A 230686-nucleotide genomic window follows, 5' to 3' on the forward strand; every position below is an offset into this window, starting at 1 on the left:
GGGAGCGCTTGCTGGAATTCCTGGACAACGAAATCGTTGAGGAACTCATTCATCAAATGAGAAACCGGGATGTAACTTTCCGATTGGGAGAAACCGTGGAAAAATTGACCATAACTGAAGGCCTTCCCAAACAAGCTGTGATACAACTGGAGTCAGGGAAGCGCCTTGTGTCCGACATGGTCCTATATTCCGCTGGGAGAATCGGCGCAACCGATCGATTAAATCTGGCTGGTGCGGGCCTGACGGCGGATAATCGTGGGCGCATTGCGGTCGATCAAGCTTTTCGAACGCAGATCCCCCATATTTTCGCCGCCGGAGACGTCATTGGGTTCCCCAGTCTGGCCTCCACCTCCGCCGCGCAAGGTCGACGGGCTGCGTGCCATGCCTTCGGGGTCAGTGCCGGTCCCATGGATACACACTTTCCCTTCGGCATCTATGCCATTCCTGAGATTTCCATGATCGGCGCCCATGAACATGAGCTGACCGGAAAAAAAATTCCTTATGAAACCGGCGTTGCCCGCTATAAGGAAATCGCTCGCGGGCAAATTATGGGAGATGACAGTGGTTTGCTCAAAATGCTGTTTCATCGAGAGACCCGAAAGCTCCTCGGCGTCCATGTGATTGGCACTGGTGCCACGGAGCTCATCCATATCGGGCAAGCGGTGCTGGAATTAGGGGGAGGTCTGGACTATTTTCTTGACCGTATCTTCAATTATCCGACTCTTGCGGAATGTTACAAGGTGGCCGCCTTAAATGCCTTTAATAAAATTTCACAAATAGGATAACACCCCACGACGACGTTGATGGATCGTTGACGAATCCTAGTTTTTATATTGGAAGGTTGTCGTTTGAATCCTTTCCAACCATCAAACAAGTTTTCCACCCACCATGATGAACAGGTATCTTCACCCGTATAAGACAGAGAGGCATTTTTTGAAAGGCTCAATGTGAATTCATTGGAGTAAATTTTCCCGATAAGACGACGGTCAGGATCTTTGTCCGGAGATACTTCTCATTTCTTGGCAAACTGTTTGTGTATGGAGTGGACTGGGTCATCCCACTCTCACTCTACCTGTTGGATGTGTTACGCCGGTAACACGGTTAGGGGAAAGACTCCCTAGCTAGAAGAAGTTCTTTAGCCGGATGATTCTCGTTCAGGGGCGTCACTGTTCAGTTCGAAGGATTTCTATGGCCAGCGCGCTACTCTACGACCGCCTGCAATTTGCCTTCACCGTCACGTTTCATTATCTCTTTCCGCAATTGACGATAGGGCTGGCCTTACTGCTGCTTTACCTGCGAAGCCGTGCGCTCATTTCCGGCGACGACCACTACAATCAGGTTGCCCGATTCTGGACAAAGATCTTTGCCTTGAGTTTTGCCTTTGGTGTCGTGACCGGTATTCCCCTGGAATTTCAATTCGGCACCAATTGGGCGAAATTTTCGAACTACGCCGGCGGGGTGATTGGCCAAACACTGGCCATGGAAGGCCTGTTTGCGTTTTTTCTGGAATCCTCGTTTCTCGGCATCCTGCTGTTCGGCGAGGGGCGATTCAGCCAGCGGGTGCAATGGGCCGCATCGCTGATGCTGTTTCTCGGATCCTGGCTTTCCGGCTATTTCATTCTGGCAACGAATGCCTGGATGCAACATCCGGTTGCCTATACGGTGGCTCCGGACGGACGGTTGTTCGTCGACAGTCTTTCCGGTCTGCTCACGAATCCTTGGCTAGTCTGGCAATTCGCCCACAACATGACGGCCGCGGTCGTGACCGCCTCATTCGTGGTGGCCGCTGTCGGTTCGTTCTACCTCCTATCCGGCCTGCACGTAAAATATGCGAAGACGTTCCTCCGCACCGGGGTGGTGGCAGGCGCCATCGCCACGGCACTGATGATCTTCCCGACCGGCCACGAAAATGCCAGACAGGTTTTTGAACACCAACCGGTCAAAGGTGCCGCATTCGAAGGGCTCTTTAAAACCGAGCGTGGCGCGGGGATGGTGCTTATCGGCCAACCGAACCTCGAAACCCTGACGATCGACAATCCGCTCGTCGTGCCGGATGTCTTGAGTCTTCTGCTTTTTGACGAACTCTACGCCGAGGTTAAAGGGCTTGAGGCCTTTCCACGTGCAGAGTGGCCGGACAATGTCGCGCTGCTCTACTATGCCTATCATGTGATGGCAGGGCTCGGAACCCTACTTGTATCGATCATGGGTCTGTCGCTGCTCTGGCTATGGCAGGGGCGATTGTTTACGGCGAACTGGCTGCTCTGGATGCTCATGCTTGCCGCTCCGTTTCCCTATCTCGCCACCACGGCCGGCTGGATGACCGCCGAACTCGGCCGCCAACCCTGGCTGGTATATGGCCTGCTCCGCACGGCTGATGGTGCCTCACCGCTGGTCCATTCCGGAAACGCACTGTTTACGTTACTCGGGTATCTCGGCATCTATCTTGTGTTGGGACTGCTTTTCCTTTTCCTTATGGCTGAAATCATACGGCATGGCCCGGCGGGCTCATTCTCTGAGTCTGCAAACCCATAGGAACCGGTACGATGGAAACTTTCTGGTATGTTGCCGTCACGTTGATGCTGGCTGTCTTTGTTGTCCTTGACGGCTTCGACTTCGGCCTGGGCATCGTCTATGCCTTTGTCGCGAAAAATGAAACGGACCGGCGGTCGGCGTTGGCCGCCATCGGTCCCATCTGGAACGGCAACGAAGTGTGGCTGATCGCTGCCGGTGGTCTGTTATTCTTTGCCTTTCCCAAGGCCTATTCGGCAGGGTTCAGCGGTTTTTATCTGGCCTTACATCTAGTCTTGTGGCTGCTGATTGCCCGTGGACTCGCACTCGAACTTCGTTCGCATGTGGATCACGCACTGTGGCGCCAATTTTGGGACGTGGCGTTTGCCGGTGCGAGCCTCTTACTGGCTGTCGTGTTCGGCGTGGCATTGGGCAACCTCATTCGCGGCGTGCCCTTGAATTCCGAAGGCTATTTCTTCGTGGCTCTCTGGACAAATTTTATGACCGGACCGGAGCCGGGCATACTGGATTGGTTTACCGTCCTCTTCGGAGCCACAAGCGCAACGATCCTTGCCATGCACGGCGCCAATTTTCTGGCCATGAAAACGGAGGGCCAGTTGCGGAACCGGGCACGGCGTGCGGCTTGGCTGACCGGATCGGCGGTCGTTATTCTGGTCGGGCTGGCCCTGACCTCCGTTCCCTTTGTCCAACCCTTATTATTTCTCAATTATGCCGCCCATCCCATCGGATACATTTTCCCCGTTCTCAGTATAGCGACGCTGTTATCGGCTCTCGTGATACGAAGGCGCAATTGGGATACGGGAGCATTTTCCGCAACGAGTCTCTTGATTCTAACGATGCTTGCCAGCACTGCCTGGGGGTCATACCCGAACATCCTGATTGCGACAAAAAATCCGGCCAATAGCTTGACCGTAAACAACGCCACCGCCGGCGTCTATGGCCTGCAAACCGGCCTTTGGTGGTTTCTGGTCGGATTCATTCTGCTCATTGCCTATCAAGCTTGCGCCCACCAGGCGTTCCGGGGGAAGGTCAAACTCGGGGCACACTGAATCTGTCCATTCTGTAAGTTCGTCTCCACACCAGCTTCACGACCAGGATCTCTCGACGACAGAGCTTTGAGCGGAAACCCGCCATCTAAGCGCTTATGTGGAGTCACCAGAATCTACGGATGGAATGATTGGCCAAGCAACTGCCTATTATTGATCTGCGTCATCTCTGAACGTTGTGTCATCACTGCCCTGAGGGTTGGACAGACCGCGCAGGGAGATTGTACGATCTTGTTGACGAAGTAAGAAACTGTCAGAGGCAGATGCGCTCATCGAAATAGACGGAGATTGGCATATCCATGCCAGAGAGGGTAAGAACATGACCGTCCCGGAAGAGGTCGTCTTCCTATTGGATGTAGATAATACCCTATTGGATAACGACCACATCGGCGCAGACCTCAACCATCATCTTGCGCAAGAGTTTGGCGAGAATAACCGGAATCGATACTGGGACATTTTTGAGGCGTTGAGAAAGGATCTCGGTTATGCGGACTATCTGGGAGCTTTGCAACGCTACCGTGTCGAAACCATGAATGACCCGCGGTTGCTGATGATGTCCTCATTTCTGTTTGACTATCCGTTTGGAGAACGCCTCTATCCGGGCGCCCTCGACCTTCTCGCTCATCTTGATCATTGGGGCCGGACGGTCATCCTCTCGGATGGTGATGTGGTCTTTCAGCCCCGCAAGATCCAACGCTCGGGATTGTGGGACGCAGTCGAAGGGCGGGTGTTAATTTACGTGCACAAGGAACAGATGCTCGCGGATGTAGAGCGACGTTATCCAGCTCGACATTACATCATGATAGACGACAAGCTTCGCATTCTTGGAGCCATGAAACAGGTCTGGGGCGATCGTCTGACAACGATCTTCCCCCGCCAGGGCCATTACGCGCTGGATCAAAATAATCTCAAGGCCTACCCCCCGGCTGACCTTACGGTTGAGCGCATCGGCGACCTGGTCAAATATGATCTTCCCGCCTTGATGGGCATGGTCGATACCGGCCATACGGAACAGGAGACGCCTTGAAGGGGAAAATCACGTCAGGGCTATCGAAAGGAGATTAAGAACCTGTGAAATTTCGTCACATCCCAAATTGAAGCGTTGGTCTCAAATGTTGACAATCTGAGTTTCATCCATGGTAATCCATTCATCTACTCACCCTTCCGATAAGTCAGGATTCCCACGCAGGTAACATGGAAATGAACCCCGTTGCCTTTCCTGTTTTAAATCATGATCCCTCTGGGATGAACCGTCAGAGGCCTACACAATCTTTCTTGGCACACCCTATGCATCTCATAAGCCATATGCCCAAACTAAAAAAAATGGCAGGATCTACTCCTTATCTCGTGAACGATCCCTTTTCAGAGCCTTTGTTTCCTGGTACGCTCGACATCCATGACGTTAGGACCAATGAGTGAGCATGTCGGCAGATGGACACCTGCACGAAACTTCCAACGAAAAGGTACGGCTCCTTTGCCAAATCCTGGCATGATCTGATGACCAAGATTCCCGCAAAAATCACCACAATGATAAAGGTCGCATCAGCATGAGCCGCGTGAAACCGACCACTCGCAGGGCTCGCCCGGAGTTAACCAAGCGGCCCGCGTGGAAAGCGTTGGCCGCGCATTATAAGACGATCCACAGTCTGCATCTGCGCCAGCTCTTTGCCGACGATCCCGGTCGGGGCGAGCGCCTGACCGCTGAAGCCGCCGGCATTTACCTCGATTATTCGAAAAATCGCATCACCGACGAAACATTAGGCCTCCTCCTTCAGCTTGCCGAAGACTGCGGTCTGCGTGAGCGCATCGCTGCCATGTTCTGTGGTGAGGAGATCAACGTGACAGAAAGACGGGCCGTTCTGCACACTGCTCTGCGCGTGCCCGAGACCAAACGAATCCTCGTCAATGGTGTCAATATCGTCCCTGAGGTACATAGGGTTCTCGACCGCATGGCGGAATTTTCCCATCAGGTCCGCAACGGCCTATGGCGGGGACACACCGGCAAGCGGATACGCCACGTAGTCAATATCGGCATCGGCGGCTCTGACCTCGGTCCGGTGATGGCCTATGAAGCGCTGCGTCATTACAGCCAGCGCGACATGACATTCCACTTCGTCTCCAACGTAGACGGCACCGACTTTGCCGAAACCATCCGCAACCTCAACCCGGAAGAAACCCTCTTCATCATCTGTTCGAAAACCTTCACGACGCTGGAAACCTTGACGAACGCCCATACCGCGCGCGCGTGGACCGTGCGCCAGATCGGACACGAACAAGCAGTGCGCAAACACTTTGTGGCCGTATCGACCAATGCCGAAGAAGTGTCAAAGTTTGGGATCGACACGGAAAACATGTTCGAGTTCTGGGACTGGGTCGGCGGAAGGTATTCGATGGATTCCGCCATCGGCCTCTCGACCATGCTCGCCGTCGGCCCTGATCACTTTCGGGTGATGCTCGCCGGTTTTCACGCGATGGATGAACATTTCCGCACGGCTCCATTCGACCGCAATCTGCCCGTGCTCATGGGGCTCCTCACCATCTGGTATAACAATTTCTTCAAGGCAGAGACGGTCGCTGTCTTACCCTACGACCACTATCTCAAGCGCTTCCCGGCCTATCTGCAGCAGTTGACGATGGAAAGCAATGGCAAGCATGTCACGCTCGGAGGCGCAGGCGTCGGGTATCAGACAGCTCCGATTTATTGGGGCGAACCCGGCACCAACGGCCAACACTCCTTCTACCAGCTGATTCACCAGGGAACAAAGTTAATCCCCTGCGATTGTATCGGTTTTTCCCAAACCTTGAATCCGATCGGCCATCAGCATGACATGCTGATGGCGAATCTGTTTGCACAGACTGAGGCGTTGGCCTTCGGGAAGACCGCCGAGGAAGTCAAAGCCGACGGAATTCCAAGCTGGCTGGTGCCGCACCGCGTGTTTGACGGCAATCGCCCGACCAACACCATCCTTGCCGAGCGTCTGACGCCGGAAACGCTCGGGGCGTTAATCTCGCTCTACGAACACAGCGTCTTCACGCAAGGGACAATCTGGGATATCGATTCATTCGACCAATGGGGCGTTGAATTGGGCAAGGTGCTGGCAAAGCGGACGCTCGCAGAACTGGAAAGCCCGGGTGAGCCGCAGCTCAAGCATGACAGTTCGACCAACGCGCTCATCCGTCGGTACCGCCGCCTCAAGAAAAGTTCTCCCTGAATAGATCACATCCGGCAACTGGCCGGATCGGTCGGCGGGCATGTCTTCGGCGCGGCAGTGTCTGCGGCTCGCCCGGCAACGGACTTTACGGCGCGCGTAATTTCGCACTGCGACGGGGTCGCGATTATCCTGAGAAAAGCTCATATTCTCTGGCAGCGTTAATCAAATTTTTCAAGAATATTGAATCCGGAAGCACGCATGAAAGCCGCTACACTCATTGTACAATGCCTGGAGAACGAAGGCGTGAAATATATCTTCGGTGTGCCGGGCGAGGAGAATATGGATCTTCTCGATGCGATGATCGGTTCTTCTATCTGCTTTGTCATGACCCGCCATGAGCAGGGCGCGGCTTTCATGGCCGACGTGTACGGCCGATTGACCGGCAAAGCCGGCGTGTGTCTCTCCACGCTGGGACCAGGCGCAACGAATCTTATCAGTGGCGTGGCCGATGCCACCATGGATCGTGCGCCACTCGTCGCGCTGACGGGCCAAGCCGATCAGGACCGGCTGCATAAGGAATCCCACCAGCACCTTGACATCGTTTCCCTGTTTCGTCCCGTGACCAAGTGGAATGCCACCTTGCCCATTCCCGACATCATTCCTGAAGTCTTTCGGAAAGCCTTTAAGCTGGCGCTGGCCGAAAAACCCGGCGCCACACACATTGAAATTCCCGAAGACATCGCCTCTATGGAAACCGGCGGCCAACCCCTGCTCGTGCAATCGTTTCACCCCGGGGGGGCCGCACCCGAACAACTCGACAAGGCCCGACGTATCATTGCGGAGGCCAGGGCTCCGATCGTGCTTGCGGGCAATGGCGTCATTCGCGGACAGGCCTCCGAAGCGCTGGTGCGCTTTGCTGAAAAGCTGAACATTCCAGTTGCCACAACCTTTATGGCCAAAGGCACCATTCCCGATACCCACCCGCTCTCGCTCGGTGCCATTGGACTGGAGACCATGGACTATGTGAACTGCGAATTCCTGGACGCAGACGTTGTAATCGCGATTGGGTATGACATAGTGGAGTATGCGCCCCATGCCTGGAACCCCAACCGCGATAAGAAAATTGTGCACGTGGACATGTCGCCTGCCGAGGTTGACGCGTCGTACATCATCGAGGTCGGGGTCGTGGGTACGATCACTTCGTCACTTGAAGCGCTGACAGATCAGGGCCACGCGCCCGCTACTAAGCGTTCCTCACGATTTCGCCAAATGCTTCACGAGGAATTGGCACAAGGCGGTCAGGACACGTCATTTCCTCTTAAGCCGCAAAGAATCCTCGCGGATCTGCGTGCGGCGCTGGCCCACGATGATATCGTGATCTCGGATGTCGGCGCGCACAAAGTCTGGCTGGGGCGTCTCTTCCCATGCTTTCTTCCCAACACCTGCATCATCTCGAACGGGTTCGCCGCCATGGGCATTGCCCTGCCCGGCGCGGTGGCGGCCAAATTGGCACACCCGGACCGCCATGTCGTGGCGGTCACCGGTGACGGAGGGTTTCTGATGAATTCGCAGGAATTGGAGACCGCCGTACGCATGGCTACTCCCTTTGTGGTGCTTATTTTCAATGATGGCGGTCTCGGCCTGATTCGCTGGAAACAAAAGCAGCAATTCGGCAGATCGACATACGTAGAATTTCACAATATGGATATCGTGAAATACGCGGAAAGCTTTGGTGCGAAAGGGTATCGCATCGCATCAGCAAAGGAACTGGCACCCGTGCTGCGAAAGGCGTTGGATTCCAATACTCTTTCAATCATCGACTGCCCGGTCGATGCTTCTGAGAATTTACTCCTTACCCAAAGACTCGGCACTCTTCCTTGCGTCTGAGGGTCAACGATAAACACACCCGCGCATTCTCAGCAAGTCTTTTACCAACGCGATGCGCCTCACCCCGTACCTCTCTGCTTCATGTCCAATTGAATAACCCATCTTGGCTCATGATCTAACCAACTCCTGAAACAAAACGGGATACCACACCCCTCCTTTTTGGTTTCGGAAGTATGGTATCCCGTTACGACTTACCGTTTATACATTTGGTCCATTAAACTTTTACAGTCAGATACAAGGCTCCTTGACCCCTATGAATAAAAATTAAGGCGGAGGACTTGTCCGTCAAGCTGGATGTCACTTTTCTGAAATCCTCCTCCGACCGAACCGGATTACGATTGATTTCGCTGATCACATCGCCCTGAGCCAGCCCTGCCCGTGCGGCATAGCTTCCTGGCGCGACATCCATAACCACCACCCCGTTCACATTTTCTTCCACCCCTAATTGCTCGGCCATACCAGGGTTGAGATTCTGAACAGCCACCCCGGCAAGCGGTCCTTCCGTCATGCCCATTTGGCCTGCTCGTGCCACTTGGACAGGCTTATCTTGTTCACGAATCTCCGCATTCAGAGTATGCTTTTGACCATCCCGGATCACCACCATCTTCACTTCCGTTCCGATAGTGGTTCTGATGACGTGATGTTGAAGGCTACGGGGATCCAATACGGGTTTGCCCTGATATTCGACGATCACATCACCCCGCTTGAGGCCCGCCTTGTCCGCAGGACTTCCGGGAACAACATTGGTGACCAGCGCACCTTTGGATTGATCCAATTTAAAGGAATTTGCCAGATCCGTCGTGACGGCCTGTATACCGACGCCCAAAAATCCTCGCACAACTTTTCCGGTACTGACCAAACTGTCATAGACCGGTTTGGCAAGATTGGTGGGAACCGCAAATCCCACGCCTTGGTAGCCGCCGGATTGGGAAAAGATTGCGGTGTTAATTCCGACCAGTTGGCCTCGCGTATTCACCAACGCGCCACCGGAATTCCCCGGATTGATCGCCGCATCGGTCTGAATGAAATCTTCATACTGAGTAATGCCCATGCCTCCTCGACCTAATGCGCTCACAATCCCCAGCGTGACGGTGGAATTCAGTCCAAAAGGATTGCCGACCGCCAGGACATATTCTCCGACCCGAAGCTCACCGGAATTTCCCCATGGAACATACGGTAAATCCTTCCCGTCAATTTTAATGACGGCTAAATCAGTCTGAGGATCAAGGCCGATCACTTTTCCCGTGAATTCCCGATTATCCGGAAGGGTCACCATAATTTCATTGGCCCCATCGACTACATGATCATTGGTCAGCACATATCCATCACGAGAGATAATGACACCGGACCCGGCTCCCTGCCCTTCCGGAGCAGGAGGCCCGTTGGGCCTGTTGGGCATTCCTGGCATCTCCGGCATTCCTGGGATGCCGAAAAACTCTCTCATCGGATCAGACGGGATCCCAGACATGGGAACCGGCGCTTCTTTTCGAACCGTAATATTGACCACTGCAGGGGTCACCGCCTGGGCAATGTCAGCAAATCCTCCTTTATCCATATTGGGGGGGGATCCAATAGATGCAAAATCTGCCGGGTGGGAATTTGCTGCTTGCGAATGAAACGGCATATTCCATGACCCGAGCAGTAGAATTCCAGCCAGGAAGCCGATGCCGGCCAGTCCTGCCTTCCCAGTATTCATTCGGGTAAAGGACAACGGCCATTGAAACCGCCAACCACGAGAACCACGATTGTTTGTACCCATTGACACTCCTCCTTGATAGTAAGATTGCCGACCCTAAAATATTTCGTAGAGACATCCTATCTATTCAGTATAAGCTGAGGATTAATTGACTATTAATTTTGATTAATTTTCACACGATCCTTTGATAAGTCCGTCAATATGTTCGCAGCCTTAAGGAGTCCCCCCTTTAGATAAGGACAACTCGCACACCAACACCACAGATAATCCTGACGCATTTCTCCACTAAGAAATCAAGGGCCGGCAACAACCCAGTCACTAACCAGAAGAAAGGCGCCTGCGCCATATGTCATCCGAAGGCCGAGGGCAACCATTTTCCCCAATTGAGCAAACAGGGCATGCCTCCTGAATCGACCTTGGACACATCCATGAGAAGGATCAACATCGACTTTTTAAGGTGTCCGTGTACAGACAAAAACAGGTTCACGGTAGATTCCCAATGAATGTCGTGTCACAATAATGTATAGAGGACAGACAGACCGACATCCAGAAGAACAAAATGACGGTCTTTTCAGCATAGATGCCTCAATCTGCAACTGCACTTACATGGGGGTCAACGCTTTTCAGATTTTAAAAGGACGGCTTGACCGGAACAGGAGGACATCATGGAAATATTGACTCTCGTGATCGCTATCGTCGCCTTAGTGATTGCGATCATGGCCTTTCAACGAACCGGCGGGGGAATGCGCGATCTCCGTCGACAAATAGAAGACCTCACCGAAAAATCCGAACATGCGACCAAGGGGGCCCGCGACATGACCGCTGATGCCCTCAGCCGCCTGGAAACGTTTATTCGTGGACAACAGAAACCTGCGCCATCGCAGCAGGTACCCCTGGAAGACAAACTTCCGACCACACAGCCGACCTTTTCTTCAACAGAGCAGGAAAAACCAATAGACGAACCTCCAACCACACAGCCGACCTTTCCTTTAACAGAATCGGAAAAACCAATAGACGAACCTCCGACCACGGAACGGAAACCATGAGACCATGGGTCATACCGGCAGCGGTATTTTTTCTCGGATTAGGCCTTGGCTTAAGTGGCCCGATGTTAGCTTCACGGCATTTGAATTCCTATCTTCCCGCTTTTTTAAAAGACGCCATGCATCCACTTGAGGGATCGGTGACACACAAACAACGCCAGGAGGATCGTTTACTGGTCACCATTACGACTCAAGACGGAAGCATTTTAGCCACATTTCAACAACAGGTGGCTGAGATTGAGCTTCTTATTGAGGAACGAGATCTGGTGACATTAGACGTGCAAAAATACGAACCTTTTATTCACGACCCCACATTGCTTCGGGTCACAAAACACAAGGAGATGAACCCTGCCCTTGCGGCACCTCCGAATTCGTTCGTTCCATCTGCCCCGACAAAGGAACCGGCTCAATGATTGATTCCCCAGGATCTGCTCCCTAAACTAACGAGGCAGTATCGAACACATGTTTTCCTTGAAGGCGACTCACGAATTTCCCTTGTCTTATCAAAAAAAGAGGTGAAAGTGATTTGGTTAACCGAAGCACGTCAATTGAATAGGTCCATGCTATGGAACCTACAAGTTCTCCTGTTAGTGGGTATATTGACAGGCTGCGGTGCCATGAATGCCATACCCCTTCCCGAATCGCCAACTGCAGTCCAACAACTCCTCATGGCTCAAGCTGTTGAGCGAAGCTTGCATGGAAAAAACACCATGCCCATTCCCCTAACCACTGGAGATACAGTAAGTCTGGATATGGCTGGATTAAGCGTAGAACAAGGGTTGGCCGTTGCACAAAAATTTTTTAAGGGTGCGATTGGGGGTTGGCTGGGGGAAAATGGACTGAAAATCGTCATGGATCCAGCTCAAGCCAAGTACCGGATCCACATCCTTGTTCAGGGTTTAGGGGTCGAGCAACGGTCCTCTTTGTTCGGGTTACCACCAATACAGAGTGCGCTCCTCCCAATTGCCTTGCCCGAGATTGCGATATACGCTTCTCAAAAACTGTCAGGATATACCCGATTCCGCCTGGATATTTATGAGACGGCGACGGGACAGTTTGTTCGCTCCACTCCCTGGTTCCAGGGGTCAACCTACTTCAACGAATATACCATCTTGTTTTTCTTCGACTTCGAGTTTACCGATTTGATTGCTCCATTTTGATCTGGTGCTCTTATTGTCAACCAGGAGTCCTTCCATCATCCCCGGCCCATTGGGAATAACCTAAGAACCATTGGTCAAAAAGTTTAAATGCCGCAGACAACAGCTCCCTTGATAAATCCGTGAATCACCAGAAACCCTTCTCCTCCTGACTCCTTCAGGAAGATTTCACCACCACATACAAATGACGTGAGGAGCGGACAAGCACCACCAGTACCGCGTGTTCCTTCTTAAGCCGTTTAAACCAGGAGGAATACTCCCTGACGGATTCCACGGGATGCTTATTCAATTCAATAATGACGTCTCCTTCTATGACCCCCGCCAATTCAGCGGCACACCCTTCCTCAAGGAATGAGACCACCGCTCCCTTGGTGCCAGGATTCAACCCATATTCCTGAATGGCCGCCTCATCGACATCGGCCACTTCCACTCCGGCAAGAGGATGTTCCACGCGAGGCGTACGAGTACGCCCGGCCTGAGGAGTCGGTGGTTGCTCACGGATGACCGCTCTGACCTTACGTTCTTTTCCATTTTCGACCATACCCAGTTCAATCTGTTCTCCAATAGGGGCACGTGTCACTTGTTCCAGCAACATTTGCCCATCTTTCACATTTTTTCCTTGGTACTCAAAAATGACCTCTCCCCGGTGTATCCCGGCTTTGTCGGCAGGCCCACCAGGAACCACATCCGTCACTAGGGCGCCTTCCCCGCTTTTCAGTCCAAACCACGGAGCTAGCTCCGTCGTCATTTCCTGTACCCCCAGCCCTAAATACCCCCTGACAATTTTGCCATGTTTGATCAAATCCTCTAACACAGGCCTTGCTAACGAAGAAGGCACAGCGAACCCCACTCCTTGGTACCCTCCACTTTGAGAGGCTATTGCTGTATTGATGCCAACTAATTCTCCTCGGGTGTTCACTAACGCCCCACCTGAATTTCCTGGATTAATTGCCGCATCGGTCTGAATGAAATCTTCAAAGCGGGCTAACCCCATCCCGCCCCGATCAAGAGCGCTGACGATACCTAGCGTCACGGTCGAATTCAGACCAAACGGGTTGCCAATGGCCAATACATATTGGCCAACGGCCAATGAGGCGGAATTTCCCCAGGGAATCACAGGAAGTTTGTCTGCCTGAATTTTGATAACCGCCAGATCCGTCTCGGGATCCGCCCCAACAACCTTGGCTGGAAATTCACGTGCATCGGGAAGAGTGACAAGGAGATCACGGCTTTGGGCAATCACATGATTATTGGTCATAATATATCCGTCGGAAGACAGGATGACGCCTGATCCTGAACCCTTTTGACGTTTGGGTATACCCCGTGGCGGTTGGCCCTCACCAAAACCTCTAAACGGAAGTGGAACGCCTCCTCCACGGGATTCGACGATATCAACGGTTGCCGTGATATTCACAACTGCCGGGGTCACGCCTTGAGCCACGTCGGCAAATCCTGCTTGCTTAAATGTTTTTTCCTCCATTCTTTCCAGGGAGGACCCTGAGGACTCAGCTGCCCATCCGGCACCCCTGTCCATTCCAAGACTCAGCGCAACCACACCGCTACAACCGATCCACATGGCCAGGACGGAACTCAAGATCTGCATACGCCTGGGAAAGTGACGCGTCACCTGGCATTTCCTATTACCCATTTTATCCCCACAATTGGTTTCTGATGTAAGGTCTGCGATCTCGGAATAGATCATCCGATTGACTACAACACAAACTTCCCTAGAGGTCCTTCAGGCAAATTTTTCTCGGCTTACGCTCGCTGCCTCCGAAAGCTTCTTTCAATGACGGATCAAAAGTTTTATGGGAAAATGTGGAACCTTCCTCGAGAAACACGACCACGACAAAACCTGCGTGTGTTCCCGAGGAAGAGAGCCTGGTAGCCCGATGCTAGAAGGCGAGTGATAATCTTTCAGAAGACCAATCTTCAAACAACTCCAGAATAATAACGGATTATATCTGAAACGGAGACTACCCCAACGATCCTGCTACTTTCTGTGACCGCAAGGTGTCTGGTACCTTTTTCTTTCATCAGACGCACGGCTTCGACAATTGGATCACTGGTCTCAACCGTGACTAACGGTTCGCGCATGCAGGTCTTCACTGTGGTGGTAAGGGGGTCTGTTCCGGACGCGACGACCTCTCGAGTCAATTCGGTTTCGGTGATATACCCCAAGTACTCATCTCCGCTTTGAATTAACACCGACCCAATTTTCCATTTTTGAAGGCACTGTCCGACTTCCTGCAAGGTGGCATCCAGCGATACAGATCTCACAGTTTTTGCCATATAATCGGAGACGGTCGGCCCGGACGCTTTCCGTTTCTTGGATTCCTGCGAGAGGGAGGCTCGCCTGGCCTCAAGATCCGCAATAGCGCTTTCCAGCACTCGCTGCCGTTGCCGGACCGTTTCCCGCTGTGAGTGGTGGGTGGTGCCTTCCGGTGCCTCTTCAGAAAGATTCATCAGCCCCGCTGCCTCTCCTAGTTGGGCATATTCATAGGTATCTAAGAGCGGAGAGGAACTGCCTAACGCATCGGCGAGAATGTCTTCTGTCGCGGAATCAAATTCGTTTAATGTGACCGTGGAAGGCTCATCTATCAGGAATTTTTTCAGGATCTCTAACTGTTGACGTATCCGGGAAATATCCTGGTCCAATGTCCCCACCCGATCCGTTTTAGACATCTTCTGTGATCCCATAGAGCCTCCTTTCCTCAATGACATACGATAAAATTGAGAGCAAAAACGATACTACCCTACCCTCAATTAGTAGGCAATCAGAAATTTCCTTGGAAGGAAAATGGGTCCGCGAAAGGCATGGGAGCTTGGGGTTGCGGACATGAAGAGGATCCTGTCCACAAACCGATCAATAATCAGGGTTCCAATAAACTTGAAAGCAAGGTGGCTAGTCCCAAGAAACTGAAAAACCCGACTATATCGGTCACGGTGGTTAACACAATGGAGGAGGATTGTGCCGGATCCTGTTTGAGTGCTTTCAAGGCGATGGGAATGATCGCACCGGATAACCCTGCAATGACCATCGAAATAATCATAGACAAGCCGATGATAAAAACCAATCCCCACGACCGGCTCCACAATCCCACTGCGAGACAGGCTGTCGCAGAAACAGCCAGGCCATTTAAAAATGCGACATAGACTTCCTTCCCGCTGACCCTAAGCCATTGGGATGGTCGAATATCCCGCAGAGCCAACCCGCGAATGACCACAGCGAGGGACTGGGCCCCGGTATTGCCTGACTGCCCGGCGACAATGGGTAGTAAAACAGCCAGAGCGGTAAATTTGGCAATGGTCCCTTCAAACATTCCCACGACGAATGCGGCCAAGAACGCCGTTAACAAATTCAGTTGCAACCACGGCAATCGTTTTCGGACGGAAAACCACACGGGGGAAAGCGCACGCTCATCTTTATTGGCACCCACCATCGTCAGCAGGTCTGCACTCGCATCTTCCTGACTGGCCTTGATAATGGCTTCGTTCCGGACAACGCCTAAGAGCCGGTCGTCCAGATCCACAACCGGAATTGTAAAAAAATGCCGTTCACCAAAGAGTTCGACAATCTCTTCACGCGACTCCAAAGGATGAATGGTGGGAAGATCCTGAACCATAACCGACTGCAATTTTTCTTCCGGATCCACCAGCAACAAGTCACGGACGGAAATCCGGCCCACGAGCTTTTGGGTTCGATCAATGACATAGACATCATGGACATCTTTTTGCGCCCTGATCCGCACCTGGACCATGGCTTCTCGAACCGTGCTTTCTTCCTGCAACACAAAAAATTTGGGATCCATAATACGACCGACGGATTCCTCGGGGTAGGTCATATAGGACCGGATCTCCTGGGCATACCGTTCAGGAACTCTGAAAAGAATTGCCCGTTGCAGATCGTCGTCCAACCGTTGAAACAGGGATGCAGCTAATGACGGCGAGAGATGCGGCACAACCTGTTTCAGCAAATCGGTGGGCATGATCGCCAACGTATCCGCAGCCACGGGAGGAGTAATACAGGCTAGAAGATTCGCCGCATTTTTCGGACTGGTTCCTTGCAGGACTCGCAGAATATCCTCCACCGGATACCCTTCCAGAATTCGTGCGGCTTCCTCATGATGGTTCTGAAAAAATGCCTCGTTGAGGAGATGCCCACGTCCCCGAACCTTCGTACTCCTCTGCGTGGTCAGATCCCTCACCCTATTTTGTTCCGTTCTTGTAGCGTCTCCGCCACATCGGTCATTAAGCGAATGCCGGTTAACGAATAGACTTCCCAAAGTTGCATGAGCGAATCACTTACCGACCCCAACGGGGCCTTGCCTCCGACATCTTTCTCAATCCTGCGTAACATGCGATATCGCAGGGCTCCAAAAAATGTTCCCCATCGATCCACCACCGGCAAGGTATGAAACCGGCTCCACTCAGAATGTTTGAGAATTTCTTCCAGGTTGGCTTCTGCTGATAAGGTGGTGATTTGGGTTTCCATCAATGTTCCGACTAAATGATCAGACCGGTCAATCAGCAGTTGCCTCAATGTGATGACACCTTCCAATTTACTATCGCGATCGATGACGTAGACATAGTACATGGCTTTCTGGCCATAGGTACGAATACGGTCGATGGCCTCTTCGACGGCAATATCAGGTGGGAGGGTGAACACCTGAGGATCCGCTAAACTTCCGGCCGTGTTGGGCGAATACCGCAAAGCACGGCGAAGGGTAGCTCCCATGGGATCATCTAACCGGTCCAACACGTCCTGACGAACAGGTTCCTCAAATTGTCGAAGAACCCCGATTGCGGATGTGGCATTCATGGCGCCTAAGACATTTGCTCCAAGATCTTTCGAAAGCTCTTCGATAATTTTGGCTGTGGACACCGGCAAACAATGCTCTAAAACACCAGCGATTTCTTCCCCAGGTAAGGCCTCCAGGAGCGAAGCCGCTTCATGAGGATCCAGCGATTCCAAATGACGAGCCGCTTCCACGGGATGGGCCTGCAAATAGCCCAGCGTCAGCCGATGTTCGAGTTCCATATGCTAATGCTCGGGATGGGTAATGACGGCTGTTGATTCGGTCACCTGAGTCGCAGGAACGATGACCCGGCCTTCCCGGGTTTCTAACACGACCGAAATTGGTGTGACTGCAACCACGGTTCCTTGATTTTCTCCAATTTTTACGGTCATGCCTACTCGAACCATTGATCCTAAATAATGGGCGGCAATGAGATTGGCCACAGCCGTTCGTGACCCTAACCCAAACGACAATGCCGCACCCCCGATTAATCCTGCTAAGAGGATAACAATGGTATTGTTCAACAATTCCGTATTAATCCCGAGTGCGTCAATGGCCGTCACCACAATCAACAACACGACCGCCACATAGACGGCTTGGGCCACCATGGTCCCGTGGGTAATTCCTGCCGAACTACACGTCATAGTAATCAACTCACGAACAAAATTCGCGGCAATTAAACCCAGAACCAGCACCAACACCGCAATCCCGACTTTGGGAATATAATAGGCAATACTCGTCAAGGCATCCGAGACCATCGTCAAGCTGAGGGTGTCGGACGCTTGAATGAGAAAAACCAGGAAAATAATCCAAAAACCAATCATCCCCAAAATTTCAGAACTTTTCTGCTTGGTTCCTGATCGCTCCAATAAGGTTTGCACGGCAGTTCGACTCAGCAATCGGTCAAACCCCATCAATTGCAACAAGCGGGTCACCACGACAGAAACCAGCCTGGCTAGCACATAACCAAGGCCCAACAACATGCACGCCAAAATCAGGGTTGGCAAATAGGCAACAATTTGAGCCAGGCTCGCGGTAACCGCGTCAGTTAAGCCATCCACCCACCCGGCCATCGTCAACTTTTTCTCTTGCATATGAAGGATCGTCCTCTCTTCGGTATCGACCTAACTTAGACGAAACGCCTTGTTTTCCCCATCAGACCCGATGGGCATCGGACCACGCCAATCGTTGATCATAGTATCCTCCTACACATCACGCAACTGACATTCCGGCAGGGCACCGTATTTGACTCATGGGATACAATCTGCCTTTCCATCCTTCTACTAAGCGCTCAGGAAACCTATTCCCTGCCTATTTGGTGCCTACGTCCACCTTTCCGTCGTTCACGCTGCATCGCCTTAGTAAAGCTCAGGATGGACGGATCATTGAGCCAAGCAGTCAAGTCTCGCCCGATCCGCACACGCCAGGAAGGATAAACTGATTCCGGTGCTCCAGGTAGATTAGGCGTATCAAGCTCCGCCAACAAATCTTCAAGCTGGACGATGAGCAGGCGCGAGGGTGTCCTGGCTAAATACCGGTACATGGCTTGAAGCATATCGTCCGAAAGATTAGGGGGAATTGGCTCGCTAGAACAGAGGCCCTCCCGATGTAAGGCCTCCCACAATTGTTTCCGATCATTCGCTCGCTGCTGCCAGTCTTGCTGGCAATTTTTTTTTCTGAGATATATCCCCCCTGCTTGCTTAATCATGATATCTCGTCCAACCCAAAAACCTTTGAGCGTAGGTAGGTCATGTGTTGTTGCGGCCACAAGCGCCTGCTCAGGATAGGCATGTGGAAGGGTCATCTCCCCCCCATTTTCTCGTTCAAAAAATAGCAGGCGATAGGATAAAAGCCCGGCGGCATCTAGTTTTTCCCGAATGACAGGAGTGACCGCACCCAGGTCTTCCCCAACCACCATCACTTTTTGTCGCACACTTTCTAAAGCCAGGACCGCCAATATTTCATCCACATAGGTCTTGACATACACGCCATCCTTTCCTGTTCCGCCTTGGGGAACCCAGAACATTCGAAACAGCCCCAAGGCATGGTCAATTCTGAGGACACCTCCATGTCGCATATTTTGCCGTAAGGTTTCTCGAAGAAAGCGATAGCCATCTTCCCGCAATCGAACTGGATTGGGAACAACCAGTCCCCAACTTTGTCCATTGAGACTAAAGGAGTCCGGCGGGGCGCCAACGGTAATGTCTGAGGCAAGCTGACCTTGAAAGACCCAGGCATCGGCTCCCTCGGGATGAATACCAACCGGTAGATCGTGATACAGCCGGAACGACAACGAATGTTTCTTCGCAACACGATCGAGGTTCTGTAATTGCAACTCACATAACCATTGAACATATTGATGAAATTGGATCCGGGTAGCATGGGATCGTTGAAACGCTTCCACATCAGGTGACTGGGGATGCCGAAAGGAGTTCGGCCAGGTACGCCAAGCCCCCGTTCCCAGCCGCTCCATCAAAGCCTGAAATGTACAAAACATTGTCAGATGGGGATTGAACCCGGACACAAATCTGGTAAATGCCCTTCCACGTGCCGTGAGGTGCTTAGGCTGAAGATGGTGTCGTCGAAACACTCGGAAAAGTTCTTCGAGAATGGTCCATTTCAGTTTCCCTACGGCCTCATAATCGACCAGTGGACTCTCCCGAAACTGTTGGAGGAGACGCTGGAATTTGACACTCTTGGCCTTCTGACGAAGCCCCGCAGACGTCCGCCACTCCTCCACCCCTTCCAGGTTCAAGTACAGAGGGCTCCAGAAGAGACGGCTGGACGGGGAATAGGGGCTCGTTAATCCCACCGCCGGGATATGAAGAGGATTGACTCCAATGGTGGCCACTCCCCAACGAGTCCCCGCCACCTTCATGACCTCTTCTAAATCTCGAAAATCCCCAATTCCCCAGTTTCTGTGTGACCGTAACCCATAGAGTTGGAGCGAAATTCCCCAAGCCCGTTTGGGTGAAGGGGGGAGATAACATTTCTTGGGTGCCACTATGAGCAGAGCCTGTCCCTCCACTATTCGCTCTGCATGCAGCTTTACACGGACCAAAAGACGGAAATATCCGAGTGAAAAACTTTCCGAAAGAGGAAAATGAACCTGGACATATCTCACACCATGGATCGTCTTCTCGGATGTCACCTTGCCCCTGGATCCTGGCAGAGATAGGCGCCGGCTGCCCCCCTTCTCATCCGTCACCTGGATGACAAGGGAAACCTTCTTCAAACTGATGTCCCCAAGAGGAAGAGACAGAGCCAACATGAACGGAGCATCAGAAGGATACCGCACCACAACTGAATCAATGACCTGTGTCCAGGTTCGGGAATCCGCATGAGCAAGCGAGTCAAGAATGTCCTTCTTCGATGAGGCCTTCACTCCCATGCTTGTCAGGACTTGTTGAAGATGAGGCACGGTAACCTGCCGCTCTACACCTAAACCATCACAATAAACCGGTTCGATGCCATACAGCCGGCCTAATTGCCAAATCGGCTTCGTGGCAGGTTCATAGTTATTCATCGTTGTCATTCAACAAAGATACTCTTCGTGATGGCAGTTGTTGCAGAAACCGCTACTAACCATTCCTCTTTCTCAGCTTTGTTGCATCCGGGTCATGAGAGTGTCTTGCTTATGGACCATGCATCCACCATATTTGGTTCGGCACTTCAGATCCAAAGATTTTCTCAATCATCCACTCTGAGAAAGTCTCTCTCTCCCTTCCCAACGGTTTCTTCCCTCCCTTAACACTTTTTCGTTGTAATTGTACGGGAAGAGCCATCTTGTGTCTTCTATAAACCTCGTTGTTAACTTCTGAAAATACCGGTCCGCAAAACCCAAATTTGCCGCGTTCCATACACACCTGATTCTTTCCATGGGAACGGTTCCACCCACTCCCAGGAAAAACGCCTTTTCGTCCTTTCACAACACGGCGATAGCCTCGAAAAAAAGCAAAACCTCGCCCCACAGCTTGGACGAAGAGCCCAAATTCCGGTACAATCAAACAATAAATGAGTCGGAATGGAGTCCCTCAAAAGTCAGACAAGCAGAGGAGCTGAGAAAGGAAACATGCCTCCTAAAACACCAGATGAAAAACCGAAGAAAAAACCGTCCACCACAAAAAAAACGACACCTGTAGCCAAGACGGCAAAAAAACCCAGCAGCAAATCTGGGGGTTCACCTACGACTAAACGCCCGGGTTCTCAGGCCATTCACAAGGAGCCCGAAGTCTCCTATCCCGGTCCCTCAATGGCCCTTTCCGAAGAATTGCGAGAACGTATTGCCCAACGCGCTTATGAAATTCATCACGGTCGCGGAGGCCAGCATGGCAGTGATTGGGAAGATTGGCTTCAAGCCGAGCGTGAGATACTCTTGCAACAGCCTCCGCCACCATTGTAGACAAGTGGAATTTTGATTGCTGAACACTATTACTCACTGACTTCACACGAATGGAGGGCATCTCACATGGATAACGACACTCGATATGTTTTGCTCGCTGGAGTTTCCCTTATGGTCGGAGTGGTTCTCGGAACCGGACTTGGTCTGTTAATGGCTCCCCAGTCGGGATCCCGGACCCGTCGCCAGTTAAAAAATATGATGGAAGACGCCAGCGAACGGGCCGGAGAATTTGCAGAAGATGCCAAAGAAGCGGTCACCGGCATGGTTGAGCGCAGCAAGAAATTTGTCGTCTAGCGGACTGAGGCCAGATGTGCCGTGTTCTCCTCAAGGCCTATGTCGCATCGTGCCCTTGGCCAGTTGGTGATTCGTTACTGTGGACAACCGTTACATAGGGCCAAAGGTTAGGTAGCCATGACGTGATTCGTCACGATTTCGGGGTTCGGAACAAGGCCAGCCCTCGAGAAATTAAATGATAGGGTTGGCCTCCCTTCAATAATTTCGAATGCTTGGGATTCTTCTTGTCAACCGGTACAGCGGTGTCAAATTCCAACTCCCACCGCACCGACTTGGTATGAGCAGGAAGTATGAATTCCACATCCTCATGATGGGCGTTTATCAATACTAAAAACGTCTCATCCACAATCGGTCGCCCTTGACTATCTTTCTCTACGATGGCATCCCCGGCCAACCGTATTCCCAAGGTTCGATGCCCCATCTGCCAATCTTCATGGGACATTTCTTTTCCATGCGATCCGAACCAGGCCACATCCTTCACTTCCGAATCTTCTATCCGGCGCCCTTGAAAAAACCTTCGCCGTTGAAACACCGGATGGGTTTTTTTTATGTCAATGAGCATCTTCACGAAGTCCAGCAATCCGAGTTGGGATCGCGTCAGGTTCCAATTCACCCAACTCAACTCGTTATCCTGACAATAGGCGTTATTATTCCCTTGTTGCGTACGACCTAATTCATCCCCGCCACAGATCATCGGTACTCCCTGGGATAACAATAAGGTTGCGAAAAAATTCCGGACCTGGCGGTCACGCAACTCCTGAATCGCGGGATCCTCCGTCGGGCCTTCCACACCACAATTCCAACTATCATTATCATCGGTTCCATCCCGATTTCCTTCCTGATTGTCTTCATTATGCTTGTGGTCATACGACACCAAATCCTGGAGGGTAAATCCGTCATGAGCGGTCACAAAATTGATACTGGCATAGGGTTGTCGTCCACTCTCTCCGTAGAGATCGCTGCTCCCGGACCAACGATTGGCGATTTCCCCAAGCAACCCACCATCTCCCTTCCAATACCGGCGAATGGAATCGCGGTATTTCCCATTCCACTCGGCCCAGCCAGGAGGAAAATTTCCCACCTGATAGCCGCCTTCTCCCAGATCCCAGGGTTCGGCGATCAGCTTCACCTGTGACAACACCGGATCCTGGTGAATGATGTCAAAAAAGGCGCTGAGTCGATCCACATCATGTAATTCCCGTGCCAGCGCGGATGCCAGGTCAAACCGGAAACCATCCACATGCATATCATTTACCCAATACCGCAAACTGTCCATGATCAACTGCAAGGTCCGTGGATGTCGGACATTCAACGTATTTCCACAGCCGGTGTAATCCATGTAATAGCGTGGATTGTCCGGTGACACTCGATAATAGGAGGCGTTATCAATCCCCCGGAATGATAACGTCGGCCCGAAGTGGTTCCCTTCTCCGGTATGGTTATAGACCACATCAAGAATGACTTCGATGCCGGAACTATGAAGTTTTCTGACCATGGATTTGAACTCATCGACCTTTTCTCCTCCACCGGGGAAGGCCGAATACCGGATGTCAGGTGCAAAATATCCGATGGAGTTGTACCCCCAATAATTCGTGAGGCCCTTCTCTTTCAGATAGAGATCATTCACAAAATGGTGAACCGGCAACAATTCCACAGCGGTAATTCCCAGCGATTGCAAATACTCAAGAATCGCCGGAGACGCTAAGCCTGCATAGGTTCCCCTCAGGGCTTCAGGAACATCCGGATGCCGCATCGTCATTCCCTTGACGTGGGCTTCATAGATGACCGTCTGCTCCCAGGGAATATTCAGACGTTGGTCTCCTCCCCAGCTAAAAGCCTGGTCGACGACCACCCCTTTAGGAATGTTTGCCGCATTGTTCCGATCATCGAATGACAGGTCACCTGCCGGATCGCCAAGACGGTAACCAAACATGGAATCGGACCATCGCACAACACCCGTCAAGGATTTCGCATAGGGATCGATAAGAAGCTTGGCAGGATTAAACCGGTGCCCAGCCCCGGGATCATAGGGCCCATGCACCCGATATCCATAGAGTTGGCCGGGACGCACCTCAGGTAAATATACATGCCAGACTTGATCAGTTCGTTCCTCTATAGGAATCCGGTGGGTTTCCTGTTCCTGAATCTCATTATCAAACAGACAAAGATCCACACCCGTTGCATTTTCGGAAAACAGTGCAAAATTGACTCCCTGCCCGTCCCATGTGGCACCGAGCGGGTATGATCGACCTGGCCAAATTCTCATAAAATTCTGGTCTCCTGGATGTGGGGTTTCGAATATCGAGAATAGCGGGGGACGATAATACAGCATATCTCAAAATGGGGCAAACCTCATCAGACGCATCTGCCGTTCGATATACAGCTCGTCGGCTTTTTTGTTAAACTTTCATTCATATCCCATCCCTCATCAGCCAACAATCTAATCGGAAAATACCATCAGGGAGGCACCACGTTTGGAAAAATTAGAGGCAGTAGGATGGCAATTAGACCTGGGCGCCTCATATATCGACTCCTCATCCGTGGAGTTTCGGGTGTGGGCACCCAATGCCCAGTCGGTGGCCGTCAAAATCACAGGAAGTACCGGGGAAGCGACCCCCCTTAGCCAGGAATCCTTGGGATATTGGAAAGGCACCGTGCAAGACCTTTCTCCAGGCACCCGCTATCAATATGTATTAAATCACGCCATTGAACGCCCTGATCCGGCTTCCCGATCACAACCGGACGGCGTTCACGGTCCCTCGGAAATTATCAATCCTCTGGCATTTTCCTGGACGGATACAGCTTGGCGTGGCCTGCCCCTCGATCAATACATCATCTATGAGCTCCATACCGGCACCTTCACACAGGACGGAACCTTTGATGCCATCATCAGCCGTCTGCCATATTTGCGTGACCAGATTGGCATCACTGCCATTGAACTCTTGCCGGTGGCGCAATGTCCTGGGTCCAGAAACTGGGGATACGATGGAACCTTTCTCTTTGCTCCGCAACACAACTATGGTGGACCCGATGGCCTCAAGCGATTGGTCAATGCCTGTCATGCAGCCGGTCTCGCGGTGATTATGGACGTGGTCTACAACCACCTGGGTCCGGAAGGAAATTACCTTGGTGATTTTGGTCCATACTTTACCGACACCTATAAAACCCCATGGGGGAGCGCCCTCAACTACGATGGACCCGATAGTGATGCTGTCAGACATTTTATGATCAGCAATGCGGTCTATTGGATTCATGAATATCACATTGATGCGTTACGCCTAGATGCGATTCACGGCATTTTCGATTTCAGCGCCAAGCATCTTCTTCAGGACATCGGGGAAGCCGTTCATACGGAGGGAAAACGGCTCGGGCGCCAGGTTCAGGTCATTGCCGAAAGCGATCTAAATGATGTCCGCATCATTTCGCCTCCCTCACGAGGGGGATATGGGTTGGACGGGCAATGGAGCGATGACTTTCATCATGCCCTGCATGCGCTGCTCACAAATGAGCGTAAGGGCTACTACGAAGACTTTGGACAACTCAAAGACCTGGGTAAGGCCATACGGGAAGGCGTGGTCTATTCAGGACAATATTCTCCACATCGGCGACGGAAACATGGCAATTCCTTTAAATCCTGCTCACCAACACAACTTGTGGTATGCGCCCAAAATCATGATCAAATCGGCAATCGCGCACAGGGAGACCGACTCAGTAGCTTGGTGAGTTTTGAAGCCCTTAAAGTCGCCAATGCTACCGTGCTGCTCTCACCATATCTTCCTCTTTTATATATGGGAGAAGAATACGGCGAAACCGCTCCTTTTTTGTATTTCATCGACCATGGGGATCCTGCGTTAATTGAAGCCGTCCGACAGGGGAGGGCCAGGGAATTTGCCGCGTTTGGATGGACGGACATTCCTGATCCCTATGCTCAAGAAACCTTCGATCGTTCTACCATTCATCCGTGTCTTGAGACCAATCCCCAACAACACGCCCACGCGCAGTGGTGCCAGGCGTTGATTCACCTGCGCAAATCTATTCCCGCATTGGGCACCGGAGCGAAAGGCCACAGAATCCAGATTGGGTCACATGCGAAAAGTCAATTGCTGATCATTCATCGCCGTGCTAAACAGGGCCCCGAGGCACTGGTCCTCCTGGGGTATCACCACAAGGCCTCCTTAGCGTTAGTCAAGCTTCCAAAAGGGAATTGGGAATCCCGCCTGGATAGTGGAACCTTCGCCGCTGGCGATCGGGAAGAACTCCTGGCTCCCTCCAACCTATCCGTTCAGAATGTGGAGCAGGTTTCTCTCAAGCTTCCACCCTATCCGGCCTGGGTTTTTCTGAAATCTGACTAGGTTCAGGTGAAGATCATGAGGGCGAGCATACGGATAAGGATCGCTCCCTCTCTGTCCGGGATGATAAAATGTCGTTGTTGGCTCACCATCCCAACCTAATCGAAAAGGAAGAGGAAGAACAGCCATTTCACAGAGATCTTAAAAGCCTAAACAGGCTTAAAAAAGACTGCGGCTAAAGGCGGAAGGGTAATCACTACAGAAAACGGCTGGCCATGCCAAGGCATGTCTTCGGCCTGTACACCTCCAGCATTCCCCATATTACTTCCACCGTACGCCTCAGAGTCACTGTTCAAAAGCTCTCGATAATATCCGGCGGTGGGCACACCCATTCGATATGTTTCCCGAGGCACAGGGGTGAGGTTCAGGGCACAGACTACAATATCGGAAGGATCTTTTGCGCGCCTGAAATACGTGAGCGTCGAATGATCACTGTCATGAAGATCGATCCACTGAAACCCCGTCCAATCATAGTCAACCTGATGGAGCGCGGCTTGTGAAGCATATAATCGATTGAGATCAGCGACATAACGCTGGAGACCCTGATGCCGATCATACTCAAGTAGATGCCATTGAAGGCTATCATCATGGTTCCATTCCCACCATTGGCCGATCTCGCATCCCATAAAGAGCATTTTCTTTCCAGGATGCCCCCACATGTGTCCATACAAGGCCCGCAAATTGGCAAATCGCTGCCATTCGTCCCCGGGCATTTTATCCAGGAGCGATTTCTTGCCATGGACCACTTCATCATGAGAAAGCGGGAGGACAAAGTTTTCGGTAAAGGCATAGACTAATCCAAAGGTCACATTATGTTGATGAAACCTCCGATAAATAGGATCCAGACTAAAATAATCCAGGGTATCGTGCATCCACCCCATATTCCATTTAAACGTAAATCCCAACCCTCCGACATAAGTCGGCTTGGAGACCCCAGGCCATGCCGTGGATTCTTCGGCAATCATCACAATGCCGGGATGTTCCTGATGAGCCACGGTATTGAGCTCTTTCAAAAATTCCACTGCTTCAAGATTCTCTCTGCCTCCGAATTTATTGGGAATCCATTCGCCGGATTTTCGGGCATAATCGAGATAGAGCATCGATGCCACGGCATCTACCCGAAGGCCATCAATGTGGTACCGGTCAAACCAGCTGAGTGCGCTATTGATCAGAAAGTTTTTGACTTCGGTCCGACCGTAATTAAAAATTCGGCTATTCCATTCCGGATGAAATCCGAGCCGCGGGTCCGAATGGTCATACAAATTTGTCCCATCAAACCAGGCCAAGCCATGGGGGTCTTCCGGAAAGTGCGCAGGAGCCCAATCCATCAGGACCCCGATTCCGGCCTGATGACAGGCGTCCACAAAAGCCATAAACTCGGCAGGAGTGCCAAACCGGCTTGTGGGTGCAAAATACCCGGTGGCCTGATACCCCCAAGACCCGTCAAAGGGATGTTCCGTCACCGGCATCAGCTCAATGTGGGTAAACCCCATGTCCTTCACATAGGGAATGAGGGTTTCGGATAATTCTGAGTAGGTCAGCCATCGAGACCCTTCCTCTGGGACACGTCTCCAGGATCCCAAGTGCACCTCATAGATTGACCAAGGGTGAGCGAGGGGATCCCAATTGCGCCTGGATCCCATCCACTCATTGTCCCGCCATACATATCCCGAAAGATCACGAACAACAGAGGCCGTTTTGGGTCGTAATTCAGCAGAGGAAGCGTACGGGTCGGCTTTCAAAAACGGGGCATCCCCATTTTGCGGTAGAATTTCGAATTTATACACCGCACCATCATTCATATCAGGAATGAATAACTCCCAAATGCCACCACCTCCACGACTTCTCATCGGATGCCGACGCCCATCCCATTCATTGAAGTCTCCGACCACGCTGACTCGTTTGGCATTGGGTGCCCACACAGCAAAGTTGACCCCCGGAACATCCTGATGGGTGCAAACTTGCGCCCCAAGCTGTTCATAGCCTCTATATAGCTTGCCCTCACCGAACAAATGTAAATCAAAATCTGAAATACGCGGAAGAAACGCATAGGGGTCGTGACGTTGACTGGATTTTCCCTGCCGATCGACAATGCGAAATTGGTAATCCGTCCCCAAAGAATGCCCCTCCCATCGAGCTTCAAAAACTCCAGCAGGATGCACGAGCTTCATAGGAATAGGGGTGTTGCCATTTCGGCCGGGAAGCACCGCAACTTCGGCAGCGTCAGGCAGAAAAGCCCTGATGCAAACACCAGAAGAATCCGTCGATTCCCCGCGATGGGGACCCAACACGGAAAAAGGATCCCATTCAGTGGCAGAAACCAGACGTTGAAAACGATTTGAGAGCGTTGGCATTGCCAATGACTCCTTTCTGTGTTAATTAACACCATCCTAACATAACAAAAGGGACTATGTATTCTGCACTGTTAGCCTTGCTGCTTCTGTTGTTCTTTGCGGTTGCTTTTTCAATACAAAACTCCGAACCCATTATTCTGAACTTTTTCGCCTGGACCTTTCAAGGGTCCCGGGCCCTGATGTTGCTCTCAGCTTTGGCATTAGGTGTCGGCCTAACCGTACTAGCTGCATTGCCCATCTATATAAAAAAAATCCGCCTGATCGCCAAGCAACAAAAAACAATTACGACACTGGAACAATCCATCGCCCAGTTCACCAATCCTCCGTCCAACACCTAAATCGGTATGAAAAGCTCTTCCGGACCTCGCCGCAAAAAAATCATTGAACGGACGCCACAAAAAATCCTTGCCATGATCATGGCCGGTGGCAAAGGGGAACGGCTCATGCCGTTAACGGAACAACGAAGTAAGCCGTCTGTGCCGTTTGCCGGCACCTATCGTATTGTCGATTTTGTCCTCAGCAATTTTATTAATTCCGGCATTCAGTCCATGTACGTGTTGGTGCAATACCGTTCACAATCCCTGATTGAACACCTGCGAAGGGCCTGGCGCTTTGGTGGCACCAACCGACAAAACTTTATTACGGTCGTCCCTCCTCAGATGAAGGGACGCGGCAAATGGTATGAGGGGACAGCGGATGCCGTCTATCAAAATATTAATCTTATCCAGGATTTTGCGCCAGGATTGGTGGCCGTCTTCGGAGCCGATCATATTTACCGGATGGATGTGCGGCAGATGATCCAATTTCACCTTGACCAGGAAGCGGATGTGACCGTCGCGTCGCTTCCCGTTCCGATTCAGGCGGCAAAGGGGTTCGGAATTGTCGAAGTCAATGCCGACCATCAAATTATCGGATTTGAGGAAAAGCCGGCCTCTCCCAAATCCATGCCAGAAAATTCCGGGATGGCGTTTAGTTCGATGGGAAATTATATTTTTAACGCCGACATTCTTGTGAAAATCCTGGAACAAGATGCCAGTCAAGCTGGCACGCACGATTTTGGCAGGAACATTATTCCGTCGCTTATCAAATCTCACCGGGTCCTCGCTTATGACTTTATGGAAAATGTGGTTCCCGGCATCCATCCTTACGAAGAATGGGGATACTGGCGCGATGTGGGAACCCTGGAGGCCTATTGGCAAGCGAACATGGATATATTGGGAGAGTCGCCGATCCTTGACTTACGAAATGTCAAATGGCCTATTCTCACCGATGCGTCCGTTGAACCCGTTGCCAGTCTAGTCCGATCCCACATGGATGATGCCATGGTCGGCCAAGGCAGCCTCGTCGTAGACAGTACGGTGAGACGTTCCATTATTGGACGCAATGTCAGAATCGGAGAAGGCTGTACCATTGAAGAATCGATTATTCTTGATGGGACACTCATTGGCTCCAATTGCCATCTCCATCGTTGTATCATTGACCGATTTAACATCATCTCGTCCGGAACCACACTAGGCGACAAACAGGGACGAGACAGTCGACGATCCGCAGCCGGGAAGCTCGGCCTCACTCTCTTCCCTCGTGGACAATCATATGGCGGACGGGCCATCCATTCCTCACCCTCCTCTTTAACATAAAGGAGGGAGCATGACTCCTCTGCCTCTGCACATTCCGCTCTCGACCTATCGCCTTCAATTTAACGCGTCATTCACATTCCAGGATGCCTCTCGCATTCTCCCTTATTTGTCTCAACTCGGCATTACCGACTGCTACGCCTCTCCCTATCTGAAAGCCACTCCAGGGAGCACTCATGGATACGACGTGGTCGATCCCACGGAATTGAATCCGGAGATTGGAACGGAGGCCGACTATCAGGCATTTATCCAAGCACTCCACCAACATGGCATGGGTCAGATACTGGACGTCGTCCCGAATCATATGGGGATAGCCGCGTCGACAAATCTTTGGTGGCAGGATGTCTTGGAAAATGGTCCTTCTTCACATTACGCCACATTTTTCGATATTGACTGGACACCGGTGAAACCGGAATTAGAAAACAAGGTACTTCTTCCCATTCTTGGTGATCAATACGGCATTGTTCTTGAAAACCAGGAAATCATCCTCCACTATGACGACGGGCAATTTTTCCTCACTTACTATGAAAATCGTCTGCCCATTGATCCCTGCACTTGGAGTACCATTCTGACCTTCAGGCAAGACACTCTCAACCAGAGCCTGGAAAATCCTGATCCGCACTTGCATGAATACCAAAGCATTATCACCGCTCTTTCCCATTTGCCGGCCAGAACCGAGACGGAGGCCGAGCGGGTTGCCGAACGATACCGGGAGAAAGAGGTGATCCGCCGCCGCCTCTCCACGGTGATTGCCGACAATTCAACTATTCGCGATTTTCTGCTGGAGAACATTCGCTTACTGAATGGCATGAAGAACTCTCCCCGCACATTCGATGTCCTCGACCGCCTGGTGAGTCACCAAGCCTATCGCCTGGCCTATTGGCGGGTCGCTGCTGAAGAAATAAATTATCGCCGGTTTTTTGACATTAACCAATTGGCGGCCATTCGCATGGAGCAACCAGAAGTCTTCCAAGCGGCCCATCAAAAAATATTTGAATTATTAACATCCGGTGCCGTGAATGGACTGCGAATCGATCATGTCGACGGGCTGTATAATCCAAGAGCCTTTCTGGACCAATGGCAACAATGGGCGGCTGAGCACTTGGAGGTGCAGGCCGACACCCGAGGCCGCTCCCTCTATCTTCTCGTTGAAAAAATCCTGGGTACAGATGAACGTCTCACTTCCGATTGGCTGTGCCATGGCACAACTGGATACGACTACCTTGCCCTCGTCAATCAATTATTCATCCAGGAAACCCACCAACGACAGATCGAACAGATCTACAGCCGATTTACCAAACAGTCGCTCCACTATGACGATCTGATCTACGACTGCAAAAACCTCATCATGACCAGTTCCATGTCAGGAGAAATCAATGCCTTAGGGCATCAGCTGAATGTCCTCTCCGAGCGAAACCGGCGCTCACGGGACTTTACGCTCAATAGTCTGATCCATGCGATCCGCGAAATCATTGCCTGTTTCCCGGTATATCGAACCTATATTGGACCCGATCCTCTCGAAGGCGTCCTGGATCGTGATCGCGCGTATATTCGGCTGGCGGTGGCCCGGGCTAAACGGCGCAATCCTGCCATCAGTAACCTGGTCTTCGATTTTATCCGCGATCTTCTTTTGAGAATTCCCCAGAATTCACCGGATCTTGATTGGGAGGTGATTCGCCCGTTTGTCATGAAATTCCAGCAAACGACCAGCCCGGTCACCGCGAAAGGCGTTGAAGATACCGCCTTCTATTGTTACAACCGCCTCACATCTCTCAATGAAGTCGGTGGCGAGCCGCAACACTTTGGGGTCCCGCTTACAACATTTCATCAATACATGCAGGATCGGGCCATCCAATGGCCGGCAAGTCTCTCCTCCACATCCACCCATGACACGAAACGCAGCGAGGATGTCCGGGCCCGAATCAATGTATTGTCGGAAATTCCCAAAGAATGGCGGCAGCATCTTCGAACATGGAATCGGCTGAACAAAAAAGCCAAACAAAGACTCAATGATCAACTGGCCCCGAGCTTGAATGAAGAATATTTGATTTACCAGACACTGCTCGGCACCTGGCCATTGGGTGGTCTCTCTGAACCGGCTCAACCTCAATTCTTGGGGCGCATGCAGGGGTATATGGTTAAAGCCTTACGGGAAGCGAAAGTAAACACCAGCTGGTTAAACCCCGACGAAGCCTGGGAAACCGCCGTTGGGGAATTTCTTTCCCGCATTCTTTCTCTCAGGTCTTCAAATGTCTTTCTTCAAGATTTCATCCCCTTTCAACAACGGATTGCCAAATATGGCATCTATAATTCTCTAAGTCAGGTCCTTATTAAAATCCTTGCTCCCGGTGTCCCCGATTTTTATCAAGGCACGGAGCTTTGGGATTTCAGTCTGGTCGACCCAGACAACCGACAACCCGTGGATTACCTCTTCAGACAACAACGGCTGTCCCAATTACAACACTTGCAACAGACCACTGCTCCTCTCGACCTTGTCCATACGTTATTACAGGATGCGGAAAGCGGCCTGATCAAAATGTATTTGACCACTACCGCGCTTCATATCCGGAAGAGCCACCCCCAACTGTTTCTGGAAGGATCGTATCTGCCCCTGGAATTCAAGGGGGAACAGGCCCATCATGTGTGCGGATTCATGAGACAAAATCACTCACATACCTGTTTGGTCATCTTGCCACGACTGTTAACGACGCTTATCCCCGACCAGACCATCAGTCCGCTCGGCGAATCCATATGGGGACAAACTTCGATGCGGCTCCCTCCGGAATTCGCGACCCACACGTTTCGTAATCTCTTGACCCAAGAAATTGTCACTCCACAAAATGGCCCGAGCATGGTAGGATTACCCCTAGGAATGCTTTTTCAACATTTTCCTTTTGCCCTATTGGAGCCCGCCTCATGACTATGAGCAATTTGAACACGGCACACGCTGCGGACCAAGAATCATACTCTGATCAGTCCACACCGGAGGGAGGATTGGGCTGGGAGGGACATGTCCATTTTTCTGGAGACGTCCCACTATGGAAACGGGTTTTGGACACATGGCCTGAACTCCGAACGGGCTTATCCTACAGTCTTATCTTTGCCTCTGGAGTTCTCTTGGGAGGAGCCATCATGGCAATGGCCTCATCGAAGATTCATGAGGACCAGTCATAACAATCAAACAAAGCATTACGAGGGAGGAATTTCACGATGGATGAACATACGACGCAAGGCGACTCATGTTGGGTTAATACATTTGTCTTCATTGCAGGATTTCTATTGGGCGCCGGTAGCGCCATACTTCTGACCCCTGAGGCAGGGACTCACGTGCGTGACCGATTGGCACGAGGTGCGAAGACCGCACAGGACGAATTTTCAGATATGGCTTCTCAAACAAAAGAGGCCGTGCATGTCTGGTCTGAAGAGGCCAAAAAAACCATGAAACAGGCGGCTACTCGAGTCAACTCCGCTGTGGATGCCACCAAACAGGCCGTCAAAACCGACTCCTTCGACGTGTAAATATCGCACCCGCCGCCTAGAAGGGAGGGGGGACTTCCCCCTTCACCATTCTCAACCTCGCAAGTGCCGGGATCGCTCCATTCCGTTTGTGATAAGACGAAGGAAGCCTTGCCTCTTCCCATTGTCCAGAATTGAGATTCATGCGAGAGTAGATCCTATGACACCTTCAGAGTTGAACGCCTCCCCACTCACGTATCGTCTTAAGCTGGGCCTCGTCCTCAACGGCATTATCATTCTCGCTGAATTCATCGGCGGTTATGCGATCAATAGTCTTGGACTCATGGGCGATGCCGGGCACAATTTGATCGATCAAGGCTCTCTCTTATTAGCCTTGTATGCACATATTCTGGCCACCCAACCCGCCACGGAACATCGGACGTTTGGCTACCACCGCGCCGGAACCATTGCGGCGTTTCTCAATAGCCTTTTGTTAATTTTCACAGGGGGAATTATTGGAGTGTTGGCTCTCGACCGGATGTTTTCACCGGTTGACGTACCTGGCTTTTGGGTGATGGTGATCGCCGGTATCAGCTTGATCGCCAATCTGGCCGTCGCCCTGTTATTGCGTCGTGGAGCCGAAGATGACCTGAATATTCGCGGGGCTTTTCTTCATATGGTGATGGATGCCTGGATGTCTCTTGGCGTCATCATCGCCGGGTTGGGGATCGTCCTGACCGGTTTCACCATTTTAGATCCTCTAATCAGCCTGCTCATCGTCATCATTATTGTGAAAGGCAGTTGGCCACTCTTTCGTGAGTCGCTGGATATTTTATTGGAATCGACGCCCCCTCACCTCAAAACATCAGATATTGTGGCTACCATTGAAAACGTTCCTGGTGTCAGAAAAGTTCATGATCTCCATATCTGGTCGGTTGAACCACGCATTGTGATGTTGACGTGTCACGTGTTGGTCGACACCGAGGCGGTTCCCGATAAAGATCAACTACTCCAGCCCATTCAATCAACACTCTCTTCGAAATTTGGCATTCATCACTTAACCATTCAATTGGAAACCGAATGCCAGGAGCAAGAGGACCTGCATTGCAATCTCAGTTACCTGACGAACGGCTCAACTGGCGCAGAACCCATACCTCCTCATCTGCACCATCATTAACTCACAAGGGGTTTCCTTCGAAACACCCGCGTCTTGAGTAAAAATCCCACCCCACCTCCTAACAGCGCCCCAAGGCCAACCCCGACCAACACGTCTGTAACATAATGCGCACCCAGAAACACACGGGACAATCCAATCAGGCCAAGGAGTGGCCACAATACCCACCCTAACGCGGGATAGAGCATGACAAGAAAGCTAATAGCCGTGCTTGAATTCAACGCGTGATTGGACGGCATACTAAAAGCCCCCCCACACCCGACTAATTCATGAATGTGCTCGAGAACCTGGCAAGGCCGTGGACGACCAATCAAGACTTTCATCTGGCCACCCAGGAAATCACTCAAGCCGATAAGGAGCCCTAAACAGGGAATCGCGAGTCTGGCTTCGCCCCATTTCATCCACCCCCAATACCCCACGAGCAAGATGCCAGGAATCACCAGATTGCTTTCCTGCGACACTTGAAGCATGAACCAATCCAAACCAGCAAACTGACCGGCCCACCCATTAATCGACGCAAACCATAATTCATCAATACTCATCGTTGTCCCGTACCTATTCCGTACTTGTCCTCAGCGGACACAATATCCTGCAAGAAATTGGACGGATATGATAAGGTACAGTTTTTTAACAAGAAAGGCCTTTTTCATGCTGATCGATACTCATGTTCATTTGGACGATCCCCGTTATGACCCAGATCGAGACGCTATATTTCAACGTGCCCAGGAAGCCGGTGTTGAAAAGTTTGTCACTATTGGATGCGATCTTTCTACAAGTCATGCAGCCGTGCAATTAGCCACAAGCCGACCCAATGTGTATGCCACCATCGGGGTCCACCCCCATGAAGTAAAACGCATTGAGTCCAATTGGTATGCGGAATTCAGGCGACTGGCCCAGCAACCAAAGGTAGTCGCCTTCGGCGAAATCGGGCTTGATTATCATTACGATCACTCTCCTCGAGAAACACAACGCCAACGATTTCGTGAACAAATTGAATTGGCGCAATCACTCTCCCTTCCACTGGTAATTCACACACGTGAAGCCCAAGAGGATACGATATCAATCCTGCAAGATGCACATGCCGAAAAGGTGGGCGGCGTCTTTCATTGTTTTTCAGAGGATCTGGCATTTGCCAAACGTGCTTTGGACCTGGGCTTTCTTCTCTCATTTTCAGGAATTATCACCTTTCGCAATGCCTCTCAGTTACATGAAGTGATTCGCACGGTCCCCGATGACCGGTTGCTCATTGAAACCGATGCCCCATATCTGACCCCCGTGCCGTTTCGAGGAAAACGTAACGAATCGTCCTATGTCACCTATGTGGCAGAACAGATTGCGAAAATTAAATATGGTGACTCTGACACAGGATTGGCACGAGTAGCCGAACTGACCACCAATAATGCCTGTCAGCTATTTAAAATTTCTTCATGATCCGATTGCGTTGACGCAACTTCTTGGGAAGTTTTCGGGGATTGCCCTTCTTCTCCTTGGATCGGACCGGCTCCTCATCACTATCCTTTCGGGAGAGTCCCCCTCGGGATCGACTTACCGGTGATCCTTGAATACCGGAAGTAGCCAGGCGTGTAACAAATTCTTGAGACCTGATCGAAAACGCCCCAAAAGCTTTCGCAACCGCTATCACTTCAAGATCCGAAGAGACGACTGCGGCCCCTTTCCCATGGCTCCGGATAAAATCCTGAATCACCCCATCTGCCTTTTCACCCTGGCCTGTATAAATAACTGTCACACCATTTCGGTGGATGACCTGCCGACTGGCTCCCGATTGTTGCCAGGCATCAAAAACTAAGGTGATCAGATTGTTGAGTTTGTGCCCATACAAGCCTACCCGCACAATAAACTCCTCTCGGCGATGCTCCCCCTGTTCAACAACCCGATAGGGCGGGAGCCCCATTGCGCCCAACACATTATATCCGTCGATGATCAAATGTTTCGGTGCCACGGTGGTTCCTTCACGATGCGATGCATGATTTACCCATAATGATGGAGTCTACCCGCAATAGGACCTGCTTCGAAAGCGCTTCTTCCCTTGACAAGAAGGCGATCTTCTGCGAAAAAAGAGAGGAACGGTTTACTATCTATGCCTTCCATCCGAATGATATCCCTTTATTCCTGCATCGGCATAGTGTTCCTGTTGGGATCTCTTCCCCTGGCTGGGGGAGCAACAGAAACTCGACCATTCGCCGGCGATGAAGCCCAACCACTGATTCATCTTATTGCACAATCACCCCCGTCAACCTCCATTCGCAATATTCGAGCTCATCGCCATAAAAACTATACCCGTGTGGTATTAGACCTCACTCGTTCCGTCCATCCAGCGCCCCAAGAGCACCAAACGGCCACAACATTTGAATTGGAACTTCCCAACACCAAATTTGCGAATCCTGCCGTTACCAAATCAACAGCAGATTCCCTTCCTTTGCAATTGGGCCTTTCCACCACTTCTTCCGGATCCATTCTTCTCACCATACCCATTGACGGCTGGAAACGCTATAAATGGTATGTCCTCAAAAATCCTGCTCGAATCGTTCTTGACTTGTATCCCATAACTGAGGCGTCATCTCTCGCCCGTGCGCCGGAGAGGAGCACACCGGGTTCTCCAGTGGTTCCTCCGCCAACTCCACCACCGCCTGTCGTAAAAAAAGATCTGGTGATCGTGATTGATCCGGGACACGGAGGAAAAGACCCTGGGGCCTTGGGACGCAAAGGCACGAGAGAAAAGGATGTGGTTTTACATGTGGCGAATCATCTGCGAGATCTGCTCGCCAAGGAAGGTTCCACGAAAGTCTTCATGACTCGGGAAACGGATGTCTTCATCGAATTGGAAGATCGGGCAGCGTTCGCCAATACGCACAAGGCGGATCTTTTCGTTTCGATTCACATTAATTCCCATTCCCAGAGTTCCGTGAAAGGTTTGGAATTCTATCATTTTGGTGAAGCCAGTGACCCACGAGCACTTGCTGTTGCTGCACGGGAAAATGGCACTCCTCTTGAAAAAAATGCTGCACCCTGGCAATTTATCCTTGCCGATAAACTTAATGATAAAAAAATTGATGATTCCCGTGAGTTAGCATGGACAACCAAAAATTCCCTGGTGAAATTTTTGGATAACTTTTATAAAATCAAGGATCATGGAATTAAAACAGCTCCATTTTTTGTGCTACGGATGACTACCATGCCTGCCATCTTGGCGGAGATTGCCTTTATCTCCAATCCAACGGAAGAAAAGCTTTTACAAAGTTCTACCTATCAAAAGCGAGTGGCCGAGGGCATATTTAAGGGACTACAATCCTACATCACCCCTTTACAAACCGCTTCCCGATAGCCGGGACTGTCCCCGCCTTCTTCAATTGGCTTCCTCTGGCCTCACGCTCCCATAACGATCAGCACACTGTCATCTCATGATTTCCACGTCCATAGCTTTCATGACGCCGAAGCCCGTTTCGTCATCCTCATTCCCCTTCGAACCATGGCCACCATTAAACTAATAATCGAATATGACGGCACGGCTTACGTTGGATGGCAACGACAACCCAATCAGCCGACCATACAAGCCGCACTAGAAACTGCGCTCACACGCATCACCCAACAACACATTTCTGTCATCGCTGCTGGACGAACCGACGCTGGCGTTCATGCCCGTGGACAAGTCGTCAGCTTTCAATCTGACAGACCCATTCCAATTCATAAGTGGAGACTCGCAATTAATAGCGCCCTTCCGCACGACATTTCTGTCCTGTCGAGTGAAGAGGTTCCTGAATCGTTTCATGCTCGCTATAGTGCAAAAGAAAAATTGTACGAATATCGAATCTCCAGACATCCCGCCCGCCCGGCTATCGATCGGAATCGTGTCTGGCACCTACCCTATGACCTGGACATCCCGGCCATGAGGCAGGCCCTGTCTGGATTGATAGGTTGTCATGACTTCACCTCATTTCAAGGCCCCCATGCCAGTACTTCGGATCCCATGTGCGTCGTGTCCCAAGTTTCCCTCAGTTCGAATCTCATGTCCCTGATCATTCAGATTCAGGCTAATCGATTCCTGAAGCAAATGGTTCGGGCAATTATTGGCACGCTGACTGAAGTCGGACGACACAAAAGATCACCGGATTCCATTCAAGATATTCTTCAGGCTAAAGACCGACGGGCTGCAGGAGAAACCGCTCCTCCCCAAGGGCTTTATCTCCTTCAGGTGTTCTACTAAACCCTCACGAAGATATAAAAAACCCTGCCAGGAATCCTGCCGAATGGCCCATCTGGACCGTTTGGCATTCCCGCAATAGGCCACGGACCGCACAAGCCTTTTAGGATTTTTTTTTTAATTCCATAGGTAGCTGACTATTTATCCCTCAGAAGGCATAAACTTTTTCCAGGGAAAGAAACTACTTACGCTGAAATTCCTGATATACTTAAGAATCGGGACTTCAACTTTCCATCTCACCGGATAGCTCGTATGAACACTGACTTGGCTCCAGAATTTAACCATCCAACATTCCGCTTGGCTGTGGCCCAATTTGATCAGGCGGCCCATCATATGAATCTGGACTCAGGCCTACTCGATCGGCTCAAAGCCCCTCAACGGTCTCTCTGCGTCAGCATCCCTGTCCGGATGGATAACGGAAAGGTTCAAGTCTTCCGTGGTTATCGAGTGCATCATGATGTAGCCCGCGGCCCCACAAAAGGCGGCATTCGCTATCATCCCGATGTCAGCCTTGGAGAAGTCGCGGCCTTGGCAATGTGGATGACCTGGAAAACGGCGTTAGCGGGGTTGCCGTTTGGTGGAGCCAAAGGAGGAGTCGCCGTCAACCCCTCGCTTCTTTCACCAGCTGAGTTAGAAGGCATAACTCGACGCTACATCGCAGAAATTTTTCCCTTATTGGGACCGGACAAAGATATCCCTGCCCCGGATATTGGCACGAATCAGCAAGTCATGGGATGGGTAATGGATACCTTCAGTCAGCAGGTGGGGTTTACCGTCCGTGGTGTTGTTACGGGCAAACCCCTTTCAATTGGAGGCACCCTGGGCAGAGAAGAAGCGACGGGTCGTGGTGTGGTGGATGTCACATTGGAAGTTTTACGTCATTTTGGTCTGTCCACTTCAGACACGACCGTAGTTATCCAAGGGTTTGGGAATGTCGGATCCCATACTGCACGAATTCTTCATCAGGAAGGCGTAAAAATACTGGCCATCAGCGATCAGATGGGCGGGTTGTATAATCAAAAAGGTCTGGATATTCCAGGCATTCTCTCTCACTTGGCCACCGAGAAAGCGTCGATTCCTTCTCTCACGCAATTTGGTGAGCAGATTATGAACGACGATTTACTCCTGCTACCCTGCCATGTGCTCATTCCAGCTGCCGTATCTGAACAAATCACCGTCAATAACGCATCGCGCCTTCAATGCCAATACCTGATCGAGGCAGCTAACGGCCCAACAACTCTCGAAGCAGATGCCATTTTGCAGGAACGAGGAATTTTTGTTGTCCCGGATATTCTTGCCAATGCCGGCGGAGTCATCGTCTCATATTTTGAATGGGTACAGGACGCCCAACGATTTTCGTGGCAGGAATCGGATATCCACAGCCGACTCAGGAACATCATCACCGCGGCTTTTCACCGCATACTCTATCATGCGGAGGAGAAAAAACTGACAATGCGAACCGCCGCATTGATCGCAGGAATTGAGGAAGTGGCTCAAGCCCACCAATGCCGGGGGTTATATCCCTGATTCCACCGCCTTCCTGGACCTGTCTAGATGGTTGAGAGCTTTCTCACCCCGACTGCTGGAATTTTTATGAAAGTTCTCCGGCATAGATCTTCATAACGGTCGAGAGAAATTCAAGAGCCTGCGGTCTCGGCCGTTGAAAGGAATTTCTCCCAATAATGGATCCAAACCCTCCACCGTCCCGTATTCCTCTGGCTTCATCGAAAATTTTCTGATCTTCCCCCTTGGCCCCGCCGGAAAAGATGACAATGCGTCGCCCCTGAAAAGTACTTTGCACCACATGGCGGATACGTTCCGCTGGCGTGCTAATAGGAATCTTTTCGGCCTCGTACACTTTTTTTGCCGCCGCCTGCTCAATATGGTTGGAAGGTACCTTCACTTTGATAATGTGCGCTCCGAGTTGGGCCGCAATTTGTGCGGCGTAGGCGACGACATCGATTCCGGTTTCCCCTTCCTTGCTGAGTCCTGCTCCACGTGGATACGACCACACCACCACCGCCAATCCGTGAGACTTGGCCTCCTGGGCAATTTCCCGCAGATGATTATACATTTCTTGGCTATGGGCAGACCCTGGATAAATCGTATATCCCACTGCACAGCATCCTAAGCGAAGGGCATCGTGAACACTCCCGGTAATTGCGGAATTGGGATCCTTGCTTTCAAACAGTGAATCGTTATTGTTCAATTTCAGTATGAGTGGAATTTGACCGGCATATTCTGCCGCCCCCGCCTCTAGAAACCCAAGAGGAGCCGCGTAAGCATTACATCCGGCATCAATTCCCAGCTGAAAATGATAGTGCGGATCATACCCTTCAGAATTGAGGGCAAAACTTCTTGCAGGACCATGCTCAAAGCCCTGGTCCACCGGCAGAATCACCAGACGACCGCTCCCGGCCAACCGCCCCGTCATCAACAACCTGGCAATATTGGCAAGAACTCCAGGAACATTACCATCATAATTCCGTAATATTTCTTTGACTCGTGGTGTGATAACGTTGGATCCCTTCACAAAATATCCCTCCCTTTCAACAAATTATTTCCAGCGGTCAGACTTTTTGGGGTAGTTTAGAAGACCTCTCCCCCTAAAACAATATGGAGCATTTCCTCGTATCCGTTACAATTCCTTTTCAGATTGTTCCACCTGTTTTCGTAGGGCGATGAGTTCTTGTTCCATCGCATCAAACCGTTCAGCTATCGGATCTGTAATATTGGCATGATCCATAGTTGCTTCAGGCACCCGATCTCCAATGGTTTTAATAATCCTGCCGGGTATCCCAATGACCGTTGAATTCGAAGGCACTGACCGAAGAACCACCGAATTGGCTCCAATTTTGACAAAATCTCCGATCGTAATATTCCCCAGCACTTTTGCTCCGGCTCCAACAACCACATGGTTTCCCAATGTTGGATGGCGTTTACCACGTTCTTTGCCGGTTCCACCCAGCGTCACGCCTTGAAAGAGAGTGACAAAGTCGCCCAGAACAGCAGTTTCGCCAATCACGACCCCCATCCCATGGTCAATGAAAAACCCACGTCCAATCTGAGCGCCTGGATGAATTTCTATACCGGTTAGCCACCGAGCCAGTTGCGAAATTAACCGCGGAACAATCGGAATGTTTTTCCCCCATAACCAGTGAGCCACCCGATGAGCCAATAACGCATGAAAACCTGAGTAGGCCAGCAACACTTCCCATCGACTGGTTGCCGCCGGATCGCGCTCAAAAACTGCATGGAGATCTTCAGTAATTCGTTTAACCCATCGCATACGCCCACCATACGGATATACCCCAAGGAAAAGGAGCCGGCATCATTTCATAAGGGCGTGGTGGATTCAATGAGACAAACGGCCATCGTAGCAATGCCTTCCGTCCGCCCGATCATTCCAATTCCCTCACCACTTTTGACTTTGACATTTACCTGAGAAGGGGAAACCTGCAGCACTTGCGCAAGACTTTCTTGCATCGAGGCCGTATACGGGGCTAATTTCGGTGCCTGGGCTAAAATGACCGTATCCAGATTCACCAAGTAAAATCCTTTATCACGAAGGCTTTGAGTGACACTTCCTAGCATAACCAAACTCGAGAGATTTTTGTATTCTGGATTACTACTTGGGTACCGTGTTCCGAGATCTCCTTCTCCCATGGCTCCTAAAATGGCGTCGCAAACGGCATGGGTTAAGGCATCAGCATCGGAATGGCCATCCAACCCTTGAGAATGGGGGACGACCACGCCACCCAAAATCAGGGGACGGCCTTCACGGAAGGGATGGATGTCATACCCTTGACCAACTCTCATAGCACATCAAAGACGAGCGAAAAAAATCCATTTGAATGAAGGCTAGCCTGAAATTTCACCTTCGGCTTCCAATCGTTCCCAAAATCGCTTCCCCAAACATCAGATCATCCGGCTTGGTCACTTTTATATTAAAACAACTCCCCTCCACAACGGAAACAGGGTAACCCATCCGTTCGATGAGGGCCGCATCATCGGTGACGTCCCATTGGTGTTGTTGCGCCTGGTGATGTGCCTCAACCAGCCAATCATACCGGAACACCTGCGGCGTCTGAATCTGCCAGAGTTCCTCCCTCTTCAGCGTCTCTTGAATGATCCCAGATGCATCAACCCGCTTCACCGTATCATGGATCGGCATTGCCACCACCGCCGCCCCAGTTTTTCCGGCACAATCGATCACATTCCTGACCATGCGTTGGTCAATAAAGGGACGGACACCATCATGAACCAAAACCCCGTCAGGTCGGTCGGAAATGGCCGCAAGTCCGTTTCTGACAGAATCTTGTCGCCGCGCTCCTCCCGCCACAACTTTGGCGACTTTCTCCAGACCGAAAGGTTTCACAATTTCACGCCAACAATACTCCCGGTCCGATGCCGGAACGGAGAGAATGACTTCGGAAATCTCCTCGAGTTGTTGAAAAACCTGGAGTGAATGCACTAAAAGAGGCAGATTCCCAAGAGTAAGATATTGCTTGGGAGTATTTCCTCCCATGCGGGTACCAAGGCCCGCGGCAGGAACCACCGCCACAACAGAATTAAACACGCGAAAAGCTCAACTCCTCGTGTTCAGTTTCTTCTTTCAGGCGGGTAAAAATCATTCGGCCGGCACTCGTTTGCAGAACACTCGTCACAATCACATCCGCATTTTTGCCGATCCATCGCTTGGCATGGTCAACCACCACCATGGTGCCATCATCTAAATAGGCCACACCTTGCCCGGCCTCTTTCCCTTCTTTCAAAACAAAAACTCGGATCGTCTCACCGGGAAGAACCACCGGTTTCAACGCATTACACAAGTCATTGATGTTCAGCACTCTGACGCCTTGAATCCCGGCAACCTTATTGAGATTAAAATCATTAGTCAGCACCTTTGCATCCATTTGCTTCGCGAGTTCAATGAGCTTTGTATCCACCTCTTTCACGTGAGGAAAATCATCTTCTACCAGATCAACCTTAATATTGCTGACTTTTTGAAGGACATTCAAAATATCCAACCCTCGTCTCCCACGTGCCCGCTTTAATCCATCAGAGGAATCCGAAATATGCTGTAACTCCTGGAGAATAAAATGTGGAACGACAAGGGTTCCCTCAATAAAGCCCGTTTCGCACAAATCTGCAATCCGACCATCAATGATGACGCTGGTATCCAGCAGTTTTTTGATACGAACCGACTCCGTATCGCCTGTTGATTTGGCTGATGTGGCCCATCCTTCAGTGGCAAATCGTATTCCCATGATTAATCCCCAATAGGGAATTCCCAAAAAGATCGCCAAGCTGGCCAAAATGTTGAAGACGGTATTAGGAGAACGTGCGACTAATCCCGTCACCGAGGCAATTAATCCCGCCACAAGGAGACCAACAACTAATCCCCCCCCTCCACACACGACGAATGGCAAGGGCGCCGCCTTCAATCGGTGTTCCACAGCCAGAATAATTGCACCAACCCCTGCCCCGATTCCCCCGCCCATGAGCAGAACACCTATTTGGCCGTCGGTTGCTCCCCATGCCAAGGCCATACCTAAGACCACCCCAACGCCTAGAAATATCATTCGCAACACCATAGGAGATTCTCCTTCCCTAGATCAGTGACTCAGACCGCAGAAACGCTTCAGCTTTAGTCACATCATCCTGACTGCCAATATATAAAGGGACTCTCTGGTGAAGGGCTTTCGGTATTAGTTGATTGACGGGCTCAACACCCGTACTCCCCATACCACCGGCTTGTTCAACCAAAAATGATAAGGGTGCGGCTTCATACATGAGCCTCAATTTTCCCTCAGTGTTTTTCTGCTCTCCCGGATACATATAGAGACCACCCTTGCACAACACACGATGCACATCAGCCACAAAACACCCGGAATAACGACTGGTGTATGGTCTGCCTGTCTGAACATCGACTTCGTGAAGATAGTGAAGAAATTGCTGGGTGCCGGTAGACCATTTTTGGTAATTACCTTCATTCACACTATAAATTTTCCCCTGCTTGGGAATTTGAATATTCTTGGCTGAGAGGAAAAACTCCCCGGCCTCCTGATCCAACGTGAATTGGTGCACACCATGGCCGCAGGTATACACTAAAAGCACACTCGATCCATACAAAACATATCCGGCAGCCACCTGATCGCACCCTTTTTTTCGCAAGGCATCTTCAGAGGTGGGGAAACCCTCAACGGAAAGTCGGTGAATGGAAAAAATGGACCCTAAAGACGCGTTGACATCAATATTAGATGAGCCATCCAAAGGATCCAAAAAGACCGCATACCTTCCTTGACCATCGGCTTCCTTGATGAGGTAGGGCTTTTCCATTTCCTCTGAAACCAGCGTACTCACCAGTTCCATGTGCTCAAACACATCCAAAAATATCTGATTGGCTCGTTCGTCCAACTTTTGGACCTCTTCGCCTTGAACATTAATTAGCCCCGTAGAACCAAGGAATTGACTCAATCCGGCTTTTCGAAGATCCTGGGCAATGAGTTTCCCACCTAAAGCAATTTGCATGATAATGCGGGAAAATTCCCCGGAGGTTCCCGGAATAGGCGCTTGCTCACGAAAGGTATGTGTCGATAAGGAAAAACGCGGAGTCATCAATCATGATCCATAGACTATACTAGAGGATTTTCATTATATGCTTTTTCGCATAAAGGAGCAACGCACGTTCGAGAGAAATTCGCATTCGGTCGGGAAAGAATATTCTCACGGATGCATCCGGCTGGCATATTAAAAGCCGAGCCTTCATGCTGATGGATAGCACAGTGTTCCTGATCTGATCGAGGATGACTTCACCAGAAGTGGTTGAGAATGCCCACAGACACGATCTGAAATACAAAAGTGGATTAACCCGCCGAGAGGTTAGGGGGTGAGGTCTACGGTGGCTTCAGAAAGTTGTCCTTCCAAATAGGCCTGAATTTGAGTGAGATGAGTGTGGGAAGAGGCTTCAAAGCGAAGGACTAATGCTGGTTGAGTATTTGATGCCCGAATCAGACCCCACCCTTCGTCAAAACGGACACGAATGCCATCAATGGTGATAATGTCACGAATGGGCAAAACTGATGTCTTCGGATTTTGCGTGTCAGCCGCATGCTTCAAACGGTTTCTCACAATTTCGACTAATGAAAATTTTTGATCATCCGGACAATCTACTCGAATTTCAGGAGTTACCACGGTTTGAGGAATATCGGCCAACAGCGACGACAAGGGCTTTTTCCGTTTCACAAGAATTTCGATAAGCCGGCAGGAAGCATAAATGGCATCATCATATCCATAGTACCGATCCGCAAAAAACAGGTGTCCCGACATCTCCCCGGCAAGTAAAGCCTTTTCTTCTTTCATTTTGGCTTTGATAATGGAATGTCCTGTTTTCCACATAATACCCCGTCCACCCCGTTTTTGAATATCGTCATACAACCCCTGAGAGGCTTTCACTTCTGAAATAATGGAACATCCAGGATGATCATCCAGCACATCCCGGGCAAAAAGGAGCAGTAACCGGTCACCCCACATAATTTGGCCCTGTTCATCAATGACGCCAATCCGGTCAGCATCACCATCGTACCCGATTCCTACATCAGCTCCGGTTTCTTTGACCTTCTTAATCAGGTCCTTAAGATTATCCAGTACAGTGGGGTCGGGATGATGGTTCGGAAAATGACCATCTAGATCGCAATACAATCCGGTCACCTCGCATCCCAATTGCTCCAAAGCTTCTTTGGCAAACAGAGACGCCGCACCATTTCCACAATCAATCACAACCCGAAGTCCCTGGGCTCTCAGCGAAGAAAAACGTTCTTGTAAAAACTTGAGATATTCGGGAATGATGGTTTGCGTTGACACCGTGCCTGACCCGGATGCGAACTCGCCGCTCTCATAAATTACCTGTAATTCTTGAATATCAGCCCCGTACAGTGCTTCCCGCCCTATACACATCTTAAACCCATTATATTCCGAAGCATTGTGACTGCCGGTAATCATGATGCCCCCGTCAACATCACAGGAAAACAGAGAAAAATATAGTAAGGGGGACGCACACAGGCCGAGATCAAGTACATTGACCCCTGAACTGGTCAGGCCGGCAACGAGATGATTCCGAAGTGCTGATGAAGTTAAACGGCCATCCCGGCCCACGGCGATATTGTGGACACCACGTGCTCTAGCCAGGGTCGCATAGGCACGGCCGATTCGCTCAACCACATCAGGACCTAAATCATGGGCTACAATCCCGCGAATATCATATTCTCGAAAAATTCCCATCCGGCTTTCTTTCCTTCCGAATCTATCTAATAGGTCGCAATCGACCAAAATCGTCCTGAAGTCGAACGATATCATCTTCTCCAAGGTAGGGCCCATTTTGAATTTCAATAATCTCTAAAGGGATCTGCCCGGGATTTTCTAGACGATGCGGTGTTTCTTTGGCTATCCCTGTACTCATTCCCGCCTGCAAGTCGTAGACTTCTTCGCCACGAGTCACCCGGGCCGTCCCTGCAATGACCACCCAATGCTCACTGCGTTGATGATGTAGTTGAAGGGAAAGCCGTTTTCCAGGGGCGACTTCAATCCGTTTAACTTTATAACCTTTACCCTCTTCCATGACGGTATAGGAACCCCAAGGACGATGCACGGTTCGATGTTCTAAATGTTCAGGGGCGCCCTGTCGCTTCAACAGATTGACAATAGCTTTGACATCTTGCGCACGATCCTTCGGACAGACCAGGGTGGCATCGGGCGTATCCACCACCACCATCTTGTCAAGGCCAATCGTTGCTACGACCCTTCGATCCGCAAACAGCACCGAATCGCGGCTTCCCAGATCGATAATATTCCCATTCCGGACATTTCCATCTTTATCCAAAGGCACCACTTCTTCCAAGCTGCTCCAACTCCCCACATCCGACCATCCAAAGTCTATCGGTATCACCACACTTCTGGCAGAATGTTCCATCACCGCCTTGTCAATAGAAAGCGATTCGACTTTGGCATAGACCTTCCGAAGGTGGGAGGGGAAATCCTCACTTCCCATCTCGCCTTGTAAACCAGTCAACAATTTGGATAACGCCGGTTGGTGAAAGGCTAATTCTGATAAAATTTGGGAAGCTTTCCAGACAAAAATACCGCTATTCCAAAAATAATTTCCGGATCGATAATATCGTTTGGCAGTTGTGAGATTCGGCTTTTCAACAAACCGGGCCACAGAATACCCGATGAAGGGACCCTTGGCTCCGATCCTCTTTCGCTTCGAAGGCTGAATATAGCCATACCCTGTTTCAGGACGAGTCGGCTGAATCCCAAACGTCACCAGATGCCCACTCATCGCCAATTCACTGGCAAATTGTACGGCTCGCATAAATTTTTTGGATGCCTTCACGACATGATCTGCCGGCACCACCACCATCACGGCTTCAGGATCTTGATGTATCAATCGTAAGGCCGCGAGAGCGATCGCCGGTGCCGTATTTCTCCCTTCCGGCTCAAGAATGACATTTCCAGCAATGTCATCTTTCCACTGATTGAGTTGAAGTTTGATGGATTCCGCTTGAACGGCATTGGTGACAATTGCCATCCGATTCGCGGGGATATTCAGTAATAGACGCTCAAACGTCTGCTGCAGGAGGGTTCCTTCTCCCAAAATTCTTAACAATTGCTTAGGAAATCGTTCCCGGCTCAACGGCCAAAACCTGGTACCACTCCCCCCGGCTAAAATCACTCCATAGACATGAGGATTCATGTTCGGTTCTTCTCCTCCAATCGATTCAAATGCTTAAATGGACCCTATGCACCATACTCAACAAACAAAGGTTCAAAGCTCATAAGAAAGATTGTCGGAATGTGACACTAAAAAATCCACTAAATACTTGTAGGGCTACTGAGGGCCTTTTGCGGCCAAAATTCTATCGATTATTTCTCGAACAGCTCCCTCACCACCATTTTTCTTGCAGACATAATGCACGACCTGACGGACTTGCGCTACACAATCCGCGGGAGCCGCAGCGTATCCCACCGTTTTCAAGGCCTCCACGTCATTCACATCATCCCCAATGTAGGCCATTTGTGAAAAAGGAATCCCGTACTTTTCAGACAAATGGCGCAGAATTGCCACCTTATCCTTGGCACCTTGAAAGACTTCGGGAATGCCTAATTTTTTTCCACGGCGAGCGACAATTTTGGTGTTTTCCATGGTAATGATAGCCGTGATCACCCCTTGGGCCTGTAAGAGCTTAATCCCCATACCATCACGCGTGTGAAACTTTTTCAATTCTTCGCCCGATTCCCCATAGTACATGCCGGCATCGGTCAGAACCCCATCCACATCCGTTGCAAATAATCTCAGCTCTTTGAAAACTTCCTCTGTTCTAACTACCGCCCTTGGAGAATCCTTTTTTTTGAGAGGACGTACTGTTTTTTCCCCTTTGGATTTGGATAAAGAAGTGATTCCGTGGTTTTTTCTCACCTGTTCAATTCTACCTTTCTATTTCACCATTCTTAGGGCAATCCTCAATATACGCTTAAGTTTAAGGCAGGTCTTCCGTTAAGACCACAGGAGGGATAAAATTCGTAGGCAGCCAAATTTAACAATCCATTTTCCGTTTGTATTTTTGCAAAACCGGCTTAAACAAGGCTTACTTGTGAGTTCTTATTTTCGATTCCTCAATATTTTGGCTCTTTGTTCCAGTCTTCTTTCCTGTTCATCCCCCCAATCTCAGCAAAGACTGGACACGGCATTATGTTGGCTACGCCCCTCTTGCCTTCCCTCAGACCTTCCATCCCCCAGCGAAAACGTACCACAAGCCGATACAGCCTCAGAGCCAATTAACCCAGCCGTTTCCTCAGATGAGTCTCAACCCCTATCTCCGCAGGTTTCGTCTTTTGAAAGAAGAGATGTCTCGAACTGTCTCACATCTGCCCAAATCACCGTTACGCAATCAAACCCTGTTGTCAGCATTTCGTATATTGAACCCACAACAAAAGCCAACGGCCAGGCATTAACAAATCTTGCCAAGACTACCATTTACCAAGATATAGGAAAAGGATTACTCAAATATAAAGAGATCAGGGCGACCAATCCCGGAGGAGGGGGAACCATTCGAGAGAAAGTTTCGTTCAGCCTTAAACCGGAGGAAACCATTCAGGCCACAATTTGCATAACCGCAACGGATACAAATGGCCAGGAGAGTTAAGCGTGTATAGGCTGATTCCCCAATTTCTTGAGCCTCATTCAACGTGGAGAAGCCAGGAGAGTGGTGTGCAGATGGGTAATGGGAAGTCATTTCCTGAAAATGACTTCATAAAGCTTTCTCGTTCTATCACGGCTTGAGAGTAAACCCGTGTTGTTCCATACACTCACCTATTTCCAACCCCTGGGTAACCGAATCTCTCTTCCAATCACTCCCCTGTTCCGCAGAAACCAGCGCAACACAGGTTGAATGCGTTTCAATGGGATCCGCACCTTCTCCATCAGTGGAAACCCACTCCCCCTGTAGGCAGTCTCCATAGGGATGGCAAATACGATCCGCACGAGTGGAACCGTGGTTCGGATGATAATACGATTCCCATATACTACACCCCTCCAGAAAAAAGACACTGAGACACATAATGAGGGCTCCTCCCGCCCATCTTTGCCAATTCATTACTTTGCTAATCTCCCAAAAGTCCCAGCCATATTGTGAATCAAACAATAGACGACATCGCTTGTATCTCTATCGGATAGCCTGACCTAAGAAATTAGGCCATTCGTTATCCATAACCAGCGCAGGGACATTAACCCTCTCAATTGATTTTATTCCCCTTAAAAGGTCAAGATTCAGGGCCTCCCCCTGCTTGATTAAATCTGATCTTGAACCCAGGCCTCCAATAAACCCATATATTCATGATAGGCCAATTCGGCAAGACGCACTCCGGAGGAACTCGGGAAAAAGTTCACTAAAGACCAAAACTGCATAGGAGGAACCCATTGTCCTGTGGAGGCCGGAATTGGATATAGACCCTGTTTCTCAAATAATTTGACCGCACGTGGCATATGGAAAGCACTTGTCACCAAGATAAAAGGCTCATCATGGACGATATCCCGAACATACAGAGGATGATCCTTGGTATCACGGGATTCAACCTCCAGAACCATATCTGCCCGATTGACGCCTAATTCCTCGGCGACTCGACTCATGGTGGTCGCTTCAGGAGAACCCTCAAACCCCGTGCCCCCTGTCAGAATGATTTTACTTCCGGGCAGCATGCGATGAAGCCGGATACCCTCCATTAATCGAACACGGGAGTGATGAGACACTCGAAGCTGATAAGGCAACGTGGCATCTCCGGCAGTACCGCTGGCCAGGACTACAATCCATTTCAGGGATTCTTGGGTATTTGCGATATCCCCAGAAGTCAGAACCTGGGAAAGATTAATAGGAGGATATTGTGATTCCAACGTACGTATGATACGCCCTGAGATTCCTTCATAACCGCTGATGACAAGCAGAATGAATCCCAGGGAAACCAGGACTTTCCCAAGGTATTGCTTGCGGGAAAAATACAAAAAGACAAGCCCGCAAGCCATCATCTCTATGCACAGAGAGAGAGGAGAAAAAAATGAGGCCAAAATCTTCTTAAGACTGAGCACCAATGTTCCTTTCCTCCTATCGATGTTGATGATAGGGAAAGCTGCGCCTATCCATTTCGTGGCACAGATCGACGATTATACGAATTTTTCCATTTTTTTTCTTCTGATTGCCATAAGGTGTATTGGCCCCGAGCCAGTATCATTCACTTCGAGCATGAGGACCAAAACAACCTTAATCTCTTCACGGGATGGGTGCGGGAAGCGATGATTAAAGCGACCCACCGCGGGGAAGCACTAAAAAAAGCATTGGCCGCCCTTGGTTTCAATGGAGGAAAACTCTTGACAGCAGGATCGATGAACCGCCACCTTGAGAGGGCATACCTACCGCGCGGGATAAATTTGGAGGTATAAAAAAAGAATATCGGATTAAGGAGAAGACTCCGAGCAGGAAAGAACCAGCCCTTTTTGGTGTTTTTTGAAATCCTGGATAGAGACATCAAGGCTTCGTTGCGCAACAAGAATATCTCTCAATAGATTTCCTTGGGGGGATTGATGGGTCACACAATGAATCTTTCCCCCTTGAAATCCACGACGGCTCCGCCTGCATCCATCAAATTCCTTGGGAGCATGCCGGAGACTAAATTTAGCTTCTTGCAATTGGTCATGCTTCCGGACGACCTGTTCCTGGGCAGCCTTCAAAAGAGAAACAGCCTCGGTACAGGAAAACTCCCATACCTCCGAGAAAGCCGACGAGGGAAACAACAGGAAGAACCAGATTATTAAGGACCAAACCCGCATAGACATCCTCCTCATCTTGAGGAAAAGGGCAAAAATATTGTTGAGAGACTTGCAAATTTTCTCCCAAAATATCCCGCGGTTTTGACCCCATCAATAACCTAAAAGGAGGGACAGCCAGGATAACCCGATTCATATGATTTCTAAAGACGAACTCCTAAACACATATGTAGGTGGAAATTTTACAGTATTACTTCAACACAATGTGTGCCCGTCTATTCTTTTGAAAACATTCACGGGTGGGTTGAAGACAAAACGGTTCATTTTTTCCCAAGCTTAGGATTCGAATAGATGAAGCGCTCACCCCTAAATCCACCAGGTAATTCTTCACCGCCATCGCGCGACGCTCCCCCAAAATAAGATTATATTCTTCGGTTCCTCGCTCATCACAATGTCCTTCAATCAGGACAGTACGAGTAGCGTGCCGATTCAGGAGTACTTCAGCGTTCTGCATCAGGATAGGAACAGCCTCACTCCGAATATAATATTGGTCGTAATCAAAAAAAACATCTTCCAACGTCGAGGGAAGAGGGGGGTTGGCCGTTTGCGAATGGATGTCATTTATAGCCGGCGGTGTTGCTGATATTTGAGGCTGGGAAACGACTGGAAGAGAGGGTTCCGGTTCGGGCACAGAAACGGCAGGGGCACTCACCACCGAAGAAGGAGAAGAATCGGGAGACTCCTCACCTGGCTCGGCCCCATGGCTGAAGATGGACACATGATGCCAGGAACTGCACCCGCTCAGAATAGCAACCAACAGCCCAAGAATCGCATATTTCCCCTGAAACGACTTCCTCAATGGTGGCCGTTACTCCACTCTTCCAAGGCAGGGTAGAAGGTTCCTTACTGGCATAACTCATAAATCCCTATAAATACTAGCTATCATACAACTTTCATTAAAAGAGTCAATCTCACCCGGAGCTGCCATCATGGTTGAACTTGACGGATTTTTTTTCACATAGGTATGATCGGACTCCTGTCGAGCTATTTCATTTTAAAGTCACTTTTCTCGCCATTTCACGACACAATTTGCTGGGCATCCGTATGATTGACGTTCAACATGTGACCAAACGCTACGGGAACGCAACCGCGTTGGATGACGTCTCATTCTCCATCAACAAGGGGGAAATCGTGGCGTTTCTCGGGCCAAATGGCGCAGGAAAAACCACGACTATGCGTATTCTGACGGGGTTCATGCCCCCAACCCTGGGGACCGTCCGCATTGCAGGGTTTGATTGCCTGGAAGCACCCTGGGAGGTCAAAAAACATATCGGGTATCTCCCCGAAACTCCCCCTCTGTATCTGGAACTGACCGTCACTGAATATTTGACCTTTGTGGGGAGAATTAAACGACTTTCTGAGGACCAACTGGCCGAACGGATGGATACCATCATCACCCAAACGGGCCTGGCCGATGTTCGGGGCCGAGTCATCGGACATCTATCCCGTGGATATCGACAACGCGTTGGCTTGGCACAAGCCCTTTTGCACAATCCTCCCGTTTTGATTTTGGACGAACCAACGACAGGGCTAGACCCGAATCAAATTATTGAGATCCGGGAACTCATTAAAAGCCTGGCGGGCTCCCACACCATCATTCTCAGTACACATCTATTGGCCGAGGCAACCGCTATTTGCCAGCGGGTCATTATCATTCACCGCGGCCGAATTGTCGCGGTGGACACCCCGGAACAGTTAGGAGCCAAACTTCGTGAATCGGAAACGCTCAGTCTAACCGTGAAGCAATCCGACCCGGACCTGTTGGAGGCGCTGCACCATATTCCTGGAGTCATCCGAGTCTCTCAAGGAGCAACGGCTCACACCTATCTTCTGGACACGCAGATGGGGCGGGATATCCGGGAGGAATTGACCCAATTAGTCGTCTCCAGAAATGTGGGCCTTCTGGAATTAAAAACCCAACCTCTCACGCTTGAGGATGCGTTTAAGGTGCTCACACAAACCAACACTCCCGGCGGACCCAACATTAACACCCCTGGTGGGCCACACTAACCGCCTTTACCCGGATTACTCTCATTATGACCCCCGTTCACACAATTGTTGCCAAAGAATTACGAAGTGCGTTTGTGTCTCCCGTAGTCTATGTCATTGCGGCCATCTTTTTGGCTATCGTGGGGCTGTTGGCCTATTCCGCGGCGGCCAATGCGAGTAACCAGGCTATCCGCCTGATGCAAGTACAAAACACCTACGCACAACTCAATCTCAATGATATGCTGTTCAGACCCCTCTTTCGAAGCATTAACCTCATCCTCATGATTATTCTCCCATTACTCACCATGCGTCTCTTCGCCGAAGAACGCAAACTTCGAACCTTTGAACTTCTTCTCACGTCTCCCATTGGCGTCAATGAAATTGTGTCTGGAAAATTCATGAGCGTGATTATCGTTTATAGCGGCCTGTTATCACTGACAAGCCTCATCCCGATAACGCTTTCCGCCTATGCAACCTTTGATTGGCGACCGATTTATCTTGGGTATGTCGCTCTGTTTCTCCAAGGAGCTCTTCTAATCTCCATTGGCCTGTTTGCCTCGGCATTGACCGAAAACCAAATTATTGCGGCTTTTTTAAGCTTTGGCTGCATCTTAGGTCTCTGGATGCTCGGGGCGTTAGGGGGCATTGTTGGGGACACCACAATCGGGCACTTTCTGTCCTATCTTTCTTTTAGCGAACATTTTGAACGATTGATTCGTGGGCTTTTCAACCTCAAAGATATTCTTTATTACGTCTCCGGCATAGCGTTTATGTGGTTTGCCGCTCACCAAGCCGTCGACGCCTACCGATGGAAGTAACGCGTGTGTCTTCAATTCTCGGGATAGCGGGAACGATAATAGCCCTGGTAGGACTGGGGCTTCCCTTGGTCTATCCTGCTGCAGGGAGCCTCTCCTCAATCCTGCTGGGAGTGGGAACGCTCTGCCTCCTGGGGTATTTTGCCTTCCATTTTCGGAGCCTCACCGCGTTAGCTCGAACCCGGTCTACTCGACTTGGCGCTCACAGCCTGTTTTCGGTGTTGCTTGCCGGCGTCGTCGTGGTCTTACTCAATTTTCTCGCAGCCAAACATGCGCCGGAATGGGACTTCTCAGAGACGCAAAATTTCACCTTAAGCCGACAGACCTATCAAGTCCTTCGCACTCTTCCAAGAGAAGTGAAAATGACGGCTTTCACCCATGAAGGGAGCCCGGGTTATGGCGGCTATCAGGACCTATTGACGACTTATGCGAAGGAGAGTCCTCTCATCACACTGGCATTCATCGATCCCGAACGCCAGCCAGACAAGGCCAAAGAGTATCAAGTGACTCGAATCGATACCGTCGTCGTGGAAAGTGGTCCCCAAAAGGTCCATCTCCAACGATCTTCTGAAGCCGACATGACCAATGCGCTACTCCGCGTCACACAGGACGAGAAAAAGCGCATTGCCTTTGTCACAGGCCATGGCGAAAAAAGTCTCTCCGATACCGAATCGTCAGGATTATCTCGTGCCGGCGATGCCCTGGCCAAACAGGGCTATGAGGTCGGAACAGTGGATTGGCAAGACACGGCTACCCACGAAGCGGCAGTCCTCATCGTGGCCTCCTCCACAGAAGCCGTATCCTCTGATGACCAACAACGGATAAGTCAATTTCTGGAAAAAGGAGGACGGGTACTGGTGATGGATGATCCAGGCAGCGGCACGTCCCTAGATCCCCTCTTCACGCCGTGGGGCATTCAATTGGGAACTGGCATCCTGGCTGATGAACAAGACCGCTTAGGACGTGGCAGTCCCACCGCCTTGCTCGTTCGAACCTTTACCACACATGACATCACCGAAGACTTCACCACACCTATCCTGTTTCCCGTGTCTCGCTCGGTGACCTTCGACACGGCACAAGGAAAGACCTGGGAGTATGTCGCCTTAGCCCAAACATCTCCGGAAAGTTGGGAAGAAACGGACCTGAACAGTCCGCAACCGGAATTTACTGCGGGGGAAGATCCCAAAGGCCCCTTTACCATCGCGGGCCTCTTGATCCGCAAACCGGTCGACCAGTCCCCAACAGCACAATCTGCCGTCCTCATCGTGGGTAATGCCGCCTTTGCGACCAATGGGTATCTGACTTATCCGGGAAACACGGATTTTTTCTTGAAAGCCATTGCCTGGCTTGCGCAGGAGGACGCCTTAGTTTCTCTGACACCAAAAGATCCGGCCTTTCATCCATTCATACCGAATCCCTCACAGGAACAAGCGCTCGTATTTTTTCAGGTCCTGTTCATTCCACTCCTCACCTTGTTTATCGGTCTATCTGTTTGGAAAAGGCGGCGAAGTTTGTAATATGATAAATCCCGTTCGAGTAACGCTCATACTGGTTCTGGTCGTTCTAGGCTTGGGGGGCTACATCCTCCTCGTTGATATTCCACAATCCCGGCAACTGGAAAAACAGGAGACCCAGGAACGACAGATCCTGCCGTTTGATGACCGGGCTATCACGCAGATCACCTGGGCCACGCCCACGGAGACCATCCACCTCGAACGTGATGACCAATGGCGGTGGATGATAACCGAACCCATGCGATCCCCCGCGGATTCGCGTGAAATTCGTCGGATCCTGCGAGCCTTGACGATAGGAAAAATTAAACGACATATCGAGGATGGTCCAAGCAATTTGTCCGAATACGGATTAGAGCCCCCTTATCTGACCCTCACCCTGACCACTCCGACCGAGACGCAGGAAATGGCTCTAGGGGATGCCGGCCCCTTTGCTCCGTCCTTGTACGTCCAAACGAAACCTGACAATCAGGTCGTGCTGACAACTCTGGATGTGATGACTTTCGCCCAAAAGTCCCTCACGAACTTTCGGCTTAAAGACCTCTTGTTTTTCGAACGGGATCGAGTCCTGGAACTTCACATTCAGCTCGGACCAACTACCATGATCATGACACGAGTGGCAGGAGCCCATAGTTTGACGCCGAATTGGATGTTCCAAAGTCCGGTGAAGGGACCGGCAGACAAAACCGCCGTGGGCACACTCCTCATGGATTTAGGAGGCCTGGCCGCCACTGGATTCATTGACACCGAGGAAGAAAAGAAACGGATTCTGGGCCAACCGGCGCGCATTCAGGCTGAGATACAGATCGTAGAAGGCGCACGCACGCACCAGCTGGAACTCTATCAATTTGCTGATCCAGAAAAGGCCTATGCTATCACGTCCGCCTCCGGCCCTCTCTATGAGATCCCAGCGGGCATCTTAAAACCCATCACGCAAGGCATGTTTCATTTTCAGGACAAACGTCTCTTTGGTATGGAAATCGCCGATATCGCGATGCTGACAGTCCACACCCCCCAGGATCATTATGTTCTCATTAATCAACACGATGAGTGGATCTTGGAGGACAATCCCTCAGCAGAGGTAAATCAGGAAGTTGTGAAACTTTTTGTCAGCCGGATCGTGGACGTCCCAGCAGAAATATTCCACCCTGATTCCTCTTCCGCCTCAACAGACCATGGGATGGCCTCACCCAACGCCACAATTTCTGGCATGAACCGAAAGGGACAGGAAATCGGACAATTAATTTTGGGGAAGAGAGAGCGAGGCCTGGTCTTCGCAAAAGGATCAAGCCTGCCGGGGTTATACCAGGTGCGATCAACGATTCTTGATCAAATTCCCTCCAAAACACAACTGATACGGCAGGCGGGCTCAACCGAATAGACTTCCTGCTCACTCCTTCATCGCCGCTTCAGGCCTGAAATGGTTTACTTATTTATTTTGCGCAGGTTCAAGAGCAACAGATAGTCACAATCATTATGAACCCTATACCTCCCCGAGCTCTCTCTTAACGTGCGGGAGCTTGTTGGCCTTCTTCCTGGCCCATTTTTTTAAAGAACCGATCGGAATCCTGCTGAATGTCCTTTTTTGACGGGTCGGATTGAGATTCGGGTGCGGAAGAACACCCCACCATCATCGCTCCCACCAAGAAAACAGAACACATGATAACAGTCACCTGAGTTGTGGCATTACTCCAATTCATGATCGTTTGCCTCCAGCATCAATTGAACCCGTGATGGGTATGTTTAGAACAGTGAAGCCATCATACCCTACATCGGACACTGAACATCGATCAATACACAGCCTTGAACCGACTGAATGATAGGTGCCTGGTACGGTCCTGGCCTTCTTCAAATGTCATTACCACACCCTTGATGCCGTACCCATCGCGGTGGCGGATGAAGGCATACGGCTCACGAAAATGGGCACTGGCCAAATCCCTCATAGCGGAAAGCCTGATCAATTACCCGATTAGTGCTAGGGCCATCGTCGAGCAAGTTAAACAATTGGTTTAAGTATGCCAATCGATGCCTCCACCAGCAAACGTTGACTCAATTCCGCTCCTTGCCTGTCTTTCTGAGTCAACATCATCAATTCTCCACAGCCTCACCAATTCCAATATTTTAGTCTCTAGCCGGGATTGGGAGCCATAAACACCAGCACTCGAAGCCGGTTCTTCGAATGGTTCACCACCCCATGCTCCTCACCAGCGGGAGCCATCGTCCCCTGCCCTTCCCCCAGGACCCGGCTTTCACTTCCGACCCGAAACGTGCCCTCCCCTTCTAAGACCAAATAGACCTTGTCCTGGTCGGCATGCACATGGCCTTTTTGCTCCTGACCGGGCTCAAAACCATACACATCACAAAAAAATCTCGGTGATTGAAACACATTCTGCTTCTTCATCTTTTCCTTCGAAAACTGGCCATAGTCTTTGACATTCACCACATTCACTTTATTGCCCTCCTCAATTGAACAATGCCGATACCGCCTCCACCATTCTCTCCATAATCCAAAAAAAATTCTCCTACCCCGAATAATCCCTCACCATCCCGAATCTCCCCGAGGCGATTTCACTTTCTAGGAGTGTTGAATACTACTAAGTTCCAAAGGCATATTGACCCACAGGCACATTGCCTATCAGAGGTCTCTGGGCTGTTAAAAAAAATTTGTCCAGTCCTGCCCTGAGTCGTGTCGAAGGAAAGGTCGCGAAGTGCCTGCCGTCTCCCGAATGCCACAACTTTATGTTTTGCGCGCAGAGCGAACTTCCAGTACGTGAGCACGGAAAAATGGCAAGAACGCCGCTGGCGCCTTTTTTCAACAGCCCCTTTCCAGAAACCTTGAAGGACCCTAGGTTCAGTCTGATATGATGGCCTAACGTGGGCGTGTCTCCAAGAACGGAGCATGTTACCCTAACAGGCTCCAGGGATTCGAGAAAAAAGTCCAAAAATAGGATCGAAATCAAGAAAGGATCAAGCATGAAATCAGGACAGACGCAGGTTTCCCGCATTATTGGAGGAATACTCCTGATCAGCCTGCTCGGATGGGCCAATGTGGCCTTGAGCAAGATACAGGGCGAATACGAACTGATGGAGGGGGAGCCGTCCCAACATGAAGCCGGCAAGGTCATTCTGTTTGAATTCGCTGACTTTTACTGCTCACATTGCCACATGTTCGAACGGGTTGTCGGAACGAAACTGAAAAAGGAATTTGGCGACAAGTTGGAGATTAGAATGGTGGGGTTTCCCGTCATACCCGGCAAACTTCCGACTGCCTTTGAAATGTACAATCAGGCCGTCACCATGGGCAAAGGGCCGGAAATGAAACAACTCCTCTTTCAGGCCATTCACGAAAAAGATATTCAAGTCTTCGATAAGACCATGCGTTCCCTCCTTCTAAAAGAGATCGGGCTCGATCCGAAAGAATTTGAAACAGGACTCGCCAGTGGAAAGCCTTTCAAAACCCTAGCGAAAGGCCGGACGTGGGGGGAACGAATCAAGGTCACCCATACGCCAACCGTGCTCTTGGATGGAAACATTCGCGTGGCGAACTTAACCGCCGAAAACCTCAAAACAGTGATCGAAAGCATTCTCAACCAGGACAGTAAATCTTAATGTAAACGATAAATGTATCAATCCATTTCAAATCGACAGCAAAGGAATGACACCATGGGACGAAAAAAATCTGATGACGAACTTTTCCCTGAAATGGCCGCAATGCTCGAAGGGATGCAGGAACTGATGTGCGATGAAGATGGCAAACCGCTCTCTCCCGATCACCCTCAATATCAAAAGCTTACTGGGCTTATGGAAAACATTGCCACCCGAGCCCGGAAACGAAACCAGCAAGATCCTTCGACCTCAGGCCAACACGGAACCGCGTAATTCCGAATATTGGCTCATAGGCTCTACACCTTCGATTGATTCCTCGCAGGCCTTCCCGTCGAAGTGGGGAACATGAAAATTACCGGTGGACCAATTACAACTTCGCACGAGAAGGGAATGATATTATGGGGACCGATCCTGCCAGCCTACAAAGAATCAAAACGTTCATGGAGCTTGTCCGGCGAGCGAAGCAACACAAGGCTGAGCCTACCTTTGTCAGTACTCCAACCGAACATGGCGATAACATTAATGTGGCCGCTACGATCGAAGGGAAACAGGCAACTGCCGGGATATTATTTTGGGATGTCAGTTTATTACAAAATAACGGGTTGGCCGATACGTTGGACGAAGAAGATCTCGCTCTTGGATTAAACATCACGGATGGCCTGGTTGAAGATGCCGAAAAAATTCTGGCATTCGTGGATACCGAACTCGCGAAATTAGCTTCCACATAAAAGCCCCGTGTGTGAACCTAGTCAGCTCCACTCTCGCAAAAAACCATAAGCCTCTAAGCTTCACTACCTTCAGTTGCCGGAAAATAAAAAGGACAAGATACGCCGGTGAGATAGATGCTTTCGATTCAACTACGAAAAACCTGGTTGAGATTTCAAACCACCCAAATGCTGAACGATGGAGGTCACCGCCTGCGCTCGCGTGGCACTTTCCTCCATTTCGCATAGGTGTCCACCGTTCCTGCACTCGTCAACGTCGTCGTATAGGTGAGGTGATGCGGACTCATGCCACTTGGGCACCACCATCACCGCATCGGCCACGACGGTCCCTCTTAGTTGATTGGCCAAGATCACGCGATTGATTCTGGCCCGGCGTCATCACATAGGTCCCCAACACCTGCCATTGTCCGATGGTTGATGGGATGATAACCGCGACCCGACAGCCTATCTCTGCGACTCATTTCATCTTACAAAAAGCTTGTGGAAAATATATCCAAAAACAGTTTGGGCATGGTAGGATCACCATTCCGGCGGATAGGAATATGTATGTGAGGAAATCATTGGCACATTGTTTGGTGATTGGATTTTCCAACAAGCGGTTCAACCGCAATCCGGATGCAATCTGCTCTTGAAGTTACCCATGCTGTTACTCTATAAGTAGTCTCAATCAATTGACATACACTTGCGCGGAGAGGTGGCCGAGTGGCCGAAGGCAACGGTTTGCTAAACCGTCGTAGGTCAAAAGCCTACCGCGGGTTCAAATCCCGCCCTCTCCGCCATATTTTCCGTCAAATTTTCCGGATCTGCCTTCGTGCCTTAACTTTCACCCCTTCCTCTGGCCACTTCTACCCGGTATCGTTGGAACCGAATAATCCACCTGCCCCGCATTTCGCTTTGCTGAATATGACCCATGCGTGAACATCGTTGGGAAACCCAATCGACGCTCTCCTTCGAGGACATTTTATCGGTGGCGAGCAAATTGAGGCAGTTAGGCCTAACCTCCATCCATGAGGACAAGGAGATGATCGGCTATATCGAAGAATGGGAGGTGGACCATCCACAGCGCATCCAGGCCCTCGCCCCATGGCCCACCGAGGATGTTACGTTATTACATCTCCTCGACAACTGGCAGGGCGACTTTTTTTTATTGGCAGGCCACTACCACTCCATATTTCAAACGCATCAATCGGTAAACACGTACTGTTCGATCGCACATCCCTGGCGGATGACTCAGCCGCTGACAACCCTCCTGCCGGAGGCCTGGCTGTGGCTCGGATTCCGGCATACGCATGGATTCATTCGGGTCCGGGTTCATACCACCGAAGTCATGACACCAGGGGAAACCCTCGCCAAACCACGGGACCGGTTTTGGCTCACGGACCGGGAAAACGCCTTTCGGACCGCCATTCAGATCCTGGATCTTCCGATTGAGGTGACGCAAAAAGGCGCACGAGTGCTGCTGCAGACAGACCGAACGGATACTCCGCTCTTTTGCTCATGGCCGGATGCGTTTGGACCCTGCCAATTCGAACTCAACTCGCCGGATCCCTTTGAGTTTTTGGTGCCGGCCAGTCAATTGGCTGCGACCTACCAGGGAAAACCTGCGAATTTGCGTGTGTATCTTACAGGGTTTCCCGAACCCGCCCTCTTGGATTTTACTGGAATCACTCCCAACCCCCGGTTCATGTATCGCTGTTCTATTCACTGCACACTGTCCGATATGCCTGAGTTGCTTCAGCTCTTAGAGCCGCAAGGGCGGGTGTATGGGAGCCTGGCAGAATTCCAGACCGACTACCTCCTTCCTGAAGGGGAAGACGTCGCGGCCATCGTGGGATTGGTGGGAACAAATGGTGACTTTCGTCTGGAGATTCGCCTCAACCAACGACCTCTTCCTCATCAGGCCACGGAACAATGGCTGGAGGAACTGGTTGGTCATCCTCTCATCTATGCACCGCTACCCGCCTTCCCGTAAGAGAATGTTGAAAAAGGCTGCCAGCGGCGTTCTCGCCGCTTGGCCGTGCTCACGTACCCCTCCGTACACTCCGCTCGCCCAAGCAGCTGCGGCCTTGCCACGGGGACGGCGTGTCTCATGTCGGGGCTGGGCGGGCTACAAGAGGAGCCTTTTTGAACACTCCCTCATTGTCTTCAGGTTAGCCTCTGTCACTCATATACCGATGAAAAGGCAACATAATTGAATTCACCACCTCCCGTCACAAATGTATTGAGTTCCTGGGTGACCACGAACATTTACTCCAGGAACGGGCGCGCGGCCCGGCAGACTTCCTCGACTGATATTTGCCGCATACAACCTTCTTCTCCCCGGGAACACGCGTCATGAAAGCATTTTTCGCAGTCCAGGCCTTTATAAATCACAGAAACGTTTCCTCCCCTCGGACCCCACACATGAGGATCAGAGGGACCGAATAACCCCAGAACAGGACACCCGATTGCTGCGGCCATATGCATCGGGCCCCCATCGTTCCCGATAAATAAGGCGCTTCGCTTCATCACTGCCGCCAGTTGACGCAAACCGGTTTGCCCCATCACATTACGCGGTTTGGACCTGGTCAAATTGACAATCTGTTGTCCTATCAGCATCTCTGACTGGTGCCCGATCAAGGCCACGACCACTCCATGATCGGCCAGCCAATCGGCCAAGGCGGCAAATCGCTCAAGAGGCCAGGCTTTTTTGGCATATCGCGCTGGAGGATGAAGGAGCACCAATGGCGCCTGCCCGATCTGGAGCGAGGCCATCAGGTGATCGCCCTGCTCATGGTCCTCAGGTCGCAGATACCATTCCGGATTGCCCACGGGATCACTGATCCCTAAGGCGGGCAAGGCCTGGGCATGATAATCCACCATGTGCATGGAACCATAGGCTGATGGCAGCACATGCGTATACAGCTTTCCACGCCACCGATTCTCCCGATTAAACCCCAGCCTGACACCGGCACCGGTCCAATAGGTCAGAAATGCGGAGCGATCCCCATCCGTTAAATCCACGACCCCATCGAAACGAGCCTGACGCAGCGATTGGTAACACTCAAATTGTTGGCCCCATCCTTCACGAGGCAACACCATGATTGTCTCCAGATAGGGATTCCCGAACAACACACTCTCCGTTCCAGGATTCACCAGAAAGGTGAGTGACACACCGGGAAATCGCTTGTGCAGAATGGGGAGAAGAGGGGTGGATAACACGACATCCCCGATATACCGAAGTTTAATAAGTAAAAGACGTTTCACGTGAATCGAGACTTCGAGATTATCCTGAAAGGATAATTCTACAGGGGAACGGTTCGGGTTACACTTCGAGGGGCGTTCATTTCATGAATCCGTCTGATGGAACGGAAGGGTTGCTTGCCAGTAAGGCCATAAGACCGACACGGTATAGATTCCCAGTACATATTCTCCAAATTCTTCCAGCCCCATTAAGAATAGCTGTGCGTCTTCCAACCCAAGAATGGGAAGATAATAGCCATGCACTTTATCCACCACCACGCAGAAACTCAGCAGCAGGCCTCCCAGGGTCAATTGGCCAATCCAGGGAGCACGACTATTCCATGCTGCCGCCAGTCGTAACCAGATTCGAGAACAGAGGACTATTCCAATACCCATGACGGGAATAATCATACCCCCAATCACCAACAGCCGTTCCCAAAGCGGAAAGCTCGAGTTCCAATAATTCGCAAACTTATCAAAGTTCCATCCGGTCGCCCAGACATGCGCATCTAACTCCCGCAGCCCAAAGAGAAGGCAGAGAGCCGTGAGCCCCAACCACTCAATGCGATGGTGGGAATGACTGAGGCCCGCAATCAGGCACCACACCATGGCGACAAACCATACGCCCGCACTCATCATCTCAACCGGCCCGTTTTCTGAGGCAATGACGTCCCCCCACCCCGGCAGATTGGTAGACCATTTTGCCAGGAGCGTCATCGTCAAACAAAAAAAGAGCGCCTCCAAAAGGTTCCTCCAACACAGCCCGGCCTGCCCTTGACGTGTATCCCCGAGGAGTGAAGGCTTGTCCGAGGGCATTTGAAGGAATCCCGGTCTCATGTGACTCTGACTGACATCTCCAACAAAAACAGATAGAACCAGTGACAGCCGCCGGCAAGAATCAACGCCACGCCTCCAAAGAGTACCGCAGAGAGCCTCCTGCTCAGAAACCATCCGGCACTCACACATCCCATGACGACGAAATAGAGTCCAAGAATGAGAAATGCGAGCCCAATAAACCAAGCCACCAAAGCCATCCCCCCGAGGTCATAGATATACGGAAGTCCCTCCTGATAATACGGAACGCGAGGAAGCCCAACCGTGACACCTGCCGATAGCAATACCATCCAAGCCGGCCAGGACGTTATCCAAGCCATTGCCATTTTCATAAAGCACCTTTGGTTAGCCACGCACATCCCTATAGAGATTCAGCGTTTCCTGTGCCGCCCGCTCCCACGTAAATTGCTTGACCCGCTCGAACCCCTTGTTGCGTAATTGCGTTTGTAAGTCCCGATCACTCACCAGCCGTTCTATTTCCATCCCCAATTGTTCCGGATCCTGAGGGTGGACATAAAGAGCGGCATCCCCTGCGACTTCCGGCAAAGCACTTCCCGTCCCGGTAATGATCGGGGCACCACACGCCATGGCATCAAGAAGTGGAATGCCGAACCCCTCATAGAAGGACGGAAACACAAAGGCTTCCGCATGGGAATACAGTAGCCGTAATTCTTCGCTGGAAACATAACCAGGGCAACATACACAATCACTGATCCCCAAATCCCTGGCCGTCACCATCAGGCTGGCGCCCCGTGATTCTAACTCACCGATGGCCACAAGAGAGAACGATGAGGCAAGTCGTGGAGATCGGGCAAACGCCCTAAAAACTGCGGTATGGTTTTTCCGGGGTTCAGCTCCCCCCACAAACAGCACAAACGGACGGGCGGAAATGTGCAATCGAGTCCGGACCTCCTGAAACTTCTGGACATCCCGATCAGGTAACATGGCGGGAGACGGCCCGTGGTGGATCACCGTAATACGGTCGGACGGGAGATGAAACACCTCTTGAATTTCCCGAGAAGAAAATTCGGAGACTGCAACTACGCGAGAGACCTGCCTGGCACGCAAACCTAACTTCCAGGAGGAAAGCGCTTGGCCAAGGAGTTTCTTTGAATACTCTGGATGACGTGCCAACCAGACATCATGGATCGTGAGTATGGTGTGACGTTGGCCATAATCGGGAGCCTTGAAGTTGGTCCCATGAAAGATATCGAGCGGGGATTGATCTTTCTCCATTCGGCCAAACCCCCACGGGGACTTGGAGCATTTCACGGAGACATGCGACGGGAAATGAATCGGCAAGGGTTGGGAAGAACCACTCGATGAGGCAAAAGCCTCCCATTCAATATCCTGAGAAAAGGAAAACATGGCAGGGAAGAGACATCGGACATACTGTCCAATCCCGCTATAGGCGGAGCGCATGGGCCCGGCATCAAACCCGACGCGCATCAGGTGTCTGAACTGTTGTGAATCATCGGACAATGTCTTATCGCCAAGTTTTGTCATTCTGGCGGGAGGGTCGCCGCTCGCGAATTTATTACCTGAGAACATTCCTGTGCTTCGAGCTGTCTCATATGCCAGAGCTTGGCATATTTCACAAAGGTATACATACTGGATAGGGCGCTAACTAAAAACCCCGCCATGCCATCACGATAAGCCTTTCGGGCGAAATAGTATTTCGAAAACGTAAAGATCGGACGAAACAGGAGGTCTGTGCCACGCACATGGCGTTTGGTTCTGGCCCGGTCTTGAGCAGCCAACGTCGTAAAGTTCGGAAATTTTTCAAAATAATTGTGGAGCGTGGGCCTGGTGAGGTGCACCAATGGACACGAGAGATAAGCGGATTCTCCGGAAAAGATGAATTTATTGTGTGGCTCGGCGTCATCCAAATGGCCGATTCCCCGGCGGAACAGACGCAATTGATAATCGGGATAACACCCGGCGTTCAACACCAGAGAGCCAAAATAATAATTATGACGGGGGACATAGTAGGCCACAGGCCCATCCTTCGAACCGGCAGACAGCACGGCTTCTATCTCAGCCTGAAGTTCCGCAGGAATTCGCTCGTCGGAATCCAAAATAAACACCCAATCCGTGGTCGCTTGATCCATCGCATAATTTTTCTGATCCCCAAACCCTCGCCAGGGGCGTTGAAAAATCTTGTTCGTAAACGTTCTGGCAATATCCATGGTGCGATCCGTACTGAATGAATCCACCACGACGATTTCATCCATCCACCTTGCACTTTCCAAACACGGCTGGAGGTTTTTATCTTCGTTAAATGCCACCACGGCACAAGAGACCGTTTCCCGCTTGACCGAAGTGACACTCTTTTGGGCCGGACTATTCTGATTCTTCATAAGATGTATGATCCGTTATCACTTAATAAGAAAAGCCTATGGCCGCACAGAATCCTGGATTTTGCATTATCGTTTGTTGGTCCATCCCTGCGCATCAGGTATCCCACCCCACTTCTCTTCAACCGGCATGTTTCATATTCCAATCACATTTCCTTCACTGGACTTCAGATAGCCAAACCGTCCCATACGGCTGGATATATCGACACAGCTCCTCAAACACCACCATGCCATCGGCAACGTCCATGCACATCGGATGGGCAAGGACCGTCGCGGTTCCTCCTTGCTCGCATATACTCCGTATACTCGCCTTCACCCGATCGGCCCATTCCGTGATAGGCATTCGGTGGGTAAGACGCTCCGGCTTGGTTTTCCCATGTTGATATTTTCCATGTAACACATGTTCGTGATCCGGAAGAACATTCATCGGAACCGAACGATAGCCGGGACGCACCCATTCGGGGGAAATTTTCAAATCGGAGACCTCATCGGACACCACATGGATTCCACAGGATTCTAACAAGTGATCCGTATCAGCGGTTCGTATATAACTATGATTTCGCCAGGTCTGAATTCGTTGGCCCGTCACCTGTTGAATGCTGGCAATGGTCCTCTGAATATCACGAAGTTGGTGCGCAGTGGTTCCCCATGGCGTTCCATACACTTTTTTGAATATTCGAGACAACGGATCTCGAAAAGCCGCAAAGGTATGGCCACCAATTTCACAATGCCGCAGGCCCGATAGGATTTTCACCGTGTCCGGTTCTTCCTCACAGGCTTTTCCGGTAAAAAACAGCGTCACTTTCACTCCGTATTTCCCGGCAATATCACAATATTTCGCGGCCAATGCGACTTCTGTTTGAGAGGAAAATGGCGTATCGGTTCCCCGATACGAACGTTGGTGGACATCCCCTGTCAGACAAACCATGTTCGAGAATCCTTTGGGGCTCAACCCCGCTAAGTCGCTGGCATTTTCCACACCCGTTCAAGACCTCTTCACGACAACGGGGAAGTGTGATTGTATCAATTGCCGATATACCAACTCCGTTTGAGTCAGCATGTGATCCATGGAAAATCGTTCGTGAATAACCTGTCGCCCGATCTTTCCCATTCGGGTCGCGGCAATGGGATCAGATAGAAGACAGGCAATTTTCTCGGCTAAAATCTCGGGGTCTCCTGGAGGGACCAACAGTCCGCTCAGGCCATCCTGCACCACTTCGGGCACCCCTCCAACCGCAGAAGCGACCACAGGACGTTCCATGGCTAAGGCTTGAGTGAGAGATTGAGGAATACCCTCTTCAAAAGAAGGAATGACTACCACATCAAGTATCGCCAACAGAGCTGGCACATCCTGCCGAAACCCGATGAGATGCATACAGTGCTCCAAGCCAAGCTCTCGAATGCGACTCAACAGTGCCGGCTGTTCTCCGCCATCTCCGATGATGAGGCACTGGACGGTGGAAAAACGTTGCGTGAGCCACCGGACCGCCTCGATCAAGACCGCCATGCCCTTTTCCGGACGTAGAAAGGTGACAGCTCCAATCAGAGGGCCTTGGCTTCCAAGCCCCAAACTCATTCGTAAGGACGCATCCGGGGGTTGAGGATGGAACCGGTCCAAATCAACTCCCGTGGGAATCGAAATGACCCGGGAAGGGCTCAGCCGGTTTCCTGTCATCAATCCCTGTCTCACCGCCTCACCCGTGGTGGTGACGACATGCGGCAATTTTCCATAGAGGAGTTGGTGCCGCCACGTCCGTGAGACTGGCGTGCTTTTATGGCGGGTCCGGACAATGATGGGGCATCGGGACGAAATCCGTCCGGCAATCGACGCAGTCCAACTATCAAGAGACCCATGCGTATTGACCACATCAATCTCATAGTGTTTCAAGATTCGCAAATAGAAAGGGATTAACGTGATCCACCCTCGCTTGCCGGACGTGGTTGTTTTGACCTGGAGCCCTCGCTGTTTTGCCAGGGCGGCCAATTGACTCCCCTGAGGGGCAGCGACGACGACCGTATGGCCACGCTTGTCCATGCCTTGCGCTTCCTCCAACACGCGGTATTCCTGCCCTCCCATCCCTGAAGAAGATTCCGTGTGAAGAATGCGCATGGGTCTCTGATGGCGAGAAAGAGTCGGGTTTACCAGCGGCATCGACATTGGAGGATCAACGGGATCGCAGAGAAGGTCCATAGGATCAACTTTTTTGCATTTCCCACAACTTGGCGTATTTCACAAAGGTGTAATAGGCATACAAGATGGATAAAATCAGCCCCGGTTTTCGGTCCAACATCCCTCCCCGAAACACATACATTTTCAGAAAGGTAAATAAGGGACGAAGCACCAACTGATGGGGGCGGAATATCCGGCCTTCACGATGCATGTCCTCCGCCCGCAAGCTGGAATACCGATCCATTTTGCGAAAGTAGTGATCGATATCCCGAAAGGGAATCTGCTCCAGACTGGCATGAAGATACCCAAGTTTCCCCTTCAGCTCATAGCCCTCATGGACCAGCTCCTCTCGATAGCGCATATGTCCCTTATGAAAAAACTGTGGTTGCCGGTAATCAGGGTACCATCCACAATGCTTGATCCACCGCCCAAGGAAAAAATTTCTTCTGGGGATCTTATATGCCTGTGCCGAAGGCCCCTCCAGGAGCAACTGTTCGATTTCTTCCTGCACCGTTGGCGTCACCCGTTCATCCGTATCCAGGCTCAGTACCCAATCATGCGTGGCATGGGTCAGGGCGTGATTCCGAAGCACCCCAAACCCCTGGAAGGGATAGTGGAAAATCTTGGTGGTAAATTCACGGCAGATATCAGTGGTTCCATCCGTGCTATGAGAATCAATCACCACCAGTTCATCCACCCAATAAAGACTTTCTAAACATTTCCGCATGTTCGGTGCATCATTATAGGCAATCACCACAGCGGAAACTTTTTCTCTCGTGCGTTGTTCCGTCATGCGGTTTTTTCCTTCGACCTCCTCATAAATTTACGGTTTCGCCCAGAATTGGGTTGCCGGCATGCGATCGTCTTTTCGAGGAGAGAAGCCCCCGACGATGCCTTTGACCTCACGAAAGAGATTCTCGAGCGAAATCGATTCCATGCATTCCAGATAATTGGGATTTCTGCATGTTCGTGCTCCACAGGGACTGCAGGGCAATTCCCTGCGCACGATAACATGCTTTCCCAAGGGATAGGGACCTGTGGCTTTGGGATGCGTAGGGCCAAAGATCGCGACCACAGGAATGCCCACTCCCGCTGCAAGGTGAATGAGCGCCGAATCGTTTCCAATGAGCAGGTGCACTCTTCGCAAGAGTGAGGGTAATTGAGGAAGAGACAGTCGCCCGACCAGATTGATCAGACCCTGAGGCGCGAGACGGTCAAATTCCCCGGCAGCAGAGATGTCGGAAGCCCCACCCAAAAGTACAACACGAACATCGGGCCACTGCACCAGTTCGATGGCCAGATCCACAAACCGTTTAAACGGCCAGGACTTCATGGCAGCCCGTGTCCAAGGTGCCAAAGCAATCAAATGTTCATGGTCCAGGACGTGTGCATCCTGAAGCATCGTTTCGATTGTGAGACGATCGGTAGAGGATTGAGGCAGATGGAACACCGGAGTAGATGCGCGTGCGCCCAGAAATGTGGTGATCGCGACATTCCGGTCAACGGCATGGACCTCCAGCAAACGCCAGGGAGAAGGTTTCGTCTCGGGCAAAGGCACCTGATGTGTATAAAACCAGGTCGCCCCTTCCCTGGCTCGTGCAAAACCCACGCGGGTTCGAGCCCCAGTCATCACGCCAAAGATCCCTGAACGAAACAGCCCTTGAAAATCCACGACCAGATCGAACTGCCCTCTTCGGAGTGTACGAAATATATGCGGCCAATTCTGCCAAGACACATTCACAGACAAAATGTCATCGATATCGGGGTTCCCTTCCAGAATCGGCGCCCAGATCTCTTTAACCATCCAGGTCAGTCGGGCGTGCGGGAACCGCTGACGCAACGCAGCCACCGCTGGAAGAGCATGAACAATATCGCCCAGCGAACTTAATTTGATGACCAGGATGCGCTGAGGAGTGATGTCCATACGTACCCGCGAGAAACCTTTAGCCCATCGAGAACATACAATATTCCCATAACGCGCATGAATGGATTAGCGGCTTCATCGGTTTTGCCTGATTCGGCTGTCTCGGTTCATGATCTGCTGTTCTATCCAGTCCACGGCATGTACAAAGCTGTTCGCGACATAGGCAATGGGCACCTGTCCCGCGTCTCTCGCCCTCACCACGTCCGCACTATACGAACTCGTCATGACCAGGACACCGGGTACCGAGGCGGTGCGAGCCGCCTCTAAATCACTGCGTTTGTCCCCGACCAGATAACACTGCGATACATCGAGAGCAAATCGAGTGATCGCTTGCTGAATTAAACCCGCTTTGGGCTTTCGACATCCACATCCGTCTTGAGGATGATGAGGGCAAAAGAAAATACCATCAATCCTGGCTCCATAAGGACGAATCAACTCGGCCAGCCTCTCATGGATCGACTCCAACCCTTCGATGGTCATCATCCCCCGACCAATGGCCGATTGATTGGTGACCAGAAGCACCATAACCCCTAAGTGGTTTAATCGGGCGATAGCTTCAGGGACTCCGGAAAACAACACCAATTGTTGGGGAGAAGTGACATACCCCGTATCGTGGTTCAAGGTGCCATCCCGATCCAAGAACACGGCCGTACCCGGTGCGGCAGAATCATTTCTCATCCAACATGCCCTCTGATCCGACCCTCGTTCGAGTAGCCTGATGACATCCTGATTTGAGACAGCGCGACGTCCACAACCTGCTCAACGGACACTTGTGTCATGCAACGATGATCAATCGGGCAGGCGCGCAATAGACAGGGTGCACAACGGACCGATGCCGTCACCACGCCACTGAATTGTCCCTGAGGACTTGTCGTGGAGGGATTTGTTGAACCAAAAATCGCCGCGACCGGTACCCCAAGAGCCTGTGCGACATGCATGGGTCCCGTGTCGTTGGTAACCAAGACGGAGCAGCGTGTCAACACTCCCATTAATTCCTGTATGGTGGTTCTTCCTGACAGGACAATCGGCTCATACCGCATCCGTCTGGCGATGTTTTGCGCAAGCGCTTCTTCTCCTTTGCCTCCAATCAGGACACAGCGGACAAACGGAGCCCCCGGAAATTCTTTTCTCATTCGCTCGACCAGCCGATCACCCACCTCTGCGAAACGATCCGGGATCCATCGCTTGGCCGATCCATACACCGAACCGGGATTGATCCCAATGACCAGACCCTCTAATGGAAAAAATATCTCAGGAAACTGTCTTGCACATGCATGCTGCACCTCAGGAGAGAGAAAAAGTTGAGGGGTCCCGTCGTTTTTCCCGGGAGAGTGTGTGATGGACTTCACGAGTTCCTGATAATACGCCGTATGATGCAGGGTAGCCCGATCCGGCTTGGGCACAGGCTCGGACAGAAGCCAACGCCGTCCGTCCGTCGCATATCCGATGCGGGAGGGGATGCCGGCCACCCAGGCAATGAGGGCCGCTTCAAAGGCATTCTGGAATAACACCGCACGATCAAATTTCATTCTTTTCACAAGTTGAATGAGGTGCCAGATGCCGAAAAGGCCCTGATGTTCCCCTTGATGGACATACATCATGACCTCATCCACGCCCGGATGTCCTTCCAACAATTCTCCGATGATCGGCCTGGCCAACACCGTGATCTTGGCATGCGGATCATGATTCCGTAAATCCATGAGAGCCGGTAAGCACATCACGGCATCTCCGATCCAGTTGGGAACACGGACGAGAATGTTCATCAGAAAACGATATGCCCTCTCACATGAACCGGTCTGCTTGACCCTATCTGACCACCCATATCTGTGTCCTATGGACAGATGGTATGGAGCTGTCCACGTAACTGGTCTTCCCCTTGAGTTATCCGAACTTGCACATCCAGCGCCCATAGAGGGTCATCACATTTCAGGTGCTCTCTAATTTTCACAGCATCTTTTTCTGTTGTGATCGCGAGAGCAAGCCCTAACCGTCCCATCTTTAAACGAATAGCTTCAACATCTTTTTCTGAATAGGCAAAATGATCGGGGTATTGAATCTCTTCATCCACCGTCAACCCACAGGAGACCACACTCGATCGAAAGGAGGCGGGATTGCCTATCCCGCTAAAGAGCAAACAGGATGCCCCCTTAAAGGCCCCGGCCGGTTGAGGTTTCCCTGTCGCAATATGCGTGAACATTCCAGGTTCGGTTTCCAGACGCAAGGGGACAATGGACCTTCCCACGCTCTGTTCGATTCGATTCAGAAGTGATGATACCGATACAACTCGTTCCGTTCGACTGAAGACGATCGTCGTGGCCCACTTTGCTGCGGACAGCGGTTCACGCATTCGACCGGCGGGCACAACTCCCCTTAAGCCCTCAACATCGGTCGCATCAAATACGAGCACGTCCAGATCGCGATATAGAGAAAGATGCTGGAAGCCATCATCAAGAAGAAAGCAATCGCATGAGGCCTGCTCTAACACCCAGTGTCCCAGGCGATACCGATCGGTTCCCACAGCCACAATCGCCCATGGGCACTTGCGTGCCATCAGCATGGCCTCATCCCCTACCGATCGCCAATCTCCTTTCAGCGAGACGCCATCAGAGACCAACCTATTCACTACCGGACGTTGTCTTCCATACCCTCGGCTTAAAATTGCAACCCGCTTGCCCCGCTCATGAAGTCTGGCGGCCAACCACATCACCAATGGTGTCTTCCCGGTTCCCCCCACGGTCATATTGCCCACACTGATTACCGGTTTTGGCAATCGATGTTGAGAAAACCAGCCACGTTGATAGGCCGTCCTCCGTAAATGACCGACTGCACCATAGGGAACGGCACACCACCGGAGAATCCATGGGCAACGCCGGTCCAACCAACGCCAGAGCCGTTCCGGGTTCACACCAAGCGAAGGAGACGTCGTGTTCACGAAGGACACATGGCGGAGATCATATTCTCTCCTTATTCAAGGCTCTAACGGAAGCTTATCGGAGCACTTCTTGAGATGTTCGTGAAGACCCTTTCGCCGACAAAGAGAAAAAAGCCGAATTGTCTTTGTTCAACAATTGATCAATCCATTGAAGATTCCTCGTGACGACGCCCCGATGGGTGCGGACCATTTCCAACGCCCTTTGGCCCATCTCTTCGGCTGCCGAAGGATGTGCGATCAGACGAACCAATTGAGAGGCCAAATCCTCCTGATTCTGAATTTGTATGCCTCCCCCTGCTCCCAGAAGCCGTCCGGCAATGTCCCGGCAATGATCGACATGGGGACCAAATAGAACGGGGCGACCCCATTGTGCAGGCTCCAACAGATTATGTCCGCCAACCGGAACCAGTGTACCTCCCACAAAAGTAACCCAGGCCTCCCGGTAGACAAAGGGCAATTCCCCTCTGGTGTCCAACACGATGACGCGAGGGCCCTTCTGAACAGCCTGATCTCCGACATCCTGCGCCAAACGGCTGCGACGGACACAAGCGAAGCCATACTGTTGAATAACCTGTTCAAGCTTAGCCACACGCTCGATATGGCGTGGAGCCATCACCAATACCGCCTGAGGGTGTTGGGCAATCACCTGCCGGTAGGCATCCAACAAACACTCTTCTTCCTGAGGGTGCGTACTTCCAGCCACAACCAGCCGCTCAGCGGCTTGGCACCTAAAGAGTGCCCTGAACGAAACATGGCCATCGGCAGCCTGTGCTTGCTCAAACCCTTGATCAAACTTCATATTGCCGGTGACATGAATGGCATTTGGCTTGACGCCCAAGTGTCCGATGCGTTCAGCATCGTGTTCCGATTGCATTAAGGCCAGATCGAGACAGCTCAACACCTGCTTCATCATACCTCTAACCCAGCGATATCTGGCAAAGGATCGTGAAGAAACTCTCCCGTTGACAAGACAGATCGGCACCCGATGCCCTTCAAGATTTTTCAGCAGATTGGGCCAGAATTCTGATTCGACCAAAATAAAAAGCCGGGGCTGAAGTATCCGGATATACCGGTCAACTGCCCACCAAAAATCAACGGGAGCATAACAATGAACAGCCACACCCTCCAAACGCTTGATCACGACTTCCCGACCAGTCTCCGTGACCGTGGACACGACCAAGGGCCATTGAGGATACCGCTCCTTCATCGCGTGGAGCAGCGGAACGATCGTGGCCACCTCGCCTAAGGAGACGGCATGAATCCAGATGACCGGTTTTTGCAGATTCCGCAATTCGACAGGAACCGCCCCAAGCCGGCACCATAGGCCGCGTTGACTGCGTTTTTTTGTCAGCAGGAGTCCGATGATAACGGGAAAGGCCAGAACCAGCAGCACATTATACATTACATAATACATGAGTCGGTCACCGATCGAAGGTCTCATTCATATCGGTCAGATTCTAAGAAGACATTCGGCGGAGAAATGATTCAACCGGGTTGGAATCCTGAACAGCCAATTCCGCTTGAGCCGTAAGCCGGTTCAACGAACCTTCCAGCTCCAACCCGGGACCGGACAGCTGCTCGTTGGAAAGATCCCGGCTTACCCAGATGGGTGGGCCCCATACAAACAACCCTACCCCACCGGGATAGGGAATCTGGAAGTGATCCCAACTCGTAAAGACTTTTTTTTTGAGCAGGCAAAGGTTAAAGGGATTATGGGCAATCCCGTCATTTTTGCCAGATAAATCACTCCCGATTGTACCGTGCAGGCTGGTCCCTTCGGACCATCGGGCGTCACAACCAGATCTCCACCATTCCGCCCGGCCTTCAACAATTGCCTGGTCGCTCGAAGTCCCCCGCGTGTGCTCGACCCCCGAATGGACTGAAATCCAAAATATCCCATGATTCGCGCGATGATTTCTCCATCCCGATGTTGGCTAATCAAAATTGCGGCCTGTTGCCCACGGTAAGCCAACGGCATCATCAACTGACGGCCATGCCAAAAGGCAATAATGATCTGTCGCCCTTGACGGTACAACTCGTCCACGGTTTCCTCACCGACAGTGGATAGACGCATCGTATGCCCCAAAAGACGAATCATGTGAGCGGCCAATGGCGGAGCGACGGACAGTTTAATCCAATTCAACATAGGAACGGCGTTCTTCAATTTAGGAGGTCGTCGGTAACGGTTCGGGTTGAGTCAGTAAAAATTGCGTCTGATACAATCGAGTATAAAGACCTCCCTGTTGAAGCAAACTGGCATGAGTGCCGATCTCTTCAATTTTTCCGCGATTCATCACCACGATACGATCGGCATGTTGAACCGTGGACAATCGGTGGGCGATGATCAACGTCGTTCGGGCTTTTACCAGATTTGCCAGAGCTTTCTGCACCAACTTCTCAGATTCCGAATCCAGAGCGGACGTCGCCTCGTCCAGAATCAGAATCGGGGGATCCCGCAGAATTGCCCTGGCAATCGCGAGTCGTTGACGTTGTCCACCCGATAATCGTAGTCCATTTTCACCAACCAGCGTATCCAGTCCCTGAGGGAGTCGCTCAATAAATTCCCAGGCAAAGGCGGCGCGAGCCGCCTCAATGACAGCCTCTTCACTCGCATCCAGACGGCCATAGGCGATATTATTTCTGATCGTATCATCAAATAACACAGTTTCTTGAGATACGATGCCAATCTGCCGCCTCAGAGACGATCGATCAACCAGGCGAATATCCTCACCATCAATTTTCACGGCTCCTTCCGTCGGACGATAAAACCGTGGGACCAGGCTCACGAGAGTGGTTTTTCCACTACCACTGGCCCCGACGAAGGCCACCACTTCCCCGACGTTGATCGTGAAATTGATCTCGTGCAAGGCCGCCTCGTCAGAGCCTTCATATCTGAAGTTGACACCGGAAAATTCCAAATTTTTCGCCATGGGTGGAAGAATTTTTTTGCCTTCGTCTTTCGCTAATTCACTTTCCAGGTCGAGGACTTGAAACACTCGCTGAGCCCCCGCAAGCGCACGCTGAACAGACTCATTGGCTCCGGACATTTTCCGGAGAGGGGCATACGCCATGAACATGGCGGCCAAAAAGGAAAAGAACTCTCCCGGCTTCATCTCTCCGGCAATGACTAATCCTCCCCCATACCAGATAATAAAGGCCACACCACAGACTCCAATGACTTCCAGAAGTGGAGAGGCCATCGCTGAGGTTTGAGACGACTTCACTTTTGCTGTCCGAAAAGCTTGATTCGTCAGCGAGAATCGGTCAGCCTCCTTTTCTTCCTGACCGTAGGCCTTCACGATCTTGATACCGGAAAAGGCTTCTTTTAGGACGGAAGCCATTTTTCCAATGGATTCCTGGCCACGTTTTGAAAGTTTACGAATCCGCCGGCCGACCCGGACCAACACCAATGAGGAGAAGGGTAATACGACCAACACAATCGTCGCGAGTTTCCAATTTTGATAAAAGACCACGGACAGCATCGCCACAAACGTCAGCCCCTGTTGAAAGATATCTTTCAACACACTGGGAATGGCATTCGCCATTTCGTTGACATCGCTAATCACCCTGGCCATCAACCGTCCTGACGAATTCGCATCGTGAAAACGAATAGGCAGGCGCACGATATGAATAAACAGTTGTTGGCGAATATCGGACACCAGCCAGTGGCCCACATAACTCATGAGATAACCCTGTCCATAGGCAAAGGAGGCTTTCAAAATCGCGACACCCAGAACAGCCAACGGAAGGATAAGCAACATCTCTTGATTCCGCTCAATGAAAATTCCATCCAGAACCGGTTGGACCAGCCAGGCATAGACCGCTGATAATCCTGCCACCCCGGCAGAACAGACAAAGGCGCCAAGCAACCGCAGGCGATACTCCTTCAGATAAGACACGATTCGCCAAAAGGTCCTCATACGGTCGCCTCAGCAAGGATACATGCTGCAGCCCGTTTCGACGCTCCCGCCCCACCCAGAGCCCTCCGAATGGCGTGGAAAGCCTGGGTCATGTCGTGTTGGCGGCGAACGTCTTGCAAGATGCCTAAGGCTTCATGGGCAATATAATCCGGGGTCATACGATCCTGAATCAGCTCCGGAACAATTTCTTGACCGGCTAAAATATTCACGAGACTAATATAAGGAATTTTAACCAGACGTTTGGCAATATGATAGGTCAAGGGGGATGTTCGATAGACCACGACCATCGGTGTTCCAATCAGTGCCGCTTGCAACGTCGCCGTCCCGGAGGTCACCAGTAAAAGATTTGAAGCCGCCATCACCTCATTTGGCAGCCCTTTGACTACCTTGACCTGTTGGCTAAAAGCTCCAAGGAGCTCATTCACTATCGAATCGGACAGTGAATGCGCTTGGGCAAGAAGGACTTGAACTCGAGGGTATTGAATCCGAATCTGTTCAACCGAACGCAGGAAGGCCGGCAACACTTCCCGGACTTCCCGGACACGACTCCCAGGCAGCAGGCCAATCACCAGATCCTCTCTGTTCAATCCTAATTCCTGACGCTCATGGACCATATCATAGGCAGGCTTTAGCTCATCCAATAATGGATGACCAACATACGTGCAGGGAATGCCGGCTTTTTGGAAATAGTCCTCTTCGAATGGAAGAATTGCTAACACATGGCTGATCACCCTTCGAATGAGTGTTAAACGACGGCTTCCCCATGCCCACACCTGAGGAGCAATATAATAGATGATTTTGTGTGACCTCTTTGCAATGGCCTTGGCCAGGCGAAGATTCAATCCCGGACTGTCGATGAGGATAATGACATCAAACCGTTCGCGCTGGAGGTAACTGGTTAGCGTTCGTAGGGTCATCCACCCCTGTATGAGCTGCCGGATTCCCGGAACGCCCATGGCATCGACCCGTTTGACATGCGGAAGAAGCGAGACTCCGGCTGCCAACATCCGACTGCCACCCACACCGATTAATTCCACACCGGGATTCAGTTCCCGAAGTGCCAGGGCTAAGTGCGCTCCGTGAATATCCCCGGACGTTTCACCGGTCACTAAAAAGATTTTTGACATCGGGACTCTAACAGACCGCTCATAGCACATAGCCCGCCCTGACGCGGATTACCGTGGCGAGTGCCCGGCATGTTGTTGAATGAGCGAGACCACTTGGGTTGCGACTCGCAGAGCTTCAACCCCTTCTTCTCCTGAGACACCTCGGGCGGAAGGATTTCCCAGAATCGATTGAATGAAGCAACCCAATTCACGAGTCAGGGCATCGCCTTCATCACCCTTGATATGTTGCGTTTCAACTTCAAACGTTCCACCTTCCAAACTTTTCCTGGTGTTCATCACAGCCTCTTTTCCACCAAAATCAACCGAGAGATAGCGATCCCGTTGATATACTCTGATCTTTCGCAGTCGTCCAGTCGAGATGCGGCTGGCAGTCAAATTCGCCAGACACCCGCTTTCAAAGAGAATTCGCACATTGGCAATATCGGGCAGATCGGTAAACACCGGCATGCCTCTCGCCTCTACCTGCAGGATAGGGCCTAACCCCAAGGATAACAACAGATCCAAATCATGAATCATGAGATCCCGTACCACATCGACATCGGTCCCTCGAGGCTGAAACGGACTTAGACGGTGACATTCAATAAAGCCAGGCTGACTCACGAGAGGACGCATCACTTCTACGATCGGATTAAATCGTTCTATATGCCCAACTTGCAGTATGGACCCCCGGACTTTTGCCAGTTCGACTAACTGCTCACCTTCCCACACATGGCTGGCAATTGGCTTTTCGACCAGAACATGACACCCGCGTTGCAAACAGGTCGTGACCACCACACCATGCGCCGAGGTCGGGACCGCCACACTCACCGCATCGACCAATGCCAGCAACTCGTCCACATCCTGGAAATACGACACTCCACATTCATCCGCCACCAGACGCCCGCGTGAAGTATCGGTATCAGAGACCCCAACTAAGGTCACCGAAGGCAGGGTTCCATAAATGCGGGCATGATGTCGGCCCAAATGACCAACACCAATCACCCCAACTCGTAAGGATTGTGTCATGTAGAGATCGGTCGTCGCTGAATTGGAGAACAGAGACAGCGGTTCCAGTTACACCACACGAAACACCACGATGGGGAACCCGTCCCCTTACCGTGATGGAGCATTGGAAGACGCGGCATGCGGAAAAGGGCCTGTAGGGGCAACTCCCACGATCGCGATACCTGCTGATCTGGCGTTCGCACACATCTCTTCTCGATCAAGAACGACGGTGCGCCCGGCTTCAATCGCGAGAACTGAAGCCTTAACCGCGACCATGGACTGTATGGTTTGAGGACCAACAGCCGGCAAATCAAACCGAAGATCCTGGTGCGGTTTCGTGCGTTTGACCACCACGGTTCCCTTGCCACCAAGTGTCCCTCCACGAGTAATGGTCCCATCCGTTCCCTCAACGGCTTCAACGGCGACAATCACCCGATTTTTCACCAGGACACATTGCCCAATATCTAACTTTCCCAAGGTTGCCAGGGTATCCCAACCAAATTGAATATCGTCCCACTCTTTGCTCGTCGGTTTCCTGTGGGCGAGATTGCCCTCTCTCGCCAGAATGCCTTCCAGGCCAAACGTGGACTCCCGAATCTGAATCCCTTCCCGCTCTAATTCTCCAGCCACCGCCCTGAGGATCGCATCGTCCTTCCAATGTTTCAGACGGCTAAAAATGGCCAAGGCCCGGAGGTCCGGCCGAAGTGCCGTAAAAACATGCGTTTTGTGGATGCCACCCAACATGACGGCCTGGCGGATGCCATCACCCTTTAATGCCGCCAAGGCCTTACTAAACTGCCCGACCTTGAGCCAATGAATGCGATCAACATGGGATTCAAGTTCCGGAAGAGTCTCGCCCACATGCGCAATGGCGGAAACCGAAAACCCTAACCGCCGGACATTATCGGCAAAAATAATCGGAAAGCGCCCGTTGCCCGCAATCAGTCCAATCCGCTCATCTTGCTCGGGAGAAATCATACCCTTCGCACCAGGTCAACACCAGCCTTACTCTTCTTCATCATCCAATTCCCGTGAGGACACCTGGCAGATCCCGCGACTGGTACTTTCCAAAAAGGTAAGTAACGTCATGACGTCTGTGCTTTCCCCGTACTCGTTACGAGCAAGTTTAATGGCTTCTTGCAGGCGATGTCCCTGTCGGAATAAGAGTTCAAATGCGGCCTTTAAGGTATTCATGCGTGCTCCGGAAAACCCATGGCGTCGCAAGGCGATCGTATTCAGCCCAAACATTTGTGCACGATAACCTCCTGCCGCACGAACAAACGGCGGGACATCCCGTCCTAAGGCGGAACACCCTCCCACCATCGCATATTCCCCAATCCGTACATATTGGTGGACCCCGACTAAGCCTCCGATCACGACAGAATTTCCCACTGAGACATGGCCGGCCAAGTTTGCCGCATTGGCCATCACAATATAATTACCCAGCTCACAATCATGAGCCACATGGGTATAGGCCATGAAAAAATTATGGTGCCCGATTCTGGTCACTCCGCTTCCAAAAGCTGTCCCTCGATTAATCGTCACATTCTCACGAACAATATTATGATCCCCGATACAAACTCTGGTGGGCTCATCTTTATATTGCAAATGCTGCGGAGGGGTTCCAATCGACACAAATGGGAAAAACCGGCAACACCGGCCAACGTCCGTATGCCCCTCTATACACACATGAGCCACTAATTCGGTTTGATCTCCAATCGTGACATGTTCACCCACGACGCAATAGGGCCCGATTACGACATCTTCACCTATTGTAGCTTTGGGATGGACAATTGCTGTGGGATGAATATTCATCAAATTCTCACTTTATTGCGTTGAACATGAATTCAAAGCCAGACTTCGCGCAACAATCCTGTTGCCTGTAGCTAGGCCTCACTTTCTTCGACTTTGACCATGGCGGTCATTTCGGCTTCGCAGACTAAGGAGGACTCGACCAGGATTTTCCCGGCCATTTTCCAAAATGGATCCTTTCTCCGGATCACCTCGACCTCAACCCGCAATTGATCGCCGGGAACGACCGGTCGACGAAACTTGGCTTTTTCAATTCCGGTGAGAAAAACGGTGGGGCGCCCCGTCCCCATTGCCGTTTTTCTAGCCAATACTCCGCCAACTTGTGCCATCACTTCTAGAAGTAACACACCAGGCATAATGGGGTACCCGGGGAAATGCCCTTGAAAAAACTGTTCATTGGCCGTGACGTTTTTAATGCCCACAATCCGCGTCCCATCTTGGAATTCAAGGATCCGATCCACTAATAAGAAGGGATACCTGTGCGGAAGTAATGCCTGAATCTGGAGAATATCTAACTCGCTCTCAGCCATACTGACCCCTTTCTCTCAATGTAACTCTGACACCATTGGTTCTTATGACCATGAGCCACCATTTGTCTAGGGTATACGAATCTCTCCGCTCTCCCGATCCAGCGCCTGAATAACCTCAGTAGAAATATCCAGGCCGGGTTGATAAAACAACGTGCCGGAATTCACACCATATTCTAAGACCAAACCCAGGCCACGCTGACCGGCAACTTCCGTTACCACCTTTTGGACCTGGAGACGAAATTCGTTTTGCAATTCGCGTTGTTTTTCTTGGACTTCTCTGTTTAAATCGGCTACCTTTTGCTGATACCCGGCCATTTTTTCCCTGAACTGTTCTTCCTTCCGATCTCTGGCCTCCTGACTTAACACCGTACTTTGGGCCATCAATTCACTTTCCAACTTACGCAATTCCTTTTGCTCTAATTCCACAAGTGTCTGCCGATCCTTCATGAAGGCATTCAGCGCATCCGACAGCCGTTTTCCCTTGACCGTTTCAGCCAATATCCGCTGAGGATCAACGACGCCGACCGGGAGATCCGATGGATTGTTTGGCGCTATAGCCGTGCAACCCCAGACAAAACTCAGGACCAGACTTCCCAAAGTCATCCACCCTCCGATGCCCCCAACCCCTGTCTTCCTCATTATATGTTCTCTCCTCCCCCTCGCCATCCCACGTGGTCTTGGTGCAAACCTATCTAAAAGACCGATCCCACGGAAAACTCAAATACCCACTTTCTGTCATCCTTTGGGCCATCGATCGGTCGGCCATACGCCGCCCGAAGAGGACCAAATGGTGAAATCCACCTCACCTCCATACCTGCAGCCATTCGAAGATCAAAATCCAATTTATCTCCTTGTGAAAACCCTCTTCCATAATCGAAAAAAATGACTCCGTTCAACTTGGCATCTGGCAACACCGGAAAAATCAAATCATTATTAATAATGATTTGTTTATTGCCACCCTCAGGGTCGTTACTATCGGTCACCGGCCCGGCACGACCATATTTAAATCCCCGCACGGTATTGATGCCTCCCACGTAGAAAAACTCCGGAATGGGGAAATCCGAACCATTAAATCCGTCTCCGTATCCAATCCGTCCCCGAATGGAATGACGAAAATCCCAAAATGGCAAGGGGGTAAATTTCATGGCATCAAACGATGCACTATAAAAATTATTTGTCCCCCCAAGGGCATCCGTTCCAAAACTCGCGATGACACCGATTCGAGTGCCACGCCGGGGGTCTAAATAATAATCACGCGAATCCCTGAATAAAGAGGCACGGAACCCCGTCGTGGACTGCGTGCCTTCCTGGTCTTTAATGAGATCGTTGGCATCAGATTCCACATCATCAATCTTGATCTTCTCAGCCACAAGGGTAAAGGTACCCGTCAGGTATTCAGAAAAACCCCGACCAAACGTCAGATTGGCCCCTTGCTTTTTTTCAAGGTACGTCAGAAAATTGGTTCGCGAGCTGAACAAATCTGCCTGGCCGGAAGTTAAGGTATCAAAAATAGCCGGATTTCGAAAGGTAATAGTTCCCAGAGTACGCCGTCCTCCTACCTGCCCTCGAATCCTGGCTAGATACCCTCGCCCGAATAAATTTCCCTCGGTTATATCCGCAATCAATGTGAATTGATCCAATGTACTGAACCCCCCGCCAATGCTGAAGGAGCCGGTAGGTTTTTCCTTGACTTTAACCTCTAAATCGACCTCACCCGGAGCAATCTGTTTGGGAAGAATCTCCACAGTTTCAAAAAAATTCAAATTATTCAGACGTTCGAAACTTCGCTTTATTGCCGGGGAATCGATCATATCCCTTTCATCTACCCGCAATTCACGCCGGATCACATTGTCCCGCGTCTTATTATTCCCGGTAATGCGGATATCTTGAATCCTGACCATTTCCCCTTCCTCAATGGAAAAACCAATACGAGTGCTCCGAGTGGGCGGATCAGGCTCTACCGAAGGATTGGCCTCCGCAAACGCATAACCACGACTGCCATATAAATCCGTCAACCGGGTAATCTCATCACGGATTTTAGCTCGCTGAAACACTTCACCAGGTTCAATGATCAATCCTTCCCGCAATTCTGCATCAGAGAAGAGCGTATTTCCGGTATACTCGATTTGACTCACCACATAGGGCTCTCCTTCGACAATCGGGAATACCAGACTAAACCATTCTTTCTTCTCATCCAACTCCATTCGAGGCATCCCCACTTGGACATCTAAATAGCCTTTATTGAGATACACTTCTTTAATCCGTTCGACATCATTCGGCAGCTCATCACGATGAAGGATGCCGGCATCCGAAAAAATTGACCAGGGCCAGGAATATTCTCGATTGGCCATAAAGGACGTCAATTCCTTCTTCTGGATGACATTACGGCCTTCAAATACGATTGTACGAATATGGGCCTGACTCCCCTCTTCGATATAAAAGGTCAATCGTACTTGATTGTTCTCGATCATATCTGTGATAGGAATAATTTGAGCATGGTAAAAGCCCTTGTCGTGATACAACGATCGAAAATTTTCTACAGAAATCTTTACCTGTTCTTTATCCAAAAACACCTGATTTTTTACGGTATTTTTTTCGTTCAGTTTATCGTCTGACAACTCTTCATTCCCATCAAACACCACTTCGATCGTAAACGGCTTTTCCTTTACACGAAAGACCACCAGGACTCCATTGGCCCTGACCTCGGTTGAGACTTCGACTTCTTCAAAAAACCCCATCCCATATATAAGCTGAATTTGTTCCCGAATGGACTCTTGGGTAAATACATCACCTGGTTTGATGGATAATTTTCCTAAGATAGCCAGATCTTCAATATGCTGGTTTCCTTCAATTTCAATGACCTCGATATGGGACTGGGAAGATTGGGCCAACACCGGCCTCTCTAACGAAAGTGTTCCTAACACAAGAAGGCCAACAAGGAGGAAAAGGCTGACAGATGGAAGGAGAGAAATCCCGAAACGCCTCATCTTGTGCCCAAGACCCAGTGACCCAGGCAACACTAGATCCATGGGGCATCTCTAAAGCGATGGAAGAAACCAGAAGGGTGTATCACAAAAAATTTGTATGGTCAGCGGGACAGCAGAATTGCCCCTTCAATTTGGTCCCCAACGGTTAAACCTTAGAGATGCTGGTGATAATGGGGGGAAGCCAGAGAAATGAGGAGACAATCATCATGTTGGGATCAAGGTGCCAGATTATATTCTTGATAGGATTCCTTGTAAAGGCAACATCTTTAGGCATGCTCTATTCTCAGAAACATCCCAAGAGGGGAGCAAGCGTAAACCTTGACAACATTTTTCACCTTCTCCTAGTATCAAAATCAATTAAAATAATGTAGGTTTTCTAAAATAACGAGTAATGGAATTTCATTCAGAGACCCATTCCTAACCCCAGACAATCTTCGGCATTGTTGCCAGCCGGAACCATCGTAACGCTCACAATGGGTCGGAAGATATCCCTGCTCTGTCTGGTCAAGTCCCCTTTCCGATGAAGAGATTGAGAGACACACTGTTCACCATTTTGGCCAAATCTTTGATGAACCCATTCGTTCATCGTTAGAAATGAAACTGATGACTGAAGACTATCCGGAAATTCCCGCACCGTCTATTGAACAGATCCCAGAGGAATTACCCCTCCTGCCAGTACGGGACATTGTCGTCTTTCCCTATATGGTGCTCCCCCTCTTTGTTGGGCGCGATGTGTCCATTAAAGCCATTGAAGCCGCTCTCTCCTCCGATCGCTTAATCTTTTTAACCACCCAAAAAAATCAAGACGTGGAAGTGCCAGAGACCCAAGACCTTTATCAAATAGGCACGGTCGGCGTCATCATGCGCATGCTGAAACTCCCGGATGCCCGCATTAAAATACTCGTCCAAGGCCTCACAAAAGCCCGAGTTCAAGATTTTACCCAAACCAATCCATTCTTCTCCGCCCGCATCAAAACAATGCCGGAATCTCCCACAGCGCTTCCTTCCTTGGAGAAAGAGGCCACCGTTCGCTCCACCCGAGAGTCCTTGGAAAAAATTGTCGGATTAGGAAAAGTGTTGATGCCGGATGTGCTCACCGTCATTGAAAATCTTGACGATCCTGGCCGTCTGGCAGACATTATCTCCTCCAATCTTGGGCTCAACATTGAGACCACTCAGGGAGTCCTCGAAACTGACGATCCTCTTCTCCGCCTGAGGCGAGTGAATGAAATCCTGGGTAAAGAGCAGGACGTCTTGTCCATGCAACAGAAAATCCAAGCTGAAGCCAAGGGGGAAATGGATAAAACGCAACGAGAATACTTCCTTCGCGAACAACTCAAAGCGATCCAGAAAGAGTTGGGAGAACTCGATGACCGATCTGAAGAAGTGGCCGAATTTCGTCGAAAGATTCAAGAAGCCAGCATGCCGGACAAGGTTCTGAAAGAAGCGGAGAAACAACTGAAACGTCTGGAAAAGACACACCAGGATACGGCCGAGGCCGGGACGATCCGAACGTACTTGGAATGGATTGTTGAATTACCTTGGAACCGTCATTCTGAGGATAACCTCGACCTCCCCCAGGCAAACCAGGTGCTCCAGGAGGACCACTACGATCTGGAACGGGTCAAGGAACGAATTCTGGAATATCTCGCCGTGCGCAAACTCAAAGACAAAATGAAAGGACCCATCTTGTGTTTTGTGGGCCCTCCTGGAGTCGGCAAAACTTCTTTAGGTAAATCGATTGCTCGTGCCATGGGACGGGAATTCGTTCGCATGAGTCTAGGTGGAACACGAGACGAAGCCGAAATTCGAGGACATCGCCGAACCTATGTGGGGGCATTGCCAGGAAGGATTGTCCAAGGGATCAAACAGGCAGGGACCAATAACCCCGTGTTCATGCTAGATGAAGTCGATAAAATTGGAACCGATTTCCGCGGGGATCCCTCGGCTGCCTTACTGGAAGTGCTCGATCCGGAACAAAACCATGCGTTTGTCGATCACTATCTCGGAGTCCCCGTTGACCTAAGCAAAGTCATGTTCATTACGACCGCAAATTTGACGGATCCCATTCTCTCCGCACTACGGGACCGAATGGAGATCATTGAAATCCCAGGGTATTCGGAGGAAGAAAAGCTTGGCATTGCTCAACGCTACCTGATCCCGCGTCAGTTGGAGGAACACGGAATCACACAAGAGCACTTACTCCTCACCGATCCGTGCCTGGCGCGCATCATTTCTCAATATACCAAGGAGGCCGGGGTTCGCAATCTGGAGCGTGAACTGGCCAACGTCATGCGAAAAGTGGCGAAACGCATTGCCGAAGGAAAGATCAAACGCTATCAGGTCACTCCCCGAAACCTCCATCACTACCTCGGTGTTCCTAAATATGTGCCGGATCAGGAACAGGAAAAAGATGAAGTCGGTGTCTCAACTGGACTCGCATGGACAGAAACCGGTGGGGATGTCTTGTATATCGAGGCTTCGGCCATCAAGGGAAAAGGCCTCTTGACCTTAACAGGGCATCTTGGCGACGTCATGAAAGAATCTGCTCATGCCGCACTTACCTATATTCGCTCCCAGGCCAAGTCATTGGGAATCAATCCTGACATTTTCGCAAAGCAGGACATTCACGTTCACGTTCCGGCCGGGGCCATCCCCAAAGACGGACCGTCCGCAGGCATTACGATGGCGACGGCCCTTGCATCCTGTCTCAGCAATAAACCTGTCAAACGAGACTTGGCGATGACAGGGGAAGTCACGCTTCGCGGCAGAATACTGGCCATTGGCGGATTAAAAGAGAAAGTTCTAGCCGCTAAACGGGCCCATATCAAAACCATCGTTATGCCTAAAAGAAACCAGAAAGACCTCGATGACATTCCCAAACATCTACTACGAGGCCTTGAGTTTATTTATGTGGAGAATATGTCGGAAGTTCTCAAAGTCGCCCTTCGCACCAAAAACCGACACGATTTGAACTCGTCAACGACTCATGGACATAGTTCATCCGGCCGTCGAAAAAAAGTTGCGTCCCCGGTCACCCGTCGCCCTTTACGACAATCCATCACCAAGACACGCTGACTTTTTTATCATGTCCCCTTCCCGCCGCCAGGCGTCCGTGTCAACCATAGGGGAATTTCAACTTATCCGCGCCCTGACTCGAGGATTTTCCCCACCCGGTCCTCGTACCCTCATTGGCATGGGAGACGATGCAGCGGTTCTGGCCCACCCCTCATCAGCCCACCTCGTCATATCCACCGACCTCCTCGTTGAAAACATCCATTTCTCCAAAAATACCTCTTCGTTTTTTGACCTTGGCTACAAGGCAGCCGTAGCCAATCTCAGCGACATGGCCGCCATGGGGGCCATTCCCACATATATCCTGGTGGCCGTTGCCCTTCCCTCTCATGTGAAATATGGAGACTGGAAAGACCTGTATCGTGGACTTTCCGTTCCTTGCAAAGCCCATGGGGTTCAACTTGTGGGTGGTGATACTTCAGCATCACATTCCTCTTTGTTTCTGGCAATCACCATACTCGGACAGGTTAAACCCGGTCAGGCGTTAACGCGGGGTGGGGCTCAAGAAGGAGATATCATCTATGTCAGTGGATCGTTAGGGAACTCAGCTGCAGGATTGGACTATCTGACCCATCACCGTTCACGCGGAAAGATTTCAAAATTGCGACAACCCATGAAGTTTTTAGTTGGTCGCCATCTCCAGCCCACCCCTCGTATTGCATTAGGACGGATGCTGTCTTCACGCCGTTTGGCCTCGGCCGCCTTGGACCTTTCCGACGGCCTCTCAGGAGATATCAAACATTTGTGCCAACAAAGCCGTGTGGGTGCACTCATTCAGGAGGCCAGCCTTCCCATGTCACGTCATCTCATCGCATATGCGTTAAAGATGAGGATCGATCCTTTACCCTGGGCTCTCCATGGAGGAGAAGAATATGAATTACTGTTTACCGTGTCTCCCAAGAAACAACATCGCCTGGAATTGGCAGTCAAACAACTACGAATTCCTGCCACCGCCATTGGTGTCATTACCTCTCGTGGTTCGGGAGTTCAAATAGCGCATCAAGACGGCAGAACTCAAAAATTGGTATCTCAAAGTTATGTGCATTTTTCGAAGTAAGAGAATGCTAGGAACCTGTCCATGGTAACGCTTGAGTCTGTCCGCCAACAATTGACGCAGGTCTTACATCTTCGGGAAACTCCTCACCGAACAGCCTTGGCATTTGCTCTGGGTGTGTTTATCGCCTTCGCACCACATTATTTGTTCCACACCGCCAGCGTGGTATTCTGCGCCTGGGCCTTCCGGCTGAATTTTTTAGCGCTCTTTCTGGGATCATTGATCAACAATCCCTGGACACTTATTCCAATCCTAGCTGCCAGTCTCTATACCGGAATGCTGTTGATAGGCGCATCCTCCTCAGTCACGATAGAGTGGGATCAGATGAGGGTGGACAATATATTTGACATGCTTTCCCCCTACCTCATTCCTTTTCTCGTTGGAGCCTGCGCCCTGGCGATTGTCGGATCGTTGATCGCCTACCCGGTCATGCGATGGGTCATCACCCGATACCGGGGGCTCAAGAATTCCTAGAAAAAAAACAAACATGTCACCTCAACAAACCCTAACCGTGAATACGTTTTATGCCATGCATTTTCCGACTACCCGGCACACTCCAACAGGGGATAGCGTGAGTTCAGGAACAGACGCTTAGCCCATGCCCGTGTCCGAACCACTCTCATCCCCGTTTGATGGCGTCTCGCTTCTAGCCGACCCTATTCACGGCTATATTTCCATCACCGTTCCCTATCAAGAACCTCATCCTACAGAACAGACCGAAAAGGATTTGATTGATTCTCCCTGGGTTCAACGTCTTCGGTATATTCTTCAACTTCAGAGTGCGCATTGGGTCTATCCAGGCGCCGAGCACACCCGCTTCCAGCATTCCCTTGGGACCATGCATCTGGCAGGTCGATTTATGGCTCGCCTTTACCCGTCACTTTGCCAAACCGTCTCCGAGGTACCTTCGTGTCATTTTCTAGAAGAATTTATTCGTATAACGGCCCTGCTCCATGATATCGGACATGGGCCGTTCTGCCATTTTTTTGACCATCATTTTCTGCATCAATTTAACCTAACGCATGAAGTGGTCGGTCAACACATTATTCGTGACCATTTGGGGCCAATTATCAAAAAGATCTGTCGGAGTCCGTCCGGGCCATTTGCTCCAGGAGAGCAATTGGATCCCGAACATATCGCCTTCCTTATTCTTAAGGATCCTCATAAACCGACAAAGCATCTCCCACCATGGGTTGTCGCCTTACAACCCCTTCTTGGCGGAATTTATACCCCGGACAATTGCGACTACGTCCTCAGAGATTCCTACATGTGCGGAGTAGCCATTGGCCCTGTAGATATAGAACGACTCCTTCATTACACCTTCTTTTCCTCACAGGGACTCACGATCCACCAATCAGGACTACCGGCATTACAAATGTTTTTACACGCCAGGCTTTACCTCTACGCTAATGTCTACTACCATCGCACCACACGGGCGATCGACATACATCTACAGGAAATTTTTCAACCCACCATGGAGATCCTGTGCAAACAAAACCCTCTTCAATCCTTACCTCATTATCTACATTTAACCGATTGGCACGTCATCGAAACGGTGCGTTCATGGAAGCACGCTCGTTCCATACACAAACGACAACTGGGGATGGAGTGGAGTCAAATTATCGGAAGACACGTGAAGTGGAAAACGGCATTCAGCACTCTGCTCCCCATCATTCAGCCGGCATCATCATCTTTTCAACCTCAGGTCTTTCTGAGCCGGATGCGTCGATTGTTACCTACTCAATATCGTCAACAAGATATTCGGGTAGATTTTGCTCATAAGGACCCTCGCCCCATTAATTTGCTCAACATGGGAAACTTTCAAATATTTGTCTGGAACCCGGCCAAAGGCACGGTCGAAAAAGACAGCCTTCAAAAATACCTTCAGTATCTTCCAGCCCGAATGATCACTCTGCGAGTATTCAGCCAGGATCATTCCATCGATAAGATCCTAGCCAAAGCTGCCGAGGAAACCCTACGACGGCACTGGCCAACTTTAATTCAACCGGTTTAAGTGCCTATAACAGGGACAGTTCCCCCACATATACATCCATTGAGAGAAAATCGCGGGCCAGGTTAGTGAGAGCGACTGCCAAGATGGAGGGCGGAAATGTCTTTCACCAGGGTGAGTTGTAAGCGAAATGTTTTACCTGGATCGGGGAGAAGGGGGACAACCTGACCGGAATCCTGACACTTCAGGCAAGCCCCCAATAACTTTATTTGAAGATCTTGTAAGCTTTCAAGAAAAAAGGGATCCTCAGGCCAATGTTGAAACTGGATGTCACGAATTTTCCCTTCTTGCACATGAACGACACCCACTGCCGTCCGTTTATTACCTGGAAGATACCCTCGCATTGGCAGCCCTTCCGTTATCGCAGGAGCCCAATTGGATTTGATTAGAGTTTCTAACCCCTGAAGAAGAATGTTTTGGGTATCAACCAGTGGCGAAATCTGGGTGTTCTCTGCTTTGAACTCTCCGATGGGCTCCAGCACAACAAGAACGTGCTCGTCCGGCACGGGAACCACCACGCTATCAAATGTCACATGCTGCCTTTCCCGCTCAACCCAATTAACCGGGAATTTGACGAGCCCGGTGACAAACGGTTTCGGCCACATAGGTATGGATACTCCTTGAGTCCCTCGCATTGAATATTTGTGTTCGGTCCGCCACCCCCAATCGGAATAAATCGCCAGCACATCCTGTTTTTCATTAAGAGCACGGATAAATACGCGCCGGGGCTTTTGAAAATATTCCATAAATAATGACCGGGCTCCTGAACCCTCATCTAGCGTTGTTCTAAATCCATCAGAATCTACATTCCCCCCCGAATCGGTTCCTGACTTTTGCGCTTGGTCGAATATATTGGTAATCCGGTGTGGAGAAAAAAACAATGAAAGAGGAATAGCCATGACCGGCACAGACCTTGTGGGAGCAATCGAAAAGTGCCATACCTGATACAGGGGCTGCCCCAATTCAATAACATATCCCTCATCCCAAATCGTTTCTGCTAACCGATACGCTTCCCTGCGCTGATACGTGAGCTTTTCCAATGATAGAAATGCATCAATATGAGACATCATAGATGAAGAATTTGGTTCGGAGGAAATCACCTGCCCCCCTTTCGTGTCAACTCCAGAATCCCCCCTGAAGTGCGGCTTCGGGTCTTCCGAACTTTTATCAACCATTAATCCGTTAACGCCATCAAGAGAAGGGTCAAACACACCAATGAGGTGAGTCACAAGGTCTTGCTCCAAACCAGGAATATCCGACTCTACCCCCTGAGCGTTGATTGAGTCCACGACTACCCCTGTCTCTACGTCGACAATCTGCAGATCCACGGAGAGCGTGTTCTCCTGCAAGTAAATTCTCCCTTGAATGAGATACCGTACTCCTTTTAATCGTCCAAGACCGACAGGATTCTCACTTGAAGAAAATCCTCTTTGTTGAAGCCATTGCTCCCGTAAGACCGAACCCAGTGCATCTCGCGATACCACCTCAAGTTGGGGCCATCGTGCCAAATCACTGACAAGCATTTCCTGAAGTCCGCGGCCCAGCCAGTTTAGGTGGGAATATCGGCTCATATTTTCCAAAGGAAGGATTGCCACGCTATGCGGTCGATTGAGAACACGCGGGTGTACAGAGGGAATGGTGGACGAAGACGATGAAGTCGGAGAAACGGGAACCTCAAGTGGCCTCTGACATCCTGACATTAGCACGAGACAGGACACCAGACACCAGAAAATTACTGGAGCCCTAATCAAGGATGGAATCGACAGGTTGCTTGAGGCGAAGCCGTTGCATGGTGGCTTGAGACCGAAGTGTGTGTCGAATAATCGCTTCGCGATCATCAGAAGAAATTTTGGTGAACTCCACCGCGATCTCAAATCCTTGTTCCTTGCCTTTTGGTTTAGCATCTACCCTAACAATTTTCCCAACGGCCTGAATCGGGATAAATGGGCGCAAAATGAGGCGTAGAACGAGAAAAGAATCAAGGGGATATGAGTCCTCAGAATAAAATTTAATTCCGGAACCACATAGGCTCACTTTCGTTAATTCTGGAATTGCCCCCTTAAAATTTTTGTCTTTTCCCAATGTCCGGAGAATGGATGTCAACATCCAGTCAATACGCGTGACCATCTGTAAGAGTAAAGGATCACGGATGGTAAGGTCCTTCTCATCCACCATCGCTTTCACTAAATCCGGGGAGACCGCTAGCTCATCCCATTGCCACTGGCTGAATTCTGCCCCATCAAGATCAATCATTTCATAAGAAAAGGCTAGAGGAATCTCAACCCAAAGACACACAGGCACATCCACACGGCAATCTTGACGTCGATCCTCAGAAGCCACGATATCCATAAGCCACCTTTATAATCGCCCTGTCATCACACATAATCAATAGGAATAGCAACACTAAGAAGTCTTAAAACACAGCTTTCATATTAGGGATTCCCCGCGGCGTGAAGGCTGCGAATCTCCAAAAGAATATCCCTGGCTTGTTCGGCAGCGCCATGAATTTTTTCCAATTGTCGCTTCAGCTGTTCATCTTCGCACCGACGTAACGCTAACTGGGAAAACACCACAATAGGCAGTAATTTATTGGAGAGCGAATGTAATAATTTCCTGTTTTGTCCAGAATGGTCCGTCAATACTGACAAAGGGTTCGCAGATGATGCCGATTGTTGTGTCATTCTGTCGTCCCTTTAAATAGAGAGCTGAACAATCAGCCGTGGCATCCCCTAAAAATGGATATCTCATCCTTATGGGATGCAATCTCGCAATTGTCATACCTGGACAGCCTGTCTTTCTTTTCGGCCGTTTTTCCAGAAAAATGTAGGGCAGAAGAAAACATGGGGAAATTTTTCTTTATCGATTAGGAGTACCTTGACTCTCTTCGTCAAAATCGTGACGGGGAAATCCCGTCATCTCAGGAAAAAACTGGAAGTTTGATCTTGGGCGGGATTCCCATGGTGCAACGCATGAAAAATTTTTCAACATTCCCCTCCACAGTCAGATGGTCAGAAGATGTCGAGCCGGAATTGTGGGGTCTTCTCCCCACTGTCGTTTAAGAACCCCTAACTTCCGGCGTTGATCCTGAATATCATTCAGTTGTTGGTTGATTGCCCCTTGCACTTCTTTAATTCTGGCAATGAGCCATTGATCCGATTTCATGAGGGATTGGATGGTATCTAAAGAGAGGGATTGTTGTGGTCCTTGGGACAGGCGCTGATCATAGAGCACAATGACCTGATCCCATTGACCAATTCGAGCAGCCTCTAAGGCACTTTGAGTAAGCTGCTCTACCAGACTACTAACTTCAGACATAGTACCCCCGTGTTTATATCCCAACGGCCTTGGGCTTGGATCCTTGAACGGCCAAATCCACCCAGGCCTCTCGTAAAAGGGTTAGGCAACGGATAGGGCCTTCTAAGCGACGCGGTTCGTTTTTCAGGTTGGCTTGAGTCAATTCAAATTGAATGTATTCATACATACGGCGTAGATCTTTTGCGATCCCCCCGCCTTCTTCCATATTGAGGGAGGCCGACAATTCCCCGATCACTCGAAGGGCACGATCGAGAAATCTGGCCTTATCCTGATAATTCAAGGTGGACATTCCCTCTTGTGCGAGTTTCATAGAAGAAATGGCCCCATCATATAGCAACACAATCACTTGAACGTTAGACGCAGTTTGGATTTGCGTGTTTGCATAAGCCTGAGCACCAACCATCATACGATCATCCTCTCTTTAGCCATTAGTCGACGGGAATGCGTTCTGCAACTGTGTTAATTGACTTTGCAATGAGGCCAACAATCCATCTAAATTGGCAAACTTTAAACGTTGTTGTTCCTCAAAACGGGCCAAGGCTTCTTCCTTTAAAGAAATTTGATTCGTAAAATCATTCACTTGTTTGGTTAAGGCATTTTGGCGACGAGTGAGAGAGCCCGTTTCGATATCATCTAATCCATCAATGGCATTCACCGCCAAATCGGCAATTCCACTGGTACCGGTGGTGACATTTTTGACAAACAGATCACGCACGGCGGAAAAGTTTGTACTCAAGGCCGAATCTAATGTTGTTTCGTTCAGCTTAATCGTCCCATCGGCAGTTTGGGTCTCAAACCCAATTTGGGAAGCGCCTGAATATGTCGTCAACCCGTTGATTTGGGAAAAAACGGATTCCCTGACCCGATCAAGAACGGTTCGAGCTAAACTTTCTCCAACAAAGATCCCTCGCTCTTTGGTTTCGGTATTATAAAAGGTTCGCTCATTGACAAATGTTACGATCTCATTGTACCCACTCACGAAATCTGAGATCGCTTCTTTGACAGCTCCATTATCCTGACTCACCGAAATCGTGACAGGATTCGTGGCATCCACCGCTTGAAGATTGATGGTGAGGCCTGCGACGACATCGGTGAGTGTATTGGTCGAACGGTTGATCGTAATGGCCGTGGTCCCGGCTCCGGCATCCGTTACCCCCAAGACAACTTCGGAATCCTGAGCGGCTTGAAATGTATCCACTCCCGTCGTCGCCGTATCCAATGTTGTATCGTCGGCCACAATTGTGATGGCCTGGTCAAGCCCAGTCTCATTCGCTGACAACACAAGACGAAATTGGGGCGAAGCTTCACTCCCGGTATTCAAAATTGAAGCACTGACTCCGGCTCCCAGATCATTGATCGCGGCTCGTAAATCATCCAGAGTCCCCGTGGCATCTAAATTTACCGTTTGAATCGAGCCAGTACCCACTTTAAATTGAAATGTCCCGGATCCGCCACCGACAATATCCGCATCAGTTTGGGAAACTGCCGTGGAAGTTTTGGAAATTATTTGATGTGCGGAGGCCAACTGATTCACAGTTACCTGATAGGTGCCTGGGGCCGCAGATGAAGAAACAGTTGCCGATAAAGGGGTTTGGGCACTAGGTGAGGCCACATTAACTTGGTTTTTATTAAAACTGACTCGATTGCGCAGACTGCTCGCCAAACCTTGAAAGCTGAGTAATTTAGCCCCTAACAAACCCAATTCGGTTTGTTTTTTTTGGGCCTGAAGCTTTTTCTGGGTCAGGGCATCAATGGGAAGGCGTTCTGCTTGAACTAGCGCATCGACAACCGGTCCAAAATCAACGCCATTCCCAAGCCCACCAAAACTAATAGCCATCCGATATTCCTTTCGTCATTCTCTAAAACATGACGAAACGCTTAACGGTCTTCCATTGTTTCACGAGAACTCGTTCTCTCAGGGGCAGGGTCTCTGGGCTCACGAACTGCAAGTGAATTAAACGTAGACTAAATGTTCTCTTCTACAAACAGGCCTGACTGTCCGGAAAATAATCGCGCAAGATCTACCATCTGTTCTGAAGGTATTTGTCGGATAAGGTCACCTGATTCTTTATCCACGACTCGAAAAATCACCTGATTAATATCCTTTTCCAAAGAGATCTCAATCCGGGGATCAACCTGCCTCACCCTTTCTTGAAGGCGAGCCACCGTTGCTTGGACTTGCTCCGCCGTCAATGTTTCATTGGCCGTTGAATCCTTAGTAATTTCTGAGGCATAAACTGGCTGTTTTGTCTCTGATTTGCGATGAGTATCCCCCGTGATGGCCTTCTGTCCATCCCGTACGCGAATCTCATTTCCAATTGAGATATTTATGAAAAAGGTGCTGTCAGAAAGTGTTGAAATCATAATGGGTTAACCCCAACTTTCTTAAAGGAGAAACCGAGGCTAAGCCCCGGTTTCTCCTTATGACGGATTACTGCAGCAAGGCGAGGGCTTGCTGAGGCAACGTATTGGCTTGAGCCAATATTGAGGTTCCTGCCTGAACCAATATCTGGTTCCTGACGAACTTGGCCGACTCAAAGGCAATATCAGCATCACGAATCCGTGATTCAGCAGCGGTGATATTCTCACCGGCCACTTGCAGATTGCCGACAGCAGCATCAATCCTGTTTTGCAAGGACCCGATATTTGCACGAGCAGACGCCACGGCACTAATGGCGCTATCGATGTTGGACAATGCGTCTAATGCATTGCCGGAAGTCGACACATTGGTCGAGGCGAGGTTTAAGGTATTCGTGTTCAAATCATTGAGTGACAGAGAAAGCGTATCATTCGCTGAACTCCGGAAACCAATTTGGATACTCAAGGAGTCATTATCGGTTCCACTTAACAATTTCACTCCGTTAAACTCTGTCACAGATGAGATTCGATCGATTTCAGAGCGAAGGGCCACAAATTCCTGATCAAGGAAGGATCGTTCATTCGAACCAAGGATTCCACTGGCTGATTGCTCGGCTAGTTCCCGAAGGCGGCCTAACAGATTGCCGATGCCTTCCGCACCACCGTCAGCAATTTGCAGTAAACTTATACCGTCGTTGGAATTTCTGACCGCTTGATTAATACTACGAATCTGAGCACGCAAAGTTTCGGAAATTCCTAAACCTGCGGCATCATCTGCAGCTCGGGTAATTCGTAGACCCGAAGAAAGACGGGCGACGGACCCTTCCAATTGAGAACTGGACACGCCCAAATTCCGTTGAGCGTTGAGTGATGCGATGTTGTTGTTAACGACAAGTGCCATACTTTCCTCCTTGATGGCTGCACCTCAAAGGATCCGTCCCTTGAGGAAGACAATAAATGAGTTGAGCCGATTGGCCTCCTCGAAATGTGTGAAATGAACCAATTTCTACTTCCACCGGTATGTATCGACCATCAAGAGGAAAACTTGAGGGGATGCTAGCCAATCACTTGTCTTCTACCAGCACCCCATTGAGAATCCACGCAGTGACCTGACCGAGTAAACAGAGATAACTTCATTCCACATCCTCCAGTGGTAACTCCGTAGGAAGCTACAGGAAATGGAAGGAGAGAGAAAGCTTGCGTTACAGGAGAGGGGTAATATTTCGGGAAAGACGAGGAATCACTTCATACTCCAACATGTCTGCAATTCGAACCCCATCTTCGTTTTCTCGAGCATTCAGTAATTCCTTGATCCAGAACGTTAGGTCATGGGTGACCTCGGGCTTTTTTAGCCCCATAGATTCATGAACCTGTAGCCATTCAAGGTAATCGGCTATTTGGCCGAACCATTGGTCTAACTGGTGATATCTCCCATCCCCTTGTCGGAAAGCATCAACAAACTTCTGTCCTTGATCGCGTAGCTGTGCTCCGAATTTTTGGCCCGTTTTTTCAGAATATTGCACGATGGTTTCCACATGTTTGCTCACGGCTGCTATCGATCCAAACGAGCTTGCCACTTTGGCCAGGGTGGGGGGCACTAACTCCCGATCCGTCATCTTCCGATTACCGACTATTAATTCCGTCACCAAACATCCTTTGGCTTGAGCGCGGTCGCTCAAATTTGCCAGAACCTCCCCTAGTTGGACACGATCACCCACTTCCCAGATTTCTTCATCCAATTGTACGTGCATACAGAACCCCCCTTGGATCATGAGAAAACATTCCTTCCAACCGCCTATAATTTTCTTCCCCGCGAGTGCGAAATACATGATACGCTCGAGCATGTTCCTCGGCCATTCCGGTAAGGGTCAAGGACTCCAAGCTAAAGGTATCTCGAAAAAAGGCCATCGCCAAAGGGCCAAAGGCCAATGACGGTCTGGCGATCTGTTGCATCGTGAGTGTGTCAACTTTTAATTGGTACTGGCCCGCCTTTAATCTATTAACCGGGATAGGCCTTTGACGACACATATCCACTACGGTGTCGGCTTGAATACACAACTGATCGAGCTGGGGAGCCAGACGACGCCATACCTGCTCGCAGTCTGAAAAGTCCGGTGGAGACGTTGGGGAAAAAGGGACCAGGCTAGGGGTACCGGTAAAGGATTCATACCAGTATTGCCGCCAATACTCCGCATACCAGGAGACGCGTGGCTCTTCCGTTCCCGCTCTTATCATGAATGTCCCTAACTGGTCTTCATTAACTCCGCCTTCATATACTCGTATCTTGGACGAAAACGAGGGAAAGGGACGATTACCCAAGAGATGTAAGCAGAGCTCGGCCACCTCATGAGGAATGATCTGGTCTTTGCAGGCATGGTGGGGGCAGACCTTATCGAATCCGCATGGGCCGCAAATGATCTCGGGTTGAACCACCCAATGCCCTGGTCCAAACGGTCCGGTTTCCCAAAAATTCACATGCCCCACCGACACGTTCAGAACCGGCGTATTCACTCCTACGGCCATGTGCATGGGCCCCGTGTCGTTGGTCACCATCAAGACACAATGTTCAAGCAAGGCCACCAGTTGTGGCACAGTGGTTTGGCCAACGGCTTCACAGATGTTTCCCAATCCTCCCGCCTGCCGGTAATAACGAATGGCCTCCTGAACATCCGCTGCTTCTTTCTTCGTCCCAATTAACACAAATCCGACTGGCCGTTTTTGGCTGAGGTAAGCCATCATTTGTCCAAAGTATTCCGGTCGCCAGGCTTTCATCGGATCACTGGCGCCGACTTGAATACCAATCCACTCATCGGCCGTCCCTGCTTGTCTCACATAGGTCCGTGCCCATTCTTTCATGTGCTGGGGCACAGATAAGCGAAGAGGAGAAAACGAACCCGGCCCGCTCCCACCAAGCGAAAAAAGATCCACGATATTAAATCGATTCAATGGTCGATACACATGGAAATCCACGAAATATTTCATCCAAGGATTTTTCACCACGAAACTCCCATCCTGGGTCGTGGTCATTCCTCGCTCATCTGCACACCCGAAATATTTCACCAGAAACGCACTGCGCCGATTAAAGGTCAGGTTCACGACACGGTCGTATCCCACCTGAAGTAACGGTTGAACCCAACCGGCAAGTTCCCGGTAGAGGGTGACCACGTCTCGCGCTCGCACCCGGCTTTCATCCATCAGCAGCTGAAAGTCAAACATCAACACCTGTCGAATGCCAGGAATTAGGCTGGCGACATGGGCAAACTCTTTATCAACAATCAGATCAATGGCCACACCCGGCCATTCTTCTTCTAACCGTGAAAGAAGGGGAACCATCTGAATTAAATCACCCATCCGGGTAATATTAATAATGAGGACTTGTTTATTCATCAAAAATTGGTGGTAACGGAAAATTATTCCATCACAGGGTCAGAGAAAATCCCGTTTTTCCTGGCGGTATTCATCCATCATCAGAATCAGTAGTTCCTCCCGGTTCAACCGGGCTTCAGGCCCTTTATTCCGAATACTTTTCGCCACATCCACTAACTCCACACGATCGGTTGGAGAAAATTGCTTCAGCATTGGAATTAATTCCGGGGTCTTCCCACTTCGAGCCACTAAGGATTCCGGGTAGCGGTCTCCCTGAAGGATACCTCCTAACCGGTCAGGACTCGCCATACCCACGGCGCCTAGGAAGGTCTTCATCCGATGTCCGTACGTATGCGCTTCTAATACCCGCTTCCGGGACAATTCAGCCATGGCCACTCGCCTGGCTGGTTCGTGGAGATAGGTTTGGACGGTTGGGAGGAGCTGACCCGAATTATTGATTACCGCCATCATCGATTCATCAAAGAGGGCCGGAAGCAAGGTGCGAGTATCGACCACTTGAAACGCTCCGCAACTGGCTAATTCGAATGTCCTGGGATTCACCCCATCTCCCTCCGGATCGAATCCGTCTCCCGTATACGAATGCAAATTGATATTGACCGAGGTGGCATTAAAAATTTTCACACTGGTGGAGGTATCAATACGTGCGCCCCCTCTCTGAAGCACCGGCGCTAACACCCCCGGATTGTCCCATTCATTCCCCCACAATTTAAATGTCCATTCATGGCCGATCAGGGATGGGAGGATATGTCGCCGATTTCTATACCCTGCTCCTAAAAACGAGACGTCGGCACCAAACTCCCGTCGCTCTTCTTCGGTAACGGCCATCGGTTGATGAATGGCCGGATCAGCAGCTAAGGGAAGATACGAGACCTGTTTGGCGCCGGCTTTTCTGAAAGCGTCGAGGCATGCTGCTTGTTGCATCACAAACCAAAAGTCATACCCCGTCACCATCTGCTGCCAATAGGTTAAATGTCGAAAATTTTCTACAAACCACATGGCCGTTAACACCTTCTTTCGACGCATTTGCTCTAAAACAGCCATGGTCAATGGCGCCTGGGACAGGGCTAACACTAGATCAGGGGGATCTTCTGCGACATGAGCAAGGCTTATCACCGCCAGCGTTTCACTCATCCGTTGTTGGACGGTGAGCCGCAACCGGTGATCATGGATCGTTTCCAAATTCTGATATCCCGCATAATGAGGACTATGATCCACCCAACTCACACGATGTCCAAGGCCTTCCAAGGCGTTCACCACATATCGGGCGATCGGCAACGACCCGCCATAAATAGGTCCGACGACCATGATGTGAAGCGTCCCGCTTAATTGGTGAGCGAGATGCTCGCGAAGCTGCAGACGAAAGTGTTCATAAATCTCACGATGAACCGTGGCGGCAGGTTCGTAGCTCAGCACGCGCACCCGCTTGGCATTCTCTGTCACTTGGACAGCCATATCAGCCGTGGAACCCGTCAGCCACATCACCCCTTCACCCCACCCTTCCAGCGCCCGGACCGAGACACAATCCGCGAATTCAGAAAGATCGGGCACGACGACCATTATGCCCTGGTCACGGGGCAACATCTGACGTAAGGCTTGCACATGGTAGAGCAGTCCCACGCCAAGGAGGACAATAGTTTCCCCTGCTTGACAGTCTTTCACGCGTTCTTCAGCCCAGCGCTCCGCCTCGCGAACCGGATCATACGCACTATGGAGATATCGGGAGTTGACAAGCGCGGTGGGCATTCCAGATTTAGATGGTTGGATCGAAAGAGTTCCTCCTGGTACCTGGAGGATCTGAGCGGCAAGAATCGGATCCTGATCGCGAAGTATATCGATATTCTGTTTCAACACGTCCATTTATCTGTTCCTGGTTTATTGCCCTGGAAACACAGCCCCTGCCTTTAAGCTACCGGAGCATTTTCGACTACTTCGAGACTTCCATCCGAATATCTTGATTCGCCAGCTGAGACAGCGCCTCCCACGTATCTTTTCGCCGGAGAACAGCCTCGTCAGGAAGGCCATCCCTGGTATAAAACACCCCCCACGCATCTCTATTGCTGGTCCAGAGATCCCACTCATCCGTTGTTGTATTCACCGTGTCTTCCCGTATTAAATTAACGGTTTCCATCACAGGCCAATAGGCAGAGGATGATCCTACAGCGCTTGCGTCACGAACATCCTGACTTTCCCGAAGTCGCGCTCCCGCGCGTTGCCACACATAATGACCAACCCCATAGGGGCCCGTTTCATGGACTCTGGCCTGGGAGAAATACCAGCCGATCGCCCGAGCCCCACACATCGTTCCGAGATGCAATGGTCCCGTATCCGATCCGACCACCCACTGACACCGATTAAGAAGAGCCACAAGCTGGGGCAACGAAGTCCGACCACACCCATTCACCACCCGATTGAGATATTGGGCGGGAAGGCGATGCTCTAAGGCCAATGCCGCTTCCCGTTCTCCCGCACCCCCGACCAAAAGCAGATAGCACTGAGGAATGTGCTCAGCACATGCAACAATCAGGTCTTGCCACACCGAAAGGGGAACTCGCCGGTCGGCATCTCCCGCACCAAGAACAATTCCGATGAGAGTCAAAGGTTCACCATTCACCGGCAGTTCCAGCTCAAAGGGCCATGCCTCCTCAGGGGCCTTCAAATAAGGAACGTCCAATGGCGGAAAAACCTGACACATCCCGCAAAACGCATCCGCTAAATGCACCCGGTTGCTCCCTCGATCTTGCGCAATTCGACGTAAATATCCCGCCCATGCCGGAAGCGTCTGATTCAATGGTCCATGCTCGCCAGGACCGACGACCAGACCACTCAATACATGGGCAGCAAGTATCCCTCGGGGATGGTTATTCAAATTATAGGCCAATGCATACGGAGGAAAGGCACGGTCAGCCAAATAGCGTGTGGCTCGGGCAAGTTGTTGGTCACAATCCGTCATCTTGGTCGTGGCCAATTCATGCCATTGTTCCCCATTCCAAGGGAAAACCCTGTCCACGCAAGGAAAAAGTTCTCCAAGGCCCACCAGGGGCGAAGGGCAAAGGAGATCAAGAGGCCGTTCAGGATAGGCAGTTTGCAGAGCGGTCAGAACAGGAAGGGATTGGACCAGATCACCCAGCCGAGCTAATTGAATTAAGAGGGCTCGGGACATAGGTTAACTTGACTAGGCAAAAAGTTCTTCTATTTAAGTTGCAAGCGCATGACCGTCAAGAGGTGCCTTCTGCAGAAGAATCTCTAAATCGTGTAATCCCTCATAATCGGGCTTCAAGAGGCTTAACATCTCAAATTGTTGCTTGGCCACATCGAGTCGACTGGCACGAAATTCCACCCCGGCCAGAGCAAAACGCATATCGCAGTTTGCGGGATTTCGTTCGACATACCGTCCAAGCCGATCCCCCAAGCCTTTCCATCGTTCCAGAGATGTTCCGGCCTGAATTAACCCATTCATGGCTTCTACATCATCAGGATAATCCGCCACAATCTGCTCGAAAACCCTCCAGGCTTCTTCGACGTCTCCTATCCCCATACACGCCATTCCCAAACCGATACTGGTTTTTCGAGAATCTGCGCCACATTGAAGAGCTCGACGAAATGACAGGGCCGCCTCGGCACACTGTTGCGATTGCATCAACAGAATTCCCTGCAACCAGTGACCCGACCCATTGCTGGGATCAGATTGAAGGAGCGCCTGGATTTGATCAGTCGCCTCGGATAGATCCTTTACACTGAGCGCCAGCTTAGCGAGACGTTCCCGTGCCGCTCGATCTTCTCCCATACTCAGTATCCGTTTCAAAAATGCCCGTTCCCCGTCTGATAGCTGCAACGATTGGCAAAGCTTGGCCGCCCATCTAAGCACTTCACCATCATCCGGCCAATCTCGATACTCGGAAAGGAGAGCCTGTAATTCAGGGTCGTCCTGACAATCCAAACCCGCGCCTGCAACATGTCGCTGTCGTAATAGGACCTCCTGCACCCTTTGAACTCGTTTCCATTGCGTTATTTCCCTATTGCCCTGAAGTGCTTCGAGCGACGGCTGAAGCCTACCGTCACGCCAGGAATACCGGTTGGCATAGCCTGCCGGAACCATATGAAAATCCTCATCGACCACAATGGAGGAAGCCCACCGTTCCATGAGCACAATACCATTGTGCCGTTCGGCTTCCTGATCCTTCCTTCCGGGAGTTTGATGTTCCAAATGATAGAGCACACTTTCCGGTTGATAGATGACTTTCTTGCCCCGTTTGCCCACTTTGAGGCACAAGTCCACATCCTCGAACCCGTTCTGATAGATCTCGTCAAATTGCCCGACCGCATTGAATTCCTCACGGCGAATGAGCATACAAGCCGCAGTGACAACCTGAAACTCTTGACGAACATTGGCCGCGCGCAGGTCTCCTGGAGCACCACGAAATATATGGTAGGGCGTTAAACAATTTTTTGCGAAGACCACGCCGGCATGTTGAATGGTGTTATCCGGATAGAGCAGTTTGCTCCCGACAATGGCAACATCCTGATGGCTCTCCACTTCATTCAATAACGCCCGCAACCATCCTGGCTTCGGAATCGTATCGTTATTTAAAAAGACCAAAAAGCGCCCCTTGGCGGAAGCGGCCCCTTGGTTGCAGGCTTTGGCAAACCCATAATTGGCCGGATTCGTAATGACCTGAATATCCCCACTTAGAGAAGACAGGAATCCTGGAGTCTCATCGGTGGATGCATTATCGACGACAATGACTTCATACGAACAGCCATCCGTGACCTCCGCCAAATGAGTCAAGCACTGTCGGGTCAATTCCACTTTATTCCAAACAGGTATAATGATTGAACAATCAAAGGAATACTTGCCCTGGTTGCTCGGGAGATAAGAGGGCACTGGTGGACTCTGGTTTTTCGTCTGAGGCACCCCATGTGAGGATTTGACGTCACGGCCCAACCAGGCCTGTTCATACTGGGGAAGCAGATGGTCCATAAGACGATGGTTCAATACCCAGGCTCGGAGATGATCCCCTTCCCTTTCTAAGGCACCCAAATCATGAATGCGTTCGCGAATCGCCTTGATCCAGGCTTGTGGTTCATGAGGCAACCGTATGATGGGCGCATGTTGATGGGGAAAAATATCCGTGCCTATAACCGGATAGCCCAATATGCCATACTGTAAAATCCTGATGTCACTTTTGGCTTCATTGAAGGGGTTTGAGACCAATGGGGCCAATGCAAGATCAAGATTGAGACTCGCCAATTTTTTTGGATACTGAGCCACGTCTACCATGGAAAAATTTTCGCTAATCACACCTGGACTACTGGCCATGCGTGGTGCATCCCCCAGGAATACCCATTCAACCTCATCTCTCAATGCCTCAATAATCGTTTCCAAAATCGCCGTATCACATTTATGCACACTCGCTTGCCCTGCCCATCCAACTCGAGGACGAGACCCCGCTCGACGTTGAGGTTTGAAATTCTCCCATTCCTGCCGTATTAAGCAATTGAGAAGGACCGTCGATGCTATTCCGCGTTTGTTCAAATCATTCTGAATAGGTTCTGTGGAAACCGTCACACAATCCGCCATAGACATGACATTAAACATTCTTTGAAGTAATTCGGAAGTGAAGTATTCATGATTCGGATTATCAACCGGAATATCCCAGAGCAAATCATCACAATCGTAGATAATTCGTGTGCCATGGTGTTGGGCCTCTGCGAGCATTTGTTCTGGCAGCCTACAATTACGCTGAATGGCCCAAATCTGCCCGCCCCCCATAAGCGGGAGTGTGACGTCCCCCAAAAGAATATTGGCATCATTAACGATAGAGCCTTTTCCCCAAATCCTTTCACCGCTCAGGAGGGGTTGAAGGAGTCGGATACGACCGCAAATATAATCAGACGCGATCACAGAAACGGTTTGCCAACGCTCTGGAGAAGAATCTCGTGGGCTATCAAGCATCACTTTCCTTGGACTTTCTTCAATCTGAGTCCGTCGGCGAGTGGATACCTCAGATCCTTCGAGTTGCTCTCGAGCATGAAATTCCTTCACGAAGGGAGACAAACAATACAGTGGTTTCCCACCCGTTTGATAATCATCCCAATTTTTTTTCGCGATGTCCTGAACATTTTTTCGCCTCCATTCATCTTTGAATGCCCGGTACTCCGCATGGGTCTCTTCTTCAATTCCATCAGTGGCCTTAAACGTCTGTGCGTCGATGTGGGCTGCCCTTCCAGCAGGTAGATGCAATCCCACTTCTTCATCCTCCATATAGGCATTTTTCAAACCATGCAAATGGATTCTCAGCCCATAATCCGCATCTTCTTCCCCGTACAACCCATAGTCCTCACACCAAAACCCCAATGTTTGATGAGTTCTTTTGGGGATAAGAGTACAAGCCCCGTTTAAATTCCCAATTTTTGGACGGACAGAGAATCCCCGAATTTCGCGGACGGGATAGCTTTCCCGTTCAAAATTATAAGCAATAGCGCCCAATTCAGGGATACGGTCGATGACCTCAACCATCCTGGATAACCAGCCGGGCTTTTGGATAACAATGTCATTGTCCAGCTTGAGGTAGTATTCAGCTTCAGGCTCCTGACTCCAGGCCAAGTTCGAAGCCTTAGCAATGCCAACATTGGTTGGCAACAAAATCAGATTGGTAATAAATCCCTGCTTGAGAAGCGTTTGCAAATACTCTGGCGTGCCGTCGGTACTTCCATTATCCACAACCGTAATGACATGGGGGAAACAGGTATGCTGGAAAAGCGCAGCGATAGCCTGTTTCGTAAATTCCAGCCGATTAAATGTCACCATACCAATATTGACATATTTACCAGGAAAGACGGGTTTCTCGTATTGATGGATTGTCAGGGGTTTCTGAATAGCCACAGGAAAATACGGTCGATTCGCATGAATAATTGCTCGAAATTCTCTCTGGCTAATTTCCGGATTGGAATTTACAATCCCTTTTGGATTTTGCTGATACAAACCCAGAAACTCAGGAATATGGCGCATTGGATAATGTCGCGCAACACGGCAATGGAATTCATAATCACTGGCACAGAGAAATGATTCATTAAGTAATCCAACCTTTTCATGAACCGATTTTCTCCACATGACTAAGGGTCCCATGTGATAGCCTGTTAACATCATGTCAGGACTAAATTCGAAGCGAATGGAATAGCCCCCTCGAATAAAACGATGAAAAGTCTGGTTCTCAAACTGGGTCATAAACACATCGGCATACACCGTGCCCACATCAGGGTATTCTTCAAGCTCATGGGCCATCACTTCCAAGGCATCACAACGCAACCGGTCATCGGTGGGAGCTAGCATGATAAACTTCCCTCTGGCTATCCGCACACCCTGATTGGCGGCCGCCGGCGGGTTTATTCGTTGCGACATCCGCAGATACACAATATTAGGATAACGATCTTGAAAGTCCCGGATGATATCGATCTCGTGTGTTTCAGACCCTGTTTCTACAACGATAATTTCCATTCGGTGAGAAATGGTTTGATTAACCAAATCAGCAAGAACCCCCCGCATGAAACGTTCAGAATTATAGGCCGGGACAATGGCAGAAACGAGAATTCCTTCCCTATCTCTCGGGGAAACATCTGGGTTGGTTAACAAACAGATATGTCCATTCTCAGGCTGGCCGAGCTTAGAATCCCTTTGTTTTAGAGGCTGGGCCATAACTTCCTTTTGTGTCTTCTGATAGAAATCAGCCGGTCTCGAAACATTCACGGTTTCGTCTCCTCCTTGGAAGGACCAGGGAAAGGCTTTCTGGAGGGGAATCTGTTTTTGATACACGAGTACAAAACCGTTCCCCACCTTATCATCAGGATCTTGTTCGCCAACCAAAGTCATCCGTTTTCCAAAAATCCTTGTAATAAAATTTTTCATAGAGTCGGGAGAGAAAACATGGTAGTGGCAATACAGGAAGTTTTTCGCTTCTGGCTCCGAATCTTGATTAGCATGCATCATGTAATCGTGAACCACATGCATCCATTGGGTCAGCGGCTTTCCCCGATCTGAAGGCGCTGCGTCACGGTGAGGAACCACCATAAACAAATATCCCTCGTTTTTCACAATTCGATACCATTCCAGCAAGGTCTTAATAAGGTCAGGACAATGTTCTATCACATGGGAAGCGAGAATAAACTCTTCCGACTCACTGGGAAGCGGAATGGCACCAGCCTCAGCTAACACGTCAATCGATGCGACAGCTCCGGTCAAGGACAATTGTTCCTCCGTATACCCTTCTCCTCCTAGTCCAACATTTCGTGTATTCAATCCAAATGGATTGTGAGTAGACGGTCCAATTTCCAACCCCGAGAGTCCATCCAGCCAATGGTGGGCAAATTGACTTTCAGGAAACATTTGTTTCATCAGAAAAACCCTTAAAAAATTTTGCTATTAGGCAACCTGGCCAACTATTGACCCGGGTACCGGGGAATGTTTGGCTTCCACATAAGACTGTCGATACCATTCAAGCGTATGTTTTAATCCATCACTGAGATTTGTCATGGCTTTGAATTCTAAGACAGCTTGAGCCTTACTCACATCAACCAAGCGGATAGGAATCATGGAGGGCTTTGTGGGATTCACAACTACTTTGGCATTGTCAAATTTATCAATATCTAGAAGAGTCGTTAACACATCCCGAACTCGACACCCTTTACCATATCCAATATTCACTGGGTCGAACCGGTCTAACCGGTTCATCGCTAACATCACGGCGTCAATGAAGTCATCAACATAAATTAAGTCTCGGACATCTTCACCTGTTCCCCATACCTCTAGAGGATCGTGGCGCTCAATCACTTTGCGGATAAGTGCTGCGGTCACATGGGAACGTTCAGAATCAAATTTGTCATATGGCCCATAGACATTAGAGGGCCTCACGACCACCGTGCTCATCGGATCCTTAATTTTTTCAGAATAAATACGGCACAATACTTCCCCATACCGTTTCATCCATCCCACACTGAAATACGCCTCATACGGATCCCCCTCAAACATTTCCTCCTCGGAGATTGACCGATCCCCACTGGGTGGATAGGCGGCACTACTGCTAATAAAGAGAAACTTCTTTATCTTTGCCTGGTAGGAAGCTTCCAACATCTGGGCGTTCATCACCACATTCGGCGTCACGTGGGCTAATGGCTGGGTAGCCATGACCGCCGCGCCTGAGGTATTCGCTGCACACATGAAAACATAATCCATGCCCTCTACGACCCGTCGACACTCTTCCATGTTCGTCAAATCAGCTTTGACATATTCCAGTTTGTGGTGTTCGAATTGCGGGCCACGTGTATGCAATGTCCCACGTACGTGACTCCCCTCTTCCACTAAACGCTTAGCCATATTGGTTCCCAGAAATCCTCCCGCCCCTGTCACTAATACGTTGCTACCCTTAAACATGAGTCACTCCTTCATCCCGTTGGGAAACAATCGGCTGTTTGACCGGCCACCAGATTCCCAAAGTGGGGTCATTCCACGGTACGGTAAATTGCGCTTCCCGGTTGTAATTGGTCGTTTGCTTGTAGTGGAAGATCGCTTGATCTGACAGCACCAGATGGGCGTTTCCGAACTTGGGTGGAATCAAGACCTGTCGTCGATTGCGATCTGATAGCGTAAACGATTCCCACTGTTGATACTGTGGAGACGTGGGGTCCCAATTGACGACGACCAAATAAAACCTTCCCCATAAACATGACACCAGCTTCCAGGTTTCCTGGTCTCCATGAATACCTCGCAACACATGTCTGCCAGACACGGAGATGTCATCCTGCACGAATGGCATATCAATTCCCGCTTGCCGGTACAGGTCCTCGTTAAACGTTTCAACATAGGTTCCCCGAAAATCTTCAAATATTGTCGGTGGGATCACCAGTTTCACCCCTTCCAAACGGCAGGAGGAGACCTGTAACTTATGAGGCGGCGAAATAGTTTTGCCGTTTAAGATATTCATCATGATGCTCCAGGTACCAATCCCATGTGTGCTGTAAACCCTCTTGAAGACTCACTTGTGGGTCGTATCCGAGAAGTTTCCTGGCCAAAGAAATATCCATCACCCGCCGGGGAAATCCGGTGGGTTTGGCATGATCGAATTGAGCCCGGAAGGGAACAACTGCTTGCAGAACTTCTACTAATTCCTTGATGGTATAGCCGATACCACTGCCTAAATTGACGTACCGCCCACCCGTGCCATGGTACAAAGCAAGAATCACTCCATCAGCGACATCCCCACTATAGGCAAAATCACGAATGGCGGTGCCATTTCCCCAAATCACTACCGGATCCTCTTTAGAAAATATCCGTCGCATGAGGGTGGGAATTACCATGGCATTGGCAGGATCGAAATTATCTCCTGGTCCATACACATTGCAGGGACGCACCACGGCGTAGTGCGTCAGACTGTACTGTATTTGATAGGCACGAACTTGCAATTCAGCCATTCGTTTGGCCCAGCCAGGGAACATATCCATTGGTGGCCCTTCATCCTCCCCTTCCTGTTCCTTAAAAATTTCCGCACTCGGGTAGGCTCCAATAGATGAGGTATAGACCACCCGATGAACCTTATTCAGACGACAGGCCTCCAACATATTGGTATTCATCATCAACAACGGGACGAAAAAACTTGCCGGCTTGGATTTCGTGACCTCAATGGAACCTTTGATTCCCGCCACATGAAAAACACAATCCATATCTTTCACGATACGTTGGCAAAATTCAAAATCGCACAAATCGCCCTTCACATACTCCACCTTATTTTCAACCTGAATCTCATCAAGGGACACACTTCGAACGGAGGCCCCTGCCTCGATCAACCGACTCACAATTTTCCGTCCGATCAAGCCGCTTCCTCCGGTCACAAGAATGTTTTTACCTTTAAAAAACTTTAAAAGCTGTTCCGATACCATTTCGTGCCTTTCAAATCTACCCATTCATTTATGGTTCGTTCGTGACCTTTTGGTTCTCTAGGCACCCTGATCTTTCCCACCATGGGCATAGGACTCTTAAGCGTCCCGTCGAACGTCAAAAACTCCGACTTTCCCCCCCGTCAATTGCCACACAGGCCCCATTCATCAAGCTAGCTTTTATGGAACACATAAAGGTGACAACATTAGCGACCTCATCTGGGTACCCTGGTCTATTCATAGGGCATTTTCCTTGGATAACTTTTTGAAATCCTGCCGGATCTCTACTCTTGAATCGATCCCATTCATTGCCTTTCAGGAGAATAGTTCCTGGAGCAACACTGTTGAAGGTTAATCCGGATTGAACGAGTTTGGGGTCCAATGCGAGGGTTTTCATTAGGCTGATCTCCGCACTTTTAGCCATGTTATACCAGGGCCTTCCTCCCCCTTCCCGCCCTTGAACTGAAGCGACTGTAATTACCCTGCCCCATCGCTGCCGCTGCATAACGGGAATAACGGCTCTGGTAAATCGGATGGCAGCCCAGGTGTTCACAGAAAGGATGTGTTCCCAAACCTCGTCCTGAATCGTTTCGACAGATTGATTGGTTTGTTGTCCACCTCCTCCAACATTATTCACCAATATATGAATTGTTCCCCAAGCCTCCACCATGGCTTTCACGACACGATCGGGCATGTCTTGTTCCGTCACATCACCTTGAAAGCCCAGGCTCTGACACCCGCGCGCCCGTATTGCCTTCACCGTCTCTTCTAATGGCGCTTCTTGTCTCGCACAAATCGCTACGTCACAACCCTCATCGGCCAATCCCAAAGCTATGGAGCGCCCGATTCCATAGCTTCCCCCCGTCACAAATGCCTTTTTACCACGAAGGCCAAAGTCCATTTAGAGTGGCTTCCATATCACAACCGTGTAACCTTCATGGTACAAACTCCCAAACCCTAACCGTTTCACTTGAACAATTTGAATTCGTCGTTCAACCTCCAGTTGTCGCAGATACGGCAAGAACCCTCGGAGATATCTTCGGTCGGAATGATAGGTCATAGCTAAATAATCCAGAAGGTGGTGTTCATCATATAATTCGTAAATTGGTTCTATGTGCACACACAACTGCGGATGTTGGTTCAACACATATTGCACAAAAGGTTGAAATGCTTCCCCAACTTGTTCCAAGGCGCAAACAGTCAGCACCCCACTATTGGGGGCTAAATGCAGATGAGGGTCTGGATGAAAAAAATCAAACGGTCGACCGTGAATCTTCAGTCCTTTTACCTCTCCTATTTTATTAATTAACTCAACCGAGGATTTCGCCCAATCTAACCCATAGAGAGTTTTTTCTGGGTACAAGTCCGCCATTGCCCATAGATTGAAACCACTTCCGCACCCAAATTCATATAAGGTGTCAACCTGCTCAAGAAAGGTCTGATATAACCAATGACGCAGCACGGAAAAGAAATTGGCTTCAAAGGCAGCATCAATGGGTTGGATAAATTCTTGCTTGAGTCGTAATACAGGATGGGCGTCAAGAAAATCTGGAGTCAAAAATCGCGCAGAACAAGTATTATCCAAAAACTGGTGGGAAATTTTTTCCCATGTCGTATTCCACACTTCATATCGGGCAGGGCCAACAGGAGCGAACACCTTCGAATTCAAATTTTTTAGAATTTTTAAAATAACCGATTCCTTCTGAGCTTGATCCAAGGGAACATATCGAAAGTCATGGCTGCGCAGAAGGCCACAGACTTCAGATGGTATGTCGGTGTTCGATGCACCCAGTAACTGAGAAAATTCGGAAATGCCCAATCGCGTTTCGGCCTCCCGACATGAGCCGGACATCTGAAGTGGCCCCTCCTTCTCTACCATAAGATCCATCTTCCTCATCTAGTCGGATTTCCTTCCCCCTTGGGCTTACGCACAAGTTCCCATCACGTTAGACCCAACCCAATGAGGGCACCAATCCAGTCGTCGAATAGGTACGGAATGCTGAAAGAAGAATTCACCCACCGGTTTACTTTCCCCCTCCCATGGTGGCATCCAATATTCATCGAACAGGACAACGTCTCCAGGAACCATCAATGGCAACAAATATTGGGGCCCGGCCTGTGTTGGGGGATATAAATCCGCGTCAAAGGCTAATAACGGAATGCGACGCCATGGCTTCTCTCCGATGTATTCCAGAATGGTGGGTTTCATATCTCCATTTTTCAAAACAAATCGGAGTTTATAGGGAATAAATCGTTCTTGATCAAAAAAGATAGTGGGACCGGAAGCGCGACTGAAACAGGTTTCACCCAATGGCTGAATTGACCGTTTAATAAATTCACATACATGACCTTGCCTCCTCACCTTAGAACCACATCCCCATAATCACTAACTAGTCGATACCGATCGATGAACTGCCCTCTCAATACATTGGCATGCTTTGGCTTCGCATGGACCAAGTCGGCCAGAGTTTTGATTTCGGCCAAACTTTGTCCTTCGGGAATTTCGGCCAAATGATGGATAAGCTCATGAACTCGTTTACCTTCCTCATCCCTCGCCCAAGTTTTGAGGGCAATTTCCAGGGCGAAATCCAAATACCCCAACAACACGGCCGTCACAAACAGCACATAAACCTGTCGCAGTTCCTTCGGACACGTGGGCACAGCCAATGGCTTAGGTTCCTTGAAAAACACAGCATCCGCATAAAGGATTCGTTCCCTACCCCTTTCCGTGTATTTATTGAGTTGCTTACAGGATCGATAAAACATGTCAGTGAATCCATAAAAAGAAAACCCACAGTCCCGAAGGAAAAATTCCACGTCGGAGAACAACCGTTGTCCCTGATAGATTTGACAAAATTCAACTTCAGAAATAATGGCTGTTGTTCGTTCGGTGAGGGTGCGTTTGGCTCCAAGGAGAACCTCCATTTCGGTCCCCTGTGTGTCGAGCTTCAGGAACTCTCCCCAAAGGGACTCGGTCCTTCGACGGGAGAACAGCACATCATCCAGGGTGGTGGTTTGCACTTCAATACTGCCGACTTTTTCAAACTTAATCATGCCATACCGTTCAATTAGATCCTGGTTAGGAGGGCGCAGGGAGTGATTGGTTTCGGCCGAGAGTAAATGAAGCCGAGACATTCCTGGTTGGTCTGCCAAGGCCACGGGTTCAAATTCACATATCGCCCAGGGTGAGGCTGTAACCTGGACCTCCCGCAGACGTCCGCACTCATCCTTATCGGGTTCGAACCCTAAAACTCCGGTGACCTCCGCCAAAGGGTCCACAAGTGGATGAACTCCACCCCTGGCTCCGATATCCACAAACCCCAAAGGTTGCTCCATAAGTGCCCGATAGGGCGCGATACATTGAAAGAGAGGATTGTTCGTTAGCGTATCACGAAAATTTTGTTCCATAGGCTTACACCAACTCACTGCGGTGATAGAGCAATTTCTCGACGTTTGGCAGAAAAACCCGATCGGAAGGTTTCACCCTTTCGGATAAAGGTCAAAAGTAGCACGCGTCTAAATTGGTCTTTTGTCGAATTTGTATGTGAGGCGTGAATGATATGCCCATGAATCAACACCATGCTTCCTCTGGGAAGAGACAGATCGATGGAAGAATATTTCGTGGGCATACTCACCTGCCGACAATTGGCATTGGGATCCTGCCCAAAGGTTTCCACTTGAGGAACGGCCTCGGTCGGCAAAATGGGTTCCCGATGACTTCCTGGAAACACAATTAAACCACCGTTTTGCGGAGTTACATCATCCAAAGCCATCCACGCTGACCCAAACGCACCGGCTTTTGCTCGCACATAATGATTATCTTGATGTCGAGTAAACCCCCGTGTTCCCGGTCGACAGAAAAAAAATTGACTTTGCAGACCACTCACCTTTCCAGAAAGAACCACCTCCATCATCTCAATAATTTTTGAACATCGCATGGCTTGAAAAAACTGTTCATTAAGGTTATGAGGATTCATGACTGGGATGAGCGTGTCATCCTTAAACGAGGGAAATGATTGAGATGACGCAATCAATTCGTCACATTGAACCGGGGTGAACACATCGTCGACGATACAATATCCCTGTTCTTGGAAAAATTGGAGATTAAAAGCTTTCATTACTTTTATTTTTTGTGGCCGGATAGCTAAACTAGCAATCGCAACCCAGTAGTCCATTCGGCAAGACTTAAAAGGGTTAACGCGGACATTTGGTCAAATTTCCCTGCCAATACAATTTCTTTGAATTGGCCTGGAGATACCAAAACCACTTCTTCACTTTCTCTAAGTGAAACACAATTATCTAATTCGCAATCTTGCGCCAAAAAGAAATACCCCTTTGAACTAAACCGATTGACCATCATATGCCCGGTCCCCAACCCAACAAACCGAGGGGAACGATATCCGGTTTCTTCCAATAACTCCCGTACGGCCGCCATCTCTGGACTTTCTGAACCGTCAACCGTTCCGGCAGGGAATTCAAGAGTTGTACGCCTAATTGCATGGCGAAATTGACGCACCAGAATAATCTCTTCATTTTTGGTCAGGGCTAACACTAAGACACCATCTGAGCTTTCAATACGATAAAACGGTTGACGGTCTAAGTCAGAAAAGTCATCCCATGCTTCTTCATGTACCCGAAACCACGGACACCCGAATACCTCCTTGGTCATCCTCATTTGTGGCGAAACGGAAGTTCGTGACGGCATATGGTCCTGCCTCTCAGGATCGGTGCCCGACAAGAACTTTTTCCTTTGCCTTTTTAGGGGTCTTGAGAGAGGGAAGCCGTCTTCTTTCCATTTCCTTATTGACCCCTTCTCTCTCGGAAGGATATCCGCCGGATACCCTTCTATCAGGCCCATCGTAGTAAATTATGCTGCTTCCTGATTGTGAAAAAGAAAATGGCACACAAATATAGGGATGCATCGCTGAAAGAAAATGTGGCTGCTTGAAAATCGGAACATAAAACAACATAAACCCACTGCCTCCTGCCCCGGAAAGCTTTCCACCAATCGCCCCATTGCCCAGAGCATTTTTATAAATTTCATCAATGGTGGAATTGGAAATGTCGTGGGAAAGTGCCCGCTTAAGCATCCAGCTTTCATGAAGCAATTTCCCGAACTCCTCCAGCGAATTCGTTCCACTCAAAATACCCAACCCCCTGTCCACCATTCCACGCATGGTTTTCAGTTCGGCAGACCTGAGAGAAAAGTTCTTGGTGACACTTTTTGCAATGTCTGAACCTAAGCGACTGGTCCCGGTATACAGTAGAACGAGATTTTGCTCCAGTTCAGCCAGTCGCCCCAATGATAAGGTGAGCGGTTCGACTTGAATCTGGCCGTCTCGTAGAAAATGAATAACATTAAATCCGCCGAAGGCGGCTGCGACTTGATCCTGGGAGCCAACTGTTTCTTTTAAGATATCCTGCTCTAACGTGAATGCCTGGCGGGCCAGATCCATTTTCCCCAACATCTCTCCCTTCAACCCCGTGAGAGCTTTCACCAGACCAACCGAAAAAGAAGAGCTGGATCCAATGCCTGACCGGGCCGGCAGATCACCCTGATGCTGAATTTCCACTCCCTGAGAATCATCAAAACCTAAAAACCGCAGGCCTTCTCGAACGGCAGGATGGAGAATCTCTCCAATAGTCGATACTGTTTCAATATGCGACCAGACAATCCGGTGTTTAATATTGAAAAATGGAGGAAGGTATCGACAACTCACATAGCAATACTTGTCAATTGTGGTGGAAAGAACAGCGCCCTCTTCCCGAAGATACCATTGAGGATAGTCCGTGCCTCCTCCGAAAAACGACAACCGATAGGGGGTCCGAGAGATAATCACGCAGCTTTGCTCCTCTTGTGGTAACGCCTTCGATAAAATTCCAGAATACCTTTTAAGGTCTCTTCAAAGGGAATGCGTGGTTCCCACCCGGTCGCCGCTTTGAACTTTGACGTATCGGGAATCTGCAGGGTGACATCCGACGGTCGCAACAATGCGGGATCCACCACATGCTCGATGCGACAGGTGGCCATGCCTTTAAGAATCTCGAGCATGTCCCGCAGTGTCATCGTACGGTTACCTCCGATATTATAAACTTCCCCGGCTGGACACTTTTCCATCAGCACCCAGTAAGCCCTGACGGCATCGCGAACATCTGCAAATGTCCGAATACTGTCCAAATTTCCGACCCGGATCGGATTTTTTCGAAGCCCATACTCCACCTCGACGATTTGCTTGGCATAGGCACTTTCCGCAAAGACATCCCCTCGCCGTGGGCCGGTATGGGTAAACATTCTGGTACGGACGGTTCGAATGCCATAGGACAAAAAGTATTGAAAGGCAATCATGTCTTCCCCGACTTTTGACACCGCATACGGGCTGGCCGGACGAAAGGGATTGGCCTCTGTGATAGGCACTTCATGCGCCAACACCTGTCCGTACACTTCAGAGGAACTGCAGACATGCACCTTGGCATCTACTCCGGTAATACGGAGCGCATCAAGCAAATTGGTCGTCCCGAGCACATTGGTGGACAGCGTGTCGACCGGCGCGTCAAAACTTGTCGTGACAAAGGATTGTGCCGCCAAATGAAAGACCCAATCAGGTTGGATTTTTTTGATCACGACAATGAGCGAATTCAAGTCCCGAAGATCACCATAATGCAGGGCAATGCGATCTTTGATGGCCACAAGATAATCAAGAGGGGTTCGCCATCGAATTAATCCATGAAGGTCCACGTCCGGATGATCCGCAAGGATATACTCCGCTAAGTGACTGCCCACCATTCCTGAAATTCCCGTAATGAGCACTTTCATCTTCGCATTCCTTTGATGAGGTGGTCCGACAATCCTGCTTAAAATGGGCCTTTGAACCGTTTATACACATCTGCCATCGATTGGGTATCGGGCAAGGGCAACCCATGGCTCTCCTTCCCGGTGACGAGGACAGCCAACGCATTCACTAATTGGCGTAAATCGGGATAAAAGAGATCTTCCAAACACTTAGCCGTAGGACAGGGAGCGGGCTGCATACCCAAGGTCACCACCGGTGCCTTCAAACATCCGGGATTTCTTTCAGCGACCACACGGCACACCTCCGCGCATACGCCATATTCCCGCCAACTCGTATCCGCCACGACCAACCGTCCCGTTTTTTCAACACTGTGCATAACCAAATCCCAGTCAGGACTGGACACGCAGTGCAAATCAATCACCTCACATTGAATATCGGACACCAGGGCTAAGTGTTCTGCTGCTCTCATGGCTTCCAACACCATGATGGAGGTGGCCACAATGGTGACCTCCTCACCTGGTCGCACTAACCGGGACCCAAAGGGTTCGGTCTCCTGTCGCGTGGATGGCGGAGCCACATAAAATTGCAGATCGTACATCAACCGGTGCTCGAATGAGATGACGGGACCCCGGTAGCGATCAATCACCGCCGGATAAGTGTCCAGAATCGATTGCGAACTCGAGGGCATCACAATCTGCAACCCGGGGATATGCGCAAAAAGAGATTGGAGGCTTTGTGAATGTTGCGCACCTTGCCCCCAACTTCGCCCCACGATCATGCGAATCAACATGGGCACGTCAAACCGGCCACCAAACATATATTTATATTTGGCGGCTAAATTAATAATCTGATTCATGGCTAACAGGGAAAAGTCGGCACGAATATGGGTCTGAATCGGATACAGCCCATTTAACGCGGCCCCAATGGCTACCCCTGTCATGCCTTCTTCGGCAAGCGGCGTATCCATCACTCGATCCGGACCAAACTCTTGACTCAATCCTGAGGTGGAACCAAATATCCCTTTGTGGTCATCCACCCCCTGTCCCAGGATAAGAACGGAATCATGCCGCTGTAAGGCGTCATGCATGGTCCAATGCAGCGCGTCCCGATAGCTCATGATCTCCGTGCCGGCCGCGGTACGAAGACCCGACGCCGCTTGACCGTTCACACGGGATGTGACCGCCGCATTACACAACATCGCGAAGTAATTCCTCCACTGAGGGAAATGGACTGCTCATGGCAAAATGTACCGCTTCGTCAATTTCTTTCAGGATGGCTGGGCGAAACGTTTCGACTAGGTTTCCATACTGTTCGAGAGGATCCTGTCGTTTCCAAGCCATCCACTCATCAGGTTGGCGATAGCCACACATGAAGTCTTCGCCAGGCCCGACATGCTCCTTGTACCGATAGGTCCGGATCTCTACAAATACCGGTTCTCGGGTTAACCGAACACGTTGAATAATGTCTGACATTGTGTCCGCCACCTTCACAAAATCATATCCCTCCGCAATGTGGTACACCGGAAGGCCATATGAGCGCGCATGGTCAAGAATATGGTAGCCCTGTCTGGCTTTTTGTGATGAATGCACGGCCAAACCGTTATTCTCACACAGAAATATCACGGGTAAGCGATGAAGAACCGCGAAGTTCAATGATTCGTGATAGACCCCTTCTTCAGTGGCTCCGTCTCCAAACACACCAACCACCACCTGATCATGGCCCAACCGTTTCGCCGCCAAAGCCGCTCCCACCGCATGAGGGATGGTACTGGCCACCACAGCCGAGGCACCCATCAACCCTACCTCGGGTGCCGCTAAATGCATGGAACCGGCCTTTCCTCGCGCGCACCCGGTAACTTTTCCATACAGTTCGGCAAACATTTCCGCCAAACTTCCCCCTTTAGCCAGATAAAAAGCATGGCTACGGTAGGTACAGAAGACTAAATCTGTTTTTTTCAAATCCCGACATGCCCCTACCGCAACAGCCTCCTGTCCAATCGATAAATGCACCGGACTTTGAATACCATCACTAGGATATAATTCGATGATCCGCTCTTCCACCAGGCGTATACGAAGCGCCTGAAAGAACAATTCACAAAATTTCCGAGATTTTTCCATATTGTTTTTCGATTGTTTGTCGGCCCGGATCACCGGCTTCAAACCATGCATCACCGACCGTTGAAGAGCTACACGTCTTCTTTTTTCGATGTAAAGAAGTTCAAGTTCTATGCCATGCAGTTCACGTTACAACGGCCGGGATCCAGCTCCCAAGGCAGGCGAATTCCAGGTCATTCACAACATTTTCCCCTACTAGGAATACATTGCTGATAAACTCGGAAATTTTTGCCTACCAAGAGAAACGCTGATTGATCGCAGGACTGAAGAAACCGGTGGGACCACATTGACCCATGGCCATTATGGAACTACGGAATAAGGCCGAATACGGCCTACTTTTGCGACGATGATCCTCAATCCATTTCAATCAACGCCTATGGAATAGCAATCCCCGTACTGGGCTTCCGGTGAGCTAAAACGATCTCTGACACTGAGAGGGGGTTCCCCTCCTTAGGCGGCCCTACATGACGAAAAACACGAGCCTGATCTGGTTTATTCGGTAGGTTTAACCTGCGGCCTTTTCGGTCTGGGTAGGTGAGCCAAATCCTTCGGATCCGAGGATACGGCATTTAAATTTTCTTGACGGACGGCTTCATACAATTCTTCACGAAGTACCCGGACATGCGACGGGCATTCAATCCCGAGTCGCACTTGCCCTCCCTTTATTTGGACGAGGACAATGCGAATGTCATCCCCTAAACGAATGGCTTCATCAATTTTTCTGGTGAGTATGAGCATGGTGCCTTCCTTGGCTTTGAGGTAAAATTCACGTGTAGAAAAAATCCTGCCATTATAAACGCACGAAACCGGTTGGCCCTGTGCGCCGGTGGTGTGTGTGCATCCATTACACCGATGCGGCCTCTCTCGCCGCCCCGGAGTAAGATTGGCCCTGGATAGAATCTTGGAATAATGGATAGCGCAAGGGGATTGATTCATGGAGAATCAGTTGTTTCCCGTGTCGTGTTCGTTCATTCACGACAAGAGGGGCACGAAGATTCGCAGTAGCCTGATCGGGCTGATCAGAGGGAATCGTGACGACGGCCATGATTGAAATGGAATCGGTCGGAGTCATGCCGAGTTCCGCCAGCCCTTCTTCCGATAGATTGGTGCGAAAATCCGGCTGCAAAAGATGCACGTCCATAATCACAAAAGCTAAGCTTGGTTCATCCACGGACTGGAACCACCGATAATCGGCATCTTCTGGTGGGTCGAGCACCACATACCGTCGGAAAGCTGGGAACCCTACGAGCCCAAACGGGAAGGTTAAAAGCGTGTCATCGGACACATCCAGCATACCGAACCGACTAGTCTGAATTTTCATGATGGGATGGTCTCCACATAGGTCAATGTTTTTGTCTTCATGCTGAAGTGAGCCTGCCCTCGAGTTCCCTCTCAAAGAAATCTATGCTTAGCACGTCCTCCCCGTACCACAGGGTTCGACCCGATTGTCATCTTTCAGGACAACCTGACAGGCATGAGCCAATTCGTCGACATCATACGGTTTTTGAATAAACCCGATCACACCTTGATTGAATAAATCTTGTACAGCATGGTTCCGGTCATAACCCGTACAGAGAATGACCCTAAGATCTGGTCGAATCCTTCGCAATTCTTCAAAACATGCCGCCCCCGACATTACCGGCATCACCATATCCAACAGCACAACATCCACAGGAATCGTCAAGTCCTGACAAATGTCCACGGCCTCCTTCCCATTGACCACTACCGTCACCTGATAGCCGAGATATTCCAGTATGGCCTGAGCAGCTTCTCCCACCTCCTTCTCATCATCCACCACTAAAATATGTCCGGTCCCGTGGGAAGGTTCCGTCTTCCGAATCGATCTGGTCATGCGAGTCGCACACGGTGCATCCGGAAGGTAGATACGCATGGTCGTTCCACACCCAGGGGAACTCGTCACCCCAATATAGCCGTGATGATTTTTGACGATACCATACACCATCGCCAATCCCATTCCAGTTCCCTGCCCCTGCTTTTTCGTGGTAAAAAACGGCTCAAAAATATGTCGTTGAGTCTCTAATGACATTCCCGTCCCGGTATCCGTCACCCGAATCAATACATAATTCCCTGCGCACAGTCCCGGGACACGTGAGGCATATTCCGGTGTGACCGTTTCATTCGAAGTCTTCACAAGCAATTCCCCACGTTCACCCATTGCATCACAGGCATTGACACTTAAATTCATGAGAATCTGATAGAGTTGGTTAGGATCCCCTACCACATGAGACCTTGTTGCCGATAGATCCGCTCGAAATGTGATCATTTTATGGATCGTTCTTCCGAGCAGGTTCATCACTTCCTGAATCACTTCATGGGTATCCACCGTTACATGATGATGTTTACCCTGCCTGGCATACCCCAAGAGCTGGGAAGTCAATTCCTTTCCACGACGAACGGCTTTTTCAATGACATCACCCGCTGTCCACAAGGAGGTTCCCGCTTTATCCTGTATCTTCAACAAACTTGCATGGGCCATAATTGCCGTTAATGTATTATTCATATCGTGTGCAACCCCTGAGGCCAGTCGACCGATAGCTTCCATTTTTTGAACCTGCCGCAACTGATGTTCAAGGGCAAATTTCTCTTCCTCCATGTGCTTTCTTGCCGTCAAATCGCGGGCAATGAACAGAGTTTGACGTTGGCCTTGAAACTGAACCATTCGTTCCATCATCTCTACTGGAAGATTGCTGCCGCTTTTTTGACGAAGGAACGTTTCCTCCCATCTCCGAACCCCATGAGCAGGGTTTGGCACCGTGGGACTGGATTCCGCGTCTGCTGACTCAGGTTTAATTAATGAAAAAGCTTTCCCCATCAAGACCGGGGGGCGATATCCTAATTGTTGTGCTCCGAGGGAATTAACGTGGGTGATGATTCCTCGATGATCATAAATCACCAATATATCCGGAAGCGTTTCGAACAGCTCCCTAAATTGAGCTTCAGATTCGCGTAAATCATCAGTGCGGATATCCAGTAAATGTTCCACTCGGGAGAATGCGCGTTCCCAACGCCCTTTTTCACACAAAGAAATGATATTTAATGGATCGCAGGCTTTTGGTAGATACGCATCTACATGCATCGCCTCAGGAAGGGATCTTCCTGCCATAGATTCGTGTCCAAGGATAATACACATGGCCTGAGGAAATTGGCCTTTGCACCAAATCCCAAACTCATCGCTTGTCATATCCAAGAGAGGATCGTCAATGAGGATAATATCCGGGTCCACAAGATTCACCGCCACCTGAACCTGCTTGCCCGCTTCCCATTCGACCACGCGCCACCCCCGTTCAACGAAGAGGTGATGAATTCCTTGAATGGCCGAATTGTCAGCCGAAACCATCCAGATCTGTGGACGCAGGGGACTTGGAGGACTTTCCACCAGCTGGCGTACCTGCTGACGAAAGCGTTGCGGATCCGTCGGGAGGGCAAGAAATGCGGAAGCTCCGAGGTCCTTTAAAATGTCTTGAGCATCGATTCCGGTATACGTGGCGGAAACGGCAAGGACAGGCGGCACTGCCTGTGTCGACCCAAAGAACGAATGCAATAATTCACAAAAACGCCATCCGCTAATTCCCGGCATATGAAGATCAAGAACAATGACATCCGGCACATTACCTTCTTGGAGCCATCGCCAGGCCTCTTCAGAACAGACGAAACGACTGACCGCAAAGTAATCCTTCTCAAGCCAACTCGCAAGAAGATGGAGTTGGACCGGATCATCATTAATCACAAGAATGGAAGCCATAATCATTGCTTCAATGAAGTTGGGGAACTCGTGAGGCGCGAAAAAGTCTCATCCGCATGCCCATGAAATTGCGCAAACTCCACGCCATTTCGACCGCTATTTTTGACTAAATAGAGGACACCGTCTGCAGATTGTATTAAATGTTCAATGGGAATTGGACAGGGATCGGTCCACGTCGTGACCCCCTGACTGACCGTCACCGTTAGATCAGTATTGTGAACGCGAAAGGGTTTCTGGGAAATCGCCACTCGAATACGTTCAGCAAGCCGCACGGCCTGGGCCGCATCACTATTGGGCAACACCATGAGAAATTCCTCTCCGCCGTATCGGCCAATGGCATCATAGGAACGCAAACAAAAACGCATCCGTCTAGCGACCTCAACCAGCACCTGATCGCCCGCAACATGCCCATAGGAATCATTCACATTCTTAAATCCATCCAAATCAGCCAGAATGAGACTCAAGGGTTGCTGTTCCCGATGGGCCCGATCAATTTCCCGCAACAACGTATCCACAATGGCACCATGATTCAGGATTTGCGTTAGGGGATCTTGCATCGCCTGAATCCGAAGGGTTTCTCGAGCCGAAATCAATTCATTTTGCAAATCGACAATTCGCTTCCCTGCTCGTAACCGTGCATCCAATTCCCCTAAATGGAAAGGCTTTGTGAGATAATCATCCGCTCCCGCATCCAATCCGGCAATGAGATCCTCAGGATTATTCCGCCCCGTCAACATGACAATATATACATAGGGGCAATCGGTTCTCCCCCGGATCTTTTGACACAGTTCAGGGCCATTGAGCCCCGGCATGATCCAATCCACAATCGCCACATTCGGCACGGATCCTCGTGCTAACACCTTCCATGCAGAATCCCCGTCAGTGCAGGAAATGACATCATGGCCCCATTGCCGCAATCGATACACCACCATATGTAATGTGAGAGGATCATCATCAACCACAAGAATTCGCATAAAGATTTCGTACCTTTTCAATCACTGGGGTGACACTCTTTAGTCTAAAAAATAAGAAACCTTCACGGCCTACTTAATGAAATCTAATAAATTCGTCTGAAATTGCCGTGCAAGTGTGCTCATCGACGCTTCAAGCGTGTTTTGTAGCGTAGCCAAATCAGAAGCCACTTGGGCGATATCGGCATCCTCAAAATTGGACCGAAGAGTTTGCGTATTCACACTCAAGAGGTCTAAACCATCTTTGATGGTATCCAGTCGATTGACTCTGGCACCGATCGTAGCCCTGGCATCGTTTACCTGGGAGAGAGCCTCATCAAACTGACCGATGGCCGCTTGAATACCCGACCCATCATTGGTCACCAAGGCCTGATGAAAATCCTGAAGGTTTTGAAACAGATCCACCGTGGGGCCCGAAAAAATTTGGTCCCCAGGGACATTGCTTGCCACGGTCCGACCATCACCAACTTCCACCTCCACCCCCGCACCATCGCCTTGATAGGTATAGCCGACTCGTACAAAGAATTGGTCGCCAGCGGCAGGGGGACCCCCTCCATCCGTAATGGTGACATCCAACCCATCAAACAAGAATGCGGCCCCGGATGCATAAGTATTGCCTGAGGATACGGTCTGATTCGTTGTCAGATTCAGCACATCAAATTGGGTCGAGGAGGTAAATTGGATTTGATACGCATCCGGTTGTAATGCCGGCGCGGACGCCACAGATACGCCAACACTGGCACCTCCCCCATTACTGGTACTGGCTGATCCCGTGGCCGAGCCCGGGACAAACGGTTCGGTTTTTGTTTGACTGCCAGCAAACACAAATCGTCCATTAAGTTGGGTATTGGCAATGCCGGCCAAGCCTAGGATCAGTTGCTGAACTTCCTGTGCCGCATTCCGTCGCTCCACGGACGTATTCGTGTCGCTCGCCATATTCAACGCCAGTTCTTTCGCCCGCTGGACGGTATTCCCAGCCTGCTCCAGGACGCTATCGGATAAATTGAGCCGTCCCATTCCTTCATTAACCGTGTTCAAACGATGTTCAGTGGTCCGCAGAACATTCCGAAACTGATTAATCCGTTCGGATGCCGCAGGATCATCAGAAGGGCGATTCACCCGCTTTCCCGAAGAAATTTGCTCCTGGCGATCCCCGATATTTCGCTGAATACCTTGAATCGCCCTTAGCAGCGCATCAACCTGTTGACGATCAGTCACACGCATACGATTGTTCGTCCTTATCCGACAGATTTCGACCGGTCATCAATGAGACTTACCCTCAGGTGGTTGCCTCATCAAGAAGGTTAGCGGCCCATCGCCAGCATCGTCTGCATCAATTCATCCGCTACCGTAATCATCCGGGCTGAGGCTTCGAATGAGCGCTGAAAACTTAGGAGATTGGTCAATTCCTCATCCAATGAAACCCCTGAGACACTTTCTCGCAAGGCCGTCAACTGATCAATTTCAAGCTGTTTACTATGCAGCGCCTGCGTCGATTGCTGGGTGGCACTCCCGACATCTCCAATTGTAATCGTGTGGTAATCATTGAGTGTCACATTCCCAAGATCCACGTGCCGATTCGTATGAATCGCCACCAGATTTAATGCATTGATGTTATTACCGGGAATCCCTGCGACCGTAGAAGCAGCCGCGATCTTATCCGTATCCGAGAGGGCCAGACCAAGTTGCTGGGCCGCACCTTTTTGAGCATTGACATAAAACACATCCCCCGCAGCCGGCGTGCCGCTGATCACGACATCTAACCCATCAAAACTCAGGGGCGATCCGGAGGTATACGCACCAGACGTCACGGTCGCACCGGTCGCCGTATTGACCACAGAATAGGCAGAGGCTCCGGAAAACTGCACCTCATACTCCTGAAAGGTCGCCAGAGTGGGATCTGCAATCGTGACCGAACCGCCGGAGGCACTTCCCGTATTCCGGTCATAAGCCAGAGGCGCTTGAGGATTTAAGGCGGAGAAAAAATTATTATTCGTGGTGCCATCTAAGCCATATCCGGCCTGATGCTGTTGATTAAATTCATTAATCAAAACGGCGGCCAATCGATCCACTTGGTCTTGAAATTTCACCATATCCCCATCACGCTGGGCGAGTAATCCGCCGATTTGCCCTCCATGAATATTGTGGGTGATTGACAACTCACTCCCATCACTGCGCACAAATGTCACATCATGCATTGGAGGATTGTCCGGGTCGGCTTCGGTCGACAACGCATTGGTATGATTACCCGCTACCAAGAGTTGGCCTCCAACATTAATGCCGATGCCATCGTTCAGAGGCACCTGCTCAATATTGACCAAACCCGCCAAATCATTAATGAGAACCCTTCGTTGATCCAGTAAATCCAGCGCATCACGTCCACTGGATTCCGTTTTAAAAATGACATCATTCAGAGAGGCAATCTTTGTGGCCAACCCATTTATAGTATCGACATGCCTGGCAATCTCCCCATCGGCATCCAAGCGGATTTGATTTAATCCTTGAGCCGCCGTCACAAATTGGTCCGAGAGGGATTGCCCCTTAGCCAACAGGACCGTCCGCTGTATGGTACTTTCTGGATTCGTCGCCAAATCCCGAACCGCATTGAAAAACTCTGTCAGACTAAACGATAGTCCGGAGTTATCCGTTTCGGTAAAAATCCCATCCGCTTGAACCAAGTAATTATTCCTGGCGGTTATAGATCCAAGGTCCTCATGGACGGAGGTCAACTGGTTCTCCAGAAAATCATCGACGGACTGACGAATAGCGGCAACCCGGACTCCGCTCCCAATCGTCCCTTCAGCCGGCCGCGCAGTCTCAAGGACAACTTCCTGTCTGGAATAGCCTTTGGTATTAATATTAGCGATGTTATGGGATGTGGTCGCGAGCCCTTGTTGGTTGGCACGAATTCCGGAACGCGCGATATTAAAAATGTCACTGATGCCCGCCATAAGACCCCTATCCCTGGAGATGAACCGAGCTAGGAACTGAAGGAAAATGTAATATTCCAGATCCCTGATACACCGGACCGGTACCTAACCCTGTATACATAACTTGAACTGCCTCACGGACCCTATGATAAATTGGACGAATCAGGGCATCATTCCTTTTCCCTTGTTCCTGAATCAAATGCGCCAGACGAAGAAGGTCCGTCAACATTCCTTGCGCCAATTGTGCCCGTGGGTCCGGAACGGCTTTCAACCAATTCCAAATTGACTCATGTGCGGCAGACCCGGCCAACCGATGAAGCTCACGCTCTACCTGCTGTTCCAACTGACACATCGTCTCCAACGTTTGTTCCTTCTGACCGTTGACCTCGACCAACTTGGGCCGATCCATGATCCGAATGCTGTGCGCTTCTTGAAAAAGCAACACACCATACCGCTGAAACACCGATTGGGCTTCAGCCAACATTTCCAGCAACCGTTCCCACATTTCCGGTTGGGTATGAATCATCGGTCAGCCATTTCTCTCACAAACGTCAGGTGTTTATTTCGAGCCTAGCTCGTTAAGAATCGTCTCTCGGGTCAAGGCATCAGCCACCTGACTGGAGGTCGCCAATTGTGCCCCCGCCTCCAATACCTGCTTAATACGCCTGATTTTCTCCTCTCTCAGCTCAGGAACCTGCGCCACTCGAGTGGAATAGTCGCGTATTTCCTGGGCCAAAACGGAAAGATCAACCGGGTCAGCGGACGAAGGACGCTGGGTGGCGCTTGGTGGGCTGGACTCCTGCGTCTGAAGGTTTTTAGCTTGGACGTGAAAAAAAAGTTTCCCCAGCTCTCCACTGGGATCAAGGCCCCGTATGGTCATGGCTTCTTGCCTCCTTCTCTGTATGTATCGGAAGCAACGCCGTTAAACTTTACAGAACCTCTCAAGATTTCAAAAAAGGGGGATCTGAGGTGGGAGAACGTGTGAGATCTTCATTCCTGGCCACCGTGTCTAACATATACGCAGAAAGGCCAATCCCTCCCGCTTGAGCCGCACGTTTGCCAATTTCTTCATCATAAAAGGAATAGTACATTTCCCCCATGGGGTTGGCTGTGATCTCGCCTTTGGGGACCGTCTCTCGCATCACCTTCATCAGATAGGACAAAAAATAGGATTCGAATTCCTGACTCGCACGCAGTAATTCTCCCCGACGTACGGAATTTTCTACCCGATCTATCCTTCCAGTGGTGACGGAGTGTGCGAGACCCGTCATATCCATAGGGAACATGTCAGCATTCATAAACCACATCCTTTCCACCAGACGGTCATGAACAAGGTGCCCTCTTCAGATCCTGATCTAGATCAACTCCAAGTCGGCCTGAAGGGCACCTGCTGCCTTAGCCGCCGTTAATACGGCGACCAAATCGAGAGGTGTAACACCCAATGAATTCAACGCCTTTACCAAATCCCCAAGCGTCACGGAACTGTCTACTTGAATCACTCGACCATCCTCTTCTTGCACATCGGTTTGCACATCCGGAGTCACGACAGTTCTACCGGCACCCTGTGCTCCCCGCCCAATAAAGCCGGTCTCTGGTTGAGAGACATTAAACTGCGTTCCCACCTTGATCGTGAGATCGCCATGGGAAATGGCCATCCTCGCCAACCGGACATGTTCACCCATGACAATCGTTCCCGTTCGTTCGTTCACCACAACCTTGGCCAGGACGTCCACATTCACATCCAGCCCTTCAACCGCAGCAATCATTTGGACTATCTTGCCCTGGAACCGTTCGGGAATGCCCACGTGAATCTGTCCGGAATTGACAGCCGAGGCCACACCATCCCCGAGATGAGCATTAATGGCCTCAGACACCCGCAATGCCGTGATGAAATCAGCCTGATGCATGGTCAAAGAAAATTTCTCCCACGCTTGCATGTCCACATCCACCGCTCGTTCGACAATCGCTCCACCAGGAATAATCCCCCCGGATTGTTGATTTTTCTTCACTGTGGTCCCTCCCGCACCAGCTTCAAATCCGGATGTGGAGAGGGGTCCTTGGGCGACAGCATACACCTGTTGATTGGCTGCTTTCAGCGGGGTCAACAACAACGTTCCCCCTCGCAAACTTTTGGCATTGGCCATGGAGGAGACCTGCACATCCAATTTCATGCCGGGTCTGGCGAACGGAGGCAATTTGGCGGTCACCATCACTGACGCGGTATTTTTTGTTAACAATTGAATGGGATCTATATTGAGTTTGAGCCCCATGGTATTCAACATGGAAATAATGGCTTGCGCCGTAAATTGACCACCAACGACGGAATCACCGGTCCGATCCAGACCAACAATCAAGCCATACCCGACTAACTGGTTTTCACGCACGCCCTCAATGGAGGCGATATCTTTGATCCGGGCTGCCTGAATTTCTCCCGGTAAGATAACTGCACTGGCACTGACCATGAGCCATCCTCCGATCAAAACCAAAACTACACCCCATCCGGAAAACCATCCTCGTCCGGATTTCCTTGAAGGTTTTTTGCGATTTTTAACAAATGATGGACGAATCACCACATTCTCCAATTAGCTCAAAAAAAATGAACTCATCCCCAAATACCTTAAAACGGCGTCAACCAGTCAAAAATCCTGGTGGCCCACCCCGGTCTCTGAACATCGTCCACCACTCCTAATCCGGTATAGGAAATTTCTGCATCGGCAACTTTAGATGACAAGACCATGTTTTGCGTATCCAGATCGATCCGGCGGACAATGCCCTTAATGGTCATTGTTTGCTTTTCACTATTAACCGTGACCTCCCGTTTCCCCCGAATCCGGAGGTCACCGTTGGGAAAGACTTCAATGACATTGGCGGCAATGGTGCCCGTCAAGGTATCTTCCCGGCTCGTCGATCCGTCACCCTCAAATTCATGGGAAGTCCCAGCATCAATATTAAAATATTCTGCAAACTTCTGGCTGAGGGAGTTAATCCCGAACAATCCCCCGCTTACTCCAGCTGACAGGCTGGAATCCCGGTCTGCTGTCGTATTGGCTTTTTTGGAGCCCTTGTGTTGTTCGACAATTTGCACGACCACAATGTCCCCGATTCGACCCGCTCGCCTATCTTCAAACATGTACGCTCGGCCGTTCCCCGGGTCCCAGAGGGACCCCATGGAGGATGGCGGACTCTTTTCAAGAAGATTCGACTCAGCTTCGACCTGTCTAATCGTCTTTTCCTTGGCGCATCCGACCCCGCCAAATACGACTGCCAGCAACAGGACTCCCCACGCCCAAGACTTCGCCCTCAACACGTCATTGCTCAAAATCCAACCTCCACGAGTCCCGATGCCAAAACGGTACCCAACACCTCCCGGCCCGATGTCTGATTTTTGACAGGAATGGTTTCCCCTTTTTTACCAGCCGCTTTGGCTATTCCTACGGTTTGAACCAGCAACCCATCACCCCTGACTTCAATCATCACCCGATCGCCTTTATGAATCATCGGCGGATAGTCCAACATGATTTTTCGTATCGGTTGTCGTGGTGGTAATGGGCGTAAGACCTGTTTCCCTATCACTTCGTCAAGATCAAGAATAAAATCATGTGTCAGTGAAGGGGCATCCACCAGCATCACAGACAGGTCCTCGCCGGTCACAACCTCTTTGGGTTTCAACCAGCGTATTGGTGTCGCCACTTCGACTTGGGCCTTCACCTCCCCCACAACATTTACCGTTCGCAGAAATTGTTGATTCACAAAAATACCGACTCGAAAGGCACGTCGTCCTGTCCTCCCGCCCCCTGACCAATCTCCAATCTCAAGGTGGATTTTTCCATTGGGAACCTCAACCCCTTGCTTGGGAAACAATACCCGAAACGACACCTGGTGCTGCGAACGTCCATAGCGGCGCTTCAGTTCCGCCAGGATCACCCGTTCGAAATCTCTTCCATCCAACGACTGACTATCCGGACGAACAGGTGTTGGTGAGACCGGTCCTTCCGCCCAGGACATTCCTCCAAGTGTCCCCCACCCATTCCCGCACAGGAACAATCCCAGAAATATCATGATGATCTTCAAAGTCTTACCCTCTAACGTCTGAGTCCGTTAACAACCTGCATCATATCGTCCGATGCCTGAATGGCTTTCGCATTCAGTTCATAGGCCCGTTGGGCAATGATCATATTGACCATTTCATCGGCAATATTCACATTAGATATTTCAAGAAATCCTTGCTGGATATTTCCAAAGCCGGTTGAAAAGCCAGGTGTCCCCTGTTGTGCAGGACCTGAAGACGAACTCTCTGAAAATAAATTATTACCTTGTGCAATCAAACCAGACGGATTATCAAATCGGACCAATTGGATTTGCCCTACCTGGGTGGCTTGGGACACCCCGGGCAGCAAGGCGGACACCGTTCCATCCTGCCCAATATCCACTTGGAGTGCTCCGGACGGAATGGTAATGCTCGGGATGAGCTGATCGCCGTCACCCGAAACCACATTACCCGTACTGTCTTGTTTAAAGGATCCAGCCCGCGTATACATCGTGGTCCCATCCGGGCGTGTGACTTGAAAAAATCCCACCCCTTCTATCGCCAAATCCAACGGATTCGTCGTTTGCTTGAGACTTCCTTGCACATACTCCTTTGCCACGGTGACCGGCCTCACACCTAATCCGACCTGCATCCCCACAGGAAAGACTCCAACATTCGAAGCACTCGCTCCAGGCAAACGGGAAATTTGATAAAGAAGATCCGCAAATTCTGCGCGACTTCGTTTAAACCCTGTTGTATTTACATTGGCCAGGTTGTTCGCAATCGTGTCAATATTAAGTTGTTGGGCAAACATGCCTGTTGATGCGGTATGCATCGCTCGAATCATTGTGGTTGCTCCCCCTTTTTATCTGTATTCGCTCACCCCGAGAAACTATTCATACAGCCATAGGGCCTGGGACATTCCTCATCCCTGATTCGGTTTACCCTTGAACCCGGCCTGCTTGTATGGCTTGGGCGGCTAGTTCATCCATGGCTTTAATCGCTTTTTGCATTTGTTCGTATTCTCTGGTCACTTTGATTAACTCAACCATATCCAGGGACGGATTGACATTGGATTGTTCCAACATGCCTTGATGCACCGTTGTCTGCTTATCCGGAACGGTCTGAGCTGGAACGGTCCAGAACAAATTGCCCACCTTGGCTGTTTCTTGTCCATCCGCAATCCTATCCAACCGTAACTTGTCTACAACCTGATTATTGACGGAAAGTGTTCCATCAGCGCCAACCATGACCTCACCAGGAGGAAGGGTAATGGGCCCTTTCTTTCCCATAAGTGGATCCCCGGTATGGGTCACTAAGTTTCCGTTTACATTTCGATACAATTTTCCGCCACGGTAATACCGCAATCCATCTGATGTTTGGGCGACCAAAAACCCCTCACCCTCCAGCCCTATATCTAACGGTTCCCCCGTCTGATACAAGGTGCCTTGCGATCGGTCGGGGGGAAGCGCATCCATCAGGGGAAACAAATCTATTCCGGCCACGGAAGGCCCTGAGGTTTGTCCCAGGATGGTTGCGAAGACCGGCTTGTCCTTTTTAAATCCTGTTGTATTCACATTCCCAATATTATGAGAAAGGACTTCCATGCGGTGTTCAAGCGTAATCGCCCCGGCTAAGGGCGGATAGATACCTCGGTTCATGGCTTCCTCCTTAACGTGAATACTTGAGAAATTCTGCAACGCATGTGCCAATAGGAGAAGGAGACGGGTTTTGATCGGAAGAAAGACCGGAGTGGAACGTTTTTCTACGGAGGGATAGCATTCATTCCATAAACCCGGAACCAGTGAGCTCGAACTGGCAATTGTTGCCTATTGAACCTTTCAGATCTAAAACAACCAGGCGTTGGCATCCCGCACACGACACGGCACCTCCCGGCATTACTTTCCTTATAGGCCTGATCCTGCCTAGCGAAAGGCCCAAATCGGGTCAACTGGTGTTCTGAAATTGTGGTCGAATTGTGGAGTATTTTCTAAGGAAGGAAGGGGTGTGAGAACTCGGTGTCGGAACGGATATCCCTCAGCACAATGAGTTCTACTCGACGGTTAGAGGCTTGTCCCTGTGGTGTATCATTTAACTCAACAGGCCGGGTCCCTGCATAGCCGGTTGAAGACAATCGGTAATCAGCAAGATGATGTTGGTCGATCAAATAGCGGACCAAGGTATTGGCTCTGGCAGTAGAAAGATCCCAATTCGAGGGATACAGAGACGATCGAATCGGCTGATTGTCCGTATGCCCTTCAACGGAAATACGATTGGGCAACTCTTTGACAAGTCCGGCAAGGAGATCAATAAACTCTATGATTTGTGGATTCAGCCTGGCACTTCCACTTTGAAATAACGCATCGTCTTTGATCCGAATATTCAACCCACGTTCCGTCGTGGTGATTTGCACCCCTTGAGGAATGTTCGCTGCAGTAATGGCATTGGCCACGCTTAGGAAGGCCCCGGCATTTTCCCCTGAAGAAGATTTCGTTTTAACCTGAATGGGGATATTTTTGTTTATGGGAAGATTCACAATTGAAAGTTCCCCTACGGTCTTTTTGTTGTTAAAGGAGCTCACTAGTGATTCGCTGAGGACCTTGAACTTTCCTTCATTGACAGACGAAACTGAATACATCACCACAAAAAAAGCAAACAGCAAGGTAATAAAATCCGCATACGAGACCAGCCATCGTTCATGATTTTCATGTTCCTCGTGTTTTTTCTTCACACGCCCCTCACCCCAACTGCCCGGCCGTCAGCCATTTACTTTTTATTTTTCTCCGCCGAGGATAGAAATCCACTTAACTTCTCCTCAATCATTCGTGGATTTTCCCCTTGGGCCACGGACACAAGGCCTTCAATCACCATTATTTTCGCGATGATCAAAGTTTTAGCCTTTAACTTGATTTTATTACCCATAGGAAGAAACAAGAGGTTGGCAGCTCCCACCCCATAGACCGTGGCTACAAATGCAACCGCGATCCCGCCACCCAATGCTGAGGGATCGGCCAAGTTTTCCATCACATGAATCAGCCCCAGTACGGCGCCAATAATCCCCACACACGGCGCATATCCGCCGAACGCTTCATAGACCTTGCTCGTCGTCCCAAATTCTTCTTCAAAAATTTCGACTTCCACTTCCAGAATTTCCTTTATTTTGTGCGGCTCCGTCCCATCGACCACCAGTTGCACCCCTTTGGCCATTAAGGGATCCGTCAAGGTTTTAATTTGCCCTTCCAAAGCCAAAAGTCCCTGTTTTCTGCTGATATTTGATAACTCCACAATTTTGGCAATAATGCCCTTCATATCCACACTCACATTTCCAAACACCATGCTGGCACTGGAAAGAGCTTTCAGGAAAATTGGAAGAGGGAATTGCAGCATCACCGCCCCTAACGTGCCCCCCATCACAATCAAAAAGGCTGTCCCTTGGAGAATGGAGCTTAAATGCCCGCCCTCCAAATGTTGTCCGCCTACAATGGCGCCCAGCGAAAGCAGGATGCCCAATACCGATAAAATATCCATGATGGACCACTCTTCCTTAGGCAAAGGACCGATGACTAAACAACCGTTCAAGGTCCAGCAACAACACCAGGCACCCATTCACCCGCCCTACCCCTTTATGACATTCCTCAGCACCTCCTCGACTAGTAGGGGGTGGGGGTTCAATACATTCTTCGGACAGACGTAAGACTTCTTCGACAGAATCAACGATAAATCCTAAAATCATATGCGCGATTTCCACGACCACAATTCGAGTATCCTTGGTGGGTTCAGTCCCGGCCAGACCAAAGCGAACCCGAAGATTAATAATGGGGATGACTTTTCCACGCAGATTTACGACCCCTTCCACATAATGAGGGGCATTGGGAACCTGGGTAATATCCAGCATACGAATAATTTCCTGAACCACCAAGATGTCAATAGCAAAGACTTCATCCCCCAACTGAAAACTTACCATTTGGAGAACCACTCCACTGTCCTCCTCAAAATCATCATGAGGTAATACCTTCGTCAAAGTATTCTGCATGACTTGTGTCCCTCCAGACGTGTCAAGAGTCTCTCTCATGCCCCGTTCCGACCCTGGGAGAGCCGATGCCTACACAACATTGCCAGGGCCTTTTATTTCTCCAATTCCTTCAAGTACCTGGCCCATCCACGCAACCAACCGCCTGATTGACCCCGCTTTCCGTGGCATCACTTTTCTCCCTACGGACAGTTCCTTTTTGATCGATGGAATTTCCGAGAGTTCAACCATATTCTTCCGTCCGCCATGAAATTCCTACTTGAACGTTATTGATTCCCATTGTTTTCCATCAACAGCCGATAGTCTCTCTTTGAGGCAGGTAAGAATCTACAGCAATCTCGCATAAGTCAACACATTTTCCACCAACCTTTATTATCCAAACCTTGAGGCTTCAAGAACTGCTCTGATAGGGTGAACAGCATTATTACTTCATTTGCATGGCTCTAAATAAAGGATTCATTACATGGACAGACTCGCCAGCTCACAAGCCGATCGGTTACTCCTTGATGCAAAAAAAGCCATTCTGCAAGACCAACATCGACGTTTCCAGGACCTTCAACTTGAAGGCCGTTGGGATGAGGCCTGGAAACAATTACATGTCACCTTGGCCTGCGCGGCGGATTTACTCAAAGATTCGGTCAGCATGCTTGAACAGGTTGTCGACAAGAAGAAATTACCTCCTTCCAACTCAACCGACCAGTCACCAGGGGTCAACGATTCGATCAACCAGAACCCCCCTTCCAGCCATTAGGACTGTTTGACCATCACCGGGCATGGGGATCCTTGAGTTACACTTTAATTGATCCGACCAACTTCTGAAGATCCCCGGCCATCAATCGCAAATCATGACAAGCTTTAGCCGACTGAAAAACTCCACTGGTTGTCTGACGGGTTGTTTGGGTCATATATTGTAAATCGCTGGAAATTTGTCGCGTTGCCGTGGATTGCTCTTTTGTAGCATTGGCAATTTGTTGAATCATCCCCACCGTAGCATTGATCATAGAATGAATGTTCGCCAAGGCTTCTCCGGTTTTATTGGCTAACACCACCCCAAGGCCAACCTGGCTTGTACCTTGATCCATTGATAAAACAGCACTTCGCGTATCCTTCTGAATCTGCCGGATCATATCACCAATTTCTTTAGTCGCCTTGGTTGTCCGTTCTGCTAATTTCCGCACTTCATCGGCAACCACAGCGAACCCTCGCCCCTGTTCACCCGCCCTCGCAGCCTCAATGGCCGCATTGAGTGCCAATAAATTGGTCTGATCCGCAATATCTTCAATCACGTTGACGATTTTTCCAATTTGGTCCGAAGACCGCCCGAGTGCAGTAATAATATTTGCGGCCTGCACCACCGCAAGAGAAATCTGTTGCATGCCCATCACGGTTTGGTTCATCTCTTCCTGTCCGCCTCGCGCAGCTTTGGCTGTTTCCTGAGCAAGGCGTGCAGCTTCTATGGAACTTTGCTCCACTTCTCCCGCATTTCTTGACACTTCTTGCACGGTGGAAACTGATTGAATCACGCGAGTAGTTTGTCCTTCAGCAGCCTGAACAACTTCATCCGCCGTCGTGGAAAGCTGCATAGTGGAACCCACAAGACGGTTTGTCACATGCTTGACAGACGACACCGCCAACCGCATTTTTACAATAAACGAATTGAGATCGTGACTGAGTTCCACGAATTCATCGGATCCCTTTCCAACTGACACTCGTTTCGTCAGATCACCTTCGCCATGTGCAATGGCACGAGAGATGCCCATTAAGGTGTGAAGAGGTTGCAGGACAAGCCGATAAACCAGCCAGTACACCGCACCCAGGAAAATGACGATGATCCCGATCATCCACATTCCTGAATGGAGCACCGAACTGACCATTGCCTCTTTGGCCTGGGTTATCGGAATCGAAAGGGACAACACACCAAGCACATCTCCCAATTTTTTCCCGCCATGACAACTTATACAAGCTTCGACGGTAGCCACATCCGCGCTCGCCCGTCGAAAAGTGGGAACCCCGTTGATCGTCTCAATTTCACTGACACTTTTCTCTCCATTCTTAATTCGCTCAAGAGCTTTTTGTTCAAAGTTATCTTTTGGTGCATTGGCGGGATTCATCGGCCGATCGCTGACGAGCCGTGCCTGATACACTCCCACCACCCCCAAATCCTGGCCGATTTCCTGTATGGCAGTGGCGGGAAAAGGGATGGCATCGGAATCTTGCTCATGATCACGAGACACATGCAGATTGGGACCCATGGACGATTGTTTTAATTTTCCCACATAGTTTTTGGCAATATAGGCTCTCGTGACTTCAAATTGGGCTTGAATAATCCTTCCTTGTTCTTCCAAAATCATCTGCAACCGGCCAAACTCTAGTTCGTAAATCACCCCTAGGCTACAGACAATTAATCCGACGGCTAGCGTCCCCAGAATTAATACGAATTTAGGACCGATCCTTAAACGCTGCATACACTTCTTTCACGAGAGACACATCGAACAAACAATGTCTTTACCTTTTTAACGTAAAGCGACTAAGGGATGTTTGAAGGTCATCTGCCAATGCCGCAAACTGCTTGGTGGCTGTGGCCACTCCCTGAATGTGGCTTTCATTATCCTGGCTGAGTTGCGCCACCTGTTGAATACTGGAAGAGATTTGTCCGGAGACCGCAGACTGTTGCTTCGTGGATTCGGCAAAATGTTGAATCATATCCACCACCCGTTGAACCCCTTGCACAATCTCCGTCAATCGATTTCCGGCTTCTCTGGCCAGCGCCATTCCGGAATGCGCTTCCTCCGTACCCGCTTCCATCGAACGAACCGCTTCGTGAGTTCCAGCCTGTACCGATTCGATGACCGTCGCAATTTCCTTTGTGGCCTTCCCCGTTCGCTCGGCTAGCTTCCGAACCTCATCGGCAACCACAGCAAACCCTCGTCCCTGGTCTCCTGCCCTGGCCGCTTCAATGGCGGCATTGAGCGCCAACAGATTCGTCTGTTCCGCAATATCTTCAATGACTCCAATAATGTCCCCGATATCTTTGGAGCGTTGCCCTAATTTCTGAATACGGCCGGCGGATTCCTGTATCCGGCTTGAAACCGATTCCATCCCATGAATAGAAGAGACTACAACATCTCCACCCCGGACGGCTGAATCATTGACTCCTGTAGCCGTCGAAGCCAGGGCCTGTGTATGACGGGCCATATCATTAGCAGTGGCAGACATTTCTTCCACCGCCGCCGCCACCTGAGTGGCTTGGTGAACTTGTGATTGGCTGGCCTGAACGACCTGATGACCAACCGATGACAATTGGACCGACGCTTGAGACAGGGAGTGAGCGACGTTCCGGGTTTGCAGGAGCATCCGACTTAATTCATCCAACAAGTTATTCAGAGCCAAACCCATTTGTCCGAGTTCGTCTTGCGTCTTCACGGGAACCCGGTGGGTCAAATCCCCCTTCGAGGCCTTCGCCGCTACTTCCCACACAGGTTTCAATCGGCTCACCACTTTCCTTCCCATAAAAATCCCAATGGGGACCACCACGAGAAGGCCCACCAGCATCTCCAACAGAGTTTTGTTTGTCAGACTGCTGACATGACTGAACGCTTCATCCTCTGGAACTTCCACCAATACCGACCAATGCAGTCCCAAAGATCGGGCTCCCCCGGACATCGGACTAAACCCAATCACTTGATTCGTCTGTTTTCCGGGATGAAAATTCCTGGCGTTTCCGGATTGTCCCCGAACAGCGGATTGTGCCGCATCAAGTCCCAGCTGAGCCAGATTGGCCGTAAACACCACATTGTCGAAATCGTGAGTCACTTCTTCGGTTCCATAGACAGCCGGAGCATATTCCAGCAGGGTCATACCTTGGTCATCCTGCAGGATAAGCTCCGCATGAGGAAACCCGGCTTTTTTTAAATCCTGGTATGCCTCTTTAAAAAAGGCTTCAATCTTTGAAAACTTCATACGATGGCTCCCATACCCAACTACTCGGCCCTGAGCATAGAGAGGAACAGAGAGCCCAATCGTCAAACCACTTTCTCGAGGAAAGAGTGCCTGCACATCCAGATCTAGCATGACGCTTTCCACAAAGACCTCTCCGCTCACATTGCTTCCTGAAGAAGGCTCTGTAGTGCGGGCCCTCTCTCCGGCACCTCGGAGGGCACGAAACCACGGAGTGGATCGATAATTTTTTCCATACAATTCCTCCGTCTGAAGAGGCAGGCCTTCTGCATCATGATCATTCACAGCGATCAAATTTCCATCCAGATCTACCACTTGAACCAGAGAGTACATCCCGGTTGCCTGAACATACGTATTCAAGGCCTGCACTAATTCGTATGCGGGACTCACAGCTTGTCCCAATTGCTCCGGAACACCAGAGAACGTACTCCGACTCAGAATTTGAGCATCCGCAGCCCGCTCAGCGAGATAGAGGTGAATTTTTTCAACAATCACTTCTGCCAGCTCTTGGTACTGGACTCCAACCTCCTTTTTCAAAACCTCTGCAGTCTGAAACAATGAATAGACCTGAACACTCAGAGGAATCAACGAAAAAAACACGAGAATCCAGACTAATTTTGTTGTAATGCCTACATTCCACGTCGCTTTCATCATTGGTATCCTCTTAATACACGTTTCATGTGTCTCGTCAGATGGTAGTAAAATCTTTTCATCCCCTCCAACGAGACGTTTTCTCTTTAAAACCGACCCACGAATCCCTAAGTCTTTCCAAGATGTTCAACCAATTTGTCCCGAAGGTCCGTTGGATGAAATTTGGTCACATAATCTGTCACACCCAAAGCCTTGCCTTTGTCCACATTGCACTGGCCGGACAAGGAGGAATGCATCAAGATCGGAAGGCCCTGCAATCGGGGATCTTCACGGATAGCCTTCGTCAGGGAAAACCCATCCATTTCCGGCATTTCGATGTCGGTAATCACACCCACTACAAAATCAAAAATGGTGCGCTCCGTTTTGTCACTCAATTCCGCATACTGTCGTAATCGGGTGAGCGCCTCTCTTCCCGTTTGTGTTTCTTCGTATTTCATGCCCAGTCGTTCCAACGTTTTGGTAATTTGTTTTCTGGCCACCAGCGAGTCATCGGCAACTAACACTCGTTTCCCGGCTAATTCCTCGTGCAGTTCAATGCCAACGAAAACCTCTTCCTCACTTCGTGGATGCAGCTCGGCCAAGACCTTTTCCACATCCAAAATTAACACCATTCGGCCATCTTCCAATTTGGTAATAGCCGTGACCGCCCCCTGCCGGCTCGACTGGACCATCGGTGGAGGTATTTGAATACGTTCCCACGACATACGAATGATCCGATCAACGCCCGAGACCAAAAATCCTTGTTTGTTATCGTTATACTCCGCAATGATCAACTTCGCGCCAACTGGATCCAACGGTCCAAGTCCAATCGCCTGTTTCAAATCCACTAAGGCAATATTTTCTCCACGAAGGTTCACCAGACCCAGAATTCGAGGATCAGAGTCGGGAATTTTCACCACAGGCGGGAGTTTCATGACCTCGCGAATTTTAAACACATTTATTCCGTAGGTCTCATTAGTCCCAAAATGAAACATTAATAGTTCCATCTTATTGGCACCGGCTAGTCCGGTACGTTGGTCAATTTCGGCCATCCATTTTGCCATTACGGTCTCCTCAAACTTCCATTCAACCCAGGAGGTATCATTCGTCCAATCTTCATCTTTGAGTCGCTGTCCGTCCGTCTCCAAAAATTCTTTGACCACTCAGATCCAACTCACGTTTGACGAATTAGCGCATACCGGCATACGTTGACGCCTGCACTTCCCGCACAAGATCGGCCATATCCAGAATCAACACCACTTTGCCATCCCCGGTAATGGTTGCTCCCGCCACGCACTTCACGTTTGCCAAAAATTCCCCCAATGATTTAATCACAACCTCCTCTTGTGCCCGCAATCGATTCACCACAACTCCAAACTGTTGTTCACCGACCTTTACGACTACCACATAGCATTCCTCATCAGTTCGGTCCCTAGGAATATGAAAGGTTTCACCAAGATCCAACAGGGGTAGAATCCGTTCACGGAGGTTTAACACCGCCTGTCGGTTGATACTTTTAATTTCATCTTTGGTGACTTTGACGGCCTCGACCACGGAAGCCAGCGGGATAGCAAATGTGGCGCATTCCACCTCTACCATGAGCGCTTGAATAATAGCCACGGTCAGCGGAAGCTTGATCGTCACGCGACTCCCTTGACCCGGATCGGAATCTAGCTCCAAACTCCCATTCATCCGGCTGATATTGGTTCGCACCACATCCATGCCCACGCCACGCCCTGACACATCACTCACTTGGTCCGCCGTACTAAACCCTGGAAGAAAAATTAGATTCATGATTTCTCGGGGACTCATGGAATCGAGTTCGGATTGAGCCACCAGACCTTTTTCCAGGGCTTTTGCAGCAATTTTCTCCACTTGTAAGCCACGCCCATTATCCTCAATCCGAATCACAATACTGTTACCTTCCTGCTGGGCCGACAATCGCACATACCCTTCAGGGCTTTTCCCGTGTTGTTTCCGGTCGGCGGCCGTTTCCAAGCCATGGTCCATCGAATTTCTCACCAAATGGACTAATGGATCACTTAATTCGTCGGCCACGGACTTATCGACTTCGGTATCTTCTCCCACTAATTCCAATCGCACTTGCTTCCCCAGCTTACCGGCCAAATCCCGGACCAACCTGGGAAATCGTGAAAACACCTTGCGAATAGGAACCATACGTGTTTTCATCACCGCCAATTGCAAATCAGAGGTCACCAGATTGAGTTGCGCCAATGTCATATTTAATTCCCGGAGAGCGGGATTGATCTCATCTTGCTCTTCCAGGCCATTCCCCAGTTTCATAAGACGGTTGCGATTCAACACCAATTCTCCTACCAGATTCATGACATGGTCTAATCGTTTGGTCTCAACTCGAACGGTCTGATCTTCTTCCTTACCGCCTGATAGCTTGGAACCCGGAGCACTAGCGGCCTGGGCAGTTCGGGTCGTCGCTTCTTTCATTTTATGTAATACATCCGACAATCCAACTGGACCCTCAGAAACAACCGCAGGCTCCGGTACCCCTTCAACCCCTTCCGGTCCTTCAAAGTGCGGCTCCTCATAAGGAGAAGACAAGGAAGAGGTATCAGGGGGCTCAGCCATAAAAGACGTCGTTATCTCTGCCGGAGGTGGAGAAGGAGTGTAAGGGATGGTGTCCATCCCTGCTTTTTTGGGAGGCGAGACAGACAGCATCAGATCGTCGGCGCTATCCATTGTTAACGCCAATTTATTCACAATGCCCTGGGTCTCGACATGAGAATCTCCTCCGGTCTCCCGAATATCGGTTTGGAGCATTTTCACGGCATCCACAGCTTCCAGAATGATATCGATGATGAACGGAGAAACCGTCATCTCACCCTGTCGCAACTTGTTCAACAAACTCTCAGCTTGATGCGCCACTTCCACCAAATGGGTAAACCCCAAAAAGCCGGCGGATCCTTTCATACTGTGCATACACCGGAAAATCTCGTTAAGCAGTTCGGTGTTGGATGGCTCCGTTTCCAACTTTACGAAATGCTGGTCCAGGGCTTCCAGCATTTCTGAACTTTCAGCCAAAAAGTCGTTGAGGATTTCTTTCATTTCGTCATTCATCGATCACCTGTTTACAGATCCTAGACTTTTTTAAAGCCATCGAACACCCTGAGACGTTGCGCTGAGCATTCGTGCATACCCATTAGGACATTCCGTATTCGGACATAATGCTATCTACCAGATCCTGTTGAAGAGCGGTTGTCTTGGATGATTCCAGCTGGCGAAGGATTTCATACCCCCGTCCTTCACTCGATGAACCGGCTCCACCCTTCTTTTGCTGAATCCCAAAAATGACCACCAACTTTAACAATTTATGTTGGATTTCATTTAAAATCGTCACGAGCTTTGCCACGCGTTGGGCCACAAGATCCTGGAAAGACAGTGCCACATGAATATTTATCAATCGTCCTTCATCCGACTTCACCAAAGCCAAAATTGCATCAAGATCCTTAACCGCTCTCCCCGCCACATTAGCCCGTAATTGTTCCAAATGATGTTGAACCACCTCCCGGTTTCGTTCCAGTTCTTCTGTCAAGTTGAGGACCTTATGCGTTCCGTCTTCTGTCATCTTGGCAAGATCATGTAAATGTGATGTGGCTTGAGGCAGTTGATCGGAAGTGGAAGTCACCGGAGATTCCATTTCCCGGATTGTTTGGGTAATCACTTCAACATACTTGGCCAACTCTTCCATCTCCGCTTTAATCGAACGCTTCTCATCTAAGCCCTCTTCGGATATGTCTTCATCGCCTGGCACATCGGCCTCAATCATCCGATCCACGAGCATAAGATTCTCCTTTATATCGTTATATTCGGAGGATGTCCTTCCCCGTTATGACGTTTTTACCGGCTGAACATTGGCAAATATTTTTTCTAATTTTCCTTGTAAGACTTCTGCGGTAAACGGCTTGACGACATAGTTGCTGACCCCGGCTTGGACTGCCTCAATTAAGTTTTCCTTTTGCGCTTCAGCCGTGACCATCAGAAACGGAAGCGTTTTCAATTCTGCATCGGCACGAACCGCCCGCAAAAGCTCAATACCCTGCATCACGGGCATATTCCAATCCGACACCACCAATCCAAAACCACCGGCCTTTAATTTCGTCAAAGCGTCCTGCCCGTTTTCAGCTTCCACAATGTCCGAAAAGCCGATTTGCCGTAACACGTTTTTAACAATTCGACGCATGGTAGACATATCGTCTACCACCAGCACTTTCATCCCGGTATCAATCATGATGCGCTCCTTACGCCTTGGGGCATGGAATCCCAGGCAATTTCGGGTTTTCCAACCAATGAAAATTCTTATTTAACAGTACACGAGCATATGGTGATGATCATAACGTGGCATATTCGAAATTCGGTTAACTTCTCTGCGATCTTTAGCCGTCTCTGGAAATTCACAGGTCGGCCCCTGTTCTTATATTTAGATGAATGTAAGCCTTCTCCAAAGGGTGTTTCGACCTTACGCATTTTTTTCTGACATCCGTGATACCGGAATTCAGCCAATACCCAAAACAATTGACAACGTAGGGTCAAGAACAACTAGACAGAAATGATGGGAAAGGAGAGAAAGAATTTTAGTGAGCAGAGGAGAGATCCAGAAATGAATGAGTTGAAAGTTTCAATGCTTATCTAAAAAGGGCCTTGCTCATTCCGGGGCATCTTGCCCTCAGAATATGAGCAGGTCATTCCCGTGGCTCTCGGCCTTTCCTCTCGCGAGAGAGTCAAAGGCCTTCAGCGAGAAGTTAATTCAAACTAAACCGGTCCCGAACCCCCTGTTGAGACCCAGCACCAACCATCACCGAATCTCCTCCGGCATTTTGAACCCAGGCTTCGATTTCTTCCCGAACGAAACGCCAGTGTTTTCCTACCTTATGCCCTGGGAGTCGACGTTCTCTCGCTAACTTGTAGATGGTCGATTTTGGAACTTTCAAAAACGTCGACACTTCACTTAAGGTCAGCAAATCTTTCATCGTGGCACCCTCATTAGAGTTTGGTCTGTAATGTTTGTGGTATCGGACTGATCATGTGGAAACTTGAGACTTCTTCCCAGATAGTAGGAAATTGTGTTTACCTCACCCTTTTGTTTCACCCTTTGTGCCATGGTCATTCTGTGAACCTCTCTTCTTGTGAGAAAGGGTTTCGGAAGACCGCCCATCCTTTTCTCCTTGAAGGGCAATCAGGCGTTCAAATTCACGGATCAACTGTTTGATCATTTGCTCTAATACATGTACCGTTGAATCCAGGTGTGAAAATGTTGCCGAGGCAGCCGTGAGTTCGAGTTGTTCCGCTTCCTTCCCTTCATGCATGGCGTGCACCGCATTCAGCGCTCCCTTCATCTGATGAGCAAGCCTTTTGAGCTCTTGACGATTCTGCAAATGAATGGTTTGATGCATCCCTTTAATTAGGTCCGGGGCTGTGGCATTGAAAATGTGGAACAAGGAATACAGCAATTCTTCATCCCCCTCCAGAGCTTCCAACGCGCCAGAGACGTTATAACATTCTCTGTTGGCCGGGCACTGGGGAGAAGTTCTCTCCTGGTGAGCAGTGACGGACTGTTTGGTGGCAACCGAATGAATCCCTGCCATTTCGGCAGCATAAATCTTAGATGAGGACGAATCCATGCCATTGGGAGCAAACCCTACCCATCGCTGGAGTATTCGTTCAAAATCTCGTAAATGAACCGGCTTAAAAAGACAAGCATCCATACCGTTCTCCAAGCATTGTTGCCCATGCCCAGAAAGCACATGAGCTGTCATCCCAACAATCGGAATATGGAGTACCGGAGGCGTAGCCGGACCATGATGGCGATGCCAATACGGAGCTGTATGAACCAATGCTCCAGCATGCTCCAATTCCCGAATCCGTTGTGTAATGGCCAACCCATCCATGTCGGGGAGTTCCCAGTCCATTATAATGCAATCCACAAATGACTCTTTCAATAAAGTCAAAGCTTGGGCTCCCGTGTCCACGATGATCACCTGACACCCGAGTTTGCCTAACATGCCGGCTGCGACCCGTTGATTCACTGGATTATCTTCCACGACCAACACCGAAGGTCCGGCTTGGCTATTGAGCAAGGGCTGCTCGAGAACCCCAATCGATCTCTGCACTATTTCAACGGGATGTGGCTCAGTCATTCTCGGAAAATTTGACGGTCCGGGATGCTCCGATTGGCCGAATAAACAGTGAAAAAATTGCTTACGGTGCAAGGGAAGCGTGATCATCCCGTCAAACCTCACACTGGTTTCTTCATTATCCTTGCGATACCAAAATGGCTTCATACCCCAAACTTTAACGCCATGAAACAGCGAAGAGGATTGCAATCGTTCAAACCATTCATGAATAGCCGATTTTTCCAGTCGATCACTCAGAATAACACCCGCGACGAGCCCGTCCGATTCTTGAGCACTTTTGTATAAGGTAATCGCCTCTTGCATGCTGTCGATCTGCACGACCTTGACACCAACTTCATCAAGAAACTTCGTCATCACCCACCCTGACGATTCCTGGGGACCGATCACCCAGACCTCCTTGCCCGCAACCGATAAGCCCTTCGTACTAGGAAAATGAGCTGTCCGTGATGCCCGACAGGGAATGTCACACCAAAATGTTGATCCCTGATTTGGTTGACTCTTCACCCCGACAATCCCGTGCATCAGCTCCGCTAACTGCTTGCAAATCGCTAAGCCCAAACCGGACCCCCCAAACCTTCGACTCATGGAACTATCCGCCTGGGTGAACACGTGAAAAATTTTTTCCTGAACCTCTTCTGACATACCAAGGCCAGTGTCTTGTACAGATAAGTGAATCCACAACCAAGTCTCTTCGTCGGTATCACCGGAAAGTTGATTAATCCCATTCATAGAATCATCACATTCGGAACTCAATGGATGAATCAGTGAACCACGCAGAAGGACAGATCCCTTCATCGTAAATTTGAGAGCATTGGAAAGATAATTACAAAGAATCTGTCGCAAACGATGAGGATCGCCAAACAGCTGGGAGGGCACATCCGGGTCGACATAGGCAGCCAAATCCAGACCCTTTCGATGAGCCCGCTCGGAAAACAAATCAACGACCTCTTCAAATAAAGACGTCAAATTGAACCCAATGTTTTCCAGGGCCAATTGACCGGACTCAAGCTTTGAAAAGTCCAAAATATCATTAATGATGGTCAGCAACCCCTCACCGGAGATACGGATAATGTTGACACATTCCTGTTGCTCGTGATTGAGAGAGGACGCAAGCAAAACCTCCGCCATACCAATCACTCCGTTTAAAGGAGTGCGAATTTCATGACTCATCACAGCCAGGAACGCTGCCTTGGCACGGGTAGCAGATTCAGCCTTCATTAACGCCTGATCCAGTTCATGGTTTTTCGCTTCCAAGGTATCCGCAAAGTCGGACAATTCCTCTGCGGCTCGCTTGGGTTCCGTGATATCCATGCCATACCCACGGAGTAGACCCAAATCGGCATGGGGAGCGAATGTCCACGAATATTGTCTCTCCCCAACACTCACTTCGTAATGCATCTCCAGATGTTTTTGGGACAAACAACGCTCAGCCAACTCTAAAAACCGATCCGGCAAGGCGGTGGAAAAACCGTCCTGGCCAATATGGGCTTCCTCCATCAGGCGAACCATGGCGGGATTGGCATACAGAAGTTGTCCTGCCGAATCGACTTCAATCACCGGAAATGGATTTTCCTTTGGAATGGACGCTAATCGGCGGGTTTCTTCGGTCAATTTCATTTCTGAACTGAGATCTCGAAACATCAACAGGAATCCGGAAGCCTCCACGTCATCCACCACAAGGCCCTTCAATTCCACCCAACACCATGTTCCCTGCCGCCTTCGCAAACGAGTCCGCGGAACCCAAAGCATCTTTTTTTCAAGGAGTAAGCCGGAAAATGGGCAGACGGTTGTTCGTTCTTCGTCATAGGGGACCAGACATTCCAATAGGTCATGACACGAAACATTTGTGGGACAAGCGGCTCCCCACCCTAACAGGCGGGACCCGGCTAAATTCATATGGGTGAGCTGGCCCTCCCGATCCACCAGACACACTCCAACCATCAAACCATCCCATAGTGTCTGAAACAAGAGAGGGTTACACCACATGAGCTAGCTGCAAATTTCGCGAAGGTTAATAGAAGGATCTGCAGAATCAAGCACTTTCGTAATCCTCACTTCATACTTTAATTCTGAATGAGTCCCTAAATTTCTCACCTCGGGATTCTTGAGAATTTCACCGGTGCATGTCCTGAAAATTTTGACTTGTGGTCTCACGCTCATCTCAGGATTCTGCTTCACCACCACGGCATCTTCACCCGTGGAAAGTTGAACTACCGTGCCCACAGGATACACTCCCAACACACGAATCATGGCTTCGACAAACCGCGTCGGAAACTTCCCCTTTTGTGCTTCTTGGTAGACCCGCCGAATCGCTAAGGCCACAGGAAATGATCCGCCGACATTCCCCACAGCGAGCAACTCATCAACATAATCGGTGAGTCCCAATAAAATTCCGGAATCCGAGACCGGTTTCCCCCCTAAAATTGTGGAATACCCTGATTCATCCAGATAGGCATGATGCTCCTGCACCATATGAGCGATATTCTGGGAAAATTCCGAATGTTTATTAATCAGCGCCACTCCCATATCGACATGTTGCTGCAACAACGAATAATCAATCCCGATGCTCCCCCATCGTGACTGAACCAGGTTGAGAGGCAGCCGCATATAGCCGACATCATGTAACAACGCGGCGACGGCTATCTCTTCAAGTTGCGGCACCTCCCACTTGAGTTGGAGGCCAACTAAAATCGACAACAGGGCTGTATCAACAACATGCGAGTAAAGGGTGGGATCAAACTGTTCAAGATGCTCAATGAGCATGATCTCGGCGAGCACAGTAGGGTGGGCTAAGGCTTTTTCCACAAAGGCCTTGACCATTTCCTGCATCGCAACATGTGGAATGGCCTGACCGGTTTTGACGCCCTCGAACATGTCTTCCAAGGCCGCAATCGTATCCCCCCGCAACCGTATCAACCGTTCTTGATGGCCATCTTCCTCATCTGTTATCTCTGGAGAGCATGGCGAGGACTCATGGCCGGGTGATTCTTCCTGATCGAAAGGCGTCTTGAATTTCGAATGACACTCAAGGGTGCCTGGGTGAGGAAAGGATTCTGCATCGGTCGGGATATCAAGCCCCTTGGCAGTATCAATTTCGACTTCATGAATGCCGGACTCGAGCAATTGCTGCACATCATGGGAAGAAAGGAGCCGGCGGTGAAGAAAGAACGGCGACTTCCACCAGGAATCGAGAATTCCTACCAAATACATGCCTGCACGAATCTGTGAACAGGCGAGACGTTTTCGAGTCGTCATAGATGGGATCGCTCCGAAAGAATGGCTAATACTTGAATGGTTGAAGCATGAAAGGTCAGCCGAACTGCCCGCCTCGCCCCTACGCCTTCTGACAGAGGCCGGCATTCCCGATATTGTTTATCAAGAATCCATCTTCGCTTTTACGGATGGAACCCCGCTACCTACCGGCTGGGATGGTGGAAAACCGTTGTCATTGGTTTCACGGTTTATCCTTACCCCTCACGCTCACCTCTTTCGTTTCACAATCCATAACAAAAATCAATTAGTGAGGGAAATAATTCAGGCCGGCAAAGGAAAATGACGATTATACCTTTGATGACACAACGGCCATTTGAGGGACTTCACCAATTGCCTGATAAATGGGAATCATTTTGGCGACATTGGCTAAATCTAAAACCTGGCGAACATACGGTTGGGGATTCACCAGACTAAGGGGGATTTTTTTACTTTTTAGAGTTTGATGGGCAATGACCAAAATACCCAAGGCGGAACTATCTACAAACGATACCTCTCCAAAATTTAAGACAATCGGCAACTCTTCTTTCATTGCCTCTCCTAAGCTGTCTTTAAAGGTTTTTCTTGCGCCAAAGTCAAATCGTCCCGCCAGATGCACGATCACGACATTTTCACTCTTTTCCTGCGTCACATTCATATACTCCTCCATGGTGTATGCCAAGAAATCCCCTTGACAATCCTGTGATCGTCCAACTCACCTTATCGGTGAGGATTCGCAAAGAATTAAACACTCCTGCATAATGGCTTTAGCGTCAAATGCTTTACTTCATAAAAAACTGCGGTCGCCTCTAATTTGGCATTTTACCGCCCATAGTTTCCGCTACCCCCTCACAATTGGTTCTCAGAACCACACAGAGCAAATCGGACAATAAATTACTTCACCCTCCACTAATCCTTCTTTACTCGATACACTGACGTGCCGTTCACCTGAACACGCTCAAAATGATCATCCACGGCCAACGTCGTTTCCGTGGCTCCAAGAATCAAATAACCATGAGGGGCGAGAATGCCTCGAATACGTCGAAGAATATCCTTCCGGGTCTCCATATCGAAATACATCATGACATTCCGAATGAACACCAGATCCATTGGCGGAAGAACCATCCACAGACCGGCCAAGTTCATCTCATAAAACTCGATCCTGTCCCGCACATCATCACGAATCTGCCACTCCATCCCTTGCCGTAAAAAATAGGTATTCAGCATAGAGGGAGAAAGACCCCGCTTGACTTCGATTGGTCTATATCGACCTTCCTGACCACGTCTGACCATTTCCTGTGAAAAATCAGTGGCAATCAAACGAATATGCCAAGACATCAGTTCCGGAAAATGGTGCAAAATCGTCAAGAGAATTGAATAGGGTTCCTGTCCGCTGGAACTGGCCCCGCACCAAATATGTACATGCTTGGAAGCCCTATTTGTTTGAATCACTTCCGGCAGAAGCCGGTTTTTTAGTGCTTGAAATGTAAGGAGATCTCGAAAAAAACTTGTTTCGTTGATGGTCATGGCCTCCACAACCCGCTTGTGTAATGGGCCATAGGCAGTCTGTCGGAGGTGAGAAATCAGATCAGCCATTGATCCAAAGCCTTCCTGTTTGGCAAACGGCTCAAGGCGTGATTGCACTAAATAATTTTTCTCCTGCTCTAAAACCATCGAGGCCTTCGCCCGGACCAGACTCCGGATATAGGCAACATCTTCAAAGGTAATTTCTGGGACCACTATGCTTCTACTGATAATGAGGCTAATAAGGAAACGAATGAATACGCACTATTCAAGGGAAGCTCCTCAATTAAAGCCCATACATCGGGCTGCACATTTTCCAGACCTGCAGGAAAGGTGAGACACAGAGGCAGCATGCCATCTATCGAAATTGAACAAAGCCAAAAAGAAAGGAATGGGATGTGGGCTTACGAGTTATAGGTACAGACCTCAACGACCTCCCCTTGGCGAATTGTACAAAGAAAAGAATTCAGCCTCACAATGTTCGGTGAATCCTAAGGACCGTTGAACCGGCAATCGTATCCCTGTCTCGGGACCTTACCTACCTGGGAGCCCCCCCTTAACGCGGAGCCAACATTTTTAAATGAGCCAGCATGGCCGCAGGGATGTCCTGTAACGGAAGAATTTTGTCGACTCCTCCAGCCTTGATGGCTTCTTTTGGCATCCCAAATACGACACAGGATGCTTCATCCTGGGCCAAGTTGTAGGCTCCTGCCTGTTTCATTTCCAACATACCGCCAGCTCCATCATTCCCCATTCCGGTCAGAATCACCCCTAAACTATTCCCCCCGGCAAACCGCGCGACTGATCGAAACATAACATCTACAGAAGGACGAAATCGGTTGACCGGTGGCGATTGATTGAGAGAAACATAATAGCGAGCACCGCTTCGGCGAAGTTCCATATGATAATTACCCGGCGCCAGCAAGGCCTGCCCGGATAGGACGCTATCACCTTCCTGAGCTTCTTTCACATGAATCTGGCACAGTTCATTCAGACGGTTCGCAAACGATTTGGTAAATTGCTCCGGCATATGTTGCGTCATAATTATGGGTGGAGTATTCGGTGGCAGCACTTCCAATAGTTCCCGAAGCGCTTCGGTCCCACCCGTTGAGGCACCAATAGTTATAATTGTGTCAGTAGTTTTAATCATCGCGGATTGGGCAGCCAGGGCTTTAATCCGTTCAGTGCAGTCAGCAGGAGGAGTGCGTTTTTTCACGCTGGCTAGGGCTGCGATCTTCACTTTGCTGATAATTTGATGAGCTAAGTCCGAAAGCCCATGCTGAATATCCACTGTGGGCTTCGTCACAAAGTCCACAGCCCCCGCTTCCAAAGCCTGTAGGGTCGTCGCGGCTCCTTGTTCAGTTAAGGAACTTACCATCACCACCGGCATCGGCCTCGCGGCCATAATTTTCTGCAAAAAGGTGAGCCCATCCATTTTTGGCATTTCCACATCTAATGTCAGCACATCAGGATTCAGGGCCTTCATCTTATCCCTGGCGGCGTACGGGTCAGGAGCCGTCCCAACCACCTCAATTTCAGGATCTTGAGCTAAAATTTCCGTCATGACATTTCGAATTAACGCCGAGTCATCAACAATCAACACGCGTATTTTTTTCTCATTCATACGGTTCCCCTCTATGCCAAAATTATTCCCTACTATAAGTGTGAAAAGTCAGAAGCTAGAAAAAATTTACCGGAAGCATGTTAATCCCTGACCTCCTTTTTCCCCTGTCTAGACTCCTTACTATGGAAACCCTTCTTCCTTGCACAGGCTTGGTCCTGCCTGCCAGGTCTCCTCGGAAGCCATCTTAGCCCTTTTTGAATGAATATCCACAAACCATTTGCGGATATGACGAAGAGTGCCTTTCCACTTCACACCTCACGCTTTTTTCCTTATCTCTTTTCCGACTGAGACTTCATCCTTTCCGTCTTACTTTTTCCTCAAAATAGCGTGACGTCCGATTGCACAGGAGCATGTTGAAGCTTCTTCCGATACTGCCCCTCCTCCTTCGCAATCTCACTGGCCACGATACGGTCAAGTTTTTTCATGAGCACTTTCCCCGAATCGGTAAAATAGTACACCTTCCGAGGACAGACATCTCCGATATCCGCTTTGATAGGAGACAGACCCTCCTGCTCCAAAAAGGCGAGAGCCCAAGCGGCATTTTGGGCCCCAATATCAATGGTGCCATCATAAATTTTCCCACCACCAAAGACCTTCGCTTCGAGTCGCTCCTTTTTTCCGCCTCTCTTGAAAATATCGTTCATCAGCATTTCCATGGCAAAACTGCCGTATCGTCCCGAATCGGCCCAATTATCATGTCCTTCAGTATTTGAAGGAGCCGCTAACATGAAATGATTCATCCCTCCCACGCCGGCCTGTGGATCCCGCAAACACACTGAGATACAGGAGCCCAACACCGTATAAACGACTTTGGGCTCCCGGCTCACAAAATATTCACCAGGGAGAATGACGGCCACTTCATAAGGAAAGCGAGTATCCTGCATGCGGCGAATATGTCCAAATTCCATCAATCCTGTCGATGACATAATTTCCTTACCTTAAGAAGTAAACCGTCAAGCCCAGAAAAAACGAGTTGAATGTTTTCTTCTCCACTTCTCACCCCCTTACACCTTATTCTTCCCGCCGACCGGTTTTTGATAAATGGTTGGGCGCAGATACGTAAATTGGTGGTCGATCCATTGCAAACTTTCTGAATGTCCGATAAATAAATACCCCCCAGGACGGAGATACCGGAAAAACTTCTCCATGAGCTTGGCTTGGGTGGGACGATCGAAATAAATCATGACATTCCGACAAAAAATCACATCCAGTTGACTGCGTATGGGAAATGTCGGGTCCATTAAGTTTATCCGTCGAAAGGCCACAAGACGCGCGACCTGAGGGCGCACCTGCAGTTTCCCCGCCTGCGGACCTTTCCCTCGGAGAAAATGTCGTTTTACCAGATCATGGGGAAGTTGACTGACCCGCTCTTCCTCATAAATAGCCGAAGAAGCCTTTGCCAACACCCGCGTAGAAATATCCGAGGCGAGAATTTTAATGTCCCATCGATTGATATCCGTAATCGCATCAAACAAGCTCATAGCAATCGTATAGGGTTCCTCACCGGAAGATGACGCAGAAGACCAAATTCTCAGGGTCTTGGACGATTGCACCTCTGGAAGAACCTGGTCCCGAAGAAAATCAAAATGCACCGGCTCCCGATAAAACTCGGTCTTATTCGTCGACACCAGATCCAGCAATTTAATCAACTCCTCTTCCCCGCCTTCCCCACTCACGCAGTCGTAGTAAGCTTGATAGGAGGAAAGGTGGAGATCCCGAAGCCGTTTTCCCAAACGAGACACTAGGAGAGTTTTTTTTGGCTCATCAAGTTTGATACCAACCTGCTGATAAATCAGATGCTTAAACAGTTCAAATTCTTTGTCAGTCAACATTGCCGTCATCATCTTGTCCTTTATGATCAATTACGCCAATGTCACGAGTGGGGAGCGGGTAGCGAAGGGAAGGGAAAGAACAATTAGAAGTAAAAAGTGAACAATCAGAACTTTGCCGTTTGACTGACCTCTCACTCCTCATCCCTCACTGTTCAATTCGCTGGAAACCAATAAAAACAGCCCATAGAGCACCTACATCGTCAATAGGATTCCTGCAATGATCAATTGCAGGATACGCTCAAGGCGACGATGGCGACAGACTCCTCCCACCATCGCTCCAACCCCCGTCCCATTTCGAACCTTCCGGTCTCCATCCATCATATTCGTAGATCTCAATCCTATGGTGGCCATCGCGAGGCCGGAATGAACTACAAAAACCGGCATTGACTAAGACCAATATTTTCCGACTGTTCTCCCAAACCGGTCACACCCGAAACGCCATTCTTTGGTGACATACGTCACCAGTCAATGACCCAACAGACCGCAAGTAACCATCATCAAATGTCTGTGTACTTTCACATTATTCCGCTTGTCGGCACGAACCCAAAAAGAGACAAGCCATAAGGATGGTCATTCGAAACGGAGGCGACTTCCAAAATGGACTTTCAATGGCCATATTTTTTGCTGGAGGATTTTCGTTCTAGGAAGTCAATGAACTGGAAACAATAGGTAAGGAAAGTAAGAAAAATAATATCTCATGAGGCGTGAATGGATGGACGATTCGCTTTAACGCCATATCCTTCAGCCTTCCTGCTTCCTTTTTCTCTTCCACCTCATCTTATCGGCACACCCATGACCGAATTTAAGGTCCTGAAGTACTTTTTCAAATAGAAAACCCAGGGTAGGAATAAAAAAAGGCGAGGAAGGTTGTTACACCCTCCCCGCCTTCTCTCAAGACGATTAGTCTTAAAATGAAATTATTTCAGTCTGACAACAATGGCTCCCATAAAGTCACCCTTCTTCCAATCTTTTTTGGTCGTCTTAGGATGTTTGTTATGGCAATCGGCACAACTGTCCGCGATAGCATAATCAGCGGACATGCCAACGGTCGCCCCGCCATCTTCCGTCACCATTATTTTTTCTTTTCCTTTGGCTAATTCCGCTAACATTTCTTTTTCTTTTGCGCTCTTCGGTGCATTGGACGCATACAAGGGATCGGTTCCCACCAAGGACAGATCAAATTCTTTAATTTCCTTTCCTAGTTCTTTCACGAATTGAGCTGGAAGCATCATACCGTGGTCATCCTTCACCCAATCTTCGTCAGGTTTCATGCCTCCTTTGCTCGCATCGGCCACCACACCTTTGACGTACACCGTTCTGGCAGCCTTAGCCGTTGCCAGGATGTACTTCGCCGCCAATTCCTTGGCCGCGTCTGCGGCTTGGCCCACCGGCACCATCAAGGCGAGCCCGATCACGAAGACGACAAACATCATTGCGAATGCAGCCCATCTTCTCATAACAGCCCTCCTCCTGTGAGTGTTGAAAAAGATGACGTGAACAGTTCAAATCTACTTCTTCGGCACACTAGGGTAGCCGACATAACCAGGAACAGTCAATATGAAAGTGACTCTGCCACTCCTTGAGAGGGCACCAAGTTGGAAAAATGAAAAGTGAAGAAGCCCCATTGGCGGAGGCCAGACTCAAAATTCAAACCAGAGGAAATGACAGAATGAACATAAAAAAGGGAAGGATCAGGAGAGAGGAAGGAAACCCTTCGTCAGCAACAAGATAGGAAAACGCGGGCGGGAATACCCTTTGTGAGGCGGAAGGCGAAGAAAAATCTTTCGCCTTCCGCCTCACGTTTTACCGTTCCTTAGAATTCTTCAAAAAAATCATCCCCGGACTTTTTATGCCCGTTGGACGCTGAGCTCCCAACACCCACAGCGACCTCTCTTTTATTGGGAGAATGCTTTCCCTGAGCTGTGCCAGTAATCGACGAGACCGCGCGGGGATATTGAGACCCCGTTCCGCCGGTCGATTGAGCGTGAACAGATGCGCGGGTTTTCGCCGAGGGCTCCGAACGCTGAGACCCGAACTCAGTCTGGACCTTGAAAAACTCGACTTGCCGCAACAGATCCTCAGCTTGTTGTGCCATCGACTGGGACGCCGAGGTCGCCTGTTCCACCAAGGCCGCATTTTGTTGTGTGCCTTGGTCCATCTGCATCACCGCCTTATTGACCTGATCAATCCCCGCCGCCTGCTCCTGGGACGCCGCACTGATTTCGGAAATAATATCCGTCACCCGTTTGACCGAGTTCACTATCTCGGCCAGCGTCTGGCCCGAGCGATTGACCAACTCACTGCCACCGCCAACTTTTTGTACCGATTCGTTGATCAGCGTCTTAATCTCTTTGGCCGCCGTGGCGGAACGTTGCGCCAGATTCCGCACCTCCGAGGCCACTACGGCAAAACCTCGTCCCTGCTCGCCCGCCCGTGCCGCTTCCACGGCGGCATTCAAAGCTAGGAGATTCGTTTGGAAGGCGATTTCGTCGATCACGTTAATAATATCTGCGATCTTCTTGCTGCTCTTATTAATCTCATCCATGGCCTCCACCGCCTTGTCGGTTACCGCGCCACCTTTCTCCGCCACTTCCCGAGCGGCCACCGCCAATTGGTTCGCCTGCTTGGCGTTATCCGCATTCTGTTTAATGGTAGAGGTCATCTCTTCCATGGATGCACTGGTTTCTTCCAAGGCTCCTGCTTGCGCCGAGGTTCGCCCGGCGAGATCCGAGGTTCCCGCATTAATCTCGGAAGTTCCGGTCGTAATACCGGATACAGCCGTTTTTACAGACGCAATCACTTCACTCACCCGGTCAAACATCATATTAAACGACTCACTGGTTCGGCCGATTTCGTCCTGACTCTTCACACTGGCCCGGCCGGTAAGATCTCCTTCTCTAGCTCGCACGGCCATGGACTCCAGACTCTTCATCGGCTGGACCACCAATTTCGCAATCATCAGATACAACAGCCCCATCATCAAGACACCCACGGCCAGAATCCCCATATACATATTGCTAAGATTCCCTTGTAATTGTGCGGCGGGACCATCCATAGGAATCTGTACTGATACCGCTCCTAGCATATCCCCGATTTTTTTACCCTCATGACAGCCGATACAGGCTTGGGCGGTTGCCAGATCCGGGGTCGCACGGCGAAACATCATTTTCCCATTCACGGTATCGTTTTTGGTAAATTCTTTTTGACCGCTGGCGAGGGCAGCAAGGGCATCTTTCTCAAAGGAATCTTGCGGACCATTTTTGGGATTCAAGGGCGTGAGACTCACGATCCTGGCATTAAAGACGCCTTCCTCAGCTAAGAGCTCAGAGGTTTCACGAGCAAATGTGGCCGGAAAGGGAATGGTATCGGGTGCACTATGATCCACGCCGGTATTCATCCCAGCCGCCTTGGCTTTCACTACAAATTCTTTGGTCACATAGGCACGCGTGACCTCTATTTGTTTTTGAACAATATACGCTTGATCGGACAAGACCCGTTCAAGATCCGAATGCAATTGCTGACCGAGCAAATATGCTCCCGCAGCCAGCAAACCCGAGAAGACCACCATAATAGTCATCACCACTTTTGGACCAATGCCTATCGAATTCCAGACTTTCCCCATGCGACCTCCTAATTCCTTGTTAAATAATACGACTGGTTTGCTAAAACTCTTCAAAAAAATCGTTCTCACGTTGACGGCGATCATGGCCATTCGAGCTGCCCACGCCAACCGATTGAGACTTGGTCGTTGATGTGGGAGGAGAGACAGCCTTCACCGATTGTAATGGCTTACTCACAGCGGAGGACTTTTTGCCGCTTGATAACGCAGACGTGGCTCCAGATCCGCGTTGTACTCCTGCAAACTGCCGATGTCCTGTCTCTTCTAACTTAAAAAACGCGACTTGATTCAACAGTTCCGCTGCCTGCTGCTTCATGGATTGGGAAGCCGACGTGGCTTCTTCCACCAAGGCCGCATTCTGCTGCGTGCCCTGATCCATCTGCATCACCGCCTTATTCACCTGATCGATCCCTGCCGCCTGCTCCTGGGAGGCCGCACTGATTTCGGAAATTATATCCGTCACCCGTTTGACCGAGTTTACAATCTCGCCCAGCGTCTGGCCCGAGCGATTCACTAACTCGCTGCCGTCATCCACCTTTTGCACCGATTCATTGATCAGGGCCTTGATCTCCTTGGCAGCCGACGCCGAACGTTGCGCCAGATTCCGTACTTCCGAGGCCACCACCGCAAAACCCCGGCCCTGCTCGCCCGCCCGTGCCGCTTCCACGGCGGCATTCAAAGCTAGGAGATTCGTTTGGAAGGCGATTTCGTCGATCACGTTGATAATATCCGCGATCTTCTTGCTGCTCTTATTAATCTCATCCATGGCCACCACGGCCTTGTCCGTTACCGCCCCACCCTTCTCCGCCACTTCCCGGGCGGCGACGGCTAATTGATTGGCCTGCTTAGCATTATCCGCATTTTGCTTGATGGTGGACGTCATCTCCTCCATCGACGCACTCGTCTCCTGCAACGCGCCCGCCTGGGCCGAGGTGCGTTGTGAAAGGTCTTCATTGCCTTGGGTGATTTCACCTGACGCGCTGGAAACATGTTCCGCCGCTTGGCGAACTTCAGACACCACCTTCACCAAATTATCCAACATGGCATTCATCGCCTTACCCATGCTTCCTAGTTCATCATTGGCTGTCACGGTGACCCGCCGACTCAAATCTCCGTCAGCCGCCCGTTGGGCCACCTCGCTGACGTGAACCAGACTCTTAGCCCCACGACGCCCAACCCACAACCCGACAACCAAAATCAGAACCAGACAAATAATGGCGGTCATGGTTAAATTTCGATTGAAGGCAATGGCCGCAGCCGTAGCTTCGGCTTTAGGGACTCTAACCAGGACCGACCAATTCATCCCCGGATAGCCCAAGGCGCCTTTCAGATGGGTATATCCAGCCATTTGCCAAATGTTCTTCCCCTCATGGAGAGCCAATTGATAGCCTGTTTTCCCGGCCACGGCGAATGTTGCGCTCTCTACTCCGGTTTCGGCGAGATTGAGTTTAAACAACGTTTTTTCAAAATCATGGGTCATGTCCTCTGTGCCTTGATTGGAAGGATCATAATCCACAAGAACCTGTCCTTTGTCGCCGAGTAGTGAAATTTCCGATCCTGCCCATCCGGCCCCTTTAAGCTCTTGATACGCGGTCTGCACGATTTCTTCTACCAGAGAAAACTTGACCCGATTGCTCCAATACCCGATCAGATCGCCATCCACATACACCGGAGCAGAAAAACCCAAAGTTAACCCGTCATCTCCCGAATACACCGATTTCACATCTTCATCGACATGGACATCTTCGATAAAGGTCCCGGTCGCCCTATCATTGCCGGGAGCTGTAAAGGGTTGTTTGGTGGTAAATTCTTTGGCTTCCATCGCCTTAAACCACGGGGCGTCCGAATATTTTTTGGAATAAATTGCCGTGGTGTCGATCGGATTCCCTTTCGCATCCTTGGAGTTCACGGCCATGACATCTCCAACGGGGTCTACCAATATCGTCAAATAATAAATACCGGATGTGGCAACGTATTGATTCATCGCACTCGCAATAGCATTATTCTCCTTGCTATACCAATGGTAGCGTTCACCCACGATCCTGTTCAGTCCAAAAGATTGAGGATCCCCATACCGTTCGAATAAATTCCGGTCGATTTTATCCCCGATCGTCTCCGCCATGGCTTGCACACGCAGACCGGCAGCTGTTTCCATTTCCCCGGTGGCCGAAGATCCTAAGTACCCCACAGCGGCCATCGGTACGATCCCAAAGATGGCAAACAACAGCACCAACTTGGTTGTAATTCCCAAACTGAAAATTGTGTTCACCATCCTGTTCATAAAATCCTCGCTGACTGTTTGAAAGTTATTGTTCCCCGCCGGTGTGTCGGACCATCCATGGTCCTAATCTTTTCCGGTCAGGCATGGACCTCGGCTTTTTCTTCCACGTCTTGAATCTTTTCCACGACGGTTACTTCCTCCTCCGTGAGAACTCGATCGATGTCCAACAGGGTCACTAAGCGATCCTGGGCATTACCAATGCCGGCGATAAACGTGACATCGACCGAGGTGCCCATGTCGGGAGGGGCTTGAATATCCTTGGCATTCATATCCAACACATCGGACACCGCATCGACCAGAAAACCCATCACACGATTCCGGACATTGACCACAACCACCACGGTGAACGACGTGGGTTCGGTCACCCCCATACCGAATTTCATGCGAAGATCTACAATGGGCACAATTGTGCCACGAAGGTTGAGCACCCCTTTGAGAAAATCCGGGGTATTGGGGATCCTGGTCACCGTGGTGTATCCCTTAATTTCCTGCACTTTCAGAATATCCACTCCGTAATATTCATCCGCCAGATTGAAGGTCAGGTATTGTTGATCGTCGCTGGCATACGTCGTTCGAATCGAGCGTTGTTCTGTCAGTTCAGCCGTTGCGGTGGTCATCATTAGGCTCCTTTGTCATGTATTTTTGTTATCAACCTGCATTCCCTTGGTAAAGGGTGGGGCGCAAGAAAATTTTCGATCCGATTTTCTCACCCCCATTTCCTTCCTCCTTACTCTTTATTCATTACCTTTCACTTCTTCCTTACGCCGCCGCAATGTGGCCAACCCGTGCTAATTTGGCCAATCCCGGTACATCCAAGATCAAGGCGACTTGCCCATCCCCCAGAATTGTGGCTCCGGAAATAGCCTCGACCTTGCGAAAATTTTGCTCCAAACTCTTAATGACCACTTGTTGTTGCCCCGTCAGTTCATCCACGAGCACGGCCAATCGTCGACCATCGGTTTCCACGATCACCAACAAAGCCTGTGAAGGATCGGTAAAGTCGGGCGTGAGGGTAAAGGCCTCATAGAGTTTGACCACCGGCACCCATTCTCCACGAAGATTGACCACTTCGCCTTTCCCCACGATCCGTTGCAACTCATTGGGTTTTGGGCGGATGGATTCGGTGACGGCAATAAGCGGGATAATGTAGTTATCCTGACCGACCCGGACAGTCATCCCATCAATAATGGCCAACGTGAGCGGCAATTTCAGCGTGAGACGGGAGCCCTTGCCCATCGTGCTCTGAATGTCCACTGACCCGCCCAGACCTTCGATATTACGTTTCACCACATCCATCCCCACTCCTCGACCTGACACATCGGTGATGGTTTCGGCCGTGGAAAATCCAGGACGAAAAATCAGTTGATACACGGCCTCATCCGACATATTGCTGCCATCGGCAATGATCCCCTTTTCGACGGCTTTTTTAATGATCTTTTCCCGATTCAATCCTCGACCGTCATCCTCCACGGCAATACAAATATTTCCGCCATCGTGATACGCATGGAGACGAATGGTTCCTCGTTCCGATTTGCCTTGAGCCACCCGGTCTTCGGGTAATTCCAACCCATGATCGGCCGAATTGCGAACCAGATGGGTGAGCGGATCACCGATCGCCTCAATCAGCGTTTTATCCAACTCGGTTTCCTCACCGGACATGACCAATTGAATCTGCTTACCACTTTTCCCTGCGAGATCCCGAACTAACCGTGGGAACCGGTGGAATGCACTGCCGATCGGCATCATCCGAATGGACATGACCCGTTCTTGTATCTCACGGGTATTGCGTTCCAATTGGGTAATCCGTTCCTGGAGAACCGGAAGCTGCCCGAGGGTAAATTTCTCACTCAGGTCCGTAATCATCGATTGGGTAATCACCAATTCTCCCACCAGATTGATCAATTTATCGATTTTTTCCGTATCGACCCGTATTGACGCCACTTCATTTTTTTTCAATTGTTGCTGTTTCTGAAGCGCCTTATCGATTTGTTGGGGTGACGCCTTTTTTTCTTCTACCAGAATTTCGCCAAGAGGCTTTTGCTTAGCCAGGCTTTCGGCGACTTGCTCCGGAGTCACCACTCCTTCTTCCACCAGAATATCCCCCACCCGTTTATAGGGTTCCGGTTTTTTGGGTGCGCAATCGATGATGGCTAATTCGCTCCCATCCCGAACAAACGCAAACACCTCCTCAATCTGCCCGATAGAGGCATCCGTTTCCAATTCCACCCTCCAACTGAGATAACATCGTTCTGGATCGAGTGCGTCCAAAGCCGGAAGTCCATCGGTTCGCACATGGAGCACTTTCACCATGCCTAATTCATGCAGTTCCTTGAAGATCTGGGCAGGATCCATGCCTCGTTGAAATAATTCCGGTAAGGCGCTCCAATCAATCTGGACCTTTCGCCACGTGGCGGCTTGAGGTGGAGAACCCTGGGGACCGGTTTCAGCTAACGACCCCTCATGTCCCGGAGCGGTCGTTCCCTTTTGACAGGCCTCCAGCTCACCTTCTAGAACGTGAATGGCTGTCTCATCTGCCGCCTCACCCCCTTGCGCCGCGTCCAAAAGACTTTTCAAACCGTCTAAGGCCCGTAGGAGCACATCGATGACGTGAGGGGTCACCGGCATTTTCCCATTCCGGAGGTCATCCAGAATGTTTTCCATTTTGTGGGTCAACTCGGCAATGGCCGTAAAATGAAACATCCCCGCATTGCCTTTAATCGAATGGGCACCACGAAAAATTCGATTGAGTAAGTCCAGGTCGTTCGGACGTTGCTCTAACGCCAATAAACCGGACTCGATGGTTTCTACATGTTCTGCGGATTCAGTAAAAAATGACTCTTGAAACCGTGAGAGATCAACTGCCATGGATTGCCTCATGAAATGTCAAAAGTGAAAAGTAAAATGTAAGAAAGTCTGGAGAAGGGAAAAGTAGAAACATGCTATCTTGTGATCCGGGAAACATCTTTTTCTTATTCTCTTTTTTGATGACGAATGAGCCCCCTGATCATCTTGTCCATATCCATCATCTCCCCATCCAAGCCTTCCCAGGAATCCAGAGAACAAAATCCCAGGCCATTTGCCCACTCTAACTGGGTATCCAATTCAGGTAATGAGCCCTTTGCAATTTAAAGGAATTCCAAGAATTCTTTTTTCGTTCGCCGGCTAGCTCCTCCGGCAATGTTACCCGGAATACTTATCGCAGCCCTGCGAGTTTGGCTGGTTAATCCATATACTCCCGATTTGAGGAAGCGGCGAGTTCTTTTGTATACCTTCAAAACTAAATCCATCGCCTTCTGCCATACCGTCAAATATCTATGCGGTTTGTTCACGCAACCAGGAAGAAATTAGTAGTAAAAAAGGAGAAGATGGGAAGATTTGAATTTTAGGGAATTTTGCACATTTCACGCTAATCTCCTCCTTTCACTTTTTCCTTTTTACATTCGCTTGGTCATCCTGGTAGCACTTTCTTAATCGTGGCTAACATTTGTTCTGGATTAAACGGTTTCACGACCCACCCCGTGGCTCCGGCACTTTGCCCTTCTTTCTTTTTGTCATCAGATGACTCGGTGGTTAACATGAGAATCGGAGTAAATTTATGGGCGGCCATGCCCCGTACTGCCTTGATCAGAGAAATCCCATCCATATTCGGCATATTCAGATCCGTAATTACCAAATTGGGCTTCGCCCCTCCATTGAGTTTCTCCACGGCTTCTTTTCCGTCTCCAGCCTCGACCACTTCGTAGCCGGCACCGGTCAGCGTAAAGCTCACCATTTGACGCATCGAGACGGAATCGTCCACGACTAAAACTGTCTTGCCCATAGCTTTACCTCACTTTGATTCTGTGAATTTCTCTGTTGACGCTGTACGATCAGCATTGACCTTGCGACCTCCACCCGGTTTTTTTATAAGCCATAACGGTGAGGCTTTAGAAGAAGAAATACACCTCACGCCAGACCCGTCCCCCCTTCACGTCTTCAGAATAGCGTGATGTTATCTCCTTCATCCGAGCCTGTTCCGACCATTACCGTCCCTTGACCCGAACGCGCGGCCTGCATCGTGAGTCGTTCAGACTCCATGGTGTAGGTGTGCTCGAGATTCCGGATTTCTTCGAGCACCTTCGGCATCATGTCTATACCGTCAGTATCGTCGGCCACCGCTTGAAGCGGCGCATGGATTCGCTCCAACGGCCCGTAAACGTGCTCTAATTTTTGACGGGTAATATCTTGAAATTGCATGGACATCACAATTTGGCCGATATCCTTGCCCAGTTCTTTGGTTCGCCCAGAATTGTGACCAACGCTCTTTTTTAAGGTCTCATTTTTTTGCCCCATGATCTTAATCATCTCCAGAACCTGATTCTGGGCTTCTACCGTTTCCGATAAGTCTAATGACGCCAACACCTGGAGTTCCGACATGGCCGATTCGGTTGTGCCTTTAACCGTCGTCGCGAGAGTACGAATTTGCTCTGAAGCCTGCGCGGACCGATTGGCCAATTTCGTCACTTCGTCGGCCACCACGGCAAACCCTCGGCCATGCTCTCCCGCCCGAGCCGCTTCAATCGCTGCATTGAGCGCTAAGAGTCGTGTTTGATCGGCAATGAATTCGACTTCCTCCACCACCTCTGAAATTCGAGAGGTGGTTTCTAATGCCTGCTCCATCACGCTCACCGTGGCGAGCGTCACCGTGGTCGTCTGTGTGACTTGCTTGACAAACATTTCTATGGTCTTTTGTGTGTCATGAAGGATCCGATCGACGGTATAGTCGTCTTTCCCGCCATGCCCATCTGCCATATGTAGCAACGCTTCGGTTTCCTCCACCTGCTCCCTGGCATTTCGTGAAATGGCCTGAAATCGCTGAATCAGTCCGTCGGCCGCTTGTCCTGTTTCTTGAATCACTGCCTTAATTTGTCCCACAAATACCGGAAACACCGGTGCCAGAGCCTGGCAAAAGGCCTTCCAGTTCTCCAACCAACGCCGCTGAGCCTGAATGCTTTCCTGCAGTTGCTGTTCCAGCCGATGAATTCGCATCTGCCTGCTCCTGGCCCCCAAGACATATCCAATCCCGGTTCCGGCCACCACCACACCCATCCATACCATCCAATCACCATTCACACATCACCTCATTCTTGGATCTCGATGAATATCCACTGAATTATTTCATGGTCCCGCGTTACAACTCTTGAGTCGGGAGAAACTGTGCAAATCCAATTTGCTCAAACTTGTCACGAATACGATTGGAATACCCCTGCACGGTTAGACGCCCGGAGCGGGTCGCTGCGACCATCAGCTGCACACAGGAGGAGTCCATACGGTCCACCCCGCCTAAATCAATCGCAAGAGGCCCTTGTTGTTGATGCAAGGTGACTAAATCAGCGTGAAATTGTGCGGCTTCAAAAATGGTGAGATCACCTCGTGGCCTGAGAATCGCCTCCTCAGGAATCAATGACGTGACTTGGCACTCTTCCATGTTACCCTCTCATTTTTCGTGGGGAAAAAACGTGGCCATTCCAACAACCCTTCCTGCCTAGGCTGACACTTCCATTCCCAGGTAGGACCCTTCGGCCTATCAAGGAATAAACAGGAGACAACGAGACCTTTCGGAGGCCAATGGACCTTACTTTAGAAGAACGCTTTTTTTTTTTGATGCCCATAATCTGAGTTGAAGAGCAGGGAACCAGGGGAAAAAGTGTCGGAGCCGGAAATCGTTTTTTCTCACGAATGACTCCTCACACTCGATCTGATTTGTACACGGTCATAGGGATTTCAGTTGAAAGCGAGCCCACTTCTTCACCGATCGACAAGTCATTCTTGATGACACACACAACCTGATTGCCTTTCCCTCGATACTCGACTTGTGAAAAACTTAAGGCCTTGGCCATGGCAATACCCCTTCCGTGACTTTCCAAAATTCGATCCGGGTCAATCTGTTCATACTTTCGCCAGTCGAACCCGGAACCCTGGTCGGTTATGGTCACCCGTATGCAATCCAGGCACCGTTCAAACAACACGTCAACCACCTTATGGACATACTCGGGCAACCCCGCCCGATGTTGAATCTCTTTCTCCCACGTTCCACTTGCCTGGAGGGCGGTTTTTTCATCGAACCCGATTCCCAAATTTCCATGCTCCACGCCATTCGCCAACAGTTCATTTAACCCGAACACCACTTTTTCAGAATTGGGACAAGCTCGCCCCAGTAGGAATGCCAGATCATATGCCTCTTCCATGGTACGGACGTGAAAACGGCCTTGCTGCAATAATTCAACAATCTGAGACTGTTGGTTAAGATTTCGGCATATCCTTTTCCATTTCAATCCCTCCTCAACCGCGGCATTCACAATCCGCAATAAGAGCCGCTGGTCAAAGGGCTTGATGAGATAAAAAAAGACTCCCGCTTCAATCCCTTCGCCTATTTCTTGCGGAGATCCGGCTGCGGTTTGCATCACAACCGGAAGCCATTGGAGGCGTTCATCCGCTTTCAGATGCACCAAAAGATCAAGACCATTCATACCCGGCATCATTCGATCTAACACCATGGCATGGAAATCCTGGCCATCTTTTCGTAAATACACTAAGGCCTCTTCACCATTATGTGCCTGAACAAGTTCATAGGGTTCATCTTTGAGACATTCGACAAGAACATCCAGATTTGACTCATCGTCGTCTACCAATAAGATTCGGGGGGATGTGTGTGTCATATATGTCATTTCGACAACAGCCAATCGTGAGGTGTCAGGGTGAAACGAAGAGGTGAAGTGTAAGGCCAAAGGAGTATCTTGCTTCTATCTCCTCACTCCAGACGCTTTCCCCCCCACCGCTAAAATTCCACTCCGAGTAACGCGACGTCATCCTCAAACCCGCTTTTGGCATTCCATGTCCGGCTCTGCTCGATAATACGGGACAATCCCGACTGCATCGGGTGTCCGGCGATCTCCTCAAGTGCCATCTGGAGTCTTTTTCTCCCCCAGATCTCTTCCTGAGGATTCATCACCTCATAAATCCCATCACTAAAGAGATACATCCGATCACCGGAGTTCACGGAGATGGATTCTGTTGCATACAGTTCGTTACGCGAAAAACCAATAGGCCAGGATTTCTCGCCCAACACCATCGAAGACCGGTCGGTTTTCACAACAATCGAACCGGGATGTCCGGCACTCGCATATCGAAGGATGCGCGTAGAGCATTGCCACACCCCAACCCAGATCGTGAAATAATCCCCGTCATCGCTCATAGGATATTGTTGGTTCAGACTCGTCAGAATCTCACCCGGATCGTATGAGGGAAACAATTGTTGCATATGTTCTCCCTTGAAAAGCAGAGATAACGACACGGCCCGCAACGCCGGCCCGATCCCATGCCCCGACATATCCAACACCATGAGACCAAGATAGTCGTCCCCCCACCGGGCGATCTGAAAGAAATCTCCTCCCAAATGTGAAGACGGCAAAAATTCCCACTCGACTCGCACTCCAGGAATCACTTCACCGGTCCGGGGTAGGAGACCTCGCACAAAGGTGGAGGCCGACCGGAGTTCAGAGTCTAATTCGGCCTGCTTCTGTGACAACAACCGATTTGATTTTTCCACATACAACATCAACTGTCGGGCTCGAAGGCCCGCGCACACTCTGGCGACAATTTCATGATCGGACGCGGTTTTGGATAGGAAATCGTCGGCTCCCCGGCTAAGCCCTTCGGCAATTTGGGTCGGGTGATCCAATGCCGTCATCAGGATAAAATGGATCGTGCGATAGCGTTCATCCTGTTTAATCGCTTCACACAGTCCGGGACCATCAAGACCGGGCATCACCCAGTCCGAAAGGATGAGATCCACCGGCTCTCGATTCAGGATGGAGAGAGCTTCTTTCCCATTTCCGGCCTCCAATAACCGACACGGCAGTCTGGCCAAACGTTTCTTGGCAACCATCCGCATAACTTTTTCATCATCCACAATGAGAATGGTATAAAGAGGATCGTCGGGAGACGTTTTCATATCGAGGAGGTTTTCGGTCGCCATCTGCTTCATTGAACCCACAGAGATAGTCAATAATTGTGCAACAGGGGAAATGTGATGGTAGATACTCGATACACAATGTCGGGCATGACGGAAAAGATCTCGCTGCTTAGGCCTTACTCCTCACGCCTTACCCCTCAAGCATTTCTACGGACCGAGCCGGGTATGGAGAAGGGCCTTCAGACGAATCATGGCTTGGGCATGTAACTGACAAATTCGGGATTCCGTGACGTGCAACACGACGCCGATTTCTTTCATGGTCAGCTCTTCAAAATAATAGAGGGTCAACACCAGCCGTTGACGTTCCGGCAATCGCTCAATGGCATCGACCAACGCTTGGCGAGCATCCTCCGACACCAAAGTTTCCAACGGCGAGGGTTGGTCTCGATCCGCCAGCGCATCCAAGATGGGATGAGAGTCTTCATCATTGGAGCCCAAATCATCGAGACTTAACACGACGGCCCCTTTGGCTTGCAGAAGAGTCTCGTCCACCTCTTGCGCTTCCATGCCTAAGGATTCTGCAAGCTCATCCTCCGTCGGTGGCCGCCCTTTGCGTTTCGTCCATTCATTGGCCGCATGCTGAATTTTCCCGATGCGTTCCCGAAGCGATCGCGGGACCCAGTCCATGGCCCGAATTTCATCGAGCATCGCTCCACGAATACGAAACTCGGCATAGGTACGAAATTTTATTTCCCGTGAGGGATCAAACTTCGTCAGGGCATCCAGAAGCCCGACCATCCCGGCACTCATGAGATCTTCCACATTGAGCCCACTCGACGCCCGCATGGCCATTCGCATAGCCATGTATTTAATCACCGGCAAAAATTCCTGAACCAACGTCTCCCGTTCCTGCGTGGAAAGGGAAAGTTTCGTCGGATTGGACGATGCCGGTTTTTCCGAAACCGGGCTCTCTGAAACCGTTGTTACCGCGCCACGTTTCATACGTTATCCTTCCGTCACAGTTCGAGTGGCTCCCAAGGCAGCAGGACCGAACAGTTGAAAGCCCCCCTGCCAGGAACAATCTCCTCTCCAATCATTGAGGGTCTTCACCAACGAAGAAAAGGCTCGACTCGCCGGGGCGCGCGGATAGACATCGCACACCGCGCGTTGTTGTGCCACGGCCATCGTCACATAGTCGTCTGCGGGAACACAGCCGAGGTAATCGAGCGAAATATTTAAAAACCGATCCGTCACCAAACTCAACTTCCGAAACACATCTTTGCCTTCCTGGGTATGCTTCACTTTGTTGACCAGCATGCGGAAAGTCCGTAAGTGATAGCGGGTCGAAAGGATTTTGACCAGGGCATACGCATCAGTCAGAGACGTCGGGTCGGGCGATACCACCACCAGTGTTTCGTGGGCCACCAAACTAAAGTACAGCACATTGGCCGAAATTCCTGCCGCACAATCAATGAGCAGCAAATCCGGCGGAGACGCCAACTGAAGAAACGCCGATTGCAAATGGAGTTGCTGCTCATGCGTCAGCTGAGTAAAGGCCTGACCTCCGGAGGTCGCCGGCAACAGGCGAATACCTTCGGGCCCGGTCACGAGGACGTCCTTCAAGCCTCGCTCCCCGGAGAGCACGTCCTCAATCGTATATTGCGGAGTCAGGCCCAGGAGGATGTCAACGTTTCCTAAGGCGAGATCCGCATCCATAATCAAGACCTTCCGTCCCTGCCGAGCCGCAGCCACCGCTAAATTCGCGACGACATTACTTTTTCCTACCCCACCTTTTCCGGAACTGACCGCAATCACCTGAATCCGTGAAGGATCCTGTGGGTTGGAGGTCATGGCGGCACGCAATCCACTGGCTTGATCCAGTCGTCGTTGCGCCGAGACGTCAGGCACCAGAACCGGTGTGGATAATGACCCGGCCATTAGTGCGCCACCCCCGTCAACGGCACATGTTCTTGAAGGACCTGACCTGGTGAATGACCCCAAGCCAATTCAACGAGGCGTGTTCGGGTGGCGATAGCTAAATCTTCAGGCACACGCTGTCCGGCAGAGAGATACGAGACCGGCAGTCCCGTCTGTGACAAGACGTTATACAGACCGCCGCCCATGGAAACCTCATCCAGTTTCGTTATGATGAGCTTATGGATAGGAACCGATTGATAGCGGCGAATGGTGTCCATCTGCACCGACTCGGCCATCGGAGCGGCTAACACCAGATGCGTTTCGACATGTAATTGTCCCCTGGTGATCGCGAGTAATTCATCATACCCGGCTTGATCCTTGGGGCTTCGCCCCGCGGTGTCAATCAACAGCAAATCCGCATGCTGATGTCGTCCCATGCATTCCATAAAATCCTTGTGGGACACGGCCACTTCCAAGGGAATTTTTAAAATTTTTGCAAACACCCGAAGTTGCTCTACCGCTGCCACACGATACGTATCCAACGTAATCAACACGGTTCGCCGATGCTCATCCTGTTGACGGGCCAATCCTGCCAGCTTGGCAATAGTCGTCGTTTTTCCCACGCCGGTCGGCCCAACCATCATCATCACTTTTTGGCCATAATGCTTGGACACCGATGGACCCGAGACGGCTACGGTCTCTTCCATTCGTTCCCACAACAGACTTTTCATGGCTTCGCGATTTCCCACGCCGGCTGTCCCGAGCGTTTCCACTACCCCACGAATCAGATGATGCGCAGTCTGAGGATTCACGCCCTGACTCACCAGGGACTGGTAGACGTCCATTACGTCTCCAGGTAACCCCTCAACACGTTTGTCCATCTGGCTTTCCAGGACTTGTCCCACCACAATCCGCAAGCCTTCTAATTCTTGTCGCAAGGGCCCTAACACCCGTTCAGGATCGTGTTGTTCTTCCCGCAACCGTTGAATTTCCTGGCGCATCTCCTGGAGGTTCTGAGTCACCGGATCGAGCACGGTCGCCACCTGAAGAGCCTCCGAAAAACTGTTATCCGTTTTCGGTTGTCCCGGTTGACGAACCGGCTCCTCCGGCACAAACCGTTTGGCCATAAGGGAATGAAGGGATCGATCAACACGTGCGGCAGGACCTTCCTCCGCCTGAGCCGAACGATCCACCGCCGCGGTGACCTCAATGACGGACTGACTAAGCAGACCGAACAAGCCCCCCCCTTTTTGAATACGACGCGACGAGACGATGACCGCCTCAGGTCCCAGTTCGGCTTTTACCGCTTGGAGAGCTTCTTGTAATGAAAGGGCTTCAAACCGTTTCAGCTTCATGTGGCATCCTCACAACTTCAATAGCTTGAATTTGGGTTTTAGGGTCCAACTCGTTCGGAGAAAGTACCGCCAGCGCATGCACGCCCGGCGAGACTAAGCGATACAGTTGGGATCGAATCGACTGGGAACATAACAGCACGGGTTGATATCCTTGGCTCACGACTCGCTCAATGGCCTGACGGACCGACAGAATCACCTGATTCAACAAACTGGGAGGCAATCCACCTTGCTCTCCATTACCACTCGGCCGCATCGCCTCCATCAAGCGGCGATCCAACATCGGATCCAGGCTAATCACCTGCAGCAATCCGTCGGGATTGGCGTATTGGGACGAAATCGTTCTGGATAAATTTTGCCGAGCATATTCGGTCAGGGTGTCAGGATCCTTACTCTGAGTGGTGTAATCGGCAACAGTCTCCAAAATAGTCCGTAAATCGCGGATCGACACTCGTTCCCGCAAGAGATTCTTGAGAATTCTCACCACCGCTCCTAACGATATTTGCGTCGGAATCAAGTCATCCACCACCTTGGGATACGTCTTAGCGAGGTTATCCAGCAAATTCTGGACCTCTTGCCGACCCAGCAATTCATGCCCATTCGTTTTAATAAATTCGGTCATATGCGTGGCAATAATGGCCGGTCCATCGACGACCGTATAGCCATCCATTTGAGCACGCTCTTTTTCTGTCGGAGCAATCCAGACGGCCGGCAATCCAAAACAGGGATCCTTTCCCGGCTTTCCTTGCAGACCCTTTTTGGCATGACCGGGATTGATGGCCAATAAATGTCGAGGCACCAATTCTCCCTTGGCCACCTGAATTCCCTTCAATAAAATGTTGTACTCATGCGGTTTGAGCTGAAGATTATCCCGGATATGGACTGCGGGCACGACAAATCCCATATCAAGAGCCGTTTGTCGCCGGATAGCCCGAATCCGTTCTAGCAACTCTCCTCCCTGAGCTTGATCAACAAACGGCACAAGTCCATACCCGACATGCAACTCCATAAGGTCGGGAGGAGTCACGGAATCCACCGATTCCGTGCTGGCGGAGATCGCCGGATCTTTTTTCTTGGGGAGATTTTTCAGGCGAGCGGCTTCTTGCTTCTGATTCCACAGTACGTACGCAAGACCGGCGGTCATCGATCCCAACATCAAAAATGCGACATGCGGCAGCCCGGGAAGAAATCCTAAAAAGAACAACATGCCGGCCACGGCCGCCACAAGATGGGGATTGAAAAAAATTTGATCGGTTAAATCACGTCCAAGGCTGGTTTTGGTCGAAACCCTCGTCACGATGATACCGGCGGCCGTCGACATAATCAGGGCAGGGATTTGAGCCACAATGGCGTCCCCGACCGTCAGCAGGGTGAAGCGTTTAGCGGCTTCAATGATGGACATCCCGTGCTCCAGCACACCGATGCCCAACCCACCAATGACGTTGATGAAGATAATGAGCAGCGCGGCAATCGCATCGCCACGAACAAACTTACTGGCACCGTCCATCGATCCGTAAAAATCAGCCTCCTGGGAAATGGCCTCCCGGCGCTTCCGCGCTTCGCCTTCGTCAATGATCCCCGCATTCAAATCCGCATCGATACTCATCTGCCGACCGGGCATCGCATCCAGGGTAAACCGCGCGGCGACTTCAGCAATACGGGTGGCGCCCTTGGTGATCACGACAAAATTGATAATGACCAGAATGGAGAAGACCACAATGCCCACCGCATAATTCCCCCCGACCACAAACTCCCCAAACACGGCAATGACCTGTCCGGCTGCAGCGGGGCCTTCGTTCCCATGCATGAGAATGGCCCTTGTCGAAGCAATGTTTAACGCAAGCCGGAACAACGTGGTGAGTAACACCACCGAGGGGAAGACGGAGAATTCCGCCGGGCGCCCGGCATGCATGGTCACGAGTAAAATCAAGACAGCCAGCGTAATGCTAAAGGATAAAAACAGATCCAAAAGAAAAGAGGGAAGGGGTAAGAGCATGAGGAGGAGCATCCCCACCACTCCGATCGGCAAGAGGACATCCCCATAATGCGCGGGAGTCAGTTCGTCTCGTAATTTTTGAGAATCAAATGCCATACGTGCCTTGATCCGTTACCGCTGTTGCATAGGGTTGTAATTTATTTCCACATAACTCTCCTCAACCTCGTGAGGCGAAACAGGAAGAGAATGAGGAGTAAGGAGACAGAAAAATGAATCCTTGATCTTTCCACATTCTCCGCCCATCATGCGTTACCCCTTTACGTTCCCTCATGCATTTTCTTCAGGCGATACACGTAGGCCAACACCTCAGCGGCCGCCTGATACAATGCACTGGGCACTTCCTGACCGATTTTCACTGCCTTATACAGTCCTCGAGCCAAACTGCGATTTTCAATAATCGGCACTCCCGCATGACGCGCGATTTGTTTAATCTTGTCCGCCATAAATCCTGCGCCCTTCGCAACTACCACCGGTGCGTCCATTTTTCCTGTTTCATACCTGAGCGCCACAGCCACGTGAGTAGGGTTGGTAATCACCACATCGGCTTTAGGCACCGCCTGCAACATTCGTTGTCGGGCACGTTCCCGTTGTAAACTAAGCCGGCGGGATCGAATTTGCGGATCACCTTCCACATCCTTTGACTCGTCTTTGACTTCCTGTTTGGTCATCTTGTGATCTTCGGTATGCTGCCACCGCTGATACACAAAATCGATGATCGCCAACAGGAGCAGCGACCCTCCGACCGACCACATAATATTCTCCAGGAGACCCCACACACCCCCAACCGCCTCCGTTAACTCAAGGAGGGGAAGTTGAACAATCGCGAGCAGGTTATGAGACAGAATCAGATAGGCAATACCACTCACGCTTGCTAATTTGAGCAAGGACTTTAAAAGATCGACGACCCCTTTCCAGGAGAAAATGCGCTTCAATCCATTGGAGGGATTCAATTTGGACGGCTTGGGTTGCAAGGCCTTTTCAATCCACAGCGGTCCCGTTTGCAGAATAATGGCGAGAAAGGCAAATACCCCAACCAGGAGCCCGAATGGAATCAGGGGAACAAAGGCCTGATAGGCAATATTTAACAACAGGACATGTGTGGACTGCGCATCTAACTGAAGAGTTCCAGCTTGGGCCAACCACTGTCGGTAATGATCAAAAAATTGGACAAACGCGTGAGGCGCCCACAGAGAAAGCAGCCCAACCCCACCCAACAAGACAAACAACGAGGGCAATTCCCGGGTCATGGGCACCTGGCCCTTGCGTCGAGCCTCCGCTAAACGTTTCGGACTCGGTTGCTCTGATTTATCCGCCCCGTCTTTGTTCTCAGCCATGCCCTAATTCCTGTAGTAAGTCCCACAAGATCGTTTCCAATCCGACAATGGAGTCTTGGAAAACCAAGGCGATGAAGGGCAAACCCAGGCCTAACACCAACAAACCGACCGCGATCGTAATGGGAAAACTGGTGAGCATCACGTTCATCTGGGGAACCAGCCGGCCAAGAATCCCCATGATGAAATGAACCAAAAATGTGGCCCCCATCACGGGAAAGGCCAGCTTCATTCCCGTGTCATAGGTGCGTTGAATCACTCCGGTCACATCACTCAGGAGGGGGGCACTCAAATGAGCGCCAAAGGGAGGGATCAACAGAAAACTACTACCTAACGCCAACAACACCAAATGATGCCCGTCGACTTGAAAGTACAGAAGGGTTGCCAGAATGGTCAGTAATTGCCCGAACACCGGAGTTTCCACTTGCGTGACAGGGTCCAACACTCCGGCCATGGCAAACCCCACTTGAAAGCCCATCACACTTCCCGCCAGTTCCACCGCCGTCATGAGTAATCGCAGGGCCAAACCTAACACCAGACCGACGAGCAATTCGGCACCCAAGGCGATCACTAGATTTCCAGGTTGCAACCAATTGGGAGGAAGGGTAAACGTCACGATGGGCATCAACAAAATGGCGATGATCACCGCCATGCCGATTTTGATGCGACTCGGAACCGATTGCCCACCCAGCAACGGTAACGCCGACAAGATAACGGCCGTGCGAACAAGCACGACCACGAATTGCCACACTTGCTGGATCGCCATTTCCCATTGCAACACCGGTTACCGGACATCTTTCTGATACATGCGGCAGTTCGACTCCCTCGATTATTGGGCAAACTGGGGTATCCTGGCCCATACCCCCGTCATGAATCCCACAAGAATTTCCACCATCCAGGGGAAGGTAACCAAGAGCACCACAAACATGGTGGCAACCTTTGGCAAAAACGTGAGGGTCATTTCGTTAATTTGTGTCATGGCTTGAAAGGCACTCACGCAGAGACCGACCAGTAAGCTGAGACCCAACATTGGTCCCGCCACAAGCAGGATTGTTTGAATCGCCTCCTGACCGATGCTCAGGACACTTTCGGTTGTCATCTCCTTGCCCCTTTCAGTCTTGCCGTAAAAACCACTCGATTAGTCGTGAAGAAAAACCGTGAGGCATACAAAAAGAGGAACGGAAGAGAACATCGATCGTTGCAACCCGGCATCCGATACACCCCTTACGCCTCAATCTTCACATCTGACGGCATTTTCCTATTGGAAACTATTCATCAGCGCTCCCACGACCAGAAACCATCCATCAGCCAAGACAAACAACACCAATTTAAACGGCAGCGAAATCATGATTGGTGGCAGCATCATCATCCCCATGGACATTAAAATACTGGCGACAATCATATCGATCACAAGAAAAGGCACATAAATCAAAAACCCGATTTGAAACGCCGTTCGCAATTCACTCGTGACAAACGCCGGCACCAGGACATGGAACGGGATATCATCAGGCGTCTGCGGGTGAGGAACTTTCGCCATCTCCACGAACAAGGTTAAATCCTTTTCCCGTACTTGTTTCAGCATGAACATTCTTAAGGGAATCTTGGCCCGATCAAGCGCTACTTCCTGTGTCACCTGCTGCTCCAATAGCGGATTAAGAGCCTCAACACGAATTTGTTCCCACACCGGCATCATAATAAACAGCGTCAAAAACATGGCCAATCCAATCATCACCTGATTCGGCGGTGCATGCATGGTCCCCAAGGCTTGACGAAGAAGACCCAGAACAATCACGACGCGTGTAAATGCCGTCACCAACATCAACAGGGCCGGCGCAAGAGTTAAGGCCGTCAGGAGAAAGAGGATACGAAGCCCGAAGGTCCATGGTTCGGTCCCGTCCAATCCGGATACCTGCAAACTGATCGCGGGATCCTTGGTGGCCTGGGCAAAGGCCGAGGACGGCAGTCCCAAGACCAGACTCATGCCTGAGAGTCGCCAAAAGTCCGGTCTTCCACGAAACCCGCAAAGGAGGTTGTTCACGACCGCTCTTCTCCCCTCACCGGTGTGACGCTTTTGGACATTCGATTGGGCGGTTCGGAGGTCACCGATCCTCGTTGGGACTTCTCAAATGCCTGCCGGGTCCACTGTCCCAACCAGGCCCCTAGCGGCCCGACTAGCGGATTCCCAATGGAGCGGAGCCGATGAATCCGGTCGGCATCCACAACGGTCGTCAGCAACGTCATCTCTCGTGCCGTCGTCCCCAACACCAATACTTCTCCGGCCACTTCCACGAGCATGATGTGCTTTCCCGCCCCGACCCGGAGTCCGCCTAAAATGCGCATCACCGGATCGCCGCTCTTTCCCGGCAATTCCCCGAACGTGCGCCGAACCCAGGCTAATCCTCCAAGAAGGACCAGGACCACCAGGGCCAGGGTGCCAGCCATTTTGAGCGCTTCATGGGTGAGATCCATAATGTTCTAGTTGAAAGTCTGAAGTAAAAAGTAAGGTGTAAGGAGAACCAGCCAAAGATTTCCTTTCCTGGTTCTCTCCTTTTTATTTATTTACTTCTCCCTTTTCCCTTCCATCTTTACCCTTCACCCTTTCGTTCTTATCGAAGTTTATTCACACGCTCGGTCGGGCTAATCACGTCCGTGAGGCGGATACCGAACTTCTCATTTACCATCACCACTTCACCACGCGCGACTAACCGCTCATTCACCAACACTTCCAACGGTTCACCGGCGAGTTTATCCAATTCAACGATGGAACCCGGTCCTAACTGCAATAAGTCCTTAATCAACATGCGGGTATTGCCCAATTGCGCAGAGAGCACCAACGGAATATCTAAGATTCGATTTAAGTTCTGATCCTGAGGCGAATTCAATTGTGGCGTATGACTGTTGGGACTCGCCGCCACTTCCTGTTTTTTCGCCGCCGCGTCTTGTTCTTTCGCAGCGGCTTCCTGCGCTAACGCCTCCATCATTTCCTTCTCAGCATCAAACGTGTCCATGTCGATGTTGTCGTCTTCACTCATCGTTCATCTCCGGGTTTCAACAGTCAGTGACTGGCCGGCCCCTCATCGCGTTCACCGGCTCTTACTCTCTCGTCAGAATGATGTCCTTGATCAGAAATGATTGCATGCCCTTTGTCGTTCCGGGAGAACCTAGAAACTTTGGGACCCCTTCCACTGTGGCTGTGAGTAGCTGGGTGGTCCCTTGATTCAACCCGATCACATCGCCGGGAGAAAATTGCATCAACTCCTCCACCGAGATTTCCGTTTCTCCCAAACACACGGACAAGGTGACATAGGCTTCCTTCAGCCTGGCTGAAAATCGTTTCAACCAACCATGATCCGTTTCAAACGAGTCTCCCTGAAAACTCACCTGCAGACGTTCGCGAATCGGTTCCAACATCGCATAGGGAAGACAGAGGTGCAGATCCCCCACCGAATTGCCTAATTCAATGCCCAGGGTGACCACAATGACGATATCCGCCGGTAACACAATGGCGGCCAACTGGGGATTCATTTCTACCCGAACCGCATTGATGAGGAGTTTTTGGACAGGGTCCCAGGCTTTTTGGAGATTCCCCAAACCCATCAGCATGACCTTCTTCATCACGCGCTGCTCAATAATGGTAAAGTCCTGCCCTTCCGGCTTGACATGGGTCTGGCCGGCTCCCCCGAAAAAATGATCAACCAGCAAATACACCGTCGCCGCATCCGTCGCGATCATTGCCAAACCGCGAAGAGGGTCCATGGAGATAATCTGGAGGTAGGCCGGGATGGGAAGACGTTTGGTGAACTCCCCGAACTTCATCACCGTTTGGTTCGTAACCGTCACCTCGGCGGTTTTACGAAGGACGTCGCTCAAAGAGAGGCGGAACCCCCGAGAAAATTGCTGGTGAATCACATCCAGGGTCGGCATTCGCCCGCGAACGACCCATTCCTGATTCCCCAAATCATATGGAACCGGTCCGTCCTGTAGTCCGGCATCTACTGGATCTTCAGGTTCCGTCTCCACGCCGCCATCGGACACTCCCCGAAGAAGGGCATCAACTTCATCCTGACTAAGAATTTTTTCCATGTTGGGACGTGGCACAAAGAAACAGCCCTGCTGTCTCTTCTCTCCTCTTTCTGATTCCGGACTCCAGACCTCTTACGCTTTTTTTCCTCACGCCCTACTGAATAATAAAATCAGTAAAATATACATTAGCGACTTTTCCTTTACTCATGACGCCATTCACCCGCGTCATAATTTCTTCACGCACCCGGCGCTTTCCGTTCACTGTTCTGAGTAAGTGCGATTCTTTACTGCTCAGTAACACCAGCAACGCATCGCGAATGGCCGGGATTTTGTGTTGATAATCTGTTTTTTCTTCAGGCCGGTCTAACTCAAGTTTGATACTTACTTTTAAAAATCGCAGCTCCTCCCGATCCGCCAAATTCAGCAAAAATGGTTCTAACTCCATCACCGGCCCTGGCTCTTCATGACCTGTCTCGGCTTTGGCATGCTCGTCGTGCTCGGCCGGCTTCTCTTCTTGCCCACTCATGAAATACCAGGCTGCGCCTCCTCCTCCTCCGAGAAGAAGAACGCCAGCGATAGCGATCAACAGCATTTTTTTTCCTGCCCCGGCTTTGACGGGGGCTTCCTCTTTGGCATCTTCTTCAGCCATACATCAACCTCACACGCTAAGAAATTATTGGACCCTCACGTTCCACTTCCCAAGTCAGCAACCTTTGTGCCACTCCACTTTTCTACGTAGACACGCTGGGGCTATTCCTGTAACGCAATGAATATGCATATGTTTCTTCCACAGTCGCGCCTTACATCTCCTATGCCCTGCCACAATACGAGACCTGCCATTTCGTCATTTTCCTGGCAATTCGCGGGAACCTTTGACAGGTTCGTCTAGGGAACCTGAGGGGGTGAGACGTAAAACATACGGCCTACGGTGTTAGGCTTGCGGAGCCAGGCGCGAGGATTAAGTAGTGAGGAGTCAGAAGTGATGAGAAAAGATGCCTTCAGCAAATGATGTCATGCACACTTTTTCGACCTACTCTTTACTTGTTCACCCCTCCGCGAGCGCCACCTCTGGCCTTGTCATCCTGAGAGAAGCGAAGGATCTGTGCCCAGCTCGACCGGCCCACAGCTTAGCCAGATGCTTCGCCAGGCTCAGCATGACAACTGTGGGAACATCGAAAGGGATCGTGAAGACTTAAAGCCTCAGACGTGAGGGGTAAGGCATGAAGCGTGAGGAGTCAGGCGTAAGGAGTAAAAAGTCATGGGTGAGGCGTAAAAAAGGCGGAGTTGGATAGGCCTCCTTTCTTCTGGTTCCTGACTCCTGCCTACTAACTCCTGACTTTTTAGTTTTCTCTCCTCATCCCTGACGCCTCACGATCTTCAACCGCATTACTCACTAGGCCGCTCACGCAAAAAAAAGCCCCAGGCAGGAACACCTGCCTGGGGGCTTGATCACTCACATGCTCAGTCAAAATCTAACGGGCCAGATTCACCAGTTCTCCAAGTAGATCGTTGGTGGTGGTGATGATTCGTGAATTCGCCTGGAATCCACGCTGCATGGTAATCATATTCACTAACTCTTCACCCAAATCCACATTGGAGGCTTCAAGCGTGCTTGCCGACACCTTGCCAAATGCCCCCGTGCCGGGCACCCCGTCCAAGGGTGTTCCCGAATCACCGGATTGAATAAACAAATTTCGTCCAATCGGTTGCAGCCCATCAGGATTAATAAACCGGGTGAGTCGAACCTGTCCCAATGTCCGGGTGGTTCCATTATCAAATCGGCCCGTAATCACCCCATCCTCACCAATGGAAGTTCCCGCAAGTGCCCCTGGGCCAAACCCGTCTTGAGATAGGGTGTCCAGCACTAAGGCATTTTGATTCAAAGAGCTGCCTTGCTGTAACAGCCCATCAGTGCCGGCTCCTCCTTCCGTGATGCTCGTTCCAAAATCAAATGCGATTGCCTGCTGCGCTGTCGCTCCAAGGAAATCAATACCATTTCCTGCACCACTGTAATAAGTGGTCCCACTTTCTAGGCTTAGAAACCCATCGCTTGTGTAAGTTAAAGTTCCGTCTGCCACCAACGCATTATTCGTTGTGGCATTGTAGTTGGCCGGGGGAAGAACAGCCGGATCCGTGTTTACCTCATTGCCTTGAGCCAATACACTATACTCCCAAACATTTTCCGCCGTTTGGGCGAAGTATATTTGCAAATCATGCCCAACCCCCACTGAGTCGAATACCCGGACCGAAGTATTACCTGGGAATAACCCCTTATTCGTTATTGGATCGAGCACCTGTGCTGTGGTGTAGGTATTGACTGGAGCATCGGCAGCCAGACGCCCGGACATTGCGACATCCAATGTTTGGACCCCTGGTTGCGTGGTGGTGGTTAAGGTTAAGTTACCAATGCTCCCAGTTAGAAGTCCCGTATCATCCGCTTGATCACCTTGCAACCGCAGACCGGCCGGGTTTACCAGGTTTCCTTGTGAATCAATATCAAATTGGCCTGCACGGGAGTAGAAAATATTTCCGGTCGCATCACTCACCCGGAAAAATCCGTCACCATCAATGGCCAGGTCCAAGGCATTGGACGTCGTCTGAAGCGACCCTTGCGTAAAGCTCGGATCGATCCCCAACACCCGCACGCCACGACCTTCCACTAAAGCCGTACTGGTCCCTCCACCGCCGATCGTGGCTCCAAAGAGATCGCCAAACGAGACCGACCGGCTCTTATAGCCGATCGTTTGCGCATTGGCGATATTGTTTCCAATCTCACTGAGCGCTCGGCTGGTCGCGTTAATTCCACTGGTCGCGGCAAAAAATGCTGAGGTAATTCCCATTGGCGTGTACTCCTTGTTTCTCGATTGACCAATCTAATGCTGTTTCCCCTACAACTGTCCACTTTAAAGAATTGAAAGAATGTCCTCTGTGTGTAAGCTTTTTCCACTTTGCAGGACGACCGGATTCTCCGCCCCAAAGGCAATCGTCATAACGCGTTCACGAGCGAATGTGAAATTCGGGACGGGCTGTTTATTCACGTCTTCGGCTTTCACAATGAACTGGTAGACCCCTTCCGGCACCCGGTCCCCCGAATCATTCAACCCATCCCATTGAACCTGGTTGGCCCCGGCCTTTTGAACATCTGTGGATTCTAATGTTCGAACCACCTGCTTGTTCGAGTCCAACACCTTGATGGTGACCGACCTGGCCTCTCCGCTTAAGGCATAGCCCAGCGTGGGCTGTTCATCCCCGGCAATACTGACGGTATCACCCTGCGCCACGACCGTCCGTCCAATCAAATTCACCAGATCTAATTGTGTCCGTTGGGTATCCTGGCCGATCAATTTTTCCAGGAGTTTATTGGTACTCGTGGCCTGCTCCAACGTGGTGAACTGGGCTAATTGCGCCACAAATTCCTCATTCTGGACCGGATTGGTGGGATCCTGGCTTTGCAACTGGGTAACTAACAACCGAAGGAAGACATCCGATCCAAGTGCCGAAACCGCCGCTTGCACATTGGCACCGCCTGTCGCCGTGGCATTCGTTCCTGATTGTGTCGGCGTAACTTCCATAATTTCGGGCTCCTATTTTTTCCAGCCTTCTTTACACAAGTGCATCATTTCATTTTCTTCACGCCACCAAATGGAATCCCTGGTCCTCAACACCCCCGGCCCTATGGGAGAGCGATCCTGGTGTCTGATGGAGGAACGTCGTACCCCCTTGGCTGGTCTGCGTTCCCGCCCAATCCGAACGTGTGTCCGATTCCTGCCCACCCTGGTGATCGCGGACTTCCGCGGAAAATTCCTGCAACTCCATCTCGCCCTGTGTCAGGTGCTCTTCCAATTGTGGAACAAATTGGACCGCCAGATTTTTCAAAGTTGCGTGATCCATTAACAAACTGGCATAGACCTGCCGGTGTTGCACGCCCACATCAATCTGCACTCGATTGGTTTCGGAAAGTTGCACCTCCATTTGGAGGCGTTGCAGCGCCGGGCCGGGAAGATCCGGGACACGCTCTTCCGCCATCCGAACAGCCTGTCCAGGTGAAGAAGCAGAGGAGGACTGCTGAAAGCCCGACTGAGAATGTGTCGGATTGCCCATGCCATGATTGAGCCCCTGCCCGGCATTGGAATCGACTCCCTCAGCTTTTCCTGTTCCCTCCATGACGTCTCTTGAACGATCGCCTGTCAAAGACGCATTGGCATCAGCAAGACGGTCCAGGGGAATCCCGATCGAGGACTCCTTCCCGTTCGCCGGCGATTCACTCAAAACGGACAAAACCCCGCTCACGTATTTCAATCGGTTCTGACTTAATTGAGCCGCATCCGCAATACCTGCGGGCGTTTCTTCAAAAGGCTTTGGAACCTGGAACGCCTGATTGACTGGAGTGTTCGCAGGCTTGGGTGACTCCTGCGGCGGCCCCATCGGTGAAGGAGGACTTTGCAGCAGACGAGACCCGGTTTCTTGAACCGGGCTCAAGACGCGGTCCACTGAATTCAGCTGATTCGCATCAGATTCTGTGACAGCCTTCCCAGCAACCGCTGCGAGGGCACTTTGGAGAACCCGTTCCGAATCGACCTTGGAAACGAGAGGAGCCCCCCTCTGATCGGCGGGCGTGCTCCCTCTCACTGCTGTCTGACTTGAAGGGGCGCCCGCCAGGAGGGGCAGGCCTGCCTGAATGCCCAATACCGCAGGTTGCCTTATCTCTCCGCCGGGTTTTCCCTGGATGAATGCCAGGGGCGCCACATTCCCATTGACCACAGATTCATTATGAGGCACATTCCCGGGCAGGAGCTCGAACTGCGCCGATTGGCTCTCCACCTGGCCCCCCGTACTGTTTCCATTCACACCTTCTGCTCTCAAGGGAATCGACGAATTTCCCACTACGGCACCTTCTTCGGTTACCCCTTGCCCCTTGTTCTGCAAGAGACTCGCCAGGTACAGGGACGGGAGGGTGTCACCAGAGAGGGCCTGGGTGCCAAAAAGCCAATTCAGGTTCAACCCTCGTCCTCCGTCCTCCCCTGACCTCGTCCTGGATACACTGTTCAGAAAAGAGGCCGCTGTCGTCTTGTTACGAAAAATTTCAGCAAACAAATTTCTGGAAGGATTCTCCGTGGAGCCCGCTTGATCCAGCCCGACTCCACCAGCCTGACCGGTCACGTGTGGGGGACTTTCCAGAGGTCCGAAAAGGAATGGCACGGCATTGATCATCGTTTAATTCTGAATCTTGGAGTTCTGGCGTTGGTTCAGTTTAATGTCTCGATATCGCCTTAGGCCTTCTGACAATCTGGCCGCTTTGACCGGTTCGACGCCTGCTAACACGCCCGCGGCTTTTTTGTCTTTGATCGCGGCCAAAATATCCAAGGCTAAGCCTTCCCGCATTTCTGCGATTCGCAACGCCGCTTCTTCGGGATCCATGGATTCATAGATTTTAATTAAATGAATTAACGCCGGATCCTGTTCCACATATCGGCGTTGTTCTTCTGCAAGGGAAGAGGCCTCTCCCACTAACCGTTTACCCTCTTTGGTTTGTCGTGCAGCCAGCGCCTCTAAATCCTGCTGGAGTGCCATGAGCCGTTCTTCACGTTGTTGCAAACCACGTTCCCTCTCTTCCACCTCTTTGAGACGCGCTTGCAGTTGTTCCAATAATGTGGTTTCTGCACTGGGCGCTTCCTCATTCCCCTCATTTTCAACCGCTTGATTTTCAAATGAATCCGTTGTTCCCACCTCCGGGGTTTCCTGAACGGACCCAACCGTGGTGGCCCACAAGATCATGGCCAACACCCACCACACAATGAGAGATCGACTAGGCAACATTGTTCTACTCAGGAGTGTTGAAAATTGCCGCCAGCCGCGTTTTTGGGTCTGTGAAGCGCGAAGCGGAAAACGGGAGGAGTGAGGCGTATAGCGTGAAACCAAAAGATGCCTTGTTTCCCCTGACCTCCCCTCATTCCTTTCGTTCCCCGGCGTGCTCCCATTCCGAAACGTGTTGAAGGCTCCATTGTTGGGTTGATGGTCAAGGGCATGCATAGGCTGAACAGATATTTTTTTTGACATATTTCCATTCCCTATTGGATTATTTCTTCAAGTTGAGAAGTGGCATACGCATGAGCCGTCACATCTTCCTGCATCTGTTGTTCCTGTGTGGCGATTTTTTGCATGACCTCTTCCTCCTTCTTGGCGATCACCAACTCCACCACACGTCTGGCATGATGGGCCTTTTTTAATGTGGCCCGTAAATCAACGAGCTTGGCTTCCGCGATTTGAATCTGTTGGCTTTGTTGTTCGATGGCCGTACTGATCTGATCCAACCACTGATAGCGTTGCTCGGCAATCATATTGTCGATACCCTCTCGTATACGTTGGTCCAATTCAGTGGCCACCATTTCGATTTCAACCATCAGGTCATCCCGTTTCGAGACAATCTGACTTTTTTCCCACTCCGCCAAGACCACTTCTTCGCGGGCGAGGTCTTCCACTTGCTTTCGAAATCGGAGTAATGTCGTCCAATTCATACGGTTTTTTCCTTTCTCTCAAGAAGACGCCGGCCCTGTTGTGCCAACAATTCGAGACCCTGGCAGCTTTCCGGTATTCCCACCCCTTCCTCACGTGTTTGCCTGAGAAAGGCATCGATCGGTCCTTTCATGTGAATCGACGCATCGAGTCGAGGATTCGTCCCCAATTGATACGCCCCTAAATTGATGAGGTCTTCCGCATTCCGGTATTCGGCCATCATCTGCACCAGAAATCTGGCCGCATCCTGGTGGGCGGTCGACGCGATATCCGACATCACCCGACTCACGCTTTGCAGGACATCGATCGCGGGAAAGTGTCCCTGCATCGCCAACCGACGTGTCAACACAATGTGTCCGTCTAAAATGGACCGGATGGAATCGGCAATGGGATCGTTTAAATCGTCACCGTCAACAAGCACCGTATACAGACCGGTAATGGATCCCGTGCCCACCGGCCCCACCCGCTCTAAGACCTGAGGAAAGAGCGTAAAGACAGATGGCGGATACCCTTTGGTCGTTGGCGGTTCACCGGCAGCCAGCCCCACCTCCCGTTGCGCATGTGCCAACCGTGTGAGGGAATCAACCAGGAGCAGAACCTGATTGCCCTGATCCCGAAAAAATTCGGCAATGGCGGTGGCCACAAACGCCGCCCGAACCCGGACTAACGGCGATTGATCGGAGGTGGCCACCACCACCACCGAGCGGCGGAGCCCTTCCCGTCCCAAATCCCGTTCCAGAAATTCCCTGACTTCCCGACCTCGCTCACCCACCAATGCGATCACGTTCACATCCGCAGACGTGTGCCGGCACATCGTTCCCATCAAGACACTTTTCCCGACTCCGCTTCCGGCAAAAATCCCGAGCTTTTGGCCGACCCCGCAGGTCAGCAGGGCATTGATGGCTCGTACGCCCAAATCCATTGGTGTAGTAATGCGTTCCCGGAGCATGGGCGCCGGAGCGGGGGCATAGAGGGCATAGCGGCGGCTACGGGACAGCGGCCCTTTATCATCTAACGGCTGCCCGAGCCCATCCAGGACTCGCCCCAACATTTGAGGCCCAACCAATAATCGTGGAGAGGTCGGATCGTAGCGAATGAGATTTCCGGCGGCGATGCCGCGTACAGCTCCAAACGGCATGACCACCACACGTTGCTCCCGAAACCCGATGACTTCTCCCTCCATCATCGACTGACCTCGTTTGTTGAAAATATGGCATCGCTGGCCGACCGAAGCTCCCAAGCCGGTGCCTTCCAGAGTCAGCCCCACGGCTTTGACGACGCGTCCGGTAATCGTCACAGGAGCAATGTCGTCCAGACGCTGTTGAATCGTGGCGAGGCTCATGACCGGGGTGCTTCCAATCCGAATTCACTGGCTACAATTGCCAGTTGTTGAGTCAGCCTGGCATCGAACAGGAGGCCGGCCTGCTCAACCAGGCATCCTCCAGGGTCCACCTCATCAAAGGCTTCAAGCGCCAGATGATCGCCATCGGCCCACTCCGGTCGTAATGTGTGTCGAAGGGGCTCTAAAATTTTGAAGTCTTGCGGGTGGACTTTCAGCGTCACTAACGTTTTCTCGGGAAGCAGTCCAAGAACCTGACGCACTTGCCGAACCACGAGTTCTTTATCGATCTCACATTCCCGTAATAGAATTTTTTTGCTAATCGCCAGCGCGACCTCCACAATATCCCGTTCATGTTCTTCCAACGCGATCACCCGAGCCCGACCAATTTGATTAGCTAATCGAAGCGCCCTTTTGACCTCCTCCTCCACTTGGGCTTGACACTGGGCACGCCCCTCGGCGATCCCGGCCTGGCGTCCCCGCTCAAACGCGGCTTGTTGGAGCTCCCGGCAATCATGAGGCTGGGCCTCCTCGGCGCGCTGCTTCGCACTTTTGTGGACTAATTCCACCATTTGAAAACGTTTGACTGCGTCATCCTGTTCCATAAGCGGGCGCACCTTAGACCATTTGCTCCTCACCCTTTCCTCCCAAAGCTACGCGGCCCTCACCGGCCAGGCGCTGAACGGTTTTAATAATGTTCTGCTGAGCAGTTTCCACATCACTCAGCTTGACCGGGCCCCGAGTCTCCATATCTTCCTTGAGAGATTCCGCCGCTCGACTGGACATATTCTTAAAGAATTTATCCCGAAGTGGACCATCGATCGGCTTCAGAGCCAGCAGTAATTCTTCTTTGCTGACTTCACGCAACAATTCCTGCATCCCGCGATCATCGACATTTTCCAGATCTTCGAACACAAACATCTTCCCACGGATTTCTTCGGCGATCTCCGGATTTTTGCTTTCCAGGGAGGTCAGGATTTCCCCTTCCACATTGCGTTTTACAGAATTCAGGATTTCGGCCACCAGTCCGGTCCCGCCCACGGCCACGGCATTTTTGGAGGAACCCAGACGCAATTCCTCCTGAAGCACGGCATTCAATTCGTCCAACATATTGGGCGAGACTTCTTCTGTGGTGGCTAACCGGTAGACAATGGCATCCCGTTTATTTGCGGGGAGCAATGACAAAATTTGAGCCGCATGATCGGATTCTAAATTGGCCAGAATTAATGCGCCTGTTTGTGGATGTTCAATGGCCAGTAAATTCGCAATTGATGCCGCATCGAGGGATTTTAAGGTTTCAAATCCGGCATTCTCCGACGTGTTCAGGGAACTCAGAATACGACGGGCTTTATCTTTTCCCAGGGCAGCATTGAGGATTTTTGAGAGATAGGTTTTGCCTTCCACCGACAGACCGGATGTTCCCGCCAATTCCCGGAATTCTTTTAATACCAATCGATGTTCGTCCTGTCCCACATTGACCAACGCCCCCAAATACGCGCCGATTTGCCGGATGTCTTTTTGGTCGAGCACTTTCAGGACTTCCACCGCGGCACTCTCCCCAATGGCAAGCAACAAAATCGCCGCCTTTTCATATCCGGACAACTGGCTATTCACGGATTAAACCTTTTCTCCCTGTTCTTCTTTAATCCAGGTTCGAATCACTTGCGCGGCGGAAGCCGGATTATCTGCTGCCAGCTTAATGGCTTGCTCCTGTGGAGTTTCGGAAATTTCCGCTTCATACTCGGTCACGGTAGCCGGCAATCCTTTGTGTGGCAGGACCACCGCGGCTGCGGTGGGCTTCGTGAGATTCAGCGCCATCGGTCGAACCACAAACCACAACACCATCACTCCCAGGAAGAAAAAGAGAATGGGCTTCAGAAATCCACCCCAGGTGGCCAGGAACGATTGCACACCTGCCGTCATACTCTCCTCACCCTCAAGGATGGCGGGAGATTCAAATGGCACATTGATGACTTCGATTTGATCCCCCCGTTCTTCCGAGAATCCGACCGCTTTTTTCACAATTTGGACCAGATTCTGGATTTCCTGTTCAGGCCGTGGCACATATTTTTTTTCCGCCGTATTCTCAGTCGCCTGACCCTCAGCCCCCTGAGCCGCCTCATAGGTCCCGTCCACTAAGACCGCCACGCTTAACCGCTTAATGGCGCCGGTCGGTTCAATGATTTTGCTCACTTTACGATTGACTTCATAATTCAATGTTTCATTTTTTCGTTTGGCTTCTTTTTGCTCGGTTCCGTTACCTGCCTTGAGCTCGCTGGGCACATTGCTCCTGACACCAGGAACACCCGGTCCCCCATGGGTCGAACCGGATTCCAGCACCTTCTCCTGACTCCGATTTTCGCTCCGTACCACCTGGCTATTGGGGTCAAAGCTTTCTTCGGTGATTTCGATTTGCCGAAACTCCAACGGCGCGGTGACCCGAATCACCGACTTGTCCCGGCCCAAGACCTGGTCCAACATCGTCTGCACCCGTTGCTCCAGATCCCGTTCTACCCGTCGTTGAGTTTCAATTTGAGAAGCCGTCAGTTGGGCGTCACTATCCGCAGAGTTTTGACTGAGCACCTGGCCATGATTGTCCACGACCGTCACCTGGCTGGGCTCTAATCCTTCAACGCTACTAGCCACCAAATGCACGATCCCCTGAACCTGCGTGCCACCAAGAGGAGCCCCCCGCTTGAGCGTCAAAACCACGGCAGCCTGGGCTGGTTTTTGTTCCGTCGCGAATAGACGCTTCTCAGGCATCACCAGATGCACGCGTACCCGCTCAACTTGGGATAATTGGCCAATGGTCCGAGCCAGTTCTCCTTGAAGCGCGCGCCGATAATTCATTTGTTGCGTAAAAGGCGTCACGCCCAGCCCGGTTCGATCGAAAATTTCAAATCCCACTCCAGCCGATTCAGGAAGTCCCAACGACGCCAGCTGGAGTCGCAACTCATGCACCCGTTCGGCCGGAACTTTAATCGTATTCCCGCCTTCACCCACCTCATAGACGGCGCCTTGCTTGCCAAGTTCTTGGATAATCGCTCGCGTATCGTCGGGATTGAGCTGGGAGAACAGGATCACCAATTCAGGGGCTCTTCCGACCATCATCAACATCGGTATGGTCGCCAGGGCCAAGGCCAGGACAACGACCACACCGATCCGCTGCGTTAAAGTTAGGGCCTGAAAATTACTAAGGAGACTGTCCATAAGGTTAACGGGTTTTGCTCAACGCTCTCGATAGAAGAATTATAGGCCCCAGTCGTATACCGATGAGTCGTACTCGATATGACCGGTGCCGGCTCTCTCTCATTGTGGTCTCCGCCATGATCGGCATTAGCGTCCGCTCAACCATTTCTTACACTTGCATCCGCATAATTTCCTGATACGCATCAATCACTTTATTTCTGACCTGCATTAACAGCTTAAATGATAAACCGGCCTTTTCTCCGGCAATGACCGCTTGATGGATGTTAACGTCCTCTCCACGGGCGACGGCATCTTCTAAACGTCCGGCCTCATGCTGCATGGTATTGACGGACTCCACCGCTTTTTTCAAGAGATCCCCGAATCCCTGGTCCTGACTAGCTGGGCCTTGGAGCGGGGTGACCCCAAACGGTTCTGAAACACCCTCAATGCTTTTTATCGGAAGATAGTCCATTTCGCCGTTCTCCTTCCTTCAGTATTGAAGAGCCTTAACGACTCATTTCTAATGCACGAAGCGTCATAGTCTTGCCGGTTTCCATCACGGCTAAATTGGCCTCGTAGGCGCGGGTCGCCGACATGAGATTGACCATTTCCTCGATCGGATTTACATTGGGTAGGTGTAAATACCCCTGTTCATCCGCATCGGGATGACTGGGATCGTACAGAGTCCTTAACGGTCGCTCGTCTTGGATCACATCCGTCACCCGTACGCCGGATGGTCCGGACTGGTCGCCAAAGGCATTGGCAAATACATTGGAAAACTGCTGCTCTGCCGGTGAGGCTTGAAACACGACATCACGTCTGATGTATGGTCCCCCTTCCGGCGTCCGGGTGGATTCCGCATTGGCCAAATTGCTGGCAATGATATTTAATCGCTGCCGCTGGGCATCCAAGGCGGACCCCACGACCGAAAACACTCGATCAATATTCATCGTAACCTCCTTTTTCCAATACCCATATCAGATCTTCCAACCCTTCTCATCTTCAGCAACTTCCCGTTTCACTTGTTTTCTCGGTTTTCCTGGGATCAGCGTAATCGGAACCCTGGGCTCAAGGGGGTTCACCTACCCCCACTACCTCCATCAATGGCTGCATTCCAGCCATCGAAGCGCCCTTTTAAGAATTGACTGACCGCCATATACATCAAGGTATTTTCCGCCATCAGGGTCATTTCTTTTTCCAAATTCACAGTATTCTCGTCTAACCCGGCTCCCGCATCCTGTTTGATGGTGTGCTGAAATATCCGGGAATCCTCTGAGGCAGTGCGCACATGTTTCGGATTGGTGACGACTGACTCCAAGGGACCATCCCCTCGAAGAACCGCATTGAAGGTTTCGTGGAAGGGCAGGACCCTGGACTTGTAGCCCGGCGTTTCTTCGTTGGCCATGTTGGAGGCAATCGTTTCCTGAATGCCGCTCCGGACATCCAGTGACCGCTCAAAGAGTCGCGTGCCTTCATCCCACGGGGAAATCATCATGGCTTTTTCTCCTTCCCGGTTGTCATGTTCTCCTGTGTCTTCATCTGTATTATCCTGCTGCCGGTCCGCGCAAACCTTGACGCTCTCACTCAAGGCAGCAACACCAATGCCAGAAATTACCGGTAAGGAGTGAACAGGAAGGGAAGAAATGAGATCCTCCCGCATTCCTCTCGCTCCTCAACTCTCACACCGAACATCGTGAATGGCTTAAAGGAAACTTTTGCCCGCACCGGCATTTTTTTCCGCTCTACTCCTGCTATTCCGCACAACCCGCAGAAGTGAGGCATTCAGATGTTCTTCCGATTGCCTTTTCCTAAATACCCAGGGAAAGCCCCCCGTTTAACTGTCGATACTCCCGCAATTTATTCCGTAAGGTACGAATACTGATTCCCAATGTCCTGGCCGCATGAGTCCGATTTCCATCATGGCGCTCCAGAGTTCTTAAAATAAGTTCCCGTTCCATTTCCCAGATAGTCCCACTTGGCACACTGGCATGATTGGCCGCCAACATAGGTTCTTCAAACTGAAAATGCTCAATCAGTAATGGCCCATTGCCCGCTAATAACACGCCCCGCTCAATCACATTTTCCAGTTCGCGTACGTTTCCTCGCCACGGCCGCCGTTTCAAATAAGCCATCGCCTCTTCTGAAATCTCGCACGGCGTGCGCCGGTTTCGCCGCAATGACCGATTGGCAAAATATTCCGCCAATAATTGAACGTCCTCCGGGCGATCACGCAACGGGGGAATGGTAAACGGCATGACACTCAGCCGGTAATACACATCCTCACGAAACCGGCCGGCCTGAACTTCCTGCGCCAGATTCCGATTAGTCGTGGCAATCACCCGCACATCCACCTGCACCGGCTGCCTCGAGCCAAGGCGATCCACTTCACGTTCTTGAAGGACCCTGAGTAATTTGGCTTGTAATCCCAAACTCATTTCTCCGATTTCATCCAACAACAACGTTCCCTGGTGAGCTAATTCAAACTTGCCGCATCGTCTCGCCAGCGCGCCGGTAAAGGCCCCCTTTTCATACCCAAACAATTCGCTTTCCAAGAGTCCTTCGGGCAGGGCGGCACAATTGATCGCCACAAATGGTTGAGAAGCCCTGGGACTATGACGATGGACATGCCGGGCCAGGACTTCCTTTCCCGTCCCGCTTTCGCCTTGAATCAAAATGGTTGCCGGGCTGGCCGCCACCATCTCCAACATGGTGATAGTGTGCAACACTTTCGGATCCCTGGTCAGAAATCCTTCACGCGGCTCTTCACGGCGGCATCGTTCCTGTTCCCTCAGAACCTCCAGCCCCGAAACAGGCTGCGCATCTTTCAACTGGTCTATTAATTTTTCAAGACGATCAAGGGGAAATGGCTTTTGAAGAAAATCGGTTGCTCCATATTTGAGGGCCTCGACGGCTGCATCCACTCCACCATAGGCAGTCATAACCACCACCGGCATATGGTAACCCTGGCTTCGGACTTCTCGTAAAAAATCCATCCCTCCTTTGCCGGGCAAATTCAGATCAGTTAGCACCAGCCATGGGGCCTCACGTTCCATCCGCTCCAATCCTTCATAGCCATCTCTGGCAACCGTGACGGCATACCCATGCTGACTCAACGCGTGAGTCAGGGCCGATTGCAACTGTTCATCATCTTCAACGACCAGAATACCCCGGCCCACTCCACCCTCGGTATCGATCATGCCAATCTCCTTTATTGAGGAAAAAATAGTTTGACGGTCGTTCCTTTGCCGGTCAGGCTCTCCATCTCAATCATGCCTTGATGCACCTGCATAATGTCTTTCACGATCGGAAGTCCCAGGCCGGTCCCTCCCTGACGTTTCGAATAAAATGGCTGAAAAACCCGGGTGAGTTCTTCTTCCGACATGCCACATCCTTCATCCCGAATACTCAATGCCACGCCATTGACTCCGGTGGAGACGTCACTTCCCGGAGCCGGCCGAGAAGTCCGCCGGCACTGAATCTCAATTTGACCATCAGGCGGAGAGGCCTGAATGGCATTCAGGAGCAGATTCAAGAGTGCCTGTTTTAATAACTGCTCATGTCCCAAGATCTCGAGAAGCGAGGTTTCTCGCTGCCGGTGAATGGTCAGCCGTTTGGTTCTGAGGGGAAACGTGGCCAAGAGCTCCACATCATCCAACAGTTCCAAGAGGTTCACGCACTGCCGATTTCCCTTCAATGGCGTGGTGGAAGTTAAGAGATTCGAGACCAGTCCATCTAATGAACGAATGGCGTGAAGTAATTGATCCGCCAGCTCTTGACGTCCCTTGCCGGATGGACTGTCGCGCCCCAAAAGGGTGGCAAACCATTCAATACTCGCCAGTGGATTTCGAATATCATGCGCCAGCCGCCCAACCTGTTCTCCTATGGTCGCCAAACGTTGAATCTGTTCCGTCCGTCCACTGTGCGCATCCCCTTCGTATTTGAGATAACGAACCGTCAGACTGGACGGTTGATCCATACCCCCTAACGGACAATCCCAACAGGACATCCGGCCTGACTTCCACTTCCAATCGGAAAATGGTACTGGTGGCCATCCCAGGCTTGTCCAGACATCCTGAACTTGCCAGTTCATCTTTTTCCAATCGATTCCTCCCATCAGCACATGGGCCTCATGGTTAGCCGTCACAATCCGCCCTTTGCGGTTATAGAGCAAGGCAGGCAACGGAAAACTTTTCACCAAACGATGCAGGTGATGATGCAATCGTTGCGTTTCCGCATATTTGGCCTCTAGCGCCAGACTGAGGGTTTCACTGGAGATCGTCGGTTCCGTAAAAGAGTCGAGTGTCGGCCAGCTCAATTTCTCATTCCTCTTGCTACTCAAAGCGATCATCGGTTTAGGATTGAATTGGGGCATCGGGAATCCTGGTTGGTGGTATTTCATTTGAGGACATTTCATCCAACACCGCCGTGGCGGCTGAACGAATCGTATGTTCCAATTCTGGAGAACGGGTTTGTAATTGACGGATTTCAGCGAGCAGCGCGGCCGCTTCATCGGACTTCCCCATATATTCAAGCGAGGCTGCTAACCGATATTTGGCCCAGGTGTGCAAGGCCGCTGGCGCCTCAAAGGCCAGGGCTTGATCGTACAGATGCTGAGCTTCGACATAGTCCCCATGATCAAACATGGCATCCCCCAAACGGAGGACATCGGAAACCTGCGTAGGTTGAATGGACACCACCTGTCGGAGGTCTTGCACCACGGACTCCATCCGCCCGAGCGCTCGATAGGCGCGTGCCCGATTCCGGAGCACATAGCGTTGCTCCATTTCGCCGTCCACATGCTGGAGAGCCGCCGAGAAACCTTGTATCGCTTCTGCATAACGTTTGTCCGTGAGAGCTTCCAAGGCAAGAATGGTCTCCACCTGCCCACGCCCCTGGCCGCTGGGAAACTCCTGGAGATAGGACGCCCCCGCCTCTCGCACCCAAGATGTGTTTTCCTGCTCTTGAGCAACCACCACCTGCTGAAGACGAATGGTTTCCCGAAGGGGACTGTCGGGGTACTCATTAAGAAGTTGGCCATACCAATGCCAGGCTTCTGCCGGAAGGTTCACTTGCTGATAGGCTTGGGCCACCATAAAGAGGCGCTCCCGTTCCAATGGCACAAGCTGAAAGGCGTCTTGATAGTCGGTGTGAAACTTGAGTAACGGCACCCAGGCTTTCGAATCATAGAAGGAACGCATCTGATGCTGTAACAAGCGGGCGAGTCGATCCTGTCCTGTCTGACGCCTCTCCTCGGACGAGGTTACGACAATAAGGCGGGTATAGGTTTGAACCGCATCGGCGTATTCCCCCAGCACCTGATAGGCTTGCCCCATCCACAGCAGGCTTTCATCAGCCACATCCCTTTCTAGGGCATGACTAAGCATACCGGCCGTTTCTAAAACATAATCCCATGAGAGCGAGAGATAGATTTCCAAATCATCAAACCGATGATACACCTTGACCCAGTCCTCCTTGGCGTGCTCCTGGGTAACAAACGCCACGACCCATCTGGTCAGGGCGGCCTGTCCACGTCGACCGGGTTCCTGGTCGGCAAAACGTTGTCGGGCTTGATCGGCAAAATACAAGGCCAGATATTCATACCCGTCTTTCCGTAATTTTTCTGATATTTGGTTCAAGGCCATACCGGCTGGTTCCTCATGCGGATGAAGATTCACCGTCAACAAAAATCTGGATATCGCCATGGCGGGATTTCCAACCGCAAGTTCCGTTAATCCATACTGATACGATGAATTCCCAGATCGGCGAATGAGTTCAGGCTTTTCGGCTTCGACCACCCGGTACCAGTAGTAGGCTTGCCTCCAAGCCTTCGCCATGGCCGTGGCATCCGCCAACCCTAATGCGGCCTTCAGGCGATGGCCACTCCACTTGGGTTCTTCTACCACTCGTTTGAGAATCAGTGCTGCCTCCAAATATTGCTTATTGCTCAGATACCCTAGCCCGGCTTCGACCATGACTCCTCCCGCTAAGGGATGATCCGGATAGGACCGGAGAAAATCTTCGAATATGCCGCTGGCTTCTGAAAACCATCCAGCCTCCCAATACACATTACCCATGGCACACACGGCCCATGGGACATACACACTCTCCGGATCACTCATTTTCATCGCTTGCAGACGCTCGATGCGTTGAAATTTTTCTCTACCCGGTTCATCCAACGGATCAGGAAGAAAGGCCAGGACCCAACGGGTCCCTTCCGCAAACTGCCCATGCTCCTGCTCTTTTAGATAGGTGGCAAACATATTTCTGGCTTCCAGGAGTTGTCCGGCGCGTAAGGCATCCTGTCCCTGTCGAATACTTTCCGGCACAACCATGTCGCGGGAAACGTACCAGGAAAAATCAGAACACGGGCCTCCCAAAACTGCGCTGGGCCAGAAAACACACAACAGGGTAATCCAAGTAAATTTCCTCACTTTTGGGTTCTGCTCCAACCTGATAGACCTCTTCAGCAAAAATTAGACCGGAGTCATTCTTGCCGATGGCAAAAAATCGACCACAGGGTTTCCGTTGAAAAACCAGGAAGTTTTGCAAGGACAAGGACGACGGACAATATTGCCGACGTCAAGGAGTTGACGGAATGGTCAGAACCTCAGGCTTGTTCGGGATGGGAAGGCAAATACACGGCAGGAAAGGCCGGACGTCATCGATTGTTACACGTCGGCCAGATCTTCCGATGGGGTCGCACGTTGTGCGACCACTTCGGCCAGGGATTTCTTTTTTAACTTTTCTATGAGGGTGGTGCGATTGATTTGCAGGAGACGAGCCGCTTTACTTTTGACCCAATTCGTTCGCTCGAGGGCTTCAAGAATTAACCGATTTTCAAACTCCTCAACCGTTCTCGAAAGATCCATCCCGGCCACGGGAATTGCCGCCGGCATGGTGGGGAGATGAGAGGAGGGTAATCGCCGGATTTTCTCCGGCAAATCTTCCGGGACGATCATCCCCCGGCGTTTCAAGATCGCAATCCGCTCAACGATGTTTCCAAGTTCACGAACATTTCCCGGCCAGGGATATTCACATAAAAGACTCATCGCATCATCGGCCACTCCGGTGAGTTCCGCTTTCCGGCGATCATTGAACATCGTGATAAAATGCTGGAGCAAGAGCGGGATATCTTCGACCCGATGCCGTAGAGGAGGAACCAGAACCGGCACCACATTCAACCGATAAAACAAATCCTCCCGAAATTGTTTCGCAGCCACCAGCGTTTCAAGATCTTGGTTCGTGGCGGCAATAACCCGAGCATCCGATTTATATGTTCGAGTACCCCCCACTCGTTCAAACGTTCGCTCCTGTAAGACACGAAGAAGCTTAACTTGGAGCGGGGGACTCAGATCTCCGATTTCATCAAGGAAAATTGTTCCTCCCGTCGCTAACTCAAAACGTCCGACTCGAGATGCGACCGCTCCGGTAAAGGCACCTTTCTCATGACCGAACAATTCACTTTCTAATAAGGCCTCGGGAATCGCTCCGCAATTAACAGGAATCAGGCTTCCCTGGCGCCGCATGCTATGACAATGAATGGTTTGGGCAATTAATTCTTTGCCGGTTCCACTTTCTCCCAAAATCAGCACGGTGCTATCGGTATCCGCCACGCAATCGATCAGCTGAAACACTTCTTGCATCACCTGACTGGAGCTAATGAGTTTTCCCAGACTAAATTGGCCTTTGACGGTTTTTTTCAATTCGACATTCTCGTCCTGAAGACTCTTGACGCGTAAGGCACTGGCAAGCGTGGCACTCAGCACATCCACGGAGAAAGGTTTAGAGAGAAAATCAAAGGCACCGGCCTTAATCGCTTTTACCGCCATCTCTACCGACCCATATCCCGTCATGACGATCATAACCGGATGATTGGGAAGTTGCGTAATGCGCTGAACCAACTCAATTCCGTTGATGTCGGGAATCATCACGTCCGTCAAGACAATATCGAACCGGGAAGACTCGGCCAGGACCAAGGCGTCGCCGCCGGATTCCGTGTCCACAACCTGATGGCCCTCATCCTCAAGCTGCAACTTGATAGACTCCCGCACATCGATTTCATCTTCAACCAGCAGGATCCTGGCAACCTGCTTCGCGATAGCTGAACCAGCAGAATCGAACGCATCCATGAATAGCCTCCCTCTCAGCCCAGGTAAACGCACATACCGTTGACCCGGTTGTGCGGTAAAGGAACATAGCTACCCCATTTGACGGGGAAGGTCAAGGGTTGTCTTCTAATTTGCCCTAATCGTTGCCGGGTTCCTGCCCCTCGCCTTCAAATAATCAAAGAGACCCAAATTCCCCATGATCGATCAAATCCCCTTGAACCAAGGGTATATTTAAGAAAAATCCAACACGTTCCGACAAGAATATTTAGAGAAAAACGGAAGGAACCTCTGACGCACGATCCCGACGACCCATGGACACCCCACATCTTCCACAACCCGCTCCCATGCCGATATTCATCCTCTTTGATACCCAAACCGGCTATCTCTATGGTCACCTCTTTGCGACGGGGCCGGAAGATCCATTTCTGCAGGAAGTCATTGACTGGTGGAGCCATTATTGCTCGAACAGCCCTATTGGGGTGGATTACCCGGGCGTGACCAAGCATCCGGAATTGGCCAGTAGTCCTGCCTCCAATTAATCAGGGCAACACCGTCCAAATCGCCAAGCCGGATCGGAACACCAACATCAATCCGGACAGGTGGATGATCACAATATTCGCATTGGCTTCCGTCTGGTCAATCGCATTGCCGGATGGAAGATCTTGCGAAAAAAACCCTCCCGTCAACGCAGAAAATCCCAAGGCCCGTCGATTGGTAATGAACACGGCCACATAGTCAGTCACGATACTCTTCACCAACACCTCGCCGGCTCCCCAAGGTTCTCGTTTCCAACGACCAAGATCACTTTGAAAACCGTAGGCCGCCTGTTGACCTTGAACAATAATTATTTTGGGAGTGACCGTGGCAGTAATCACGTCCTCCGCCGAGGAGAGATTCATGTCAACCCACCGTTGCAACCGACCTGAAAATCCGAGCAACCGTGTGGTTGTCTGAACATATCCCGTCACACCTTTGCTTTCAACCACCAGCACGTCTTCCCCCGACGCCAACGCCTTTCTGGCAATTCCCTCGCCGGACGTGATGCCAAATAGCTGACCTCTTGCGGACGTGATGGTGACCTGATCAGTCACGACTTCTTGCGACCAGACATGAAGGGGCCAGACGGCTAAACTCCATAGAACCATCACCGGGACCGTGCACATTCGCATAGGTATAATATGCATGATGGTTAGCGATAGTCCCAAGGAATTCCACGCTCTCCCGCCATGATGGGGCCCAGAATCACCTTCATTAATTGCGTCCCATGCCCTTGGGTTCCCCACAACCCGGTCAAGCTGATGAGAAATTCAAATTGTGAGCGGTCAGGAAGCCGTGTATACGTGAGCCCGAGGGAAAAACATCGACAGGGATTTTGGTAGAGTCCGACCACATCCCATTCCGCAGTCTGTCCCGTCCGTAAGTCATGATACCACTTGGTGCCCAGGGTCACACCATGCGGCAAACGCACTCCACCTCCAGTCGTCAGATAGAGAATTTCCTCATCCGGAGCCAACACCTCATTAAACGACACGGGGTTCCAAATATCTCCCCGGCGGACTCTCGTTCCCTCTTTGGTGTACCGCTGACCAACGGTCATATACCATGTCTGCCGGCTTTGGATGAGCACATCGGTGTTCATCTGAGAAAAATATTTCCTATTCGGATCGTAGAAGGCATCGACCCTCAGATTGAAGGCCGAGATAAAGGCTGAGGAATCGACCGGTGAATGAAAATGCCCCCGTGTCCAGATATCCGAAAACCGGGAGGCGAAGGGTGGCGGATTGGCCACATGATAACTTTGGGCAAAGAACAGATCCAACCAGGCATTGGATTTTCCGCCACCAATCTGGCTCAGACGATTTTTCAAGGAATAGGTCACCAAACTCTTTTGGATTAAATCATCCACGGCATCGATCTGAACTAACTCCGACTGTTTCGTCTGTGGCACATACTCATAAATCACATTCGGTTGTAGAGAATGCCGGATCCAATTCCCCTCGCCGAGGGAAAACCGTTTCGAGACATTCGAGAACAATTCAGCCCCAACCCAAAAGGTTTCACGATGTTGGGCCGATTTCTCCGTGAGCCCCCGCGTATAGCCTACTTCACGAAATTTCACCTGGGGACGGAAACCCAAGGCATGCCCCAGATGGAGCCCTTCCATTGACAGTCCCGGCATCACATCGATCCGACCGACATCGAATCCTGTCTGCCTGTGAAATTGTACCGCGGTCGTTTCCGCAGTCAGCGATAGGGGACTGCCCAAGACACTGGGATTCATGAAGCGATGCCCGATTTCGGGTAACCGCTGAAAGGTCGTACTCCCGCCGGTGCTTAACGGCTGAATATATTGGCCAGAAAGATATAGCGCTCCATGATCAAGCCGTTGCAAAATAGTGAGATGCGACTCTTGGCTGGGTAAAGCCCGCTGAGTCCCGGAACTGCTAAGATTTTGCAAGACCGTTCGATCACTTGAAAAATTGGCGCGCATTCGTAAGGACAAATCAGGATTGAATTGTTGAACATGCGCTCCTCGAACTTCGGCTCGCCCACGATTTTGCTGGGTATCATAGAGCGAGCGTATCAACCATTCTCCCTTTGTGAGCCGATTCCACACATAGCGATATTCCAGATCCGCACCTCCTCCACGCTCCGTTAAGATTTGGGGGGAAATGGTTAAATCATTGCTGGGGTTGATGGCCCAAAAATACCCCTGCCGATACTGGTAACCGAATTGCGTATTGTACCCGGTCGTAGGAAATAAGAATCCGCTTTTTCGAGAAGCTCCCAGCGGATATCGAAAGGTGGGAAGCGGGATGACCGGCACATCGTTTACATTGAACCATACGCCCTTACCAAACAAGCTGTCCTCATATTCCACATCCATATCATGAAAGTTAAATCGCCAGGCTGGAATCTCGCCATTCTTCGCATCACAATTGGTAAAGGAACCCTCCTTGACCCGATAATGGGTTTCAGAAAACCGCTGAAGCCGTCGCCCCGTCACAAAGGAATTCTGCTCCTTGAGAAAAATATTGCCGTTCGTGATCACTCCCGCTTCGGTATTAAGATTGAGCTCAAGCTCTTCCGACCAGATATCGGTCTTCACATCCCGCAAGTGCACATGACCACGCGCCGTGAGACGCCCCGTGAGCTTTTGAAGGGTGGCTTCATCCGCATTGAGATGAATGGGTCCACGTGTGATATCCACAGCTCCGGTAGCATGATATTCTTCCCGATCATTATCATATTCAATTCGGTCGGCATTAATGGTGACGGGAACTCCCTGTGAGGTTGGTTCAGCAAAACCCTTCTCAGTTGAGGATGCTGCAGGAACTTCCTCGGATTCACCAACGGAGAGGTCCGATTGCCCGAACACGGTTTCTCCCGTTGCCAGTATCGTGATAACGATCAATATACCAAGGATCAATCCATGAGACCGGCGCGTGAGAACACGCCGGGCATCTCCCAGGCTCGCACACGTCACGTTCGGAAACCCGGCTGAGTGAGCCGATTGAGTACCTCCCCAACCAGAAATAACGACCCGGTCACACAGATCACGTCTGTGGGATTCGAGATGTCTTTGGCCCTGCAAACAGCCTCCCATGAATCTGCCAGTAAACACGGCACCAGGTCTTTACGATCGACGGCCTGATTGAGCTCATCTACCGACGCCGCCCTTTCCATCCGTGGCTGGGTGAGAATCAGGTGGTCTACAATTGGTATTAATACACGCAGAAATCCGTGAAGATTCTTGTCGCGCATCATCCCAACCACCAAAATGAGTTTTCGTCCCGCGCCATCATGAATTTGTGAGTGGAGAAAGTCAAATAACACGTGAGCACTCGCAAGATTGTGCGCGCCATCCAGAAGCAGAAGTGGATTTCGTTGTACGATTTCTAATCGACCTCTCCATCTCACGTCTTGTAAACCGGTCCGAATGGCCGACGGTGAAATAGGGAAGATGCGATCGACGGCCGTCTCCAATAACGCAAGAGCATTTGTCGCATTCACCAACTGATGCCGGCCGGGCAAATTCGTCTGTAGGCCTGGAATAGTCCATCCCGGCCCTTGATAGGTAAAAGTCGTTGCGCTGGTTTCCAGAAGGGAAAACTCCTGCCCCATCCGAAAGCAGGGTGCCTGCCACTTCTTGGCCTGGGTCTCAAAAATCTGAAGAATATCTTCCGGCATGGGTCCCAAAACCACCGGAGCCTTTTGTGTAATGATGCCGGCTTTCTCCTTCGCAATCTTCTGAAGAGAGTCTCCCAAATAGGCCTCATGGTCGAAACTAATCCCCGTTATCAAAGCACCCATGGGACTCAACACATTGGTCGCGTCAAACTGTCCGCCCATCCCGACTTCTACCACCGCAATGTCCACTTGTTGGTTTTGAAAATGTAGAAAGGCCAGCGCGGTCGTAAATTCAAAAAAGGTGAGGGTCGTGAGAGGATTGGCGGTTCGCCGTATCTCCTCGGTCAGGGCACAAACCGAATCTTCCGAAATGTCTGTTCCCTGAACACGCATGCGCTCCCGGAAATCAATCAAATGCGGGGAAGTATACAGACCAACCCGGTACCCGCTCGCTTCAAGGATCCTGGCCAGCATGGCTGAGGAAGAACCCTTTCCGTTCGTGCCGGCAACATGTAGGGTAGGATAACGGTGCTGAGGATTCCCCAGCCTGCCAAGAATATCGGTAATAGCTTCCAGGCCGAGTTTGATACCAAACCGGTGCAAGGAGAAAAGATAGTTAAGCGTTTCTGGATAGCTAGCCACAGGAATCGAAACTGGGCGGGAGACGATAAAGGGAAGGAGATTTCGTATCAATAATAACTACAACGTAGGGCTTTCACCATAAAGGGGATAGCCCATCGTCATGCCTGTTGAGATCCACCGGGGCACAAGGAAAGCCTGCCCTTTTGGCCATTACGCCGGAGAGGAAGAGAGTTCAGTGACGCAATGCGAAAGCAACGTTTCCAGGGTTGGCTTGAGAATTTTTCGTTCCACGATATGATCAACCATGCCATGTTCCAACAAAAACTCAGCACGCTGGAAGCCTTCAGGCAAATGCTCTTTGATCGTTTGTTCTATGACCCGCGGGCCGGCAAACCCAATCAGCGCCTTCGGTTCCGCTAGAATAATATCCCCTAACATTGCGACACTGGCAGTGACCCCCCCAAAGGTCGGATCCGTTAACAGGACAACAAAAGGCATTCGAGCCTCTTGTAATTTCGCCAGAGCTGACGCGGTTTTGGCCATTTGCATGAGTGACAAAGTCCCCTCTTGCATTCGTGCGCCACCGGAAGTCGTAACTAACAAAAACGGCATATGCTCCGTCAGCGCGTGGTCGATTGCCCGACAAATTTTTTCGCCGACCACCGATCCCATGCTCCCACCCATAAATGAAAAATCAAAAATTCCAAGCGCCACGGGCTTCCTGCCAATTTGGCATCGCCCGGTCAAAATTGCTTCTTTTTTTCCCGTTTTTTCTTGGGCTTTGTGAATGCGCTTGCGGTACGGCAATGTGTCCACAAATTGTAGGGGATCTCCTGGAACTAAATCTTCATCCCATTCCTCGAATGAACCAGGATCGACAATCAATTCCAATCGCTCACCAACCGATAGCGGAAAATGGTATTGGCATTTCGGGCAGACTTTTAAGTTTCGCTCAATCTCGCGTTTGAAAATAATGGCGCGACACACTGCGCATTTAACCCACATCCCTTCCACGATTTTAATGGACGTACCTTCGGGATCCGTGTTTTTATTCCGTTTAAACCATCCCATAAATCAGTCTATCCTTAAGCTTCTCTCATGAACGCATCGCACGCGAACCTAGATATAGATCTGGCTGAGATAAAGAAAATACGAGAAAGGCAGGGAAAGAACACAACAAGGAATCATGGATTCCGACACAGTCTTCGATCACGACACACGACATTACCATAGGGAGGTTGAACCGGCAAGAATCAGTTGAAGAAGGCGCCTCTCACTCCCAGACTGTTGGGGGTAAATTGGCAGGAGAAGGACGCGACACGGATTATGGAGAAAACGCGGGGGATCAACCTCCCCTTGCATGCATTTCCAAATGCGGATCTTGGCGCAATCGCTCAATGTCAATGTACCGGCCACGGCCACTGACCTGTTCAAGCTCTTTGCGTTCTTCCGCCCCTCGATCTTTTCGGGTTTCCCAGACAGACTGGATGATGGAGAGAATATCCGTGCGTGATCGTTCCATTCGAAGGAGCTTGCGAAGGTCAAGGCCGGTTTTGGCATACAAGCACAAATACCACATCCCGTCAGCCGTCAACCGACTCCGGTCACATGTCGAGCAGAAAGGCACAGTAGTGGAAGAAATAATCCCAAATATCGTTCCATCTGACAACCGGAATCGCTGCGCAGGAGCCGAACTGACCTCCTCCACCGGCTCGACCGAACCATAATACTCACCGACCATCTTCAAGATTTCTTTCCGGGAAAGAACCTTTTCCGCTGACCAGTCATTGGCTCCGCCTACATCCATATATTCGATAAAACGCACTTCTCCGTTGACCTGCTTGCCGTATTCAATCAAGGGAATGACTTCATCTTCGTTGTATCCCTTCATGGCGACTGTATCCAGCTTCAGCCCTGTGAACCCGACCCGCTCCACTGAAGCAATGCCTTCCAACACTCTGTCCAACGTATCGCGTCGAGTCAGCGCTTTAAACCGCTCGGGCTTCAACGTGTCCAGACTCACCGTGACGCGATGGAGCCCGGCATCAAAAAGGGCCTGCGCCTGTTCACTCAACAACACCCCGTTGGTGGTCATCGCAATATCATGAATGCGAGAGTTTTGACGAAGCATTTTGATGAGTTCCGCAACGTTATTGCGTAATAGAGGCTCGCCTCCGGTAATACGCACGCGATCAACTCCCCGATCTGAAAACACATTCGTCAGGAAGGCGATTTCTTCAAACGTCAACAAATTTTCCCGAGGAAGCCACACATAATTTTCCTCAGGCATACAGTACTGACACCGTAAATTGCATCGATCGGTCACGGACACCCGCAAGGATCGTAAGGGACGTCCCCAGACATCTTTGACCGCATCCGGCAGAGTCACGCCTCCCCCCCCATCCATTATGGGTGTTCCTCCACCCACACTTCGCCTTCCGGCGTCGTTTCCATTTTCCAGATTGGAGTAATTTTTTTGAGTTCATCAATACACCATTGGCAAGCCTTAAAGGCATCGGCACGATGTTCAGCCCCAACAATGATCAGCACAATATTCTCACCGATTTCAATGGGACCATAGCGATGGAGGACCAATGCCTCAATAATGGCAAAATCACGAAGTGCCTGTTCTCGGATTTCTTTAAGTTTTTTCTGGGCCATCCCTTCGTAGTGATCAAAACTCATGGAACTCACGTCTCGACCCTTGGAGCGATCACGAGCCGTCCCCAAAAACATAGCAATACCCCCGATTCGACGGGACCGGGACCTCACTCGATGCAATTCTTCATCAATTGAGAAATTTTCCAGTTGCACCCGAACCAGCATACTTTCTTCTAATTCAACAGCCATCGGATTGCCCTTTCTCCTGAGCTCATCATTCGCCTGATCCTCCCGCAAAGGGAGGCAATAATGCGACCTCATCAGCCGTGTCCAACACCGTGTCCCAATGAGCAATTTCTTGGTTCACCGACACCAGCACTTTTTTCTTTTCGAGCAATTCACCAACCTGAGGATACTCCCTCTGTATAGTATAAACCAGATCCTTGACCTGTTCACCTTCGGAAAAGGCCACTTCTAAATCCTTACCTCCAGGAATCATGGTCTTTAACATCCCGAATAATTTAATCTTCACGATTTACAACTCCCACGATCAGGCTCGAAGAATGGGCATCATTTTTCCTACCTGCCTTTTTGCACACGGATATATGTTCCTGACTTTCCTCCGGATTTCGAAATCAGGGCTATCCCTCCAAACTCCATGCCTTTATCTACCGCCTTACACATATCGTAAATCGTCAGAGCTGCCACGGAAACAGCGGTCATGGCTTCCATTTCCACTCCGGTATTTCCGGTGGTTTTCACCGTTGCTACAATCGTAATGACACACCGTCCATCCGAATTAGGCTGGGAATCTTCTATGAAGTCAACATCCACTCCTGTGAGAAGTAAAGGATGGCACATCGGGATCAAATCCGGAGTCCGTTTGGCCCCCATCACGCCGGCCACTTGAGCCACGGCTAGCACATCACCCTTCGCAATCCGACCTGCATGAATTTTTTCAAGGGTTTCCGGCAGGACAAACACTTTTCCCTCTGCCACCGCTACACGCTCGGTCGGATGCTTGTCCGTCACATCAACCATTCGAGCCCGTCCGGATTCGTTAAAATGCGTAAGATTTGCCATCATCAAAAATAATCAGAGATGAAAATTTCTCTTGAAAATCAGTAAATTATAAAGACAGAGGAAAAACGACGTCAAGCAAAACATCCCTCCTGAATATTCTCTTGACAGCCAAGCTCATTCCACCTATAAACAGTCGTTAAACCTTATTATTCAGAGGGTTTCTCTCATGGACTCCACCACCATTACAGCCAATCCTACTCTCGCCAATAAAAAATTAGGCCTCCTGCTCTCAACCTCACCCGAACATCCCAATGCAGAGACGGTTTACCAACTCTCCAAAACCGCGTTAGCTAATAAGATAGATACCTATTTGTATTTCATTGATGAGGGAGTCAGAAACCTAGAGGACCCGAGATTTCCGGAGCTGGCGAAGAACGGCCTAAAATTATTTGTGTGCGCCTATGGATGCCAACAACACCACGTCTCCACCGACGGATATGGTAAGGAAGTGACCTTTTGCGGCTTGGTTATTCTCTCAAACATCATCGACGGGTGCGACCGTTTCCTGGCGTTTAATTAATTCCCGCCCCATTTTCTTCTCTGAGCTTCTGCCAAATGATACCCAGATATTCGAGGCAGTTATTTTGTGGACCAAAGGCATGGCAAGCTTCCTATTCCTCCATTGACCTCAGCAAGCGGCCTGATTGGCATGGTGAATGCCATTTTCATCAATTTTTTGCGGCCCTGACTTTAAACCAGCCCGGATCGTCCTCTCTTCATACCTAGTGTTTACAATCAAAAATTTTCGATTGAAACTAAACCAGCCAGACGGTACAGTAATAATCCATGCTAACTTCAACCCGTTATTTGATCCTTGAGACCGCCATAGACCTGTTGGGACGAAACGGGGTCAGTGGTTTGACACTTGAGCATGTCGCTAGAGAAGCCGGTATCAGCAAAGGCGGCTTACTCTATCATTTTGAGGGAAAGGAACAGTTACTCGCGGGGCTCATAGAGTTACTCATACAGGATTTGGAACGGAAACAGGTTGGAGAATTTCTCACTAGCTCCATTCATGAGGAGCATCCCAGTATGGCTCTTGACCATGAAATTGTCGACAATCCCGTCCATAATCGGTCACTTCGAGGAGAAGAAATTGCATCCATTCTCATGGCAGCTTTTTCCATCAACCCCCATCTACTCGAGCCCATTCGAGAGCGGTACCAAAATTGGCAGAGCATTTTTCTGGCCAATACCGTTGATCCGACTCGTTCCCTTTTAGGGCGGCTGGCTGTCGAAGGACTCTGGTTCAGCGAGGCCTTAGGATTAGCGCCTCCCACGCGCGAGCAACGAGCCACATTTGTTTTGGAGATCCAATCTCACACACAATCAGGAGAACCCATGAGAGACACGTCCGCTACCACCATACCAACACCGCCTAATGACGCCTTTGCGGAATTGGCTTCCTTTAAGTCACATGTGGAGGAACTCGAACGCCAAGCCTACCAACCTACCCAATCCTCTGCGCGTGCACTACTGGCGAAACAAAATCCGCGAGGTTTTTGGCAGGGCGATTTAACCGCCGACACCACATTGGAATCCGACTACGTATTGCTTTTACTCTGGCTCTATCCACCAGAGAACGGTGTGTGGGAGCCAAGAATTCAGACCAAAGTCAAGGAAGCCATCCGCACCATTCTTGACCGGCAACTTTCAGATGGTGGATGGAACATTTATACGGAAGGACCCGCCGAAGTAAACGCCACGACCCGTGCATATGTGGCGCTTCGAGTTGGGGGCTATGATCCCGACCAACCGCTGATGCAACGTGCGCGTGAACGCATTCTTGCCCTCGGAGGGCTTCAAGCCACCAATAGCTACACGAAGAATAACCTGAGCATGTTTGGTCTCTTCCCAAGAAAGTTCACACCGAGTGTTCCACCTGAGCTCGTCCTTATCCCTGGAAATGTCTTGTATGAAATTTCATCGTGGAGTCGGGCCATCGTTGTCCCCCTCTCCATTCTTCAAGCGTCCGGAGTACAACACACAGTGCCCGGAAATTGGACCGTTGACGAACTCATGGTGCCCAATCGAAAACTGAGACTCCCAAGAAAAGATCCCTTTTCTCTCCTGTTTCATCAGGTGGACAAGATATTGAAACTCTGGGAAAAGCGCGGCTTTAAGGATGTTCGCGCCAAGGCGATACGCGAAGCGGAGAAGTGGATGCTCGATCACATGCGGTTCACGGATGGATTGGGAGCGATTTTTCCAGGAATGATGTATGCCCTCATGGCGATGGATGCTCTGGGTTATGAGCGGGACCACCCGGACTTCATTGACACACTTGGCCAGCTTGAAGGTCTCATTCTTGAGAAAGAAGATGCTCTGCAGTTCCAGCCAAGCTTGTCCCCGGTATGGGATACCGCTATCTCAATGTTTGCATTAGGAGAACTTGGTGTTGGTGAACCGCAAGCCATGCAGCGGGCAGCTGATTGGTTATTGAGCAAAGAGATTCGCCGCAAAGGAGACTGGTCGGTCAAGCGACCGGATTTGCAGCCTGGAGGATGGCCTTTCCAATTTGCGAATGAACTCTACCCGGACATCGACGATACCGCCATGGTCTTGTTGGCCCTACAGCATGCCAAGGCCTCTGATCCCGACCGGCAGACCCGCGCCGAAGGTCGTGCCATCAACTGGTTATTAGGGATGCAATCCTCAGACGGGGGTTGGGCTGCCTTTGATGTGGATAATAATTGGGCCTTACTGAATAAGGTCCCATTCGCAGACCACAATGCCATGCTTGATCCCAGCTGCCCTGATATAACGGGGCGGGTGTTAGAGGCACTCTGTCGGCGTGATTACACATACCAACACCCGGCAATCGCGCGTGCCGTCCAATTTCTTTTGGGCCATCAACAACCCAACGGGAGTTGGGATGGACGCTGGGGCGTAAATTATACCTATGGGACATTCCTCGCCGTGCGTGGCCTTCGCGCAAGTGGCTCCCCGACTGCAAACGCCGCAATCCAGCGTGCTGCCACCTGGGTGCGCTCAATCCAAAATCAGGATGGCGGTTGGGGGGAAAGCTGTGCCAGCTATGAAAAGCAGGAATTTGTTCCAGCATCAAGCACACCTTCACAAACAGCCTGGGCCTTACTTGCACTTGAAGCGGCTGGCGATCGAACATCAAAACCTGTTCATCGTGGAATCGACTGGCTGCTCACCCATCAGAATCAGCAAGGAGGGTGGGACGAGGAACTCATGACGGGAACCGGATTCCCTAACGTTTTCTATTTGAAATACCATTTGTACTCGCACTACTTTCCATTATTGGCCCTTGCTACTTGGCAGGCAGGTTTAAAGAACTCATAACCATGCTCTGCATTCAAATAAACGAATTCACTCTTGAAATTTTTACAATATTCTTAGAAAGTTTCGCTATTCTGTGAAATAAAAATAATACTCAAGGAAATCATTCTGCGGGCTATTCTAAGAATTAGAAGCAATGGGCAAAAAGTCCTACCGACAGCCCTTCGACTTTGCTCCTGGCAGGTTTTTCAGAATCCCCCCTATCGCTGGCTTTCAGGCTTCCAGCTCAGACCGATATTCAGAATTCGTTGAATCAGGGCTTCATAGGAAATACCGGCTCGTTCAGCCGACTCAGCCAGATCCTCGCCATAGGCCAGTTGGGCATTGGGATTGGCTTCCAATATATACAGGTGCTCCTGGGGATCCAACCGAAAATCCATGCGGGCATAGCCGTTTAATCCCAAAATATGAAAAACCCGCTTTGCCGTTTGTTGAATATGCCGCACCAGCTTGGGATGTAACCCCTCAACCTCACCCGATTGAATTCCATATTTTTTTTGATATTTCGTGCTCCATTTCACCCGGGCCGTGGCAATCGGCAAAGCATCAGGAGGAAGATTTTTCAAGTGCAGCTCCCAAACCGGCAGGGCTTGCAATCGTCGATTACCTAACACGCCCACATAGAGTTCCCGTCCTTCAATGTACCGCTCGACAATGACGCTCGTGCCCACACTCTGATGCACAAACTCAACACGTTCTTTGAGTTTGTCTTCGTCATGGACGATAGAGGCTTGAGAAATGCCGAGAGACGCTTCTTCACTAATGGATTTGACAATGACCGGAAAGGGAAACTCTTCTGCCCACTTGATCACTCGCCCCAGTGGATAGACCACAAACTCCGGGCATCGGATGCCATGGTAGGCCATAATTTTTTTTGACCAGCCTTTATCCCGAGTGAGCACGAGCCCCTTGGGATTACACCCGGTATAGGGAACTCCCAGGAGCTCCAAATAGGACACGACATTTTGATCGAACTCCGGATTGCCATTGAATTCTTCCAGCAGATTGAAAGCAATGTGCGGCTTCCAATCCGTTACCAGTTTATCAATCACGCTTAAATCATCCCTGACACCGACAGCCATAACCTCATGGCCAAGATCCCGTAGAGTCGAGACCACATCAAATTCGGTTTTCCATTCAACCTCAGCCAAATCGGCATGCTCCACATCCTCGGGGGGCACGAGATCCTGATGCATAAGGGCCATGACGCGAAGCTTCCTCATAACACCACCCGATGTCGTCCACCATGCAAATAGTTCATCGTTTGCACCGTCAATAAAATCGTAAAATCCACTTTGGCCTGCTCTTCAGGAACAGCTAACCGCAAATTCCGTTCACGGCAATGTGCCATCATATCTTGTAAAACTTGATCAATGGTATATTGATACTCTCCCGTCCATGCCGCGACTTTCCGGCGAACTTCTTTTCTGAATTTCCTGATAAAATTCTCCGCGGACGGATTTGCCGATTGATCCGGATCCCCGGAAAAAAGACGCCGCAAGTCCCGGTCATAAAAGTTTGGGTAGTCCAGGCCATACCGTTCCCGCTTGTCCTGATAATGTTCCCGGAGCGTTTTGTGCAGTCGCTGGATAGGGTCAACCTGTTCCCTGGTTGTCACAATTGGCGCAACCCCCGCCAACTCCTTCATTAGCCCGTCCATATATTCCAATTTTTTAAGTGCCGGCCATCCGGCATAACGCTCACGCCAGTGTGAGTGCGGTGTGAGCCAGACGGCAAAGGTTTCGGCAAAATCCTCGTCTGGATGACTCTGGGCATACCACATATCAAGATGCAACACAAAACTTTTACTATAGGGTTTTGGCAAATAACAATCGGGATACGGAACCGAAGTATGCCCGAACATTTGTTGCCGGCTACGCCGCCGCCGTAAGCGGTAGGCATTCTCAATCGCATGCCCCGTTTCGTGTCGAAGAATCCGCATACACCATTCGGGGGTCCCGCCCTCCACTTCCAACATTTGATTAAGTTCCAGCTTCGCCAACCGCGGATGCCCCATATAGAAGGGCACGGCAAGGCCCGGCGTGCCGTCAGGCGAATACCAATCGTCGGACAACCAGACATGGGGGCGAAACACTAACCCGTGATCCTTCAATTCGCGGTATAACTGACGGACGCATTGACCCAATTCAGTTCCGGAGATGCGGATTTTCAAATCCGACAACCGGAGATTCAACAACTGTTCATCAGTCCAGGAAACCCATTCAGGCTCTGCGGGGACAGGGGGCTGAGAATCCGGCAAAAGATCCAAACTCACAACCTCCCATGCCAGTGTCGATTTTGAATCATCATCAAAAACACTTTCCTGTGAATCAGACAATGTTCCCTTGACAGACTCTTCCGCAGCAACCGCCGGATGATGCTCAAATCTTCACTCCATTTCCTCGATAAGTCAAAACCTCGACCATGCCTCCCCTATTCTCATTTTCATACTTGCATTCCATAGCTTTTACCTTTTTGCCTATGGTAGATTGCCTCTCTTTTTTAGGATTCTTTCATTCAGGACCATGCAATTTTTTATTTACACTCCGAGTCAGCGCGTCTGAAGAATCAGTGCTCAAGGCTTTATTCATTTTTGGTCCTCATTCATTTTCTCGGCCAAACGCCTGTACGCTCTTTTCCCTGTTGATTCTGACGACTCCTAAAAGCCTGACCGGTAAAACCACAGGAGATTCATCTATGTATCGCTGTGAAAAATGCCAGGGAACGATGTTGCTCGATCGGGAAGTCGACATGGAATCAGGAATGTCTCTTCTGGTTTTCTGGTGTATTAATTGTGGCCTTCGGAAACAAGCCGAGCGGGCACCGATTCCTCTCATCGAAGTATCGTAGCGCAAGCGTTTGATTCCTCAATCGTTCGACCCGAATTGGCAGATAACTCCTGAGCGTCCTACCTATTCGGGTCATTGGTGAACATTTTCAGGAAATCGGGGAAAAAGAGACAGAGTAGGAATGCCTCAACTCATCGCGCACCATTCCTGCTTGGGTTCGGCAAGGCGTCGGATTCGCTTTATGTGAGAGCATGAAGTTCCGCTTTAGGTAGTCCGTCACCGGGGACAAAAGAAAGATGGCCCCGGTGACAACCATCAGGAACCAGGAGAGCCGGAGGATCTAGGAATCCGCATCCAATTCCACATTCCAGTATAAATAATCCCGCCAACTTTCCGGAGCGTGGCGGATACCGATCATCAGTGTCAGCCGGGGGGTCCATTTAGGCTTGACGGGCTCCTTGAGTAATTTCATCCCTGCCTCATGAGGAACACGCCCGCTTTTCCGGTTATTACATCGCCAACATGCTGTCACAATGTTTTCCCAGGTTTTCTTTCCACCTTTGGCAATAGGCACCACATGATCAAATGTCAATTCTTCAGTGCGAAACCGTGCATAGCAATATTGGCAGGTATACCGGTCACGGGTAAAAATATTGATACGAGAAAATTTCACCGCATGATGATTCGAACGAAGCTTGACCATGTTGAGAAGACGCATCACGGAAGGCAATTTAAAGGAAATGGACACCCCTCGAATATCCCGATCATAAAATTCAAGGACTTCGACTTTTCCTTGCCATAACAAATTGATGGCTTTTTGCCAGTGCACAACTCGCAATGGCTCATAGGTAGCATTGAGTAGGAGAGTCATTTCCATACAAACGTACTCTAAAAACCTCGCCGGATTGGGAAACCCTGTTCCTATATCACCGACGAATCAAGAGAATCAAGAGAGACCATAGGGGTCTTGTTGCGCCAGGAAGAAGTTGATATATTAGGGGTTTTGGCCGCTTATAGATGACCATGCCCTTGAACTTCCATCCAGTTGCCAAGATTCAAGATCTCCCTCCAGGCACCTGCCAAAGTATTGAGCTCCAGGATCACGGTATTGCCTTATGTAATGTCGAAGGTGTGATCTATGCCCTTGATAATACCTGTCCCCATGCCGGAGGGCCACTGGGAGAGGGATTCGTAGAAGGAAACTTCGTCGAATGCCCCTGGCACGGATGGAAGTTTGATATTAAAACCGGGGTTTGCCAAAAAAACCCGAGCCCGAGCTGGAACGTGCCGTGTTATGAAGTACAGGTGGTTGATGGCATTATCCACGTCGCCCCACCAACACCTGAGAATAGACAATTGTAGAATACCAAAAACTCTGGAATTTTAAAAAAGCCCTTCCTACCAACAACTTTCACGGCCTAATCACCACAACGCAGATCGCGGCAGCTCCGAGACATCCAGGTAGATTCAGTAAGCTGTTTTAAATGAAAAGAACGCCCTTAGCAGACTCTTCTTCGAACTGGCCCAAAACAAGTAATTTCAGCATCATGTCCGGAAGGGATGAAATTTGGTCGCCATGGGGAAGGGGCGGCAAATTCTCAAACGGCATCAATTGTTGGGCGGCTAACGAGATCACTCGAATCGACTTTTCTTTGCTATCCACTCTCCAGGCATATTCCCGCTCGATCCACTCCACGGAACCCTTCTCCCGCACAATTTTACGTACCATATATTTATCCTCGCCCTGTGCGGCCACCTGCCAATCTCCTTCATGAAACGGAATACCTTTGGTTTTCAAATCATCCACCATTAACTGAACCGCTTCGTCCAGCGTATAGCCTTGCCGGGATCGGTGCTGTTTAACCAACTCCAACGCTTCCAACGCAAGGGGGTCATCTGGAAGGTGATACCCCGCCGGCTGGACATAGCGATACAGCACAAAAAATCCTATGACCAGGAAAACAACGAGAAGATACCCGATGATCTTTTTAAATTGAGTCGACATGGCTGTTATCCATTGGGGTCTTTGAAAAAATAATTTTATGAGAATGCATCATTCCGGACCCAGAGACATCCGATCATGTGGCGACCGGCGTCCTCCTGCTGTTATAGCACACATGATTCCGACGTGCCTCCTCCGCTTAACTTTTCCATGTAACATCTCCCTGACTGAATAGTAATGCCTATCCAGCGACCGTCAGTCTGCCGGTTCTTGATTTCAGCTGTCCCGTAAGGCCTCTTTCAAAGCATGTATCACCCTATTATTATCACGTGGGTAGCGAATGGCAAGGCGAAGTGCCGGCTGGATCATTCCGGAAAATGTCTGACAATCCCGAACGAGGATCCCCTGTCGTGCCAGTCGTGAAATAAGATTGGCTGTCACACATCTTGAAGGTAACTCCACCATCACAAAATTCGCTGATGCCGGAATGATCCGCAGTCCAGGGACTCCACGTAACCGCGTCATAAATCGTTGTCGTTCCTGTTGCATAAACTTCACACTTCGCACTCGGTATTTGACGTCATCCAATGCCGCGACGCCGGCCTCTTGCGCAAAATGGCTGACCGACCACGGAGGGAGCAGCTGACGGATGGTGGTAACCGTCTCCGGCGCCCCCACCAAGTATCCGAGACGAATTCCTGGCATACCATAAAATTTCGTAAAACTTCTGAGAATAAGCAATCGTCTGGCGTTCGAAATTTCTTTAATGAGGGAATGGGAGGGGCAAAAATCAATAAAGGCTTCGTCAACCACCATCCAAAGCCCGGCTTGTTCAATTTGCCGATAAAGGGTTCGAAGAGATCGGGCCGAAACCACTCTTCCTGTTGGACTGTTCGGATTACAAATAAACACAGCCGTAAATGATTCCTCGTTCCTGAACGTTTGCTTTTGGATACCGTCCACCAGAAGCGAAAGCTGTCCCAGGGGAGGAGCATACTTTTCCCCCGACGTGGCCAGGACATACGTACAGCGCGCACCTGCGATATGAAGAGACGCCTCATACTCCATGAACGTCGGACCTGCGACATATCCCTGGCAAAGGGACAGAGCCCGGGGTAAGATCCGAATCAATTCAGACGACCCGTTACCCAACACAATCGAGTCGGATGAGATTCCATGCTCTTTGGCCAGGCGCGTTCGCAAATCTTCGGCAGTTGGATCGGGATAATGTCCGCAAGCAGGTAAAGCTTGCTGCATCGCATTCAACACTGAGGAGGGTGGACCAAACGGATTAATACTGGCACTGAAATCAATGAAGGAGTCCAACGGCCGGTCGAGCGCCTTTGCGATTTGATGAACCTGCCCCCCGTGCACAACCGGCAGGGTCACCACATCACCCAAGCCATGATCCCCGTAACCAGTATCCCATAGGCCATTCCCATGACTTGTAACGCCACAGGAATGAGCGCCATGGAACATGGTATGATCGGATCACCTAATCTGGCGCGTGCTTCTAGCACCCCTCCATACATATTACTTCCACCGAGTTGAACACCAAGAGCACCAGCCATGGCCGCTTCGGGCCATCCACTATTCGGGCTAGGGTGACGCCGCGCATCCCGTCGACAGATTTGCCAGGCTGAGACGCCGGAGCCCAATCGAATCGCCGCCGCGACACTCATAGCCACCGCTGTAAGCCGAGCAGGGACCCAATTGACGAGATCATCGGCTCGTGCGGATGCCCATCCAAAGTCACGATAGCGATCGGTACGATAACCAACCATCGAGTCCAACGTACTGATTGCTTTATAGGCCATGGCACAGGCAGGTCCTCCCAACGCGAGATAGATCAGCGGCGCCACGATACCATCGGAGGTATTCTCAGATACGGATTCCACTGTCGCCCGAACAATCCCTTCTTCTGAAAGGTCGGCCGTGTCCCGCCCTACTAACCGGCCGACCTCAACCCGAGCCGATGGGAGTGACCCCATTCTCAATGCCCGATGGACCCGCATGGCATGAACCCACAAATCCCGCCCGGCAAGAGTGGTAGAGCCCACCACCACCCATATCACGATGCCTAATTGTTCATGCACCAGTTCAGCCCATTCCAAGATGCTCTGGGTCACAAAAAAGCATCCAAGGGGAAGCCCCACGGCCAATCCAAAACCGGCCGTCCTTTTTATCCATGGGCTAGAGATTCGCTCTAAGGTCAGGCGTTCATATGCTTGAATGATGAACCCCATCAGGCGAACGGGATGAGGCAACCAGCGGGGATCGCCTACCATCAGATCAAGGGCGCACACCGCCAGGAATTTGAACCCCGTCAGGTCATCCGCCACCGTTAAACCGGGAATTTTGAACCGGAAGGGGCAGAGCTATTTTCAGTCAATTCTGCAAGACAAGTCGGACACACGCAGTCATCATAACGTTTCGCGATGCTGTCATACTGGGCATCGCTCACGGGGACATCTTTACACCAACATCGGGAGAGTCCGCACTCAAAAGCTCGACCGCAACGCTCGCACTGTTTAGGATAGGTTCGTGTCATATTAAATCGGCCTCCCGTCCATGAATGGCCCTGTTAATTATTCCCCAAACTCTGAATACACGAGGAGGACCGGACCCAAGATCAGAAAGAGCACCTCAATCCCCTCATTCATCGCTCCCAGCACATCTCCCGTGATACCGCCAAACTTTTTGGAGATCCACCAGACTACAGATCGAATCACAAGGCACACGACTATCATCAGCATAGCCGCTGTGACCGCATTGAACATTCCCCACAACCCCAATCCCACAACCGTAGTGGCCACCAGAACATCGCGCCACGTCACCGTCCGAATAAACTGCGCAGCCAACCCTTCCGATCGTGGATAGACAACACCCCAGCAACCGATCACCATCGCCCATCGTCCAATAGCCGGCATACAGAACAACATGCCCTCTCGAAATCCTACGGGAAGGGCCAGAAGTCCGGCATAGCGAAGCCCAAGAATTAACAGCAACCCTGTGGCCCCAAGGGCGCCGATTCGGGAATCCCGGAGAATCATCAGCCGTTGATCGGGATCCCTTCCCCCTGAAAGGGCATCAACCGTATCCGCCCAACCATCAAGATGGAGACCTCCCGTGACCAGCACGTAGAGAGTCAGCATCACCATATTCAAGACCACGGGAGGAAAGACGCTCTCCAATAATCGATCGATCATGACAAGGCTCGCGCCAAGCAGAAATCCAATAAGAGGAAACCAGCGAAGGGAAGCTCCGAACGTTTCTAATGGAATCTTCGTACCCGAACCTCCTGGAAGAGGAATGGTCGTCAGAAGGTGCCACGCCAAAGAAAATGAAGCCCATAGACTCCTCATGCCATTTCCGGAAAGGGTCGTACGGCCTCATCCACGCCCGCACTTTCGAATGTGGCCATTTGCGTCAGACAGGCCAAACTCGATTGAAGCAATCCGATAGCCAAACAGGCTCCTGTGCCCTCCCCAAGCCGAAGATCCAAATCCAACAGCGGGCGAAACCCCAACGAGTCCATGGCCAAACGATGTCCGGGTTCCGCAGAGACATGGGAAGGAATCATGTAGGCCCGGCAACGGGGTTCCAGGGCGACGGCCAGCAAGGCGGCGGCTCCGGTAATGAACCCATCCAGGACCACAGGCACGCGACATGCCGCCCCACCCAGAAGAATTCCTACCAATCCGCCGATTTCAAATCCTCCGACCTTCGACAGCACATCCAAAGGATCCTGCGGGTCCGGTGCATTTCGTTGAATGCTCCGCTCAATCACCTGAATCTTTTTCGCCAACTGCGACGCATCAACTCCTGTGCCTTTCCCGGTCACGTGGGCCACAGGATGACGCGTCATGACTGCTGTAATGGCACTGCTGATGGTGGTATTCCCAATGCCCATTTCTCCGATTCCGATTAACCGGATCCCGTCAGCATAGGCTTCCTGGACAAGACGTATACCTTCTTCCACACTTTGGACGGCTTGTTCACGACTCATGGCAGGGCCTTCACACATATTGCGGGTTCCCAACCCGACCTTTCTCACCCACAAACCGGGTGGTGCACCCATGTCCTCTTGAACGCCCATATCCACCACGCGAACCTGGGCTCCAATCTGACGAGCTAGAACATTAATCGCTGCCCCGCCTTGTAAAAAATTTTTGACCATTTGTACCGTGACGGATGAGGGATAGGCGCTCACCCCTTCTCCTGTCACACCATGATCGGCAGCCAGAACAAACATCATCGCATCCGGATTTTTTACGGGAAGCGACAGGGTTATCGCCACGTACTGAGCCCCTATGGACTCAAGTCGGCCAAGGCTGCCCTGAGGTTTCGTCAGCCGGTCCCATAACACCTGGGCGCGACACAGACCCGCTTGGGAGACCGGTTGAATCGCCGAGAGAGTTTGCTGAATGAATGGAGAAGAATTGCTCATCGATTACTTCAGTCTGAGGGGCAGCCCACTCACCAGAAAATAGACTTCATCAGCTTCAGCCGCAACCAGTTGATTCATCCGGCCCGCCACATCTCGAAATGATCGACTGATCGCATCCCCGGGCACCAACCCGAGTCCCAACTCATTACTGACCACGACAATCTGACCGGGACAGGCGCGAGCCGACCGAAGGAAGGCTCTGACATGTGTTGGGACTTGCGAAGGTCGCACCTTATTTCTCAAGAGATTATTCAGCCACAGTGTTAAACAATCCACAACAATACTGGGATAGCCTGATCCCTGCTCGGCCAACCATTCGGTAATCCTGGTGGGAATTTCAATGGTCACCCAACCACGGCCCCGCGACCGCTGATGTTTCTGAATTCGACCGGCCATTTCCTGATCGAACGGCTCTCCCGTTGCCAGGAATGCTCGAGGGGATTTGACCTTTCCCTGTTGTAAGGCAAAAGAACTTTTCCCCGACCGCGCCCCTCCAAGGACAAAAATCAGCTTTGACGGCACATGAGTTTTTTTCTGGGCCAGGCGAGGACCGGGAACAGGTACCGGCGAAGAGAACGAATCTCTCCCCGAACGCTGACGTGATTGACGGACGGAACGCATGAACTTACTCCTCCTTGCATCAAACTATGCCAACATCCCGGTCTCCGCTTTGAACATCGATACCTGAAAGGGGTCAACGTTACGTTTTTTGAGAAGTTGCCGGCTCCCGTTCCCACAGAAATTCAGCTTCTCCCTGTTTTTTCGTGACCCAACGCGCAAACACAAACAACGCGTCACTCAGCCGATTGAGAAAAATGACCAATTCCTTGTCAATTGATTCTTCCTTCGACAGGGTGACGCAAATTCGTTCAGCACGACGACCGATTGTACGGGCCACATGCAGTAATGCAGCGAGTTGCCCCCCGCCGGGCAAAATAAATTCTTTCAAGGGCGTCAGATCTTTTTGGCACTCATCGATAAGATGTTCCAAGTGGGCGACATCTTCCGATGTCACAGTCGGCATATTCGGAAACGATTCCCCCTGGGCTGTGGCGAGGATCCCACCCAAATCAAACAATTTATTTTGCACCCATTTTAAGATGGTGCCCATACGCTCAGACACCTCAACATTCGTTGCAGCTTGATCATTCGACACACGAGCCAACCCAAGCATTGAATTCAATTCATCTACAGTGCCATAGGCTTCCACCCGAACGGAATCTTTCCAGACCTCCTGCCCGCCGGCCAATCGAGTTTTCCCCGCATCACCTGTACGTGTATACACTTTAGATATCCGCATTGTAGAAGTCTCCAGGAAAAAGTTGAATAATTCGCTTGGTCCCTAGTCATGTAGGGGCGAAAAGAAATGTTATCACCATCGTATGGTTAAGAATCTTTCGACTTCAAGACCTCAGCCTTCCTGCATTTCGCGATCCCTTCTGACACCGACGTATATACGGTACGCGCAATCATTTCCCCGAGAACCGTGTGAAGACCACAATGATCTTCTTCAATTTCACCGCTAGCCCCTACCACGAGACAATCGGTACCTGTGAGGTCCGCGAGAAGGTTGGACTTGCGACTGGTGACACCGCTATCCCGAAACGCTGCAGTTTTTGCTGAGGAGGCAATATGTATCGCCTCGATACGTCCGGCAATTGTCGGAAGGGCATTGGTCGCCACCACCACATTAACCGTTCCGGACGAACGGGTTTGATGTCCCAGCTTAACATCGGCCTCGTCAAGGACGGAGCGAGCATTCGATAATCCGACAGTCACGAGGACATGCACCCAGGCCCCCGATGAATAGAGAAAACGGTTGGAAAACCCACTCACAGTCGCAGCAGTCATTAATCCGATGGTCTCTTCGGGAATAAGAGAGTGGGCTTTCAATAAAATCCCTAAATCCTCCGCCGGCGTGGCCGCCGAGGAAGATTTGAGGCCTACTTGTAAATTGGCAACCATGGAAGCGGAAGCTTCCCCACCATTCCAGGGCGCCCAACTCAAACACGTGAACATCCCTGGAAACCGGGCAATCAGACAATTGGGTTGCAGATCGATCTGAAGTGGAGAGATCATCTCTTCACCGACTTATTCCCTCCCTGATTCTAAGCATACGACAACCGTCTTATTCGGCCTTGAGGTCAGGACCGGAAAGGGCGGATTCATCACCACCGCGCTTTCCCCACCTCTCATAATGCACGAGTTCCTCAAGTGACATTCGTTTCCGCCATCCTGCTTTTTCAAGATCCGGTTGATGAGCAAAGCCCTTCACATATCCAACACACAAATAGGCCACGACCCAAACAGCTGGAGGAATGCCTAGGACTTTCTTTAAAAGATCATAATCCAGAATGGACACCCAACCGACCCCAATTCCTTCGGCTCGTGCCGCAAGCCAGAGGTTTTGAATGGCACAGCATGTACTGTACAAATCGGTTTCGGGAGCCGTGGCACGACCTAACACGGATGGGCCACCCCGGTCTCGGGAACAGGTCACACAGATATTAACGGGAGCTTCCTGAATACCCTCCAGCTTGAGCCCGCGGTACAGATCGGCTTTCGGTCCTTCATACCGAAGAGCTGCCTCTTTATTCGCCTGAAGGAATAGATCTTTAACGGCTTGTTTGGTCTCGGGGTGACGAATGACCAGAAAATCCCATGGCTGCATAAATCCCACAGAACCCGCATGATGAGAGGCCAATAACAGCCGTTGAAGAATATTGTCGGGAATCGAATCAGAAAGAAAATCCCGGCGAACATCCCGCCGTTCAAATATCGCACGATAGACGGCCTCCCGCTCTTCAGCGGAAAAGCCCCCCCCGTGTTGAGAAATACTCTGTTTCAAAATTCGACTCCTTTTTGAGCCTTGATGCCATTGCGAAAGGGATGCTTAATCATCTTCATTTCCGAAACCAGGTCGGCGGCTTCGATGAGCTCCGGTTTTGCACCCCGTCCGGTAATGACCACATGAAGTGTGGGAGGACGCTGAGCTACGGCCTTCAGCACTTGTTCAAGCGAGACATATTCATGATGGATGGCGATATTCAGTTCATCCAGAATGACCATGCCAAAGGATGGATCTTGAAGAATCTTTTCGACTTCCGCCCATGCCTTTTGAGCCACCTGTGCATCCCGTTCCCGATCCTGGGTTTCCCAGGTATACCCTTCACCCATTCGAAGAAATACCACCTGCTGACCAAAGCTCTTCAGTATTCGTTCTTCCGCAGTATCTATGGCCCCTTTAATAAATTGCACCATCGCCACGTTCATGCCATGTCCGAGACATCGGATGGCCATACCCAATGCCGCGGTGGTTTTTCCTTTTCCTGCACCCGTGTGGACCATCAAGAGACCCTTTTCTTCCTGTGCCGCAGCAATTCGTCGATCCACAGAGGACTTCAACCGTTCCATGCGAGCCTGATGCACTTGATCGCTCATAACCTATTCCCTCTCATGGCAGTTTCACCCCTTGCCGCTTCGATCAAAGCCGAAGTAACATGAGGGTGACTGGAAAAATGCAAATGCGTATACAGGGCGATGACATTCCCTACCGTAATACCATCTCCTCCCCGGTCCCGTCCCTGTGCATCGGTAAGATGACCGAGATATTTCAGATCTCCCTTGGGGTGAAGGGTCGAATAGTGAAACTCATGCCCACGAATCCGTACTCCTTGTTCTCCAAGTGGTCCTCCGCAAGTCACGGTCAACTCACGATACCCCAAAGTCATCTGGGTACGGCTCATGGCCGTTTCAGCCGGGATCACTCCGACCATGTCGTACACCGTTCCATCAAAATCTCTGAGGGTATTTGCCAAATACATCAAACCGCCACATTCTGCATAGACCACTCCGCCCCTTGCTGCAAATGCCTGAATAGACTGACGCATGGTCTTGTTCCGTTGTAACACGTCCGCGTAAATCTCCGGATAGCCTCCTCCCAGATACACCAGATCCACATCAGGAAGTGACGGATCATGCATGGGAGAAAACCGGACCAACTCCGCACCTTCCGCTTGAAGAAGTTGTAGGTTCTCCGGATAGTAAAAGCAAAAAGCCGGATCAAAAGCCACTCCGACTCTTACAGATCGAATCACCGGCCTGGAGTCCTTTGCCGGCATGCCGGAATTCGTGACGGGCATTTCCGGACTGGCCTGAGCTAACTGTTCAACGCGAACCAAATCGATGGTTGCGGAAGCCAACTCACCGAGTTTGGAATACCATTCAGTACTGGAATCTTCCAAAGCCGTCCGTAATCCCAAATGCCGATCAGGAATAGTCACGTCCGAATCAGTGCGGAGATACCCCACAACCGGAATACGGGTTTCTTGTTCTACGGCCTCCTTTAATAGCAGGAAATGGCCTTCACTGTTAAGCCGGTTAAATATCACACCGGCGACCTGCAAGGAGGAATCGAATTTTGCATAGCCATAGACCATTGCGGCTGCCGAGCGGGCCATGGCACTCCCATCCACGACCAGGAGAATCGGCGCGTTCAGTTGGTGAGCCAATTCAGCCGTGCTCCCCGTTTCCTTGACCGGAGAACTTCCATCAAAGAGACCCATCATGCCTTCAATGATCGAGAAGTCGGCTCCGTGAGCCGCTTCCTGAAAAATTGTTCGGTTCAATACTGCCCCGAGCATCCACCCATCGAGGTTGCGGGATTCCCGGCCACTGGCCAACTGATGATGCCCTGGATCCAGAAAATCCGGTCCGACTTTAAACGGTTGAACCGTGCGTCCCAGAGCCCGAAAGGCCGATAACAACGCCAATGTCACCGTCGTTTTACCGACCCCACTATGGGTGCCCGCAATGACGAGCCTCGGAAAGTTCATGAGTTTCCGCTCGCACTGGAAGGCTTTGAAACCGGTAAATCAAACGTCACTCGAACACCACCGAACACCGACCGCACCGGAGTGCCAAAGTACAGCACTTCTTCATAATGCCGGTTCAGAATATTGTCCACACGGACATACCCCTGCAGGGAAGGTGTAATGTCATACGACACGGAAAAGTTGATGACATAAAAATCCGGGAGTGGCTGTTGATCGCCAGTCGTGTTAAATCGAGAACCCACATAGCGGAAGGTTGTGGTCATACTCAAGGGATTGATGGGTTGATAGGTCACCACGACGCTCCCTTGATGAACCGGCCAACGAGGCAGCCGGGCCCCCGTCTCCAGGTCTCTCGTGATCGTATAGGTGTATTGCCCCTGAAGATCCAGCAACTTCATATAGGGTAGCCCTTCAGCCAGGACAAATTTCGCGCTCCCCTCCCACCCCTGACTTTTCGCGGACCCGATATTCTGTGCGCAAAACCCAAAAGGGCTGAGTGATGCACATCCTGCAGGGTCAAACGCCGTAACAATAAGTTGCCGATAGCGGTTCCAGAAATAACCCCCACTTATCGTAACTCGCTTGTCCCAAAATTGTTGATCGATTCCGATATCGAAGCTTTGACTTTTTTCCGGCTTGAGATTCGGGTTCCCGAAATTCGGGAAAAATAATTCATTTATCGATGGAGCTCGAAATCCGGTGGCATAACTGGTCCGAAGTTTCGTGCCGGTTTCTTTGAGAAGATACGCCCCCGTCACACGATAGGTCGTCGCATCGCCAAAGGTATTATAGGAATCCTGTCGGAATCCACCGGTGGCAAAAAACCGGTCAAACAAATTCAATTGGAGCTGTGCAAATCCGGCATTACTTGAAAGCGTTTTTTCAGAAAACGTGCCTTTATTTTCTCCAATTTGTTCTCTGTATTGATAACCAACGGTCAAAAGGAGAGGCTTCCCGATTTTGAAATTACTCTGCCATTCAATCCGATTGCTTTTCGTTCGAATATCTGAATTATTAAACGCTCCAGGCGTACTCTCCAGCCCGGTGGTAATGCTACGTTGGTTATCCCCGGCCTGAGTGATTAACCTTTCCTGGGCATGCGCGAAGGTAATCTTCTGGTCCCACCAGTCAGTGATCGGTTGATGATAACTCCCGCTATAAATAAATTGTTCATTCGCGGATTTCGCCTTGAATACATCGAAAGGACCGCCGAACGTACTGGGACTATCGAGATCGATGTCGTTGTTGATCCAGCGGAACGCCAATTCCAACCGCCCGTCCCACGGCCCCTTCACCCCTAACAACGAAGACGCCTGCCAATTACGAAACGCATCACGTTCAGTTGCCCCACGCCGGTAATTCACCGAAGAAAATTTGGTCATATCCCACCGCGTCAACGTGGCAGAAAAGTCTACCAGTCCCATTTGTCCGGCAAAACTTCCTCCTTCTCGAATCGAATTATAGGACCCATACTCTGAAAAGATTCTGGCAACCGGCTTACCCGTACCGCGCTTGGTTCGAATGTCAACCACCCCACCGGCAGCATCAGAACCCCACAGCATGCTCTGCGCCCCACGCAAGACGGTCACGGATTCGATGTTGTCCGTGGTCACGGTACCAAAGTTAAACTCCCCGAGTGTCGCACTGTTCACAATGGCCCCATCAATCAGCACCAACGTTTGAGCGGAACTCCCTCCGCGAATCCTCACGGTATTGTTCGTGCCTGGTCCACCGGAGGAAAACGTCGACACACCCTGGCTCAAACTGATGGCATCCACAAGCGTTCGACTGTGTCGGCGCTGCATGCTCTCTTCTGTTATGACCTCAACTGCGCTCGTGACCTGGCTAAGAGGAACTGGCGTCTTAATAGCCGTCACCACCATGGGGTCTAATTCCGTGACAGGCTCAGAATGGTGAGAATCCGCTGCCGAAACCATGATTGGAAAGAATAGATTTATGACGAGCAATCCCAAATTTCGACAACAAACCACGAGAGAATATGAACACGGAAACCCTGAAAACATGATCCACCTCCCTTTCGCACGAAGGGGTCTTATGGAAGAGACTGATCGTCGGGTATCCTGACTTGCGGATCATCGCGTTTCTGCGCCTTCTCATGGACACCCTGTCCACAATGGACTCTTGCAGAAATACTCCCCGCTTACAGTGGCGGCACCGTGCTGGACTTACACCAGCTTCCCCGTCACAACCGTCGTTTTTCCTCTAAATACCCTACTCCTTTATTAAATGATTAATACCGATACCCACACACAACACACGGCAATGGTCCACTCGCTTACACAGGCAAGGACACCCGGGGTAATCCTGATTGAGGATGGCCATCGATAAGAACCGGGCACCCGTACACCGATTCCAACAGGTCAGGACGCAGGACTTCTAAAGGAGATCCAACCTTCACAATCTGTCCATGGTGTAACAACATCAGTCGATCACAGTATTGACTCGCCAGATTCAAATCATGAGACACCAGTATCACCGTGAGGGCACGCTCCTTATTGAGCCGCCGAAGAATTCGTGCAATATCCAACTGATGGTGCAAGTCCAAAAAAGCGGTCGGCTCGTCCAAGAGCAATATCTGAGGCTCCTGAGTAAGGGCACGGGCAATCACCGCCCGCTGACGTTCACCTCCCGACACATCCGTGACCAGCCTGGACCCCAGGTGCGTGACATCCAGGTCTTCCATAGCCTGATGCGCAATTTGCCAGTCATCAGAATCCTCCCAATGCCAGCCACCCCACCCCCGATGATGAGGAAATCGTCCCATCAGAACCATCTCAGCGATGGTAAAGGGGAAAATCTGCATGGTCTCCTGCGGAACCAACGCCACTCGCCTGGCCACCTCAGCCTGGGACAGAACGGAAAGGGGATTCCCGAACAACTCAATCGTACCGGACCGGGGATGGAAAACTTTCGCGAGGAGCTTCAGTAACGTACTTTTTCCGGAACCATTGGGGCCAAGAATTCCAAGGATTTTTCCGGAATCGATCGAGCATGTGACGGCCTTCAATACCGGCTCCGAGTGATCACGGAAACGGGTGCCATAGCCAAAGGTCACGTCTCGAAGAGCATACGCCGGTCCAGGGAGTACATTTCCGGAGTCCATCATCACATCCCCACCCGCAGGTTACGAGTGGTGAGTAGGTATAAAAACACCGGTCCCCCCACCAGTGCCGTCACCACACCGACAGGAAATTCACTTGGACTCAGGGCTGTCCGCGCCACAGTATCAGCCAACATCAGAAACATGCCTCCCACAAATCCCGCAGCCGGGAGTAAAAGACGATGATCTGCACTCAAAACCAGGCGGACGGCATGCGGCACGATCAGCCCCACAAACCCGATGATCCCGCTAAAACTCACCACCGCCCCGGTCAGAAGCGCCGCGGCAACAAACACCAGTTTTTTGACTCGCTCAACTTCCACCCCTAAGGATCGGGCCGTTTCCTCGCCAAGGGTCAGAAGATTCAACGATTGCGCTTGCGTCGCCAAAATCATCAAACCCGTTCCAAGATACAATGCCAGGACACCAAGTGTGGGATAATCAGGACCGGTTAACGATCCCATCAACCAGGCATACATCCCGAAAGCCCGATTGGGATCAGCCACACTGGTCAGAAACATGATGAATGCGGAAAAAATCGCATTCAGCACAACCCCGGCCAACAATAACGTATAAATCGAAAAGCCAAACCCCACGGATGAAATCCGATACATGATCACCAAAGACAGTAACGCCCCGGCAAAGGCACATACCGGCAAAGCCGACACACTCAGGACAGAAATTCCCACGCCAAACAACAGCGCAATCGCCGCCCCTAACGCCGCTCCGCTGGAGATCCCGATGATAAACGGATCGGCCAGGGGATTTCGCAACAAGGCCTGTAGTGCGACGCCGACCATTGCCAGACTACCCCCAACGAAAAATGCCAATAGCAGCCGTGGCAGGCGAACCTGAAGCAGAATGACCGTTGTCGGATCTGTCCCGGCACGACTGGGCTCGGCCCCAGGCAGTGTCCCAACCAGAATGGACCAGATCCGTGAGAAGGGAATCGGTTCGGTCCCAAAACCCAGACAGAGGAGAAGTGCCAAGACAGCCAATACCAACGAAATACCCACAGACACGAGCCAGCCCCGGATCGTCAGGGTGGGCAATGATGATATCGCGAATGGCAAGGGCGATGATTCCTGCCCCCACTTACTCGACACTTTTGAAGGTGGGGAAATGGTGAATGGCGGAACTTTTGCCATGGGTTTCACCACCAGGGTTTTCTTCCTTGAATCGCTAAACACGACTGCGTAACCGATTCAGAAGCGGAAATAGGATGACGTGCTCCATTGCCGAATCATGATGATCCAGGCGGGAGGTTTCAATTCGACATTTCATCCTGATTGACCTCCGGATGCAGGATCTTCACTAATTCCTTCAGCCCTTCAATAATTCGTGGGCCGGGACGATTCAGGAGGTCGCTGTCCACTTGAAACAACTTGCCGTGTTGGACTGCGGAAAGCGTTGTCCACCGTCGCCAGGCTTCCTGCTCAGACTGAGGAATCCCTTCCTGCCGACCGGACGGAAAGAGGAGGATATCGGGATTTTGTCGCAAGACTTCTTCCATGGTCAGACGCGGATACGGTGCGCTCGCCTGATCCGCCGCATTTCTGCCACCCGCCAGTTCAATGAGGCGGTGAATAAAACTACCGGGGCCCACGGTGATCAAAGGTTCGGAGTTCAAGACATACAACAATGAGGGGCGAGGCAGGTCCGCCAATCGATTTGATAAGTGGCTTAATTGCTTCCGCATGAGGGCCGCCTGGGCATTGGCTTCTTCAGAATGGCCGACCATGCGCCCCAACAACTGAATGTGGGCAAAAATGTCTTCAACCGTATGCGGGTCAAAAATAAAGGTGGGAATCTTCAATTGTTCCAATTTATTGAGAAGGTCCACACGCAGGAACGATCGAGGCGCCAAGACCAGTTGGGGTTGCAGACTCACAATACTCTCAAGATTGGGAGTGGCATAACCCACCTTCGGCTTGGTCAAGGCTTCGGGAGGGAAATCGCAGAATTCGGTCACCCCCACAACTTCCTCATTCAACCCGATGGCAAACAGAATTTCCGTAACACTTGGGGCAAGGGAGACAATACGCTGAGGGATTTTGGCCAGATAGAGCTTTCGGCCAAGATCATCGACAAACGTGCGTGGAGCCACATTGGCCATGAAGGGCATACCCGTTAAAATACCCTGTTGGCGCCGTTTCATCGTCTCTCCCTCAAAGGCCAACACCACATCACTCGAAAACGCGCAGTGAAAAATCGCCCACCAGGCCACGAATCCCAAGACCATATGGCGAACACAGAGGCTCAAAATAAAAAATCCCCAAGGCTTACACAACCTTGAGGATTGCACCCGATTCTTCATCCTCACCACTTCCCCAGCCCACGAGGGAACATTGGTCTTGGAACGAATGAGGTATTCTGGCTCCTGAGTGAGTAACCTACTATCCGCGCCTTCCCATCCGAATATCACGACCAGATCCGGACAGTGGCTTTCGCGGGTTCGTCCTCAGTTACAGCGGCGGG

212 protein-coding genes, 1 tRNA gene, 1 pseudogene and 2 riboswitches (2 of these 216 cut by a window edge) are annotated in these 230686 nt (G+C 50.6%); of the genes and pseudogenes, 41 read left to right on the forward strand and 173 right to left on the reverse strand.

The genetic code is table 11. The features are described from left to right. From sthA to LX98_RS10330, 6 genes are all read left to right on the forward strand, one after another. A protein-coding gene (gene sthA, locus LX98_RS10305) for a Si-specific NAD(P)(+) transhydrogenase (protein ID WP_496428813.1) crosses the window boundary here: on the forward strand, positions 1 to 785 show its 3' portion. The gene continues 622 nt to the left of window position 1, outside the view; only the last 785 of its 1407 coding nucleotides appear in the window; its start codon lies beyond the left edge, outside the window; it ends in the stop codon at positions 783 to 785. Positions 786 to 1188: 403 nt separating this feature from the next. Continuing rightward, positions 1189 to 2532: a cytochrome ubiquinol oxidase subunit I gene (locus tag LX98_RS10310; protein WP_496428814.1), complete on the forward strand. Its 1344-nt coding sequence runs from the start codon at positions 1189 to 1191 to the stop codon at positions 2530 to 2532. A gap of 11 nt (positions 2533 to 2543) precedes the next feature. Further along, positions 2544 to 3578 (forward strand): cytochrome d ubiquinol oxidase subunit II, encoded by a 1035-nt coding sequence (cydB, locus tag LX98_RS10315; protein ID WP_496428815.1) that lies wholly within the window; start codon positions 2544 to 2546, stop codon positions 3576 to 3578. A 316-nt stretch (positions 3579 to 3894) separates the two neighbouring features. After that, positions 3895 to 4602 (forward strand): HAD family hydrolase, encoded by a 708-nt coding sequence (locus LX98_RS10320; RefSeq protein ID WP_496428816.1) that lies wholly within the window; start codon positions 3895 to 3897, stop codon positions 4600 to 4602. Between the two features lie 520 nt (positions 4603 to 5122). Next, the gene (gene pgi / locus LX98_RS10325; protein ID WP_496428817.1) at positions 5123 to 6787 is read left to right on the forward strand and encodes a glucose-6-phosphate isomerase; all 1665 of its coding nucleotides are present in this window, start codon (positions 5123 to 5125) and stop codon (positions 6785 to 6787) included. Positions 6788 to 6985: 198 nt separating this feature from the next. Further along, on the forward strand, positions 6986 to 8614 hold the full coding sequence (locus LX98_RS10330) for an acetolactate synthase large subunit (RefSeq protein ID WP_496428818.1): 1629 nt from the start codon (positions 6986 to 6988) through the stop codon (positions 8612 to 8614). A 214-nt stretch (positions 8615 to 8828) separates the two neighbouring features. On the opposite strand, the gene LX98_RS10335 is transcribed toward LX98_RS10330, so the two are convergent. Next, complete coding sequence (locus LX98_RS10335; RefSeq protein ID WP_496428819.1) at positions 8829 to 10373, reverse strand: Do family serine endopeptidase; 1545 nt, start codon at positions 10371 to 10373, stop codon at positions 8829 to 8831. A 602-nt stretch (positions 10374 to 10975) separates the two neighbouring features. Between LX98_RS10335 and LX98_RS10340 the strand changes: the two genes are divergently transcribed. From LX98_RS10340 to LX98_RS10350, 3 genes are all read left to right on the forward strand, one after another. Beyond that, positions 10976 to 11356, forward strand: a complete 381-nt coding sequence (locus LX98_RS10340; RefSeq protein ID WP_496428820.1) for a hypothetical protein — start codon at positions 10976 to 10978, stop codon at positions 11354 to 11356. Further along, positions 11353 to 11766, forward strand: coding sequence for a hypothetical protein (locus LX98_RS10345; RefSeq protein ID WP_496428821.1), 414 nt, complete (start codon positions 11353 to 11355; stop codon positions 11764 to 11766). Before LX98_RS10340 ends, LX98_RS10345 begins: the two co-directional genes overlap by 4 nt. Before the next feature lie 108 nt (positions 11767 to 11874). After that, the gene (locus LX98_RS10350; RefSeq protein WP_496428822.1) at positions 11875 to 12513 is read left to right on the forward strand and encodes a hypothetical protein; all 639 of its coding nucleotides are present in this window, start codon (positions 11875 to 11877) and stop codon (positions 12511 to 12513) included. A gap of 154 nt (positions 12514 to 12667) precedes the next feature. On the opposite strand, the gene LX98_RS10355 is transcribed toward LX98_RS10350, so the two are convergent. The 6 genes from LX98_RS10355 to malQ form a co-directional block, all read right to left on the reverse strand. Beyond that, positions 12668 to 14137: a Do family serine endopeptidase gene (locus LX98_RS10355; protein WP_496428823.1), complete on the reverse strand. Its 1470-nt coding sequence runs from the start codon at positions 14135 to 14137 to the stop codon at positions 12668 to 12670. Between the two features lie 305 nt (positions 14138 to 14442). After that, a complete protein-coding gene (locus LX98_RS10360) occupies positions 14443 to 15210 on the reverse strand; it encodes a CBS domain-containing protein (RefSeq protein ID WP_496428824.1) in 768 nt (255 codons plus the stop codon). 173 nt (positions 15211 to 15383) lie between these two features. After that, on the reverse strand, positions 15384 to 16718 hold the full coding sequence (mgtE, locus tag LX98_RS10365; RefSeq protein ID WP_496428825.1) for a magnesium transporter: 1335 nt from the start codon (positions 16716 to 16718) through the stop codon (positions 15384 to 15386). After that, entirely contained in the window at positions 16715 to 17551 is an 837-nt protein-coding gene (locus LX98_RS10370) for a magnesium transporter MgtE N-terminal domain-containing protein (protein WP_496428826.1), read from the reverse strand. Before LX98_RS10370 ends, mgtE begins: the two co-directional genes overlap by 4 nt. Before the next feature lie 3 nt (positions 17552 to 17554). Further along, positions 17555 to 18403, reverse strand: coding sequence for a mechanosensitive ion channel family protein (locus LX98_RS10375; RefSeq protein ID WP_442433934.1), 849 nt, complete (start codon positions 18401 to 18403; stop codon positions 17555 to 17557). A 206-nt stretch (positions 18404 to 18609) separates the two neighbouring features. After that, positions 18610 to 20835, reverse strand: coding sequence for a 4-alpha-glucanotransferase (malQ, locus tag LX98_RS10380; RefSeq protein ID WP_496428827.1), 2226 nt, complete (start codon positions 20833 to 20835; stop codon positions 18610 to 18612). A 546-nt stretch (positions 20836 to 21381) separates the two neighbouring features. On the opposite strand from malQ, the gene LX98_RS10385 reads away from it, so the two are divergent. Together LX98_RS10385 and LX98_RS10390 are read left to right on the forward strand one after the other, a co-directional pair. Beyond that, the gene (locus LX98_RS10385; RefSeq protein ID WP_496428828.1) at positions 21382 to 21711 is read left to right on the forward strand and encodes a DUF2934 domain-containing protein; all 330 of its coding nucleotides are present in this window, start codon (positions 21382 to 21384) and stop codon (positions 21709 to 21711) included. A 66-nt stretch (positions 21712 to 21777) separates the two neighbouring features. Continuing rightward, positions 21778 to 22005 (forward strand): YtxH domain-containing protein, encoded by a 228-nt coding sequence (locus tag LX98_RS10390; protein WP_312747012.1) that lies wholly within the window; start codon positions 21778 to 21780, stop codon positions 22003 to 22005. A gap of 130 nt (positions 22006 to 22135) precedes the next feature. On the opposite strand, the gene glgX is transcribed toward LX98_RS10390, so the two are convergent. Beyond that, entirely contained in the window at positions 22136 to 24271 is a 2136-nt protein-coding gene (glgX, locus tag LX98_RS10395; protein ID WP_496428829.1) for a glycogen debranching protein GlgX, read from the reverse strand. A 208-nt stretch (positions 24272 to 24479) separates the two neighbouring features. Here glgX and treZ point away from each other — a divergent pair, with 208 nt between their 5' ends. Beyond that, a complete protein-coding gene (gene treZ / locus LX98_RS10400) occupies positions 24480 to 26357 on the forward strand; it encodes a malto-oligosyltrehalose trehalohydrolase (RefSeq protein WP_496428830.1) in 1878 nt (625 codons plus the stop codon). A 146-nt stretch (positions 26358 to 26503) separates the two neighbouring features. On the opposite strand, the gene glgB is transcribed toward treZ, so the two are convergent. Beyond that, positions 26504 to 28708, reverse strand: a complete 2205-nt coding sequence (gene glgB / locus LX98_RS10405) for a 1,4-alpha-glucan branching protein GlgB (RefSeq protein WP_496428831.1) — start codon at positions 28706 to 28708, stop codon at positions 26504 to 26506. Between the two features lie 56 nt (positions 28709 to 28764). Here glgB and LX98_RS10410 point away from each other — a divergent pair, with 56 nt between their 5' ends. From LX98_RS10410 to LX98_RS10430, 5 genes are all read left to right on the forward strand, one after another. Continuing rightward, entirely contained in the window at positions 28765 to 29046 is a 282-nt protein-coding gene (locus LX98_RS10410; protein WP_496428832.1) for a lipopolysaccharide assembly protein LapA domain-containing protein, read from the forward strand. Between the two features lie 6 nt (positions 29047 to 29052). Then, positions 29053 to 30345, forward strand: a complete 1293-nt coding sequence (gene glgC, locus LX98_RS10415; RefSeq protein ID WP_496428833.1) for a glucose-1-phosphate adenylyltransferase — start codon at positions 29053 to 29055, stop codon at positions 30343 to 30345. A 10-nt stretch (positions 30346 to 30355) separates the two neighbouring features. Further along, positions 30356 to 33262, forward strand: a complete 2907-nt coding sequence (gene treY, locus LX98_RS10420; protein WP_496428834.1) for a malto-oligosyltrehalose synthase — start codon at positions 30356 to 30358, stop codon at positions 33260 to 33262. Positions 33263 to 33552: 290 nt separating this feature from the next. Continuing rightward, the gene (locus LX98_RS10425; RefSeq protein ID WP_496428835.1) at positions 33553 to 33861 is read left to right on the forward strand and encodes a YtxH domain-containing protein; all 309 of its coding nucleotides are present in this window, start codon (positions 33553 to 33555) and stop codon (positions 33859 to 33861) included. Between the two features lie 157 nt (positions 33862 to 34018). Next, complete coding sequence (locus LX98_RS10430; RefSeq protein ID WP_496428836.1) at positions 34019 to 34975, forward strand: cation diffusion facilitator family transporter; 957 nt, start codon at positions 34019 to 34021, stop codon at positions 34973 to 34975. Here LX98_RS10430 and LX98_RS10435 read toward each other — a convergent pair. After that, positions 34972 to 35514: a phosphatase PAP2 family protein gene (locus tag LX98_RS10435; protein WP_496428837.1), complete on the reverse strand. Its 543-nt coding sequence runs from the start codon at positions 35512 to 35514 to the stop codon at positions 34972 to 34974. The genes LX98_RS10430 and LX98_RS10435 overlap by 4 nt on opposite strands. 106 nt (positions 35515 to 35620) lie before the next feature. On the opposite strand from LX98_RS10435, the gene LX98_RS10440 reads away from it, so the two are divergent. After that, positions 35621 to 36403 carry a TatD family hydrolase gene (locus tag LX98_RS10440; RefSeq protein WP_496428838.1) on the forward strand — a complete coding sequence of 261 codons (783 nt, stop codon included), beginning with the start codon at positions 35621 to 35623 and terminating at the stop codon, positions 36401 to 36403. On the opposite strand, the gene LX98_RS10445 is transcribed toward LX98_RS10440, so the two are convergent. Next, a complete protein-coding gene (locus LX98_RS10445; RefSeq protein ID WP_496428839.1) occupies positions 36387 to 36932 on the reverse strand; it encodes an NYN domain-containing protein in 546 nt (181 codons plus the stop codon). The genes LX98_RS10440 and LX98_RS10445 overlap by 17 nt on opposite strands. Before the next feature lie 138 nt (positions 36933 to 37070). Between LX98_RS10445 and LX98_RS10450 the strand changes: the two genes are divergently transcribed. The 3 genes from LX98_RS10450 to LX98_RS10460 all read left to right on the forward strand — a co-directional run bounded on the left by LX98_RS10450 (position 37071) and on the right by LX98_RS10460 (position 40718). After that, entirely contained in the window at positions 37071 to 38315 is a 1245-nt protein-coding gene (locus LX98_RS10450; RefSeq protein WP_496428840.1) for an N-acetylmuramoyl-L-alanine amidase, read from the forward strand. A 144-nt stretch (positions 38316 to 38459) separates the two neighbouring features. Beyond that, positions 38460 to 39194, forward strand: coding sequence for a tRNA pseudouridine(38-40) synthase TruA (truA, locus tag LX98_RS10455; protein WP_496428841.1), 735 nt, complete (start codon positions 38460 to 38462; stop codon positions 39192 to 39194). Positions 39195 to 39443: 249 nt separating this feature from the next. Next, positions 39444 to 40718, forward strand: a complete 1275-nt coding sequence (locus LX98_RS10460) for a Glu/Leu/Phe/Val dehydrogenase dimerization domain-containing protein (RefSeq protein WP_496428842.1) — start codon at positions 39444 to 39446, stop codon at positions 40716 to 40718. A 64-nt stretch (positions 40719 to 40782) separates the two neighbouring features. Here the strand turns inward: LX98_RS10460 and LX98_RS10465 are convergent, their stop codons facing one another. The 13 genes from LX98_RS10465 to LX98_RS10525 form a co-directional block, all read right to left on the reverse strand. Next, the gene (locus LX98_RS10465; protein ID WP_496430591.1) at positions 40783 to 41706 is read right to left on the reverse strand and encodes a class I fructose-bisphosphate aldolase; all 924 of its coding nucleotides are present in this window, start codon (positions 41704 to 41706) and stop codon (positions 40783 to 40785) included. Positions 41707 to 41829: 123 nt separating this feature from the next. Continuing rightward, positions 41830 to 42480 carry a serine O-acetyltransferase gene (gene cysE / locus LX98_RS10470; protein WP_496428843.1) on the reverse strand — a complete coding sequence of 217 codons (651 nt, stop codon included), beginning with the start codon at positions 42478 to 42480 and terminating at the stop codon, positions 41830 to 41832. Between the two features lie 47 nt (positions 42481 to 42527). Beyond that, complete coding sequence (gene ispF, locus LX98_RS10475; RefSeq protein WP_496428844.1) at positions 42528 to 43010, reverse strand: 2-C-methyl-D-erythritol 2,4-cyclodiphosphate synthase; 483 nt, start codon at positions 43008 to 43010, stop codon at positions 42528 to 42530. A gap of 55 nt (positions 43011 to 43065) precedes the next feature. Beyond that, entirely contained in the window at positions 43066 to 43770 is a 705-nt protein-coding gene (ispD, locus tag LX98_RS10480; protein ID WP_496428845.1) for a 2-C-methyl-D-erythritol 4-phosphate cytidylyltransferase, read from the reverse strand. Continuing rightward, positions 43763 to 44788, reverse strand: coding sequence for a TRAM domain-containing protein (locus tag LX98_RS10485; protein WP_496428846.1), 1026 nt, complete (start codon positions 44786 to 44788; stop codon positions 43763 to 43765). The genes ispD and LX98_RS10485 overlap by 8 nt, the downstream gene beginning before the upstream one ends. Before the next feature lie 16 nt (positions 44789 to 44804). Continuing rightward, positions 44805 to 45812, reverse strand: a complete 1008-nt coding sequence (fbp, locus tag LX98_RS10490) for a class 1 fructose-bisphosphatase (protein ID WP_496428847.1) — start codon at positions 45810 to 45812, stop codon at positions 44805 to 44807. Positions 45813 to 46076: 264 nt separating this feature from the next. Next, positions 46077 to 47474 carry a phosphomannomutase/phosphoglucomutase gene (locus LX98_RS10495; protein ID WP_496428848.1) on the reverse strand — a complete coding sequence of 466 codons (1398 nt, stop codon included), beginning with the start codon at positions 47472 to 47474 and terminating at the stop codon, positions 46077 to 46079. Positions 47475 to 47496: 22 nt separating this feature from the next. Then, complete coding sequence (locus tag LX98_RS10500) at positions 47497 to 48945, reverse strand: mannose-1-phosphate guanylyltransferase/mannose-6-phosphate isomerase (protein WP_496428849.1); 1449 nt, start codon at positions 48943 to 48945, stop codon at positions 47497 to 47499. Between the two features lie 135 nt (positions 48946 to 49080). Further along, positions 49081 to 49548, reverse strand: a complete 468-nt coding sequence (locus LX98_RS10505) for an HAD family hydrolase (RefSeq protein ID WP_496430592.1) — start codon at positions 49546 to 49548, stop codon at positions 49081 to 49083. Between the two features lie 973 nt (positions 49549 to 50521). After that, complete coding sequence (locus LX98_RS10510) at positions 50522 to 50845, reverse strand: hypothetical protein (RefSeq protein WP_496428850.1); 324 nt, start codon at positions 50843 to 50845, stop codon at positions 50522 to 50524. A 194-nt stretch (positions 50846 to 51039) separates the two neighbouring features. Then, positions 51040 to 51831, reverse strand: coding sequence for an ElyC/SanA/YdcF family protein (locus LX98_RS10515; protein ID WP_496428851.1), 792 nt, complete (start codon positions 51829 to 51831; stop codon positions 51040 to 51042). A gap of 366 nt (positions 51832 to 52197) precedes the next feature. After that, positions 52198 to 52569 (reverse strand): hypothetical protein, encoded by a 372-nt coding sequence (locus LX98_RS10520; RefSeq protein ID WP_496428852.1) that lies wholly within the window; start codon positions 52567 to 52569, stop codon positions 52198 to 52200. 187 nt (positions 52570 to 52756) lie between these two features. Continuing rightward, positions 52757 to 53365, reverse strand: a complete 609-nt coding sequence (locus tag LX98_RS10525) for an OmpA family protein (protein WP_496428853.1) — start codon at positions 53363 to 53365, stop codon at positions 52757 to 52759. A 245-nt stretch (positions 53366 to 53610) separates the two neighbouring features. Here LX98_RS10525 and LX98_RS10530 point away from each other — a divergent pair, with 245 nt between their 5' ends. The 4 genes from LX98_RS10530 to LX98_RS10545 are packed head-to-tail and all read left to right on the forward strand — an operon-like array spanning position 53611 to position 58262. Then, positions 53611 to 54576 carry an ATP-binding cassette domain-containing protein gene (locus LX98_RS10530; RefSeq protein ID WP_496428854.1) on the forward strand — a complete coding sequence of 322 codons (966 nt, stop codon included), beginning with the start codon at positions 53611 to 53613 and terminating at the stop codon, positions 54574 to 54576. 26 nt (positions 54577 to 54602) lie between these two features. Further along, entirely contained in the window at positions 54603 to 55373 is a 771-nt protein-coding gene (locus tag LX98_RS10535; protein WP_496428855.1) for an ABC transporter permease subunit, read from the forward strand. 5 nt (positions 55374 to 55378) lie between these two features. Beyond that, entirely contained in the window at positions 55379 to 56887 is a 1509-nt protein-coding gene (locus LX98_RS10540; protein WP_496428856.1) for a DUF4350 domain-containing protein, read from the forward strand. Position 56888: 1 nt separating this feature from the next. Further along, positions 56889 to 58262 (forward strand): DUF4340 domain-containing protein, encoded by a 1374-nt coding sequence (locus tag LX98_RS10545; protein ID WP_496428857.1) that lies wholly within the window; start codon positions 56889 to 56891, stop codon positions 58260 to 58262. Positions 58263 to 58386: 124 nt separating this feature from the next. Here the strand turns inward: LX98_RS10545 and LX98_RS10550 are convergent, their stop codons facing one another. Further along, positions 58387 to 58581, reverse strand: coding sequence for a hypothetical protein (locus tag LX98_RS10550; RefSeq protein ID WP_496428858.1), 195 nt, complete (start codon positions 58579 to 58581; stop codon positions 58387 to 58389). A gap of 123 nt (positions 58582 to 58704) precedes the next feature. Here LX98_RS10550 and LX98_RS10555 point away from each other — a divergent pair, with 123 nt between their 5' ends. Continuing rightward, positions 58705 to 58854, forward strand: coding sequence for a hypothetical protein (locus LX98_RS10555; RefSeq protein WP_496428859.1), 150 nt, complete (start codon positions 58705 to 58707; stop codon positions 58852 to 58854). Positions 58855 to 59009: 155 nt separating this feature from the next. On the opposite strand, the gene LX98_RS10560 is transcribed toward LX98_RS10555, so the two are convergent. Continuing rightward, positions 59010 to 59330 (reverse strand): cupin domain-containing protein, encoded by a 321-nt coding sequence (locus tag LX98_RS10560; protein ID WP_496428860.1) that lies wholly within the window; start codon positions 59328 to 59330, stop codon positions 59010 to 59012. Between the two features lie 524 nt (positions 59331 to 59854). Between LX98_RS10560 and LX98_RS10565 the strand changes: the two genes are divergently transcribed. From LX98_RS10565 to LX98_RS10585, 5 genes are all read left to right on the forward strand, one after another. Beyond that, the gene (locus LX98_RS10565) at positions 59855 to 60490 is read left to right on the forward strand and encodes a thioredoxin domain-containing protein (RefSeq protein WP_496428861.1); all 636 of its coding nucleotides are present in this window, start codon (positions 59855 to 59857) and stop codon (positions 60488 to 60490) included. Between the two features lie 54 nt (positions 60491 to 60544). Further along, positions 60545 to 60760, forward strand: a complete 216-nt coding sequence (locus LX98_RS10570; RefSeq protein WP_496428862.1) for a hypothetical protein — start codon at positions 60545 to 60547, stop codon at positions 60758 to 60760. 125 nt (positions 60761 to 60885) lie between these two features. Beyond that, positions 60886 to 61215, forward strand: coding sequence for a hypothetical protein (locus LX98_RS10575; RefSeq protein WP_496428863.1), 330 nt, complete (start codon positions 60886 to 60888; stop codon positions 61213 to 61215). A 685-nt stretch (positions 61216 to 61900) separates the two neighbouring features. Further along, positions 61901 to 61991: transfer RNA gene (locus LX98_RS10580), tRNA-Ser, on the forward strand. Positions 61992 to 62122: 131 nt separating this feature from the next. Beyond that, the gene (locus LX98_RS10585; protein ID WP_496428864.1) at positions 62123 to 63184 is read left to right on the forward strand and encodes a hypothetical protein; all 1062 of its coding nucleotides are present in this window, start codon (positions 62123 to 62125) and stop codon (positions 63182 to 63184) included. A 275-nt stretch (positions 63185 to 63459) separates the two neighbouring features. Here the strand turns inward: LX98_RS10585 and waaF (LX98_RS10590) are convergent, their stop codons facing one another. From waaF (LX98_RS10590) to bamA, 23 genes are all read right to left on the reverse strand, one after another. After that, positions 63460 to 64458, reverse strand: a complete 999-nt coding sequence (waaF, locus tag LX98_RS10590; RefSeq protein WP_496428865.1) for a lipopolysaccharide heptosyltransferase II — start codon at positions 64456 to 64458, stop codon at positions 63460 to 63462. 81 nt (positions 64459 to 64539) lie between these two features. Continuing rightward, positions 64540 to 65157 carry a hypothetical protein gene (locus LX98_RS10595; protein ID WP_496428866.1) on the reverse strand — a complete coding sequence of 206 codons (618 nt, stop codon included), beginning with the start codon at positions 65155 to 65157 and terminating at the stop codon, positions 64540 to 64542. A 110-nt stretch (positions 65158 to 65267) separates the two neighbouring features. Beyond that, positions 65268 to 65588, reverse strand: a complete 321-nt coding sequence (locus LX98_RS10600) for a hypothetical protein (protein ID WP_496428867.1) — start codon at positions 65586 to 65588, stop codon at positions 65268 to 65270. 25 nt (positions 65589 to 65613) lie between these two features. Beyond that, entirely contained in the window at positions 65614 to 66774 is a 1161-nt protein-coding gene (locus LX98_RS10605; RefSeq protein ID WP_496428868.1) for a glycosyltransferase, read from the reverse strand. Next, positions 66771 to 67628 (reverse strand): glycosyltransferase, encoded by an 858-nt coding sequence (locus tag LX98_RS10610; RefSeq protein WP_496428869.1) that lies wholly within the window; start codon positions 67626 to 67628, stop codon positions 66771 to 66773. The genes LX98_RS10605 and LX98_RS10610 overlap by 4 nt, the downstream gene beginning before the upstream one ends. A gap of 154 nt (positions 67629 to 67782) precedes the next feature. Beyond that, the gene (locus tag LX98_RS10615) at positions 67783 to 68553 is read right to left on the reverse strand and encodes a polysaccharide deacetylase family protein (RefSeq protein ID WP_496428870.1); all 771 of its coding nucleotides are present in this window, start codon (positions 68551 to 68553) and stop codon (positions 67783 to 67785) included. Positions 68554 to 68610: 57 nt separating this feature from the next. Next, positions 68611 to 69816, reverse strand: a complete 1206-nt coding sequence (locus tag LX98_RS10620; RefSeq protein ID WP_496428871.1) for a glycosyltransferase — start codon at positions 69814 to 69816, stop codon at positions 68611 to 68613. 4 nt (positions 69817 to 69820) lie between these two features. Further along, complete coding sequence (locus LX98_RS10625) at positions 69821 to 70588, reverse strand: glycosyltransferase (RefSeq protein WP_496428872.1); 768 nt, start codon at positions 70586 to 70588, stop codon at positions 69821 to 69823. 30 nt (positions 70589 to 70618) lie between these two features. Beyond that, positions 70619 to 71719, reverse strand: a complete 1101-nt coding sequence (locus LX98_RS10630; protein WP_496428873.1) for a glycosyltransferase family 9 protein — start codon at positions 71717 to 71719, stop codon at positions 70619 to 70621. Positions 71720 to 71794: 75 nt separating this feature from the next. Continuing rightward, positions 71795 to 72397 (reverse strand): HAD-IIIA family hydrolase, encoded by a 603-nt coding sequence (locus LX98_RS10635; RefSeq protein WP_496428874.1) that lies wholly within the window; start codon positions 72395 to 72397, stop codon positions 71795 to 71797. Next, entirely contained in the window at positions 72394 to 73482 is a 1089-nt protein-coding gene (gene waaF, locus LX98_RS10640) for a lipopolysaccharide heptosyltransferase II (RefSeq protein WP_496428875.1), read from the reverse strand. The genes LX98_RS10635 and waaF (LX98_RS10640) overlap by 4 nt, the downstream gene beginning before the upstream one ends. Before the next feature lie 68 nt (positions 73483 to 73550). Continuing rightward, entirely contained in the window at positions 73551 to 74651 is a 1101-nt protein-coding gene (lpxK, locus tag LX98_RS10645; protein ID WP_496428876.1) for a tetraacyldisaccharide 4'-kinase, read from the reverse strand. Positions 74652 to 74706: 55 nt separating this feature from the next. Beyond that, positions 74707 to 76065: a glycosyltransferase N-terminal domain-containing protein gene (locus LX98_RS10650; protein ID WP_496428877.1), complete on the reverse strand. Its 1359-nt coding sequence runs from the start codon at positions 76063 to 76065 to the stop codon at positions 74707 to 74709. A 43-nt stretch (positions 76066 to 76108) separates the two neighbouring features. Next, the gene (locus LX98_RS10655) at positions 76109 to 76279 is read right to left on the reverse strand and encodes a hypothetical protein (protein WP_496428878.1); all 171 of its coding nucleotides are present in this window, start codon (positions 76277 to 76279) and stop codon (positions 76109 to 76111) included. A gap of 2 nt (positions 76280 to 76281) precedes the next feature. Then, on the reverse strand, positions 76282 to 76797 hold the full coding sequence (locus LX98_RS10660) for a DUF374 domain-containing protein (RefSeq protein WP_496428879.1): 516 nt from the start codon (positions 76795 to 76797) through the stop codon (positions 76282 to 76284). A 19-nt stretch (positions 76798 to 76816) separates the two neighbouring features. After that, positions 76817 to 78571, reverse strand: coding sequence for a lipid A export permease/ATP-binding protein MsbA (msbA, locus tag LX98_RS10665; protein WP_496428880.1), 1755 nt, complete (start codon positions 78569 to 78571; stop codon positions 76817 to 76819). Further along, positions 78568 to 79698, reverse strand: a complete 1131-nt coding sequence (gene lpxB, locus LX98_RS10670) for a lipid-A-disaccharide synthase (protein ID WP_496428881.1) — start codon at positions 79696 to 79698, stop codon at positions 78568 to 78570. Before lpxB ends, msbA begins: the two co-directional genes overlap by 4 nt. Before the next feature lie 48 nt (positions 79699 to 79746). After that, positions 79747 to 80703 (reverse strand): Gfo/Idh/MocA family oxidoreductase, encoded by a 957-nt coding sequence (locus tag LX98_RS10675; protein WP_496428882.1) that lies wholly within the window; start codon positions 80701 to 80703, stop codon positions 79747 to 79749. A gap of 87 nt (positions 80704 to 80790) precedes the next feature. Then, positions 80791 to 81660: a UDP-2,3-diacylglucosamine diphosphatase LpxI domain-containing protein gene (locus tag LX98_RS10680; protein WP_496428883.1), complete on the reverse strand. Its 870-nt coding sequence runs from the start codon at positions 81658 to 81660 to the stop codon at positions 80791 to 80793. Between the two features lie 27 nt (positions 81661 to 81687). After that, positions 81688 to 82497, reverse strand: a complete 810-nt coding sequence (gene lpxA / locus LX98_RS10685; RefSeq protein ID WP_496428884.1) for an acyl-ACP--UDP-N-acetylglucosamine O-acyltransferase — start codon at positions 82495 to 82497, stop codon at positions 81688 to 81690. Between the two features lie 71 nt (positions 82498 to 82568). Beyond that, positions 82569 to 83024, reverse strand: a complete 456-nt coding sequence (gene fabZ, locus LX98_RS10690) for a 3-hydroxyacyl-ACP dehydratase FabZ (protein WP_312640690.1) — start codon at positions 83022 to 83024, stop codon at positions 82569 to 82571. A gap of 66 nt (positions 83025 to 83090) precedes the next feature. Continuing rightward, positions 83091 to 83663 (reverse strand): OmpH family outer membrane protein, encoded by a 573-nt coding sequence (locus tag LX98_RS10695; protein WP_496428885.1) that lies wholly within the window; start codon positions 83661 to 83663, stop codon positions 83091 to 83093. A 53-nt stretch (positions 83664 to 83716) separates the two neighbouring features. Beyond that, positions 83717 to 86053 (reverse strand): outer membrane protein assembly factor BamA, encoded by a 2337-nt coding sequence (gene bamA / locus LX98_RS10700; protein ID WP_496428886.1) that lies wholly within the window; start codon positions 86051 to 86053, stop codon positions 83717 to 83719. Positions 86054 to 86614: 561 nt separating this feature from the next. Between bamA and lon the strand changes: the two genes are divergently transcribed. The 4 genes from lon (at position 86615) to LX98_RS10720 (ending at position 92154) form a co-directional block, all read left to right on the forward strand. Continuing rightward, entirely contained in the window at positions 86615 to 89089 is a 2475-nt protein-coding gene (gene lon, locus LX98_RS10705; protein WP_496428887.1) for an endopeptidase La, read from the forward strand. 10 nt (positions 89090 to 89099) lie between these two features. After that, complete coding sequence (gene thiL / locus LX98_RS10710) at positions 89100 to 90143, forward strand: thiamine-phosphate kinase (protein WP_496428888.1); 1044 nt, start codon at positions 89100 to 89102, stop codon at positions 90141 to 90143. A gap of 21 nt (positions 90144 to 90164) precedes the next feature. Then, complete coding sequence (locus tag LX98_RS10715) at positions 90165 to 90614, forward strand: DUF2062 domain-containing protein (protein WP_496428889.1); 450 nt, start codon at positions 90165 to 90167, stop codon at positions 90612 to 90614. A gap of 124 nt (positions 90615 to 90738) precedes the next feature. Beyond that, positions 90739 to 92154 (forward strand): HD domain-containing protein, encoded by a 1416-nt coding sequence (locus LX98_RS10720; RefSeq protein ID WP_496428890.1) that lies wholly within the window; start codon positions 90739 to 90741, stop codon positions 92152 to 92154. A gap of 62 nt (positions 92155 to 92216) precedes the next feature. Here the strand turns inward: LX98_RS10720 and LX98_RS10725 are convergent, their stop codons facing one another. From LX98_RS10725 to LX98_RS10935, 43 genes are all read right to left on the reverse strand, one after another. Continuing rightward, on the reverse strand, positions 92217 to 93722 hold the full coding sequence (locus tag LX98_RS10725; protein WP_496428891.1) for a CsgG/HfaB family protein: 1506 nt from the start codon (positions 93720 to 93722) through the stop codon (positions 92217 to 92219). 172 nt (positions 93723 to 93894) lie between these two features. Beyond that, the gene (locus LX98_RS10730; protein WP_496428892.1) at positions 93895 to 94500 is read right to left on the reverse strand and encodes a PilZ domain-containing protein; all 606 of its coding nucleotides are present in this window, start codon (positions 94498 to 94500) and stop codon (positions 93895 to 93897) included. 83 nt (positions 94501 to 94583) lie between these two features. Continuing rightward, positions 94584 to 94832 carry a hypothetical protein gene (locus LX98_RS10735; RefSeq protein WP_496428893.1) on the reverse strand — a complete coding sequence of 83 codons (249 nt, stop codon included), beginning with the start codon at positions 94830 to 94832 and terminating at the stop codon, positions 94584 to 94586. Positions 94833 to 95151: 319 nt separating this feature from the next. Beyond that, positions 95152 to 95466, reverse strand: a complete 315-nt coding sequence (locus LX98_RS10740; protein ID WP_496428894.1) for a hypothetical protein — start codon at positions 95464 to 95466, stop codon at positions 95152 to 95154. A 13-nt stretch (positions 95467 to 95479) separates the two neighbouring features. Further along, a complete protein-coding gene (gene fliS / locus LX98_RS10745; protein WP_496428895.1) occupies positions 95480 to 95872 on the reverse strand; it encodes a flagellar export chaperone FliS in 393 nt (130 codons plus the stop codon). Positions 95873 to 95887: 15 nt separating this feature from the next. Continuing rightward, positions 95888 to 97303, reverse strand: a complete 1416-nt coding sequence (gene fliD, locus LX98_RS10750; RefSeq protein ID WP_496428896.1) for a flagellar filament capping protein FliD — start codon at positions 97301 to 97303, stop codon at positions 95888 to 95890. A gap of 128 nt (positions 97304 to 97431) precedes the next feature. After that, positions 97432 to 97830 carry a flagellar protein FlaG gene (locus LX98_RS10755; protein WP_496428897.1) on the reverse strand — a complete coding sequence of 133 codons (399 nt, stop codon included), beginning with the start codon at positions 97828 to 97830 and terminating at the stop codon, positions 97432 to 97434. Between the two features lie 67 nt (positions 97831 to 97897). Beyond that, positions 97898 to 98725, reverse strand: coding sequence for a flagellin N-terminal helical domain-containing protein (locus LX98_RS10760; protein ID WP_442433861.1), 828 nt, complete (start codon positions 98723 to 98725; stop codon positions 97898 to 97900). 301 nt (positions 98726 to 99026) lie between these two features. Beyond that, positions 99027 to 99575, reverse strand: a complete 549-nt coding sequence (locus LX98_RS10765; protein WP_496428898.1) for a DUF8042 domain-containing protein — start codon at positions 99573 to 99575, stop codon at positions 99027 to 99029. Then, the gene (locus LX98_RS10770) at positions 99556 to 101211 is read right to left on the reverse strand and encodes a glycosyltransferase family 9 protein (protein ID WP_496428899.1); all 1656 of its coding nucleotides are present in this window, start codon (positions 101209 to 101211) and stop codon (positions 99556 to 99558) included. The genes LX98_RS10765 and LX98_RS10770 overlap by 20 nt, the downstream gene beginning before the upstream one ends. 39 nt (positions 101212 to 101250) lie before the next feature. Then, entirely contained in the window at positions 101251 to 103068 is a 1818-nt protein-coding gene (locus tag LX98_RS10775) for a glycosyltransferase family protein (protein WP_496428900.1), read from the reverse strand. A 67-nt stretch (positions 103069 to 103135) separates the two neighbouring features. Beyond that, complete coding sequence (locus tag LX98_RS10780; RefSeq protein ID WP_496428901.1) at positions 103136 to 104371, reverse strand: glycosyltransferase family 9 protein; 1236 nt, start codon at positions 104369 to 104371, stop codon at positions 103136 to 103138. 33 nt (positions 104372 to 104404) lie between these two features. Next, positions 104405 to 109600, reverse strand: coding sequence for a glycosyltransferase (locus tag LX98_RS10785; RefSeq protein WP_496428902.1), 5196 nt, complete (start codon positions 109598 to 109600; stop codon positions 104405 to 104407). A 27-nt stretch (positions 109601 to 109627) separates the two neighbouring features. Then, positions 109628 to 110635 (reverse strand): NAD-dependent epimerase/dehydratase family protein, encoded by a 1008-nt coding sequence (locus LX98_RS10790; RefSeq protein WP_496428903.1) that lies wholly within the window; start codon positions 110633 to 110635, stop codon positions 109628 to 109630. Then, positions 110628 to 111188, reverse strand: a complete 561-nt coding sequence (gene rfbC / locus LX98_RS10795; protein ID WP_496428904.1) for a dTDP-4-dehydrorhamnose 3,5-epimerase family protein — start codon at positions 111186 to 111188, stop codon at positions 110628 to 110630. Before rfbC ends, LX98_RS10790 begins: the two co-directional genes overlap by 8 nt. Next, on the reverse strand, positions 111145 to 112137 hold the full coding sequence (locus tag LX98_RS10800; RefSeq protein WP_496428905.1) for an NAD-dependent epimerase/dehydratase family protein: 993 nt from the start codon (positions 112135 to 112137) through the stop codon (positions 111145 to 111147). Before LX98_RS10800 ends, rfbC begins: the two co-directional genes overlap by 44 nt. A gap of 115 nt (positions 112138 to 112252) precedes the next feature. Further along, positions 112253 to 113035, reverse strand: a complete 783-nt coding sequence (locus LX98_RS10805; protein WP_496428906.1) for an SDR family oxidoreductase — start codon at positions 113033 to 113035, stop codon at positions 112253 to 112255. Continuing rightward, positions 113036 to 113986, reverse strand: a complete 951-nt coding sequence (locus LX98_RS10810) for a hypothetical protein (protein ID WP_496428907.1) — start codon at positions 113984 to 113986, stop codon at positions 113036 to 113038. Between the two features lie 72 nt (positions 113987 to 114058). Continuing rightward, positions 114059 to 114343 carry a hypothetical protein gene (locus LX98_RS10815; protein ID WP_496428908.1) on the reverse strand — a complete coding sequence of 95 codons (285 nt, stop codon included), beginning with the start codon at positions 114341 to 114343 and terminating at the stop codon, positions 114059 to 114061. A 149-nt stretch (positions 114344 to 114492) separates the two neighbouring features. After that, complete coding sequence (locus LX98_RS10820; RefSeq protein WP_496428909.1) at positions 114493 to 115542, reverse strand: FkbM family methyltransferase; 1050 nt, start codon at positions 115540 to 115542, stop codon at positions 114493 to 114495. Positions 115543 to 115556: 14 nt separating this feature from the next. After that, a complete protein-coding gene (locus LX98_RS10825) occupies positions 115557 to 116252 on the reverse strand; it encodes a phytanoyl-CoA dioxygenase family protein (protein ID WP_496428910.1) in 696 nt (231 codons plus the stop codon). Positions 116253 to 116278: 26 nt separating this feature from the next. Next, entirely contained in the window at positions 116279 to 116839 is a 561-nt protein-coding gene (locus LX98_RS10830) for an NUDIX domain-containing protein (protein ID WP_496428911.1), read from the reverse strand. Positions 116840 to 116852: 13 nt separating this feature from the next. Then, positions 116853 to 117974, reverse strand: a complete 1122-nt coding sequence (locus LX98_RS10835) for a GHMP family kinase ATP-binding protein (protein ID WP_496428912.1) — start codon at positions 117972 to 117974, stop codon at positions 116853 to 116855. Beyond that, positions 117971 to 118948, reverse strand: coding sequence for a GDP-mannose 4,6-dehydratase (locus tag LX98_RS10840; protein WP_496428913.1), 978 nt, complete (start codon positions 118946 to 118948; stop codon positions 117971 to 117973). Before LX98_RS10840 ends, LX98_RS10835 begins: the two co-directional genes overlap by 4 nt. Before the next feature lie 38 nt (positions 118949 to 118986). After that, positions 118987 to 120123, reverse strand: a complete 1137-nt coding sequence (locus LX98_RS10845; RefSeq protein WP_496428914.1) for a transketolase C-terminal domain-containing protein — start codon at positions 120121 to 120123, stop codon at positions 118987 to 118989. Beyond that, positions 120113 to 121042: a thiamine pyrophosphate-dependent enzyme gene (locus LX98_RS10850; RefSeq protein ID WP_496428915.1), complete on the reverse strand. Its 930-nt coding sequence runs from the start codon at positions 121040 to 121042 to the stop codon at positions 120113 to 120115. The genes LX98_RS10845 and LX98_RS10850 overlap by 11 nt, the downstream gene beginning before the upstream one ends. Positions 121043 to 121531: 489 nt before the next feature. Further along, positions 121532 to 121777 carry a carbon storage regulator CsrA gene (csrA, locus tag LX98_RS10855; RefSeq protein WP_496428916.1) on the reverse strand — a complete coding sequence of 82 codons (246 nt, stop codon included), beginning with the start codon at positions 121775 to 121777 and terminating at the stop codon, positions 121532 to 121534. Positions 121778 to 121883: 106 nt separating this feature from the next. Continuing rightward, positions 121884 to 122360 carry a flagellar assembly protein FliW gene (gene fliW, locus LX98_RS10860; protein WP_496428917.1) on the reverse strand — a complete coding sequence of 159 codons (477 nt, stop codon included), beginning with the start codon at positions 122358 to 122360 and terminating at the stop codon, positions 121884 to 121886. Positions 122361 to 122447: 87 nt separating this feature from the next. Beyond that, positions 122448 to 124802 carry a response regulator gene (locus tag LX98_RS10865; RefSeq protein WP_496428918.1) on the reverse strand — a complete coding sequence of 785 codons (2355 nt, stop codon included), beginning with the start codon at positions 124800 to 124802 and terminating at the stop codon, positions 122448 to 122450. A gap of 2 nt (positions 124803 to 124804) precedes the next feature. Then, complete coding sequence (locus LX98_RS10870; RefSeq protein WP_496428919.1) at positions 124805 to 125776, reverse strand: diguanylate cyclase; 972 nt, start codon at positions 125774 to 125776, stop codon at positions 124805 to 124807. Between the two features lie 69 nt (positions 125777 to 125845). Continuing rightward, positions 125846 to 126997, reverse strand: a complete 1152-nt coding sequence (flgL, locus tag LX98_RS10875) for a flagellar hook-associated protein FlgL (RefSeq protein ID WP_496428920.1) — start codon at positions 126995 to 126997, stop codon at positions 125846 to 125848. A gap of 80 nt (positions 126998 to 127077) precedes the next feature. Beyond that, positions 127078 to 128724, reverse strand: a complete 1647-nt coding sequence (gene flgK, locus LX98_RS10880; protein WP_496428921.1) for a flagellar hook-associated protein FlgK — start codon at positions 128722 to 128724, stop codon at positions 127078 to 127080. Positions 128725 to 128731: 7 nt separating this feature from the next. Next, positions 128732 to 129229: a flagellar export chaperone FlgN gene (locus tag LX98_RS10885; RefSeq protein ID WP_496428922.1), complete on the reverse strand. Its 498-nt coding sequence runs from the start codon at positions 129227 to 129229 to the stop codon at positions 128732 to 128734. Positions 129230 to 129262: 33 nt separating this feature from the next. Then, a complete protein-coding gene (locus LX98_RS10890) occupies positions 129263 to 129583 on the reverse strand; it encodes a flagellar biosynthesis anti-sigma factor FlgM (protein ID WP_496428923.1) in 321 nt (106 codons plus the stop codon). Between the two features lie 61 nt (positions 129584 to 129644). Next, positions 129645 to 130001: a rod-binding protein gene (locus tag LX98_RS10895; protein WP_496428924.1), complete on the reverse strand. Its 357-nt coding sequence runs from the start codon at positions 129999 to 130001 to the stop codon at positions 129645 to 129647. A gap of 57 nt (positions 130002 to 130058) precedes the next feature. Then, complete coding sequence (locus tag LX98_RS10900) at positions 130059 to 131165, reverse strand: flagellar basal body P-ring protein FlgI (protein WP_496428925.1); 1107 nt, start codon at positions 131163 to 131165, stop codon at positions 130059 to 130061. 155 nt (positions 131166 to 131320) lie between these two features. Then, positions 131321 to 132022 carry a flagellar basal body L-ring protein FlgH gene (locus tag LX98_RS10905; RefSeq protein ID WP_496428926.1) on the reverse strand — a complete coding sequence of 234 codons (702 nt, stop codon included), beginning with the start codon at positions 132020 to 132022 and terminating at the stop codon, positions 131321 to 131323. After that, entirely contained in the window at positions 132019 to 132762 is a 744-nt protein-coding gene (gene flgA / locus LX98_RS10910) for a flagellar basal body P-ring formation chaperone FlgA (protein ID WP_496428927.1), read from the reverse strand. The genes LX98_RS10905 and flgA overlap by 4 nt, the downstream gene beginning before the upstream one ends. Positions 132763 to 132785: 23 nt before the next feature. Beyond that, the gene (flgG, locus tag LX98_RS10915; protein WP_312640596.1) at positions 132786 to 133577 is read right to left on the reverse strand and encodes a flagellar basal-body rod protein FlgG; all 792 of its coding nucleotides are present in this window, start codon (positions 133575 to 133577) and stop codon (positions 132786 to 132788) included. Between the two features lie 94 nt (positions 133578 to 133671). After that, the gene (locus LX98_RS10920) at positions 133672 to 134391 is read right to left on the reverse strand and encodes a flagellar hook-basal body complex protein (protein WP_496428928.1); all 720 of its coding nucleotides are present in this window, start codon (positions 134389 to 134391) and stop codon (positions 133672 to 133674) included. Between the two features lie 329 nt (positions 134392 to 134720). Then, positions 134721 to 135461, reverse strand: a complete 741-nt coding sequence (locus LX98_RS10925) for a flagellar motor protein MotB (RefSeq protein ID WP_496428929.1) — start codon at positions 135459 to 135461, stop codon at positions 134721 to 134723. Between the two features lie 35 nt (positions 135462 to 135496). After that, on the reverse strand, positions 135497 to 136258 hold the full coding sequence (locus LX98_RS10930) for a flagellar motor protein (RefSeq protein ID WP_312746791.1): 762 nt from the start codon (positions 136256 to 136258) through the stop codon (positions 135497 to 135499). Between the two features lie 16 nt (positions 136259 to 136274). Continuing rightward, complete coding sequence (locus tag LX98_RS10935) at positions 136275 to 136763, reverse strand: chemotaxis protein CheW (protein ID WP_496430593.1); 489 nt, start codon at positions 136761 to 136763, stop codon at positions 136275 to 136277. A 460-nt stretch (positions 136764 to 137223) separates the two neighbouring features. Between LX98_RS10935 and LX98_RS10940 the strand changes: the two genes are divergently transcribed. After that, on the forward strand, positions 137224 to 137511 hold the full coding sequence (locus LX98_RS10940; protein ID WP_496428930.1) for a hypothetical protein: 288 nt from the start codon (positions 137224 to 137226) through the stop codon (positions 137509 to 137511). Between the two features lie 37 nt (positions 137512 to 137548). Here the strand turns inward: LX98_RS10940 and LX98_RS10945 are convergent, their stop codons facing one another. From LX98_RS10945 to LX98_RS11210, 54 genes and pseudogenes are all read right to left on the reverse strand, one after another. Further along, the gene (locus LX98_RS10945; RefSeq protein WP_496428931.1) at positions 137549 to 139225 is read right to left on the reverse strand and encodes a methyl-accepting chemotaxis protein; all 1677 of its coding nucleotides are present in this window, start codon (positions 139223 to 139225) and stop codon (positions 137549 to 137551) included. 40 nt (positions 139226 to 139265) lie between these two features. Further along, complete coding sequence (locus LX98_RS10950; RefSeq protein ID WP_496428932.1) at positions 139266 to 141371, reverse strand: methyl-accepting chemotaxis protein; 2106 nt, start codon at positions 141369 to 141371, stop codon at positions 139266 to 139268. Positions 141372 to 141475: 104 nt separating this feature from the next. After that, on the reverse strand, positions 141476 to 142411 hold the full coding sequence (locus tag LX98_RS10955) for a chemotaxis protein CheW (protein WP_496428933.1): 936 nt from the start codon (positions 142409 to 142411) through the stop codon (positions 141476 to 141478). Between the two features lie 124 nt (positions 142412 to 142535). Next, positions 142536 to 144440 (reverse strand): chemotaxis protein CheW, encoded by a 1905-nt coding sequence (locus LX98_RS10960; protein WP_496428934.1) that lies wholly within the window; start codon positions 144438 to 144440, stop codon positions 142536 to 142538. A gap of 82 nt (positions 144441 to 144522) precedes the next feature. Beyond that, positions 144523 to 145164 (reverse strand): protein phosphatase CheZ, encoded by a 642-nt coding sequence (locus tag LX98_RS10965; protein WP_496428935.1) that lies wholly within the window; start codon positions 145162 to 145164, stop codon positions 144523 to 144525. 45 nt (positions 145165 to 145209) lie between these two features. After that, positions 145210 to 145611: a response regulator gene (locus LX98_RS10970; RefSeq protein WP_496428936.1), complete on the reverse strand. Its 402-nt coding sequence runs from the start codon at positions 145609 to 145611 to the stop codon at positions 145210 to 145212. Positions 145612 to 146122: 511 nt separating this feature from the next. Then, complete coding sequence (locus tag LX98_RS10975; RefSeq protein ID WP_312640577.1) at positions 146123 to 146350, reverse strand: helix-turn-helix domain-containing protein; 228 nt, start codon at positions 146348 to 146350, stop codon at positions 146123 to 146125. Between the two features lie 102 nt (positions 146351 to 146452). Beyond that, positions 146453 to 149500: a histidine kinase dimerization/phospho-acceptor domain-containing protein gene (locus LX98_RS10980; RefSeq protein ID WP_496428937.1), complete on the reverse strand. Its 3048-nt coding sequence runs from the start codon at positions 149498 to 149500 to the stop codon at positions 146453 to 146455. Between the two features lie 3 nt (positions 149501 to 149503). After that, a complete protein-coding gene (locus tag LX98_RS10985) occupies positions 149504 to 150769 on the reverse strand; it encodes a DUF3391 domain-containing protein (protein ID WP_496428938.1) in 1266 nt (421 codons plus the stop codon). A 304-nt stretch (positions 150770 to 151073) separates the two neighbouring features. Beyond that, on the reverse strand, positions 151074 to 151421 hold the full coding sequence (locus tag LX98_RS10990; protein WP_496428939.1) for an anti-sigma factor antagonist: 348 nt from the start codon (positions 151419 to 151421) through the stop codon (positions 151074 to 151076). A gap of 251 nt (positions 151422 to 151672) precedes the next feature. Beyond that, entirely contained in the window at positions 151673 to 152503 is an 831-nt protein-coding gene (locus LX98_RS10995) for a CheR family methyltransferase (protein WP_496428940.1), read from the reverse strand. 340 nt (positions 152504 to 152843) lie between these two features. Further along, complete coding sequence (locus tag LX98_RS11000) at positions 152844 to 153911, reverse strand: chemotaxis-specific protein-glutamate methyltransferase CheB (protein ID WP_496428941.1); 1068 nt, start codon at positions 153909 to 153911, stop codon at positions 152844 to 152846. A 317-nt stretch (positions 153912 to 154228) separates the two neighbouring features. Then, entirely contained in the window at positions 154229 to 154837 is a 609-nt protein-coding gene (locus LX98_RS11005; protein ID WP_496428942.1) for a chemoreceptor glutamine deamidase CheD, read from the reverse strand. Positions 154838 to 154915: 78 nt separating this feature from the next. Next, positions 154916 to 155743, reverse strand: coding sequence for a CheR family methyltransferase (locus LX98_RS11010; RefSeq protein WP_496428943.1), 828 nt, complete (start codon positions 155741 to 155743; stop codon positions 154916 to 154918). A 192-nt stretch (positions 155744 to 155935) separates the two neighbouring features. Continuing rightward, the gene (locus LX98_RS11015) at positions 155936 to 156127 is read right to left on the reverse strand and encodes a hypothetical protein (protein WP_496428944.1); all 192 of its coding nucleotides are present in this window, start codon (positions 156125 to 156127) and stop codon (positions 155936 to 155938) included. A 533-nt stretch (positions 156128 to 156660) separates the two neighbouring features. Next, positions 156661 to 157200, reverse strand: coding sequence for a c-type heme family protein (locus LX98_RS11020; RefSeq protein WP_496428945.1), 540 nt, complete (start codon positions 157198 to 157200; stop codon positions 156661 to 156663). A gap of 356 nt (positions 157201 to 157556) precedes the next feature. Beyond that, positions 157557 to 159365 carry a methyl-accepting chemotaxis protein gene (locus tag LX98_RS11025; RefSeq protein WP_496428946.1) on the reverse strand — a complete coding sequence of 603 codons (1809 nt, stop codon included), beginning with the start codon at positions 159363 to 159365 and terminating at the stop codon, positions 157557 to 157559. Positions 159366 to 159405: 40 nt separating this feature from the next. Next, positions 159406 to 161634 (reverse strand): methyl-accepting chemotaxis protein, encoded by a 2229-nt coding sequence (locus LX98_RS11030; protein WP_496428947.1) that lies wholly within the window; start codon positions 161632 to 161634, stop codon positions 159406 to 159408. A gap of 86 nt (positions 161635 to 161720) precedes the next feature. Next, positions 161721 to 162263, reverse strand: a complete 543-nt coding sequence (locus LX98_RS11035; protein ID WP_496428948.1) for a chemotaxis protein CheW — start codon at positions 162261 to 162263, stop codon at positions 161721 to 161723. Between the two features lie 139 nt (positions 162264 to 162402). Then, the gene (locus tag LX98_RS11040; RefSeq protein ID WP_496428949.1) at positions 162403 to 164508 is read right to left on the reverse strand and encodes a chemotaxis protein CheW; all 2106 of its coding nucleotides are present in this window, start codon (positions 164506 to 164508) and stop codon (positions 162403 to 162405) included. Between the two features lie 104 nt (positions 164509 to 164612). Next, positions 164613 to 164972 (reverse strand): annotated as a pseudogene (locus LX98_RS11045) (four helix bundle protein). Positions 164973 to 165091: 119 nt separating this feature from the next. After that, positions 165092 to 165463, reverse strand: a complete 372-nt coding sequence (locus LX98_RS11050; protein ID WP_496428950.1) for a response regulator — start codon at positions 165461 to 165463, stop codon at positions 165092 to 165094. Positions 165464 to 165618: 155 nt separating this feature from the next. Further along, positions 165619 to 166740 carry a methyl-accepting chemotaxis protein gene (locus LX98_RS11055; RefSeq protein WP_496430594.1) on the reverse strand — a complete coding sequence of 374 codons (1122 nt, stop codon included), beginning with the start codon at positions 166738 to 166740 and terminating at the stop codon, positions 165619 to 165621. A 73-nt stretch (positions 166741 to 166813) separates the two neighbouring features. Continuing rightward, a complete protein-coding gene (locus LX98_RS11060) occupies positions 166814 to 167110 on the reverse strand; it encodes an STAS domain-containing protein (RefSeq protein WP_496428951.1) in 297 nt (98 codons plus the stop codon). A gap of 259 nt (positions 167111 to 167369) precedes the next feature. Further along, the gene (locus LX98_RS11065; RefSeq protein WP_496428952.1) at positions 167370 to 168341 is read right to left on the reverse strand and encodes a response regulator; all 972 of its coding nucleotides are present in this window, start codon (positions 168339 to 168341) and stop codon (positions 167370 to 167372) included. Positions 168342 to 168460: 119 nt separating this feature from the next. Beyond that, positions 168461 to 169660 carry a SpoIIE family protein phosphatase gene (locus LX98_RS11070; protein ID WP_496428953.1) on the reverse strand — a complete coding sequence of 400 codons (1200 nt, stop codon included), beginning with the start codon at positions 169658 to 169660 and terminating at the stop codon, positions 168461 to 168463. 144 nt (positions 169661 to 169804) lie between these two features. Further along, complete coding sequence (locus tag LX98_RS11075; protein WP_312640537.1) at positions 169805 to 170599, reverse strand: sigma-70 family RNA polymerase sigma factor; 795 nt, start codon at positions 170597 to 170599, stop codon at positions 169805 to 169807. Positions 170600 to 170602: 3 nt separating this feature from the next. After that, complete coding sequence (locus LX98_RS11080) at positions 170603 to 171535, reverse strand: P-loop NTPase (protein ID WP_496428954.1); 933 nt, start codon at positions 171533 to 171535, stop codon at positions 170603 to 170605. Beyond that, a complete protein-coding gene (flhF, locus tag LX98_RS11085) occupies positions 171535 to 172869 on the reverse strand; it encodes a flagellar biosynthesis GTPase FlhF (RefSeq protein WP_496428955.1) in 1335 nt (444 codons plus the stop codon). The genes LX98_RS11080 and flhF overlap by 1 nt, the downstream gene beginning before the upstream one ends. Next, positions 172850 to 174958: a flagellar biosynthesis protein FlhA gene (gene flhA, locus LX98_RS11090; protein WP_496428956.1), complete on the reverse strand. Its 2109-nt coding sequence runs from the start codon at positions 174956 to 174958 to the stop codon at positions 172850 to 172852. Before flhA ends, flhF begins: the two co-directional genes overlap by 20 nt. A gap of 161 nt (positions 174959 to 175119) precedes the next feature. After that, complete coding sequence (gene flhB / locus LX98_RS11095; protein ID WP_496428957.1) at positions 175120 to 176196, reverse strand: flagellar biosynthesis protein FlhB; 1077 nt, start codon at positions 176194 to 176196, stop codon at positions 175120 to 175122. Next, a complete protein-coding gene (gene fliR / locus LX98_RS11100; protein ID WP_496428958.1) occupies positions 176189 to 176974 on the reverse strand; it encodes a flagellar biosynthetic protein FliR in 786 nt (261 codons plus the stop codon). The genes flhB and fliR overlap by 8 nt, the downstream gene beginning before the upstream one ends. Before the next feature lie 48 nt (positions 176975 to 177022). Continuing rightward, positions 177023 to 177292, reverse strand: a complete 270-nt coding sequence (fliQ, locus tag LX98_RS11105) for a flagellar biosynthesis protein FliQ (protein WP_496428959.1) — start codon at positions 177290 to 177292, stop codon at positions 177023 to 177025. Between the two features lie 159 nt (positions 177293 to 177451). After that, complete coding sequence (gene fliP, locus LX98_RS11110) at positions 177452 to 178231, reverse strand: flagellar type III secretion system pore protein FliP (protein ID WP_496428960.1); 780 nt, start codon at positions 178229 to 178231, stop codon at positions 177452 to 177454. Then, a complete protein-coding gene (locus tag LX98_RS11115; protein ID WP_496428961.1) occupies positions 178228 to 178635 on the reverse strand; it encodes a flagellar biosynthetic protein FliO in 408 nt (135 codons plus the stop codon). Before LX98_RS11115 ends, fliP begins: the two co-directional genes overlap by 4 nt. Positions 178636 to 178799: 164 nt before the next feature. Beyond that, entirely contained in the window at positions 178800 to 179225 is a 426-nt protein-coding gene (gene fliN, locus LX98_RS11120; RefSeq protein ID WP_496428962.1) for a flagellar motor switch protein FliN, read from the reverse strand. A 61-nt stretch (positions 179226 to 179286) separates the two neighbouring features. Beyond that, entirely contained in the window at positions 179287 to 180291 is a 1005-nt protein-coding gene (fliM, locus tag LX98_RS11125) for a flagellar motor switch protein FliM (protein WP_496428963.1), read from the reverse strand. A gap of 79 nt (positions 180292 to 180370) precedes the next feature. Beyond that, the gene (locus LX98_RS11130) at positions 180371 to 180865 is read right to left on the reverse strand and encodes a flagellar basal body-associated FliL family protein (RefSeq protein ID WP_496428964.1); all 495 of its coding nucleotides are present in this window, start codon (positions 180863 to 180865) and stop codon (positions 180371 to 180373) included. Positions 180866 to 181688: 823 nt separating this feature from the next. After that, positions 181689 to 183056 (reverse strand): flagellar hook-basal body complex protein, encoded by a 1368-nt coding sequence (locus LX98_RS11135; RefSeq protein WP_496428965.1) that lies wholly within the window; start codon positions 183054 to 183056, stop codon positions 181689 to 181691. A gap of 63 nt (positions 183057 to 183119) precedes the next feature. Continuing rightward, on the reverse strand, positions 183120 to 183788 hold the full coding sequence (locus LX98_RS11140; protein ID WP_496428966.1) for a flagellar hook capping FlgD N-terminal domain-containing protein: 669 nt from the start codon (positions 183786 to 183788) through the stop codon (positions 183120 to 183122). 58 nt (positions 183789 to 183846) lie between these two features. Then, positions 183847 to 185427 carry a hypothetical protein gene (locus LX98_RS11145; protein WP_496428967.1) on the reverse strand — a complete coding sequence of 527 codons (1581 nt, stop codon included), beginning with the start codon at positions 185425 to 185427 and terminating at the stop codon, positions 183847 to 183849. Between the two features lie 3 nt (positions 185428 to 185430). Further along, positions 185431 to 186033 carry a MotE family protein gene (locus LX98_RS11150; RefSeq protein ID WP_496428968.1) on the reverse strand — a complete coding sequence of 201 codons (603 nt, stop codon included), beginning with the start codon at positions 186031 to 186033 and terminating at the stop codon, positions 185431 to 185433. A 251-nt stretch (positions 186034 to 186284) separates the two neighbouring features. Then, on the reverse strand, positions 186285 to 186731 hold the full coding sequence (locus tag LX98_RS11155) for a flagellar FliJ family protein (protein WP_496428969.1): 447 nt from the start codon (positions 186729 to 186731) through the stop codon (positions 186285 to 186287). Then, the gene (locus tag LX98_RS11160; protein ID WP_496428970.1) at positions 186728 to 188071 is read right to left on the reverse strand and encodes a FliI/YscN family ATPase; all 1344 of its coding nucleotides are present in this window, start codon (positions 188069 to 188071) and stop codon (positions 186728 to 186730) included. Before LX98_RS11160 ends, LX98_RS11155 begins: the two co-directional genes overlap by 4 nt. Beyond that, complete coding sequence (locus LX98_RS11165) at positions 188068 to 188673, reverse strand: FliH/SctL family protein (RefSeq protein WP_496428971.1); 606 nt, start codon at positions 188671 to 188673, stop codon at positions 188068 to 188070. The genes LX98_RS11160 and LX98_RS11165 overlap by 4 nt, the downstream gene beginning before the upstream one ends. 13 nt (positions 188674 to 188686) lie before the next feature. Then, positions 188687 to 189682: a flagellar motor switch protein FliG gene (gene fliG, locus LX98_RS11170; protein ID WP_442433782.1), complete on the reverse strand. Its 996-nt coding sequence runs from the start codon at positions 189680 to 189682 to the stop codon at positions 188687 to 188689. Positions 189683 to 189685: 3 nt separating this feature from the next. Continuing rightward, complete coding sequence (gene fliF / locus LX98_RS11175) at positions 189686 to 191278, reverse strand: flagellar basal-body MS-ring/collar protein FliF (RefSeq protein WP_496428972.1); 1593 nt, start codon at positions 191276 to 191278, stop codon at positions 189686 to 189688. Between the two features lie 148 nt (positions 191279 to 191426). After that, on the reverse strand, positions 191427 to 191729 hold the full coding sequence (gene fliE / locus LX98_RS11180) for a flagellar hook-basal body complex protein FliE (protein WP_496428973.1): 303 nt from the start codon (positions 191727 to 191729) through the stop codon (positions 191427 to 191429). Between the two features lie 34 nt (positions 191730 to 191763). Beyond that, on the reverse strand, positions 191764 to 192207 hold the full coding sequence (flgC, locus tag LX98_RS11185) for a flagellar basal body rod protein FlgC (protein ID WP_496428974.1): 444 nt from the start codon (positions 192205 to 192207) through the stop codon (positions 191764 to 191766). Positions 192208 to 192335: 128 nt separating this feature from the next. Continuing rightward, positions 192336 to 192917: a flagellar basal body rod protein FlgB gene (gene flgB / locus LX98_RS11190; protein ID WP_496428975.1), complete on the reverse strand. Its 582-nt coding sequence runs from the start codon at positions 192915 to 192917 to the stop codon at positions 192336 to 192338. A 148-nt stretch (positions 192918 to 193065) separates the two neighbouring features. Next, positions 193066 to 194454, reverse strand: coding sequence for a sigma 54-interacting transcriptional regulator (locus LX98_RS11195; protein ID WP_496428976.1), 1389 nt, complete (start codon positions 194452 to 194454; stop codon positions 193066 to 193068). A gap of 11 nt (positions 194455 to 194465) precedes the next feature. After that, on the reverse strand, positions 194466 to 195572 hold the full coding sequence (locus tag LX98_RS11200) for an ATP-binding protein (protein WP_496428977.1): 1107 nt from the start codon (positions 195570 to 195572) through the stop codon (positions 194466 to 194468). 37 nt (positions 195573 to 195609) lie between these two features. Further along, positions 195610 to 197688, reverse strand: a complete 2079-nt coding sequence (locus LX98_RS11205; protein ID WP_496428978.1) for a tetratricopeptide repeat protein — start codon at positions 197686 to 197688, stop codon at positions 195610 to 195612. A 237-nt stretch (positions 197689 to 197925) separates the two neighbouring features. Then, positions 197926 to 199386 (reverse strand): sigma 54-interacting transcriptional regulator, encoded by a 1461-nt coding sequence (locus LX98_RS11210; protein ID WP_496428979.1) that lies wholly within the window; start codon positions 199384 to 199386, stop codon positions 197926 to 197928. A gap of 290 nt (positions 199387 to 199676) precedes the next feature. Here LX98_RS11210 and LX98_RS11215 point away from each other — a divergent pair, with 290 nt between their 5' ends. After that, positions 199677 to 199904, forward strand: coding sequence for a hypothetical protein (locus tag LX98_RS11215; protein ID WP_496428980.1), 228 nt, complete (start codon positions 199677 to 199679; stop codon positions 199902 to 199904). Here the strand turns inward: LX98_RS11215 and LX98_RS11220 are convergent, their stop codons facing one another. The 8 genes from LX98_RS11220 to moaC all read right to left on the reverse strand — a co-directional run bounded on the left by LX98_RS11220 (position 199905) and on the right by moaC (position 207762). Beyond that, positions 199905 to 200549 (reverse strand): hypothetical protein, encoded by a 645-nt coding sequence (locus LX98_RS11220; RefSeq protein ID WP_496428981.1) that lies wholly within the window; start codon positions 200547 to 200549, stop codon positions 199905 to 199907. A gap of 5 nt (positions 200550 to 200554) precedes the next feature. Beyond that, positions 200555 to 202852, reverse strand: a complete 2298-nt coding sequence (locus LX98_RS11225; protein WP_496428982.1) for an LPS assembly protein LptD — start codon at positions 202850 to 202852, stop codon at positions 200555 to 200557. Further along, positions 202849 to 204138 (reverse strand): glutamate ligase domain-containing protein, encoded by a 1290-nt coding sequence (locus tag LX98_RS11230; protein ID WP_496428983.1) that lies wholly within the window; start codon positions 204136 to 204138, stop codon positions 202849 to 202851. Before LX98_RS11230 ends, LX98_RS11225 begins: the two co-directional genes overlap by 4 nt. A gap of 150 nt (positions 204139 to 204288) precedes the next feature. Then, positions 204289 to 205149, reverse strand: coding sequence for an acetyl-CoA carboxylase, carboxyltransferase subunit beta (accD, locus tag LX98_RS11235; protein WP_496428984.1), 861 nt, complete (start codon positions 205147 to 205149; stop codon positions 204289 to 204291). Between the two features lie 274 nt (positions 205150 to 205423). Continuing rightward, a complete protein-coding gene (gene moaA / locus LX98_RS11240; RefSeq protein WP_496428985.1) occupies positions 205424 to 206485 on the reverse strand; it encodes a GTP 3',8-cyclase MoaA in 1062 nt (353 codons plus the stop codon). Beyond that, on the reverse strand, positions 206485 to 206928 hold the full coding sequence (locus LX98_RS11245; RefSeq protein WP_496428986.1) for a molybdenum cofactor biosynthesis protein MoaE: 444 nt from the start codon (positions 206926 to 206928) through the stop codon (positions 206485 to 206487). Before LX98_RS11245 ends, moaA begins: the two co-directional genes overlap by 1 nt. Before the next feature lie 25 nt (positions 206929 to 206953). Further along, complete coding sequence (locus LX98_RS11250; protein ID WP_496428987.1) at positions 206954 to 207211, reverse strand: MoaD/ThiS family protein; 258 nt, start codon at positions 207209 to 207211, stop codon at positions 206954 to 206956. 47 nt (positions 207212 to 207258) lie between these two features. Continuing rightward, complete coding sequence (moaC, locus tag LX98_RS11255; RefSeq protein ID WP_496430595.1) at positions 207259 to 207762, reverse strand: cyclic pyranopterin monophosphate synthase MoaC; 504 nt, start codon at positions 207760 to 207762, stop codon at positions 207259 to 207261. 166 nt (positions 207763 to 207928) lie between these two features. On the opposite strand from moaC, the gene LX98_RS11260 reads away from it, so the two are divergent. Beyond that, complete coding sequence (locus LX98_RS11260) at positions 207929 to 208282, forward strand: DsrE family protein (protein ID WP_496428988.1); 354 nt, start codon at positions 207929 to 207931, stop codon at positions 208280 to 208282. 266 nt (positions 208283 to 208548) lie between these two features. Beyond that, positions 208549 to 211074, forward strand: a complete 2526-nt coding sequence (gene shc, locus LX98_RS11265) for a squalene--hopene cyclase (RefSeq protein WP_496428989.1) — start codon at positions 208549 to 208551, stop codon at positions 211072 to 211074. 197 nt (positions 211075 to 211271) lie between these two features. On the opposite strand, the gene LX98_RS11270 is transcribed toward shc, so the two are convergent. Both LX98_RS11270 and LX98_RS11275 read right to left on the reverse strand, forming a co-directional pair. Continuing rightward, the gene (locus LX98_RS11270) at positions 211272 to 212294 is read right to left on the reverse strand and encodes an ATP-grasp domain-containing protein (RefSeq protein WP_496428990.1); all 1023 of its coding nucleotides are present in this window, start codon (positions 212292 to 212294) and stop codon (positions 211272 to 211274) included. Continuing rightward, the gene (locus LX98_RS11275) at positions 212291 to 213331 is read right to left on the reverse strand and encodes a putative zinc-binding metallopeptidase (protein ID WP_496430596.1); all 1041 of its coding nucleotides are present in this window, start codon (positions 213329 to 213331) and stop codon (positions 212291 to 212293) included. Before LX98_RS11275 ends, LX98_RS11270 begins: the two co-directional genes overlap by 4 nt. Positions 213332 to 213768: 437 nt before the next feature. Here LX98_RS11275 and LX98_RS11280 point away from each other — a divergent pair, with 437 nt between their 5' ends. After that, entirely contained in the window at positions 213769 to 213921 is a 153-nt protein-coding gene (locus LX98_RS11280; RefSeq protein ID WP_312640453.1) for a hypothetical protein, read from the forward strand. Positions 213922 to 214200: 279 nt separating this feature from the next. Here LX98_RS11280 and LX98_RS11285 read toward each other — a convergent pair whose 3' ends face one another. Further along, positions 214201 to 214737 (reverse strand): HNH endonuclease, encoded by a 537-nt coding sequence (locus LX98_RS11285; RefSeq protein WP_312640449.1) that lies wholly within the window; start codon positions 214735 to 214737, stop codon positions 214201 to 214203. A 140-nt stretch (positions 214738 to 214877) separates the two neighbouring features. On the opposite strand from LX98_RS11285, the gene LX98_RS11290 reads away from it, so the two are divergent. Further along, on the forward strand, positions 214878 to 215222 hold the full coding sequence (locus tag LX98_RS11290) for a Rieske 2Fe-2S domain-containing protein (RefSeq protein ID WP_496428991.1): 345 nt from the start codon (positions 214878 to 214880) through the stop codon (positions 215220 to 215222). Between the two features lie 118 nt (positions 215223 to 215340). On the opposite strand, the gene LX98_RS11295 is transcribed toward LX98_RS11290, so the two are convergent. The 16 genes from LX98_RS11295 to LX98_RS11370 form a co-directional block, all read right to left on the reverse strand. Next, positions 215341 to 215865 carry a hypothetical protein gene (locus tag LX98_RS11295; RefSeq protein ID WP_496428992.1) on the reverse strand — a complete coding sequence of 175 codons (525 nt, stop codon included), beginning with the start codon at positions 215863 to 215865 and terminating at the stop codon, positions 215341 to 215343. 213 nt (positions 215866 to 216078) lie between these two features. Continuing rightward, positions 216079 to 217194 (reverse strand): threonine-phosphate decarboxylase CobD, encoded by a 1116-nt coding sequence (cobD, locus tag LX98_RS11300; protein ID WP_496430597.1) that lies wholly within the window; start codon positions 217192 to 217194, stop codon positions 216079 to 216081. Further along, positions 217188 to 218144, reverse strand: a complete 957-nt coding sequence (cbiB, locus tag LX98_RS11305) for an adenosylcobinamide-phosphate synthase CbiB (RefSeq protein WP_496428993.1) — start codon at positions 218142 to 218144, stop codon at positions 217188 to 217190. Before cbiB ends, cobD begins: the two co-directional genes overlap by 7 nt. Before the next feature lie 2 nt (positions 218145 to 218146). Further along, positions 218147 to 218353 (reverse strand): cysteine-rich CWC family protein, encoded by a 207-nt coding sequence (locus LX98_RS11310; protein WP_496428994.1) that lies wholly within the window; start codon positions 218351 to 218353, stop codon positions 218147 to 218149. A 37-nt stretch (positions 218354 to 218390) separates the two neighbouring features. Continuing rightward, on the reverse strand, positions 218391 to 219167 hold the full coding sequence (gene cobS, locus LX98_RS11315; protein WP_496428995.1) for an adenosylcobinamide-GDP ribazoletransferase: 777 nt from the start codon (positions 219165 to 219167) through the stop codon (positions 218391 to 218393). Next, positions 219164 to 220252 carry a nicotinate-nucleotide--dimethylbenzimidazole phosphoribosyltransferase gene (cobT, locus tag LX98_RS11320; RefSeq protein WP_496428996.1) on the reverse strand — a complete coding sequence of 363 codons (1089 nt, stop codon included), beginning with the start codon at positions 220250 to 220252 and terminating at the stop codon, positions 219164 to 219166. The genes cobS and cobT overlap by 4 nt, the downstream gene beginning before the upstream one ends. Positions 220253 to 220255: 3 nt before the next feature. After that, complete coding sequence (gene cobU / locus LX98_RS11325) at positions 220256 to 220873, reverse strand: bifunctional adenosylcobinamide kinase/adenosylcobinamide-phosphate guanylyltransferase (RefSeq protein WP_496428997.1); 618 nt, start codon at positions 220871 to 220873, stop codon at positions 220256 to 220258. A 79-nt stretch (positions 220874 to 220952) separates the two neighbouring features. Beyond that, entirely contained in the window at positions 220953 to 221552 is a 600-nt protein-coding gene (locus tag LX98_RS11330) for a cob(I)yrinic acid a,c-diamide adenosyltransferase (protein WP_496428998.1), read from the reverse strand. 86 nt (positions 221553 to 221638) lie between these two features. Beyond that, positions 221639 to 222331: an adenosylcobinamide amidohydrolase gene (locus LX98_RS11335; protein WP_496428999.1), complete on the reverse strand. Its 693-nt coding sequence runs from the start codon at positions 222329 to 222331 to the stop codon at positions 221639 to 221641. 49 nt (positions 222332 to 222380) lie between these two features. Next, positions 222381 to 223100, reverse strand: a complete 720-nt coding sequence (bluB, locus tag LX98_RS11340) for a 5,6-dimethylbenzimidazole synthase (RefSeq protein WP_496429000.1) — start codon at positions 223098 to 223100, stop codon at positions 222381 to 222383. Then, a complete protein-coding gene (gene cobO, locus LX98_RS11345) occupies positions 223097 to 223693 on the reverse strand; it encodes a cob(I)yrinic acid a,c-diamide adenosyltransferase (protein ID WP_496429001.1) in 597 nt (198 codons plus the stop codon). The genes bluB and cobO overlap by 4 nt, the downstream gene beginning before the upstream one ends. Then, a complete protein-coding gene (locus tag LX98_RS11350; RefSeq protein WP_496429002.1) occupies positions 223690 to 225087 on the reverse strand; it encodes a cobyrinic acid a,c-diamide synthase CobB in 1398 nt (465 codons plus the stop codon). Before LX98_RS11350 ends, cobO begins: the two co-directional genes overlap by 4 nt. After that, positions 225084 to 227111 (reverse strand): TonB-dependent receptor domain-containing protein, encoded by a 2028-nt coding sequence (locus LX98_RS11355; protein ID WP_496429003.1) that lies wholly within the window; start codon positions 227109 to 227111, stop codon positions 225084 to 225086. Before LX98_RS11355 ends, LX98_RS11350 begins: the two co-directional genes overlap by 4 nt. A gap of 30 nt (positions 227112 to 227141) precedes the next feature. Beyond that, positions 227142 to 227333, reverse strand: a riboswitch (cobalamin riboswitch). 50 nt (positions 227334 to 227383) lie between these two features. Then, complete coding sequence (locus LX98_RS11360; RefSeq protein WP_496429004.1) at positions 227384 to 228214, reverse strand: ATP-binding cassette domain-containing protein; 831 nt, start codon at positions 228212 to 228214, stop codon at positions 227384 to 227386. Next, positions 228214 to 229356 (reverse strand): iron chelate uptake ABC transporter family permease subunit, encoded by a 1143-nt coding sequence (locus LX98_RS11365; RefSeq protein WP_496429005.1) that lies wholly within the window; start codon positions 229354 to 229356, stop codon positions 228214 to 228216. The genes LX98_RS11360 and LX98_RS11365 overlap by 1 nt, the downstream gene beginning before the upstream one ends. A gap of 119 nt (positions 229357 to 229475) precedes the next feature. Beyond that, the gene (locus tag LX98_RS11370) at positions 229476 to 230525 is read right to left on the reverse strand and encodes a helical backbone metal receptor (RefSeq protein WP_496429006.1); all 1050 of its coding nucleotides are present in this window, start codon (positions 230523 to 230525) and stop codon (positions 229476 to 229478) included. A gap of 50 nt (positions 230526 to 230575) precedes the next feature. Beyond that, positions 230576 to 230686, reverse strand: a riboswitch (cobalamin riboswitch) (it continues 27 nt past the right edge of the window).

The sequence above is a fragment of the Nitrospira marina genome (assembly GCF_059568365.1).

What these genes read in the sequence shown, in the direction of transcription:
- fbp (WP_496428847.1), bottom strand. Translation starts at nt 45,812, where the DNA reads ATGACTCCGCGTTTTTCCTTATCGACACATACCTTTCGTGAGCAAGCG.
- LX98_RS11335 (WP_496428999.1), bottom strand. Translation starts at nt 222,331, where the DNA reads ATGATCTCTCCACTTCAGATCGATCTGCAACCCAATTGTCTGATTGCC.
- fliE (WP_496428973.1), bottom strand. Translation starts at nt 191,729, where the DNA reads ATGGACTATCTTCCGATAAAAAGCATTGAGGGTGTTTCAGAACCGTTT.
- LX98_RS10920 (WP_496428928.1), bottom strand. Translation starts at nt 134,391, where the DNA reads ATGAACCGAGGTATCTATCCGCCCTTAGCCGGGGCGATTACGCTTGAA.
- LX98_RS10770 (WP_496428899.1), bottom strand. Translation starts at nt 101,211, where the DNA reads ATGAATAAACAAGTCCTCATTATTAATATTACCCGGATGGGTGATTTA.
- fliN (WP_496428962.1), bottom strand. Translation starts at nt 179,225, where the DNA reads ATGAGTGAAGACGACAACATCGACATGGACACGTTTGATGCTGAGAAG.
- LX98_RS10460 (WP_496428842.1), top strand. Translation starts at nt 39,444, where the DNA reads ATGAACACTGACTTGGCTCCAGAATTTAACCATCCAACATTCCGCTTG.
- cydB (WP_496428815.1), top strand. Translation starts at nt 2,544, where the DNA reads ATGGAAACTTTCTGGTATGTTGCCGTCACGTTGATGCTGGCTGTCTTT.
- glgC (WP_496428833.1), top strand. Translation starts at nt 29,053, where the DNA reads ATGAAAAGCTCTTCCGGACCTCGCCGCAAAAAAATCATTGAACGGACG.
- LX98_RS10660 (WP_496428879.1), bottom strand. Translation starts at nt 76,797, where the DNA reads ATGTTGAATTGGATTAAACTGTCCGTCGCTCCGCCATTGGCCGCTCAC.
- accD (WP_496428984.1), bottom strand. Translation starts at nt 205,149, where the DNA reads ATGGGATGGTTTAAACGGAATAAAAACACGGATCCCGAAGGTACGTCC.
- LX98_RS10765 (WP_496428898.1), bottom strand. Translation starts at nt 99,575, where the DNA reads ATGCACGTACAATTGGATGAAGAAATCTGGGAAGTGGGTGATCGTGTC.
- LX98_RS10735 (WP_496428893.1), bottom strand. Translation starts at nt 94,832, where the DNA reads ATGACACAACAATCGGCATCATCTGCGAACCCTTTGTCAGTATTGACG.
- LX98_RS10600 (WP_496428867.1), bottom strand. Translation starts at nt 65,588, where the DNA reads ATGGCTTGGATAACGTCCTGGCCGGCTTGGATGGTATTGCTATCGGCA.
- LX98_RS11035 (WP_496428948.1), bottom strand. Translation starts at nt 162,263, where the DNA reads ATGATGACCACCGCAACGGCTGAACTGACAGAACAACGCTCGATTCGA.
- LX98_RS10625 (WP_496428872.1), bottom strand. Translation starts at nt 70,588, where the DNA reads ATGACGGAACAACGCACGAGAGAAAAAGTTTCCGCTGTGGTGATTGCC.
- LX98_RS11350 (WP_496429002.1), bottom strand. Translation starts at nt 225,087, where the DNA reads ATGAACTTTCCGAGGCTCGTCATTGCGGGCACCCATAGTGGGGTCGGT.
- LX98_RS10410 (WP_496428832.1), top strand. Translation starts at nt 28,765, where the DNA reads ATGTATTCTGCACTGTTAGCCTTGCTGCTTCTGTTGTTCTTTGCGGTT.
- LX98_RS10375 (WP_442433934.1), bottom strand. Translation starts at nt 18,403, where the DNA reads ATGCAAGAGAAAAAGTTGACGATGGCCGGGTGGGTGGATGGCTTAACT.
- shc (WP_496428989.1), top strand. Translation starts at nt 208,549, where the DNA reads ATGCTAACTTCAACCCGTTATTTGATCCTTGAGACCGCCATAGACCTG.
- LX98_RS10570 (WP_496428862.1), top strand. Translation starts at nt 60,545, where the DNA reads ATGGGACGAAAAAAATCTGATGACGAACTTTTCCCTGAAATGGCCGCA.
- flgB (WP_496428975.1), bottom strand. Translation starts at nt 192,917, where the DNA reads ATGCGGGAGGATCTCATTTCTTCCCTTCCTGTTCACTCCTTACCGGTA.
- cobS (WP_496428995.1), bottom strand. Translation starts at nt 219,167, where the DNA reads ATGAGGAGTCTATGGGCTTCATTTTCTTTGGCGTGGCACCTTCTGACG.
- LX98_RS11270 (WP_496428990.1), bottom strand. Translation starts at nt 212,294, where the DNA reads ATGAGGAAGCTTCGCGTCATGGCCCTTATGCATCAGGATCTCGTGCCC.
- LX98_RS10825 (WP_496428910.1), bottom strand. Translation starts at nt 116,252, where the DNA reads ATGAAAGCTTTTAATCTCCAATTTTTCCAAGAACAGGGATATTGTATC.
- fliS (WP_496428895.1), bottom strand. Translation starts at nt 95,872, where the DNA reads ATGATGGTTGGTGCTCAGGCTTATGCAAACACGCAAATCCAAACTGCG.
- pgi (WP_496428817.1), top strand. Translation starts at nt 5,123, where the DNA reads ATGAGCCGCGTGAAACCGACCACTCGCAGGGCTCGCCCGGAGTTAACC.
- bamA (WP_496428886.1), bottom strand. Translation starts at nt 86,053, where the DNA reads ATGGATCTAGTGTTGCCTGGGTCACTGGGTCTTGGGCACAAGATGAGG.
- LX98_RS10955 (WP_496428933.1), bottom strand. Translation starts at nt 142,411, where the DNA reads ATGGCAAAATGGATGGCCGAAATTGACCAACGTACCGGACTAGCCGGT.
- LX98_RS10615 (WP_496428870.1), bottom strand. Translation starts at nt 68,553, where the DNA reads ATGGTTTGTCTGACAGGGGATGTCCACCAACGTTCGTATCGGGGAACC.
- rfbC (WP_496428904.1), bottom strand. Translation starts at nt 111,188, where the DNA reads ATGATGAATATCTTAAACGGCAAAACTATTTCGCCGCCTCATAAGTTA.
- flgC (WP_496428974.1), bottom strand. Translation starts at nt 192,207, where the DNA reads ATGAATATTGATCGAGTGTTTTCGGTCGTGGGGTCCGCCTTGGATGCC.
- LX98_RS10390 (WP_312747012.1), top strand. Translation starts at nt 21,778, where the DNA reads ATGGATAACGACACTCGATATGTTTTGCTCGCTGGAGTTTCCCTTATG.
- LX98_RS10840 (WP_496428913.1), bottom strand. Translation starts at nt 118,948, where the DNA reads ATGAAAGTGCTCATTACGGGAATTTCAGGAATGGTGGGCAGTCACTTA.
- msbA (WP_496428880.1), bottom strand. Translation starts at nt 78,571, where the DNA reads ATGAGGACCTTTTGGCGAATCGTGTCTTATCTGAAGGAGTATCGCCTG.
- LX98_RS10800 (WP_496428905.1), bottom strand. Translation starts at nt 112,137, where the DNA reads ATGGTATCGGAACAGCTTTTAAAGTTTTTTAAAGGTAAAAACATTCTT.
- LX98_RS11030 (WP_496428947.1), bottom strand. Translation starts at nt 161,634, where the DNA reads ATGGTGAACACAATTTTCAGTTTGGGAATTACAACCAAGTTGGTGCTG.
- glgX (WP_496428829.1), bottom strand. Translation starts at nt 24,271, where the DNA reads ATGAGAATTTGGCCAGGTCGATCATACCCGCTCGGTGCCACATGGGAC.
- LX98_RS10975 (WP_312640577.1), bottom strand. Translation starts at nt 146,350, where the DNA reads ATGAAAGATTTGCTGACCTTAAGTGAAGTGTCGACGTTTTTGAAAGTT.
- LX98_RS11220 (WP_496428981.1), bottom strand. Translation starts at nt 200,549, where the DNA reads ATGCATATTATACCTATGCGAATGTGCACGGTCCCGGTGATGGTTCTA.
- LX98_RS10610 (WP_496428869.1), bottom strand. Translation starts at nt 67,628, where the DNA reads ATGAAGAATCAGAATAGTCCGGCCCAAAAGAGTGTCACTTCGGTCAAG.
- LX98_RS11135 (WP_496428965.1), bottom strand. Translation starts at nt 183,056, where the DNA reads ATGGGAATTACCTCAGCATTTTTTGCCGCGACCAGTGGAATTAACGCG.
- LX98_RS10620 (WP_496428871.1), bottom strand. Translation starts at nt 69,816, where the DNA reads ATGGACCTTCTCTGCGATCCCGTTGATCCTCCAATGTCGATGCCGCTG.
- LX98_RS10865 (WP_496428918.1), bottom strand. Translation starts at nt 124,802, where the DNA reads ATGGCTTCCATTCTTGTGATTAATGATGATCCGGTCCAACTCCATCTT.
- LX98_RS10605 (WP_496428868.1), bottom strand. Translation starts at nt 66,774, where the DNA reads ATGACAAAACTTGGCGATAAGACATTGTCCGATGATTCACAACAGTTC.
- LX98_RS10565 (WP_496428861.1), top strand. Translation starts at nt 59,855, where the DNA reads ATGAAATCAGGACAGACGCAGGTTTCCCGCATTATTGGAGGAATACTC.
- LX98_RS11360 (WP_496429004.1), bottom strand. Translation starts at nt 228,214, where the DNA reads ATGATGGACTCCGGAAATGTACTCCCTGGACCGGCGTATGCTCTTCGA.
- LX98_RS10340 (WP_496428820.1), top strand. Translation starts at nt 10,976, where the DNA reads ATGGAAATATTGACTCTCGTGATCGCTATCGTCGCCTTAGTGATTGCG.
- LX98_RS10810 (WP_496428907.1), bottom strand. Translation starts at nt 113,986, where the DNA reads ATGTCCGGCTCATGTCGGGAGGCCGAAACGCGATTGGGCATTTCCGAA.
- ispF (WP_496428844.1), bottom strand. Translation starts at nt 43,010, where the DNA reads ATGAGAGTTGGTCAAGGGTATGACATCCATCCCTTCCGTGAAGGCCGT.
- LX98_RS10575 (WP_496428863.1), top strand. Translation starts at nt 60,886, where the DNA reads ATGGGGACCGATCCTGCCAGCCTACAAAGAATCAAAACGTTCATGGAG.
- LX98_RS11000 (WP_496428941.1), bottom strand. Translation starts at nt 153,911, where the DNA reads ATGAATGAGAAAAAAATACGCGTGTTGATTGTTGATGACTCGGCGTTA.
- LX98_RS11215 (WP_496428980.1), top strand. Translation starts at nt 199,677, where the DNA reads ATGGACACCCCACATCTTCCACAACCCGCTCCCATGCCGATATTCATC.
- LX98_RS10940 (WP_496428930.1), top strand. Translation starts at nt 137,224, where the DNA reads ATGGACAGACTCGCCAGCTCACAAGCCGATCGGTTACTCCTTGATGCA.
- LX98_RS11075 (WP_312640537.1), bottom strand. Translation starts at nt 170,599, where the DNA reads ATGAAACGTGGCGCGGTAACAACGGTTTCAGAGAGCCCGGTTTCGGAA.
- LX98_RS10485 (WP_496428846.1), bottom strand. Translation starts at nt 44,788, where the DNA reads ATGGTGTTGCGAATGATATTTCTAGGCGTTGGGGTGGTCTTAGGTATG.
- flhA (WP_496428956.1), bottom strand. Translation starts at nt 174,958, where the DNA reads ATGGCATTTGATTCTCAAAAATTACGAGACGAACTGACTCCCGCGCAT.
- LX98_RS10715 (WP_496428889.1), top strand. Translation starts at nt 90,165, where the DNA reads ATGGTAACGCTTGAGTCTGTCCGCCAACAATTGACGCAGGTCTTACAT.
- flgL (WP_496428920.1), bottom strand. Translation starts at nt 126,997, where the DNA reads ATGCGTGTGACTGATCGTCAACAGGTTGATGCGCTGCTAAGGGCGATT.
- LX98_RS11285 (WP_312640449.1), bottom strand. Translation starts at nt 214,737, where the DNA reads ATGGAAATGACTCTCCTACTCAATGCTACCTATGAGCCATTGCGAGTT.
- cobT (WP_496428996.1), bottom strand. Translation starts at nt 220,252, where the DNA reads ATGAGCAATTCTTCTCCATTCATTCAGCAAACTCTCTCGGCGATTCAA.
- fliF (WP_496428972.1), bottom strand. Translation starts at nt 191,278, where the DNA reads ATGGACAGTCTCCTTAGTAATTTTCAGGCCCTAACTTTAACGCAGCGG.
- LX98_RS10845 (WP_496428914.1), bottom strand. Translation starts at nt 120,123, where the DNA reads ATGTTGTGTAATGCGGCGGTCACATCCCGTGTGAACGGTCAAGCGGCG.
- flhF (WP_496428955.1), bottom strand. Translation starts at nt 172,869, where the DNA reads ATGAAGCTGAAACGGTTTGAAGCCCTTTCATTACAAGAAGCTCTCCAA.
- LX98_RS10425 (WP_496428835.1), top strand. Translation starts at nt 33,553, where the DNA reads ATGGATGAACATACGACGCAAGGCGACTCATGTTGGGTTAATACATTT.
- LX98_RS11260 (WP_496428988.1), top strand. Translation starts at nt 207,929, where the DNA reads ATGGACTCCACCACCATTACAGCCAATCCTACTCTCGCCAATAAAAAA.
- LX98_RS10785 (WP_496428902.1), bottom strand. Translation starts at nt 109,600, where the DNA reads ATGAAACAAATGTTTCCTGAAAGTCAATTTGCCCACCATTGGCTGGAT.
- LX98_RS10695 (WP_496428885.1), bottom strand. Translation starts at nt 83,663, where the DNA reads ATGAGGAAGACAGGGGTTGGGGGCATCGGAGGGTGGATGACTTTGGGA.
- LX98_RS11310 (WP_496428994.1), bottom strand. Translation starts at nt 218,353, where the DNA reads ATGACACGAACCTATCCTAAACAGTGCGAGCGTTGCGGTCGAGCTTTT.
- lpxA (WP_496428884.1), bottom strand. Translation starts at nt 82,497, where the DNA reads ATGAATATTCATCCCACAGCAATTGTCCATCCCAAAGCTACAATAGGT.
- LX98_RS11005 (WP_496428942.1), bottom strand. Translation starts at nt 154,837, where the DNA reads ATGTCATCGACAGGATTGATGGAATTTGGACATATTCGCCGCATGCAG.
- LX98_RS10635 (WP_496428874.1), bottom strand. Translation starts at nt 72,397, where the DNA reads ATGAGAAATGATTCTGCCGCACCGGGTACGGCCGTGTTCTTGGATCGG.
- LX98_RS11195 (WP_496428976.1), bottom strand. Translation starts at nt 194,454, where the DNA reads ATGATCGATACCGAGGGTGGAGTGGGCCGGGGTATTCTGGTCGTTGAA.
- LX98_RS10335 (WP_496428819.1), bottom strand. Translation starts at nt 10,373, where the DNA reads ATGGGTACAAACAATCGTGGTTCTCGTGGTTGGCGGTTTCAATGGCCG.
- LX98_RS11115 (WP_496428961.1), bottom strand. Translation starts at nt 178,635, where the DNA reads ATGGCTGGCACCCTGGCCCTGGTGGTCCTGGTCCTTCTTGGAGGATTA.
- LX98_RS10495 (WP_496428848.1), bottom strand. Translation starts at nt 47,474, where the DNA reads ATGGGAATTTTTCGAGAATATGATATTCGCGGGATTGTAGCCCATGAT.
- LX98_RS10360 (WP_496428824.1), bottom strand. Translation starts at nt 15,210, where the DNA reads ATGGGATCACAGAAGATGTCTAAAACGGATCGGGTGGGGACATTGGAC.
- LX98_RS10885 (WP_496428922.1), bottom strand. Translation starts at nt 129,229, where the DNA reads ATGATTCATACCCAACCGGAAATGTGGGAACGGTTGCTGGAAATGTTG.
- lpxB (WP_496428881.1), bottom strand. Translation starts at nt 79,698, where the DNA reads ATGTCAAAAATCTTTTTAGTGACCGGTGAAACGTCCGGGGATATTCAC.
- LX98_RS10730 (WP_496428892.1), bottom strand. Translation starts at nt 94,500, where the DNA reads ATGGATATCGTGGCTTCTGAGGATCGACGTCAAGATTGCCGTGTGGAT.
- LX98_RS11145 (WP_496428967.1), bottom strand. Translation starts at nt 185,427, where the DNA reads ATGATCAATGCCGTGCCATTCCTTTTCGGACCTCTGGAAAGTCCCCCA.
- LX98_RS11060 (WP_496428951.1), bottom strand. Translation starts at nt 167,110, where the DNA reads ATGGAAGAGTGCCAAGTCACGTCATTGATTCCTGAGGAGGCGATTCTC.
- LX98_RS11245 (WP_496428986.1), bottom strand. Translation starts at nt 206,928, where the DNA reads ATGGCTGTTGAATTAGAAGAAAGTATGCTGGTTCGGGTGCAACTGGAA.
- LX98_RS10815 (WP_496428908.1), bottom strand. Translation starts at nt 114,343, where the DNA reads ATGAAACCCACCATTCTGGAATACATCGGAGAGAAGCCATGGCGTCGC.
- LX98_RS10965 (WP_496428935.1), bottom strand. Translation starts at nt 145,164, where the DNA reads ATGCTCGTGGATCGGATGATTGAGGCCGATGTGCCAGGCGATGAAGAC.
- LX98_RS10930 (WP_312746791.1), bottom strand. Translation starts at nt 136,258, where the DNA reads ATGGATATTTTATCGGTATTGGGCATCCTGCTTTCGCTGGGCGCCATT.
- csrA (WP_496428916.1), bottom strand. Translation starts at nt 121,777, where the DNA reads ATGCTCATACTCACCAGAAAAATTGATGAAGCCATTCGTTTAGGGGAT.
- LX98_RS10945 (WP_496428931.1), bottom strand. Translation starts at nt 139,225, where the DNA reads ATGCAGCGTTTAAGGATCGGTCCTAAATTCGTATTAATTCTGGGGACG.
- LX98_RS10530 (WP_496428854.1), top strand. Translation starts at nt 53,611, where the DNA reads ATGATTGACGTTCAACATGTGACCAAACGCTACGGGAACGCAACCGCG.
- fliQ (WP_496428959.1), bottom strand. Translation starts at nt 177,292, where the DNA reads ATGACAACCGAAAGTGTCCTGAGCATCGGTCAGGAGGCGATTCAAACA.
- LX98_RS11070 (WP_496428953.1), bottom strand. Translation starts at nt 169,660, where the DNA reads ATGGCGACCGAAAACCTCCTCGATATGAAAACGTCTCCCGACGATCCT.
- LX98_RS10775 (WP_496428900.1), bottom strand. Translation starts at nt 103,068, where the DNA reads ATGGACGTGTTGAAACAGAATATCGATATACTTCGCGATCAGGATCCG.
- LX98_RS10370 (WP_496428826.1), bottom strand. Translation starts at nt 17,551, where the DNA reads ATGGAACTCGAACATCGGCTGACGCTGGGCTATTTGCAGGCCCATCCC.
- LX98_RS10320 (WP_496428816.1), top strand. Translation starts at nt 3,895, where the DNA reads ATGACCGTCCCGGAAGAGGTCGTCTTCCTATTGGATGTAGATAATACC.
- flgG (WP_312640596.1), bottom strand. Translation starts at nt 133,577, where the DNA reads ATGATTCGAGCGATGCATACCGCATCAACAGGCATGTTTGCCCAACAA.
- LX98_RS10980 (WP_496428937.1), bottom strand. Translation starts at nt 149,500, where the DNA reads ATGTGGTGTAACCCTCTCTTGTTTCAGACACTATGGGATGGTTTGATG.
- LX98_RS10385 (WP_496428828.1), top strand. Translation starts at nt 21,382, where the DNA reads ATGCCTCCTAAAACACCAGATGAAAAACCGAAGAAAAAACCGTCCACC.
- LX98_RS11010 (WP_496428943.1), bottom strand. Translation starts at nt 155,743, where the DNA reads ATGTTGACTGACAAAGAATTTGAACTGTTTAAGCATCTGATTTATCAG.
- LX98_RS10430 (WP_496428836.1), top strand. Translation starts at nt 34,019, where the DNA reads ATGACACCTTCAGAGTTGAACGCCTCCCCACTCACGTATCGTCTTAAG.
- LX98_RS10440 (WP_496428838.1), top strand. Translation starts at nt 35,621, where the DNA reads ATGCTGATCGATACTCATGTTCATTTGGACGATCCCCGTTATGACCCA.
- truA (WP_496428841.1), top strand. Translation starts at nt 38,460, where the DNA reads ATGGCCACCATTAAACTAATAATCGAATATGACGGCACGGCTTACGTT.
- LX98_RS11055 (WP_496430594.1), bottom strand. Translation starts at nt 166,740, where the DNA reads ATGGTATGGATGGGTGTGGTGGTGGCCGGAACCGGGATTGGATATGTC.
- LX98_RS11355 (WP_496429003.1), bottom strand. Translation starts at nt 227,111, where the DNA reads ATGTTTTCAGGGTTTCCGTGTTCATATTCTCTCGTGGTTTGTTGTCGA.
- LX98_RS10790 (WP_496428903.1), bottom strand. Translation starts at nt 110,635, where the DNA reads ATGTTTAAGGGTAGCAACGTATTAGTGACAGGGGCGGGAGGATTTCTG.
- LX98_RS11065 (WP_496428952.1), bottom strand. Translation starts at nt 168,341, where the DNA reads ATGACACACACATCCCCCCGAATCTTATTGGTAGACGACGATGAGTCA.
- LX98_RS10680 (WP_496428883.1), bottom strand. Translation starts at nt 81,660, where the DNA reads ATGATTTCTCCCGAGCAAGATGAGCGGATTGGACTGATTGCGGGCAAC.
- LX98_RS11020 (WP_496428945.1), bottom strand. Translation starts at nt 157,200, where the DNA reads ATGAGAAGATGGGCTGCATTCGCAATGATGTTTGTCGTCTTCGTGATC.
- LX98_RS10650 (WP_496428877.1), bottom strand. Translation starts at nt 76,065, where the DNA reads ATGTATTATGTAATGTATAATGTGCTGCTGGTTCTGGCCTTTCCCGTT.
- LX98_RS11140 (WP_496428966.1), bottom strand. Translation starts at nt 183,788, where the DNA reads ATGGAAGTTACGCCGACACAATCAGGAACGAATGCCACGGCGACAGGC.
- LX98_RS10450 (WP_496428840.1), top strand. Translation starts at nt 37,071, where the DNA reads ATGCCTTCCATCCGAATGATATCCCTTTATTCCTGCATCGGCATAGTG.
- LX98_RS11150 (WP_496428968.1), bottom strand. Translation starts at nt 186,033, where the DNA reads ATGTTGCCTAGTCGATCTCTCATTGTGTGGTGGGTGTTGGCCATGATC.
- fliW (WP_496428917.1), bottom strand. Translation starts at nt 122,360, where the DNA reads ATGAAAATTCAGACTAGTCGGTTCGGTATGCTGGATGTGTCCGATGAC.
- moaA (WP_496428985.1), bottom strand. Translation starts at nt 206,485, where the DNA reads ATGGATGGGGGGGGAGGCGTGACTCTGCCGGATGCGGTCAAAGATGTC.
- glgB (WP_496428831.1), bottom strand. Translation starts at nt 28,708, where the DNA reads ATGCCAACGCTCTCAAATCGTTTTCAACGTCTGGTTTCTGCCACTGAA.
- cobO (WP_496429001.1), bottom strand. Translation starts at nt 223,693, where the DNA reads ATGAGCGATCAAGTGCATCAGGCTCGCATGGAACGGTTGAAGTCCTCT.
- flgA (WP_496428927.1), bottom strand. Translation starts at nt 132,762, where the DNA reads ATGATATTTCTGGGATTGTTCCTGTGCGGGAATGGGTGGGGGACACTT.
- LX98_RS10725 (WP_496428891.1), bottom strand. Translation starts at nt 93,722, where the DNA reads ATGAGCCGATATTCCCACCTAAACTGGCTGGGCCGCGGACTTCAGGAA.
- cysE (WP_496428843.1), bottom strand. Translation starts at nt 42,480, where the DNA reads ATGCGATGGGTTAAACGAATTACTGAAGATCTCCATGCAGTTTTTGAG.
- LX98_RS11025 (WP_496428946.1), bottom strand. Translation starts at nt 159,365, where the DNA reads ATGGGGAAAGTCTGGAATTCGATAGGCATTGGTCCAAAAGTGGTGATG.
- LX98_RS10780 (WP_496428901.1), bottom strand. Translation starts at nt 104,371, where the DNA reads ATGTCCCGAGCCCTCTTAATTCAATTAGCTCGGCTGGGTGATCTGGTC.
- LX98_RS11130 (WP_496428964.1), bottom strand. Translation starts at nt 180,865, where the DNA reads ATGGCTGAAGAAGATGCCAAAGAGGAAGCCCCCGTCAAAGCCGGGGCA.
- LX98_RS10870 (WP_496428919.1), bottom strand. Translation starts at nt 125,776, where the DNA reads ATGCGAATTCTTGTGGTTGATGATGATCCTCTCACATTACATATGGTG.
- LX98_RS10805 (WP_496428906.1), bottom strand. Translation starts at nt 113,035, where the DNA reads ATGGACTTTGGCCTTCGTGGTAAAAAGGCATTTGTGACGGGGGGAAGC.
- LX98_RS11365 (WP_496429005.1), bottom strand. Translation starts at nt 229,356, where the DNA reads ATGGCAAAAGTTCCGCCATTCACCATTTCCCCACCTTCAAAAGTGTCG.
- LX98_RS11370 (WP_496429006.1), bottom strand. Translation starts at nt 230,525, where the DNA reads ATGAAGAATCGGGTGCAATCCTCAAGGTTGTGTAAGCCTTGGGGATTT.
- fabZ (WP_312640690.1), bottom strand. Translation starts at nt 83,024, where the DNA reads ATGGCTGAGAGCGAGTTAGATATTCTCCAGATTCAGGCATTACTTCCG.
- LX98_RS10850 (WP_496428915.1), bottom strand. Translation starts at nt 121,042, where the DNA reads ATGGAAAAATCTCGGAAATTTTGTGAATTGTTCTTTCAGGCGCTTCGT.
- waaF (WP_496428875.1), bottom strand. Translation starts at nt 73,482, where the DNA reads ATGAACATTCTCGTCCGTGTTCCCAACTGGATCGGAGATGCCGTGATG.
- LX98_RS11290 (WP_496428991.1), top strand. Translation starts at nt 214,878, where the DNA reads ATGACCATGCCCTTGAACTTCCATCCAGTTGCCAAGATTCAAGATCTC.
- LX98_RS10630 (WP_496428873.1), bottom strand. Translation starts at nt 71,719, where the DNA reads ATGGACATCACTCCTCAGCGCATCCTGGTCATCAAATTAAGTTCGCTG.
- LX98_RS11330 (WP_496428998.1), bottom strand. Translation starts at nt 221,552, where the DNA reads ATGCGGATATCTAAAGTGTATACACGTACAGGTGATGCGGGGAAAACT.
- LX98_RS10890 (WP_496428923.1), bottom strand. Translation starts at nt 129,583, where the DNA reads ATGACCATACGGGGCCTTGATCCCAGTGGAGAGCTGGGGAAACTTTTT.
- LX98_RS10720 (WP_496428890.1), top strand. Translation starts at nt 90,739, where the DNA reads ATGCCCGTGTCCGAACCACTCTCATCCCCGTTTGATGGCGTCTCGCTT.
- LX98_RS10520 (WP_496428852.1), bottom strand. Translation starts at nt 52,569, where the DNA reads ATGCGGGTTTGGTCCTTAATAATCTGGTTCTTCCTGTTGTTTCCCTCG.
- LX98_RS10535 (WP_496428855.1), top strand. Translation starts at nt 54,603, where the DNA reads ATGACCCCCGTTCACACAATTGTTGCCAAAGAATTACGAAGTGCGTTT.
- LX98_RS10675 (WP_496428882.1), bottom strand. Translation starts at nt 80,703, where the DNA reads ATGACACAATCCTTACGAGTTGGGGTGATTGGTGTTGGTCATTTGGGC.
- LX98_RS10435 (WP_496428837.1), bottom strand. Translation starts at nt 35,514, where the DNA reads ATGAGTATTGATGAATTATGGTTTGCGTCGATTAATGGGTGGGCCGGT.
- LX98_RS10895 (WP_496428924.1), bottom strand. Translation starts at nt 130,001, where the DNA reads ATGAATGCTGACATGTTCCCTATGGATATGACGGGTCTCGCACACTCC.
- flgK (WP_496428921.1), bottom strand. Translation starts at nt 128,724, where the DNA reads ATGGCGGGCATCAGTGACATTTTTAATATCGCGCGTTCCGGAATTCGT.
- malQ (WP_496428827.1), bottom strand. Translation starts at nt 20,835, where the DNA reads ATGAATAACTATGAACCTGCCACGAAGCCGATTTGGCAATTAGGCCGG.
- LX98_RS10310 (WP_496428814.1), top strand. Translation starts at nt 1,189, where the DNA reads ATGGCCAGCGCGCTACTCTACGACCGCCTGCAATTTGCCTTCACCGTC.
- LX98_RS10740 (WP_496428894.1), bottom strand. Translation starts at nt 95,466, where the DNA reads ATGTCTGAAGTTAGTAGTCTGGTAGAGCAGCTTACTCAAAGTGCCTTA.
- LX98_RS11040 (WP_496428949.1), bottom strand. Translation starts at nt 164,508, where the DNA reads ATGGCAGTTGATCTCTCACGGTTTCAAGAGTCATTTTTTACTGAATCC.
- LX98_RS10950 (WP_496428932.1), bottom strand. Translation starts at nt 141,371, where the DNA reads ATGATGAAAGCGACGTGGAATGTAGGCATTACAACAAAATTAGTCTGG.
- LX98_RS10755 (WP_496428897.1), bottom strand. Translation starts at nt 97,830, where the DNA reads ATGATTTCAACACTTTCTGACAGCACCTTTTTCATAAATATCTCAATT.
- LX98_RS10985 (WP_496428938.1), bottom strand. Translation starts at nt 150,769, where the DNA reads ATGACGACTCGAAAACGTCTCGCCTGTTCACAGATTCGTGCAGGCATG.
- LX98_RS10830 (WP_496428911.1), bottom strand. Translation starts at nt 116,839, where the DNA reads ATGCCGTCACGAACTTCCGTTTCGCCACAAATGAGGATGACCAAGGAG.
- LX98_RS10960 (WP_496428934.1), bottom strand. Translation starts at nt 144,440, where the DNA reads ATGAATGACGAAATGAAAGAAATCCTCAACGACTTTTTGGCTGAAAGT.
- LX98_RS10760 (WP_442433861.1), bottom strand. Translation starts at nt 98,725, where the DNA reads ATGGCACTTGTCGTTAACAACAACATCGCATCACTCAACGCTCAACGG.
- LX98_RS10345 (WP_496428821.1), top strand. Translation starts at nt 11,353, where the DNA reads ATGAGACCATGGGTCATACCGGCAGCGGTATTTTTTCTCGGATTAGGC.
- fliD (WP_496428896.1), bottom strand. Translation starts at nt 97,303, where the DNA reads ATGGCTATTAGTTTTGGTGGGCTTGGGAATGGCGTTGATTTTGGACCG.
- moaC (WP_496430595.1), bottom strand. Translation starts at nt 207,762, where the DNA reads ATGGCAAATCTTACGCATTTTAACGAATCCGGACGGGCTCGAATGGTT.
- lon (WP_496428887.1), top strand. Translation starts at nt 86,615, where the DNA reads ATGACTGAAGACTATCCGGAAATTCCCGCACCGTCTATTGAACAGATC.
- LX98_RS10935 (WP_496430593.1), bottom strand. Translation starts at nt 136,763, where the DNA reads ATGCAGAATACTTTGACGAAGGTATTACCTCATGATGATTTTGAGGAG.
- LX98_RS10510 (WP_496428850.1), bottom strand. Translation starts at nt 50,845, where the DNA reads ATGAATTGGCAAAGATGGGCGGGAGGAGCCCTCATTATGTGTCTCAGT.
- LX98_RS11280 (WP_312640453.1), top strand. Translation starts at nt 213,769, where the DNA reads ATGTATCGCTGTGAAAAATGCCAGGGAACGATGTTGCTCGATCGGGAA.
- LX98_RS10585 (WP_496428864.1), top strand. Translation starts at nt 62,123, where the DNA reads ATGCGTGAACATCGTTGGGAAACCCAATCGACGCTCTCCTTCGAGGAC.
- LX98_RS11210 (WP_496428979.1), bottom strand. Translation starts at nt 199,386, where the DNA reads ATGGATGCGTTCGATTCTGCTGGTTCAGCTATCGCGAAGCAGGTTGCC.
- LX98_RS11295 (WP_496428992.1), bottom strand. Translation starts at nt 215,865, where the DNA reads ATGTCGACTCAATTTAAAAAGATCATCGGGTATCTTCTCGTTGTTTTC.
- LX98_RS10820 (WP_496428909.1), bottom strand. Translation starts at nt 115,542, where the DNA reads ATGGAACAAAATTTTCGTGATACGCTAACGAACAATCCTCTCTTTCAA.
- LX98_RS11080 (WP_496428954.1), bottom strand. Translation starts at nt 171,535, where the DNA reads ATGGCCGGGTCATTATCCACACCGGTTCTGGTGCCTGACGTCTCGGCG.
- LX98_RS10330 (WP_496428818.1), top strand. Translation starts at nt 6,986, where the DNA reads ATGAAAGCCGCTACACTCATTGTACAATGCCTGGAGAACGAAGGCGTG.
- LX98_RS10545 (WP_496428857.1), top strand. Translation starts at nt 56,889, where the DNA reads ATGATAAATCCCGTTCGAGTAACGCTCATACTGGTTCTGGTCGTTCTA.
- LX98_RS10970 (WP_496428936.1), bottom strand. Translation starts at nt 145,611, where the DNA reads ATGATTGATACCGGGATGAAAGTGCTGGTGGTAGACGATATGTCTACC.
- thiL (WP_496428888.1), top strand. Translation starts at nt 89,100, where the DNA reads ATGTCCCCTTCCCGCCGCCAGGCGTCCGTGTCAACCATAGGGGAATTT.
- LX98_RS10990 (WP_496428939.1), bottom strand. Translation starts at nt 151,421, where the DNA reads ATGAATGTGACGCAGGAAAAGAGTGAAAATGTCGTGATCGTGCATCTG.
- LX98_RS11155 (WP_496428969.1), bottom strand. Translation starts at nt 186,731, where the DNA reads ATGAATTGGACGACATTACTCCGATTTCGAAAGCAAGTGGAAGACCTC.
- LX98_RS11050 (WP_496428950.1), bottom strand. Translation starts at nt 165,463, where the DNA reads ATGGGCAAGACAGTTTTAGTCGTGGACGATTCCGTCTCGATGCGTCAA.
- LX98_RS10550 (WP_496428858.1), bottom strand. Translation starts at nt 58,581, where the DNA reads ATGAATTGGAGTAATGCCACAACTCAGGTGACTGTTATCATGTGTTCT.
- LX98_RS11015 (WP_496428944.1), bottom strand. Translation starts at nt 156,127, where the DNA reads ATGCCGGTTTTTGTAGTTCATTCCGGCCTCGCGATGGCCACCATAGGA.
- flhB (WP_496428957.1), bottom strand. Translation starts at nt 176,196, where the DNA reads ATGGCTGAGAACAAAGACGGGGCGGATAAATCAGAGCAACCGAGTCCG.
- LX98_RS11160 (WP_496428970.1), bottom strand. Translation starts at nt 188,071, where the DNA reads ATGAGCCTCGCCACGATTCAACAGCGTCTGGACGACATTGCTCCTGTG.
- LX98_RS10500 (WP_496428849.1), bottom strand. Translation starts at nt 48,945, where the DNA reads ATGAATCCTCATGTCTATGGAGTGATTTTAGCCGGGGGGAGTGGTACC.
- LX98_RS10900 (WP_496428925.1), bottom strand. Translation starts at nt 131,165, where the DNA reads ATGGTCAGTGCCAGTGCAGTTATCTTACCGGGAGAAATTCAGGCAGCC.
- cobU (WP_496428997.1), bottom strand. Translation starts at nt 220,873, where the DNA reads ATGCGTTCCGTCCGTCAATCACGTCAGCGTTCGGGGAGAGATTCGTTC.
- LX98_RS11165 (WP_496428971.1), bottom strand. Translation starts at nt 188,673, where the DNA reads ATGGAACAGGATGACGCAGTCAAACGTTTTCAAATGGTGGAATTAGTC.
- treY (WP_496428834.1), top strand. Translation starts at nt 30,356, where the DNA reads ATGACTCCTCTGCCTCTGCACATTCCGCTCTCGACCTATCGCCTTCAA.